The sequence below is a fragment of the Vibrio sp. MMG023 genome (assembly GCF_021654215.1).
GTDB lineage: Bacteria > Pseudomonadota > Gammaproteobacteria > Enterobacterales > Vibrionaceae > Vibrio > Vibrio jasicida.
The window spans coordinates 1-230,686 of sequence record NZ_JAKFZP010000005.1 but is presented as its reverse complement, the minus strand read 5'-3'; the positions used below and the strand labels follow the sequence as shown (position 1 = coordinate 230,686).

General features: G+C 44.6%; 192 protein-coding genes, 3 pseudogenes and 1 riboswitch (1 of these 196 cut by a window edge). Of the genes and pseudogenes, 82 read left to right on the top strand and 113 right to left on the bottom strand.

The window, feature by feature from the left end:
• The 10 genes in view from tssF to L1076_RS17545 are tightly spaced (at most 57 nt apart) and all read left to right on the top strand, a layout consistent with a single transcriptional unit that may run on beyond the window.
• Positions 1 to 1,181: the 3' portion of a type VI secretion system baseplate subunit TssF gene (tssF, locus tag L1076_RS17590; RefSeq protein ID WP_237304173.1), read on the top strand. 571 nt of this gene lie to the left of the window's left edge; the window shows 1,181 of its 1,752 coding nt (coding positions 572-1,752); the start codon falls outside the window, past its left edge; it ends in the stop codon at positions 1,179 to 1,181.
• Positions 1,182 to 1,193: 12 nt separating this feature from the next.
• Positions 1,194 to 2,132, top strand: a complete 939-nt coding sequence (locus L1076_RS17585) for a type VI secretion system baseplate subunit TssG (protein WP_237304172.1) — start codon at positions 1,194 to 1,196, stop codon at positions 2,130 to 2,132.
• 57 nt (positions 2,133 to 2,189) lie between these two features.
• Entirely contained in the window at positions 2,190 to 4,796 is a 2,607-nt protein-coding gene (tssH, locus tag L1076_RS17580; protein ID WP_237304171.1) for a type VI secretion system ATPase TssH, read from the top strand.
• A 54-nt stretch (positions 4,797 to 4,850) separates the two neighbouring features.
• Complete coding sequence (locus L1076_RS17575; RefSeq protein WP_343231854.1) at positions 4,851 to 5,612, top strand: ABC transporter substrate-binding protein; 762 nt, start codon at positions 4,851 to 4,853, stop codon at positions 5,610 to 5,612.
• A 3-nt stretch (positions 5,613 to 5,615) separates the two neighbouring features.
• Entirely contained in the window at positions 5,616 to 6,554 is a 939-nt protein-coding gene (locus tag L1076_RS17570; protein ID WP_237304170.1) for a type VI secretion system-associated FHA domain protein, read from the top strand.
• Positions 6,554 to 7,036 (top strand): type VI secretion system lipoprotein TssJ, encoded by a 483-nt coding sequence (gene tssJ / locus L1076_RS17565; RefSeq protein ID WP_005451918.1) that lies wholly within the window; start codon positions 6,554 to 6,556, stop codon positions 7,034 to 7,036. The genes L1076_RS17570 and tssJ overlap by 1 nt, the downstream gene beginning before the upstream one ends.
• Before the next feature lie 26 nt (positions 7,037 to 7,062).
• Entirely contained in the window at positions 7,063 to 8,394 is a 1,332-nt protein-coding gene (gene tssK, locus L1076_RS17560; RefSeq protein ID WP_009704391.1) for a type VI secretion system baseplate subunit TssK, read from the top strand.
• Between the two features lie 6 nt (positions 8,395 to 8,400).
• Positions 8,401 to 9,654 carry a type IVB secretion system protein IcmH/DotU gene (icmH, locus tag L1076_RS17555; RefSeq protein ID WP_237304169.1) on the top strand — a complete coding sequence of 418 codons (1,254 nt, stop codon included), beginning with the start codon at positions 8,401 to 8,403 and terminating at the stop codon, positions 9,652 to 9,654.
• A complete protein-coding gene (gene tssM, locus L1076_RS17550; RefSeq protein ID WP_237304168.1) occupies positions 9,651 to 13,040 on the top strand; it encodes a type VI secretion system membrane subunit TssM in 3,390 nt (1,129 codons plus the stop codon). Before icmH ends, tssM begins: the two co-directional genes overlap by 4 nt.
• Before the next feature lie 2 nt (positions 13,041 to 13,042).
• Positions 13,043 to 13,759 carry a protein kinase gene (locus L1076_RS17545; RefSeq protein WP_237304271.1) on the top strand — a complete coding sequence of 239 codons (717 nt, stop codon included), beginning with the start codon at positions 13,043 to 13,045 and terminating at the stop codon, positions 13,757 to 13,759.
• Between the two features lie 26 nt (positions 13,760 to 13,785).
• Here L1076_RS17545 and L1076_RS17540 read toward each other — a convergent pair whose 3' ends face one another.
• Both L1076_RS17540 and L1076_RS17535 read right to left on the bottom strand, forming a co-directional pair.
• Complete coding sequence (locus tag L1076_RS17540; RefSeq protein WP_237304270.1) at positions 13,786 to 16,929, bottom strand: HD domain-containing phosphohydrolase; 3,144 nt, start codon at positions 16,927 to 16,929, stop codon at positions 13,786 to 13,788.
• Positions 16,930 to 17,137: 208 nt separating this feature from the next.
• Positions 17,138 to 20,266 carry an HD domain-containing phosphohydrolase gene (locus L1076_RS17535; RefSeq protein WP_237304167.1) on the bottom strand — a complete coding sequence of 1,043 codons (3,129 nt, stop codon included), beginning with the start codon at positions 20,264 to 20,266 and terminating at the stop codon, positions 17,138 to 17,140.
• A gap of 517 nt (positions 20,267 to 20,783) precedes the next feature.
• Between L1076_RS17535 and L1076_RS17530 the strand changes: the two genes are divergently transcribed.
• Complete coding sequence (locus tag L1076_RS17530; protein WP_039974396.1) at positions 20,784 to 21,272, top strand: prepilin-type N-terminal cleavage/methylation domain-containing protein; 489 nt, start codon at positions 20,784 to 20,786, stop codon at positions 21,270 to 21,272.
• Between the two features lie 92 nt (positions 21,273 to 21,364).
• Complete coding sequence (locus L1076_RS17525) at positions 21,365 to 21,814, top strand: GNAT family N-acetyltransferase (RefSeq protein ID WP_237304166.1); 450 nt, start codon at positions 21,365 to 21,367, stop codon at positions 21,812 to 21,814.
• Positions 21,815 to 21,972: 158 nt separating this feature from the next.
• Here the strand turns inward: L1076_RS17525 and L1076_RS17520 are convergent, their stop codons facing one another.
• On the bottom strand, positions 21,973 to 22,371 hold the full coding sequence (locus L1076_RS17520) for a GFA family protein (protein ID WP_237304165.1): 399 nt from the start codon (positions 22,369 to 22,371) through the stop codon (positions 21,973 to 21,975).
• Positions 22,372 to 22,654: 283 nt separating this feature from the next.
• Between L1076_RS17520 and L1076_RS17515 the strand changes: the two genes are divergently transcribed.
• The 7 genes from L1076_RS17515 to L1076_RS17485 all read left to right on the top strand — a co-directional run bounded on the left by L1076_RS17515 (position 22,655) and on the right by L1076_RS17485 (position 31,242).
• Positions 22,655 to 23,632, top strand: a complete 978-nt coding sequence (locus L1076_RS17515) for a tripartite tricarboxylate transporter substrate binding protein (RefSeq protein ID WP_237304164.1) — start codon at positions 22,655 to 22,657, stop codon at positions 23,630 to 23,632.
• Positions 23,633 to 23,860: 228 nt separating this feature from the next.
• The gene (locus L1076_RS17510) at positions 23,861 to 24,355 is read left to right on the top strand and encodes a tripartite tricarboxylate transporter TctB family protein (protein ID WP_005451900.1); all 495 of its coding nucleotides are present in this window, start codon (positions 23,861 to 23,863) and stop codon (positions 24,353 to 24,355) included.
• A gap of 20 nt (positions 24,356 to 24,375) precedes the next feature.
• Positions 24,376 to 25,902, top strand: coding sequence for a tripartite tricarboxylate transporter permease (locus tag L1076_RS17505; protein ID WP_005451899.1), 1,527 nt, complete (start codon positions 24,376 to 24,378; stop codon positions 25,900 to 25,902).
• 152 nt (positions 25,903 to 26,054) lie between these two features.
• Positions 26,055 to 26,825: a sulfite exporter TauE/SafE family protein gene (locus tag L1076_RS17500; RefSeq protein WP_237304163.1), complete on the top strand. Its 771-nt coding sequence runs from the start codon at positions 26,055 to 26,057 to the stop codon at positions 26,823 to 26,825.
• Between the two features lie 559 nt (positions 26,826 to 27,384).
• A complete protein-coding gene (gene tnaA / locus L1076_RS17495; RefSeq protein WP_237304162.1) occupies positions 27,385 to 28,800 on the top strand; it encodes a tryptophanase in 1,416 nt (471 codons plus the stop codon).
• Between the two features lie 94 nt (positions 28,801 to 28,894).
• Positions 28,895 to 30,112: an aromatic amino acid transporter gene (locus L1076_RS17490; protein ID WP_237304161.1), complete on the top strand. Its 1,218-nt coding sequence runs from the start codon at positions 28,895 to 28,897 to the stop codon at positions 30,110 to 30,112.
• 26 nt (positions 30,113 to 30,138) lie between these two features.
• Positions 30,139 to 31,242: a porin gene (locus L1076_RS17485; RefSeq protein ID WP_237304160.1), complete on the top strand. Its 1,104-nt coding sequence runs from the start codon at positions 30,139 to 30,141 to the stop codon at positions 31,240 to 31,242.
• A gap of 138 nt (positions 31,243 to 31,380) precedes the next feature.
• On the opposite strand, the gene L1076_RS17480 is transcribed toward L1076_RS17485, so the two are convergent.
• The 4 genes from L1076_RS17480 to L1076_RS17465 all read right to left on the bottom strand — a co-directional run bounded on the left by L1076_RS17480 (position 31,381) and on the right by L1076_RS17465 (position 38,171).
• On the bottom strand, positions 31,381 to 32,352 hold the full coding sequence (locus L1076_RS17480) for a TAXI family TRAP transporter solute-binding subunit (protein WP_237304159.1): 972 nt from the start codon (positions 32,350 to 32,352) through the stop codon (positions 31,381 to 31,383).
• Positions 32,353 to 32,565: 213 nt separating this feature from the next.
• Positions 32,566 to 35,613: an efflux RND transporter permease subunit gene (locus L1076_RS17475; protein ID WP_237304158.1), complete on the bottom strand. Its 3,048-nt coding sequence runs from the start codon at positions 35,611 to 35,613 to the stop codon at positions 32,566 to 32,568.
• Entirely contained in the window at positions 35,610 to 36,380 is a 771-nt protein-coding gene (locus tag L1076_RS17470; RefSeq protein WP_237304157.1) for an efflux RND transporter periplasmic adaptor subunit, read from the bottom strand. The genes L1076_RS17475 and L1076_RS17470 overlap by 4 nt, the downstream gene beginning before the upstream one ends.
• Positions 36,381 to 36,650: 270 nt before the next feature.
• The gene (locus tag L1076_RS17465; protein ID WP_038881709.1) at positions 36,651 to 38,171 is read right to left on the bottom strand and encodes an aldehyde dehydrogenase family protein; all 1,521 of its coding nucleotides are present in this window, start codon (positions 38,169 to 38,171) and stop codon (positions 36,651 to 36,653) included.
• A 248-nt stretch (positions 38,172 to 38,419) separates the two neighbouring features.
• Between L1076_RS17465 and L1076_RS17460 the strand changes: the two genes are divergently transcribed.
• Complete coding sequence (locus tag L1076_RS17460; protein ID WP_237304156.1) at positions 38,420 to 40,183, top strand: sigma-54-dependent Fis family transcriptional regulator; 1,764 nt, start codon at positions 38,420 to 38,422, stop codon at positions 40,181 to 40,183.
• A gap of 63 nt (positions 40,184 to 40,246) precedes the next feature.
• Here L1076_RS17460 and L1076_RS17455 read toward each other — a convergent pair whose 3' ends face one another.
• A complete protein-coding gene (locus tag L1076_RS17455) occupies positions 40,247 to 40,384 on the bottom strand; it encodes a hypothetical protein (protein ID WP_009704374.1) in 138 nt (45 codons plus the stop codon).
• Positions 40,385 to 40,726: 342 nt separating this feature from the next.
• On the opposite strand from L1076_RS17455, the gene L1076_RS17450 reads away from it, so the two are divergent.
• On the top strand, positions 40,727 to 41,629 hold the full coding sequence (locus tag L1076_RS17450) for a LysR substrate-binding domain-containing protein (RefSeq protein WP_237304155.1): 903 nt from the start codon (positions 40,727 to 40,729) through the stop codon (positions 41,627 to 41,629).
• Between the two features lie 99 nt (positions 41,630 to 41,728).
• Here the strand turns inward: L1076_RS17450 and L1076_RS17445 are convergent, their stop codons facing one another.
• On the bottom strand, positions 41,729 to 43,249 hold the full coding sequence (locus L1076_RS17445; protein ID WP_237304154.1) for a DUF1254 domain-containing protein: 1,521 nt from the start codon (positions 43,247 to 43,249) through the stop codon (positions 41,729 to 41,731).
• Between the two features lie 271 nt (positions 43,250 to 43,520).
• Between L1076_RS17445 and L1076_RS17440 the strand changes: the two genes are divergently transcribed.
• Entirely contained in the window at positions 43,521 to 43,727 is a 207-nt protein-coding gene (locus L1076_RS17440; RefSeq protein WP_032801987.1) for a hypothetical protein, read from the top strand.
• A 22-nt stretch (positions 43,728 to 43,749) separates the two neighbouring features.
• Here the strand turns inward: L1076_RS17440 and L1076_RS17435 are convergent, their stop codons facing one another.
• The 7 genes from L1076_RS17435 to L1076_RS17405 form a co-directional block, all read right to left on the bottom strand.
• Entirely contained in the window at positions 43,750 to 44,283 is a 534-nt protein-coding gene (locus tag L1076_RS17435) for a hypothetical protein (RefSeq protein ID WP_186175715.1), read from the bottom strand.
• Positions 44,280 to 44,519, bottom strand: coding sequence for a hypothetical protein (locus L1076_RS17430; RefSeq protein WP_186175716.1), 240 nt, complete (start codon positions 44,517 to 44,519; stop codon positions 44,280 to 44,282). Before L1076_RS17430 ends, L1076_RS17435 begins: the two co-directional genes overlap by 4 nt.
• A gap of 199 nt (positions 44,520 to 44,718) precedes the next feature.
• Positions 44,719 to 46,167: a decarboxylating NADP(+)-dependent phosphogluconate dehydrogenase gene (gene gnd, locus L1076_RS17425; protein ID WP_005442184.1), complete on the bottom strand. Its 1,449-nt coding sequence runs from the start codon at positions 46,165 to 46,167 to the stop codon at positions 44,719 to 44,721.
• A 40-nt stretch (positions 46,168 to 46,207) separates the two neighbouring features.
• Positions 46,208 to 46,924, bottom strand: a complete 717-nt coding sequence (gene pgl / locus L1076_RS17420) for a 6-phosphogluconolactonase (RefSeq protein WP_045421244.1) — start codon at positions 46,922 to 46,924, stop codon at positions 46,208 to 46,210.
• Positions 46,921 to 48,423, bottom strand: a complete 1,503-nt coding sequence (gene zwf, locus L1076_RS17415) for a glucose-6-phosphate dehydrogenase (protein WP_039974423.1) — start codon at positions 48,421 to 48,423, stop codon at positions 46,921 to 46,923. Before zwf ends, pgl begins: the two co-directional genes overlap by 4 nt.
• A 619-nt stretch (positions 48,424 to 49,042) precedes the next feature.
• Positions 49,043 to 49,729: a response regulator gene (locus tag L1076_RS17410; RefSeq protein ID WP_237304153.1), complete on the bottom strand. Its 687-nt coding sequence runs from the start codon at positions 49,727 to 49,729 to the stop codon at positions 49,043 to 49,045.
• Positions 49,726 to 51,345 carry a sensor histidine kinase gene (locus L1076_RS17405; protein ID WP_237304152.1) on the bottom strand — a complete coding sequence of 540 codons (1,620 nt, stop codon included), beginning with the start codon at positions 51,343 to 51,345 and terminating at the stop codon, positions 49,726 to 49,728. The genes L1076_RS17410 and L1076_RS17405 overlap by 4 nt, the downstream gene beginning before the upstream one ends.
• 433 nt (positions 51,346 to 51,778) lie before the next feature.
• Between L1076_RS17405 and L1076_RS17400 the strand changes: the two genes are divergently transcribed.
• Both L1076_RS17400 and L1076_RS17395 read left to right on the top strand, forming a co-directional pair.
• Positions 51,779 to 52,069 carry a YkgJ family cysteine cluster protein gene (locus tag L1076_RS17400; RefSeq protein ID WP_082038283.1) on the top strand — a complete coding sequence of 97 codons (291 nt, stop codon included), beginning with the start codon at positions 51,779 to 51,781 and terminating at the stop codon, positions 52,067 to 52,069.
• Between the two features lie 88 nt (positions 52,070 to 52,157).
• Positions 52,158 to 52,319 (top strand): hypothetical protein, encoded by a 162-nt coding sequence (locus tag L1076_RS17395; protein WP_038867515.1) that lies wholly within the window; start codon positions 52,158 to 52,160, stop codon positions 52,317 to 52,319.
• Positions 52,320 to 52,404: 85 nt separating this feature from the next.
• On the opposite strand, the gene L1076_RS17390 is transcribed toward L1076_RS17395, so the two are convergent.
• Entirely contained in the window at positions 52,405 to 53,355 is a 951-nt protein-coding gene (locus L1076_RS17390) for an FAD:protein FMN transferase (RefSeq protein ID WP_237304151.1), read from the bottom strand.
• 81 nt (positions 53,356 to 53,436) lie between these two features.
• The gene (locus L1076_RS17385; RefSeq protein WP_237304150.1) at positions 53,437 to 56,451 is read right to left on the bottom strand and encodes an NADH-dependent flavin oxidoreductase; all 3,015 of its coding nucleotides are present in this window, start codon (positions 56,449 to 56,451) and stop codon (positions 53,437 to 53,439) included.
• Positions 56,452 to 57,148: 697 nt separating this feature from the next.
• Between L1076_RS17385 and L1076_RS17380 the strand changes: the two genes are divergently transcribed.
• From L1076_RS17380 to herA, 7 genes are all read left to right on the top strand, one after another.
• Positions 57,149 to 57,376: a hypothetical protein gene (locus tag L1076_RS17380; RefSeq protein ID WP_038867509.1), complete on the top strand. Its 228-nt coding sequence runs from the start codon at positions 57,149 to 57,151 to the stop codon at positions 57,374 to 57,376.
• Positions 57,377 to 57,514: 138 nt separating this feature from the next.
• Complete coding sequence (locus L1076_RS17375) at positions 57,515 to 58,930, top strand: TolC family protein (protein WP_237304149.1); 1,416 nt, start codon at positions 57,515 to 57,517, stop codon at positions 58,928 to 58,930.
• Between the two features lie 3 nt (positions 58,931 to 58,933).
• On the top strand, positions 58,934 to 59,914 hold the full coding sequence (locus tag L1076_RS17370) for a biotin/lipoyl-binding protein (protein ID WP_038867507.1): 981 nt from the start codon (positions 58,934 to 58,936) through the stop codon (positions 59,912 to 59,914).
• Between the two features lie 18 nt (positions 59,915 to 59,932).
• Positions 59,933 to 61,120, top strand: coding sequence for an ABC transporter permease (locus L1076_RS17365; protein ID WP_237304148.1), 1,188 nt, complete (start codon positions 59,933 to 59,935; stop codon positions 61,118 to 61,120).
• Complete coding sequence (locus tag L1076_RS17360) at positions 61,117 to 62,268, top strand: ABC transporter permease (protein ID WP_237304147.1); 1,152 nt, start codon at positions 61,117 to 61,119, stop codon at positions 62,266 to 62,268. The genes L1076_RS17365 and L1076_RS17360 overlap by 4 nt, the downstream gene beginning before the upstream one ends.
• 254 nt (positions 62,269 to 62,522) lie before the next feature.
• Positions 62,523 to 63,788: an SIR2 family anti-phage-associated protein gene (locus L1076_RS17355; protein WP_237304146.1), complete on the top strand. Its 1,266-nt coding sequence runs from the start codon at positions 62,523 to 62,525 to the stop codon at positions 63,786 to 63,788.
• Positions 63,785 to 65,614, top strand: coding sequence for an anti-phage-associated helicase HerA (gene herA / locus L1076_RS17350; protein WP_237304145.1), 1,830 nt, complete (start codon positions 63,785 to 63,787; stop codon positions 65,612 to 65,614). Before L1076_RS17355 ends, herA begins: the two co-directional genes overlap by 4 nt.
• Positions 65,615 to 65,841: 227 nt before the next feature.
• On the opposite strand, the gene L1076_RS17345 is transcribed toward herA, so the two are convergent.
• The 3 genes from L1076_RS17345 to msrP all read right to left on the bottom strand — a co-directional run bounded on the left by L1076_RS17345 (position 65,842) and on the right by msrP (position 69,548).
• Complete coding sequence (locus L1076_RS17345; RefSeq protein ID WP_009704349.1) at positions 65,842 to 67,350, bottom strand: DUF3360 domain-containing protein; 1,509 nt, start codon at positions 67,348 to 67,350, stop codon at positions 65,842 to 65,844.
• A gap of 579 nt (positions 67,351 to 67,929) precedes the next feature.
• A complete protein-coding gene (gene msrQ / locus L1076_RS17340; protein WP_237304144.1) occupies positions 67,930 to 68,547 on the bottom strand; it encodes a protein-methionine-sulfoxide reductase heme-binding subunit MsrQ in 618 nt (205 codons plus the stop codon).
• Positions 68,544 to 69,548: a protein-methionine-sulfoxide reductase catalytic subunit MsrP gene (gene msrP / locus L1076_RS17335; protein WP_038878604.1), complete on the bottom strand. Its 1,005-nt coding sequence runs from the start codon at positions 69,546 to 69,548 to the stop codon at positions 68,544 to 68,546. Before msrP ends, msrQ begins: the two co-directional genes overlap by 4 nt.
• Positions 69,549 to 69,824: 276 nt before the next feature.
• Between msrP and L1076_RS17330 the strand changes: the two genes are divergently transcribed.
• The 3 genes from L1076_RS17330 (at position 69,825) to L1076_RS17320 (ending at position 72,686) form a co-directional block, all read left to right on the top strand.
• Entirely contained in the window at positions 69,825 to 71,192 is a 1,368-nt protein-coding gene (locus L1076_RS17330; RefSeq protein ID WP_237304143.1) for an MATE family efflux transporter, read from the top strand.
• A gap of 307 nt (positions 71,193 to 71,499) precedes the next feature.
• Complete coding sequence (locus L1076_RS17325) at positions 71,500 to 72,066, top strand: Crp/Fnr family transcriptional regulator (protein WP_237304142.1); 567 nt, start codon at positions 71,500 to 71,502, stop codon at positions 72,064 to 72,066.
• 98 nt (positions 72,067 to 72,164) lie between these two features.
• A complete protein-coding gene (locus L1076_RS17320; RefSeq protein ID WP_039985457.1) occupies positions 72,165 to 72,686 on the top strand; it encodes a YgjV family protein in 522 nt (173 codons plus the stop codon).
• Between the two features lie 99 nt (positions 72,687 to 72,785).
• On the opposite strand, the gene L1076_RS17315 is transcribed toward L1076_RS17320, so the two are convergent.
• Positions 72,786 to 73,337, bottom strand: coding sequence for a carboxymuconolactone decarboxylase family protein (locus L1076_RS17315; RefSeq protein WP_237304141.1), 552 nt, complete (start codon positions 73,335 to 73,337; stop codon positions 72,786 to 72,788).
• A gap of 157 nt (positions 73,338 to 73,494) precedes the next feature.
• Positions 73,495 to 73,737 (bottom strand): DUF2798 domain-containing protein, encoded by a 243-nt coding sequence (locus tag L1076_RS17310; RefSeq protein ID WP_237304140.1) that lies wholly within the window; start codon positions 73,735 to 73,737, stop codon positions 73,495 to 73,497.
• 148 nt (positions 73,738 to 73,885) lie between these two features.
• Here L1076_RS17310 and L1076_RS17305 point away from each other — a divergent pair, with 148 nt between their 5' ends.
• Positions 73,886 to 74,809, top strand: a complete 924-nt coding sequence (locus L1076_RS17305) for a LysR family transcriptional regulator (protein ID WP_237304139.1) — start codon at positions 73,886 to 73,888, stop codon at positions 74,807 to 74,809.
• An 86-nt stretch (positions 74,810 to 74,895) separates the two neighbouring features.
• On the opposite strand, the gene L1076_RS17300 is transcribed toward L1076_RS17305, so the two are convergent.
• Both L1076_RS17300 and L1076_RS17295 read right to left on the bottom strand, forming a co-directional pair.
• A complete protein-coding gene (locus L1076_RS17300) occupies positions 74,896 to 75,411 on the bottom strand; it encodes a hypothetical protein (RefSeq protein ID WP_054756019.1) in 516 nt (171 codons plus the stop codon).
• Between the two features lie 494 nt (positions 75,412 to 75,905).
• On the bottom strand, positions 75,906 to 76,325 hold the full coding sequence (locus L1076_RS17295; RefSeq protein ID WP_237304138.1) for a hypothetical protein: 420 nt from the start codon (positions 76,323 to 76,325) through the stop codon (positions 75,906 to 75,908).
• A 209-nt stretch (positions 76,326 to 76,534) separates the two neighbouring features.
• Here L1076_RS17295 and L1076_RS17290 point away from each other — a divergent pair, with 209 nt between their 5' ends.
• The gene (locus L1076_RS17290) at positions 76,535 to 77,488 is read left to right on the top strand and encodes a DUF2860 family protein (protein WP_237304137.1); all 954 of its coding nucleotides are present in this window, start codon (positions 76,535 to 76,537) and stop codon (positions 77,486 to 77,488) included.
• 71 nt (positions 77,489 to 77,559) lie between these two features.
• Here the strand turns inward: L1076_RS17290 and L1076_RS17285 are convergent, their stop codons facing one another.
• The 5 genes from L1076_RS17285 to L1076_RS17265 form a co-directional block, all read right to left on the bottom strand.
• Positions 77,560 to 78,495 carry a LysR family transcriptional regulator gene (locus L1076_RS17285; protein WP_237304136.1) on the bottom strand — a complete coding sequence of 312 codons (936 nt, stop codon included), beginning with the start codon at positions 78,493 to 78,495 and terminating at the stop codon, positions 77,560 to 77,562.
• 164 nt (positions 78,496 to 78,659) lie between these two features.
• Positions 78,660 to 79,955 (bottom strand): MipA/OmpV family protein, encoded by a 1,296-nt coding sequence (locus L1076_RS17280; protein ID WP_237304135.1) that lies wholly within the window; start codon positions 79,953 to 79,955, stop codon positions 78,660 to 78,662.
• 247 nt (positions 79,956 to 80,202) lie between these two features.
• Positions 80,203 to 83,262 (bottom strand): efflux RND transporter permease subunit, encoded by a 3,060-nt coding sequence (locus L1076_RS17275; RefSeq protein WP_237304134.1) that lies wholly within the window; start codon positions 83,260 to 83,262, stop codon positions 80,203 to 80,205.
• 1 nt (position 83,263) lies between these two features.
• A complete protein-coding gene (locus L1076_RS17270) occupies positions 83,264 to 84,346 on the bottom strand; it encodes an efflux RND transporter periplasmic adaptor subunit (protein ID WP_237304133.1) in 1,083 nt (360 codons plus the stop codon).
• Positions 84,347 to 84,446: 100 nt separating this feature from the next.
• Positions 84,447 to 84,689, bottom strand: a complete 243-nt coding sequence (locus L1076_RS17265; RefSeq protein ID WP_199437850.1) for a hypothetical protein — start codon at positions 84,687 to 84,689, stop codon at positions 84,447 to 84,449.
• 318 nt (positions 84,690 to 85,007) lie between these two features.
• Between L1076_RS17265 and gltS the strand changes: the two genes are divergently transcribed.
• Positions 85,008 to 86,204 carry a sodium/glutamate symporter gene (gene gltS, locus L1076_RS17260; protein WP_237304132.1) on the top strand — a complete coding sequence of 399 codons (1,197 nt, stop codon included), beginning with the start codon at positions 85,008 to 85,010 and terminating at the stop codon, positions 86,202 to 86,204.
• Between the two features lie 153 nt (positions 86,205 to 86,357).
• Here the strand turns inward: gltS and L1076_RS17255 are convergent, their stop codons facing one another.
• Both L1076_RS17255 and L1076_RS17250 read right to left on the bottom strand, forming a co-directional pair.
• Entirely contained in the window at positions 86,358 to 87,524 is a 1,167-nt protein-coding gene (locus L1076_RS17255; RefSeq protein ID WP_045407013.1) for a hypothetical protein, read from the bottom strand.
• 503 nt (positions 87,525 to 88,027) lie between these two features.
• Positions 88,028 to 89,620 (bottom strand): S8 family peptidase, encoded by a 1,593-nt coding sequence (locus tag L1076_RS17250; protein ID WP_237304131.1) that lies wholly within the window; start codon positions 89,618 to 89,620, stop codon positions 88,028 to 88,030.
• Positions 89,621 to 90,254: 634 nt separating this feature from the next.
• Between L1076_RS17250 and L1076_RS17245 the strand changes: the two genes are divergently transcribed.
• On the top strand, positions 90,255 to 91,241 hold the full coding sequence (locus L1076_RS17245; protein WP_237304130.1) for a cytochrome-c peroxidase: 987 nt from the start codon (positions 90,255 to 90,257) through the stop codon (positions 91,239 to 91,241).
• Between the two features lie 69 nt (positions 91,242 to 91,310).
• Here L1076_RS17245 and L1076_RS17240 read toward each other — a convergent pair whose 3' ends face one another.
• The 7 genes from L1076_RS17240 to L1076_RS17210 form a co-directional block, all read right to left on the bottom strand.
• On the bottom strand, positions 91,311 to 92,735 hold the full coding sequence (locus tag L1076_RS17240) for an aspartate kinase (protein WP_237304129.1): 1,425 nt from the start codon (positions 92,733 to 92,735) through the stop codon (positions 91,311 to 91,313).
• Between the two features lie 88 nt (positions 92,736 to 92,823).
• A complete protein-coding gene (locus L1076_RS17235) occupies positions 92,824 to 93,210 on the bottom strand; it encodes an ectoine synthase (protein WP_005393369.1) in 387 nt (128 codons plus the stop codon).
• A 13-nt stretch (positions 93,211 to 93,223) separates the two neighbouring features.
• Positions 93,224 to 94,489 carry a diaminobutyrate--2-oxoglutarate transaminase gene (gene ectB / locus L1076_RS17230; RefSeq protein WP_237304128.1) on the bottom strand — a complete coding sequence of 422 codons (1,266 nt, stop codon included), beginning with the start codon at positions 94,487 to 94,489 and terminating at the stop codon, positions 93,224 to 93,226.
• Positions 94,490 to 94,524: 35 nt separating this feature from the next.
• The gene (ectA, locus tag L1076_RS17225) at positions 94,525 to 95,058 is read right to left on the bottom strand and encodes a diaminobutyrate acetyltransferase (protein ID WP_038872407.1); all 534 of its coding nucleotides are present in this window, start codon (positions 95,056 to 95,058) and stop codon (positions 94,525 to 94,527) included.
• Between the two features lie 371 nt (positions 95,059 to 95,429).
• The gene (locus tag L1076_RS17220) at positions 95,430 to 97,094 is read right to left on the bottom strand and encodes a BCCT family transporter (RefSeq protein WP_038878616.1); all 1,665 of its coding nucleotides are present in this window, start codon (positions 97,092 to 97,094) and stop codon (positions 95,430 to 95,432) included.
• Between the two features lie 218 nt (positions 97,095 to 97,312).
• Positions 97,313 to 98,062, bottom strand: a complete 750-nt coding sequence (locus tag L1076_RS17215) for a 3'-5' exonuclease (RefSeq protein ID WP_038872403.1) — start codon at positions 98,060 to 98,062, stop codon at positions 97,313 to 97,315.
• Positions 98,059 to 99,939, bottom strand: a complete 1,881-nt coding sequence (locus L1076_RS17210; protein WP_237304127.1) for a DUF294 nucleotidyltransferase-like domain-containing protein — start codon at positions 99,937 to 99,939, stop codon at positions 98,059 to 98,061. The genes L1076_RS17215 and L1076_RS17210 overlap by 4 nt, the downstream gene beginning before the upstream one ends.
• A gap of 438 nt (positions 99,940 to 100,377) precedes the next feature.
• Here L1076_RS17210 and proV point away from each other — a divergent pair, with 438 nt between their 5' ends.
• The 4 genes from proV (at position 100,378) to L1076_RS17190 (ending at position 105,324) form a co-directional block, all read left to right on the top strand.
• Complete coding sequence (proV, locus tag L1076_RS17205) at positions 100,378 to 101,565, top strand: glycine betaine/L-proline ABC transporter ATP-binding protein ProV (protein WP_038872399.1); 1,188 nt, start codon at positions 100,378 to 100,380, stop codon at positions 101,563 to 101,565.
• A gap of 5 nt (positions 101,566 to 101,570) precedes the next feature.
• Positions 101,571 to 102,689: a glycine betaine/L-proline ABC transporter permease ProW gene (gene proW, locus L1076_RS17200; protein ID WP_038878621.1), complete on the top strand. Its 1,119-nt coding sequence runs from the start codon at positions 101,571 to 101,573 to the stop codon at positions 102,687 to 102,689.
• Positions 102,682 to 103,689 carry a glycine betaine/L-proline ABC transporter substrate-binding protein ProX gene (gene proX / locus L1076_RS17195; protein WP_038872393.1) on the top strand — a complete coding sequence of 336 codons (1,008 nt, stop codon included), beginning with the start codon at positions 102,682 to 102,684 and terminating at the stop codon, positions 103,687 to 103,689. Before proW ends, proX begins: the two co-directional genes overlap by 8 nt.
• A 225-nt stretch (positions 103,690 to 103,914) precedes the next feature.
• Entirely contained in the window at positions 103,915 to 105,324 is a 1,410-nt protein-coding gene (locus L1076_RS17190; RefSeq protein WP_237304126.1) for an MATE family efflux transporter, read from the top strand.
• A 70-nt stretch (positions 105,325 to 105,394) separates the two neighbouring features.
• Here the strand turns inward: L1076_RS17190 and cysS are convergent, their stop codons facing one another.
• Positions 105,395 to 106,768: a cysteine--tRNA ligase gene (gene cysS, locus L1076_RS17185; protein ID WP_237304125.1), complete on the bottom strand. Its 1,374-nt coding sequence runs from the start codon at positions 106,766 to 106,768 to the stop codon at positions 105,395 to 105,397.
• 394 nt (positions 106,769 to 107,162) lie between these two features.
• Here cysS and L1076_RS17180 point away from each other — a divergent pair, with 394 nt between their 5' ends.
• A complete protein-coding gene (locus tag L1076_RS17180) occupies positions 107,163 to 109,100 on the top strand; it encodes an LTA synthase family protein (protein WP_237304124.1) in 1,938 nt (645 codons plus the stop codon).
• 37 nt (positions 109,101 to 109,137) lie between these two features.
• Here L1076_RS17180 and L1076_RS17175 read toward each other — a convergent pair whose 3' ends face one another.
• Positions 109,138 to 110,322 (bottom strand): MFS transporter, encoded by a 1,185-nt coding sequence (locus tag L1076_RS17175; protein WP_237304123.1) that lies wholly within the window; start codon positions 110,320 to 110,322, stop codon positions 109,138 to 109,140.
• A gap of 101 nt (positions 110,323 to 110,423) precedes the next feature.
• Here L1076_RS17175 and L1076_RS17170 point away from each other — a divergent pair, with 101 nt between their 5' ends.
• Both L1076_RS17170 and L1076_RS17165 read left to right on the top strand, forming a co-directional pair.
• Positions 110,424 to 111,200, top strand: a complete 777-nt coding sequence (locus tag L1076_RS17170; protein WP_237304122.1) for a helix-turn-helix transcriptional regulator — start codon at positions 110,424 to 110,426, stop codon at positions 111,198 to 111,200.
• Between the two features lie 254 nt (positions 111,201 to 111,454).
• Positions 111,455 to 111,838, top strand: coding sequence for a hypothetical protein (locus tag L1076_RS17165; RefSeq protein ID WP_038872381.1), 384 nt, complete (start codon positions 111,455 to 111,457; stop codon positions 111,836 to 111,838).
• Positions 111,839 to 111,915: 77 nt separating this feature from the next.
• Here the strand turns inward: L1076_RS17165 and L1076_RS17160 are convergent, their stop codons facing one another.
• Together L1076_RS17160 and L1076_RS17155 are read right to left on the bottom strand one after the other, a co-directional pair.
• On the bottom strand, positions 111,916 to 112,650 hold the full coding sequence (locus L1076_RS17160; protein WP_038878632.1) for a hypothetical protein: 735 nt from the start codon (positions 112,648 to 112,650) through the stop codon (positions 111,916 to 111,918).
• Between the two features lie 32 nt (positions 112,651 to 112,682).
• Entirely contained in the window at positions 112,683 to 112,841 is a 159-nt protein-coding gene (locus L1076_RS17155; protein ID WP_010447828.1) for a hypothetical protein, read from the bottom strand.
• 530 nt (positions 112,842 to 113,371) lie between these two features.
• Positions 113,372 to 113,473: riboswitch (glycine riboswitch) on the top strand.
• Positions 113,474 to 113,590: 117 nt separating this feature from the next.
• On the opposite strand from L1076_RS17155, the gene L1076_RS17150 reads away from it, so the two are divergent.
• The 6 genes from L1076_RS17150 (at position 113,591) to L1076_RS17125 (ending at position 121,200) form a co-directional block, all read left to right on the top strand.
• Positions 113,591 to 114,967, top strand: coding sequence for a sodium:alanine symporter family protein (locus L1076_RS17150; protein ID WP_042605611.1), 1,377 nt, complete (start codon positions 113,591 to 113,593; stop codon positions 114,965 to 114,967).
• 454 nt (positions 114,968 to 115,421) lie between these two features.
• Positions 115,422 to 116,171 carry a winged helix-turn-helix domain-containing protein gene (locus L1076_RS17145; RefSeq protein WP_237304121.1) on the top strand — a complete coding sequence of 250 codons (750 nt, stop codon included), beginning with the start codon at positions 115,422 to 115,424 and terminating at the stop codon, positions 116,169 to 116,171.
• Positions 116,168 to 116,629, top strand: a complete 462-nt coding sequence (locus L1076_RS17140) for a hypothetical protein (RefSeq protein ID WP_038872374.1) — start codon at positions 116,168 to 116,170, stop codon at positions 116,627 to 116,629. Before L1076_RS17145 ends, L1076_RS17140 begins: the two co-directional genes overlap by 4 nt.
• Before the next feature lie 498 nt (positions 116,630 to 117,127).
• Positions 117,128 to 118,600 carry an aerolysin family beta-barrel pore-forming toxin gene (locus L1076_RS17135; protein WP_237304120.1) on the top strand — a complete coding sequence of 491 codons (1,473 nt, stop codon included), beginning with the start codon at positions 117,128 to 117,130 and terminating at the stop codon, positions 118,598 to 118,600.
• Between the two features lie 177 nt (positions 118,601 to 118,777).
• Complete coding sequence (locus L1076_RS17130) at positions 118,778 to 119,446, top strand: ParA family protein (protein ID WP_039976641.1); 669 nt, start codon at positions 118,778 to 118,780, stop codon at positions 119,444 to 119,446.
• A 284-nt stretch (positions 119,447 to 119,730) separates the two neighbouring features.
• Positions 119,731 to 121,200 carry an aerolysin family beta-barrel pore-forming toxin gene (locus L1076_RS17125; protein WP_237304119.1) on the top strand — a complete coding sequence of 490 codons (1,470 nt, stop codon included), beginning with the start codon at positions 119,731 to 119,733 and terminating at the stop codon, positions 121,198 to 121,200.
• Between the two features lie 69 nt (positions 121,201 to 121,269).
• Here the strand turns inward: L1076_RS17125 and L1076_RS17120 are convergent, their stop codons facing one another.
• Positions 121,270 to 121,836, bottom strand: a complete 567-nt coding sequence (locus L1076_RS17120) for a hypothetical protein (RefSeq protein ID WP_038872368.1) — start codon at positions 121,834 to 121,836, stop codon at positions 121,270 to 121,272.
• A complete protein-coding gene (locus L1076_RS17115; protein ID WP_237304118.1) occupies positions 121,836 to 122,471 on the bottom strand; it encodes a LysE family translocator in 636 nt (211 codons plus the stop codon). Before L1076_RS17115 ends, L1076_RS17120 begins: the two co-directional genes overlap by 1 nt.
• Positions 122,472 to 122,836: 365 nt before the next feature.
• On the opposite strand from L1076_RS17115, the gene L1076_RS17110 reads away from it, so the two are divergent.
• Positions 122,837 to 124,315, top strand: coding sequence for a carboxypeptidase M32 (locus tag L1076_RS17110; RefSeq protein ID WP_104046970.1), 1,479 nt, complete (start codon positions 122,837 to 122,839; stop codon positions 124,313 to 124,315).
• Between the two features lie 140 nt (positions 124,316 to 124,455).
• On the opposite strand, the gene L1076_RS17105 is transcribed toward L1076_RS17110, so the two are convergent.
• The 3 genes from L1076_RS17105 to L1076_RS17095 form a co-directional block, all read right to left on the bottom strand.
• Positions 124,456 to 124,869 carry a hypothetical protein gene (locus tag L1076_RS17105; protein ID WP_122067505.1) on the bottom strand — a complete coding sequence of 138 codons (414 nt, stop codon included), beginning with the start codon at positions 124,867 to 124,869 and terminating at the stop codon, positions 124,456 to 124,458.
• 123 nt (positions 124,870 to 124,992) lie between these two features.
• Positions 124,993 to 126,174 carry a hypothetical protein gene (locus tag L1076_RS17100; protein ID WP_237304117.1) on the bottom strand — a complete coding sequence of 394 codons (1,182 nt, stop codon included), beginning with the start codon at positions 126,172 to 126,174 and terminating at the stop codon, positions 124,993 to 124,995.
• A 367-nt stretch (positions 126,175 to 126,541) separates the two neighbouring features.
• Positions 126,542 to 127,015 (bottom strand): hypothetical protein, encoded by a 474-nt coding sequence (locus L1076_RS17095; protein ID WP_237304116.1) that lies wholly within the window; start codon positions 127,013 to 127,015, stop codon positions 126,542 to 126,544.
• Positions 127,016 to 127,122: 107 nt separating this feature from the next.
• Here L1076_RS17095 and L1076_RS17090 point away from each other — a divergent pair.
• Positions 127,123 to 127,281: pseudogene (locus L1076_RS17090) on the top strand (carboxypeptidase M32); the annotation flags it as partial.
• Between the two features lie 92 nt (positions 127,282 to 127,373).
• On the opposite strand, the gene L1076_RS17085 reads toward L1076_RS17090, so the two are convergent.
• Both L1076_RS17085 and L1076_RS17080 read right to left on the bottom strand, forming a co-directional pair.
• Positions 127,374 to 127,673, bottom strand: coding sequence for a DUF3861 domain-containing protein (locus L1076_RS17085; protein ID WP_020197642.1), 300 nt, complete (start codon positions 127,671 to 127,673; stop codon positions 127,374 to 127,376).
• Between the two features lie 20 nt (positions 127,674 to 127,693).
• Positions 127,694 to 128,188: a DUF2798 domain-containing protein gene (locus tag L1076_RS17080; RefSeq protein ID WP_038872358.1), complete on the bottom strand. Its 495-nt coding sequence runs from the start codon at positions 128,186 to 128,188 to the stop codon at positions 127,694 to 127,696.
• 96 nt (positions 128,189 to 128,284) lie between these two features.
• Here L1076_RS17080 and L1076_RS17075 point away from each other — a divergent pair, with 96 nt between their 5' ends.
• Positions 128,285 to 128,719 carry a MarR family transcriptional regulator gene (locus L1076_RS17075; RefSeq protein WP_237304115.1) on the top strand — a complete coding sequence of 145 codons (435 nt, stop codon included), beginning with the start codon at positions 128,285 to 128,287 and terminating at the stop codon, positions 128,717 to 128,719.
• Between the two features lie 70 nt (positions 128,720 to 128,789).
• On the opposite strand, the gene thpR is transcribed toward L1076_RS17075, so the two are convergent.
• The 4 genes and pseudogenes from thpR to L1076_RS17055 all read right to left on the bottom strand — a co-directional run bounded on the left by thpR (position 128,790) and on the right by L1076_RS17055 (position 131,672).
• Entirely contained in the window at positions 128,790 to 129,311 is a 522-nt protein-coding gene (gene thpR, locus L1076_RS17070) for an RNA 2',3'-cyclic phosphodiesterase (RefSeq protein ID WP_237304114.1), read from the bottom strand.
• Positions 129,312 to 129,321: 10 nt separating this feature from the next.
• A pseudogene (locus L1076_RS17065) lies at positions 129,322 to 129,453 on the bottom strand (glutathione transferase); the annotation flags it as partial.
• Positions 129,454 to 129,534: 81 nt separating this feature from the next.
• Entirely contained in the window at positions 129,535 to 130,482 is a 948-nt protein-coding gene (locus tag L1076_RS17060; protein WP_237304113.1) for an LpxL/LpxP family Kdo(2)-lipid IV(A) lauroyl/palmitoleoyl acyltransferase, read from the bottom strand.
• Positions 130,483 to 130,730: 248 nt separating this feature from the next.
• On the bottom strand, positions 130,731 to 131,672 hold the full coding sequence (locus L1076_RS17055; RefSeq protein ID WP_237304112.1) for a LysR family transcriptional regulator: 942 nt from the start codon (positions 131,670 to 131,672) through the stop codon (positions 130,731 to 130,733).
• A 257-nt stretch (positions 131,673 to 131,929) separates the two neighbouring features.
• Between L1076_RS17055 and L1076_RS17050 the strand changes: the two genes are divergently transcribed.
• Positions 131,930 to 132,559 carry a LysE family translocator gene (locus tag L1076_RS17050; RefSeq protein ID WP_039976648.1) on the top strand — a complete coding sequence of 210 codons (630 nt, stop codon included), beginning with the start codon at positions 131,930 to 131,932 and terminating at the stop codon, positions 132,557 to 132,559.
• A gap of 522 nt (positions 132,560 to 133,081) precedes the next feature.
• A complete protein-coding gene (locus L1076_RS17045; protein WP_061035713.1) occupies positions 133,082 to 134,509 on the top strand; it encodes an APC family permease in 1,428 nt (475 codons plus the stop codon).
• A 92-nt stretch (positions 134,510 to 134,601) separates the two neighbouring features.
• Here L1076_RS17045 and L1076_RS17040 read toward each other — a convergent pair whose 3' ends face one another.
• The 4 genes from L1076_RS17040 to L1076_RS17025 form a co-directional block, all read right to left on the bottom strand.
• Positions 134,602 to 134,955 (bottom strand): SMR family transporter, encoded by a 354-nt coding sequence (locus L1076_RS17040; protein WP_038872335.1) that lies wholly within the window; start codon positions 134,953 to 134,955, stop codon positions 134,602 to 134,604.
• Positions 134,956 to 135,088: 133 nt separating this feature from the next.
• Positions 135,089 to 135,766, bottom strand: a complete 678-nt coding sequence (locus tag L1076_RS17035) for a hypothetical protein (RefSeq protein WP_237304111.1) — start codon at positions 135,764 to 135,766, stop codon at positions 135,089 to 135,091.
• Between the two features lie 188 nt (positions 135,767 to 135,954).
• Complete coding sequence (locus L1076_RS17030) at positions 135,955 to 136,452, bottom strand: GNAT family N-acetyltransferase (RefSeq protein ID WP_237304110.1); 498 nt, start codon at positions 136,450 to 136,452, stop codon at positions 135,955 to 135,957.
• A complete protein-coding gene (locus L1076_RS17025) occupies positions 136,452 to 136,856 on the bottom strand; it encodes a hypothetical protein (protein ID WP_038872327.1) in 405 nt (134 codons plus the stop codon). Before L1076_RS17025 ends, L1076_RS17030 begins: the two co-directional genes overlap by 1 nt.
• Before the next feature lie 353 nt (positions 136,857 to 137,209).
• Here L1076_RS17025 and L1076_RS17020 point away from each other — a divergent pair, with 353 nt between their 5' ends.
• The 5 genes and pseudogenes from L1076_RS17020 to L1076_RS17000 all read left to right on the top strand — a co-directional run bounded on the left by L1076_RS17020 (position 137,210) and on the right by L1076_RS17000 (position 140,341).
• The gene (locus L1076_RS17020) at positions 137,210 to 137,512 is read left to right on the top strand and encodes a DUF1330 domain-containing protein (RefSeq protein WP_045405646.1); all 303 of its coding nucleotides are present in this window, start codon (positions 137,210 to 137,212) and stop codon (positions 137,510 to 137,512) included.
• Positions 137,513 to 137,661: 149 nt separating this feature from the next.
• Positions 137,662 to 138,603 (top strand): homoserine O-succinyltransferase, encoded by a 942-nt coding sequence (gene metA / locus L1076_RS17015; protein WP_038872321.1) that lies wholly within the window; start codon positions 137,662 to 137,664, stop codon positions 138,601 to 138,603.
• Between the two features lie 148 nt (positions 138,604 to 138,751).
• On the top strand, positions 138,752 to 139,480 hold the full coding sequence (pilW, locus tag L1076_RS17010) for a type IV pilus biogenesis/stability protein PilW (protein ID WP_237304109.1): 729 nt from the start codon (positions 138,752 to 138,754) through the stop codon (positions 139,478 to 139,480).
• A pseudogene (locus L1076_RS17005) lies at positions 139,474 to 139,953 on the top strand (peptidase S41); the annotation flags it as partial. The gene pilW and the pseudogene L1076_RS17005, both read left to right, overlap by 7 nt.
• Positions 139,937 to 140,341: a hypothetical protein gene (locus L1076_RS17000; RefSeq protein WP_237304108.1), complete on the top strand. Its 405-nt coding sequence runs from the start codon at positions 139,937 to 139,939 to the stop codon at positions 140,339 to 140,341. The pseudogene L1076_RS17005 and the gene L1076_RS17000, both read left to right, overlap by 17 nt.
• A gap of 75 nt (positions 140,342 to 140,416) precedes the next feature.
• Here the strand turns inward: L1076_RS17000 and L1076_RS16995 are convergent, their stop codons facing one another.
• From L1076_RS16995 to hrpA, 3 genes are all read right to left on the bottom strand, one after another.
• Entirely contained in the window at positions 140,417 to 140,932 is a 516-nt protein-coding gene (locus L1076_RS16995; RefSeq protein ID WP_237304107.1) for an outer membrane beta-barrel protein, read from the bottom strand.
• Positions 140,933 to 141,147: 215 nt separating this feature from the next.
• Positions 141,148 to 141,627, bottom strand: coding sequence for an outer membrane beta-barrel protein (locus L1076_RS16990; RefSeq protein WP_038878755.1), 480 nt, complete (start codon positions 141,625 to 141,627; stop codon positions 141,148 to 141,150).
• Between the two features lie 214 nt (positions 141,628 to 141,841).
• The gene (hrpA, locus tag L1076_RS16985) at positions 141,842 to 145,873 is read right to left on the bottom strand and encodes an ATP-dependent RNA helicase HrpA (RefSeq protein ID WP_237304106.1); all 4,032 of its coding nucleotides are present in this window, start codon (positions 145,871 to 145,873) and stop codon (positions 141,842 to 141,844) included.
• 196 nt (positions 145,874 to 146,069) lie between these two features.
• Here hrpA and L1076_RS16980 point away from each other — a divergent pair, with 196 nt between their 5' ends.
• Positions 146,070 to 146,654, top strand: coding sequence for an FMN-dependent NADH-azoreductase (locus L1076_RS16980; RefSeq protein WP_038878688.1), 585 nt, complete (start codon positions 146,070 to 146,072; stop codon positions 146,652 to 146,654).
• A 55-nt stretch (positions 146,655 to 146,709) separates the two neighbouring features.
• Here L1076_RS16980 and L1076_RS16975 read toward each other — a convergent pair whose 3' ends face one another.
• The 16 genes from L1076_RS16975 to L1076_RS16900 all read right to left on the bottom strand — a co-directional run bounded on the left by L1076_RS16975 (position 146,710) and on the right by L1076_RS16900 (position 167,754).
• On the bottom strand, positions 146,710 to 147,207 hold the full coding sequence (locus L1076_RS16975; protein WP_038878691.1) for a 4Fe-4S binding protein: 498 nt from the start codon (positions 147,205 to 147,207) through the stop codon (positions 146,710 to 146,712).
• Positions 147,194 to 147,805, bottom strand: coding sequence for a molecular chaperone TorD family protein (locus tag L1076_RS16970; RefSeq protein WP_237304105.1), 612 nt, complete (start codon positions 147,803 to 147,805; stop codon positions 147,194 to 147,196). Before L1076_RS16970 ends, L1076_RS16975 begins: the two co-directional genes overlap by 14 nt.
• A gap of 130 nt (positions 147,806 to 147,935) precedes the next feature.
• On the bottom strand, positions 147,936 to 148,787 hold the full coding sequence (locus L1076_RS16965; RefSeq protein WP_009703242.1) for a DmsC/YnfH family molybdoenzyme membrane anchor subunit: 852 nt from the start codon (positions 148,785 to 148,787) through the stop codon (positions 147,936 to 147,938).
• The gene (locus tag L1076_RS16960) at positions 148,787 to 149,416 is read right to left on the bottom strand and encodes a DMSO/selenate family reductase complex B subunit (protein ID WP_005433785.1); all 630 of its coding nucleotides are present in this window, start codon (positions 149,414 to 149,416) and stop codon (positions 148,787 to 148,789) included. The genes L1076_RS16965 and L1076_RS16960 overlap by 1 nt, the downstream gene beginning before the upstream one ends.
• Positions 149,416 to 151,863 carry a DmsA/YnfE/YnfF family dimethyl sulfoxide reductase gene (locus tag L1076_RS16955; RefSeq protein WP_237304104.1) on the bottom strand — a complete coding sequence of 816 codons (2,448 nt, stop codon included), beginning with the start codon at positions 151,861 to 151,863 and terminating at the stop codon, positions 149,416 to 149,418. Before L1076_RS16955 ends, L1076_RS16960 begins: the two co-directional genes overlap by 1 nt.
• 548 nt (positions 151,864 to 152,411) lie before the next feature.
• On the bottom strand, positions 152,412 to 154,568 hold the full coding sequence (locus L1076_RS16950; RefSeq protein ID WP_237304103.1) for a glycoside hydrolase family 3 N-terminal domain-containing protein: 2,157 nt from the start codon (positions 154,566 to 154,568) through the stop codon (positions 152,412 to 152,414).
• A 10-nt stretch (positions 154,569 to 154,578) separates the two neighbouring features.
• Positions 154,579 to 155,064: a hypothetical protein gene (locus L1076_RS16945; protein WP_237304102.1), complete on the bottom strand. Its 486-nt coding sequence runs from the start codon at positions 155,062 to 155,064 to the stop codon at positions 154,579 to 154,581.
• The gene (locus L1076_RS16940) at positions 155,064 to 155,885 is read right to left on the bottom strand and encodes a carbohydrate ABC transporter permease (RefSeq protein WP_017188125.1); all 822 of its coding nucleotides are present in this window, start codon (positions 155,883 to 155,885) and stop codon (positions 155,064 to 155,066) included. The genes L1076_RS16945 and L1076_RS16940 overlap by 1 nt, the downstream gene beginning before the upstream one ends.
• Before the next feature lie 2 nt (positions 155,886 to 155,887).
• Entirely contained in the window at positions 155,888 to 156,763 is an 876-nt protein-coding gene (locus L1076_RS16935; protein ID WP_038889424.1) for a sugar ABC transporter permease, read from the bottom strand.
• A gap of 22 nt (positions 156,764 to 156,785) precedes the next feature.
• Complete coding sequence (locus tag L1076_RS16930; protein ID WP_237304101.1) at positions 156,786 to 158,033, bottom strand: extracellular solute-binding protein; 1,248 nt, start codon at positions 158,031 to 158,033, stop codon at positions 156,786 to 156,788.
• A 7-nt stretch (positions 158,034 to 158,040) separates the two neighbouring features.
• The gene (locus L1076_RS16925; protein WP_005433808.1) at positions 158,041 to 159,030 is read right to left on the bottom strand and encodes a LacI family DNA-binding transcriptional regulator; all 990 of its coding nucleotides are present in this window, start codon (positions 159,028 to 159,030) and stop codon (positions 158,041 to 158,043) included.
• Between the two features lie 97 nt (positions 159,031 to 159,127).
• Entirely contained in the window at positions 159,128 to 162,499 is a 3,372-nt protein-coding gene (locus tag L1076_RS16920) for a cellobiose phosphorylase (RefSeq protein ID WP_186176590.1), read from the bottom strand.
• A gap of 17 nt (positions 162,500 to 162,516) precedes the next feature.
• Entirely contained in the window at positions 162,517 to 163,641 is a 1,125-nt protein-coding gene (gene ugpC / locus L1076_RS16915; RefSeq protein ID WP_005433806.1) for a sn-glycerol-3-phosphate ABC transporter ATP-binding protein UgpC, read from the bottom strand.
• A gap of 141 nt (positions 163,642 to 163,782) precedes the next feature.
• The gene (locus L1076_RS16910) at positions 163,783 to 164,736 is read right to left on the bottom strand and encodes a hypothetical protein (protein ID WP_237304100.1); all 954 of its coding nucleotides are present in this window, start codon (positions 164,734 to 164,736) and stop codon (positions 163,783 to 163,785) included.
• Positions 164,737 to 164,750: 14 nt separating this feature from the next.
• Entirely contained in the window at positions 164,751 to 166,040 is a 1,290-nt protein-coding gene (locus tag L1076_RS16905; RefSeq protein ID WP_237304099.1) for a hypothetical protein, read from the bottom strand.
• A gap of 400 nt (positions 166,041 to 166,440) precedes the next feature.
• Positions 166,441 to 167,754, bottom strand: coding sequence for a MipA/OmpV family protein (locus tag L1076_RS16900; RefSeq protein ID WP_039976664.1), 1,314 nt, complete (start codon positions 167,752 to 167,754; stop codon positions 166,441 to 166,443).
• Positions 167,755 to 168,027: 273 nt separating this feature from the next.
• Between L1076_RS16900 and L1076_RS16895 the strand changes: the two genes are divergently transcribed.
• Entirely contained in the window at positions 168,028 to 170,046 is a 2,019-nt protein-coding gene (locus tag L1076_RS16895) for a M4 family metallopeptidase (RefSeq protein ID WP_237304098.1), read from the top strand.
• Positions 170,047 to 170,096: 50 nt separating this feature from the next.
• Here the strand turns inward: L1076_RS16895 and L1076_RS16890 are convergent, their stop codons facing one another.
• On the bottom strand, positions 170,097 to 171,917 hold the full coding sequence (locus L1076_RS16890; RefSeq protein ID WP_237304097.1) for a ricin-type beta-trefoil lectin domain protein: 1,821 nt from the start codon (positions 171,915 to 171,917) through the stop codon (positions 170,097 to 170,099).
• A 323-nt stretch (positions 171,918 to 172,240) separates the two neighbouring features.
• Here L1076_RS16890 and L1076_RS16885 point away from each other — a divergent pair, with 323 nt between their 5' ends.
• The 3 genes from L1076_RS16885 to L1076_RS16875 all read left to right on the top strand — a co-directional run bounded on the left by L1076_RS16885 (position 172,241) and on the right by L1076_RS16875 (position 175,138).
• Positions 172,241 to 172,591: a hypothetical protein gene (locus L1076_RS16885; protein WP_038872292.1), complete on the top strand. Its 351-nt coding sequence runs from the start codon at positions 172,241 to 172,243 to the stop codon at positions 172,589 to 172,591.
• A 22-nt stretch (positions 172,592 to 172,613) separates the two neighbouring features.
• Complete coding sequence (locus L1076_RS16880) at positions 172,614 to 174,554, top strand: alkaline phosphatase D family protein (RefSeq protein WP_237304096.1); 1,941 nt, start codon at positions 172,614 to 172,616, stop codon at positions 174,552 to 174,554.
• Between the two features lie 143 nt (positions 174,555 to 174,697).
• Entirely contained in the window at positions 174,698 to 175,138 is a 441-nt protein-coding gene (locus tag L1076_RS16875; RefSeq protein ID WP_045403363.1) for a TerB family tellurite resistance protein, read from the top strand.
• Between the two features lie 207 nt (positions 175,139 to 175,345).
• Here the strand turns inward: L1076_RS16875 and L1076_RS16870 are convergent, their stop codons facing one another.
• Positions 175,346 to 175,876, bottom strand: a complete 531-nt coding sequence (locus L1076_RS16870) for a 3'-5' exonuclease (protein ID WP_038872287.1) — start codon at positions 175,874 to 175,876, stop codon at positions 175,346 to 175,348.
• Positions 175,877 to 175,958: 82 nt separating this feature from the next.
• Positions 175,959 to 177,500, bottom strand: coding sequence for a sensor domain-containing diguanylate cyclase (locus tag L1076_RS16865; protein ID WP_038878709.1), 1,542 nt, complete (start codon positions 177,498 to 177,500; stop codon positions 175,959 to 175,961).
• A gap of 286 nt (positions 177,501 to 177,786) precedes the next feature.
• On the opposite strand from L1076_RS16865, the gene L1076_RS16860 reads away from it, so the two are divergent.
• From L1076_RS16860 to L1076_RS16850, 3 genes are read left to right on the top strand one after another with little or no spacing between them, the layout of a single operon-like run.
• The gene (locus tag L1076_RS16860; RefSeq protein ID WP_237304095.1) at positions 177,787 to 178,419 is read left to right on the top strand and encodes a DUF2760 domain-containing protein; all 633 of its coding nucleotides are present in this window, start codon (positions 177,787 to 177,789) and stop codon (positions 178,417 to 178,419) included.
• On the top strand, positions 178,419 to 180,383 hold the full coding sequence (locus L1076_RS16855; protein ID WP_237304094.1) for an Hsp70 family protein: 1,965 nt from the start codon (positions 178,419 to 178,421) through the stop codon (positions 180,381 to 180,383). The genes L1076_RS16860 and L1076_RS16855 overlap by 1 nt, the downstream gene beginning before the upstream one ends.
• 55 nt (positions 180,384 to 180,438) lie before the next feature.
• A complete protein-coding gene (locus L1076_RS16850; protein ID WP_237304093.1) occupies positions 180,439 to 183,249 on the top strand; it encodes an Hsp70 family protein in 2,811 nt (936 codons plus the stop codon).
• A gap of 351 nt (positions 183,250 to 183,600) precedes the next feature.
• Here the strand turns inward: L1076_RS16850 and L1076_RS16845 are convergent, their stop codons facing one another.
• Positions 183,601 to 183,795: a hypothetical protein gene (locus tag L1076_RS16845; protein ID WP_237304092.1), complete on the bottom strand. Its 195-nt coding sequence runs from the start codon at positions 183,793 to 183,795 to the stop codon at positions 183,601 to 183,603.
• Positions 183,796 to 183,881: 86 nt separating this feature from the next.
• Here L1076_RS16845 and L1076_RS16840 point away from each other — a divergent pair, with 86 nt between their 5' ends.
• Positions 183,882 to 184,568: a DNA-3-methyladenine glycosylase I gene (locus L1076_RS16840; RefSeq protein WP_237304091.1), complete on the top strand. Its 687-nt coding sequence runs from the start codon at positions 183,882 to 183,884 to the stop codon at positions 184,566 to 184,568.
• A gap of 93 nt (positions 184,569 to 184,661) precedes the next feature.
• Here the strand turns inward: L1076_RS16840 and L1076_RS16835 are convergent, their stop codons facing one another.
• Together L1076_RS16835 and L1076_RS16830 are read right to left on the bottom strand one after the other, a co-directional pair.
• Positions 184,662 to 185,639 (bottom strand): Gfo/Idh/MocA family oxidoreductase, encoded by a 978-nt coding sequence (locus L1076_RS16835; RefSeq protein ID WP_237304090.1) that lies wholly within the window; start codon positions 185,637 to 185,639, stop codon positions 184,662 to 184,664.
• An 11-nt stretch (positions 185,640 to 185,650) separates the two neighbouring features.
• A complete protein-coding gene (locus L1076_RS16830; protein WP_005389066.1) occupies positions 185,651 to 185,938 on the bottom strand; it encodes an antibiotic biosynthesis monooxygenase in 288 nt (95 codons plus the stop codon).
• A 103-nt stretch (positions 185,939 to 186,041) separates the two neighbouring features.
• Between L1076_RS16830 and L1076_RS16825 the strand changes: the two genes are divergently transcribed.
• The 5 genes from L1076_RS16825 to L1076_RS16805 all read left to right on the top strand — a co-directional run bounded on the left by L1076_RS16825 (position 186,042) and on the right by L1076_RS16805 (position 192,346).
• Positions 186,042 to 186,917, top strand: a complete 876-nt coding sequence (locus tag L1076_RS16825; RefSeq protein WP_237304089.1) for a LysR family transcriptional regulator — start codon at positions 186,042 to 186,044, stop codon at positions 186,915 to 186,917.
• A 332-nt stretch (positions 186,918 to 187,249) separates the two neighbouring features.
• The gene (locus L1076_RS16820) at positions 187,250 to 187,741 is read left to right on the top strand and encodes a type II secretion system protein (protein ID WP_038872259.1); all 492 of its coding nucleotides are present in this window, start codon (positions 187,250 to 187,252) and stop codon (positions 187,739 to 187,741) included.
• Between the two features lie 271 nt (positions 187,742 to 188,012).
• The gene (locus tag L1076_RS16815) at positions 188,013 to 189,752 is read left to right on the top strand and encodes an ABC transporter transmembrane domain-containing protein (protein ID WP_104047614.1); all 1,740 of its coding nucleotides are present in this window, start codon (positions 188,013 to 188,015) and stop codon (positions 189,750 to 189,752) included.
• Between the two features lie 2 nt (positions 189,753 to 189,754).
• On the top strand, positions 189,755 to 191,533 hold the full coding sequence (locus L1076_RS16810; protein WP_237304088.1) for an ABC transporter transmembrane domain-containing protein: 1,779 nt from the start codon (positions 189,755 to 189,757) through the stop codon (positions 191,531 to 191,533).
• Between the two features lie 264 nt (positions 191,534 to 191,797).
• The gene (locus L1076_RS16805; protein ID WP_038872233.1) at positions 191,798 to 192,346 is read left to right on the top strand and encodes a hypothetical protein; all 549 of its coding nucleotides are present in this window, start codon (positions 191,798 to 191,800) and stop codon (positions 192,344 to 192,346) included.
• A 48-nt stretch (positions 192,347 to 192,394) separates the two neighbouring features.
• On the opposite strand, the gene L1076_RS16800 is transcribed toward L1076_RS16805, so the two are convergent.
• From L1076_RS16800 to L1076_RS16765, 8 genes are all read right to left on the bottom strand, one after another.
• On the bottom strand, positions 192,395 to 194,617 hold the full coding sequence (locus L1076_RS16800) for a TonB-dependent siderophore receptor (protein WP_237304087.1): 2,223 nt from the start codon (positions 194,615 to 194,617) through the stop codon (positions 192,395 to 192,397).
• A 225-nt stretch (positions 194,618 to 194,842) separates the two neighbouring features.
• On the bottom strand, positions 194,843 to 196,819 hold the full coding sequence (gene fhuB, locus L1076_RS16795; RefSeq protein ID WP_237304086.1) for a Fe(3+)-hydroxamate ABC transporter permease FhuB: 1,977 nt from the start codon (positions 196,817 to 196,819) through the stop codon (positions 194,843 to 194,845).
• Complete coding sequence (locus tag L1076_RS16790) at positions 196,816 to 197,691, bottom strand: ABC transporter substrate-binding protein (RefSeq protein ID WP_045405623.1); 876 nt, start codon at positions 197,689 to 197,691, stop codon at positions 196,816 to 196,818. The genes fhuB and L1076_RS16790 overlap by 4 nt, the downstream gene beginning before the upstream one ends.
• Before the next feature lie 12 nt (positions 197,692 to 197,703).
• Positions 197,704 to 198,468 (bottom strand): ABC transporter ATP-binding protein, encoded by a 765-nt coding sequence (locus L1076_RS16785; RefSeq protein ID WP_038872222.1) that lies wholly within the window; start codon positions 198,466 to 198,468, stop codon positions 197,704 to 197,706.
• Between the two features lie 398 nt (positions 198,469 to 198,866).
• Positions 198,867 to 199,082, bottom strand: coding sequence for a hypothetical protein (locus L1076_RS16780; RefSeq protein ID WP_038872220.1), 216 nt, complete (start codon positions 199,080 to 199,082; stop codon positions 198,867 to 198,869).
• Positions 199,083 to 199,180: 98 nt separating this feature from the next.
• On the bottom strand, positions 199,181 to 200,305 hold the full coding sequence (locus L1076_RS16775) for an HD domain-containing phosphohydrolase (RefSeq protein WP_045403390.1): 1,125 nt from the start codon (positions 200,303 to 200,305) through the stop codon (positions 199,181 to 199,183).
• 239 nt (positions 200,306 to 200,544) lie between these two features.
• Positions 200,545 to 201,750, bottom strand: coding sequence for an aromatic amino acid transport family protein (locus L1076_RS16770; protein WP_038872212.1), 1,206 nt, complete (start codon positions 201,748 to 201,750; stop codon positions 200,545 to 200,547).
• Positions 201,751 to 201,924: 174 nt separating this feature from the next.
• On the bottom strand, positions 201,925 to 203,115 hold the full coding sequence (locus L1076_RS16765) for an iron-containing alcohol dehydrogenase (RefSeq protein ID WP_045421400.1): 1,191 nt from the start codon (positions 203,113 to 203,115) through the stop codon (positions 201,925 to 201,927).
• Positions 203,116 to 203,293: 178 nt separating this feature from the next.
• On the opposite strand from L1076_RS16765, the gene L1076_RS16760 reads away from it, so the two are divergent.
• Positions 203,294 to 203,791 carry a hypothetical protein gene (locus tag L1076_RS16760; protein ID WP_038872208.1) on the top strand — a complete coding sequence of 166 codons (498 nt, stop codon included), beginning with the start codon at positions 203,294 to 203,296 and terminating at the stop codon, positions 203,789 to 203,791.
• Positions 203,792 to 203,799: 8 nt separating this feature from the next.
• A complete protein-coding gene (locus L1076_RS16755) occupies positions 203,800 to 205,227 on the top strand; it encodes a diguanylate cyclase (protein WP_237304085.1) in 1,428 nt (475 codons plus the stop codon).
• A 37-nt stretch (positions 205,228 to 205,264) separates the two neighbouring features.
• Here the strand turns inward: L1076_RS16755 and L1076_RS16750 are convergent, their stop codons facing one another.
• Complete coding sequence (locus L1076_RS16750; RefSeq protein WP_042601300.1) at positions 205,265 to 205,897, bottom strand: SDR family NAD(P)-dependent oxidoreductase; 633 nt, start codon at positions 205,895 to 205,897, stop codon at positions 205,265 to 205,267.
• A gap of 289 nt (positions 205,898 to 206,186) precedes the next feature.
• Between L1076_RS16750 and L1076_RS16745 the strand changes: the two genes are divergently transcribed.
• Positions 206,187 to 207,467: an HD domain-containing phosphohydrolase gene (locus tag L1076_RS16745; protein ID WP_237304084.1), complete on the top strand. Its 1,281-nt coding sequence runs from the start codon at positions 206,187 to 206,189 to the stop codon at positions 207,465 to 207,467.
• 81 nt (positions 207,468 to 207,548) lie between these two features.
• On the opposite strand, the gene L1076_RS16740 is transcribed toward L1076_RS16745, so the two are convergent.
• Positions 207,549 to 208,151 carry a 2OG-Fe(II) oxygenase gene (locus tag L1076_RS16740; protein WP_038872201.1) on the bottom strand — a complete coding sequence of 201 codons (603 nt, stop codon included), beginning with the start codon at positions 208,149 to 208,151 and terminating at the stop codon, positions 207,549 to 207,551.
• A gap of 155 nt (positions 208,152 to 208,306) precedes the next feature.
• Positions 208,307 to 209,074: a TerC family protein gene (locus L1076_RS16735; RefSeq protein ID WP_038872199.1), complete on the bottom strand. Its 768-nt coding sequence runs from the start codon at positions 209,072 to 209,074 to the stop codon at positions 208,307 to 208,309.
• Positions 209,075 to 209,677: 603 nt separating this feature from the next.
• On the opposite strand from L1076_RS16735, the gene L1076_RS16730 reads away from it, so the two are divergent.
• Complete coding sequence (locus L1076_RS16730; protein WP_045405617.1) at positions 209,678 to 210,634, top strand: LysR family transcriptional regulator; 957 nt, start codon at positions 209,678 to 209,680, stop codon at positions 210,632 to 210,634.
• Positions 210,635 to 210,654: 20 nt separating this feature from the next.
• On the opposite strand, the gene L1076_RS16725 is transcribed toward L1076_RS16730, so the two are convergent.
• From L1076_RS16725 to L1076_RS16710, 4 genes are all read right to left on the bottom strand, one after another.
• Positions 210,655 to 211,536 (bottom strand): YjjW family glycine radical enzyme activase, encoded by an 882-nt coding sequence (locus tag L1076_RS16725; RefSeq protein ID WP_237304083.1) that lies wholly within the window; start codon positions 211,534 to 211,536, stop codon positions 210,655 to 210,657.
• Positions 211,537 to 211,557: 21 nt separating this feature from the next.
• Positions 211,558 to 213,102 (bottom strand): YjjI family glycine radical enzyme, encoded by a 1,545-nt coding sequence (locus L1076_RS16720; protein WP_237304082.1) that lies wholly within the window; start codon positions 213,100 to 213,102, stop codon positions 211,558 to 211,560.
• 207 nt (positions 213,103 to 213,309) lie between these two features.
• Positions 213,310 to 213,936: a LysE family translocator gene (locus L1076_RS16715; protein ID WP_038881844.1), complete on the bottom strand. Its 627-nt coding sequence runs from the start codon at positions 213,934 to 213,936 to the stop codon at positions 213,310 to 213,312.
• 326 nt (positions 213,937 to 214,262) lie between these two features.
• Positions 214,263 to 215,474, bottom strand: a complete 1,212-nt coding sequence (locus L1076_RS16710) for an HD-GYP domain-containing protein (protein ID WP_038881843.1) — start codon at positions 215,472 to 215,474, stop codon at positions 214,263 to 214,265.
• A 458-nt stretch (positions 215,475 to 215,932) separates the two neighbouring features.
• Between L1076_RS16710 and L1076_RS16705 the strand changes: the two genes are divergently transcribed.
• Positions 215,933 to 217,642 carry an EAL domain-containing protein gene (locus L1076_RS16705; protein ID WP_239032743.1) on the top strand — a complete coding sequence of 570 codons (1,710 nt, stop codon included), beginning with the start codon at positions 215,933 to 215,935 and terminating at the stop codon, positions 217,640 to 217,642.
• Between the two features lie 68 nt (positions 217,643 to 217,710).
• On the opposite strand, the gene L1076_RS16700 is transcribed toward L1076_RS16705, so the two are convergent.
• From L1076_RS16700 to L1076_RS16680, 5 genes are all read right to left on the bottom strand, one after another.
• Positions 217,711 to 218,184 carry a response regulator gene (locus L1076_RS16700; protein ID WP_104028928.1) on the bottom strand — a complete coding sequence of 158 codons (474 nt, stop codon included), beginning with the start codon at positions 218,182 to 218,184 and terminating at the stop codon, positions 217,711 to 217,713.
• Positions 218,171 to 219,508, bottom strand: coding sequence for an ATP-binding protein (locus tag L1076_RS16695; protein ID WP_237304081.1), 1,338 nt, complete (start codon positions 219,506 to 219,508; stop codon positions 218,171 to 218,173). The genes L1076_RS16700 and L1076_RS16695 overlap by 14 nt, the downstream gene beginning before the upstream one ends.
• Positions 219,509 to 219,511: 3 nt before the next feature.
• The gene (locus L1076_RS16690; protein ID WP_237304080.1) at positions 219,512 to 220,930 is read right to left on the bottom strand and encodes an SLC13 family permease; all 1,419 of its coding nucleotides are present in this window, start codon (positions 220,928 to 220,930) and stop codon (positions 219,512 to 219,514) included.
• 209 nt (positions 220,931 to 221,139) lie between these two features.
• Positions 221,140 to 221,619: a GNAT family N-acetyltransferase gene (locus L1076_RS16685; RefSeq protein WP_237304079.1), complete on the bottom strand. Its 480-nt coding sequence runs from the start codon at positions 221,617 to 221,619 to the stop codon at positions 221,140 to 221,142.
• A complete protein-coding gene (locus L1076_RS16680; RefSeq protein ID WP_237304078.1) occupies positions 221,616 to 222,092 on the bottom strand; it encodes a GNAT family N-acetyltransferase in 477 nt (158 codons plus the stop codon). Before L1076_RS16680 ends, L1076_RS16685 begins: the two co-directional genes overlap by 4 nt.
• A gap of 130 nt (positions 222,093 to 222,222) precedes the next feature.
• On the opposite strand from L1076_RS16680, the gene L1076_RS16675 reads away from it, so the two are divergent.
• Entirely contained in the window at positions 222,223 to 222,684 is a 462-nt protein-coding gene (locus L1076_RS16675; RefSeq protein WP_038881835.1) for a DUF417 family protein, read from the top strand.
• Between the two features lie 485 nt (positions 222,685 to 223,169).
• Here L1076_RS16675 and L1076_RS16670 read toward each other — a convergent pair whose 3' ends face one another.
• From L1076_RS16670 to L1076_RS16660, 3 genes are read right to left on the bottom strand one after another with little or no spacing between them, the layout of a single operon-like run.
• The gene (locus L1076_RS16670) at positions 223,170 to 223,682 is read right to left on the bottom strand and encodes a tetratricopeptide repeat protein (protein ID WP_237304268.1); all 513 of its coding nucleotides are present in this window, start codon (positions 223,680 to 223,682) and stop codon (positions 223,170 to 223,172) included.
• Positions 223,663 to 224,325 (bottom strand): peptidase E, encoded by a 663-nt coding sequence (locus L1076_RS16665; protein ID WP_104038483.1) that lies wholly within the window; start codon positions 224,323 to 224,325, stop codon positions 223,663 to 223,665. The genes L1076_RS16670 and L1076_RS16665 overlap by 20 nt, the downstream gene beginning before the upstream one ends.
• 14 nt (positions 224,326 to 224,339) lie before the next feature.
• Positions 224,340 to 224,921 carry a DUF1287 domain-containing protein gene (locus tag L1076_RS16660; protein ID WP_237304077.1) on the bottom strand — a complete coding sequence of 194 codons (582 nt, stop codon included), beginning with the start codon at positions 224,919 to 224,921 and terminating at the stop codon, positions 224,340 to 224,342.
• Between the two features lie 466 nt (positions 224,922 to 225,387).
• On the opposite strand from L1076_RS16660, the gene L1076_RS16655 reads away from it, so the two are divergent.
• Complete coding sequence (locus L1076_RS16655; protein ID WP_237304076.1) at positions 225,388 to 225,618, top strand: PAS factor family protein; 231 nt, start codon at positions 225,388 to 225,390, stop codon at positions 225,616 to 225,618.
• 75 nt (positions 225,619 to 225,693) lie between these two features.
• Here the strand turns inward: L1076_RS16655 and L1076_RS16650 are convergent, their stop codons facing one another.
• From L1076_RS16650 to L1076_RS16615, 7 genes are all read right to left on the bottom strand, one after another.
• Positions 225,694 to 226,083 carry an MAPEG family protein gene (locus tag L1076_RS16650; RefSeq protein WP_038881832.1) on the bottom strand — a complete coding sequence of 130 codons (390 nt, stop codon included), beginning with the start codon at positions 226,081 to 226,083 and terminating at the stop codon, positions 225,694 to 225,696.
• A gap of 204 nt (positions 226,084 to 226,287) precedes the next feature.
• Positions 226,288 to 226,533: a hypothetical protein gene (locus L1076_RS16645; protein ID WP_038872154.1), complete on the bottom strand. Its 246-nt coding sequence runs from the start codon at positions 226,531 to 226,533 to the stop codon at positions 226,288 to 226,290.
• A 195-nt stretch (positions 226,534 to 226,728) separates the two neighbouring features.
• Positions 226,729 to 227,034, bottom strand: a complete 306-nt coding sequence (locus L1076_RS16640) for a hypothetical protein (RefSeq protein ID WP_237304075.1) — start codon at positions 227,032 to 227,034, stop codon at positions 226,729 to 226,731.
• Positions 227,035 to 227,184: 150 nt separating this feature from the next.
• Positions 227,185 to 227,592 carry a hypothetical protein gene (locus L1076_RS16635; RefSeq protein ID WP_045405606.1) on the bottom strand — a complete coding sequence of 136 codons (408 nt, stop codon included), beginning with the start codon at positions 227,590 to 227,592 and terminating at the stop codon, positions 227,185 to 227,187.
• A 194-nt stretch (positions 227,593 to 227,786) separates the two neighbouring features.
• A complete protein-coding gene (locus L1076_RS16630; protein WP_237304074.1) occupies positions 227,787 to 228,095 on the bottom strand; it encodes a transposase in 309 nt (102 codons plus the stop codon).
• A gap of 209 nt (positions 228,096 to 228,304) precedes the next feature.
• A complete protein-coding gene (locus L1076_RS16620; protein WP_237304072.1) occupies positions 228,305 to 228,787 on the bottom strand; it encodes a hypothetical protein in 483 nt (160 codons plus the stop codon).
• An 11-nt stretch (positions 228,788 to 228,798) separates the two neighbouring features.
• Positions 228,799 to 229,236 carry a DUF5675 family protein gene (locus L1076_RS16615; protein ID WP_237304071.1) on the bottom strand — a complete coding sequence of 146 codons (438 nt, stop codon included), beginning with the start codon at positions 229,234 to 229,236 and terminating at the stop codon, positions 228,799 to 228,801.
• Between the last annotated feature and the right edge of the window lie 1,450 nt (positions 229,237 to 230,686).

Genomic DNA, 230,686 nt, shown 5'->3' with positions numbered 1-230,686 from the left:
AGAACAATGCGGATTCCTTGGTTGAACTGCTGCTCAGTGAAGCGCGTGCAATATCGATTTCCGACATCAATGGTGAGAATCACGCTGTCTTAGCTGCCAATCAGCTAAAGAGCCGAATCAGCGATAAGCAGTTTCAGTTTCTGCCACAAAAAGGCAATCAATTTTCTGGCTACCATTTGATGAACGAATTTTTCTTCTTCAAAGAGAAACGTCAGTTCTTCCGTCTTAAAGGCTTTGGTGAAGCCTGTCAGCAACATGATTGCTCCACTGTGGTATTAAACCTGTTCATGCACTCTTTGCCGATGGAGTTTATCCGTCTTTTCGATAACCAAGTGTTTAAGCTCAATGTCGTGCCTGCGGTGAACTTATTCGAACAAACAGGCGAACCAACCAGCTATGACCAACGCAGCCTGACCATTCCCGTTAATGCCGATGCCCATACCGATAATGAAATTCAAGTGGTCGACATTTTGGATGTGTTTGAGATTACATCGAGCGGTCAAAAACTGCTGACACCACTGTTTAAAGACAGTTACCAAAGCGACCCACATTGTGATTACTGGCAAAGCCGAAAAGATTCCACAGGTGAACTGCGATTGGCGATCAGCCTAAATGCCAACCAAGAACTCGAATTCAACAAACTCTATGGCACTCGCCTTCTTTGTACCAATGGCAAACAAGCATGCACCATCAGTGGTGAGATGACATGTTTAGAGCCAATCGATTTACCCGGCGATTTTCATTCGCTCTACCCGCCGTCGGCTCCGATAGAACGTGAATCTGACGCCAATATGCACTGGCAATTTATCGGGCTACTGAACAGTAACTTCTCGTCACTTTTACACTCTGAAGATCCTACTCAGCAACTTAAGCAAATGCTGCAATTGTGTAGCCGCAATCAGTTAATAAGCGATGAAATTCAGATGATTCAGTCAGTTAAAGTGCGCTCGCAAGTTTCATCAATGCGTATTCTTGGCAAGAATGTCTTCTCTCCGGGCACAGAGATTGAAATCACTCTCGATACGTCTGGCAACTATCTGACTTTCACCGATGTGTTGAATCGCTTCTTCCAACAGTTCTGTAGTTTTGATCGCTACATTCAGCTCACAATTCGTCTTTATGGCAAAGATGGCATTGCGAGGCGTTATCCAAAAATCCACGGGAGCCAGCGCTCGATGTAGCGTGGAAGATAGATGATGTCGATGTCACTGATTAACGATTTGAAAGCGAACCCACATGAGTACGACTTTGCTCAAGCAATGCGATTGCTGATGCAAATGGCAAAACAGTCTGGGCATAAGCTGAAGTTAGAGCTCAAAGCGGAAGCCATGCCTCATGGTGATGCCGACGATATTCAATACTTCTCGTTCAGTGACCACAGCGCCAAGGTTCGTATTGCGCAGCAAGCACTATCTGGTGCACAAGGGGTTATCCCAAACTACATCTATGAGGAATTGTTGTTTGCACTGCATAACGACGATCACGCACTCAAGGACTTTTTAGACGTATTCAATCAACGCCATTTTGAACTTGCCGCGCAGTTAGAACTCGCTCCTCACCTCTTGGTGCAGAAAGAGTTGGCAAAAGAAAAAAACGACCTACTCAAACAACTGGCGAACCTGAAACACGAACACGGCGCGCTGTTCCAGTATTCGCTGTTGTTCGCTCAAGGGCATCGTAACTTAGAAACGTTAGAGCAGATCCTTAACGACTACTTCCCTTACCAAATCGATGTGTCGACTAAGAGCCATGAACGTCGTCAGTTACCCGCGAGTTCTCTTACCCGTTTAGGACAGAAAGACGACTACAACAGCGGGATCGGACAAGGTTTCCTCATTGGCAAAACGTGCATGACTTACAACCAACATTTGGTGGTGAGTATCCAACCTGCCAACCGCAAAGAGCTGCATCAAATTCATAGAGATACTCAGTTGGCGAGCCACATGCGCCAACTCATTCAACATTATTTACGAGACGCCACGCCGATTTCTATTTATCTCAACGTTAAGCGCGCGTATCTCGAAAAACCAAGGCTGTCTACTCAACCAGATCAAGCAGCGAAATTGGGCGAAGTGGATTGCCTCGCCCCAGAACGTAAACCTACAGAGCGGATTCGGATTCTTCTGAAATAGCTAGGTAGACACCGCGACGACCAAGAAGGTTATCGCGCAAAAGACAAGGATAAGGTTATGACACAAGTAACGCTGACAAATTTAGTCGCCAAGTTATCGCCAGAGTTAAAACGCGCATTGGAAGCCTCTGCTGGTGCAGCTATGAATCAAGGCGTTGCTGCCATTGAGCCGGAACATTGGCTGCTCACGCTATTGAATCAACAAGACGCGCACTTAAAAACGCTGATTGAAAGTCAGAAGATCAACCAAGATCAACTTGCCAGTGAACTAGCAAATCGCATCGAGCGCTTACCAAAAGTGCAAGACAGCCAACCAACGCTCAGCCACGCACTGACTGAACTTCTAAAAGACGCTTGGATGATTGCCTCCGTTAACTATGGTCATGGCGAAATCATCAGCTTGCATCTCGTTCAAGCGCTGTTGCAGCAGAACGTCATGGGCGTATCGAGCAACAATCTCGAGTCACTACAAAACGTGTCGACCGAGTCCCTACACGGTTTAATCAACAAAACGCCGGTTAAGCGAGCAACGCAACAAAGCACAGGTGAAGCAAGTTCAGCCGCAAACACAGCAAGCGCGAACGACGCACTAAGCAAGTACACCATCAACCTGACTCAACAAGCGATCGAAGGCAATATCGATCCGATTTCTGGGCGTAATTCTGAAGTAAGAAAAGCCATCGACATTCTTTGTCGTAAACGCCAGAACAACCCTATTTTCGTTGGTGAGCCAGGCGTGGGTAAAACCGCTGTCGTTGAAGGCTTAGCACTAAGAATCGCAGCAGATGAAGTGCCAAGTGCGCTGCAAGGCGTTCAACTCCATTCGCTTGATTTAGGGCTATTACAAGCAGGTGCAAGCGTAAAAGGCGAATTTGAAAATCGCCTTAAAGACGTCATCAACGAAGTGAAAAACAGCGATGTGCCAATCATTGTATTTATTGATGAAGCACATACGCTGATCGGCGCTGGCGGTGCAGCAGGACAAAATGATGCTGCCAACTTATTGAAACCCGCTCTTGCACGTGGTGAGTTCAAAACCATTGCCGCAACAACATGGTCAGAGTACAAAAAGTACTTCGAGAAAGATCCTGCTTTGACTCGCCGTTTCCAAGTCGTCACGGTAGAGGAGCCAAATGCAGAAGATGCCAAACAGATGCTGCGAGGCATTGCGGCTTCATTGCAAAAGCACCACGGCGCGTTTATCACAGAATCTGCCATTGATGCCGCGGTTAACCTATCTATCCGCTACTTACCTTCTCGCCAATTGCCAGATAAAGCGATAAGCCTGCTCGACACGGCTAGTGCGCGTATTGCATTAACTCAAGGTGCGAAACCAGAAGTGATTGAAGCGTTGGAGCAATCCATTCGTTATCAACAAAACGAGCAATCTGCTTTGGAAAAAGAGTTTGATTTGTTCGGCATAGGCGCAGAAGAAATTGCCGGATTGAAGCAAGAAATCACCACCAACCAATCTCAATTAGCGGGCTACCAAACGCGTTGGGAACAAGAGATTACATTGGTTGATGAGATTAAAGCGCTTCAACAAAGCATCACAGAAAGTGAAACGCCGGACGAAACTCAGCAAAGCCAGTTGAATGCCCTTCTCGACCAATTGCACGAGCTTCAAGGTGAAGAACCGTTAGTTAATGCGATGGTGGACGATGCGACCATTGCTCAAGTCATTTCCGGTTGGACAGGCATTCCCATTGGCAGCATGATGAGTGACGAAATCGCTCGCCTATTGTCACTAGAATCTGAGCTGGATAAACGAGTTATCGGTCAAAACGTGGCGAAGCAAGAACTGGCAAAAGCGATTCGAATCTCACGCGCTGGCTTGACCGACAATCGCAAGCCAATCGGTGTGTTCTTGATGTGTGGTCCAAGTGGTGTCGGTAAAACGGAAACTGCTATGGCGCTCGCGGAGCAGCTTTACGGAGGCAGCAACGATCTCACGGTTATCAACATGACCGAGTTTAAAGAAGAACACAAAATCTCAATGTTACTTGGCTCGCCTGCTGGTTATGTTGGTTTTGGTGAAGGTGGCGTGTTAACCGAGGCGATTCGCCGCAATCCCTACTCTGTCTTGCTTTTGGATGAGATGGAAAAAGCGCATCCGGGCGTTCATGACCTCTTCTATCAAATCTTCGATAAAGGACACATCAAAGACAGCGAAGGTCGCACGGTCGATTTCAAAAACACCTTAATCATCATGACTTCTAACGCCGCAGACCAAGCGATTTGCGATGTGTGTGATGAAAACGCCGAACGCATCAGCAACGATGAACTGCTCGAAGCAATTCGTCCCGATCTACAACGTTACTTCAAACCTGCGTTCTTAGGGCGTACCACCATAGTGCCTTATTACCCACTCAACGATGATGAGTTGGCGAAGATCACCGAAATCGCGCTAAACCGCATTCGCAAAAAACTGGCAGAACAGTATCAAGCGAGCTTTACGTGGGATGCAGGTTTTGTGGATTTGGTTGTCAGCAAAAACACCGACCCTACGACAGGTGGTCGCGCGGTTGAGCAAATCATTAACCGCTCTTTGATGCCGAAGTTGGCAGAAGAATGCATCGCGCGCCTGAGCGCACAACAACCGATTAGCCAAGTGACGGTCACCGCAGCATCGACGCCACAGGGCTTTGAACTGGATATTCAGTAGTAACGAATCATGATGTTTAGAAGCGTACATTAACCCCATCTCGTCACCACCTCGATTCTTGTTCAAGAGGCGGCGGTCAGCTGTGGGGCGAGCTTTTTTCGCAAAATAACCAAGCTGGTTTCATCGCTGTTTATTTTGCTTGGTGCCCTATTCTCGTTTGAAGCTTGGGCGCAAGTTTGGATTGGTCCCGACCGATTACTACTTGCGACCCACAAATGGGCACCATACCAAACTCACCAAAATCAAAACATGGATGGGTTTGCGCTCAACCGCGTCAAATGCGCGCTGGGCGAAATGGGACAACCTTACCAACTGACCATGACGGAATGGTCTGACGCACAACTCCACGTACACAGTGGTCAACAGCATGGCTTTTTCGTCTCGCCGAAAACCAGAGAACACGACAGCTATGCAACGTTGTCAGCTCCTATTACCGAGCAAAAATTGCGTTGGTATTTTGGTCCCGGTGTAGAGCCTAAGCTTGATGATTTGTCAAAGTTGAACCTTAAGTTCTCGGCAGAATTTGGCTCAAGCACATGGTTTTGGCTGAAACGTAATGGATACAACGTCGTTAAGCAGCCACGAGATGCTAAGGTTTTACTAAGGCTTTTAAAACAAAGAGAAATTGACGTCGCACTGGAAGATGAACGAGTGTTTCACACCGAAATCAGCCAAGCCTCTCTTCCAAGCGATTACTTCTATTCTCAAGTATTCGAAACCAAGCCAATGGGCGTGTATTTCTCTAACCGCTTTTTGGACAAATATTCTGGTTTCTTAACCGCTTTCAACACAGCGTTGGCTAAATGCGAGGGATAACAAGTGGCGATCAGCATACATTTGATTTCTGTACCCTCTGAAGAGGTGGTGACTTCAAGAGTCATCTATCTGCCCGAGTCTGGCGGGCAGTTTGGGCGCTCTGCTTCTTGTGAAGTAGCATTGCCCGATCAATCAAAACGCATCTCGCGTATTCACGGACAAATTCGTCTCACTGAAACAGGTTATTTGGTGAAGAGTACCGGTAAGAACCCGGCTCGCCTCAACGATAAAGCCATGGTGAGAGATAAAGATTACCCACTCAACGATGGCGACATTTTAAAGATCGAAAGCTATTCGATGTTGGTATCAACACTCACGTCGAGCAAAGCGCCTACCGAAGAGCAACCTGATGACCTCTTTGCGACTAAGTTCGACCTGCAACTGGAAGACAATGTCGATTTTCTCGATGAAGGTAACATCGTCGAACCCGTGAAATCAGAAGTCCATTACTCCCACCAGAATGTAATGAGCGATGACCCCTTCTCCTCCGACCCGTTTGAAGACATCGACGATGACGAACTGGCGGACCACTTTGAAGTGGATGAAGTGTCGAAACAGCAGCAAGCAATGGAGCGTTCTACGGAGATTGAGTATCTTCCGGGCGATCATCATCCAACGTCAGAGCTGGAAGCCTCCATCGAAAAGCTGATTACGATTACCGAGAAGAATCAACAATACCTTCGCAACCCACCGCTTGCACATGATGCTTTGTTTGATGCGTTGGACAAAACACTCGAACAGTTCCTCAATGAATTCGCACCAAACCAACTAGAGAATCAATTTAGCGAATTTGTGTCTGGCGGACTGTTCAGTAGCAAAGACAAGAAGTATTGGAAAATCTACCGCAAGCACTTCCAACATCGACAAGACAACGGTGATTTTCGTCGCCAGTTCAAAGCGATGTTTATGGAAAACATACAAAAGCAAAGCGAGGAAAGCTGATGAAGATTTGGCTTAGTTTACTCGCTTTCGCTTTGGTGGGATGTTCATCTGACCCAACACCGGTTGTGACGCAATATCAATTGGCGGTGAGCGCCGAGAAGACGATTAACCCAAGTGTTAACAACAGTACTAATCCCGTAGTAGTACGCTTGTATCAACTGACCGATGCACAGCAGTTTAAGCAATTGCCGTTTATCGATTTGTACAACGATGACGTGAGCCTATTGGGCGCAAACTTGGTGTCGAAACAAGTGCTGCCCGTGGTAATGCCAGACAGCAATAGCAAACAAACCTTAGACATCAACAAGACCACTCAATACATCGGCGTATTGGTGGAATTTGCCGAATACGATGCAAGCACGGCGACGGTAGTGACAACCACGCCTCAGGAAGAAGAACAATATATCCAGTTAAAGATCAGCGGTAACAAAGCAGCATTGCAAACCGTGACACCAGATTCGCCTTGGTGGGATGTCTTTTAACTCGATTCAGTAGATAGGGAAATCACGTGGACGCATATAAAAAAGTCGTTTGGCAAGAAGGCATGTTCATTGCCCCGCAACACTTTCAACAACAAGACAGATACACACAAAACTACGTCAGACAAAACGTCGAAACGCTTGCTGGTTATGCCCCTTACTATGGTGTGACCGACTTGGTGATCAATCACGATCTACTTAAAATTGGCAAGCTTTCCGTCTCTTCTAGCGCGGGTTTGTTCCCAGATGGCACGCACTTCGAACTGAAACGCGAAGTCGCCAGAGATGTGCCGCACGGTACGATTGAGAAAATGGCTTACTTAGCACTGCCCGTCTCTCTGCAAGGCAATAATGATTACGCAAATGATGAATCAGAACAAAGCCGCTATCTCACACGCACCATCAATGTGTTTGATACTTCAACCTCTGAAAACGCCAGCGTTGAGGTGGATGTCGCGCAGCTCAACATCGCGATAAAACTCGAAGGCGAAGACACTTCGGGCTTTACCCTGATTCCTTTCGCCAAAGTATTGGAATGCAGCGAAACGGGCGAAGTGATGCTAGACCGTTCCTTTATTCCTGCGTGTTTGCATTACGGAGCATCACAGCTATTGGTTGAACGTTTGAAAGAGATTCATGCCCTCACCTCCAACCGTGCCACCAGCTTGCTCAAACGTATTCAAGCTGGACAAGGACAAAAGAGTCCGCAGTCGATGATGCAGGATTACCTGTGGCTGCAAACACTCAACACTTGGCTTCCGTGGTTTGATTTATCTTTGTCGAACCCAAAGTTTCAAACCCATCAGCTTTATTTGGAGCTACGCAAGTTTGAAGCGCAAGTCATGGCATCCACACCCGCAATTCCAGAGCCTTGCCAACCGTTGGATTTCCATCGTCTTTACGATTGCTTTAATCCGCTTTTTTCGAATCTGCGCAATATGCTCACGCTGGTTCAACAAGACTCTGTGATTGAGTTTGCGTTTGACACTTCGTTGTTTGAACGACGCCGCTTGCTTCGCACTTTGGTAAAAGATGGTCACAACCTATCTGATCGCCGATTCGTTCTCAGTGTCCGCTCCAACATCAGCAGCACCGAGCTTAACGAATTGTTCCCTGCGGCAGCCAAACTGAGCAGCAATAACAAGATTGTCGAGATTGTGCGTAATGCCCTTTCTGGCGTTCAGCTGACGCCGCTTCCTGTTGCGCCAAGTGAACTAAAACCAATGCAAGGTACAGCGTATTTTGAAGTGGATACGTCAGACCGCAATTGGTTAGAAATGATTGAAAACCGCGATGCACTGGCGCTGCACGTCGATACACGTGTTGGCGACCTAGAAGTGATGTTGTACGCACTGAGGTAGTAAGTTATGAACTATTTGGATGAAGATACCTTAGTTTGGGACAGCAGCGAAAACGACTTCGTAAGTAAAGACACCGACATGCCAGACGTAAAGTGGCATTCGGTCAACGCTGCGCAAGCCAACATAGGGTTCTTACATCATTTCGATAAAGCCGAGAATCAGCTGATCAACATCAGTTCTGAGTTACTGGCTGTCACGCTCAAGATCAACACTTTGCCGGAGCCCGAAGACATAACCACGCTCAGGCATCAACTGGTGGCTTCCATTAATGAAATTAAAACCAAAGGTGCCGAGTTGACCTACCCAGTCGCCGTGATCGACAAGCTTTGCTTCCTGTATGCCGTGGTTTTGGATGAGTTGATTGTCTACACCGATTGGGGTGAAAAACGCGGATGGGAGAACAAAACCCTACTCAGTGAACTGTTTGGCATGCGCAACGGCGGTGAACTTTTCTTTACTGTGGCAGAGAAAGCAGCGCGCCAACCGCACAAGCTGATCGACTTATTAGAAGTGGTTTACCTGTTCCTCAATATCGGCTTTAAAGGTCAGTACCGCGAAACGGGCAGCGAACAGCTAAAGAGTTTTACCTACCGTCTAGAGCAGATTTTAAGTCAGTACCGACAAGCCGGTGGAATCTATTGTCATACTAAGGTTTCGGTACCTAAAACACGTAAGCCAACGCGCAAAAAACGTTACCTTGTCACCACTCTATTTTTCCTAACTATCATTGGTTTGAGCGTTGCTCTGACCTATTTCTGGTACAACAAAACCAAACCACAGCGGGCACGTGATTTTGTTCAGCTTGGTGAGTACAGCCAGCGCTATATTGAATCTGGTCGTGCGGAAGACATCGTGTATGTCAGCACTGACGACGATTTAAAAGGCAATAAAGTCGCGGTAAATACCACTCAACCACCTCGTCCAGTTCCGAGCCAACCAAAAGCCGTGACGCCACAAGCGAAAACTTCGGCGCCAGGGACGAAGAGCGCTCTAGTCACGAGCCCTGCAGCCGACACTGATTGGCTGGTGCAACTTGCGACCTTCTCTAACCTTAAAAACGCCGAGAAGTTTATCGCCCAGCTGCCGACATCCAACTATCAACCTGTCGCGGATAACATCAATTCATACGTTCGCGTCATTGTTCGATGTGACAACTCAGAACAAGCGAAAACCATCAATAACTGGTATCGAGAGAATGCCAACGTCAACGGCTTAGTGGTGCATAACAAAAACAAACAAAGCGAGGTTGAGTCACAATGACGCAAGACAACCCAAACACACCAACAAGAAAAAAAGCAATCATTTGGAGCCTTGTTACCCTCCTGCTTCTGGTAATCTTAGGCGGCTTACTGACTTGGTTTGTTGCGTATCCTGATTTCTTATGGACAGGCGTCATCACGACAACCATTGTGGCACTTCTGTCTGCTGGGCTTTGCTTTTGGTTAATCAATCGCAAGGTGAAAAAGAGTCTTGAGCAAGACCAAGAACGCGCACTAATCATAAAACGATCCAAGTTACTCGCTTTCCACTTCAAGAAAATGCTCGGCGTACAAAAACGTAAAAAGCGCTTAACCAGCCGTTACGATCAGCCGATTTACCTGTTACTCAGTGATAACCCAAGCAAAGACAAAAGCATCATCACGCAGATGGGTTACGAAGCTTATAAAGTCGATGACTTTGGTAATGACATTGAGTTTCCGATTCTATTTTGGCTCAGTGAACACTCAATTCTGATTTCCATCAGCATGGGCGAAGATCAACAACCGCTTTACTTAAAAACACTGTGCCAATGCCTTAATAAATGGCGCCCGAGACAAGCGATTAACGGCTTGTTGCTCACCACAGAAATAGAACAGTTAGTTGGCAATAGCGAAACCCTTTCACAAAAAGCCGACCAATTGAAATCGCAAATCAAAACATTCAATCGTTCATTTGGTTTGAACCTACCTGTCTACAATGTCCTAACCAACATGGGGCAAGTGAGCGATTTCTGTCAGTTCTTTTCTGCGTTTGATGAAGCGAGACGCAATGAAGTGTTCGGTGCCACCAGCCCAGTGCAAAAACATGGTGGCATTGATGCCGATTGGTTCAATGACGAATACGACCACCTCACCGGTCAGTTAATCTCGAACATGAGCAATGCGTTGGGAGCGCAGCTTAACCAAGATTTCCGCAATGCCATTTGTGGTGCGCCATACCAATTTGGTCTGCTTAAACAGAATTTTTGGCACTTCTTACAGCGTTTGCACCGAGGTGACCAATACACAGATGGGCTCAACTTCCGCGGCTTCTACTTTACCCACAGTGGCAGTGATTTCGCACAGCATGATTTACTGGCTAACGTGGTCAACCAATCCCTCGGCAATGAGCAATATCAACAACACCAACAAATGCCCGTTCAACAAACCTTGTTTGCTCAGCATTTGATGTCTCATGTCGTGTTAAATGAAAACACTTTAGTTGGGGTTAACCGCCATAAAGAGAATTGGTTGTGGTTCAGCCAAACCGCCTACACCCTAATTTGGCTCGGTTTATTGATTGGTACACTGACGATTCTCAAGCTCGACTTCGATTATCAAACCAATCGTGAAGCCAAAGCTGATGGCATGTTAGAGCGTTACAAAGAAGCGATCGCAGCACAGCCATACAGCAAAGAAGATTTGGTGGGCAACATTCCAAACCTGTACACCATGCATCGCATTTACGCGCTATATCAGGAGCCTGAACCTTGGTATACATTGCCATTCCTACCGAATGCGACCATCAAGCCAGAAGTTGAAGCGGCTTACACTAAAGAGCTGCAACAAGTGCTGATCCCTTCTATGGCGCACACCATTGAGAGCGACTTGTATGTGTATGTGAACTTGGAAGATCAAGCCAGAACGCTCGAATTGCTGAACGACTATCGGCTGTTGTTTGATAAAAATCGCACCAACATTGAAGAGCTCAAAAGCTACTTCCTAGCAAACTTAGAGCATCAAGGCGAAGCGGACAAAACTAACGTTGCTCAGCTTAAAGTGCTGCTCGACGATGTGTTTAACCAGCACTTAGTGGCGACAACTGCCAATCAAGAGCTTGAAGGGTTGGCGAAGCAAGTCATCAATCAATCCAATATCGAGACGCTAATCTACCAACACATTTTGAACGATCATGCGTACGAGAAGCGCATTGATGTGCGTAAAGAACTTGGCTCCAACTTTAACCAAATATACCAATTCAAACCTGGTTACGTGGGTTATTTCGTGCCTTACCTGTACACCCCGACTGGCTTTAACGAGCTGGATCTTTCGGTGGAATCCCCTCTTCTTATTGAAGCTTTATCCGCTTATGAAGGCATCGCAGGACAAGCCCCAAGTGCACTAGAAATGCACCGAATCAGCCACGACTTGAAGCGCATGTATCAGAACGATTACATCAATTACTGGCGCGATTTTATTAACAGCATCGAGGTGAAAACCATTTCCGGTTCTGAGCAGTTGAATGCCAGCTTGAACGTGCTCAACAATGCCTCAAACAATCCAATGTCTAAGCTGTTTACCACCATCAGCAACTACACTTCGGTTCTTCTACCAGAGCCAAAAGATGCGAAGAAGAAAACCGATGAAGAGATTGCAGATGCTGCGCAAGACAATGAGAAAAAGGAATCCGCTCGACAAATCACACTGACGTTTAACGATTTCCACAAACAAATGACGCCAGACGATCAGGGTAAGAAACCAATAGATTCCGTTCTGGAAGGTTTTGCGAACACGGCCAAATGGCTCGATCAGTTCTACAAATCCAACACGCCAGATAAAGTGGCTTACGAAACGTTATCTGCAGGTTTAAAAGCGCAAAATCCGGTCGCACAGTTGGCGTCATTGACCGATTCCCAGCCACCGCTATCCGGTGAAGTGATTGACTACGTGACAGTGCAAACTAATGAATTGGTAATGAACTTAGCTCACCAATACCTTAATAGTATGTGGAACAGCGAAGTCTACCAGCCTTATGAAAACACCATCGCGGCTTTCTACCCATTTAAGAAAAGTGCCAACAGCGACGCAAGCACAGCAGATGTTGCTGCCTTCTTTAAAACCGATGGCACGTTGGACACCTTCTATCAAACCATGTTGAAAGGCTTCTCGACAGAGCAACGTGCGCCATTTATGTCCGGCTTACTGCCAAATACTGGCTTTGCGTTAGATCCTGCGATTTGGCTGATGTTTGATAAAGCCAAAGACATTCGCTCTGCCCTGTTTTTGGCTGATCCAAAAAACATTGCGATTCAATTCCAGATGAAACCAACAGAAATGAGCTCGGCGCTGACTGAGTTTTCCATTCGTGCTGAAAAACCGATTTTCACCTATCAACACGGTCCGATGCTGTGGACTCAACAAAGCTGGAAAGGCGATTCTGTCGCGCAAGATGCACTAACGGTGCGTCTACAAAAACAAGCAACGCCGATTGCCAATGAACAGTTTAAAGGCAGTTGGGCATGGTTCCGCTTGATTGAGCCGCGCATCACTTCAACCTCTTCGCAAAGTACCCAACTTGAGTTTGATTACAATGGCGACAAGGTTCGCTTGACGATTAAAACTCAAGGCCAGAACAATCCGTTCGTACCGAACTTCTTTGCGGGCTTTGTGTTACCTGCGAGCATTTAGTGATGAATACGTTCGCCAATCAAACCCTGTTTAGAGCCTGTGGCGTTACTTATGTAGCGCCTCTGAGCGAAAACGTGTTTCAGTGCGAGCACAAACTGTATGGCACGGTGGCGATCAAGGTAGCGCGAAGCTTGGCTGAGAAACGGGCTTTGATGGCGGAAGCGGACTTTCTATCCAAATACGCGTCGGATTACTGGGCAAACTTTCATGGTTATGGCTCGCAAAACCACGCCGACTGGTTAATGAGTCAATATCTGGAAGGCAAAACACTTAACGCGATAGAACCTGATTTATTACCTCAAGATTTAATAACCAAGCTTGAATTCGCTTTGCTCAATCTACACAAAACGGGATATCTGCATGGCGATATCAAGCCACATAACGTCATCGTGACGTCAAACAACCAAGTTCGGCTTATCGACTTTGGCAGCGTGATTCGAGTTGATGCTAAATACCGAGAGCATACACATACAACCGTTAGCCGAGCCTATAGTGCGGCATGCCCTTCTCTGCGTATCGGTCAGGCAAGCAAGAACGATGATTTCTATGCCTTGGCAATGACCTTACTCAGCTGTCACGATCAACATCCCTTTGCCGGTCTCTCGTTACAAGAGGCGGCAGAACTGCTACCTACCCCAAATAACGTTGATCTACCAACGCGATACCAAGTTCTGATACAAAAAGAGTGGCAACGAATGCGCCACTCTTTGAAGCTATAGGGATTCAAGGCTCTAAGCTCTCTGGCTTACGCGTCTGATGATTTCGACTTCAGATACTTCTCAATATCCACCTCATCAACCTGTTCAGCTGGCATAAACTTGTTGGCATAGTCACGGTAAACCCCGCTTTCTAAGAACAACAAAAACAAGTCCATATCCAAATGCTCGTCTAGTGCCATCTTGTACATGATGTCGACCGCAACGCTTACTGGCTTGGCTTTCTTGTAAGGTCGATCTCCTGCGGTTAACGCTTCAAAGATATCCGCAATCACTAAGATGCGTTCTGGGGTTGATAAATCTTCTGCACTCAACCGACGTGGATAGCCTGTGCCTTTCAACGTCTCATGGTGGGTCGAAGCGTAACGCGGCACGTTGCTTAACTCTGGAGGGAATGGCAGAGCCCCCAGCATTTTGATGCCACTGATCATGTGCTCGTTAATTTTGAAACGGTCTTCTGGTGTTAACGTCCCGCGGGAAATGGTCAGGTTGTACACTTCACCCAAATTATATTGATGTTCTGGCACTTGCACCTTAATGCCATGCTCAGGTGCAAATTCCATTGGGCGAACGCGCTCGATAATATGGTCGGGCTTATCCGCCAAAAGATTTTCGACCACGGGCAGCGTCACGTCAGATTTTAACTTAATCATTTCTTCGAACGGAGAAAGACCAAGATGATCATCATAGTGACGTAACCAAGTTTGCTGCGCGATATGTTTAATGCGCTCAATCTTATCGTCGCTCATGAACTCGCCACCCACATTGGCGTTGGCAACAAATCGGAAGTCTTCGTCCAACTGCGCAACTCGTTGGTCGAACTTGGCTTGCGCCTCTTCTTTTGACCGTTCACCAGTAGATATCGACTTCCACATTTCCACCTCAGCATCTCGCCTTAGCACTTCGAAACGAGTGCGAATTTCATTGATGCGGTTGTAGTTGGCTTCTAACTTAGTGCCTTTATCAACGATGTGTTCTGGCGTGGTGATCTTGCCGCAGTCGTGCAACCAAGCCGCGATACGGAATTCACGTCGTTCATCGTCATTGTTAAACTTAAAGTCTTTGAACTTACCGGTGTCGCACTTCTCTACCGCCTCTGCCAACATCAAACCAATTTCTGGAACACGATTACAGTGCCCCGCAGTGTAAGGAGACTTGTCATCGATCGCTTGCGCAATAAGGCGAATAAAAGCTTCAACAAACTCTTCTTGCTGTTGCTCGTGATGCTGAATCTCTTGCGTCATTTCGGTGACCGAATCGGACAAATCAGAAACTTCTTTGATACGCGTTTCTACCGGGACGAGTTTATCAAACTGACGGTCTTTGATTTTGATGGTCTCTTTTCTCAGCGCAACAATTGGGCGCACAATTGGCGAACCCACCCTCCACGCCAATGGGAAGAGAATCATCATTGCGAACGCAGTAATGGCAATCGCTTTAGACAATCGACTTGTCACCGCATCAGTCACTACTTGACCAGAAACGATCACAGCAAAGTAATCGCTCGTGCCACGAGTAGAATGCAACTTAGTGAGATAGAGGAATCTACTTTCACCATCAATGGTCACTTTGTTCATTAGGTCGTGTTTGTCTTTTTGAATCGCCAACTCGTAGACCTCGGGATACGGAGCAAAACTCCCCCTCCATTGATGAGGCTTGAGCCACTTCTCTTGCAACGCTACTTTTTGTTCTGGTGAAATTGCTGCGATCGCTTGGTTGATAAGCTCAACCACGTCTTTGTCTTTCTCCTTCATAAACAGAGAAAATTCCAAAGGTGGTGCGTCGAGCAACACGACATGAATATCGGTCAGCTTCACCAAGCGCTTCATCTCAACCATGGTTAAGTAAGTGTCTATAAGGTACTGAATGTCACCCATGTGCAGCGCTCGTTTTGCTAAGTCGAGATTCGGTTGTTCGATAATATTCAGTGACGGATAGCGTTCAAGTAGCCATTCTTTCATGCCAAAACCCGCCACCACGCCAATACTGTCATCACCTAATTCCGTCAACGACTTAGGCATTAGGTTGGTAGTTTTCGTCGCAATCGCAAGCTGCCCTATGAACAGAGGATCACTTTTGATCCCTAACTCTGACGGTGTGCCAAGCACAGGTTGGAGGATATCAATCTCTCCCTTGCGATATTTCTTTTCCAACTCTTTTGAGCTGAAACCATTAACGAACTCTAACGTCATGCCCGTTTTCTGCGAAACCAGATTGAGTACATCAACAGCATAACCACCTGGTTCGCCGCTCTGGGTGTAGTCGTAAGGTCCCCAATCGTTTTGATTCGAAACCACAAACTCGCGGTCACCTAGCAAGGCTTTTTGCTGCTCACTTAATGCCAAAAGCGATGAATCAGGAATATCAACTTCGTGAAAAACGTTGATGCTGGACGCGACCACTTCACCACGATTGTTGAATATAAACGCTTCAACACCATCATCCTTCTTCATCCCAAGTTCGGTAGCGCTGATCTTTTCACTCAGTGAAGAAAGCACCGTATCTACGCCAATAACGGCACCTTTACTGCGCACAGAGTAAGACTGCCCGGTGATTTTCAGGTGTTGAAACAGATAAGGATCGGTTTTGTAAACGCTGTCTCTTGAGGCACCAGCAAACCAAGGTCGGCGAGATGGATAGAAGTTACTTTTCTGTTCTGTTTGACGGACAACCTCAAGCGATTCCGAGTAATACATGGTTTGCCGCATTCGCTCCTCGCCATCACCTTTGATGGTGATGATGACCCAGCGCTCATTGGCGGTTGCCCCTATCTTTCCTCTAACTTCTGGGGACGATTCCAAATTGATGACTTGGAAGAAATACTCGTTGTTATTGGCAAAATAGATACTGTAAAAAACGGGATTGTCGATGAGCGCTTGAACGAACACTCGTTGGATTTCATCCACACTGAATTGCGTATCACTGAAGTCAGCTACACTTCGCAAGATACCCGCGCTGCTGGTCGCACTGGCATCAATTTGATGGATATGATTACTGACGTCTTTGGCGGTCATGGTTAAACGAGTCAGGATATGTTCTTCCGACATCTGTTTACCGAAGTAATACTGCATTCCGAGTCCAAGCAGCGCCGTTACCGCCGTAGCAATAACAAACAAACTCCCGACGGTGAATTTAATCGAAAATTTACGAGGGGTACCAGATTTAGTCTTCACGCGATAAAGCCCTCCGATGGCTTCAACAACAAACTCAGCAACTCGCTTTATCAAAGCAACCTGAAGCATATACTTTTCAAGTCTAGTAGATATTTTTCAGAGACTTGCGTCGCATACAAGCCAGAGATCACTTTTACGCAATAAAAAAAGAGCGATACCGAAGTACCGCTCTTAGCTGATGTTTTTGGGAGGGTTAAACCATTTTAATTCAGTGAGAGAGATACTTTTGAATATCAACCTCATCCACTTGCGTTTCTGGCATAAACTTCTTCGCGTATTCGAGGTAAACGCCGCTCTCGAGGAACAACAAGAACAGGTCCATATCCAAGTGCTCATCCAGCGCCATCTTATACATGATATCGATAGCCACACTCACTGGCTTCGCTTTCTTGTAAGGTCGGTCTCCCGCCGTTAATGCCTCAAAAATGTCCGCAATCACTAGGATGCGCTCTGGAATCGACAAGTCATCCGCACTCAACTTACGAGGGTATCCTGTCCCTTTCAGCGTCTCGTGGTGAGTAGACGCATAACGCGGAACATTGCTTAGCTCTGGTGGGAACGGCAAAGCCTCTAGCATCTTAATGCCACTGATCATGTGTTCATTGATTTTGAAGCGATCCTCTGGTGTCAGCGTACCGCGAGAAATCGTCAGGTTATAAACTTCACCCATGTTGTACTGATGCTCCGGTACTTGCATTTGAATGCCATGCTCCGGCGCAAACTCAACAGGACGAATACGCTTGATGATATGTTCTGGCTTGTCTTCCAACAGTTTTTCCCTTACCGGCAACGGCGTGTCGGAAGTTGGCTTGTTCATTTCTTCAAATGGTGACAAACCTAAGCGGTCATCAAAGTATCGTAACCACGTTTTCTCAGCGATTTTCTTCACGCGCTCGATCTTGTCTTCACTCATGAACTCACCACCAATGTTTGCATTGGCGATAAACTCAAAGTCATCGTTGAGCTGACGTACTTTTTCTTCAAACTCGGCTTTTGCGACGCCTTTGTCTACCTCGCCACGCAACAAGGCATTTAGGTATTCGATCTCTAAGTCTCTGCGGAACACTTCAAATCGAGTGCGAATCTCATTGATTCGGTTGTAGTTCGCCTCTAGCTTGGTGCCTTTATCAACGATGTGCTCTGGTGTGGTGATTTTGCCACAGTCGTGCAACCAAGCCGCAATACGGAACTCTCTTCGTTCTGCATCATTTTGGAAGGCGAAGTTTTTGAATTTACCGCTTTGACATTTTTCAGCCGCTTCCGCCAGCATCATGCCGATTTCTGGCACTCGGTTACAATGCCCTGCGGTGTATGGCGACTTGTCATCGATCGCTTGTGCGATAAGGCGAATAAAGGCTTCAACAAACTCTTCTTGCTGCTTCTCGTGTGACTGAATCTCAGCCACCATTTCCATCATTGCATCTGAGAGTTCATCAATCTCTTTTACTCGCGTCGTCATCGGCCACACTTTATCAAAGCGACGAGCACGGATCTTTCGCGTTCTTGCTTTCAACGCGTAAATTGAGCGCGTCATTGGTGTACCAAGTCGCCAAGCAAGAGGGAAAAGACCTAACATGACCAGCGCAGTAAACAACAGCGAGTTAAACAAGCGCTTTGTTACTGCATCGGTGACAATTTCTTTTGGAATCACCACCGAAAAGTAGTCATCACCGCCGCTGGAACTTGAGATTGGCGTGACATAAACAAAGTAGTTTTGCCCTTCAATGCTTCGTCTCACCATGGTGTTGTAGTTAGACGTATCTTTCGACAGTTGAAATACTTCTGGGTATGGCACAAACGTTCCGCGCCAATGGTTTGATTCCAGCCATTTTTGCGTTAACGCTTCTCTTTGTTCCGGTGTAATCGACTCGATGGCAAGGTTGAGTACCTCTAACAAACCCGCGTGCTTTTGGTTTATGTAAATGTGATAAGGCACTGGCTTCGCATCCAGTTTTCTTACCGTGACGGTCGATGTTTTCTCCAAGCCATTAAGCTCATCCAACGTCAAATAGGTATCAACCAAATAAGGTATCTCGCCTTTCTCCAGCGCTTCTTTTGCATCACTTAGACTTTCAAATTCAACGATGTTCAGCTTAGGGTAGTTTTCTTGTAACCACTCCTTCATACCAAACCCGCAAACCACGCCCACTTCATCAGTGAAATTTTCAAGAGAAATAGGAATGAAACGTTGGCTCTTCCCTGCTATCGCCAAGCCTGCGGTGTACATGGTTGCGCTTTGCTCGCCGTACTCAGGCACTTCTCCAGACACGGAATGAAGAACATCAATGGTGCCTTTCAAGTACTTTTTCGAAAGCGTGATCGATTCAAAACCATTGATAAAATCGAACTCTAAGCCGGTTTGCTGAGAGAGTATTCTCAACAAATCGACGGCATAACCCTGAGGTTCACCAGCTTGAGAAAAGTCATAAGGTCCCCAGTCGTTTTGGTTCGAGACCAATAATGCGGGAGAGTTCATCACAAGCGCACGCTGAGGCTCAGTCAGCGTCAATGGTTCGGACGGTGGCACTTCGATATCGCGTTCTAGATCGATGTTCGATGCGATCACTTCACCCTTATGGTTGAAGATAAAAGACTCCGCCCCACTTTCTAAACTCATACCCAGCGCAGTTGAAGCGATTTTTGAGTTCAGCGTCGACAGTTCAATATCGATACCGATAACATCTTTACCACTGCGGATCGCATAGCTCTGACCCGTGACCTTCATATTTTTAAACAGGTAAGGCTCGGTCTTATAGACGTTTGTTTCTGTCGCCCCGATAAACCATGGTCTGCGGGTAGGATAAAATGACGTTTTGCTCGCAACGGTTCGATTCACATTAAAGTTGCTGTCCACGTAAGACACGATCATTTGTCTATCCGGACCAATCCCAGTGGCTTTAGCGATGGCCCAGCGATCTACCGCATCGGCGCTCATCTTATCGCGAATCGTTACCGAGGTTTTTAGATTGATGATTTGAAAGAAATCTTCATTCTCACTACCCACATACAAGCTTTGAATGAACGGGTTTTCATCCAAAACTTGAGCAAACAAGGTGAGAATTTCTTTTTCAGAAAAGTTGTGGTCAGACATAGAAAGAAAGCTCTTGAGCATTCTTGTACTGCTGATCGCATTGCTATCGACTTGGTGAATGTATTCACTTACATCTGCCGCCGCCGTACTCAACCTTGAGATGACGTGCTCCTGCGACATTTTCTGCCCAAAGTAATACTGCATACCCATAGCAAAGATCGCCGTAAGTGCCGTCACTAACATGAACATGCTACTTACAATGAACTTGATTGAATATTTACTTTTTAGCTCAGAACTGCGTTTCATTCTTGCGCCCCGGCATCACCATAAAGTGCCAAAACTGTCGGCTTTACATCACCATTTACTATCAAAATACTAAATAACCCCATACATAAGCGTAGACTTATACAACGTAATATTTGCTATCAATTTTGCAAAACCTATGTTTAAAACGATCCGATAAATAAGATTGTCCTTCACAGAACCAAATTTATTACTTGTTAATTGACTCAAATTGATGGTTAACAGCGATTATTTTTTGATGCATATCGCAAGCAAATCCATTCTTCAAAAGGCATTCACAAAACCAGGTAACACCTACATCGACACCACCTTTCTAATAAGCTCAATATTTATACTAGTGGGAATGAAGACACACTGCTTGTCGTGAAAATAAGAAAAAAGCATCGCTTGTATTTGGGTGAGAAGAAGCACTGATAGGTTTTATCTGTTGAAACAATCGTTCATCTCAAATTTATCCCGTGCACCTCACTCGGTACTATGACGCCTCTTTTGTGTTACTCCCCATTTATAAGAAATCTCTATGAAACAAAAAGGATTCTCTCTAACAGAAGTGGTGGTTGCGATTGTGGTACTGGCGATCATTGGACTGTTTTCTGCCCCTAAGATGATGCAAATGCAACGCGAGGCTCGAATCAATACCTTAGAAGCTTTCGTTGGTGCTTTTCATGCCACCAATGAGGTCGTGATGACCAAGGCCAAAATACAAGGCGTTGAAAAGGAACCGTTGGCAAAACTGTCAGACCATGACATTTATATTCGAATGGGATCACTCGCGTTGGATGATTTTAACGTGGTGAATGCAATGCAAATCGATGGGTTCAATCTTGCCAATAAGGGCTCGACGGAAGCACCCTCATTACTGGTCTATTTAGGTAAGGAGAAATCCCTACAACAAATCCGAGATTCGGGCTGTTTTATCAATATTCATCGTCCCTTCACGGCTTTCGATGTAGAAGGCATCGTGGCCATGGGCGAACTGAAAGTGAGTAAATTCTACGACTATTGTTAGCTCATCATTTTAGAGAGATTAGATTACCGGAAAGCCTTACTACACTTTAGGCGTATGCTTGCTAAAGCCCTGTATGCCTTTAAGGTTTTATTATGATCGTTGTGAAAAAAGCAGACGCCTCTGACGTTACGAAAATTGCCACTCTTTACCTGAAGTATCTTGAGTTCTACCAAGTCGATGTTTCAGTTAAAGATCCCGAGGCTTTTATCAAAGCTCGTATTGAGAATGAAGAATCAGTCGTGTACTACGCAACGGATGAAAGTGGGCAAACGCTTGGTTTTGCGCAGCTATACCCACTCTTCTGTTCGTTAGAAATGAAAAAGATTTGGCTTCTCTACGATTTGTATGTGGATTCATCCCAGAGAAAACGAGGGATTGGTGAACACCTATTGGAACAAGCAGACCAACTGGCGAAAGAGACCGACTCTGCCTTTGTTATGTTAAGCACAGGCATAGACAACAAAACCGCTCAATCTGTGTATGAGAAACACGGTTACGTGCGCGATGTCGAGTTTTATAACTATGTTCACATGCTTAAGTAATTAAACCCACACGTGAGCAAAAAGCGAAAAGCCGAGTTGTACTCGGCTTTTTATGTTTAACTTACGCCACTTTGTACTTGCTGATAAACAATCAAAAACAAACCTGCAAATACCGCTACTGTCAGTAATATCTTTAACCAAAGAAACTTCATGATTATCTACTCTTCTGGCGCATATTGGTCAAACACTTCTTGAGCTGTCATTTTCTTGCTGTGTGGCTGCAGATCATAGTACGCAGGCTTCTCATCGGTAAAGATCTCTAAGCTCAATTTGAAATCTGGCTCATTAAATAACCCAGCTGAAAGAATGTATTCATCCGTTGCCAATAAATGGTAATAGATGTTCGTGCCACATTCAGCACAAAAACCTCGCACTGCCCACTGGGATGATTGATAGCGTTTAGGCTCAGCACCACTAAATGTCACACCGGGGCCGCAATGCACCGCATGCAGAGGCCCACTTGACCACTTTCGACACATATCGCAATGACACAAGCTCACTTCATTGTGTTGAGGTGCGGTCACTTCAATAGCGCCACATAAACATGTTCCTTTCATCGCTGTTCCTCCCTATTCAACCTCCATCATTATGGCGGTTTTAGACTCTTAATTGATGTGACCAACCTAGTCTTTCACCACATTCTCTGGCCGCATGTTTGCGTGAACTTTATGAACAAAATGTCGCTTATGCTCAATATTCTCTTTATCTACGCATTAGAGACATCACGTTAACACCTTATTAACCTTTAGCTCATCACTAGCGAGTCTCCCTACCTCGTTAGGAGAACAAATAATAAGGCTCTTCAAAACAAGAGAGTCACCAACATAAGGAACGTGAAACATGTTAAAGGTACTCAAACCAACGCTCGCCGCATCCATCATTGCAGCCTCATTTTCTTTCCACGCTTTTGCTGCTGATGTTGAAAAACTCCATTTCCTAATTCCTGGTGGTGCTGGTGGCGGTTGGGATATGACAGCTCGTAGCACAGGTGATGTTCTGGTTAAATCCGACATCGTTGAGAATGTCTCTTTCCAAAACCTCTCTGGTGGCGGTGGTGGTAAAGCCATTGCACACCTCATCGAAACCGCTGAGCGCCAACCTGATACGTTGATGGTGAACTCAACCCCAATCGTTGTTCGTTCACTGACGGGTATCTTCCCGCAATCTTTCCGAGATCTGACTCCAGTAGCCGCAACGATTGCTGACTACGGCGCTATCGTGACTTCCGCGGATTCGAAGTACAACACATGGGAAGATGTGGTCAAAGATTTCGAATCTAACCCACGTAAAGTAAAAATCGCAGGCGGTTCTGCACGAGGCTCGATGGATCACCTAGTCGTCGCAGCCGCATTTAAAGGCGAAGGTTTTGACGCGCGTAAAGTTCGCTACATCGCGTATGACGCTGGCGGCAAAGCAATGGCCGCACTTCTATCTGGCGAAACACAATTGCTTTCAACCGGTCTTGGCGAAGTATTAGAGATGTCGAAATCTGGTCAGGTGAAAGTACTGGCGATTACGGCACCAAAACGTCTAGACGCTGCACCAAACATCCCTACCCTGAAAGAATATGGCAATGAGACTGTGTTCGCGAACTGGCGTGGTTTCTTTGCCGCTCCTGGCACAAGCCAAGCCAAGCTCGACGAATGGAACGCGGCTCTGACCAAAATGTACAAAACGGACGAATGGCAAGTTGTTCGTGACCGCAACGGTTGGATTGACAACTATAAAGCGGATAAAGAGTTCTTCGCGTTCCTAGAAGAGCAAGAGCAGCAAATGGGCGATCTAATGCGCGAATTAGGTTTCCTGAAGAAGCAATAACTCTTATCCGAGTTTATGGGGTTAGCTATCCCTAGCCCCAGTTGTATTTGCACTCTAATTTCACCGTATATGGGCATTGTCGATAATCGACAAGTAAAAACTCCTTTGTTTATTGATTGGTAAACACTAAGTAACTCGACTAGCAGCGATGCGCTTAATTGTTAATGACTTAGTCCTTCGTCATTAACGCCCATATACGGTCTTTTCCTGTTGTTCTAGGAGTTGGATATGTCTCATTCAACCAATATTTTTACCAAAGAGAATTTGCTGTGCCGCGATCGTGTCGGTGCGATGATCTTTTTATTGTTTTGCCTATGCTATGGCTACCAAACCACGCAAATCCCTCTCTTTCCCGGGGATGAATACGAACCCTTCACGGCTCGCACCTTACCGACCATTCTGACCTACGTTGGGATTGGTTTAGCATTAATGCTATTGGTCACTGGTCAGCCCGATAAACAAAGCGGCGCTGTGATGTCATTCAACTGGAAACTGCTCATCGCCTTTTTAGTTTTGATGGCGCTTTATGGTCTGGGTTTGACTTACATCGGCTTTGTATTAGCGACAGGGTTCTTCCTGCTTGCGGGCTTTTACCTTCTTGGCGAAAGACGTAAATCGGTGTTGTTCGGCGCCTCATTCCCGTTCGTTATCGCGTTTTACTTGTTGCTCACTCAAGGTCTGGATATCTACCTTGAGCCTGGTCTGATTTTCACCATCTGGTAGTCAAAAGAAAGGACTGAATTATGTTAGATGGAATTCTACAAGGTTTATCCACCGCCGTGATGCCAATGAACATCATGATGGTGATTGTTGGCTGTTTTGTCGGTACATTTATCGGCATGCTACCGGGGCTTGGTCCTATTTCTGCCATCGCTCTGATGATACCGATCACCTATGGCTTGGATCCGTCTTCAGGTCTGATTCTGATGGCTGGTGTTTACTATGGCGCGGTATTTGGTGGTTCAACTTCCTCTATTCTTATCAACGCACCGGGTTGTTCTTCAACCGTAGTCACCGCGTTTGATGGCTACCCAATGGCGCAGAAAGGACAAGCAGGTAAAGCACTTGCGCTGGCGGCTTACTCTTCTTTCACTGGCGGTACGCTTTCAGCCATCATGCTGCTTGTGGCAGCGCCCGCACTGGCTAACGTCTCGTTAAGCTTCCAATCTTCTGACTACTTTGCGCTAATGCTTCTTGGCTTATCCGCAGTGGCTGCGTTCGCAGGTAAAGGACAAGTAATAAAAGCATGGATGATGACCATTCTGGGCTTAATGTTGTCTACTGTCGGTATTGATAAAGGCGTTGGTGTTGAACGCTTCACCTTTGGCCTGACAGATTTGATGGATGGTTTCAGCTTCCTATTGTTGGCGATGGCGACCTTTGCGCTTGGTGAAACGTTGATGGGTATTTTGAAGCCTTCTGAAGATACGCGTGATGAGGAACAAGATAAGCTGAGCAACATTGGTTCGATGAAAGTCACCAAGGAAGAAATCAAAGAAGTGGCGCCGGTTTCTATTCGCTCTTCAATCCTTGGCTTCTTTACTGGTGTGCTTCCGGGCGCAGGTGCAACCATCGCCGCCTTCTTAAGTTACGGCATGGAACGTAACCTTGCTCCAAAGGATAAAAAAGAACAATTTGGTAAAGGCAGCATCCGAGGTTTAGTAGCTCCGGAGTCAGCGAACAACGCAGCATCAAGTGGTTCTTTCGTTCCTCTCTTAACCCTTGGTATCCCGGGCTCTGGTACAACCGCAATCATGCTAGGAGCGTTAATCGCTTATGGTATTCAGCCGGGCCCTCGTCTGTTTGTTGAGCACCCAGATGTGTTCTGGTCAGTGATCATCTCTATGTACTTCGGCAACATTGTGTTGGTGATTCTCAACCTACCGCTGATCCCATACATCTCAAAGCTGTTGGCCGTACCAAGAACCGTGTTGTTGCCGATGATTCTGTTCTTCTCCATCACTGGTGTGTATCTGGTTTCTTTCAACACCATGGACGTGTTTGTGATGTTACTTGTGGCAATGGCTGCCATCGCACTAAGGCTGGCAAACTTCCCTCTCGCACCGCTATTGCTTGGCTTTATCCTTGGTGGATTAATGGAAGAGAACCTGCGCCGTGCATTGATGATTTCCGACGGAGAACTGAGCTTCTTATGGGAACGCCCAATCACGCTGACATTCACCGTACTTGCAGTATTGGTACTTGGTAGTCCACTGTTTGTAAAACTCTTTCAAAAGCTTAAAGCACAACCAGTAAAAGTTGAGCAATAAGCATTCTATCTCTCCCTCAGATAGACCTTTGAAACCAAGCCACCCTATGCGGTGGCTTTTTTCTTGGACTAATCGCTACTTTATTTCTTTGGGTGAGTTGCGTAGTGTTAACCGTTCAGAAACAAAAATTATAAAAACAAAAAGGACCTTTTATGCTGCTGGAATTTGCTCTCTTGTTTGCTGCGGGCATCATTGGTGGGATCATGAACTCCGTCGCCGGTGGTGGTAGCTTCATTACCTTCCCTGCATTGATGGCGGTTGGCGTGCCTCCCATCATGGCAAACGCGACGAATACCTATGCTTCTTGCGCAGGCTACATCAGTGGTGCAATCGGCTTTCGCGAAGAAATCATGAAGAACAAGCAAGAACTGGCTTTCACTATCTCTTTCAGTTTGATTGGTGGCGCTGTCGGCGCATACCTTCTGCTGAACACGCCAGAATCTGTTTTTCTTGAAGCGATTCCATGGCTATTGTTATTCGCAACCGTACTCTTTTTAACTGGCTCACGCATGACTGCGTTAATTAAATCTCTGACCAAGGAGACCAAACACGCCGGCATTTTAGGCGTAATTGCACTGAGTCTTCTTTTGATTGGCGTTTCTGCTTATGGCGGCTTCTTCAATGCTGGACTAGGCGTGATCGTGTTGAGTTATTTAGTGGTTGCAGGACACCAAGACATCAACTTAATGAACGGGCTTAAGCTGCTGGTTTCGACCTGTGTTTCTCTGATTGCTATCGTAATTTTTGTTGCTAACGGTTCAATCGATTGGACCAAAGGCAGCGTTGTAATGGTTGGCACATTGGTTGGCGGCTACTTGGCTGCACGTGTATCTCGCCAGTTGAATCCCAGCCACGTAAAAGGCTTTGTTGCCCTTTCTTCTATCGCCATCACTATCTACTTTTTTATCGATGTATATATGTAAAAAGAACATGGCTATTGCTAACATTTTAATACGCAATCAATTGCTATTTCTTTAGAAAATATTAGAAACAAGTTAATTATGTAAACCTTAACTACTCATTAAATTAAAGTTGTTCATACTAAAAAACACCAACTAAAGCATTATAAGTTAAAAAATCTGGATAGAAACTCCTTGCATAATCACGGATTTATTATGTGAACGTATATAACATTTTCCCAGTATATACATTAACAACCTCACAATTATTGCACGTTTACATTTTTAATTTATATTAGTTATGTAAGCATAATAATGTGTCTAACCACTATAACTCACAGGATTAAATATGAAGTATATTCAGATCCAAGAAAAGTTATGGTCAAGCTCAATAGCTTGGTACACCAACGACTTTAAACTATCTGTCCTACCTCTTTTTTCTATTCTCTAGTCTCGTCTTACTAACCATCGGTAAGAAGGTTAGTCGATCCTTATTACATTTATTTTCTTAGCACTTCCTTTATTAAATATAAAAATATTAAAGGCTAGCTTCGCACGTCTATATAAAATAAGAGACTTAATTATGGAAAACTTTAAACATTTGCCAGAACCATTCCGCATTCGCGTCGTAGAACCAGTAAAAACCACCACACGTGAATACCGAGAACAAGCCATTCAAAAAGCAGGCATGAACCCATTCCTGCTCGATAGTGAAGATGTGTTTATCGACCTACTCACCGACAGTGGTACTGGTGCTATTACCCAACAAATGCAAGCTGCAATGTTGATGGGTGATGAGGCGTATAGCGGAAGTCGTAGTTACTATGCCCTAGCCAACGCGGTTAAAGACATTTTCGGCTATAAACTGACCATCCCGACCCACCAGGGCCGCGGTGCAGAGCAGATTTACATCCCAATACTCATCAAAAAGCGTGAGCAGGAAAAAGGCTTAGATCGCTCAAAAATGGTGGCCCTATCCAATTACTTCTTCGATACAACGCAAGGCCATACGCAAGTGAATTGCTGCGTTGCCAAAAACGTTTATACCGAAGAGGCGTTCGATACGTCCGTCACCGCTGACTTCAAAGGTAACTTTGATCTAGAGAAATTAGAACACGCAATATTAGAGGCGGGAGCAGAAAACGTCCCTTACATTGTCAGCACTATCACATGTAACTCAGCCGGTGGTCAGCCTGTTTCTATCGCCAACCTAAAAGCCGTTTATGAGATAGCTCAACGCTACGACATCCCTGTCATCATGGATTCTGCACGTTACGCCGAGAACGCGTACTTTGTACAACAGCGTGAGCCTGAATATAAAGACTGGACCATCGCAGAGATCACCAAAGAAACTTACAAATACGCTGATGCCCTTGCGATGTCTGCGAAAAAAGATGCAATGGTACAAATGGGAGGTCTGTTGTGTTTCAAAGATGACTCAATGATGGATGTGTATACCGAGAGCCGAACTTTGTGTGTCGTGCAAGAAGGATTTCCTACTTACGGCGGCTTAGAAGGCGGTGCCATGGAACGCCTTGCTGTGGGATTGTATGATGGCATGCGCACTGAGTGGTTGGAATACCGCATAGGACAAGTCCAATACTTGGTGGATGGCTTAGAAGCCATTGGCGTAGTCTGCCAACAAGCGGGCGGCCATGCAGCATTTGTTGACGCCGGAAAATTACTCCCACACATTCCTTCAGAGCAGTTCCCTGCTCATGCGCTCGCCTGCGAACTGTATAAAGTAGCGGGCATCCGTGCGGTTGAAATCGGTTCTTTGTTACTTGGCAGAGATCCCGCTACCGGCATACAACATCCGTGTCCCGCAGAACTGTTACGTCTTACCATTCCTCGCGCTACTTACACGCAAACCCATATGGACTTTGTCATAGAAGCTTTCCAAAAAGTGAAAGAGAACGCTCAAAACGTAAAAGGCTTGAATTTCACTTATGAACCAAAAGTACTACGTCACTTTACTGCTCGCTTAAAAGAGGTCTAAAAGACACTCGCGCATCGATAATTAGATGCGCGAGATTCCTTTCTTACACGTTATTTGGTTTGAGTTTATTCATTTCATTTACAGGAATATAAACATGGAAAAGAAACCGTCCTTATTTGGCGGCGCTTGTATAATTGCAAGTGTTTGCGTAGGTGCAGGAATGCTCGGATTACCAAGTGCTGGAGCTGGCGCTTGGACAACCTGGAGTATTATTGCCATTTTAGTAACCATGATCATGATGACAATATCAGGATGGATGCTTTTAGAATCTTTTAAGCGATATGATTTAAAAGTATCTTTTAATACTGTCACGCAAGACGTTCTTGGCAATAGAGTAAATATTTTAAATAATATCGCAGTTTATTTTGTTGGAGGCATATTACTTTATGCTTATATCACATCATCAGGTCTGATCATTGAAGGTATCCTTGGTATTAACAGTAAAGTTTCCTCTGTTTTATTTGTCACTATATTTTCTTTATTTGTTTGGCATTCAACACGAGCGGTAGACAGAATTTCAGTCATTCTGATTATCTTCATGATATTGAGTTTTATATTTGGTGTATCAGGTTTAGCGATAAATATTGATACCAACATATTGTTTGACCATATCAGTAAAGAAACAAATTACGCGCCTTTTGCTTTAGCGATGCTACCCGTAGCGTTAACCTCCTTCGGTTACCATCACTCGGTAGCGACTATGCGTGCTTATTACAAATGTGAGTACCACGCCAAGTTGGCGATTCTCGGCGGTACAAGCATCGCGTTTACACTCTACGTGCTTTGGCTAGTGAGTATCAATGGCAACTTACCTCGTTCTGAGTTTATTCCCGTAATCGAGCAAGGCGGAAACGTCGAAACACTACTTGCCGCGTTAGATTCCGTCATTGACTCAGATAAGGTGTCCAACGCGATTAACGCCTTTTCAATGGCTGCGATTCTTTCTTCTTTCATCGGTGTGGGACTAGGGCTATTTGATTACCTTGCTGACTTTTTCAAGTTTTCAGATACGCGGCAAGACCGAACCAAAACGTGTCTCGTAACCTTCCTTCCCCCACTCATCTTATCCCTACTATTCCCATTTGGTTTTGTCCTAGCAATTGGATACGCAGGCGCTGCCGCAACCATATGGACTTGTTTTATCCCGGCCTTACTTGTTTATAAAACTCGTCAACTCGAAGGTGGACAAGAAGGATTTAAAACCCCGTTTGGCAACACAATGATCGTCATGGTGCTTCTGTTTGGTTTGCTTACTGCCACCTTCCACTTCATGTCGATGATGGATCTCCTACCCACCCTTATTAACCAATAAACAGAGATTTTGAAATGGAGTTTAAGATGAAAACTAAGTTACTTATTGTCGCTTCTACGGTTCTACTTTCTAACAATGCTTATTCGGTAACTGTTTATGAAGACGAAGTAAACAAAGTCGATATTGGTGGTGCATTTCTCATGGACTACTTCCAACCTGTTCATTTTCTTGACCACTTCTTTAACACAAGTCGCAGTACATTGAACATTGGTGTAGCACGTACCCTCAATGACAAGTGGTCTACGGACGTTAAGTTCGAATGGGACACAATTCTGAATCCACCATCGAATGAATTTGGAAATAAAAATGGAGATAAATTCCGTAGTCGTTTGGGTTACATATCCGTCAACCACACTGAGTTGGGTAGCTTACGAATTGGTAAGCAATATTCTGCTTATTACGACGTCGCGGGATACATGGACAACCTCATTGTTTTTGATCCGGACGCAACACCACTATTCAGCGATGGAAAAGACGGTGGTTTTTTAGCGACGGCACGCGGTGATAACCTTGTCGTTTATCGTAATAGCTTTGATGCATTGAACCTATCAGCTCAATACGGCTTCAATAACGTGAGCAATCAAATGGGTGGGCTGACTAGGGATAACAACCTAGCACTCGCGCTAAGTTACGATTTTGACTCTGGTTTGAGCCTTGGAACTACCTATATGCGCAACAAAGTGGAAGGTAGCTCTGGTGGTTTAAATGATGGTGATTCGCAAGAACTAACGACTCTTGCCGCAAAGTACGTAAGCCAAGGCTTCCAAATATCGGCAGCCTATACGATCGGAGAAAATGCACACGAAACCGATTTGTTTGGTTACGGGTTTGATGGTACTGCGCCAACAGGTAAACCGAACCTTTACGCTGATGCAAATGCCTATGACTTATACGCACACTACTACTTCGCTATGGGTATTCGTCCTTACATTTACCTATCTAGCGTCGATTTCGATGACTCAACGCTACAGGTAAATGGTGATCGCAATGTCTACTCATTCGGCATCAGCTACCACGCGACACCGCAATTCATCATTTCAGGGGAAGTGAGAGCAACAGAAGAAGATGGATTAGGAGCAGGAAAAAGAGATGACACGCTTAGCGGAATGACGATCATTTACGCATTCTAAATAGCGTTCGAGAACCCACCTCTAAAGGTATTGAATATTAGCCTCTACTTTATACTTCAATAACAACAAGTTCAGATAGCACACAAACAAAAACGCCATCGCAAATTACGATGGCGTTTTTATTGGTTCTGAGTGAGATTACTTAATCAAACCCACCTCTTTGTAGTACTTCTCAGCACCTGGATGAAGTGGCGCAGATAGACCATCTTTCACCATTTCTTCTTTCTTCAAGTTTGCAAATGCTGGGTGTAGACGGCGGAAATCGTCAAAGTTTTCGAATACCGCTTTCACTACGTTGTAAACCACTTCGTCTGGCACTGCCGTTGAAGAAACAAACGTCGCACCTACACCAAAGGTTTGTACATCGCTTTCTGAACCGCGGTACATACCACCCGGTACGTTTGCGATACGGTAGAAGCTGTTATCAGAAACCAACTTCTCAACTTGTGGGCCAGCTACCGTTACGATGTTACTGTCACACGAGGTAGTCGCCTCTTTAATCACACCACTTGGGTGACCTACTGTGTAGATCATCGCGTCGATCTTGTTGTCACACAGTGCTTTAGACTGCTCTGATGCTTTTAACTCAGACACCAGTTTGAAATCGTCATTCGTCCAGCCGTACTCTTTCATCAGCACTTCCATCGTGCCGCGCTGACCAGAGCCAGGGTTACCGATGTTAACGCGCTTACCTTTCAAATCATCAAACGATTGAATGTTCGCGTCTTTACGAGCCACAACGGTGAACGGTTCTGGGTGTACAGAGAACACAGCACGAAGCTCTTTGAAAGGTCCTTTATCTTCAAACTTGCTTGTACCGTTATAAGCATGGTACTGCCAGTCTGACTGAGCGATACCTAAATCCAACTCACCAGCACGAATGGTATTGATGTTGTAGATAGAACCACCGGTACTTTCTACTGAACAACGGATGCCATGGTCAGCACGTGATTTGTTCACCAAACGACAAATAGCACCACCCGTTGGGTAGTACACGCCAGTTACACCGCCCGTACCAATGGTTACGAACGTATCTTTAGCAGAAACTGAAAAACTTGCACTTAGTGCAGCCAGAGAAGCCGCGACAGCAATTTGCTTGAGCTTTAACATTGAACGTCCTTATTTTTTCCTTTGTTTATGGCCAGATAAGTATAGCAACCGTTAACAAGTTGATAACGTTCGAGATCACATCCTGAGAATTATCACCACGTCGCAAAAGGCATTGATCGGTAAGCAATTATGAACCGCGTACGACTTTAGTTTTAGTCCAAAGTAACAAGCCCGCAGAGTTTGCCTACGGGCTGTCCGGTGTTTCCAGCGTACTTAGTCGGTCGCTAAGGTTCTCTCCTCGCTGTTGTCATTGACTGCGGATACACTTTGATTCCCTTTCCTGTGTGTCCATAGATAAATGGATGGAATCACGGTAAGTGTGACAATCATTGAGATCACGCAGCCCCAACCAACCACCAGCGCCATCGGCGACATGTAGTTATCGTAGCCACCCAAGCCGTACGCAAGCGGGATAAGACCTGCAACGGTTGTGATTGTGGTTAAGGTGATTGGTCTTACTCGGCTTTGCGTTCCGCGAATGACAAACTCCAGCAAGTTGGTATCGTTACATTCCGCTTCGTGTTCTTTGAAGTGCCAAATCAGCACCAAGCTGTTGTTCACCATAATACCAATCAAGGCAATCATCCCGATGATGGAGAAAAAGCTCAGCACCTGATTATGTAAGAACAGAATAAACAGCGCACCAGCGATGCCAAAAGGAATCACCGTCAACACAATTAAGGTTTCGCGCATTCGGTCAAAAAGAAGAATCAGAAGCAACGCAATGCCAATAAACGCCACACTAATCGCGATCATAAAGCCTTGCTGCGCTTCTTGTGTTTCTAAGATCTGCCCTGTCGCAATAATAGAGGCACCGCCGTATTCTTTATTGGCAAAGGCTTCTTGAACCGCAGCAAAAACGGCAACCGGATCAGTCACGGTCGAATCGACACCTGACGAGACACGAATCACTCGCTCTCCATTAAAGTGTTTGATTTGTGCTTCTGCATCGGCATTTCTCCATCGAACCAGCTCACTTAATGGCACCAGCTTGTTATTGCTGGCGCGAACCAAAATGTTATCCAGTTCTTTTAAGGATTTGTCGTCTTCTTCTAAAGCGACTCGGAAGTACGCTTCTTCTTCACCATTAAAGATCCGCGTCACGCGTTGACCGTCAATCGCAAACTTAATGATATCCCCAACTTTGTTGGCACTGATGCCGTAGTACTTGAGCCAGTGATGTTGCAGCTCAGCTTGAATCTGTGGTGCTGGTACATTTAAATCACGTCGTACTCGGCTCGTCCCTTCCAATGATTCAATGTACGCCGTCAAATCATTAGCAAGCTTTTCTCGCCCTTCATCCGTACCGCCAACGACACGCAAATCCACCGGACGCCCTACCGGAGGACCGCCGCCATCAATATCGAACTCAATTTGAGCCAACCCTGTAATTTGCGTTGCTTTCTCTTCCCACTCTTCGACGATTTGCTCTGCGGTTCTTGTTCGGCTGTTTGGTGGTGTTAATGAAATCACCCAATAGCTATTTGGTGAGCTCACTTCGCCGTACCAATAATTCACTTCTTCAGTGCTTTTGATCAGCGCTTCGAGTTGTTGTGTTTCTTTCCAGACGTCATCCAAATCTAACTCTGGATTCGATTCAGCACTGATTTCTATCAAATACGCGCCGTCTGTTGGGAAGAACAAGAAGCTCAAACTCTTATATGAAATCGCTCCTAAAGTCAGAATCACTACGGTAATACATGGCAGCGCTACTTTGCTGTTTCGAATGACAAGTTCAATTAAACGATTCAGTGCGCTTAAATCTAAAAATGGCTTTTTCTTTACCTGACTCTTCTTACTCAAAATGCCTTTTAAATGGGCAGGAATAAAGAACAGCGCGTCGATAAACGAAAAGCACAACGCAATAATGACCGTAAGCGGAATTACATAAACCAATTTACCGCTGTTTCCCGGTAAGAAGAGCAAAGGTATGAAGGCAATCATGGTCGATAAAATGCTCGCTAGGACCGCTGGGAATACACTCTTCACACCTTGCGAGACCGCCTTATCAACTGGATAACCTTCTTCAACTAGTGCCACGATTTTATCGCTCACCACCACGGCATCATCGACAATAATTCCGACAATCAAAATTAAGGCGGACATAGTGAACACATCCAGAATCTGCCCGAAAGGAGGCAGCAAAGCCAGCGTGCCGAAGATACATACGGGAATAGAAACCGCGACCCAAAATGCAATGCGTCTATCAAGGAAAAGCGCCAACGTGATCAGCACCAAGCCAAGTCCAACCAAGCCGTTGTCTTGCACTATGCGCGCTTTCTCTTGGATGTCTTCAGACAAATCAGAACCGATGGCGATAGTGTATTTGTCACCGAGCAGTTTTTGCTGATTTGCAATCAGAGCTTTCACCGCGTTAGAAGTGCTAATAACGTCCGCGCTTTCATTAGTTCTTAAGTCAAAAAGAATGCTCTTGTTACCGTTGATTGAGCCATAAACCTCACCTTTTTCAAACCCATCCTCAATGAGACCTGCAATGTCTTTAAGTTGAATATTCGGGCTGAATGAGATGAACATTTCACGCAGCTCTTCAATGCTATCCAGCTCGGCAGAGGTCATCAGTTCTGGGTTGTTCTTTAACGTTTCCAGACGACCACCGCTGATCAGCGTATTACGCTCTGCAATCAATGCCGCCACTTGATCCAACGTTAAGCCATAACGTCTCAAAGAAATCGGTTCGAGTTGGATTAAGAACTCTGGCGCACGCAAATCGACGGTGTAAACTTCACCAATCCCCTCAACACGCCGCAAAGCCAACTCTAGGTCTTTGGCTTTATCTCGCAGTGCTTTATAACCAACATCACCAGAAATACCGACCACCATGAAATCCAAGCTGTACGATTTTTTGATCGACAACGTCGGCGCTTCGGTCACACCAGCAGGTAAATCCGTTACCCTTGCCAGTGCATCTCGAATGTCTTGGTAAACCGCATTCGGATCAGAGACATTGCTGTCCAGCACCACACTGATGTTTGAGACGCCAGTTTCCGACGTGGAGGTGAACTCTTTCAAGCCCGAAATGGACAGCAGTTCTTTCTCAATTTTACTGGTGATGTTGCTTTCAATATCTTTCGCACTGGCACCAGGATAAACCGTGACGATATCGCCTTTTCCTAAGTCAAATCGAGGCTTCTCAGCAAGGGGAAGATTGTAGGCAGTAAGGGCACCAATGCTGATGATCAAAATGGTCAGGATTTTAGACGCAAACTTTCGGTGAGAGAGCAAATCTAAGAAGAAGTTCACAGTGCCTCCTGATCATTGAAATACACGTACGATTCCATGCCCGGATTAAGCTTGCCGTTAGCGTTTTCTACCGTCACTTCAACAAGGAAGCCCGGCTCACTGTTTTGGAAAGCAGGAGAAAGTAAAGTGATGGTGCCGTCCAACGTCTGCTCAACAGAAGGCACTTCGACCTTAACCTTCTCGCCTTTACTGAACTTGTTGAAATCAATTTCTAACAGGTGAAAACGCACTTTCAATCGTTCCATATCTGCAATGGTAAAGAGCGCATCGCCCACCGAAATAAACTGCCCTAGCTCAACAGAGCGATTGATGATAACCCCATCAAAAGGCGCATCTGGAGAGGCTTTATCCAATGTTCGTGCGGCGATTTTATAGTGTGTATTACTTACGTTGAACTGAGCTCGACCAATGTTAGTCACACGAATTTGGTTGTCCACGTCACTTGCCGAGACACCATTGCTGGTCAGCAGGGATTGATAACGTTTTAATTGCTTTTCTTGAATATCTAACTCGGCGCGACTCACCTCTAACTCGTTACGGGCTAAGTCCAAACTCAATGCATAATCTTCTGAGGATAAAGATAAAAGCTCCTGCCCTTTAATCACAGAGTCCCCGTTATCGTAGCGATAAGAATCCACCACGCCGACGACTTCACTTTTTACCACGACGCTTTTTTCAGGAATCAATTGACCAACGACATAATCGCTCGCCGCATGAGCTGCACTTGATAAGAGAAACAAGGGTATTAATACGGATCTTTTTTTCATTTAGTTATCTCATTTCCGATGAACCAAATGACTTGTGTAATCGTTCTGTCCGAAAGGAACCACTGAGTTGAACATACAAGCCATTGATGTTTAACAAGGCATTAACTAAAAGCAAAGCCAACAGTTAACGCATTTATTCATTGATGCTTGATATATAAATTATCAGTGACGGTGTGGAAAAAAAGTGAGTCGTTATGACTGGGTTTTCAGAGATGAGCAAAGCCCTGAATGATTCAGGGCTTTCTAATTAAAGTGTTTTCTATCTTCACTCTAGAAGAAGCCTAGCGGATTGACGTCGTAGCTAATGAGTAGGTTTTTCGTATTCTGGTAGTGATCAAGCATCATCTTATGGGTTTCACGGCCGATACCTGACTTCTTGTAACCACCAAACGCAGCGTGTGCAGGATATGCGTGATAGCAGTTAATCCAAATACGCCCTGCTTCGATGTTTCGTCCCATGCGATAAGCGAGGTTTTGGTCTCGCGTCCACACACCTGCACCCAAGCCATATTCCGTGTCATTGGCAATCGCTAGTGCTTCCGCTTCATCTTTAAAGGTGGTCACTGCGATGACCGGGCCAAAGATCTCTTCTTGGAATACGCGCATCTTGTTGTGACCTTGTAACAAAGTCGGTTGAATGTAGTAGCCCTGCTCCAAGTCGTTTTCTTGTTTCGCTACATCGCCACCAAACACGACTTTCGCGCCTTCTTGACGACCGATTTCTAGGTAACTCAGGATCTTATCGAACTGCTCTTGCGAGGCTTGAGCGCCAACCTGAGTATCGGTATCAAGTGGATTACCCTGCTTGATTGTCTGCGCGCGCTCTGCGACTTTAGCGATAAACTTGTCGTACACAGACTCATGCACTAACACACGTGATGGACAGGTACACACCTCGCCTTGGTTAAAGAACGCAAGTAAGGTGCCTTCAATACACTTATCTAGGTATTCGTCTTCGTGATCAAACACATCTGGGAAGTAGATATTTGGAGATTTGCCACCAAGCTCAACCGTTGATGGAATAAGGTTCTCTGCGGCACATTTCAGAATATGGTTACCGACTTCTGTTGAACCCGTAAATGCCAACTTAGCGATTCGGTTACTGGTCGCCAGTGCTTGCCCTGCTTCTGAGCCAAAGCCATTGACTACGTTCACCACGCCAGCAGGCAGAAGATCACCAATTTTTTCCATCAGAACAAGAATCGAAGTCGGCGTTTGTTCGGCAGGTTTTAGCACAACACAACAGCCTGCAGCCAACGCTGGAGCCAACTTCCAAGCCGCCATCAACATTGGGAAGTTCCAAGGGATGATCTGCCCAACTACCCCAATCGGCTCCGGGAAATGATAACTTGCGGTATGCTCATCTAGCTCGGCCGCACTGCCTTCTTGAGCGCGGATACAACCTGCGAAGTAACGGAAATGGTCGACGACCAAAGGCAAGTCTGCGGCTAATGTTTCACGGACGGGTTTGCCGTTTTCCCATGTTTCTGCCACAGCCAACTCTTCAAGATGTTGCTCAATGCGATCTGCAATCTTAAGTAGGATGTTCGAACGCTCAGTCACACTGGTTTTCGCCCATTGAGCTCTTACGCCATGTGCAGCATCAAGTGCAAGATTGATGTCTGCTTCTCCGGAACGAGCTACCTTACAATACGCTTGACCATTGATTGGCGATGTATTGTCGAAGTATTCACCACCCGTTGGTTTTACCCATTCGCCACCGATGTAGTTGTCGTAATGCGATTTGAAATTAACGATGGCATTTTCACTACCTGGCTGTGCATAAATCATAACTCTTCCTTTTGTTCTCGTTCAGTTTTTTGTTTTAAACAACCGAGTGTTCAACTCAGTTATGTTGTTCACTTCATTACTCAAGTCACATGCCAACAACGCGCGTCTTGTTGTTAATTAAATGTAAAACTATGATTACCAAGCGATAACAAACCAAGTGAGTGACGTTTGAGCGGATGTATGGTGTGAACACCAGTGTTCAAGTGTTCCAAAATGGCACACCCTCACTGTGACAAAATGGTACAGTCATGGAACTTCAACACATTACCAACAGCAATTGGCTTTCCACTTCATGGGATAGAAGTGAGCAAGCCGGTTTAAAACAGCGACGTCGGCCAGACGATATTCGCGTAACTTCCGCGTTTCTTGAAGACAGACGCCACCAGCTCAATTTCTTGATCGATGCGGTCAAACAATTCGCTCTTCCCCTGTTTAACCAGTTGTTTGCGCACAGCGACAGTCGCCTAATCTTGACCGATGCAGATGGCGTGATCATCGGTAGCTGGGGACAACCCAAATTCCACGAAAAGTTGACCGAGATTGCACTCAGTTCTGGTGCATGTTGGCAAGAAAAGCTCAAAGGTACGAATGCCATTGGCACAGCATTAGTGGAAGCAAAGCCTGTCTCTGTGATTGGTGACCAGCACTTCATACAACATCACCGTTTCATCAGTTGCTCGGCAAGCCCTATCTTTGATCATTTGGGTCACTTGATTGGGGTTCTGGACATCACTAGCGAACAAAAGAAGCATGACTTTTCAACGCAAGTTTTAGTGCAAAACATGGTTCAGCAAGTGGAGAATCAACTGCTCAACCAAATTCCTCAAGGGCATATTCGAGTGGATTTAGCCTGTGAGCAAGGTCTACTGAATAGCGGTTGGCAAGGCATCATCATCGCCAATGAAGAGGGTCAGATTCTGGCTCATAACCAAGTTGCCTCACAATTGCTGGATCAAACCAACGTTGTTGGACAGCAACTCGCCGCTATACTCGACGATTCTGCCAGTAACCAATATTTAGTCTTCAAAACTCAGCCACTATCGGAGCGAAAAACATCATCTCGTGCTATTTCTGCCTCGAATGACCTGCATTACGGCGATACCACCGTCGAGCACTGTTGGCAGCAAGCCAATCGCGTTATAGATAAAGACATTAGCTTGTTGATCCTTGGCGAAACGGGCGTAGGTAAGAATGAGTTTGTTAAAGCTCTGCACAAAAACAGCCAGAGAAAAAACGGCCCATTAGTTTCCGTGAACTGCGGTGCGCTGCCGAAAGACTTGGTCGAATCCGAACTGTTTGGTTATGTCGCAGGTGCATTCACCGGAGCAAACAACAAAGGCTATCAAGGTAAGATCCGTCAAGCGCACAAAGGCATCTTGTTCTTAGATGAAATCGCAGACTTACCATTAGAAGCGCAAAGCCGACTGCTGCATGTTCTTCAAGACAAAACCGTGTTGCCTGTTGGCTCAAACCAAACCATCCAAGTGGATACACAAATCATCGCCGCCACACACAAAGACTTAGAGCGATTGGTTGAGCAAGGTGAGTTTCGTCAGGATCTTTATTACCGCCTAAACGGACTCATCGTCGAATTGCCTCGTTTCCAAGAGCGTAGCGACAAACAAGCACTGATTGAGAACATTCATCGTCGTCACGCCGAGTCTGAACAAAGCATTTGCCCTCACCTGCTGTCATTAATGTTGGGCTATGGTTGGCCGGGAAATCTGCGTGAGCTCGACAGCTTAATAAAAGTGTCAGCCTTGATGGCACAAGGAGAAACGCAACTCGAGCTTAGCCACGTACCTACTCATCTTGCCAAAAAGCTAAGCCAAACAAATGTTATCGAACAAGTGGGTACGTCAAAAACCAGAGACATGCGTACGACTGTGGAAGATAAACTGGTGAAAACCTACCAAGCAAACCAAGGTAACATCAGTAAAACCTCACGCATGTTGGGTCTGAGCCGCAATACCATTTATCGCAAGCTCAAGAGCCTTGGTATACTGAAATGATGAAGTGTGAGAGATAAAAAAAGAGCACCTCTTGGGGTGCTCTTCTTATTTTGAAACCTAGCCTTACAGTCCACCTTCTTGCTGCGCCTGTTTTACTAATGCCTGACGTTGAGTTTCCGTTTCAGAATTCACTTTCTGTTCCTTGTGCGTTTCCTGATCCATATCTGCCGGAATGAAAACAAAGTACTTGTTAAGAGTCATCGTAAGAACCTCAATTAATAGTGTTAAATCACCTTCTTGGTAAATGTAAACAACACCAGCAAAAACGACTTATGCCGGTTCCTTGTTGTAGGTTTCAAAAAATAGAGGATGTTTGTCTACTAAACATCCTCCATATGCAAGCTAATTATAGGAGGAGATCAAGGGCTTACCTAACACTGTTTTTCATCTTTTACGTAATCTTAGTTTCGATATCAGTATTGATACACCATACCCTTACGAGCTAACTCTATGTCACAAAAGAAAAAAATGATGCAGATTTTATTGGAACAGAGGATGAGAGGCGTTGATACTTAAAGCTCAATGTTTTGAGGCGCTTACTTCGTGAAAAATACCATTGATTTAAATTTGTATCGCTTTCTTTATCTGCTCAGCCAGCAAAAAACGCAGGCGAAAGTGTGTCACACTCTCGACATCAGCAAAGCGACTTTTACTCGACAGCTCGCCGAATGTCGCCAGCGATTTGATAACGAACTGTTCAATGCGGAGAAAGGGTTCTACACCCCCACTCTCCTTTGCCAGCAGCTATGTGAAGCCATAAGCGAGCCGTTAGAACAACTTGAGCAGATACCGCAACTGGCACAAAGCTACAATGCGAATCAGCATGCGAACGAATACCTTTTCAGCATTATCAATCCTCTTTCTGCCATGTTAACGATTCCTTTGGTCACCGCCCTCACAACAGAAGAGCAAAAGCCTAAGATCGCCTTTATTGATTGGTCGATTGAAAGCATAGAAAACCCCAAACGTGGTGCTGTCGCGATTGGTATTGGTGGTTTTCCGAATGAACTCAATGAAAGGATGGTAGAACGCAAAGTCAGCTCAGTGCCGATTTTCGCTTACGTCAATGATCAACACCCACTCAGTCAACAGCAAGAAATAGAGCTGAACGATATGGAGAACCTAGATACTGTGCGCGTCTCAATGGGATCGCTCGATGTAAGCGCTTATTACGAGCGAATGCGTAAGTTGACTGGCGTGAATCTAGAACAAAAACTGACTGTCTCCTCTATGAGTGCTGCGCTAGATTGCGTCAAAGTCAGCCCATATGTATTTGTTGGCATGTATATCGATGACCAAGAGCTGCCCGCAGGCATTCGTCGATTGCCTTTGAAGTTGGAAGGTAAACCCATGATGTTTGACGTAGGCATTCAGTACCATCGAGCCTTCTACCAACATCCAATCATTGCGCAAGTAGAAGCATTTATTAAACAAGCACTTAGATAAACCGCTAAATTCAATTGCCACATCGTCAACGAATACAAAAAAGCCGACCAATAAACAGGTCGGCTTACATCTTCAGCTTCTAGGACTTAAGCTCTTATCTTATTTAACCTCAGTGATATCACTTGGCTTCCATGTACCGTCGTACCAAGGTTCTAGTGGGCCATATACTCGCAAGATGGTGAACCAGCCTTTGTTAGGTACGGTTTGAATCCAGTTTGCTTCTTTGCCTTTCGGCGCTTTCGGGCCAAAGTACAAATCTATCGAGCCATCTGAGTTAGCAATCATGTCATCACGTTTGTCGTTCTTACTAGGGAACGGTTGGCTCGTTTGTAGCTCGGAACGTGTTTGCGTATCGTAAGCCACCACAGACCAGAAGTTCTTCGCAGGCACATTGGCAGGAATCGTCAGCTTGTAATTCTTGCCGCCATCAAAGTACTCGCCTTGTGCAGACTTATCGACAATCGCGTACTTAGATCCTTTACCAACCATCTTCAATGCCATTGCTGGCGTGTTAACCGTTGCCATGTAGAAGAAATAGGTACGCGCATCTAGGTTTCGTCCACCGTTCCCTTCTTCAATTAACCACTGGTAATCGTTGCCAATAAATGCGGTTTTCCAGTTACGGTCGTTCCAAATATATGCATTCTCGGTGCGTGGGTTGAACATCAGTGCACGTGCCGTTGCATTACCAATCGCAGCACCATCTTCAAGGATCTTTTGCATGCGAGCATCCGGTGCAAATGGTTTGCCCTTCTGAATACCGATAGTCGCAATCAAACCACGCATTTCTGGGTCGATGAACTCAATCGGCTCTTTGTCGATCACCGTTTTGATTTCATCATAGAAATGGTCGTCGTTCGCATGGATAGTATTGAAAGACTTACCACTACCAGAGATGAATTCCATCTTCGGCTGTTCACCTTTCTTCGCCAATGGGTAAATCTTCAAACCTGTGTGGTATGAGTTCACAGCAGCATCGGTTTTACCATCTTTCAGGAAGCCACGCGCAATAAACCAGTTGGTATAACTTGTTGACTGCGAGACATGGTAACCCTCAGGGACTGGACCGTCATAGTTTGGTGGCAAGATAAGGTATTTACCACCCTGACCTTTATCTGGGCCTACAACGCCCATATCGGTCACAAAACGGAAGAAGGCATCGTTGACTGTAGTTGGCCCCATGCCCGGCGGGATTTCCACAACCGTTGGACCATCACGTTCTAAATCAAGAAATGCCGATGCGTAAACCGTATCCGTGTTACCCGTTAAAAATAGCGGGTTTGAATCCATCAGATCATCAAACAGCATCACCTGATTTGAACTGGTTAGCCCCATCTTCTCATGCCCGACTCTCAACGCTTCCATAGAGGCCATAGGAATCGCGTTCATAAACACTTCTGTCGCACGCATGGTATCGAGATTGTTGTACAGCGTATCCATGGTTTGTTGGCTTGGCACGCCATCCTTGAAATTCAGAGTACCAATGCTGGTTTCAACCTTATCAGGTGTCATGATGCTTGATGGAATGTCAGTGTTGTAAGCGCCTTTGCTTGCCATCACTGATGATGAAACCAATAGGCTGGTAATCAATGCGACACGTTTAAGTTGAGTCTTTAACATAAGAGTTTCCTGCGTTTTCAGTTGGGATGCATTTACTTTAGTCAAAGATAAAAATCATTTTTGACGCTCAATAGAATCAAAAATGCTGTCTAAAACGCTATGCAATGAAACTCACAACAACTGGCTATTAAAAACTGTCTACCAGGTCAATATTTAATCTTTTTTGAGAAATATTTAGCCTACTTTTTGGGTATCTTCTGAGCAAAAAAGAGACAATACAAATGCGGAGTGAAAGTACTCTGGCTCTACCCACTAAGCTCTGGGAGGCGTTATGAAAAGTAAAAAATTAGGTCATGTAATGTCATTCAGCAGAATGTTTTCCTTCATTGCCTTTCTGACAGCCACATTCGCTTGGGTTTTAAGTATGTATGCCCTCTTTACGGTTTCCGTTGTGGCTCTCTTCGTCAGTGCACTTCTCTACTTGAATGACAGATTCGGCCATCACCCAAAAGGCAATGTAAAAGAAAAGAGCGCTTAGGCGCTCTTTGAGTTACTTCATATCATCCATCCGAATTGGTGCTCATATTCTCTTTGATGAACTTATCGATTCTCTCCAACTCATGATAGTAACCATACATTCCGAGGCGATTGATTTCTGGTTCTATGCAATATCTTTGTTCTTTCACCATGGCCTCTACAAACATCCCGCTTGAAGCAAGCGTAAAGGGTGGACATGCCGAATAACCGTTAATCTCTGCGATGTTTTGTAATCGCCCAAACTCAATTAACCTTCCAGGAATAGCAACGAGTAAAGCAATTGCGGTTACGCAACCTATCCATTTAACAGACATAGCCGAAGATTTAAAAATAACACGAGAGGCCATGAATAACGTTAAAGTAGGCATTAGGATCAAACCACTGATATTCACCATGTGAGATGTACTTATATATATGATTGAAAAGTTGCTGCCTATTTGATGCTGAAGAGATTCCAACGTGACATACTCATATAAGCGATAAAATGAGAACACGCCCAATAAAATAAACATTCCCAAAACCAAAGCCAAATGCACTGGGGGCTTCTGTTCTATCATAAGAAAATCGCCTTGGTGGTAGAGCGTTGGAACTGGCTTATCGATTTCCGTCTTACAATATCTTCATTTATACCATCAACTGCTAGTTTGGCATTCTTTTCGAAAACCCATAAATCAACAAACGCTTTACTGTCTGGAACATAAATATCCAGCTCATTTTCTTTTATATGTTTCAGACAGATATCTTTCTGTGCCTTGTTTCTTTTGCTCAAACACTGAAATCTATCGCTTGCCATACTCTTATTCCCAAACCTGATGTTGAGAAGTATTTTAAGGAGAGTGCTGAAAGGTTCTTCTGCATTTGTGAGAACTGCGTTTGACTTCAAATCATTGTGAAACTGTTAGTTTTAGTAGTATCTCTCTCACGAATTACAGGTAATAAAAAAGGATGCCACTTGGGCATCCTTTTGCTTTTATCCGTTTACTGACTGCAGATTAAACGTCGTACGTTGTCGACGCTGTGTCGCCGCCTGTACCAGTCCAGTTTGTGTGGAAGAATTCACCACGTGGACGGTCAATACGCTCGTAAGTGTGAGCACCGAAGTAGTCACGTTGAGCTTGAAGCAGGTTCGCTGGTAGACGAGCTGTTGTGTAACCGTCTAGGAAAGATAGCGCAGAAATCGTACATGGCATTGGGATACCAGACTCTAGAGATTTCGCTGCTACTTTACGCCATGCTGCTAGGCTGCCTTGTAGGATGTTTTTGAAGTACTCGTCAGAACCAAGGAATGCGATGTCTGGGTTCGCTTCGTACGCATCACGGATGTTGCCTAGGAATGCCGAACGGATGATACAACCACCACGCCACATTAGAGCTACGTTACCGTAGTTTAGGTCCCAACCGTTTTCGTTAGACGCTTCGCGCATTAGCATGAAGCCTTGAGCGTAAGAGATGATCTTAGAAGCTAGTAGCGCTTGACGTAGTGCATCAACCCACTCTTGCTTGTCGCCTTCAACTGGAGTGATTGTCTTACCGAATAGAGATTCAGCTTCAACACGTTGGTCTTTCAGTGCAGATAGACAACGAGAGAACACAGACTCAGAGATAAGCGTTAGTGGAATACCTAGGTCTAGTGCGTTGATACCAGTCCATTTACCAGTACCTTTTTGGCCTGCTGTGTCTAGGATCTTCTCAACTAGAGGCTCACCATCTTCATCTTTGTAGCCAAGGATGTCAGCCGTGATTTCAACAAGGTAGCTGTCTAGCTCAGTCTTGTTCCAATCAGCGAATACTGCTTGCATCTCGTCTGCAGACATACCAAGACCGTCTTTCATGAACTGGTAAGCTTCAGTGATAAGCTGCATGTCGCCGTATTCGATACCGTTGTGTACCATCTTAACGAAGTGACCAGCACCGTCGTTACCAACCCAGTCACAACATGGCTCGCCAGCGTCAGTTTTTGCAGAGATACCTTGGAAGATTGGCTTAACCGCTTCCCAAGCTTCAGCCGCGCCGCCAGGCATGATTGAAGGACCAAAACGCGCACCTTCTTCACCACCAGATACACCAGTACCGATGAAGTGAATGCCTTTCTCACGGCAATGTGCTACGCGACGGTTTGTATCTGGGTAGTTAGTGTTACCACCGTCGATGATGATGTCGCCTTCGTCTAGAAGCGGAATTAGGTTGTCAATGAACGTGTCAACAACGTCACCTGCACGAACCATAAGCATCACTTTACGTGGTGTTTCTAGCTTCTCTACTAGTTCTTCTAGAGAGTATGCACCGATGATGTTTGTGCCTTTCGCTGGACCTTCCAGGAACTCGTCTACTTTAGCAGCAGTACGGTTGTGAGCCACAACTTTAAAGCCGTGGTCGTTCATGTTTAGGATAAGGTTTTGACCCATTACAGCAAGGCCGATTACACCGATATCACCTTTCATTGTTTCTCTCCAATTGTCTTTTATCCGACCAGCGGCCGCATTAAGCGATTTTTGCCGCTGCGTCTAAATCTAAATACCATTCCGTCAGACCCGCTTTCGCTTGGATCTTCGCTGCCGGATATGGAAGTACGCGTGCTGGTGAGCTATTAATCTCTTCGATAATGTCTGCTTTACCAGCGCCAAGTACCAAGTAACTGATGCGCTTCGCTGCTTCTAGTACACGTGCCGTTTTCGAGACACGAATCTGACCAGACTCAGGATGAGAAGCCAATACTGATAGGTTCTCATCATCGTAGTTTGTCTGACCTGGGAACAGCGATGCGGTATGACCGTCTGCGCCAACACCAAGTAAGATCCAATCAAACACAGGAGTGCCATTTTCAGTTGGAATCACTTCTGCCATCTCTTTCGCAAAGCGCTGTGCTTCAGCTTCTGGTTCGTCTTCACCACGAATGCGGTGGATGTTCTCAGCTGGAATGTTCACTTGACTAAATAGTAGTGCATTCGCTTCACCGTAGTTGCTTTCTGCATCATCAGGAGCAACACAGCGCTCATCACCCCACCAGAAGTGTAGGTTTTGCCACTGAATTGACGTCGCGTAAGCTTCTGTTGCCAATAGCTTAAACAGCATTTTAGGTGTGCTGCCGCCAGAAAGAGAGATGTGAACAGGTCGGCCCATTTCGCTAAACGCTTTCATGTCGTTAGCAAGGCTTTCTACTACCTGCTCTGCTGTTTGGTAGATCTTATGGTTGATCATAGTTCGCAGTAGTCCGTATCTGTTAGGTTTTTACAAGGGAAGCGCCATGCGCGGTTAGCTCGCTGTAGCAAGTCGTCCGCTTCTTTTGGTCCCCATGTACCACATGCGTATCCGAATAGCGCTTGTGGGTCTTGCTTGAAATCTAGAATTGGTTGCACGTATTTCCAACACGCTTCAACCGCATCGCTACGAGCAAATAGCGTTGCATCACCGTTTAGGGCATCAAGTAGTAGACGCTCATAAGCAGTTAGCATTTGGGTTTCTTGCAGATCAGCGTAATGGAAGTTCATTTTCACTTCCTTCGCTTTAAAGCCTGCGCCCGGCTCTTTCAGACCAAAGCTCATTTGAATGCCTTCGTCTGGCTGAATACGAATAATCAGCTTATTCTCTGGTGCGTTTTGACCAAACACTGGGTGTGGTGTCTGTTTAAAGTGGATAACCACTTCAGTAACGCGAGTCGGTAGACGCTTACCTGTACGTACGTAGAAAGGCACGCCATTCCAACGCCAGTTGTTGATGTAAGCTTTCAGGCCGATGTAAGTCTCAGTACGAGAATCGTCTGCTACGCCGTTCTCTTCACGGTAACCAGGAAGTTGTTGACCACGAACTTCAGACGCCGTGTACTGACCTAATACAAGATCGTTGCGAAGTGCGTCTTCATCCAGTGGTTTAAGACACTGCAGCACTTTCACGACTTCATCACGCATCGCGTCAGCATTGATTTGTGCAGGTGGCTCCATACCAACCATTGCCAATACTTGTAGCAAGTGGTTTTGGAACATGTCGCGTACTGCACCAGAACCATCGTAGTAACCGCCACGCTCTTCTACGCCTAAGAATTCTGCGCCTGTGATTTCAACGTAATCAATGAAGTTACGGTTCCACAACGGCTCAAACATAGCGTTAGAGAAACGAAGTACAAGAAGGTTTTGAACCGTTTCTTTACCTAGGTAGTGGTCGATACGGTAGATTTGGTGCTCTTGGAAGTGCTCGTGAATTTCTTTATCCAACGTACGCGCTGATTCAAGATCGTAACCAAAAGGTTTCTCAATGATCAGACGTTTCCAACCATCATCCTCGTTATTCAGACCGTGCGCTGCAAGGCTTGCAGGGATCACGCTGTAAAGGCTTGGTGGTGTAGCAAGATAGAAAAGCGTATTACGTTGTTCGAATTGATATTCGTCTGCGAGTTGGTCTAGTCGAACCGCCAACTTGCTGTAATCTTGTGTGTCAGAAGTATTGATTGCTTGGTAATGCAGGTGGTTGATAAATGCATCAAGCGTTTCTGGCTCTGTCTTTTCCATTTCCTGAAGCGATTTTTTCAACTTCTCGCGGTAAGACGCGTCACTGTATTCAGTACGACTTACACCTAGAATGGCAAAATTCTCTGGAAGCTGCTTGTTCGCATAAAGGTGGTATAGAGCAGGAATTAACTTACGGTATGTAAGGTCACCTGAAGCACCAAAAATAACGATGCTGCTGTTTTCTGGTATTACCATCATCTTTCCCTTAAAAACGAGGTACTTATTGTGTGCCCGGATACGGCTAAAAGGATTGAGCCAACCCTATCAATGGCACCCCAAAATAGAAAATTGGTCTTACCTATTACGTTGATAGGTAAAGCCTATAGCCCTAAAACCCACCTCAACGGTTGAACTCCTTAACCATAGTTTGAAATTCAACAACTGGCGGTCTTTTAGGACACTTATGTCTCTCGAGTACAACCTTGCACTCTACGGAGGAGATTTCCGACACGGGGGCGTATTGTCTACGACTATTTGATTTACATCAACACTTGGTAGTGCAAACGTTTAAATAATTTACACAATACGACATAAGCAATTGAATATAATGGAATAAAGCTAACTCATTTTGACTGGGTAAAATTCAAGCAAAAACTCTAAATTGAGGAATAATTGTTCAGATTTGCAATCCATTACATAAGTAATGTGCAATAGGCTACATTTGTCATGTCGCGCGTTTTTTGTTGCGTTTGATTTTGACGGAACAACACTCGAGTGTTCTATCAGAAACCTCCCCGATCTGGAGTGGCAAATTCTTAGAAAAATGAAAGCGGCGGGAAATCGTGCCGCCGTTCTTGCATGTAAACAGTACGAGCTATCGAATCACTTTTTTATAACTGCGTTCTGGTCGCCCTACGTTTCCGTAGTTCAAATCCGCTTCTAGCTCACCTGAGCTAATCAAGTATTCCAAATAACGTCTGGCCGTCGTGCGACTGGCGCCGATCTGTTCGCCTGCTTCGTCCGCCGTAAACATGCCTTCTCCAACAAACAAAGCACGAATCTTGTCTAAAGTTACGCCATCAATCCCTTTTGGTAATCGTTGTGGCGTGCTATCTGCGCTCGTACTCGATTGAAGCATCTTATCGACTAGGTTCTGATCCAAGCTTTCTGCAACGTTCAGTTGTTGACGTTGAGAAATGTACTTTTGCAATGCCGCTTCTAATCTAAGGAACATGACAGGTTTGAGTAGATAATCAACGACCCCGCCACGCATCGCTTGTTGAAGCGTATCTACATCTCTCGCCGCGGTAATTAAAATCACGTCACAAGTTTGATTGTTTGAGCGCAGCGTATTGAGAATCTCCAAACCCGTTCCGTCTGGCAAATAAACATCCATCAGTAACAAATCTGGTTTAAGGATCTCTAGCTGCATTTCTGCTTCCATCCGTGTCGTTGCAATGCCCACTACTTCCAAGCCGGAGAGTTGGCTAAGATATTTATGGTGAAGTTCTGCAATGGCAATATCATCCTCGATGATCATGACTCGCGTTGCCGTATTCATACTTGTTTTTCCTTAGGCAAATACACGGTAATTCTCGTTCCATGTTCTGTATTTGGTAGCATCTCAACATAACCGTGATAACGCGTCGCCAGTTGATTCACAAGGTGTAATCCTACCCCTCGATTCTGACGCGACTTGGTTGAAATGCCCTTTTTCAAGAGCTCTTGTGGCTCAATGTTTTCCGGTAGCCCACAACCTTGGTCGACCACCTCTAAAATCACTTCGTTTCCGTAATCACTGATCGACACATCAATACTGCGACGCTCTAATGCAAACGCAGATTCAACACGAATAGCAGACAAAGTTGCGTCAAATGCGTTATCGACTAGGTTGCCAAGAATGGTCACCAAATCTTCGGCATTGAGCCATTCAGGTAGCGGTTCTAGGCGACTGCCTTCTTCGACCACCAGTTGCAAACCAAGCTCCCGTGCACGTTCTGTCTTGCCTAAAAGCATGCCAGCGATAAGAGGATCTTTAATGGTGTCCCGCAAGAACTCAATCATCGCTTGGTAATGTGCCGTCTCTTGCCCAATAAGCTGCTGCACCGCTTCTAGCTCACCCATTTGAACCAAGCCGCTAATGGTATTGAGCTTGTTTCTGTGCTCATGCGTTTGTGAGCGAAGCAAATCCGCGTACTCTTTGGTTTGTGAAAGTTGCTCGGTGAGTTCGTTGATTTCATCACGCAAACGGAAGCTCGATACTGCACCGACGATTTTTCCATCTACAAAGATCGGTGAACGGTTCGCGATCAAGCGTTTGTGATTGAGGAAGATCTCGATGTCGTGATCTTCTTGTCCTGTTTCTAACACCGTATACAAATCGCTATCTCGGAGCGTATCGGTCAACGGTTTGTTGAGCGCGGCTTCTCGGTCGATGCCTAGAATTTGGCATGCGCTACGGTTGATTGAGCGTAATACACCTTGCGCATCAACACTGAGCACCCCTTCTTTAATGGTGCTCATAGTCACATCCAATTCACCGTATAAACGACCAATCTCTTCCGGCTCAAAGCCCATGATCGCTCGTTGGAACTTACGTGACGCATAGTTAGAGACCACGGCATTGGCTGCAACCACAACCAATGCCATTACAATTAGAAAAGCAAGAAACGGCTCGATTCGATCTTGCAGACGCTCTAAGAGATAACCGACAGAAACCACCCCAATGATGTTGCCTTGCTGGTCAAAAATCGCCGCTTTACCACGAACGGAATAGCCTAGAGAACCTTGAGCCGTTGAGATATAGGACTTCCCCTCCACCAACGCTCTTTGGTTATCACCGCCTTTCATTGGTTTACCGATACGTTCGTCGACGGGGTGAATCAGACGCACACCATTTTTATCGCCGATAACAATAAATGCAGCACCCAACGCATCGGTCATTTCACGAAAGCGCTGTTGATATGGGTCAGAATTTTCTGATTCGATCATCTCAAGGACAATATGAGAAGTTGATAAGAAACGCGCGACACCGAGTGCTTTCTCACCCATCTCTTGTTCTTGGTCGAACTTAAGGTAAGTAAAGCCCGCGGCAACAAGAATAAGAAGTTCGATCAAACCCGACAGCGTCATAATAATGAGCATGCGCTTGCGAAAGCTGATCGTTCTCCAACTCATTGATATATCCTTTATCGACTCTCAAACTACCACGTCACTGTGACGACGCTCCTACGTTAACACTGAGTTAACAAAGGCGTACCCTCTAAATGACAAATATGTGAACGAGGGAAATAATCTCGCTGGCTGGTGCTCAGTTTTTAGGCGCCAGGGAAGAGAATATGATCGTCCACTCTCCTACTTAAGTTACTTTCTGGCTGACAAAGTTAGGGTCTGTTGACCTTTGAGCTGATTTTTGCAGCGAATTGTTGGGTATTTATACAAGACAGAGACTTTGCGGAGTAGCTTGCCTACATGAGAAATCGATAACGTAGTAGAAATGACCAACAAATGCTGCCCAAAGGGTTCAGCTAGGCGCCCCCAGCTAAAAAATAAAGGTCATTTGAACTAGCATTTACGGTATCATGCACAATTGATCTAGTTGTAGCTATCCATGAACATACCCACTAAAAACCCGTTATCCTCCAATGTTTCTTGCTCAAACTGCCAAGCATGCTGCTGTCGTCTTGAAGTTATGATTATCTCAGATACTGGCGTTCCAGAAGAATTTATCGAACGTGATCAATATGGCGGTGAGACAATGATGCGACTGGATGATGGTTGGTGCGCAGCGTTAGATAGAGACAGTTTAATGTGCTCTATTTATGAAAATCGGCCTTGGATATGTCGCGAGTTCGAAATGGGATCGGATGAATGCCTTGATGAACGAGTTAAGTTCTTATAAAGCAGAATCAGCGGCTTTATTTTGCGTTTGCTCCCCTTAACTAGCGGCATGTTAAAGTACACGGTTCGCTCTAAAATGAAAAAATAACATGAGAAAATATTACATTGTTGAAGGCGACACGAGCGCCAAAAAGCAAAAACTGGCTTACCCAAAACTCGCGCTGTGTGACAAGTGTGTCAGTGGCTATGTGGTGATCAGTGAAGAAGAACGCACTTATGAAGAATGCGTGAAGTGTGGAGCCGATGACTAATCACCTGACTTCAATAAAATCATGAGATAACAAGGGGGAGAATGTATACTTTCTGCCTCTGTTTCGTGTCTCGCTTCGATAAACCTCAGCGCAGGTAAATCCCGCCATTTCGATCGATTAGTCCCTCGGTAACAACAACCTCACCCAGCTTTGAAACCGCCGCTGCTTCAATGCCAACTTGTTGATTTAAATAAGACATAGACTCTTGCATTGATGGTAAAAAACCTGCTGTGCTCCATATTTCACCATCGACCGAATGCTCCGATAGAATCGTAAGCCCAGCGATATCAGTCTCAATCGGCATTCCCGTTTTTGCGTCCAACAAATGATGGTAACGTTGCCCATTGCTCTGAAAAAAGCGCTCATTGATCCCAGAAGTGACCATCGACATCCCTTTAAGTGGAACAACGCGAATCACATCACCACGTTCCCCTAACGGATTCTGAATGCCAACATTCCATGCTTGATTCGTATTAGTTGGTGATTGACCAATCGTTAATACGTTCCCCCCCAAACTAATAAAACCATTTTCTACGCCAGCAGAGACTAACTCTCGTTTAACCTGATCGGCGAAATATCCTTTAGCAATGGCACCCAAATCTATCTCCATACCGACGTGGTTTAAATAAACAGAGCATTGGTGCTCATCAAGGATGACTTGGCTAGGGTCAACCAATTTAAGCTTTGTTTCAATCTCTTCACGGCTCGGAACCTTGGCATCTTTAAATCCAATTCGCCACGCTTTCACAAGAGGACCAATCGCAATGTTGAAAGGATGATGTCGGTCTTCACTGACCAATTTTGCCAGTTTAATCAGGGCAAAAAGGTCCGGTTGAACACAAACGGGAGCAATACCTGCGTTTTGATTAACGCGCATCAGTTCCGAATCTGGTTGATTCACCGTAAAACGTTGAGCGTATTGCTCTAGCTGAAAATAAGCTTCTTTTATCAGCTTTTCACCATTGGCGTGGTAAACGACAAGGTCGATGAATGTGCCCATCATCGGAAATCGTGCGCTGTATTTCTTTATGCTCATCTGAAGATCCGGAATGTCCAATGTGAAGAAAGAGGGAAGCATCGCTCCCCTCTTAACTGGTACTTCTTAACTTAATGACGATTAAACAAGGTCAGATGCACTTTCACCTGCGATTCGGCCGTAGGTGAAGATGTCGATCAAGGCATTCCCGCCCAGACGGTTACCCGCATGGATGCCACCCGTAACTTCTCCCGCAGCGTACAAGCCTTCGATGATGTTGCCATCTTTACCGATAACGCGCGCTTTAGTATCGATTTTCAAGCCGCCCATCGTATGGTGAACCGATGGTTGGCGAGGTGTGGCATAAAACGGGGCTTGCGCCACTTTCAAACCAAACGCACTCTTATGAAACTCAGGATCATGCCCCTGCTCTACACAGACATTGTACTGTGCAATCGTATTGGTCAAATCAGCAACTGGCACATTAATCTTCTCAGCCAGCTCTTCTAGCGTATCGGCTTGAACAATAATGCCTTCTTTAATTTCTCGCTCAATGGTTTCATCCGATGTGTTCGCCGCGGTTTGACGAATATTTTCGTCGGCAATCATGTAGATAAGGCCACCATTATCGAAAAAGGCATCCGAAAGCACGTCGCGACTTCCGCACTCGTCAACAAAGCGCTTACCTTGTTGGTTAACAAACACAAAGTTCTCTGGCGGAACAATCAGCCCCGTAAGCAAAGCACCCGACTTAGGGTCACCGATCGGCATTAACTGCACAAATCCCATGCCTACAAGTTCTGCACCGGCCTTTTCACCGATTTCAATACCATCACCGACAAGCGCTGGTGAGTTGGTGGTTTTGATATCGTCCGCGATTTCTTTCCAGTATGAGTTGTACTTTTTGATCATTTGAGTGTTTGCACCAAAACCACCTGAAGCCAGAACAACACCATGATTTACGCGCAGTACAAGCTTAGTGCCGTTCGCTTGAACCGCTTTGATACCAACGACTTTGCCATCTTCTACAATCAGATCGGTAGCCCGCGTATCAGTAATAATGCGCCCGTTTTGGTCTTGAATACGTTTTGACAGTTTATCGACAAACTCAACGCCCTTTGGACGTTTTGGTTTGTGTGCTCGACGCCACAACGCCCCGACTGGAATTTCCACGACACTGCGGTCAAAGTCGATGCCCTTTTCACTCAACCAATCGATGGATTCCATAGAACGAGAAGTCAGCGTTTCAACCAAGTCATACTGACCATGGATAGACTCACCATTTAAATCAGTGCGTTTACCACCAAGGTAAGTTTGGATGCGATGTAACTCTACCGAATCAAACAAGTACTGTTTGCCACTTTCTAGGTCAGTGAAGTAGTTATCGAGTTGTGATTTCAGCACTTTGAAATCAGCAAGGTACTCATCCACAAATTCTGACTCTGGCGTTTTCGCCAGCAACATTAGCGTCTCTTTCTCACCCGGAAGCGCAGCAAAGTCATTTTGCCATTCAGGTTCTGCAGCATTAACCCAACCACCCGTTCGAACAGTGTTACCACCAATCGCAGGGAACTTCTCAAGCAAAATAACTGACTTACCCTTATCAAGCGCTGTCAGCGTTGCACTCAAACCAGCACCACCGCCGCCAACAACCACAATATCAACGGTTTCTTCGATGGTTTTTGATGACCATTCAACCGCTTCCTTCGCTTTACAACGCAATGCTTCTGAGTTGCCACCAGCCAAATCAACCGCATTTGACACGCCATCAAGAACCGCTTGGCTGCTGACTGTCGCACCTGAAATAACATCGATATTCAGTGTTTGTCCGTCAAGGATCTGCTGCGGAATACGCTCAAAAGCAGGGTTTGCAATACCATCAGACTCTTTAGATGAATCGACAAAAATCTCTAATATTTTATCCTCAGAGAAGGTAACCGTTACTGGTAAGTCACCATTGTGACCGCGCCCATATGCCGTGTACTCGCCCGAATTGAATTTAATCGGAATGTTTTGGAGCTCTTTAATACGTTGGTGTTTTAGCGCTTCGGCTGCACTATCAACAATCATGTAATCCATGATTTCCCAAAGCGGTGTTGGGATCTGCAATGCTTCTTGCTGAGCAATATCAGCAAACTCAGCGCAAGTTTCGTTATCCAGCACCTTACCTGCCCATGTTGGTTCTACCAAATAGCCTTTACCAACACTGACCATGTCATAACCTTGTGCCAATGCACTGTCCGCATCTGCACGTTGAGCGATACCACCAACACCAATGACAGGCACTTTTGCTACGGCATCAGATTGAAGTTGACGATACTTGTCGATAAGTAACTCTTGATCTTCTGGAGTAACAATTGAGTTACGTGCCCAACTGCCCATCGAGAAATGGAAGTAATCTAAGCCTGAACTCGCCAACTTATCCAATAGGAACATTGTGTCTTCAAAGCGAATGCCCGGTTGCTCGATCTCTTCTGGCGAGAATCGGTAACCGATAATAAAATCCGACTTATCATGAGATGACGCGACTTGTTTCGTTTTATCTAAAATCGCAAGAGGGAATCTGGTGCGCTTCTCAATGTTACCACCCCATTTGTCGCGTCGACGATTTGAATGTGGTGAGAAGAATTGTTGGATCAGGTAAGTATTTGCGCCGTGAATTTCAACACCGTCAAAACCAGCGAGGATGGCACGATTGACTGCATTACCGAAGCTTTCAATCATGGCTTCGACTTGCTCTTTTGTCATTTCTAAAGGTGTTTCCGCATTATCGCGAAGTGCAGCGACAGGACTTGCCGAAATAGGATGATGACCACCGTTGTATTCAGGGTTAGCCATACGACCGGCATGGTAGATTTGAAGAATGGCTTTGGAACCTTTCGCTTTAATCGCGGTGGCGAGCTTTTTCAAACCTGCTATTTTGCTATCAGTATCAATCCCCAAAGCACCAGGGAAAGCACGACCGTAATTCTCAACGAAAGCACTTTCAACAATAATTGCGCCAGCATCACCTGAGCGAGCGGCGTAGTAATTGATCATCTCTTGAGTCACCCCGCCATCAAAAAAAGCGGACTGAATCGTCATCGGTGCCATCACGATGCGATTGCTGAGTTTGCCCCCTGACTGAAATACGATTTCATCGACTAACTGAGCCATAAATAGTTTCCTTTAACAGATTAATTCTCATATGAAACGTACCTGCAAAAAGGATTTACTCATCACAAGCATTTTTGATATGAGAACCAGTCAGATCCTCTAATAACCTCAAAAATATTATTGATTTATGCGCATGAGTAAAATGAATCGTTTGCATTTTTAACATGATTTTATTGCATTAATAAAAATCAGAATGCCTTTCTCGCAAAGAGTTAAGTCGAAATAAGTAGAGATAAAGACAAAAGGGAGTACGAATTAACAACGCTGCAACAGTGACAACATTTGACGCTTTAAAATCATCAGGTTCATGCTTATGTCACGTACACGATCCATCATTGATAAGCGAAACGAAATATAAAAAAGCAATCAAATCGCCAGCCAAATAATGTTGTTATTTATTCAACACCATACATAAATTGCCATCTAAATCTTGAACACGATCACATCAAATTTATCGGTTTTTGAGGCGTTTTGAGACTTTCCATCGTATAATTTTTAGTCAAGAAGCCAGAGAGAGCTTCGGCAAAAGAAAGCAGCCAACTGGAAGTCTATTTAACGCTCAACACTTGCGTCAGAAAATTTGAAGACACATTGATAAAAATACAAATACTGACGTTAAGACAATCACTTAGACACCATCTGCCACTGCAATAACTATAAACAGAGGCGCTTTTATAGTTAGAAGGAACACCTAAACATGGAACGCGATACATTTGGAATTTGCCTGAATAAGGCTATGCTGTCAGAGAATATGTATTCAACGTTTACTCACGTCAGAGCTTACGAAAAGAGTGATGCCAGCTCCCCAGATCTTAAGGTGCTGCTATCGTTCCCACAGATGAGTGGTAAAGACCTGCTGAATACAATGCGAGGTTCTCGCCAACTTGAGTGGAGAGCAGAGTTTCACTGCCCTTCCATGAAATAAAAAACAACACAGCTGCGCTCAAGTGGTCTACACTCAATTGAGCGCAACATTTCTCCAACAATTCTTTTCGCCAATCACTTAACACTTTCGAATGAATACTTTATATTAGAGCTAATACTCTAAAGCAAAGCAGCCACTATGAAACAAACCGGAAAGTTCTGGATCTTGGGCCTTCTCAGCAGCTCAATTTCTCTTGCCTGTCAATCGGCTCCCATCACATTTGATGACGCATGGAAATTGTTGTTAGAAAACAACTATTCACTAAAAGCACAGCGTGCGAACGTTGAAAGTTACGAATACCAACAAAGTGCGACAGACAACCTTAATCTTCCACAAGTCAGCATCGGAGCGAATTACACGCGCTTAGACACTGACGTAACTGTCTCGGGTCAGCAGTTATTCGACAGTACTGGGCAACAAATCAGTGTGCCACCAGTCTTTCAACCTATCTTTAGTGCACTTGCGAATACTACTTCAACGATCACTGAGCGTGACATCTTCTCCTCTTCGATTCGTGCTATCTGGCCAATCTTTACCGGTGGTCGCATTAATGCTGCTCAATCAGCAGCAGAAGGTAAAACAGACGAAGCAAAAAGCCAGCTCGCGATGGAGCAACAGGCGCGTTTTGAAGATCTCTCTAAATACTACTTCTCGGTTGTATTAGCGAAAGAAGTGCTGGCGACTCGCCAAGCCGTCGAAAAAGGCTTAACCAAACACCGTGATTTTGCAATTAAGATGGAAGAGCAAGGCCAGATTGCAAGAGTTGAACGCCTTCAAGCAGAAGCATCACTAGACAAAGCGAAAGTAGAAACTCGTAAAGCGGCCAGCGATTTAAGTATTGCCCAAGCTGCTCTTGGCAAAATCTTGGCGCAAAATGATTCGGTAGAGCCATCAGAATCCCTCTTCATCAATGACAACCTTCCTCCATTGAATGCTTTTGTCGATCAAACTCTATTGACCTACCCTGGCTTGGATTTATTAAATGCGAAACACAAACAAGCATCGAGCCTGATAAAAGCCGAGAAAGGCAAATACTATCCAGAAGTCTATTTGTACGGTGATTACAACCTGTATGAAGACGACTCACTTGCCAGCCAAATTAAGCCCGATTGGTTAGTTGGCGTCGGCGTGAATATTCCTCTGATTGAATCCACCGGTCGCAGTGAAAAAGTGAAAGCAGCGCAAAGTATGGTCACGCAAGTGGATGCACTAAAGTCACAAGCCAAGCAAGACTTGTCGCTTCTGGTACAGAAAACCTACCTAGAGGCGCAGCAAGCCATTGATGAGGTCCAAGGTTTAGAATCCAGTATCGCCCTTGCAGACGAGAACCTACGCTTACGCGAAAAAGCCTTCACTCAGGGCTTATCTTCATCTTTGGATGTGGTCGACGCGCAACTGTATGTCGCCAGCGTAGAAACACAGCAATCTGCGGCGCGTTTCCGCTATCTAATTTCTTTGACCAAACTATTAGCACTAAGTAGCGAAACGAACAGCTTCGCTCAATACCAACATACTGCTTACGTTCCAGCATCAACATCCAAAGAGGCAAAATAAGTCATGGCAGCAAAATCTCTAAAACCCGCTCTACTATCTATTTGCGCTTTGGGTGTCGCTTCTTGGGTTGGTTACCAGTTCTACCAAGCGTATCAACCGGAACCCGCTCGCTTGCAAGGTTTGATAGAGGCGCAGCAATACAGCATCTCTTCTAAAGTGCCAGGACGTATTGATGAAGTCATGGTGCGCAAAGGCGATGATGTCGAAAAAGGTCAGTTGATCTTTACCCTTCACAGCCCAGAAATCGAAGCAAAGCTAGAACAAGCAAAAGCGGGTGAAAAAGCCGCTGGCGCGTTGGCGTTAGAAGCAGAAAAAGGCGCGCGTGAGCAGCAAATTCAAGCAGCAAAAGACCAGTGGTTGAAAGCACAAGCGGCTGCTAATTTGATGGAAAAAACTTACCAGCGCGTAAATAACCTCTACAAAGATGGCGTTGTCGCAGAACAAAAACGCGATGAGGCGCTGACTCAGTGGCAAGCTTCTAAGTACACCGAGAGCGCAGCGTTCCAAATGTACAACATGGCAAAAGAAGGCGCGCGTAGCGAAACCAAAGTCGCAGCAGCAGAAAAAGCTCGTATGGCAGCTGGTGCTGTTGCCGAAGTAGAAGCCTACGCGAAAGACACACAAATCTTCAGCTGGTTTGATGGTGAAGTCTCTCAAGTACTACTGCAAAGTGGTGAGCTGTCTCCTCAAGGTTTCCCGGTTGTGACGGTTATCGATACGCAAGACTCATGGGCAACCCTTAACGTACGTGAAGATTTGCTCAAACACTTTACCAAAGGTACTACGTTCGAAGCTTATCTGCCTGCCCTTGATAAAGACGTTGAGTTTAAAGTAACGCACGTTGCCGTTATGGGTGACTTCGCGACGTGGCGCGCCACAGATGCATCAAAAGGTTTTGATCTTCGTACATTTGAAGTCGAAGCTCGCCCTACCCAGCCAGAGCCTGAGCTTCGAATGGGCATGAGCGTCGTGGTTGACCTGTAATCGCGTTGGTTTAGTACTATGACGATTCAAATCTCACAACGACAGGTCCTAAGGCGCGATAAGTGGTTGCTGTCTTGCCTTACTTGGGTGCCGATCTTATTGGCAATCAGTATTTGGGGGGTATTCTCTGCTGGCATTGCCAGAGATCTTCCTATTGGCGTGGTCGATTTACAGCACTCACAGTTGTCACGCAAGATGATTCAATCTCTTGACGCCTCATCCACCCTTTCTGTTGATTACCACTACGTCAGTTCAACAGAGGCCAAAAACGCGATGATTGAAGGTGATATCTATGCCTATGCAGTGATTCCACCTCAGTTTGATCAAGACATTCTTTTGCATCGCCAACCGCAGCTCTCCGTCTTTTTCAACAGCCAATACATTTTGGTTGCGAAGTTGATAAACTCCGCGGTCGCGCAATCTCAAGGGTATTTTGATGCTCAGCTTGAAGCCATGGGTAATCTAGCGAAAGGCAATACCACAACGTTAGCCGCCATTGGTCAAGCCGTGCCAATTTCGACTCAGATTACAGCCTTGTTTAACCGCAACACTAACTACGCTCAGTTCTTGGTAACCGCGATTGTGCCTGCTATCTGGCAAATCTGTGTCGTGGTCAGCACCATTTTGATCCTCGCGGCGCATTTCCGTTTATATGGTAATGGCCATAACAGCTTCGCGTTCTTAGGCGAACGTCCTTTCACTCGACTAAGCAAAATTCTGAGCCAGTACATTCCTGTATTTATGGCACAAGGCGCGCTGTTCTTAGTTTGGTTTTATGTAGTGCTTGATTGGCCGATGGAAGGGAGTTATCTGGCAATGTTATTCGCGCAATTCGTAACGACCATTGCATGCATCATCATGGGGGCATTGTTCTTCTTCCTATCCATGGACCCAGCACGCGCGATGAGCTTTGCTGGCGCATTTACCGCACCGAGCTTTGCATTCATGGGAATCACCTTCCCAGTTTCAGACATGAACACATTAGCGCAAGCATGGCGAAGTCTACTACCGATCACTCATTACATTGAAGTACAAGTGGATCAAGCAAATTACGGCGCTAGTGTAGCGCAATCTATCGGCTCCCTATGGCCGATGGCTGGGTACGTTACTCCGTTATTGATGACGGCGGCTTTGATGGCAAAACATCGTAATACCGCCTTACTCAATAGCGCAACTGGTGCTGATGGTAAGCAGGGGGCAATATGAACTTATGGCAATTGATTAAAACCGAGTTTCGCTCAGTGATGACCAATCCTGTCGTGGTACTTACTGTCTTTGGTGGCGTAGTGTTTTACTCGTTCTTATACCCACTTCCGTACGCGCAACAAACGCCAAGAGAACAGCCGATAGCGATCGTGAATCTCGATGGAAGCCAAACCAGCTTGAAGCTTGAGCGTATGGTCGATGCGACGCCACAAGTTAAAGTTGTGACACGCCTACACACCATTGCTGACGCGAAACAAGCGTTCTTAGACCGAGAGATCACGGGTTTCTTGGTGATTCCAGAACACTTCTATAAAGACTTGATGCTTAGCAGCAGTCCTACTCTGGCTTATGCGGCTGATGCTTCCTACTTCTTGGTCTACGGCACCGTGGTAGAAGGCCTTGCCACCGCAGGGGGAACTCTTGGCGCAGAAGTAAAAGTGAGCAAGATGGTGATTGATGGTGTGCCACTAAGTATGGCTAGCCATGATTACTCCGCCATTAAGCTGAACATGAAGCCAACCTTCAATCCAACCATGGGCTACATCGAATACGTGGTGCCAGCGGTGTTTGTGTTGATTCTTCAGCAAACACTGATCATGGCAATTGGTTTGCAGACCGGTACTCAACGCCATGGTCGCGGTTATTGGTCGCAAGTACCAACGGGCGCTTTGCTGTTCGCCAGAACCGTGGTCTTCGTTGCTATTTACTACCTGCTTAGCGCTTACTATTTTGGCTTTAGCTTCGAGCGCTTGAACGTCAACCACATTGCCAACGCAGGTGAGCTACTGACCTTGCTGTTGCCATTCTTGCTTGGTTGTTGTGGTTTAGGTTTATGGCTCGGGTACTTGCTACCAAGACGCGAGTTGGTGACACTGGTCGTGCTGGTTAGCTCAATGCCATTAATCTTCTTGGCAGGCTTTATTTGGCCAGTTGAGTCGATCCCCGCCCCACTACTTTGGTTTGCCGATTTAAGCCCGAGCACGTGGGCAATCAAAGGCTTTTTAGCACTCAACCAAATGGGCGCAACGTGGCAACAAGTCGCTAAACACTGGACCGCTCTTTGGGTACTGACCGTACTTTGGGGCGGCGTTGCTTACTGGATTGCCAAACGCAATACCAAACCAGTAGTAACAGAAAGCTTAGGGTAACGGCTTTACATCCAATAAAGAAAGGGGCTCATGTGGCCCCTTTTTGTTTGTTCGGATATTTTAGTAACTGAGTTGAAATGAAGAATCATTGGCTCGTTTGGACAAAAGCGAGTTAGGACAACCACTTCACTCACTTGTAGAGAGTTCAATAAGATACTTGTCTTTCCTCAGTTCATTTGACTACGTGATTTATTGTTTTTATACACATAAAGTTGCACAATATTCTCAGTGTGTTTTTATTTGAGAATAATCAAATGAGTAACTTTATCTATCAAGGCGGTATTGCAATTTCTGAGGATGACTTTCAAAGTCATCTAGGCTCTTTATGCCAATTAGAAAATATTGGTGTTCTTCTTGGTGCTGGTGCATCCGTAGGATGTGGCGGAATGACAATGGAAGGAGTATGGCTTGATGCAATAAACTGTTCGCCTGATCTACTCGATGAATTACTTACTTTTAATCTCATAACTCAAGAAAATATTAATAATAAAGATGTTAATGTTGAGCAACTTTTAGATCAAGTAACTCAATATTTATCGGTATACAAAAAGACAACACCATTAAACATCGAAACAGATTTTGAGTCCCAACCAGTGGGCAAGCTTCAGAAAATCCTCCTTTGTTTATATCAATCAGTAACTAAAGCTGCACTACTGGTAAAGCAAGAATCTTTTGGTGACGAGAAATTAGGGTCTCAAGACAAGTTCAAATATCACAGAGAACTGCTTGAAAAATTAATTTCAAATCGTCAGCCAGGTCAAGCAGCTCCGATGCTTTTCACCACCAACTATGATCTGTCATTAGAATGGGCAGCCGAAGAAATAGGCATCCAACTTGTTAATGGTTTCTCTGGACTTCATACGAGAACTTTCCAACCCCAAAATTTTGATTTGAGCTTCAGAAACGTTAATGCAAAAGGTGAAGCCAGATTTGGACACTATCATGCTTATTTGCATAAATTACATGGCTCATTGTCATGGATTCAAGAGCATAACAGTGACATTAAAGAAATCCCCTCTGCTCTGGCTAAAAATCGCTATATTGATCCATTGCTAAATGGAGAGCCTGTTTATGACAAGCAATTCTTAATTTATCCAGGTGCGAATAAGTACCACCATACAATCGGCTTTGTATATGGCGAGATGTTTCGTCGGTTTAGTGAGTTCTTATCAAAGCCTCAAACAGCTATCATCATCAACGGATATGGTTTTGGTGATTACCATATCAATCGGATAATTCTAGGCGCACTACTAAACCCATCTTTACATATTGTTATTTTTTATCCTGAACTTGATAAAATCTCGGTAGATGCCGAAGGTTTAAGCGAATCTCAAAAGTGTATTAAAAAGCTCAAATCACTGTCATTGAATCAAATTACAATTGTTGGTGGAGGCTCATCTGCTTACTTCGATTCATTTGTTAAATATATCCCGAAACCAGTTTTATTCCCTAGAGATACTTCAACGCAAGATCTTGTAGCTGCGATTAATGATTTAGTTCAAAGTGGAAATCAGATATGAGCATTGAGACTATTGATTCTATTGGGTATGTAGTTGCTCTTGAGGGAACGAAAATTCGCGTTAACTTACTGGAAGGACATAAAGGTCAATTAGCATCTCACCGACGCGGTATAAGTTCAGTTTCTCAGCCAGGTGATTTAATTGGATTAGATGCAGGTACTAATCTTGTGATTGCCAGAGTTACAGACATGGCATTTGTTGACCCAGACAAAGCCCACTCTTCTAATGTCGGTACAATGAATATAACGGACACCCCTTTAAGACAGTTAATTGCATATTCAATCGGTTATGTATATCAGAATGGTGAAAGTCGACAATTTATCTCCGAGAGTTGGAAGTTACCAACATTAGGAGCGAAAGCTATCCCACTATCGAGCGACTATTTAGAAACTATTTACGGCGTAAATGCAGACGAAAAAGATTCAGCGATTGAACTCGGACGAGATTCTAGAACTAAAACAACCAAGATTAATGCAGGCCTCAATTCTCTACTATCAAGACACCTTGCTGTCCTAGGCAGCACGGGCTATGGAAAATCAAATTTCAATGCTTTATTGTCACAAAGAATTCGTGAGAAATTTAAAAGCTCTAGACTCGTTATATTCGATATCAATGGCGAATATGCCGATGCTTTTATTGGACAAACACGAGTGAAAGAGACGATCTTAGGTAGCGGTTTTGCTGCTAAAGTATTCCCGCCTATAGTCGTACCACCTCCGCCCCCCGAGGTTTTTGATGGTAAGCACCCTTTCTATCACCAAATTCCTTATCAGGCATTTGGTTATGCAGGCTTAATCAAGCTACTAAGACCGAGCGATAAAACACAATTACCTGCATTACGAAATGCCTTGAAATCACTTCATATGGTCTGTGCAGGCAACAATGGTAATATACTTACAGGAGAGACCATACCGCCTTCTACAACTCCAAATTGGTTCGAATTGGTTGATGATTGTCGGCAAGATGGACAAGAACAATTAAGTCAATGGTTGAGAAAACTAAGAAGCAACTCACTTGGGTATTTTCCAACATGGCCTCCTTTTAAGGCGCTAGCTAACCTTGTTGCAGAGTTTGGCTGCCAAGCTTTCACGCCCAACGGTACAAGTAAAAGGGATGCTTTTAGTTATGGCAACGTCTTGCCATTAGTTAAGATTATCCAACAACTTGTAGACGACCCTCGCTTTAACAATGTAGTTAATCTATCTGGTGGCCAAGCTATCAATAACCCTGCGATCATGTGGGACGAAGAAATTGAAAAAGAAGTCGACTATATTTTTGGTAAAAAATCGGGGGAACTGCAAGATTGGGACGTTCATATCATTAATTTGAAAAATATTGCAGACGATCATGCCCCAATGATTTTAGGTTCACTTTTAGAAATGTACTCAGATGTATTGTTTAAACGAGGCCAAGATCAAAATTATCCAACAATGCTTCTTTTAGAGGAAGCACATCATTACCTTAGAGACCCTTTTTCGGAGGAAGGTACTCAACTTAAAGCATACGAAAGACTTGCAAAAGAAGGGCGTAAATTTAACTGCTCTTTACTGGTGAGTACGCAGAGGCCGTCAGAGCTATCTTCTACAGTTCTTGCCATGTGTTCAAATTGGATTTCTTTGCGTTTAACTAATGAGCGGGACATCAATGCACTTAGACATGCGATAGAAAATGGTAACGAACATACTCTTAGTGAAATTTCTGGTTTACCTAGAGGGGACGCTATCGGTTTCGGTTCAGCTTTCAACATCCCTATTCGCTTTTCCATCGATGAAGCTGAGCCTAAACCAAAATCTTCTGATGCCGCATTTGCCTCTATATGGTCATAGTAAGTATCTTATCTACGAGTTTCAGCACCACTACCGAGAATCGAAGAGGTTAGATCTTTCTTTTCCATTTTATACCTAAAAATAAATGCGAAAGTCAGACGTTGATAAATGCTCGTAATTATGAGCAACTCATAGTGGGACAAAAACGGTTTAGATCAACAGAACTAAACCGTTTCTATCAAGTTAGAAAAAGGTTCTTCAAACCATAAATCGTACTACGAACCTATCTAACGAAAACTTGGGATAATCGCTGGAATTCCCGGTAATAGACCAACCAGCGCCATTACGCTTGTTAGCACAACAAACATAATGCCAGGCAACACCCAACGGCTCATTTTACTGAGTTCCCCACTACGTTCTTTACAGCCGACTAAGCCTAAGTTATCTAACAGCATAGTGAGCGACCAACCAAATGCAGGGTTAACGAGCGCTGAAGAAAATACAACAATCGCCGCAGATTGTGTGGTTTTCCCTTCACGTGTCATTTCCATTCCAGCTTCTAGCAAAGGAACAAATACCCCAACAATAAGCGCAACACAAAGTACAGGTTGCCAGATCGCTAAATCCATTGGGTAACCCCAAACAGCAGCGATGATACAGAACAGTGCCGTTAGTAACGCGCCGGCAGGAATGGGACGTTTAGCGATAGCCGCCGGAACGATGTAAGTCCCCCACGAAGACGTAAAGTTAGTTCCACCGAGCAAAGAGCCGAACGTCTGACGAATGGAAGCTGTGGTCATCGTATCGTCGATGTTCATATGTACTTTTTCTGTACGTTCTGGATAGCTGATTTTTTGGAACACTTGGTGCCCTAAAAAATCTGGCGACCACATGGCTACGGCCAAAATAGCAAAAGGCAGTACCACCATGAAATGTTCAATCGTCGGTAAACCTAGCATCCATCCCGTATCTTCCCCCCACCAATACATAGGGTTCATATTGGGTAAGCCCGGCTCAGTTTGAAAAGAAAACGGCGCGCCCATGGCAAAAGCTAAAGTACCTCCTAGCAAACAACTAAGAGGGACAGCTAGCCAACGCTTACGAAAATGTTCCAGTAATGCATATAAAATAATGGTGCAAAAGATCACGACAAAAGCGATGTGGCTCATGCCTATTCCCTCTGCCCAAGCGAATAGTTTTTTCACTTGAGAGACGGTTCCAACAAAGCCAAGGTAGAGTAATAAGCCGCCACACACGCCTTTACTGGTGAGGTTTGCCAGCATACTACCACCTTTACTGATGGCTAACAGTATGCCAAAAGCACCAATCAGCAGACCAAAGGCCATTGGGTGCCCGCCTGCTGCAACGACGATAGGAATTAATGGAATGAGTGGGCCGTGTGTACCCGCGAGGTTTGCGGTCGGCAGTAGAAAGCCTGAGAAAAGAATAATGAAAACAGAGGCGATGAGCAGTTCATAACGAACATTTTCTAAAATAAAGCCTTCATTCAGCCCTAGCGCTCCGGCAAAGGTTGCTGCGATGGCTCCCACCATAACGACTTTACCAATGGTCGCGGCCATCGCAGGAATGGTGTCTTCTACCTCGAAGCGATAATCTTTAAACGGCAAATTGGGACGCCAACGTTTAGGCGCCATGATTTGCAACTCGTGCTCTAAATATTGTTCTCGAGACTCAAACTCCGAGCTTGGTTTATGTTGTTGTTCATAAGTGAGTTCATCCTCACTGGCTTTAGGCTTATCTGTTCCAATGTGTACGGACTCTAAAGTGCTGCTCATTGTGATTCCTTTCGTTCACACTCTAAGGTGTGTTTTTCCAACCAACGTTGTTTACTCACTAAACGAAGATTAAGCGAGTCGTTGTCTATAAATTCTCTGTTATACCAATCGTAGTAAATAACTGGTTATTCTAGCTTGTTAAAATACTCGATAACTGCGTTGCAATTTTTGATTGTAGAATAACTACTTATCGAAAAATTGCGCCTTGTTCTCAAGCATTTTCCCTACGCTATTTCTGATCACTTATTTACTGTGATTGGTATTACAAGAACTCGATGACTGATCTTTATGAACTCTTAAAATTCAGTTGCTAGTACCTTATACCAAACGAAAAAATACAAATAGTCTCAGGTAGTTAGACATTAGTCGTAGGGTTCGGGCTAATGGTATGAGCGTTGTGGTGGGATTTGATAGAACTAGCCTAAGGTCATTGGCGAGAGCGAACGAAAGGTGTGGAAGCGTGGTGAGCCAACAGCAACGGAAAGCTTGGGTTAGCAGCTTTTTATCCAATTAAGAAAGGGGCTCACGTAGCCCCTTTTTGTCTGTTGATTCATTTATCGCAATTAGTCTAACAGCGTATCAACTGGATAACATTTTTCGAAACACTCGCTGTTTCAATGTCTTCCAGCGCACCAACAACAAACCAATGGCGATTAAGATATAAATCGTTGGCTCTGCGACCTCTGACTTCACCGACCAATAGAAATGAATCGGTGCCAATATCGCCGCTAAGTAAACCCAGTTATGCAGCTTTTGCCATTTAGGGCCCATTTTACGTTGTATGGATTGAGTCGAAGTCACCGCCAGAAGTAATAATATGACCCACACTGCTGCACCAACGGTCAAATAAGGGCGTTTGACGATTTCAGAGGCAAGTAAACTCCAATCTAACCCTAAATCAAGCACAGCAAACGCAACCAAATGAAGCACTGCCCAGAAAAAGCTGTAGAGCCCGAGTAGTCTCCTAACTCGAACTAACAAACCCTGCTTGGTCCAACGCGCAAGCGGAGAAACTAACAAGGTAATAAACAGCGTATTCAGCGCGCTAATACCCGTGTAATGGATAATCCCTTGAACAGGGTCACCACCTAAGTTGTCGGTATTAATCGCAATAACCAGCAGACCTAAGAAACCGAGAGAAACAAGGTGGATCAGGATTTTAAGCGCAATGATGTGTTTTGGCGTCAGCTTTCTCAATAGAACTTCCTCAGATCCATATTCTTATAGAGATGCGCCACCTCTTCCTCGTAGCCGTTGAACATCAATGTTGGCTGTCTACGAGTGCTGAGCACACTGCCCTCTCCGATGAAACGCTCGCTTGCTTGGCTCCAACGTGGGTGATCAACATTTGGGTTCACATTAGCGTAAAAACCGTATTCATTCGGTGCTAAACGATTCCACGTTGTTGGCGGCTCTCGGTCGGTTAAACGAATTCGAACAATAGACTTGATGCTTTTGAAACCGTATTTCCAAGGCACAACTAAGCGAAGCGGCGCACCGTTTTGTGGTGCAAGCGTCTTTCCATACAAACCCACAGAAATCAGCGCGAGCGGGTTCATTGCCTCATCAAGACGAAGCCCTTCGACGTAAGGATATTCAATACTGCTGAACGAGCCTTGGGCTGGGAACTGTTTCGGATCGTAGAGAGTTTCAAAAGCAACGTATTTCGCGCTACTTTTTGGGTCCGCCATTTTGATGATGTCCGCTAAAGGAAAACCAATCCACGGAATGTTCATTGACCACGCTTCCACACAACGTAAGCGGTAGATTCGCTCTTCAAGTGTGAACTTTTTAAAGATGTCATCGTAGTCGAGCTTAATTGGGTTATTCACCAAACCATCGATCTCAACCGTCCATGGGTCAGACACAAACTCAGAAGAGTTTCTCGCGGGATCAGACTTATCGGTACCAAACTCATAGAAGTTATTGTATTTCAGAATCTTACTTTCAGGAGTAAGAGAAAGATCCGCTTGGTACTGTTGTGGCTTCGCCGCGCTAAGGTCAATTCGATTGTCTGAGACTGGCTTTTCCTTTGACGAGAAGATGTCCAAAATGCCCGCTTGTGCATTCGCAGCGAGCGGCATACCGACAACCGCAATGCCAAGCTTTTTCAATATCTCTCGACGCTCTTTATAGACGGACTCTGGCGTCGCTTCGTTTTCAGATAAAGCCCAGCGATGATTCTTCTTAATCCACATAATCTTCCCCGAATGTGTTCATACTTTAGTAAATAGCGAACTGGTAATACGTTGATTTAAACAGACCGTAGCAAAAACAAATTTATTTCATAAAAAACAAAAAGAGACACGCATTCAAGTTAAGCTTTTTGCCCAGCAGAGTTGCACTCATACTGCCTCTTTTTAGTTCATTATTAACCAAATCTAAAAACTGATTTAGGGATTAGCCCTCTTATCATTAACAATCGCAACTCTATACTGGCACTGTTCCCGAACTTTCGAATCAAGAGCCTTGTGATGATAGCGATTTCCTCGACCTTAAAATCCGTTCTCGAAAAAACACTGCCGCTGACTGTCGGCCTTTTTGCGATCATGTCAGTACAACTTATCGACGCGGTGTTTATCGGCATGCTTGGCGTGAACGAGCTTACTGTGCAAGGTATCACGATGCCGTTTCAGGCTGGCTTTATTGGCATTCAAGTCGGCATTGGTGTCGCAGCAACGTCGATCATCTCACATGCTTTTGGTGCAAATAATACGCAACGCGCAACAAACACCGCTTCACTTGCGTTACTGGTCGGTAGCGCTTTTATCGCTCTCATTGGATTTGCGTTGTGGTTGATGGAGCAAAGTGTATTTTCTGCATTTGTCTCGGTGAAAGACAGCGGCGCACAATATCAGCAGCTCGAAACGTTATTTGGTCAGTTCTGGGGCCTATGGTTGTTAAGCGCACTATCCAGTGCCGTGCTGTATTTAATGACCTGTGTTTACCGTGCGAATGGTGATACTAAAGTCACGGGCTCTGTCTTTGTTATCGCAAGCCTTATCAACCTCGTGCTCGATCCGATCTTTATGTTCGTTCTAAACATGGGAATTGCGGGTGCTGCATTGGCATCGATGCTTGGCTTTGCCATCAGCGCGGGTTACATGATGAAGAAAGCCAAAGGCCGACAATGGTTCGCGCCTTTTTCTTCGGCTCTAGCTAGCAAAGACGATGTCGCGCTACTGATCAAAACCACGATTCCAACCATGATGAATCAGATTTTACCGTCCGTTAGTGCTTTCGTGACGGTTATGTTCATCGCTCATCTTGGTACTAACGAAATCGCATTTTGGAGCTTATTAAACCGAGTGGAAAGCTTCTTGCTGATCTTCACGCTGGCACTCACCATGTCATTGCCACCGATGATTGGCCGTGAACTCGGTGCCGAACGTTTTGATTCAATCCAAGCGCTCGTTCAATCGGCTTCTCGCTTTGTTATTTTGTTCCACTTGGCCATCGCAACTTTGTTGGTGATGAGTTTACCAATTGTTGTTCCTCTACTATCGGCGGACAACACAATGCAAGACTGGTTAAAGCTAGCGCTTTGGGTGATTCCGTTTAGCTACGGCCCTTTAGGTTTGTGTATGGTTGTCACTTCCATCTTCAACGCATTAGGTAAACCTAAAACCGCACTTTTTGTTTGCTTTGTGAGATTGGTGGTTCTGTACATCCCAGCGATTGCCATCGGTTCGTTACAGGGTGACATTTTTACAATCGTCATCGCAGCGACAATTGCTAACGTTCTAGCAGGTTTGTTTGCATGGCTACAACTTACTAGCTATGTAAAACAAAACTTGTCTGCGATTCAAGCGTCGATGTTGGAAGTGGAAGCAGTGAAGTAATTGCGGTTTTTTGGATTAAAAAGATAAACGCCCATACTTTTGAATAAGTGTGGGCGTTTTTGTTTGTAGAACTGAGATAGCTAAACGCTTAGCTTCTCTTCATTCTGGCATGTTTTCGGGCAACGCGATTTAGAAAGCGAGTTCAATTTGTATCCCTCCAGATGAGGCTTTGTATTGAAAACGTCTTTGCAAGTGGTCATCTTCGCTTCACCACTGAAATGCACCGATAATCAATAATACCCGGGATATTTCTAGTGATTAAATGTGTTAGTCTTGGTGAAATAAAGCAAATATGGAACCTGTTTTTATGTTGGGTAAGTTCACTAAGGTGATTGACTATTTCTCTGATATGGGTGTTCCACCTCAAACGGTTAAACCCCTGTCAACTCAGTTTAAATTGCTCTCACTAAACCCATCAGATATCTTGCTCGCACAGGGTTCCCAGCAAGACTATGGCTTTTTTATCATGTCCGGAATACTTAGAGCTTGTCATTACGGTGAGAACGGTCTTGAGCGATGCAAAGAGTTTTATTTTAAAGATGAGCTATGCTTCCTCTATTCAAGTTGGTTGCAGGGAATGCCTGCCCAATATCAAATTGAAGCTATTACAGCTGCAGAAGTAATAAGGATCCCCCTGGATTTACTGGCATTGCCTTCGTTCTCACAAGCCAAAGTCACACTGTTACAACAACAGTTAATTTTTAAGGAGCAGAAAGAAGCCCTGCTGTTACTCCACACGCCTGAGCAAAGGTATCGGCACTTACTGCAGTATTGGCCACATTGGTTAGCCAAACTTAATAACATTCAGATAGCCAGCTATATCGGTATTAGCCCTGTCAGCCTATCGAGATTGAAAGCCAGAATAAAAAGCTAAATATAAAAGGTAGAAATTAACTTTAGTTAATTCCTACTTCGGAACATCTACGCATAATCCCACCTCCATATTTATTCTAAATTTTGTAGGAGGGAAGCATGTCGGCATTTCTTTGGTCCCAAGTGTTGATAGCAATCGCCATCGTATTCGATCTGATATCATTTCAATTTAAAAAAAGACAAAAAATTGTTTGTTGCTTATGTGCATCCGGTATCTTGATTAGCACCCACTTTGTTCTACTAGAGCAATGGACCGCCGCAAGCTTAATGTTACTTGCGAGCATCCGCTATTTCACTAGTATCTTTACTACATCGAAAAGGTGGATGTTTCTTTATTTAACCTCTGCCTTAATGATCACTGTGGTAACCTTTGTTGACCTAATCAATTTGCTTAGTTTTGGCGGAACGCTATTTCAGACCACAGCTGCATTTTGCAAAAGTGATCAACGCTTACGTCAATTAATGATTGTAGGAACTTTGCTCTGGCTAATACACAACTACCTCGCAGGTTCTCCTACCGCTGTACTGATGGAGTTGTTGTTTATTGGCAGCAATATTATCGGCTATTGTCGTTATTATGGGATACATTTGAGTCTGTTGACTCAAAAAAAGTCCATATAAATAGATGCCAATACTTACGTGACAAACACTATAAAAACGTTAGTTTTGGCAAAAAAAGAGCGAGCTTATAGCCCGCTCAATATTCTTTAGATTGTTAGATTACTTTTTAGACCAAGCAAACTTTTCAAATACTTTGTCTACTGGCGTGTGAGCTACGTGGTTTACGTAGTTACTGATCACTTTTTGCGATAGACCAAGGATCACTTCTAGAACCTGCTGCTGACCGTAACCTGCCTCGAAGAATGCAGCTAGGTCTTCTTCTGATACATTGCCACGCTCACGAACTACAGCAAGAGTGAAGTCTTTTAGTGCTTGAAGCTTTTCCGTTGGCATTGCTTCATCGTTACGCAGTGCTTCAGTCAATGCCGGATCAACCTTCATTGAGTGCGCGATCCCAGTGTGTGCAGGGACGCAGTAGTGACACTCGTGTTCAACATTGATGGTTTGCCACACAACTGTTAGCTCTTCAGCGTCGAACGATGTGTTGGTGAATTGCTGATGCAGTAGCGTGTACGCTGTTAGGATTTGAGGAGACTCAGCCATTACTGCGTAAAGACCAGGAATCATACCCATTTGCTTTTGTGCACCTTCAAGGATTGCTTTGCTTTTTTCTGGTGCTGACTCAACAGTGTGTAGTTTAAATTCGCTCATTTTCTCTTTCCTATTCTCTATTACTGACTTATAGCCTAAATAATTGGAGTTGCAGCGCGGCAACAAGCTAGTTCATCCCTATGAGCATAATGTTCTATGTGATTAGGGTGAGCTTGTGCAGTTAACAAAGCTGCAGCTTCAAGTATGACGGGTATTATTATTTTACTTCTGGCTCTAGTAGAACTTTAGTTACGAACAGACGAACCGCTGGGGCTACAAGGGCTAAAACTAACAGTGCAGATGGCACCATTTGTGAAACTGCGTTTAACCATGCATCAAAGAATACGCCTTGCTCTGGCAGTGTTTTCGCTACCATGATGGCTGGCATGCTGAGAAGCATAGTAGGTAAAACCATAGAAACCATTAGTGGGTATTGGAACTTACGTGAAAACTTTTTCATGATTGACTCTCTTATGCCTGACTTCGATTGGCTAACTGATGGGGTCATATTAGCCCCGCCCATCACAATCAAAAATAGACAACATTGAACTTGAATCTTTCATATTTGAATGATTAACTCAGAGTGCAATCCTCAAGAGCAATCAATTATGAAAGCAAAAGACATCTCCAATCTCTATCTGTTTTGCCAATCTGTCGAGTGCGGAGGCTTTGCAGCAGCGAGCCTTAAAACACACGTTTCAGCCCCAACGTTATCAAGGGCGGTGGCAAGTCTTGAGGATAAACTGGGTGAAAAACTGGTACACCGGAATGCAAAACAGTTCCAGCTCACGACAGCTGGCGACGAATATTACCAGCGCTTCGCTGCCCTATTTATTCAGCTGAATGATGAATGGACGCAGCTTTCGAATAGTCAGCCAGTATTAACGGGTGAAATCCGAGTCTCTTGCCCTGAGCCATTTGCTGATAATTTCCTGCAAAAGATGGCGATTGAGTTTATGCAGCTTCACCCAGAGGTCTCCGTCACCATTCAATTTAGCGCAGGCACAGAGCGTTTCTTTGATGAGCAGATTGACCTTGCGATTGTGACGACCCCACCTCACGCCAATCATTTAATACAGCGTCAGTTGTTTGAATCACCATTAATGTTAGCCGCATCACGCAGCTATATTGAAAAACATGGTCAGCCAAAACGAGCAGAAGAGTTGATGAACCATCAGCTACTCTCAGGTAATAACTTGCCATATTGGGAGCTAAAAGAAGATGGCAAGGCGATCCGTATCCCCTATCAGCCTCGTTACTCAATCAGCAGTCTGCGTTTAAATATTGATGCGACAATAGCAGGAGCTGGGATCTGCATGATGCCAAGAGCAGCCTTTGAAAAGCATGCACAAAGCAAAGAGTTAATCGAGGTATTACCAGATGTTGAATACCCAACAGGTAAAGCATTCTTGGTGTGGGCAGACAGAAAGCTGATAGCGACCAGAGTGGTTGCCTTTAGGGATATGATTTTTGAACGATTTGGGCAATCGGCGGAGTTTCTGGCTTCGATTCACTCAGAGCGAAACTCGTAGTTATTGTATTTATGAAATGCCTATTTATAAATGAAATGCGCCAGACTAGACGAACTAATCTGGCGTTTATTATGTGACTTTAACGATTACTTTTTACGAAAATATAGGAATGCATTTAACCAAGCTAACCCAAGAATAATCAGAGTCATTACAGGTGGTTTAGACTGAAGCGGTAGCACTTCTGCCGGCACACTTGGCAATAGGTGAACATACACCGCGACAATCATAATTGCGGTCGTTAATAGCGTTGATAATTGCATCGCTCTATCTTTAATCGGTGCCGCGAGTGCCTTGTTACCAATCATCACCGCCAGTAGCAGTAAGCCTGCAAAAATCTCACCTAATTGGCCCATCCATCGAGACAGAGTCGGGAAAGGCAGTTCACTCAGTGCGATTTGGTTTGCAAACATGGTCGTAAACGGGTCAAAGAATTTTACGGTTCCCGCCATCACCATAAAAGCACCAAGAAGGCCCGTTAGGATCTTTTGAACTTTTGTTCCTACGTTATCGGTTTTGTCATAGCTACGGACCAAAAAAACACCCGTAACGAGTAGCATTGTGCCGATAAGAGATAACTCAAGAATTAGTTGTGATGTGCTCATAGGAAACCTTCATTATGTGTTAGCAAGTTGATGGCGCTATTTTAAGAAACACAATAGAGTTCAAAAATAGACAGGTTTGATTCTTATTCATTCAAAAATGAATGATTGAATTGCGTATGAGTTTACCTCCTAGACAACTTTGAAGCCTCGATGATTACAAAGGTTCAGCTAGCATTACCCAAGGTCTTGCAACAACAAAAAATCTTATATGAACTTCATCGAGAAATTCAGTGGGGCTGGAGCAAGTTTCATTTGGTCAACAAACGTTGTATTGGACAATGAAGTTCTACTGAGATACGAAGTAAAATAGCTTTAACCTCTAACCTAAAGCCCGCAATCTAATTTCAATATAAAGGGGCTCAAGCATCAATATTGGAAACGGAAGCGGTGAAACAATAACAGATTGTGAATTAGAAAAGATAAACGCCCACTCTGCTGAACAAGCGTGGGCGTTTTTGTTTGTCGATTTTATCTACGAGCGGAACACATCGCATTCACTTTAATGAATGTAATTGCTTATGTTCGAGCTGTTGTGAAAAACTCAGTAACGATCGAGAGTAGTTTCTTATTCTGACGACGTTATATATAGCACTCATATTAAGATTACTGACATCTGAGTAAATTTTAACCTCTTCTAACCAAAATACATCAAACAACAGATGAAGATCGTTCGCTATTACTTTCTCTAACGTTTCCGTATCTTGGTTCTCACTGTTTAAAGCTTCAGATACATCAACAATAATGCTCCTCTGATTAGGAGAAAATCGGGTTATTGTTACGATGTAGTCTTCTATGTTACTAACAATGGTTATAGTACACTCCCCTTCTCCCACATCCATCACCTTATATGGCCTGTCATTAAGGTAAATCGTTGTTTGGTAATGTTGTTCTTCTAGAACAGAATTTGATTTCATCGTTATTCCTACATATAAATTTATGTATTAACGCTATACTCAATCGAGCGAAATTAATATGAATAAGAGATATTCAGGTTTGAATTTTTACGGACAATTTTGAATAACTGTTACCCATATAAATAATCAAAAATAAATATATTATCTCTCAGGTCAAACGGATGAAATGAAACATAAGGGAATTAACATATTTAAAGAGAGATACAAACATGAACAAAAAAAGCATTCTATCAATCGCAATTTTATCTTCATTTGCAAGTAGTGCATTTGCGTTGGATTCTTCACGATTTAGTGGTGAAATAATTTTTGCTACTGGATATATGTCGACGAATTCAAATCTCAGTACAGAAAGTGATGCTTTGCTAAAAGATCGTACAAAAAAAGGCTCACACAATGATGACTTTGTGGCAATACCGCTAGGTACCTTAGCTTATGATCTTGGCTCAGATCGAAATCAACGTATTTACTTGGGTACATCTCGTGATGACTTAGCTGTCGGCGATCTTGCTTTCGAGCTTGGCTATCAGTATGACATGAAAAACGGAACTCAAATTGATGTTGCGTACCTGCCAACAGTATTATCTGGCGAGGTATGGAAAGATCCATACCTAGAGGGACGTCGTAGCGAAACTGACATTGACGGTCACGCATATCGCCTAAAAGTGAGCAATATTGCGGGCTCAGGATTCTCTGTCGACATGGCGTATGCAACAACAGAAGTAGATCAAGAACGCATTCAACAGTCTGAACTATTGCGTGATAGTGACATGTATTACGTGAAAGGCAGTTACTTAACTCATATTGCCCCAAACATGGGGTTAAGCACGAGCTTAGGATATCTTCATAATGATGCGGATGGTAAAGCAGAAACTTATGACCAATATGAAATAGAAATGACTTACTTCTTAACTCACAATGCACACACTTTGGCTCTAACAGGTAGTTATGGATATCGTGATTATGATGGTCACAACTCTCTCTACGGTAAAACACGTTCAGATAATCGACATAAATTATTTGTTGCATACGAATATGCAAATATTGCAGGACTGAACAATTGGAATTTAGTTTCTTTCGCAGGAATAAATTACAATGATTCAAATATTGACTTTTATAAGAATGAAGAATATTTGGCGACAGTAGGTCTTAGCTACAAATTTTAAGCCTTCTATAATTAGAAAAGCCTCTATTGGTAATACGATAGAGGCTTTTTATCATCTGACTAAAAATCTGATTATTGATTTTCTGGCTGAACAATAGAGTTAAAAAAATCTTGTATCGCTTGATGTATATGTTGGTTAAGCGGATAGCCTCTTTTCGATTGTAAATATCCACCAGAGACGCTCACCGTTTTAATCCGCTCGGGCATTTTTGGCAACGGGTAACACGCAAGCCTTTCATCATGCATAAGAAGATAACTGCTACTAAATGCCATAGCGTCTGAGTGAACAAGTTTGTCGACCATCACTGGAACACTGTGACTGATCAAAGTAATGTTCGGCTCTACCCCCTGAGCAAGAAATAACTCATCGTACATATCGTGTTTCGCGATAGTTGAGTCCGACGCGTATTTAACGCGAGGAATAGTTTTCACCTCATCCCAATCCGACGTTTTGCTGAGTATGGGATGATCTTTTCTGGCAACCAAATTAACAACAATATCTGACAAGTGATGAACATAGATATCTTGAGGAAGTGGGAACAAGGTGTAATGCAACATATAGTCGATGTCACGATCCAAAAGCTCTTGCAATGAGTTCTGCTGCCAGTAAGTAATTTTAAACTTAGCTTTCGGTAGTGCTTTGGAGAGTGATTGAAACAATCCTCTGCCGAAGACGTCGAGCAATGTTAATTCGACAGCAATAACAACGCTTCCCTCGAACTCTTCAGGGTCGAACTCTTGATAGGCTTCAAGCACTTGGGTAAACGGGGTAAGCATGTGTTCTGCTGCTTCTGCCAGCTTTTCCGCTAGCTCAGAAGGCTCTACTCCATGTGCCTTTCTAATAAAAAGTTGATCGCCAAATGTTTCTCTAAGCTTTGCCATTCCGCGGCTTACGCTGGTTTGAGATATACCTAATTTCTCTGCTGCAACAGAAGTATTCCGAGTTTCTACTACCACTTTTAGCAGCCGTAGTAAGTTCAAATCTAGACTTTCAAGGTTCTTATCCATGACGCTTTTCTATCCATTGTCTATGTCGATCTTGCTTACAACATATCATAAAGTATTGTTAGCTTAGTTGTTTATCGAACTTTTCTCAGCCAAGTTGACGAAAGCAGGCTGGATAATAGGTAGAAAAAAACCGCCGGATTGGCGGTTTTAAATAATAAACAGGCTTAGAAGTGCCACTGTAAGTAGAGTGAGTTATAGTCACTTCCCCCTTTGATTCTTCCAAAAGCAGATGTACTAGTAAAAATACCAGAGCGGTGATGTAAGCTATAACCCAACCACAAATTGCTTAGGGAGTTCTTGTTTAATAAATCTCCCATATTTACATCTGCACTGAAGTCTAAATAGTTCATCAACTTACTTGGCTCATAGCCTTTATCATTTAAATTTTTGTTCTCAATGTGGCTAATTTTGGTACTGTAAGAAATGCCTTCAGCAAAACCTAATCGAGTTCTAACCGCCCAATCAAACGTGTAGTAAGCCTTGATTGCCAAGACATATTCATCGAAAGAACTCTGGGTATCTGAGTTATGATGGTAAACGTAGCCTGGCGTTAAATAGAAATCGAGAGGGAGACCAAATACTGTGCCTGCTAAAGGGTGTCCATAAAAGACCGACGTCATGGTATTTCTATCTGGGTCCGTGTCGTTATCGAACATGAATATCTCAGTTGGACCAGATTGTGTCGCTAGCCCGCTAGCTAAACGAACATATGCCCCGTCGGGCAGCTCTGTCTGCGAAGAGCTTATCGAGCTACCAAACATCGCTAACCCCAAGTAGCCTTCCCATTGAGTATGCGAGTCTATGGTCTGGCTAGAGTAAGTATCGTGGTCAAAAAAGGTAGCGCCAAAGTGACCAACCGCATAAAGGTTTTGGTAGATCTGGGTACGGCCTTTGACGCCAACCTTGCTATCAACACCGGAACCAATATCATCAATTTGAAGACCATAGTAAGTGTTATTAAACCGTGATGATTTCGCTTTCAATGAAGCGTAAAGAGAAGCTTCCCACCCTTTCCCCTCTAATTGGTAATCGCCTGTCAGGTTCGAGTACACACGACCATCATTGTCGCTGAGCACCTCCAGACTAACGTCAACTTTCGGAGAGTAATGCCATATGGCTTTCGCCCCAAAATCGATCTGCGATCCTTGAATCTCGTTCTGCGCGTATCGAGGGATATCAAAAAAGCGCATTTGAGCAGCCAGTCCAATGCTAAAATCGGGACTTTGATACAAGTGGTAGCCTCCCGATGCGCCATCGAGATAGAAGTTGTCACCTTTGTAGAATAACAATGGCATCACGTCGTTAACTGTGTTTCCATCTGTTTTAAAAGGCATAGAGGCGCTTCTGACACCAATCCCAACTCCCCAGCTTTCTTCTTTCTCAATTGCAGAATACTCGAGTTCACTTGCTATCGATAATGGAACCGTAAAAAGTAGAGGTAATACAAATTTATGCTTCATCTTTCACTCTTTTCATTTTGCTAGAGTGCAAGAGGCACTCTTTAATTACTCACCCTCCTTAGATGATTACCAATGCCTTGAAACATTGACCTCAAATATCCTTTACACAAAGATTCTATTGAAGAGACACATCAATCGACACGTTTTACAGTTATTCATATTTGATGAAATAGCAGGCTTTCGTTAGCCATACGAGCAAGCACAAAAAAGCCCATCGATGATGGGCTTAAGGTGAAATCTAGATGAGTTATTGAGCCAAAGTTGCTTTTGGTTTTACTCGGAAGAACAACGCGTAGTTCAGAGGTATCACCACCAACGTCAGAACCGTTGCGAATAGAAGACCGAACATAATGGTCACTGCCATACTCTTGAAAAACGGGTCTACCAGCAATGGCGCTACACCAAGAATGGTCGTTGTTGCACCAAGAATAACAGGTCGCGCTCTGCTCATTGCGGCATCGATGATAGCGTCGTACGCGGCTTTGCCGTTGTTGACTTCATTCTCGGCTTGATCAACTAAGACGATTGCATTTTTCACCATCATTCCGACCAAGCTCAAGAAGCCTAGCGTCGCCATAAATTCAAATGGCGTTTGGAAGACGACCAAACCAATAGCGACACCAAGTACTGCTAGCGGAACTGTACACCAGATAACCAATGCCTGACGAATACCATTGAACATGAATACAACTGCCAACACCATTGCTGCAAAGCCATAAGGAGCAGATATCATTAAGCCTTCATCCGCCTCTTTTGCCTCTTTATATTCACCAAACCACTCGAATTGGTAACCGACAGGTAGAGGCATGTTTTCAATCTTCTCTTTGACCGCATCTAGTGCTTCTGAAGTTAACACTCCTGAGCGAGGGTCAGCTTGAGCCATAATTGTTGGTACGCGATCGATACGGCGTAACATTGAGTCCTGCCACTCCAAATCCACACGGTCGACAAACTGTGCGAGCTGTAAGTACTGACCAGCAGTTGGACTAAATACTTGTGTATTCTCGATGCTTCGCTCATGCGTACGCTCGCTTTCTGGTGCTCTGACAACAATCGGCACTAAATCATTCCCTTCACGGTAAACACCCACTCGAGAACCAATTAACGACTGCTCCAATGCTTGATTCAGTTCTTGCGTTGTCAAACCAAACTGCTGTGCACGATCCGAAGCGTAGACAGGCTTCACAACCGGTACTTGCTGGCGCCAATCATCTTGAATAGCAACCAATTCTGGTGTCTCTGCCATCAATTGCTTTGCTTGCTCTGCGAGTTGTCTTAACACATTGCTGTCTGGGCCGCTAAACGCTGCTTCAATCTTTTTGCCACCGCCAGGCCCCAACATAAACTTCCACACATTAACCGACGCTTGCTCATATCGCTCATTAAGTTCAACTTGAAGCGCTTCGATAAGCGGCTCAATCACTTTAAAATCATCCACATCCACCAGCATTTGTGCGTAGCTTGTGTTTTGAGCTTCTGGTGAGTAAGTCAGCATAAAGCGTAAACCACCAGAACCAATGAACGTCGTCGTATTCGTTACACCCTCTTTTGCTTTGACATCACGCTCAATTTCTAACATGACACTTTCTGTCGTTAGAATATCTGCACCTTGAGGAAGAAAGACATCAATCACAAACTGCTCTCGTTGGGATTCTGGCATAAAGCCAGGCGGAACGTAGCTGAACATCTTCACACCTGCTAGAAAGACCAAAATAACAATCGCTAACCCTTTTTTTTGGTTGTTTAGCACCCACTCTAATGTTGATTTGTACCAAAGGCTGACTTTGCTCGGCGCTTTGTCTTGCTTATCTTTATTTACCTTCAAAAAATCATGACAAAGTAACGGCGTTACAGTGATTGCTAACACCCAACTTAGGAACATCGAATACAAGATGACCCAAAATAGAGAGCCTGCGTATTCACCCATGTTCGATGGAGACAAACCAATGGCGCTAAATGCACAGATACCAACGATAGTACCGCCGAGCAAAGGCATTTTTGTCTCATTAACGATGTCGTTGATGACTGATTTTTTATCAGCGTTTGGATTCTTCTGTAATCGAGTTATTACACCGTCCGTTACTACAATGGCATTATCAACCAACATACCGAGCGCAATGATAAGCGCGCCAAGTGAGATGCGCTGCATTGCAATGTCGTCGATCAGCATGATGATCAACGTACCCGCTACCGTTAGCGTCAGAACAAAACCAATGACGATGCCCGTTCTCACTCCCATGAAAAGCAGTAGAACGATGAATACAATGACCACTGCCGCGATTAAGTTGTTAATGAAGTCAGCTACAGAGTCGCGAACAGAGTCAGATTGAATAGAGATTTCATGAAGTTCAATACCATGTGGTCGCTGTGCCTCTAATTCCGCAATGCGTGCTTTAACAGCATCCCCCATCTCAACGACATTTCCACCTGCAACGTTTGAGATACCCAAGCCAATTGCTCGCTCTCCGTTATAGCGCATTAAAACGGATGAAGGCTCTTCGTAACCACGTGTCACATTTGCAATATCCTGCAAACGCATCACCGTATTACTGTCACCCAAACCAATTTGTAATGACTTCAACTGTTCAAATGAGCTGATGCTTGCGCTTGGAGTGACTGAAATACGCATACCATCTGTATTCAACGCACCAGCGACTGTCACGACATTTTGCTTTTCTAATACTTGGTAGACTTGTTGAGCTGACACGCCAAACTGAGCCAAGCGGTCACTTGAGATTTCGACAAAAATCGTTTCTTGCTTCTCTGCAAGCGTTGCTGTCTTAGAAACGCCAGGCACCAACACCAACTCTCTGCGCAGCGTGTCCACATAATCTTGCAACTGCTTATCGGTAAAGCCATCACCAGTCACGGCATAAAACTGAGCATATACATCGGCAAAGTCGTCATTCACAATGGATGGCGCAGCGCCAGGAGGCAAAGAACGTTGAGCATCACTTACCTTTCTTCTCAACTTATCCCACACCTGCTGCAGCTCAGCTTCGGTATTGGAAAATTCACGTTTAATTTCAACTGTGACTTCCGACATTCCCTGCTTCGATACAGAGGTGATTTCTTTTACCTCTTGCAAAGATTGCGCAGCCCCCTCAATCACATCCGTCACTTCATCAGCAACTTCTTGAGCCGTAGCACCAAGATATGGCGTCACAATAACCGATTGACGAATAACAAACTCAGGATCTTCAAAACGCCCCAACTTCAAGTAGCTGATGTACCCTCCAATAAGCATTAGAGCAACCATCACCCACACACTTGTGCGTTTTGCTATGGTGTATTTCGCGATATTCATCTTAGTACGCCTCCACTACTTGAGGACGTACAACAATGCCCTCTTGAAGTTTCTGAGTGCCGGAAACCACGACTTTCTCTCCCAACTGCAAGTTGGAAACTTGAACACGCTCACCATTTAAAGAGCCAGTGAAAACCGTTCTCTTACTCAAGGTATTTTGCCCGTCTACCACCCAGACATACTGGTTACCCATATTGTCTGGAACCACAGCTGAAAGTGGCACTTGAATCGCTGTTGTCGCACCATCTTCACCACTTGAGTAAACTTGAACGTTCATTCCTGGTAGCAAGCGACTGCCTTCTGTCGAATCTACAGCAAACGTAACGGCATAAGTTCCTGTCACAGTATCTGGCTCTGTCTCATACTTTTTTAGCGTCAGTGACAGTTTTTCATAAGGTGCAATAGGAGACTGAGCAAAGATTTGCGTCGCTTCAGTATTACGTGTCATGACACTCTCAGGTACGTGAATAGTGACATCAAGTTGAGATAAGTCATGCATCGACAAGATCACTTCATTGCTTTGGACCAACACATGGTTATCAATGAGAGTACGACTCACGACACCCGAAAAAGGGGCTCTAAGATTAGTATCATCAAGGCGGCGCAATGCTTCTGCATGCTGGTTCTGTGCTAAGTTGAAGCGCAGCGTGAGCTCTTCAAACTGGCTTTTAGAAATTGACTGACGTTTTTCAAACAGCGTCTTAGCTCGTTGGTATTCAGATCGGGCATTGTTTAGCTCAACTCGTGCTGTCGTAAGTGCAATCTCTGCATCAGCGGAATCTAATTTCGCTACCAGTTGGCCCTCTTCCACTTGGTCGCCTTCCTTAACCAGCATTTCAACCACACGTCCACTAGTTCGAAACGACAGGTCAGCACGACTTGCAGAAGAAATTGTGCCGTTGAATGACAAGTCAGCGACTTCAACATTCGACACCACCTCAATAAAAACGGGACGAATAACAGGCTTTGACTCCTCAACTTTCGCTTCGGACTTACAACCCGTGAGCAGCGCAGAAAGTGCCACGGTCATCGCCATTGCTACTGGGCGTAATTTCTGAGCTTTTAAAGTGTTCGAGTTTTTCACAACCATCTCCAAATGAATTAATTGATTAGTCACGTGTTGCATCCACGCTATTCATCCCTATTTGCTTTCCTTTTGCTGAGCAGTCTAACGAGTCGAGAATTTAACTCGACGGATAAGAGTTATTCATTTTTGCACTCACCAATTCCACCTTCTGCATTTCACCAGTTAAACAGGCAGAAACTTGGCATTCACGAGGGACATTATTCTGTTGAGGAGTCGTCAAAGATTCCTCTGAAACAAACTGGAGGTAAGTGGCAGACGAATGATCATCTAAGAGATCGTTGCCGCCACTGTAGTAACTCATTGATGCCAATGTAGAGATGAGCTTCTTGATGTATCGCATATACCACTCCTTATTCGTGAAAGAGTCTGGGAACAGGTAAACACTAAAAGAAAAACTGTAGGTATGACTATGGGTTAGAGATATTCAAATTTGGAACGGTGATGATGAGAGCTCACCAAAATTGAATATCTCCTATTCGTGTCGATCTAGCATCCGTTCAAGCAAACTAGATTCAACACTTCGAACAGGAGAGAAAGATGAAAGGCTACATACCTGCCCTGATTATATTTTCGAGTTATCTAGTGTTCTTTTTCACCCTGACTCGGCACATGACATAGCAACTAACACATAACACTTTACGAATTAGGTTATTGAATCATGCAAGTTATAGAAATTGATGGGTTTCTTTCGTTTACCCTCGCTATCGTTTTGCTGTTTATTGGCAAGTTTGCGACGATGCGTTTTCAAGTTTTGCAAAAATACAGTATTCCAGAACCCGTCATTGGTGGGTTTATTTGTGCACTTATCGTCGCCATTGTTTATTCAATATTTGATCTAACAATCGAGTTTGATTTGGCGATAAGAGACACCTTGCTGCTCTACTTTTTTGCAGGGATTGGTCTCAACGCAAGTTTTAAAACGCTGATATCTGGCGGAAAGCCATTATTTGTTCTCACTTTACTTGCCGTTATCTATATTGTGTTGCAAAACATCATCGGGGTTAGTATTGCTTCATTGCTGGGGTTAGAACCTTTACTTGGTTTGATGGCAGGCTCAATTTCACTGATCGGTGGTGTGGGCACGACAATGGCATGGTCTCCAACCTTTGCAGATATGGGACTCGAGGGTGCGTCAGAGATTGGCCTTGCAGCTAATACTCTCGGCCTAATTTCCGCGTGTTTAGTTGGCGGGCCTATCGCTAATTACCTGATCAAAAGACACAAACTGGCTCCAAATACAGATCACAACTTAGATATTGGTGTTTGTCACAACGAAAAAACTAAACTTGATCACTTTGGTTACTTGTATGCTTGGTTAATGCTCAATGTGAGCCTAATCGTTGGATACTTCATTAACCTAGGGTTTGAAGCAATTGGCTTGCAACTGCCTATGTTTGTTGCCTGTCTCGTCGCTGGTATTTTGATTGGAAACGGTAAGTCTCTGCTGCTACGCAAAGAAAAAAACAAAAACGCTCAACTTGGTCATGCTCTTATCTCGGATATTTGTTTGGGCATGTTCTTGACGATGGCACTGATGGGACTTCAACTTTGGCAATTACAAAGTACGATAACGTTCCTTGCTACCGTAATGTTCTTCCAAGTGGCTCTCTCCATCGCCTTTACCATTTGGGTAGTATTCCGTTTTATGGGAAAAGACTACGAAGCAGCGGTGATAGGCTCAGGCTTCGGTGGTATCACGCTAGGCTCGACAGCGACAGCAATCGTCAACATGACCGCTGTGACACAGCAACACGGCGCGGCACATAAAGCATTTATCATCGTTCCTTTAGTTTGTGGGTTCTTTATCGATATCGCTAACGCCCTAATTATCAATTCGTTTATTACTTTTAGCTAAACGATGTTGAGGCGTAAATATCCAATTTATTGGGGAAAAATGGTCAATCCAAGCCTTATCGTCCCCTTACTCTGTAGCCTACAGTCACACCTAATCTAATTTCAATATAAAGGGACTCAAATGAGTCCCTTTTGTGTTTTTGAACTGCTCACCTTATAAAACTGGCACGTGATGCGCTTCCACTTTGGTTTTGTGAATGTGGCTCATCTTATGGGTATTAACAAAATCTGTTCCGCTCCTAAAGCCCGTTTTCACTTTAGTCGTGAGCACGGCAATGTTGTTACCAAAGACGACGTCCGTGTAACGGGCATATTCACACATCGTAGTCTTAACACCACGCTCAGCGAATCCCTTCTCCATCCTACGCGAGTAAGTAACGAAGTCTGCAGGTGTGATTTTTTCGTTTAGTTTCGAGTTGCTTGTCACTTCACTTATCACATCTGCTGGCTTCAACGATTTATCGAGGTTTTCTAATACCTCCACTGCTTTTTTAGGATGCACCGTTGGTGGTCTTTCACAGGTATACATTTCGTAGAGGTACTCAACAACTGTCTCAATATCTTCTTTATCGTGTCCACCCATCAAATAACTCCCGTTACCTACTGCACCGCCGGAAAATTTGCTCTCGCCATTAAGATGCTTAACTAAATTCCCGTCTGGCTTGATGCTGACACCAATATCGAAGAAGTAATCTCCAGCATTTAGGGCAAGTAAAGAGACCATATTCTTCGCAAAAGCTGGGCTGCCATGGTTGATACTTGCCTCATACAATTCAGTCACCTTCTTGGCAATGACTGGCGTCGCGATGTTTTTCTTGCTCAGCAATTCATCAACTGAAACAAACTTAACATTATCAGGAAGCTCAACGCGTGAGTCATAACAGGTTCGCCCCTTAGTGCGTCTATCAACATATATAATGTGCTTTACCTTCGGGGTGATTTTTGCATTACTAATGACGTTCAATAGACCATGCTCCTTTTCAACGCTTGGAATAATATTGTCTTCACCACTTTCCGCTTTTGTATTAACCCAACAATAAGCAACGGTCTTGGTTGGGAGCTTGGAAAAACTCGGTTTCGCGCACAACAAAGAACTAAGCCCACCCTTTTTCTTATTTTCTTTTAATTGAGTTAAGGTGACTTCAGTATTTTCACTGTTGCGTTCAGCCATGACTCTTTCTCGATTTGCAGCCCAACGCTTATTATCTTCTTGTGTCACTTTAAGCTCTTCTTTTCGAGCCAGACGTTGTTGTTCAGCGCGTTCTTGAGTTGACTGTTGTAGTTGTTCTGTATGGTTACTTGGTGAAGATTGATATCGCATTAAACTGCCCCTAAATACCAAATGTAAGAATTTGTTACAATATGATAGTTCTAACAATTAGATAAATAGTGGCGACAAATTAACCATTAAAATAGATGTTTTTACTACTCAAAAGCTCATCATGAAATCTCAAAGGGCTATTATTCCCTTTCTTTTAAGATAACTGTTAGTTTAATTAATTCACAGAAAGAATGAATTATGGCGTTATTTATTCACAAAATTTAAACAACGGAAAAAATAAAAAGGGACTCATATCAGCCCTCTCCTATTTCGAGTTATCTTAGCTATTCGCTAAATTCCCCCCCCTGCTTTGGTGAATACAACGGCAGACGTTTACATCTCTATCCATAATTCAAATTCAAATTCAAATTCAATATTATTTATAGCGACAGCTACTCCCATCTAGTTACCCCTTTAGAACGACAAACAAATGTATTTGAATAGGCTCAAACATAGAGCTTTCAAAAACTAAGCCCACCGTAAAGTGGGCTTGGTGTTGTAAGTTAGTAGTTCGCCTGAATGGTCATACCGCTGTAGCTAGAATATGCGTAAATCATGATGTGGTACCGACCGCTCTGCGGTGCGGTCACTGTGCATGTCTCGTTGTTACCGTATTTGTATGGTCTGCAATCCCAGTTATTGCGTGTTGGTTTCGAGCCAAAGCGTACGTAGAGGTCAGCATCCCCATTTCCACCAATGGTTTGAACAGTTAGACGTTGGCCTGCCTCTAGGTCAGCATAGAAATAGTCCATCGCACCTGTTGCGCCGCTCAAGCCATTCACTGGTAAACCAGAGGTTAGCTTGCCCTCAGGATCCGGTGTTGGATTTGTACCACCACAATCTTGACCACAGTCAGAATCTGACAAGCTATAGAGCAGCTTGTTTACGCTTCCGCGAGTGTCTGAGACTTTTCCATTGGATGCTCGTTCAGCAATCAGAGCCTCTAGCTGGCTTGGTGATAATGCACTGTTTTCTTGAAGATATAGCGCTGCAACACCGGCTACATGTGGCGTTGCCATTGAGGTGCCACTGATGGTTTTGTAGCCACCATCATACCAAGCAGATTTGATTTGCGAGCCCGGTGCAAATACATCGACACAGCTACCCCAGTTTGAAAAGCTCGAGCGTGAATCTGAGCTCGTAGTGGAACCAACAGTAACGCCAGAAGCAACACGAGCAGGTGAATAGTTACAAGCGTCCGCATTAGAATTGCCAGCAGCCAGCATAAAGCTCACGCCAGACTGAACTGCACTTTGCACCGCGCTATCGAGAGCGACAGATTGGCCGCCACCTAAACTCATGTTGGCGACTGAAGGCCCTGAAGCGTTAGCCGCCACCCAGTCCACCCCGGCAATGACACCGGATGTCGAACCTGAGCCAGAACAGCTAAGCACTCTTACACCAACAATATTCACGTTCTTTGCCACACCATACTGGCTGCCGCCAATGGTGCCCGCAACGTGTGTGCCGTGTCCATTACAGTCACTTGCATCTGCATCGTTGTTGACAAAGTCATACCCTGAAACCGAGCGACCACCAAACTCGACGTGTGAATTGTTCACACCTGTATCGATGACATAAGCCGTTACCCCAGTGCCATCAAAGTTGGCGTTGTAATTGCTATCAAGCGGTAGGCTGCGCTGATCAATTCGATCAAGGCCCCAAATCGCATTGCTTTGGTTCGCTTCTACCGAGACTATCGGTTCAAGCGTTAGCATTTTATCTTGTTCGATATAGTCTACTCTCGGATCAGCACGCAGTTCGTCCAGCTGATTTGTATTCAACGTGGCAACAAACCCGCTAATTGAGCGATCAAATACGGATTCTACCTGTATTGAATATAAGCCGGACATACTGTCCACGGATTGCTGTGTGGACTGCTGAAAATCAGGAGAATCGCTCGGTATCATTTGTGGCTGTTTAAAGACCACAATGTAACGATCAGCGATGGCAACATCGTCCGGAGCGAGCATCAACGCTGCAGGGGCTTGTTGTAAATCAGAAGCACCTGGCAGATCCGTTGATTGAGAGTAAACGGAAGCAGAATGAAAACAGAGTGCCGAGGTTATACAACAAATAAGTAGTTTCTTTGACATAAAATGTTCCTTGAAATCATAGTGTTGTTGATTTTTACCTAGTACCAAACTGTCAACACGAAAACACAGACAATCAGCGTAATACGCTCAATACGTGCTGCAGTGACGTTACACGATTCAACCTAGAACAATGCGCAACCAGATGCGTAATTGATAATAATTCACACACTCAGAAACATGATCAATAACCAAGCTTTATTGAAATTGAAATGCAAAGATTCATTTAGACTTAGAGCAAAATCCCTAAAATAGAATAATTCTACACACCTGACATATTACCTGTTACATACCCTCCCACTACCGATAATTTACGCAATAAAGACTTCACTTTTCTTTCATTCTAGGTTTTTCACCTACTAAGGTTCATTTGATTGCATAATTGACCTAAATCAACGAACCTGTCGTTTATATTCTTTGCATATTTGTAAATGAAAGGTGACCAACTGCTTGGGAAGCTAGCAAAATCAAATCGTGCAAAGTTTGTGCGTTTTTAACATCGTTTTTTGCCATAAAAACCATCGATTTTTTGCATTTTATCGAATAAAACGATTGCTATAACGTGACTTCCAGAGCGTACCAATAAGAAGTACGCCGCCCTAGTGAGAGTGAAAAATCACTTAAAAAGGAAGTTATTATGAAAACTCTTATAGCAGTGAGCGTCTTGTCAGTCCTATCTTTCGGTGCCTATGCAGAGCGCCAATCTGCAGAGCCAATCAAGGTCATTGAGCCTATTTCTGGCCTTGATGCTAAGAAAGTAGAACTGGGTAAAACGTTGTGGTTTGAACCTCGTTTATCCGCCTCCAACACCATTTCTTGTAACTCTTGCCATAACATCGCAAAAGGTGGCGTCGATAACCTACCAAGCTCCATTGGTCATAAATGGGCCATTGGTCCTATCAACTCACCGACGGTGTTTAACTCAGATTTGAACTTTGTTCAGTTCTGGAACGGGCGCGCAAAAGATTTGCAAGAACAAGCGGCTGGCCCTATAGAAAACCCACTCGAAATGGCCTTTAGCCACCAGCTTGCGATCGACACGCTCAAGTCGATTCCACAATATCGCGACTGGTTTAAAGAGGCGTATGGGACTGAGACCATAGATATTGATAACGTCACCGATGCGATTGCAACGTTCGAACAAACCTTGCGTACACCAAACGCGCCATTCGATCTTTGGTTAAAAGGCGACGATAATGCACTCACTACCGCACAGGTCGAGGGTTACAACTTATTCAAAGCGAAAGGTTGTACAGCGTGTCACAGCGGCCCTCTCGCTGGTGGTCAAATGTACCAAAAAATGGGCTTAGTGAAGCCGTTCGCAACGGATAACCCAGATGTGGGACGTAAAGCGATCACGGGTAATGATTTCGATAAGTTTGTCTTCAAAGTACCGACACTCAGAAATGTTGAACTGACCTACCCTTACTTCCATGATGGCTCAGTTTGGGAGTTAGAAGAAGCGGTGTCGATGATGGCTGATTTACAACTTGGCCAAAAGCTGACGAAGGAAGAGTCTGGAAAAATCACTGAGTTCTTACGTTCTCTAACGGGTGATCAACCGGAAGTGACGTTGCCTCACTTACCGCCATCCACTAACGAGACTGCTCGCCCGAATATCTAAATTGTTCGATAAGAAACGCAAAGGAGCCACAATTGGCTCCTTTACTATTTCCATTACCAACTAAACGCTTTAAGCAACGCTCACCGATTTTTTCATTGTACTGCCTTGCTCAAAGAACTCTTCGTGCAGTGCACAAATCGCTTGTTTATACTCGCCATCACTGACCACAAACTGTACATTTACGTTTCTCATTGATGAATGGAGCGCGATCGGTGTTACACCACTGTTCATCAGCGCTAGCACGCCTTTCGCTAAAGTTTTATTAGTGTCAATCTGAGAACCAATCGCGGAGATCAACGCGACCATTTTTCCTGTAATTGATGCTTTAGGGTGGCGCTTTTCAGCCTTGTAGAGCACTTTGTTTAAACTATCAATGCTGCCACCTAGGTAATAAGTGATTGAGTTTGCGTTCATCTCCTTCCCAATCAGATTAACGCGAGCGTCCGCAATGATTTCCATCAGTTCGTAACTGACATTATCCACTTTGCCTACCATCGCTTGGTCAAACAAATGAAGTGCAAACACCTTTTGTTTACCTGCAATAATCTCAATACGATCATTCTCTGGGCGATAATCTGCTGAGATTAACGTTCCTTGGTGCTCAGGCTCAAACGTGTTCTTTATTTGTAACTCAATACCGCTCTCACGTAGACCCGCTGCAGCATTGGGATGGATGGCTTCCATCCCTAAGTTTGCCAGTTGATCAGCCACATCATAGTTGGTCGAGCCTATAGGGTTAACGTTATTGACACCAACCACTCGCGGATCGGCGGAACTTAAATGGTATTCCTTATGGATAATCGCCAGATCAGCTTTAGTCATGGCAGCGATGCGACTGAACGTCATCTCACTGTAACCGCGATCATAGGTGTGCATTAAACCTTCTTTGCAGTAGGCATACCCTGTGACAATTGGCAATTCTTGAGTAACATCAATCTCAGCAAAGGCATCAGAGATAGATTCATCCAGTGTTTTGGGTGTTTGGTTATCCCAACCAGAAAGATCGACAAACTTTGCGTTAATGCCGATATTTTTCAATTTCAAAGTCGTGTTATAGGCACTGTGTGCTTCACCTATCGAGGAAAGAAATTCACGAATTTGAGGCAAATAATGACGTAGAGAAAATTGACCATACTGACAAGTTTCAAGAATGTTGGTGACACAGTTTTTAGCTTCTGCGATGCGAGAACGGATGAATTTATCCGCACGCATTCTATTCATTGGGTCAGCAAAGATATGTTCATTGGTCAGTAGCATTCGACTTTCAACATAATCTAACGCCTCCTCCCATGCTTCATCTCGCTTGGCAATCAATTGATAGACGCCTGGCTTGCTGGTTTTTTTGCATTCCAGTAATGCATCCGTCATACCACCGTAGGCAGAAACGACAAAAATACGGTTATAAGGGTTTTGTGGACGAAGGAGAATGTTATCAAGCACAGCATCGAATGCTGTCATCGAAGTACCGCCGATCTTTTCTACGGTAAATGTCATGAGAGGGCCTTAATGATTGGTAATGTGAAAGAAAGGAAAAGAAAATGGGGTGAAGCTTCACCCCATTTCAAATGTTTATAGAGTTAGGTTAGTCAACCAGAGGGTAAACACCGTTCTCATCGTGCACTTCCGCACCTGTAATTGGTGGGTTAAACACGCATGCCATCACCATTTCTTTGTTTTTGTATGCACGAAGATAATGTTCGTCATGCTTATCAAGGATGTACAGTGTGCCGGGTTTAATTGGATAGGTTTCGCCACCTACGACTTCTATTTCCCCTTCTCCACTCATGCAAAATACCGACTCGAGATGGTTCTGATAATGGATGTGCGTTTCTGTTCCTTCGTATATCGTCGTGATATGGAATGAGAAGCCCATGTTGTCATCTTTCAATAACATACGTACGCTTTCCCAGTTATCCGACACAACACGTCTTTCGCTATTGCGACACTCATCGAGTGTTCTAACGATCATAATTCTTTCCTTGCTATGATGCTTGTTTGAAATGTTTGCTTGCGATGGCTTCGACTGAACCCTCGAAGATATTCAGCCCTTGCGTAAGTTCGGATTCTGAAATGGTCAATGGACAGAAGAACTTCACAACTTCATCATTTGGTCCTGCAGTTTCAATCACCATGCCATTGTCGAAACAGGTTTTAGCAATATCGCCTGAGATTTGACCGTTCTTACATTCAATTCCGATCATCATGCCGCGGCCTTTGCGCTGTACAAACAACTCAGGGAATCGTTGAACCGAACGTTGAATAACTTCATTAACCATGCTTGAGCAACGCTTAATGTGCGTTTCGAAGTTATCGTTTGACCAGTAAGCCTCGAGTGCTTTCGTGGCAGTCACAAACGCGTGGTTATTTCCTCGGAATGTGCCGTTATGCTCGCCTGGTTTCCACTGATCAAGTTCTGGCTTTAAGAGCACAATAGCCATTGGTAGACCATAACCACTAATGGATTTAGACAGAGTCACCATATCTGGCTTGATACCCGATGGCTCAAAGCTGAAGAATGTACCTGTTCTGCCGCACCCTGCTTGGATATCGTCAACAATCAATAAGATATCGTGTGCTTTACACAACTTACTTAACCGCTGCAGCCACGCGTTGGATGCCACATTTAGACCACCTTCACCTTGCACGGTTTCTAGCAGTACTGCCGCTGGCTTATCCATACCCGCCGAGTTATCGGTCAACATGGTTTCAAACAGTTTGAGACCATCAATATCAGCATAACCTTCGAAAGGAATACGTGTGACGTTGTTAAGACTAGAGCCTGCGCCTTGGCGATGATGTTGGTTACCCGTTGCCGCTAACGCACCCGCCGTACAACCGTGAAAACCGTTGGTGAAAGCTACGATACTACTGCGCCCTTTCACTTTCTTTGCCAATTTAATGGCGGCTTCAACGGCGTTGGTTCCCGTTGGGCCAGTGAATTGAACTTTGTAATCAAGCGCTCTTGGTTCAAGAATGTACTTATTCAAGGCTTCAAGAAAAGCGGCTTTTGCTTCTGAGTGCATGTCTAAGCCGTGTGTAATGCCATCCATTTCAATGTAATCAAGGAGCGCTTGCTTGAGTACTGGATTGTTATGACCGTAATTTAGAGATCCCGCTCCAGCAAGGAAATCGAGGTAACGTTCGCCTTGTTCTGTTTCTAGCCAGGAACCTTTTGCTTTGCGAAAGACAACCGGGAAACTGTTTGAGTATGAACGTACGTTGGATTCCTGCTTTTTGAAAATATCCATGATGAGACCGTTATTTGATTCCTATTGGGTGGGAGTTAATTGAGGGGAATGCGATACAGGTATTCCGTATCGTGTTTGCCCTTGAAATGATCTTTTTCGTCCAAGAAAGTGGTCACCTCGCCAGCATTACTATTTTGAGCATCGAGTTTTTTAAATAGTGCCCAAGATGCCTCATTAGATTTAGTAATTGTGGTTTCGACGGTGTCGATGCCTTCAAGCCCTTCTCGCTTTAATAAATTGTCGAGCATTTGAAAAGCCAAACCCTTGCCTCTAAAACGAGGAGCGACGGCGACCTGCCAGACGAACAACACATTAGGTTCATCTGGCTTTTGATAACCAGAGATAAACCCTGCGAGCTCGCCTTTATGCTCAACCAAAATACAGGTTTTGCTGAAGTGCGTAGACTGAAGAAAATTGCAATATGAAGAGTTCATATCGAGTGGTGGACAATCTGCTATCAAGCTGTAGACGTTGTCACCATCCGACACTTCTGGCTCACGAAAAATCCATTTTTTGCTTGGGTCTTCTCCAATTTCTGGATACATCACCCAAGGAGCTGATGTGATCATGTGTAGATACATATCCTTCGTGTTCTAATTAAATTTCCTTTTTATTATGGGCATCTCTCGTAGCTAAAAATCAAATAAACAAGAGATTAATCGTCATTAAGTCGATCAATGTCACATCATTAGTGGTTGAGGGTGAAATGAAAATTAGTTTGAGCTCTAATGTATTTATAGGACAACGTAAGAAATTAGACGATACAGCGTCACTATTCGTCAGCAGCCCACCCAAAGAAATGATTACAACCGTAAGAAATCCTTCCATTCGGTATTAATGCAACAGATTGGGTGAGAAAAAGAAATAAAGCATAAGAAAAGAAAACGGCACGCCCAAGCATGCCGTTTTTTATTGAAATTTATCAGAGAAAAGATTCGCGTTACGCTTTCGCTTTTTTCGCTGATTTAGATTTTGGACGAGGCTCATCCATTAGGCCTTTCACCAAAGACACTGTCGCCACAAGAAGTACGATTGTGAATGGCAAGCCCGTTGTTACCGCCATCGCCTGTGCCGCTGCTAGACCGCCACCAAGCATCAGTGCAATTGCTACCAAGCCTTCGAATGTGCACCAGAACACACGTTGTGGTGTTGGCGCATCCACTTTACCGCCCGCGGCAATCGTATCGATAACCAAAGAGCCAGAGTCAGCTGACGTAATGAAGAATACGACTACTAGGATGATACCCACGATAGAAGTGATCTGAGAAAGTGGCATCACGTCTAACATAGCGAACAGTTTAAGAGGCAGTTCTGCATCAAATACTGCTTGGTAACCATCGTTCACGTATTGGCTGATCGCCGTTCCGCCGAATGCGGTCATCCATAACACACACACTGTAGATGGGATCAAAATTACACACACGATAAACTCACGAACAGAACGACCACGAGATACGCGCGCAATAAACATACCTACGAATGGTGACCATGAAATCCACCATGCCCAGTAGAACGCAGTCCAACCTTGCGAGTAGTTCACGTCTTCACGACCAAACGGCATCGACAATGCCGGGATATTCGCTAGGTAAGCACCAATGTTGTCAAAGAAGCCCGTCATAATCGCCATAGTTGGACCAACAATGATCACGAACAATAGTAATAGAGCCGCTAAACCCATGTTGATTTCAGACAGACGCTTAACACCACTATCTAGGCCCGCAACCACAGAGATCAATGCAAGTGCCGTGATGATAATGATCAACACAACTTGCGTGGTGTCTGTCATTGGGATACCGAACAGGAAGTTAAGACCTGTTGCCGCTTGCGATGCACCGTAACCAAGAGAAGTCGCTAGACCAAATACCGTTGCAACTACGGCAAGAATATCGATCACGTGACCAGTCCAGCCCCAAACGCGCTCACCAAAAAGAGGGTAGAAAATGGAACGCATCGTTAGAGGCAAGCCTTTGTTAAACGAGAAAATCGCCAAACCAAGAGCTAACAGTGCATAGATAGACCATGGATGCAGAGCCCAGTGGTAAATCGTTGCCGCCATACCAAGTGCAGACGCAGCCGAGGTGTCCCCTTCTGCAGCACCCAGTGGAGCCCAGTCAGTACGAACGCCGTTTTCAACGTTTACACCACCTAGTGCCGCACTAAAGTGAGACATTGGCTCAGATACACCAAAGAACACCAAACCGATACCCATACCAGCTGCGAATAGCATCGCAAGCCAACCGGCATACGTATAATCTGGCGTTGCTTCTGTACCACCGATACGAACACGACCAAGTGGCGTGACGATCAGGATCAAGCACACCACGACAAACACGTTGCCCGCAGATAGGAAGAACCAATCAAGGTTTGATACCAGCCAACCACGCAAACCCGCAAAGAACGGTTCTACTTGTTGTCTGAATGTCAGTGTTAACACTACGAACAGGATGATCGACATGCCTGAAATAGCAAATACACGGTTGTGAATATCAAGTCCAAAAGGACCGACTTTTAACGCGACGTTATCCTGACCAATCTGGTAATCAGTATCGATCGGGTTCACCTTACCGTCGGGGCGCTGTATACCGCCATTGTTGTCAGTGCTCACGATTTATCTCCTTAAAATACGTGGCCAAATTAAAAAAATCGTTGTAGGAATCGAAGGGATGGCTTTTTCGCGCCACTTGCTGCAAAGCTTATTGCGATCGTTGCGCCGCTATTAGAATTGTTACTCTACTGTGTAATTTTAACGTTAAACGCCCCGATATCGCATTGCATTTCGTTATCGGGACGACTAATTATTTTTATGGCTAAATTGCAGCGTGGTTATTGCCAAATCGTAGACAATCGCATGTCCTCGTCAAAATGGTATTGCAGTTGCGCTTGTAGCAGTTCCGCTGTCGCAAGTGCATCCGTAAGTGCATGATGAGGTTGATATACTGGCAGATGATATCTTTCACGAGCGTGCCCTAAACGCACCGAGCCCGGCTTTTTACCTTTGAGCTTATTTAACCAACCTTCACATTGACGACGCTGAATCGCGTATTCAATATCCAAGGTATCTACAACAGGGAATTGAATCCCCTCACCTATGCTATTCAACAAGGCATTGTTAAAGAATTGACGCTCAATATTTTTGTAATGCACCACCACAATCTTGCCTGAGAGTTCTGCCAATATAGCCTCTAAGATTTGATTAAGTTGCGGCGCACTCTTCACTTCTGAATCGGTAATACCATGAATCACAACCGATTCTTCATTCAATTCTCGATTTGGATTCACCACCCAATGACGCGAGCCACTGCATTGCACTCGTTCCAGAGTAAACGGAACTAAACCAATAGTAAGAATGGCGTCTTCTTCTGCATTTAAACCCGTGGTCTCAAAATCGACGGAGACAAAAGGTACCTCTTTTAATGGCGTATCACCATTCACAATAGGCGCAGAGTAATAACGTTTTAATCGATCATCTTTCGCTTGTGTGGCAAGTTGCTCAAAGAAAACGGGCCAATCAGGTGTCTGGCTGGTATCCAATAAATCACGTGCATCTTGCTGTTGTTTAAAAAACCACATCATTTACTGCTTCTCTGATAGCGGAACTTAATGAAGTTTTGCGCGTTACTTAGAATCTGGAAGGCGGCTTTTAAATTACGGCGCTCAAACTCAGACATATGTTCAGGCTCGATGTTGTTGTCCGGCTCTTCGCCATTTTCAATATCCAATGCCTGATGACGAATACGTACCATGTAAATAAGTTCCATGGCATCTTTCAAGTCCATCCCTCGCCCTTTCGGCAAGATCCCAGCGTTATTGATGTCATCCAGACGCTCGAATGAATTTTGTGAGCGAGAGCCAATGGCAAGAGAATGGACACGAATCAAGTCCGCCATCGGTGCAGTGCCGCGACGTTTCAAGTTAATGGAGTTTCGATGACGGCCGTCCTTCTCCATTACAAAATCTTTAAAGAAACCCAGAGGTGGTGTTCGACGAATTGCGTTGTAGGCCATACAAGCGAGGAATCGGTTGTTCTTCTTCGCGCGGCGAACAATGAATCCGCTTAATTGCTCTGCCCACTTCACTCGGCCATGCACACCTAATAGATCAAAGAAAATGCTGCTATTGAGCAGACGTTCCGGTGTTGGGTCATCAATCCAGTTAGCAAAACACGCTTCCCATTCTGAGCGCGTTTTGCGCCATTCTGGGTTAGTTGCCATGATGTCGCCAGAACAGTAGGTGTAACCACATTCTGCTAACCCATCGCAAATAAACTTAGCAAATTGCTCAAAGTACAGACCATGCTCACTCGGTTCGTAGCTGTTATCGAGAATCAATGCGTTATCTTGGTCCGTGACGATCAATTGCTCATCACGCGCCATGGACCCCATTGCGAGCAAACAATACGGAATAGGTGCTGGACCAAGCTCTTGTTCTGCTAACTCAGCAAGACGCTGCTTGAAGCTACTGCCAATAACCGACATCGCTCGGCCGACCATATGGGCGTTCGCATCTTCACTCACCATACGGACAAAACAGTCTTTCACTTGTTTCGATACCGCTTTAAGATCTTCGATCGTGTTCTGTTGGAATATCGAACTCACAAGCAATAAACTGTTTTGCGACTCGTATCTGACGATATCCGTCATACTGAGTACACCAATCGGTTTTTTGTCTTTGAGGATTGGCAGGTGGTGCACGTTATAGCGCAACATGGTCAGCATGGCTTCGAAGACATACGCACTGTTATCAAGAGATACGACGTCGTAACTCATCACCTCACTTACGAGTATGTTGGTCTCCCTACCCTCAGCTAAAACGCGTATACACAAATCACGGTCGGTCAAGATGCCTAAGAGTTGGTCATCATCATCTTCGGTAATTTCTTCTTCTGGACGCACGATCAACAATGCCGTGACGCCCTCTTCTGCCATCAGTATTGCCGCTTCCTGAATGGTCGCGGTAGCAGCTAAGGTTACGGGCTCTCGGCTAAGAATCTTTCTCGCTTTTGCGGTGGTAAAATCGTTGCCATCAGACTGGTTCGAAACCACGGTTCTTAGTCTTGCACTGTCTTCCAATTCCATGAAATCAGCGAAATTCTCAAACTCATCACACAATTCGTTGAAGATGCCCTCTGGGATGCAATACACCAATGTATCTTCAATTGCTTTCGCTGGCATACGGACACGGTTATTCATCAACAACCCCATTTGTCCAAACAAACCACCAGCATCAATACGGTTATACAGCTCCCCCTTGCGGCGGAAAATTTCGACGACGCCACTGCGAACCATATACAGATCACGAATATTGTCACCTTTCTTTAAAATATCTGAGCCTGCGCGGTAGTAAGCCACTTCAGCGTTCATTGCGATATTTTTCAGGTGCGCCTCTGGTAAGTCATCAAAGGGAGGGTATTGGCTAATGAAATTGAGTACTTCTAATTGCTCGGCTTCCATTCTTTATTCCATGCATTGCCTAAACTTCAGCGATAAATATCACCAAGCATTCAATCAGGCAATAAATAAATCCAGTGATGGTATGAATCGACTCAAATAGCAGAACATGTCACCAACACATTAGTTCGAACTCTAACTTAAAACATTCTAAAATGGCCTATTTACGAAAGATTTCGTTAGGATCAAAATGTCACTCATCAACCACAATAAATTCAAAAATATTTCACAGGCCATTTCACCCACTTTTGCGACGCACTACAAATAAACATAACGCACTGTTTTTACTTCATTTAAAGCCAAATCATTGGTTAAGTTGTTTATGTCTAATTTGTGTAACGTCACCACACAAACCTTTTATCGAACATTGAAATTTTCCCAAACATTACTTAGAGTACGAAACGTTTTACTACAAAACATTCAAAATTAAGGATGATTTACATGGATCCCATACTGGAAGTTAAGGGACTGTATAAGGTGTTTGGTGACGATCCTGATCGCGCATTCTCACTGATTGAGAAAGGCATCGATAAAGATCGTATTTTTGAACAAACAGGTTTAACGGTTGGCGTTAACGATGTCTCTCTTTCCATCAATGAAGGTGAGATTTTTGTCATTATGGGCCTATCTGGCTCAGGAAAATCCACCCTCGTTCGTCTTCTCAATCGCTTAATTGAGCCAACCAAAGGCAGCGTTTACCTAAAAGGTAAAGACATTGCCCACATTTCTGAAGATGAACTTAGAGAAGTTCGCCGCAATAACATTTCCATGGTTTTTCAAAACTTCGCGCTCATGCCTCACATGACGGTGATTGAAAACGCTGCTTTTGGCCTTGAACTCGCCGGTGTGAACCTCAAAGACAGGCAAGAAAGTGCGTTGTCAGCCTTACAACGCGTTGGCCTTGATGCCTACTCAGAATCCTATCCGGATGAGTTGTCTGGCGGAATGAAGCAACGAGTTGGCCTCGCTCGAGCTCTCGCGTGTGACCCTGATATCCTCCTAATGGATGAAGCCTTTTCAGCGCTCGATCCACTTATCCGAACCGAAATGCAGGATGAACTTATTCGACTGCAAAATGACGATAAACGTACGATTGTTTTCATCTCTCACGATTTAGATGAAGCCATGCGAATCGGCGATCGTATTGCCATCATGCAGAATGGCGACGTGGTTCAAGTCGGTACACCAGATGAGATTCTTCATAACCCTGCCAATGATTATGTGGAAGCCTTTTTCCGAGGTGTTAACGTTGCAAACGTACTGACCGTGAAAGACATCGCTCGAAAAAAGCCAGCCGCTGTTTTCAAGAAGTCCGAACATGATGGTCCTGGGTCTGCAATGCAGATATTAATGGATCACGACCGCGATTACGGCATAGTCATTGATAAATCCAGCCACTATTCTGGCATTGTTTCTCTTGATTCGTTACGCGTTGCCCACAAAGAAAATCGCTCACTAGCCAGTGCACAATTGATCGACGAAATCACCCTCCAGCCAGACCAAGCAATCAACGACATTCTTGGTGTCGTCGCTGGTGTCCCTTATGCCGTCCCAGTTGTCGACGAGCAAGGCCACTATTATGGTGTCGTGACAAAATCACGTCTTCTGCAAACGTTGGATAAGGATTAGTCATCATGTCAACAGAACAAACCACTAACGATCCGTGGTCAACGACAGAAGCGGAACAAACCGACCCGTGGTCAACAGCCACAACAGAACAAAGTGACCCTTGGTCACAAGGCAGTGAAGCGACGTCAAGTATAGACTGGTTGAATTCTGAAACCGTTGAAGAAGCCCCTTTTGATATCATGAACCCCTTTCAAGATGCGGTCCTTCCTTTGGATACTTGGGTAGAATCTGGGTTAGATTGGCTCGTCGAACATGGACGTCCGGTCTTTCAAGCAATTCGCGTTCCCATTGATTTCATTCTCTCCTCATTTGAAACGGCGCTCGTCTCTACACCTGCCCCGTTCATGCTCATCATTCTCTTTTTATTAGCATGGCAATTTTCTAATTTGCGTTTGGGGATGTCGACATTCGCTTCATTAGTCTTCATTGGGCTGATAGGTGCTTGGTCCCAAGCAATGACGACCTTGGCATTAGTACTGACATCCGTATTCTTCTGTCTGATCATTGGATTACCACTTGGTATCTGGCTGGCAAGAAACAACACCGCCGCTAAGTTCATACGGCCCATACTCGATGCAATGCAAACCACCCCTGCTTTTGTCTACTTGGTACCTATCGTCATGTTGTTTGGCATCGGGAACGTACCAGGCGTGGTGGTCACCATTATTTTTGCATTGCCTCCCGTGGTTCGCTTGACCATTCTTGGTATTCAACAAGTCCCAGAAGAGCTGATTGAAGCCGGACACTCATTTGGAGCCAGCAAAAAGCAAATGCTGTACCGCATTCAACTTCCCCTTGCCCTACCGACTATTATGGCAGGCGTAAACCAAACCCTGATGCTCTCCCTTTCTATGGTGGTAATTGCCTCTATGATCGCAGTTGGTGGGTTGGGACAAATGGTATTACGTGGAATCGGACGTTTGGATATGGGGCTAGCAGCGGTGGGCGGTTTAGGTATCGTAATCCTTGCCATTCTACTCGACCGTATCACACAAGTTTTAGGCGCTAACGCGGGTAACACGAAGTTACGTTGGTACCACACCGGTCCAGTTTCTTACCTTTTAAAACTGACCAACAAATCGAACCAACCTGATCTCAAACTTAGGAGAAACATAAATGACTAATTCATGGAAGAAAGCGCTAACAGCTGGAACGTTAGCAACGATGGCGTTTTCGACTCAAGCTTTAGCGAATGACTTACCGGGTAAAGGCGTTTCAGTTCAACCAGTTCAATCAACGGTTGCGGAAGAAACGTTTCAAACTCTTATTGTTAACCGCGCGCTTGAAGCGTTGGGCTACGATGTTCAACCAACTAAGGAAGTCGATTACAACGTTGGCTACACTTCGATCGCAAAAGGCGATGCTACGTTCTTAGCTGTGGGTTGGTTCCCTTTGCACGCAGACAAATACACGATGTCAGGTGGTGATGATAAATTCTACCGCCAAGGCCAGTACGTTAGTGGTGCGGCTCAAGGCTACTTAATCGATAAAAAAACCGCAGAAAAATACAACATCACTAACATTGGTCAACTTAAAGATCCTGAACTAGCAAAACTATTTGACGCCAATGGCGATGGCAAAGCAGACCTCACTGGTTGTAACCCTGGTTGGGGCTGCGAAATGGTAATTGAAGAGCAGCTTAATGCTTACCAACTTCGTGACACGGTCACACACAACCAAGGTAACTACGCAGCAATCATTGCGGATACTATTTCTCGTTATAAGAAAGGCGACCCGATCTTGTACTACACGTGGACACCTTATTGGGTAAGTGGCGTACTCGTTCCGGGCGAAGATGTGGTTTGGCTAGAAGTCCCATTCTCTGCCCTACCTGGTGAACGTAAAGATGTGGATACCACACTTAAGAATGGTAAAAACTATGGGTTTGAAATGAACTCAATGCGAATCGTGGCGAACAAAGATTTCACTGAAAAAAACCCTTCTGCCGCAAAACTGTTCGAAATCGTTAAGCTGAATATCAATGATGTCAGCGCACAAAACATGATGATGAGCCAAGGTAAAAATAGCGCGGCGGACATCGAGTCTCACGTTAATGGCTGGATCAAAGCCAACCAACAACTGTTTGATTCTTGGGTTGCCGAAGCTAAAAAAGCGTCAATGTAATTAACAATCGAATTCCTTCCTAAATAAGACCAAGCGCCAGCAGCCAAACCTGCTGGCGCTTTTTTATCCAAAATTCCTTTCGCAATCGTTTCTCTGTGATCTAAATTACGTATTGAATGGCAGAACAAAAGTCCGTATATTGCGCCTGCCTACGCGGCACACCCTACAATGCACAACGCCATCCTGCTTCCACTGGTGCATTGATATTGGTGTTTAACTACATCCATGCAAAACACACCTTCCTCTTTTTCTCGTTTTTTTAAAGAATCGGGCGCATTGTTACACCTGTCGATCCCAATCATTTTGATGCAACTCGCAACTCAGTCGATGGGCTTTATCGATACCACAATGGCAGGCCAAGTAAGTGCAGCCGACCTTGCTGCGATCGCGCTTGGCACCAGTTTATGGCTACCCGTTTCGCTATTGCTTCGCGGCATCATCATGGCATTAACGCCTGTCGTTGCTTACCACCGCGGCGCACAAAGTTTAGATAACATCCGTATCTCTTTCATTCAGATGCTGTGGCTATCCGCGTTTGTTAGTGCCATCTTGATTGTTTACTTGCTACTTGGTGAAACCATTCTCATTGGCTTAGGCGTTGCTCCTGAGATCATTTCTATTGCCAGTGATTATGTTGTCGCATTAGCGTTTGGTGTTCCAGGTATTGCGCTCTTCTATACGCTGAATGGTTTCTGTGAAGGGATGAATAACACCCGCGCTCCGATGCTGATTTCTGTCATCGGCTTGTTGGTGAACATCCCAGTTAACTACATCCTGATTTATGGCAAGTTCGGCATGCCTGCATTGGGCGCGGTTGGTTGTGGCTGGGCAACAAGCTTGGTTTACTGGCTGATGTCTGCCCTGCTGTTTAGCTATATTAAGAGCCATCACCACTACAAAAACATTCTGCACTTCGCTGAGCTAAAACCAGTATGGCAAGAAATCAAACAGCTGTTCAAACTCGGCATGCCGATTGGTTTGAACATTGCGGTTTGTGGCAGTATCTTCGCGGTGATTGCGCTATTGATTGGTCGTATCGGTGCAGAGAACGTTGCCGCGGCACAAATTGCACTGAACATATCTAGCATGACGTACATGATCCCAATGAGTCTTTCCTTTGGTATCACGATTCGCGTTGGTCATGCATTGGGTGAACAAAAGCTTGAAACGGCCTCTCACCGTAGTTTGGTGGGTATTATTACTGCTGCGCTACTGTCGCTGATTTCAGTCGGCTTCTTCCTGCTGTTCCCAGAGTGGATCATTCGTTTGTACACCACAGATCCTGTAGTTTCAGCGACCGCTGCTACTCTGTTGATGTTTACTGCGATGTACCAGTTCAGTGACGCGCTACAGACCTCTGCAAACGGTGCACTGCGTGGCTACAAAGATACTAAAATCCCTATGATTCTGGCGATTCTTGCCTACTGGGGCTTAGCTCTTCCACTGGGTATGTTATTGGGTATCACGGATGAAATCGTTCCTGCAATGGGCGAAGAAGGCTTCTGGATTGGTATCGTAACCGGCTTAACCACCGCAGCAATTGCAATGCTGATTCGATTGACGCTAGTGATTAAGAAGTACAATCAAACCGCAGAAGTGAATACGGCGTCGCAACCTGAGTTAGCGATTCAATAGCGACGAGAACGTTTATCATTTCAATTAGAAAGGCTCATTATCGCAGTGAGCCTTTTTGTTTTCTGGCTTACTAGCCTTGTTTACTTACCGTTGAGCTATCACCAGCATCGTTGATTCTATAGCCGAGTTCGGTGACTTTCTGGCGGATTTCGTCAGCTTGTTGGTATTCCTTCTGCTTTTTCATTTGCAAACGCAACTCTACTAATTCCAAGATCTCACGAGGAATTTCTTCTTCGTCTACCTTATCAAGATCCAAACTAAACACACGATCAAAGTAGCGTGCCGTTGCTTTTTTATCCGCGTCATTTAATGCACTTCCAAGCAACTCCCACATTAATGCCATCGCTTGTGGCATGGCTAAGTCGTTGTTGATGAGTGACATAAAACGCTCAACATACGTTTGGTCGACTTTGCCACCTTCTGGTAATGCCGACACTTTCGCTTTCAGGCGCTTTAAAGCCGTTTGTGCCGCGTCCAAGCTCTCCCACGTAAAGCTCAAATGACTGCGATAATGACTGGTCAGCACCAAGTAACGGTAAGCTAACGGGTCATAGCCTTTCTCAATTAACGCATCAAGACGAAGTGACGTGCCGGACTTAGAGATCTTCTCTTTATTCAATTGGAGGAAGAAGCCATGCAGCCAGTAATTTGCTTGAACGTGGCCATTCTTTGCTTGGCATTGGGCAATTTCGTTGGTGTGGTGAACTGGGATATGGTCTTCCCCACCAACATGAATATCGAACACTTCCCCAAGGTATTTCTCTGCCATCGCAGAACATTCAATGTGCCATCCCGGAAAGCCAACTCCCCAAGAGCTTTCCCATTCCATTTGTCTTGGTGTGTCACCGCTAAACTTCCAGAGTGCGAAATCGGTTGGACTCTTTTTCTCTGCCATTTCGACGCGAATGCCCGCTTCTAACCCCTCGCGGTCCAGTTTGGCAAGTTTTCCATAATCCGGAAGCTTCGCCGAATCAAAATAAACGCCATCGGAGGTTTGATAGGTAAAGCCCTTTTGTTCAAGCTCTCGGACGAACTCTATCTGCTCTTGTATGTGCTCGGTAGCGCGACAAATGATGGAAGGCTGAGTGATGTTGAGGCTAGTAAGATCATCTAAAAACGCGTCTTCAAAATACTTTGCGATCTCCCAAGCAGACTTATTCTGTTTTCTCGCACCCTTCTCCATTTTATCTTCACCGGTATCCGCGTCTGACACCAAGTGCCCAACATCCGTGATGTTCATAACGTGGTTTACGTCGTAACCGTTGAGCTCAAGCGTGCGCCTTAACACATCAACAAAAAGGTAGGTTCTCAAGTTCCCTGCATGCGCGTAGTCATACACCGTTGGACCACATGCATACAAACCGACTTTACCTGATTCAATGGTATTGAACGGCTCAAGGGTGCGCCCCAGTGTATTGAATAATTGTAATTTTGACTGACTCATATTGTTATTCCTTTAAATGCAAAAAGGCCGCGGATGAAAACATCGGCGGCCTTTAATATGTCTGTATGATCTTTTGCTAACTAATAGCTACACGAAAGCCGCCGCACATTTTTAGAAGTGCAACAACAACAGTTCGTTGAGATAGAAATCGCTAAATAGTTCATACAGATACCCTAAATAAGAAATCCATAGAAATCAAGCTTGTGGTTATCACGCACTTTACGACAACAGACTGAACTACGTACGCCGTATGGCATTACCCTCTCTTACAAAGCTATACCAATCATTACAATTAAATTTATAAATAAACCTTATATTTCACGCTTACTTCACGTTTTATTTGATAAAAGACACACCATAAAAATCAGTTACATCAGTAAATTAGGGAATATTTATGAAGAAGCCCACGTTTGGGCCTTTGCAGCCCATCGCTGTATTTGCGCTATTTTCGCTTGCTTTTCTTTCCGTTTCGCGGATTTTACTTGCCATTTGGCTTTCTGACCGAATCGAATCTTTTAACGACCTTATTTATATTCTTGGTCAGGGCCTACGCGTAGACTTTGCCACCATCTGTTGGTTATTCATCCTTCCGGGCTTACTTTCTTCGCTATTACCTGTACAAGGAAAGGTCGGCGAATGCTGGAAATGGGTATTACGTTGCTGGATGGTCGCAGGTTTATGGATCATTGTTTACATGGAATTGGCAACCGCACCCTTTATTCAAGAGTACGACCTACGCCCAAATCGATTATTTGTTGAATACCTGATTTATCCAAAAGAAGTGTTCAGCATGCTTTGGACTGGCTACAAATTAGAGCTGTTCATTGGTGCTGTAGGCACGGCTATTACCCTTTTCCTTGGTTGGAAATGGAGCAAAAAGCTTACCGATAACGCACAACAAGTAAACTGGAAATGGCGTCCTGTTCTTGCCATTTTAGTGGTTCTAATTGGTGTTGCAGGTGCGCGTTCTTCTTTGGGTCATCGCCCTCTAAACCCCGCAATGGTAGCGTTTTCTAACGACCCGTTGATGAACGATCTCACACTAAATTCTTCTTACTCTCTCTTGTTTGCTGTCAACAACATGAAGTCAGAGAGAAGCGCAGAGCAGTTCTATGGAAAAATGGATAACCAGAAGATGCTAGAACTTGTGCGCTCCTCTTCCGCGAAATCAAACTTTGATCCTTCAGTTCTTCCTACAATGAACAGCAATGAAGCGACCTATCAAGGTAAACCAAAGAACTTAGTCATCTTGCTGCAAGAGAGTTTAGGCGCACAGTTTGTCGGAGAACTAGGAGGATTACCACTCACGCCCAATGTCGACAAGCTTATGGCTGAAGGTTGGAACTTTACACAGCTATACGCAACAGGAACTCGCTCTGTTCGCGGTATTGAAGCGGTGACAACAGGTTTCCCACCATCGCCATCGCGTGCAGTTGTAAAACTAAGCAAAAGCCAGACGAACTTCTTTACTATCGCAGACCTTTTGAAAGCCAACGGCTACCACACCGAGTTTATTTATGGTGGCGAAGCAAACTTTGACAACATGAAGACCTTCTTTTTCGGCAATGGTTTTGATCAAATCATTGAAGAGAAAGATTACGAAAATCCAGAGTTTGTTGGATCGTGGGGGGTGAGCGATGAAGACCTGTACACCAAAGCAGACCAAGAATTTGAACGCCTGTCTAAGACCGATAAGCCCTTTTTCAGCTTAGTATTCAGTTCAAGTAACCACAGCCCATACGAATATCCAGAAGGAAAAATCGAGCCTTACGACTCTGAATACATGACACGCAATAACGCAGTGAAGTATTCGGATTACGCAATTGGTACTTTCTTTGATAAAGCCAAGAAATCGTCTTACTGGGATGACACGATATTCATTGTGATTGCCGATCACGATGCCCGTGTATCCGGTGCTAACTTAGTGCCTGTAAAACACTTCCACATTCCGGCTCTGATCTTGGGTAAAGACATCAAACCTCGCAAAGATGATCGCATTGCTAATAACCTAGATATGCCACCTACGCTGCTTTCTTTGATTGGTGTGGATGCGAAAACACCGATGATTGGCCGTGATCTTACTAAGCCTCTGGCACGCAAAGACGAACGTGCCATGATGCAATACGACAAGAACTTTGGTTACTTAACTCGAGATAACCTCGTTGTGTTCTCGCCGGGCGAAAAGGTATCGACCATGCAATACAACTTCGATAACCAAACGATGAAGCCTATTGAAGTGGACCCAGCTATCATTGAACGCGCTAAGGCCAACGCTTTGTTTGCCTCTAAGGCTTATCAAAACGACTGGTACTCTTCTAAAGTAACTAACTAGATAAAGATAAGGAGCGCAACATGCGCTCCTTTTTGTATCATTGTTTTACTAATGCGGTGCTATCCGTTTTTCTTTTGCTTGACGAAGGCATTAACGTTGCACTCAACAGTGCTATCCCCATCCCACCAGCGAGGATGAAATACATCAATACAAACTCTTGTGTATGAGCATAAGTCGCTGCGATAAGCCAATACGCGATAGGTCCAGTACTAAAGCTTAATGTGTACTTAACGGCGTAGATTCTCGAGCGCCATTTAACATCGGAATAACGGCCAATAAGCCAATCATTCACTGGTATTTGCGCGTATGTACACAACATCAAACCAACAAACACAAGAACCAATGACCATTCATGAGTAACCGTCGCTAATAGGAGGAATAACAGTTGCCCACCAGCAATGCAGGCGAGCAGCTTCTTGATATCAACGCGGTCAAGCAGCTCACCCACAACAAGCTGAATAAACGCGGCACAAACAAAAATCGATGTGGTTAACGTACTTGAAAGGCTCAATGATTGGCTAAATTGTGCGTCCATGATTTTAGGTAACGAGGTCGTCGTAGATTGAAAGACTAAACCGCCGAAGAAGACAACCACCGCAGCGCAAACGAACAGCACTTTGAGTTGTCGCAAAGACATCGTTACGTCGTCACGTCTACTTTTCGCATGTTCGATATCAGTAACACCTTTCGATGCATACCAGTACACAATACCAGTTAATAAACACACAAGGCCTGGAACATAAAATGCGGCTTGCCAAGAGAACCATTGGCACAGCAAAGCGGTTCCCATTGCAGCAAACGCCAAACCTAAGTTACCTGCTAGTCCATTTACTGCGATAGCCCTGCCTGTTTTGTTTGCAGAGCTAAAGATAAGTGCAATACCGACGGGATGATAAATCGCCGCAAACAAGGCTATGGCACAAAGCCCCAACCCCATTTGCCATGGCGTTTGCGCAAGAGCAGTAAATAATGCAGAGGTGCCCATCCCAAAGTAGAAAACGGTCATCATGCCTTTTCGGCTCCAACGATCCGCCAGCCAACCAGCAGGCAGGGACATCACGCCATAAACCAACATGGCTACGCTCCCCACTTGGAGCAGCGCTGCGTAACTCATGTCCCATTCTTTATGCAGCGTTAGTACAATAGAAGGAAAGATGAGCAAGAAGTAATGATTGAGCGCATGCCCCACATTGAGGACACCTGCGTGAAAGGAACGGTTCATCTCGACTCTAAACCAAATAAAGGAAAGCTAACTAATGACAAGCTCAGTTTATCTGGCTAGCATTTGGCGTATAGATTCTATCAAGACAGGTTATTGCTCAAATGAGCCAGAACATCAAAGCCATCAGTCTGGACGCCAGCATCAATCTCTTAGAAGCGGTGGTCATTCCCAAGCACTACCCCGATGGGCACGTCATTGATTGGCATTGCCATCAACACAACCAATTGGTTTACGCCAGCAGTGGTGTGATGGCGGTCGAGACAGAATCTCAGCTATGGGTGGTTCCGCCTCAAAGAGCGGTGTGGATCCCGGCGCATGAGAACCACAAGGTGTATATGTATGGCGATGCGGCAATGAAAAACGTCTACTTGTTACCAAGTATCGATACTGAGCTGCCAAACCAGAGTGATGTTCTCAACGTGTCACCAATGCTGCGTGAGATGATCATTCACCTTTCTGAGCAACCGACCGACCAAGCCAGCACAGAGCCGTATTGGCGTATTGTTCTGGTTTTGTTGGATCAGTTGAAAGTCGCGCCGCAAGCGTCCATTCAAATCCCTCTTCCCAACAATGCCAAACTTGGGCAGGTTTGTAACTCACTGTTGGATGAGCCTGCGGATAATCGTTCATTAAAACAATGGGCAGAGGAAATTAACGTCAGCAGCCGCACTTTGAGCCGTTTGTTTCGCAATGAAGTTAGCATGTCTTTCATCGAGTATCGTCAACAAGCAAGGTTGTTCCTCTCTCTGACGTTGTTGGCGCAAAACCTCCCGGTCACCACCGTGGCACTGGAGTGTGGCTTTACCAGCGTGAGTGCTTTTAATCATCTATTCAAACATAGCTTTGGGTTGACGCCGGGTCGCTTCTTCATGAATTAATATTGAATATTGAGAACAGATAACACCCACATTTGATGCACTCAGAAAACAATCGAACACTCAGAGCACCTGACTGACCTATCTTCTGAAGATTCTACCCAACACGCAACTTGCGTACTTACTCACTAGCAAGGCGTAAATAATCAGAAAAACGTTTAATAATGTGCTTTTTAGGCATTCCCATTCAGACTTCAATAAATTAGACTCAAGCCAATGCCCAAGAAGTTTGAATTATTGATAAAAAAGGAATGCCAATGAGCTCAAGTATGATCCTTAATGAGTCGCTAATTGTAAGTGGTCGAGATATTCCACTGAAAGAATTGTTGTATGCGAAGCGTGTGCTTGATAACTACATGGCCGTAGCAAAAGAAAGCAGCCCACTTGAACTGCTCACAGAGATGAAAACCGCGGCAAAACAAGTTGAATACTTCACAACGGAGAGTAACCCTTGTGAAGCACGCAACGTGATCAGCGCGATGATTGATAAGGTGGAGACCGCTGAATCCTTTGATTCGTTTAAAGCGCTCGCGGGCGAACCTTCTCAAGCACTGAATGAATTGATTGAAGATCGTGCGAAGCTCATTAAGCACGAGCGTGAATTATTACTGGCGTCGGGTTACGACGCGTCTCGCATCTGATAGCTACCTTGGTAGCTGCGCATTAAAAAAGGAGCTCATTAAGCTCCTTTTTTAATTTCAAGATTCTCGATACGGTCTTACAACCCCATATCTTCGGTAATCTCTTTAATTTGTTTCAGATCCATTTTATGGACCTCGATCAGCTGGTCAATTTGGCTTAAGCGAGAATTTGCTTCGTCGTGCTTATCACAAGCATCAGATTTTACATCCCACGACTTACCTTCTAAGAAAACATCACACTCTTTCTTGAGCGTTTCAATCTTAGGGAGTAACGATTTACGCTCTTTCTCGAGGGCATCCAGATCTTGTGAAATCTGCATTTCTTTTTTGAATACTTCGCGCGAACGCTCGAACATCGTAGCTTGCATGTCAGCCTGACGGTTCAGCTTATCATTCTCCGTTTTGGTCGAGCTTAGCTTATCCATCTGCTGCTTTACTTGTGCTTCAAGAGACAGGTTCACTTTTTCAACTTCTGTCAGTTGTTCTTGCAGCGCATTTAGTTCAGCCTTGTGTGTTTCTTCTTTCTCAGCTAGAAGAGTAGCGACTTTAGCGTCGATTTCTTTATCTAAACCTGCTTCACGTGTTTTTACTTGAGACACCAAGTCAGACTTGTCATTCACAAGTGCTTGGTATTTCGCTTCTAATACTTGATAAGTCGATTCCCATTTATTTGCCGTTAGAACAGAACCGGCTAAACCACCAAAAGCGAGGCCTAGCACAGCGGCAATACCGATGTAAAAATGAGTACGCTTATCGCGCTCCTCAATGACGACTACTTCGTCTTGATCTTCAATGTTGTTTTGAGAAGTCACTGTATCTTACTCCGAGGACTCTACTTGATTCGCTAGCGAGTGAGTTCCGCTATCATGATTGATGCGGTATAAATTAAGAATGCACCGATCAATGTAATAACGGTCGCTTTTTGGACTTTTTCATTGGTACGGTAACGAAATAACACGAATGCTAACGCGACCAATACCGCAATGGCTAATAATCTGGTCATACTGCCTCCTTGTCCAATAATGAGAACCTATCTGATTCCATAGACAGTCTCGCAAAAATTCATTGTAACCTATTTCTACGAGGCATACGGTCAACATAGCGTAGATTTTAAAGTGATTGCTCCCGTTTTGATCAAATTAATCTCCTATCTTGAACAACTTATCATCACCTCACCAATACCACATTGAACAAACTGATAGGGGCTTAACCGGCCATTGACCACTTAAATGCCCTCGCTAGGAAACCATTTCGTTCAAGAATCGTCCGACTATGACTTTGATGCTATTCCAACCCACATAATGTGTTGAAAATAAATCTGCAATTGGGTGTTGAAATGGTAAAAAAACATGATAGAGTTCACACGTTAATGATGACCAGCATCATTAACTAACCTTTACTCATTTTATTGAGTAAATGTTCCGATGAAGACTGCAGGAGAGTGGTTATTAACTAAATATTAACATTTAGTTAGCGTAACTCGCCGAAGAATTAACTATTTCAGGTGCTACTTAGGTAGCGGGGACTGTAGTTGGAGGAACCTCTGGAGAGAACCGTTAAATCGGTCGCCGAAGGAGCAAGTCTTACACATTTGTGTAGGGTGAAACTCTCAGGCAAAAGGACAGAGGAGTGGAAAGTAACAACCTGACTATTTGGCGTTCCCGCCTACTTTAAATAGCTTGGCTCTATTAGAGATCCTTGATCTCGTCCTTTCCCTCTTCTCCTTATTAGTTGTTTTATTAAGGGGAAATCATGAACGACCTACAATCTTTACTTCAAACCATTGATAACTTTGTCTGGGGTCCACCACTGCTACTATTGCTCGTGGGTACCGGTGTTTACTTCACTTTTAGCTTAGGCTTGATCCAATTTAAGCACCTACCAACTGCGTTAGCGATGGTATTCAGTAAAGATAAGTCATCTGATAAACAGGGTGACGTTTCTAGCTTTGCAGCGTTATGTACAGCGCTATCTGCAACAATCGGTACAGGTAACATCGTTGGAGTTGCAACCGCAATCAAACTCGGCGGTCCTGGTGCCCTATTCTGGATGTGGCTTGCCGCTTTATTCGGAATGGCTACCAAATACGCTGAGTGTCTTCTTGCGGTGAAATACCGTCGTGTTGACGACAAAGGCCAAATGATTGGTGGTCCTATGTACTACCTGCAATATGGTGTTGGCTCGAAAGCGCTAGCTATCATGTTCGCGGTATTTGCATTGGGCGTTGCCTGTTTTGGTATCGGCACCTTCCCACAAGTGAATGCCATTCTTGATGCAAGTGAGATTTCTCTCGGTGTAGACCGCGGGCTGTCAGCTTTCATCCTGACACTACTGGTGGCTTTCGTTACATTAGGTGGTATCAAGTCGATTGCAAGCGTAGCAGGTAAAGTGGTTCCTGCAATGGCGCTATTTTATGTGCTAGCGTGTTTGAGTGTGATCATCATGAACGCAGACCAATTGCTAAACGCAGTTGAGTTAGTGTTGGTGTCTGCATTCACTTCAACCGCAGCAACGGGTGGTTTCTTGGGTGCAAGCATTATGCTGGCAATCCAATCTGGTATCGCACGTGGTGTATTCTCAAACGAATCAGGTTTGGGTAGTGCGCCAATGGCAGCCGCAGCAGCGAAAACGGACTCTTGTGTTAAACAAGGTCTGATTTCAATGACGGGTACCTTCTTCGATACCATCATCATTTGTACCATGACAGGTCTTGCTTTGATCCTTACGGGTGCATGGCAAAGTGACCTTGCAGGTGCAGCGATGACAACACACGCATTTGCCGTTGGTTTGAACGCCGAAACATTAGGCCCAATGCTGGTGTCTATCGGTCTTATGTTCTTCGCATTTACCACCATTCTTGGTTGGAACTACTACGGTGAGCGTTGCGTTGTGTTCCTATTCGGTACCAAAGCTGTGCTTCCATACAAACTGATTTTCGTTGGTTTGGTGGCATCTGGTGCGTTCCTTCACCTTGATATGATTTGGCTACTGGCTGATATCGTAAACGGCCTGATGGCAATTCCTAACCTGATTGGTTTGATTGCTCTACGCCACGTGGTGTTGGAAGAGACGAAGCTGTTCTTCAAGCCATCTTCTCAAACAGATGATTTTGATGCTGTAAAAGCCTAAAAACGAGTTAGAAACTTTAAGCCCGCTGTTCACAGCGGGCTTTTTTATCCTCAAGTTTTATATTTAACCTCTCCGACGATCCTCTTTACGGTTTATTTACCATCATCTATTTTACTCTCCAACTGGCTAATAATCGCTTTCAAGTTATCAAATAATTAAATATATAATGATATATACGACAATATTTTATTAAAAACCATCAAGACTCATTATTTAGCAAACTCTAAACCATATTAATTGTGTGTAATTATATCCATCATCACTGAAGCTACATCACTAAATAGAATATTAATATGGCATAGAGTTGATGTTTTACTATGATTATGTTTTCTTCTATCAATAGACAGTTATTGCGATAATAAATTTTAGTCACCAATTGGTAACCTTTATTCATATACTATGAGATGTGAAGATTCTTCTCACCTCTTGAACATTATAATAAAAAAATAACCGTATGATTTCATATAACCCTATAAAAAACACGCTTTCTAATGGTGATATTACGATAAAAATTGGGTATCGCGAGTCACAGATTCTCACGTTATTGCTCGACCAATCCCCCGAAGTCGTTAAGAAACAGGATATCGTACAATATGCGTGGGGAAACGAATATATCGGTGAAACGTCATTAGCAAAAAGTATCAGTGTTCTCAGACAAGGCTTTGTTAAAGTGGGAGTGAGAGAATCACCAATTGTTACTGTCCCGAAAATTGGGTATCGATTAGTCAAAGGTGTACTGCTCAACGAATGCTTAATCGCAGTCACTCCCTCCGTTAAAACAACTGAAGCTATACGGGAAGACACGCCAACGTTCACTCCCACTATCAAACATGAATCGAACTACAAAAGCCTAGCGTGTTACATCTTGTCTCTTGGCATTTTGTTTGCTGCGAGCTTGGTTGGGGCGAGTAAGTTTCACAGTAAGTACAATCATCCACAGCGTAACAACGCGCTGAAGGAGAATTCTGTCGGGATGCTCGAGGTCTACACCGATCCTAATACGCAGTTATCGGTTCGCCTTGGAAAATTGCTGACGAAACATCAGTGCGTTTGTGTCGTTTACATTGAAGAAAATGACCAGTTCTCTGAGATGTCTTGGTTAAACAAACAAACACGAAAATCGATCAATGTGTTCTATACCCAAACGCAGTTTGAGCAAGCTTCAGAGACAATCGCTCAATTCATTGCAGAGGAAAACCGATGAAACCGTTTATCGCTATTGCCCTTTCATGTTTGGTCTTTCTTGGCGCTTGGAGTCTACCTTGCTATCACGATATGGAAGATAGACGCTATCACCATAGCGTGGTTGATATTCTCCCTCATGAGCATACCGTGCGGATTGATGGCTTAACGCGGGTAAATCATCGTATCATCACTCATATTGTATCGCTGCAAGATGAATCGATGTCGAACCCAATTATTCTTAGCTTTAAAGGCAAATCAAGACCCTATTCCGATTCGAGTCTTTCTGTCTCTGGTAAAATGAATCTACTCTCCGTACAAGAAATCCGCCCTGCTTTGAACGATTCATTTCTTTCACCCTATCTAGTATTAAACGATGATCCTATCTATTTTGATATAGAAGTTCTATTACAAAATGAGGTGTTCTCTCTTATTAGAGATAAACAGACTGGACGAACAAAGCTTCTCGCTAAGCGGTAATAGATAATTTAATAAGTACACTTCATTGATAATATTTCGATACAAAGCACTCAACTATTGGCCTTTTAAATTCATTTTTCCTAATGCAGTTTTTCTGAAATTACCATTTACTAATACTCTAATTGAACTTTCTACTGATTTCATTATTTAACCCCAACGCTTTAATTAGTCTTATCTGATATAAATCATAAACTCAATTACGTTAAAAACGTATAAATCCAAATTTAGTTATCCTTTCGTTTATTTCACTTAATCATGAGTAATTATTCTAATTTCAAAATGGTTGGTGCAATCCATTTTCCATTTCATAAAAATATAAACGCAATCGATGTCATCGACTAAGAAATGACAAATGAAACAACATAACCAGCTGATTGTATGGGTAATAATATTTCAACTATTTTCAGTACTATCAATCTTATCAGCATGGAACAGTAAGCCTGTCCGCTAAATCGCGGCTCATAACACAAATAAAAATACAGTTATAAGGGAACGTTCATGCGAAACATCAACATTAGCTTATTGTCCGCCGCTATCCTTTCTACCTTCGCAAGTGGTGCATATGCAAAGATCTACCCCGACCAAATCGTACTAGACCAGCTGGGTGAGGACGTATGTCGCAGCGGTTATCGTCCACTCGACCGATATGAGGCAGAAGAGCAAAAAAGTGCCTTGCTATCACGTATGGGTCAATGGCAAATTACCGGACTTAAAGGGGATTGGGTGATCATGGGCCCGGGTTACAGCGGAAGAATCAAACAAGATTTACCGAATGGCAAAACCTTCTGTTACCCAGATGAAGCGCAATCTGAAATCCCCAAATACGCGGCACACGCCGTACCTGAAGGCGGTGAAATCGACGTCCAATACGATTTAGTGACCGACCGTAGCAACTTCGTTCGTCCCTTAAGTTACCTCGCTCATTACCTCGGCTATGCATGGGTTGGTGGCAATAACAGTCAGTTCGTGGGTGAAGACATGAAAGTCGACCGCGTTGGTGATAGCTGGGTCATCCAAGGTAATAACAATGGGTCTTGTAGTGGCTACCGCTGTGGAGAGAAGTCCAGAATCACGGTCAATAACTTTACTTACACACTGAATGACAAAGACTTTTGGCATGGCGAGGTCATTGAATCCGAACGAGAATTGGTGAAAACGATTTCTGCAACAGCTCGAAACTACAGCAACACGCCACAGCAGATCGTTGTCGACCTTAAATTAGATGAATCAACTAACTGGTCGAAAACCAATAGCTATGGGTTCGCTCAACAGGTTAAAACAGAAAATGAATTTAAGTGGCCACTGGTTGGCAATACCAAACTGAGTATTACTTTTGAAGCGAATCAAAGCTTCTCAAATTCCAATGGCGCATCCACCAGCGAGCAAGTCACATTACAAGCTCGCCCAATGGTACCCGCGAATTCCGAATTGCCTGTGCGTGTCGAGCTTTATCGTTCCACTATCTCCTACCCTTACCGATTCAATGCAGACATCAGCTACGACGTAAACTTTAACGGCTTTTTACGCTGGAGTGGTAATGCATGGCACTCTCATCCAGACAACCGCCCTTATCGTAGCCATACCTTTACGATGGGACGCGGCAGCGACAAATCTGCGGATATCCGCTACCAATGGGATCATCGTTACATCCCAGGTGAAGTGAAATGGTGGGATTGGAGTTGGGCCATTCGTGAAGCCGGACTGAGTAGCATGCAGTATGCAACTGGAGCAAGTTTACGTCCGTTCTATTCTTACGTGTCTGGTGATTTTTACGCAGAGTCACAATACGCAGGAACAATCGAAATCGGTAAAGCAACACCGCTTGGCCTTCAAGCGCGTTCAGCAAATGATGTATCTCAAAATAACACCCAACGTGTTGGAGATATTGAAGTCACGAGCAACTTTGATTCTGATGAGCTAAGTGCTCTTGGGTTCAGCAGCGCCGAGATGACGATCCACGCGACAGAATAACACACAAAAACAACAATAAAGATCGCTAACACTTTGCCCGCGACTCCCCATCGCGGGCTTTTTTAATCAAACGAGCACGAGAATAAGCATCGGCAGAGTATCGATTTATAGAATGCCAACCAATTTAACTAACCATTCAGACATAATGCCTAAGTTTTTCAAATTGGGGATAACCGTTTGCTGTCGCAAGTAAAACCACGCCAAACCAGTATTGCTTATTCAAAAGCTAAAAAAATCATTGTCTTAAATTTAAAGGGTGGTGTTGGTAAATCAACCTTTTCTGCCAGCTTGGCAAGCAAACTCATCCATAACGGACATACGGTAGAGCTAGTCGATTTTGACAAACAACAATCGACTAACAGTTGGGCGAATAGCATTGAGGCACTACCAAACCAAAGCTATAACCCTTCTCTGCGCAGCCTGTCTAACATCGCAGTGACGTTGAAAGTCAGCACCAACACTGATTACGTTGTGATAGATTCCCCTGCAAACTTTTCAGAAAGCGACTTAGTGCGCTATTTGCGTTACGTGGACTACATCGTGATTCCCATGCAACCATCGCCTATCGATTTGCATGCGTCATTACCGTTCATCAATACACTTATCGAGAAACACATCTTTAAGTCTCGTCAGATTAAGATTGGCTTTGTCATCAATCGTTGTGTCCATCAAGATGAGCGGCTCGATCGTGTGATGCGGCTATTACGCTTTTTCCGTCAGTTTAAAACGCTCGGTATCATGAGTGAATCCCACGTCTATCAGCAACCTTTCATGGACAAACAACTCGTGGATGCCAAATGCGTTGACCCAAAACTGTGGGACAACGTCATTAAGTGGTTGAACTAGTGATTCGAACCTCCAAGCGCAAATGAAACTAACGTTGAGTAATCATAACGGATTGTTCAACACTAACTTAACCTCACACCTTTAAGCTTTTCTTTTAGAGCACTCAAAACCTCATAAGAATAATACTTTCATCACCTCAAGAGATTGATAAATAACAGAATTATTTTTCAACTATTTTCAGTGTTTTTTGACTTGTTTTATATGAAAGAGTACGCCCGCTTTTGGGCAATACGAGCCTAAAAGCTAACTAGAACTCAATCATTAAAATAAAGGACACTGTATTTATGCTGCACGTCAGTACGCCACTATCGATTACGCTTGCGCTTTCCTTCTTATCCACTTTTGCTCAAGCCAAAATCTATTCAGATCAGCTTGTTATCGACGAATTGGAAAATCATCAATGTAGATCCGACTATCGTCAGCTTACCTACCAAGAAGCACAAGAGCATAAAACAGCCATTCTATCGCGCATGCAAACCTGGGACATTGTGGGCCTCGAAAGCGGCTGGGCGATCATGGGCTCAGGCTACCATGGCCAGATCAAACCAGAACAATCGAGCCATAAAACTTGGTGTTACCCTATTCACCCAAATACAGAATTGCCCAAGCACCTTGGTATATCTATTGCGGAAGGGAGTAAGGCTGAAATTGAGTATGAACTCGTCTCCAATCAAGAGCTTTTTATTCGACCAGTGAGTTATTTGGCGCATACGCTTGGCTACGCATGGTTAAGTGGTAACGAGGGCAATTTTGTTGGCGAAGACATGGTTGTCAATCAAGTACATGATGGCTGGGAAATACAAGGAAACAACGCGGGCTCATGCAACGGTGAACGATGCTCAGAAAAAACGAAAATCACCGCCAGCGACTTTGCTTACCAGCTCAACCCTCATTACTTTTCACATGGCAACATCACTGAATCTACGGAAGATTCAACACACACAATTACAGCCTATGCGATCAACACTCTCGATCAAGCCAAACAAATCCACATTCAGTTTGATGTAGAGCAAACCGCAACTTGGTCTAAAACTGATAACTCCGCTTTTGCACAATCTGTTCATATCAGCTCCCCATTTCAATGGCCTACCATTGGAACCACATCACCTTGGTTTATTGTCAAAGGGAATCAGGCATTCTCCGACTTAACCTCTGGCACCAGTACTCTTCCTGCAACCAGGGAGGCAAACCTCACTGTGCCTGCACGCTCAATTCTCCCCATTCGTATTGAACTCTCACATTCTAAAATCTCTTATCCGTTTCGTTTTCGAACTGACATCAGCTATCGAGTCAATTTCGATGGGTTCTTACGTTACAGTGGTAATGCTTGGCATGCTCATCCAAAAGATAGACCGACAATCTCGCATACTTTCACGCTTGGTCGCGCCAGTGAACTCAAAGAAAACATCCGCTATCAATGGGATCATCGCTACATTCCGGGAGAAACGAAATGGTGGGACTGGAGTTGGGCGATTCACAATCACGGCTTACCCCTGATGCAGTATGCGGCTGGCGCAACACTTCAGCCATACTATTCTCATGTTTCCGGGCTCTTTGACGCCGAATCACAGCAGATAGGAATGATAGATGTAGGTCGTGAGTTGGCCGTAGATACACCTTTAAATTGGGATAAAAACGCACACGTTCAACACCTTCAAATTGGTGATATCAGCGTTGTAACAGATTTTGATTCAAGCGTCTTAGACCGACTCGGCTTCCGCGCCGCTCGCTTGTTGGTTCAACCCATAAACTGACCTACAACTAAAAAAAGAGACAAGCGGATGACTTGTCTCTTTTAGTATCAAACGTCAACTCTAAATGAATTAATCACGAAGCCATTGATGTTCCTGACTATCGCCCTGTTTATTGAAAAAAGTAGAATGCTGTTGCTTGAACTGGTCGGCTTTTATCTCTGAAATCGGCCATAGGCGGAAGTCTTCTCGAATGAAATGGTCATCAATCCCAAATTCTAGAGATTTCAACTTCGGACCGACAAATCGATAAATATAACCTTCACCCGACGCTTCACACAGCATAGGCACATGAGACATCGGTTGACCATTAACCGAAACAGACGCCCATTTGCTGGATTCAGGGTCGCAAGCGTCTTCATTCACAACATCGATTTCAAATTTGTTGTCTAACGTCGTCCCTACAAAAACAGCGGTCGCGTCTTGCAAGTAAACTCGCCTAAGCAATAACTGCTTTGTGTCTTGTGTGCGTGTGGTTTGAATTCCATTGGAAAATGGTAAGAAATACTCCCAATGCCAATCCCACTCCATTCCTTTCTCAACAAAGTGCAATTGGGGAATAGTTTTCCACGCCACGAACGCTCCGACAGCAAATAGGAAAACAACAAAACTAATAATCAGTCGAATCAATACGCGCATTATGCTGGTTTTTCTACAAGTAGCTTAACCCCAAGGGCAACTAATACAGCACCCGTTGCTCCTTCCATCCATTTCATAAAGCTGGCATTTTTTAATAAACTTTTCGCAGAATTGAGCGCACCTGCCAAACCACATTGCCAAACCATCGCGATCATAAAGTGAATAGAAGCCATGATCATAGATTGTAGTAATGGCGATCCTTCTGGATTTACAAATTGAGGAAGAAACGCAAGATAGAATACGGCGGTTTTCGGGTTTAACACGTTAGAAAGAAAACCTTCACGAAAAGAACGTTTACCACTGTAATCTTGGTGCGCTTGCTCAGAAACCGAGATTCCTTTATTCGATTTCATCAATGCACGTAAACTGCTCAACCCCAGCCATATTAGATAAGCAGCGCCCACCATTTTAACCATCTGAAACAGCTCTGCCGACTGCGCCAAAACGGCAGAAATACCGACCGCAGAGAAAAACGCATGCACAAACAAACCAAAACAAATCCCCAAACTTGTCGTGCAACCGTCTTTAAGCCCTGCTCGAGTGGTATTGCGGATCACCAAAGCAGTATCCAATCCGGGTGTCAGCGTCAAAATCGTGATGGCAATCAGGAATGCCTCAAAATTCAAAATATCCATATTTTTTTAATAAGTGATTAAGTATCACACATCAATACCGTCAAACTGTTTAATGCGCAAGCAACTTTTGTGATCTAAGTCGTTGAAAGTCACAGAGTGTCGATATCAAAGTCCATTAAAATGCATTGCGTATCATTGCCAACAATTCACATCGTTAACCTTCTCTCGGTTATCTATACAAGTACCTGAATTTGTGCACAATAGACCTGTATTATTTGTTAATAAATAGTAAATTAGACACACTTCTCTATCGACATTACCTTGATGCTGCATTTTGCTCTGTATCGTTGTCGAGAGATTCGAACATCACGTTCAAGGACCCCATTTGGGGCGTTTAAGGAAAGAACATAACAAAGAGTAGTCACATGAGCGCATTTCAAAAACTCGTCGAACATTCAAAAAAAGTCTCTAACTTTGGTCATTTATCTGCAATCGTAGGATGGGATCAGGCAGCCGTAATGCCATCAGGCGGTGCGGAAGCTCGCTCTAATGCGATGGCTGAACTAGAGGTTCATATTCACTCTCTTTTGACTCAACCTCATCTAGGTGATCTGTTTGCTCAAGCAGAAGAAGAGTCATTATCAGCACAAGACCAGTCGGTACTTCGCGAAATGAAACGCGATTGGCAGCAAGCGAACCTGCTACCTGAATCTTTGGTTCAAGCACAATCGCTAGCTGGCTCAAAATGTGAGCACGCTTGGCGTACCCAACGTGGCAATGACGACTGGGCTGGCTTCGAAAAGAACTGGGCTGAAGTGGTTAAGTTGTCGCAAGAAGAAGCACAAATTCGCGCAGAAGCTACTGGTACATCACCTTACGATGCAATGTTAGAACTGTACGAACCAGGTACAACGTCAGCCTCTCTAGACGTGCTATTTGCGGACGTGAAAACCTGGTTACCATCAATGATTGATGAAGCCATCGAAAAGCAAAAAGCCAACAACATCCTGCTTCCGAACGGCCATTACCCTGCTGAAAAACAAAAAGCACTGGGACTGGAAGTCATGAAGCTACTGCAATTCGACTTCGAACATGGCCGCCTTGATGAAAGTGTTCACCCGTTCTGTGGTGGCGTTCCTACCGACGTCCGTATTACCACCCGTTACGATGAAAAAGAATTCGTACAATCATTGATGGGCATCGTACATGAAACAGGTCACGCGCGTTATGAGCAAGGTCTGCCAAAATCGTTAGCAGGCACAATGGCTGGCCAAGCTCGCTCAATGGGCATCCACGAATCTCAATCTCTGTTCTTCGAGATGCAGGTAGGTCGTAGCCAAGCATTTGTTGAGCACCTTGCGCGTCTGGCTTCTAACCATTTTGAAGGTCCTGAGTTCGCTCAAGACAACTTGTCGAAAATCTACACGCACGTAGAAAAAGGTTTCATCCGTGTCGATGCTGATGAACTGACATACCCTGCTCACGTTATCTTACGTTACGAGATTGAACGCGACCTAATGAACGGCGTGATCAAGCACACTGACGTTCCAGAGCTGTGGAATGAAAAGATGAAGGCTTACTTGGGTCTATCGACAGAAGGCAACTTTAAAAACGGTTGTATGCAGGATATCCACTGGACAGATGGCGCCTTTGGTTACTTCCCATCATACACGCTTGGCGCGATGTACGCGGCGCAGTTTATGGCGGCAATGCAGCAAACCGTGGACGTGGATGGAGCGATTCGCTCTGGCGATCTGTCGCCAATCTTTACTTGGTTATCAGACAATATCTGGAGCAAAGGTAGCTTGTTCTCGACCGATGATTTGGTGACGCAAGCAACAGGTGAAGTGTTAAACGCGAAGCACTTCAAAGCACATCTAGAAAACCGATACTTGGGTAAGTAACTCACGCCAAGTAACTAAGCTAAAAAAAGGCTGGTTTATTACCAGCCTTTTTATTTGCGCACGTACTTCTAACAACGATTAGGGTTACACCCTAGTAGGCAATAATGAAAGGTGACGAAATAATGAGTAAATTTTCGATGTTATACCTCCAAAATGGAGATTGGGTTCGCTAAATCTAGAGCCACATACCCCTTATCACCAACCGCTTTGTACGTCGATGGAATGATTCTGTACACAACTGATTTCTCCGTAACTTCAAATGGTACAGCATTATTATCATCCCAATTATTTGCACGAATCAAAACGAAATGATCACGAGTCTTACCAAACGGGATTCTAGCCTCCTGTACATGGTCGAAACGCAGCTTCTCACGAAAATTGTTGCACGCTAGCCAGACAACTTCACACAAACCGTTTTTGATATGATCACCAGCCGAAAGCATAAGGACATTACCCTTTTCAGTGAACACATCCCAACAGCGTTCATCTGGACGTCCGGTGTTTAGTAGTGGGAATGATGCGTTGATAGATTTGAAGAATTCAGTTTTATTCATGAGATGTTTACGCCGGTTAAAACTTTAACATGGTTGTCGTGAAACTAAAAATACAGCTATTAAGCAATTGTTCGTATTAGACCTAAAAATGGCAGCCGAAGCTGCCTTGATAGAATTCAAATATTACTTTGTTATTGAGTAAGAATTTACAGTGAAGTTAGACTGATAGTTCTTATCAGACGCTGACATACGTAGATAAAAGTTGCCCATAGGAAGCTCGGAACAGAAAGGAACAGCCTCCTCCCCATACTCAGAAGTAATTACATCTTCCCAGGATGAACCAATAAATGTACCGATGTTTGCGCCATCAGCAGGTGTGTGATAGTAGAAATCACCAGAATCTACATGATATTTAATTGAGTCAACCCAACACTTCTCGCCAATATAGATATCAACATGCATACCGTAACCCTGTTCTACATCAACATTCCATTTGTAAACATTTAATAATGAACCATCGGCTGGTTGAGTGATAGATGGAGCAGTTACAGCCTTGTCGTTGCGGTCGTACACAACCTTACCATTAATGTAAAGGTGAGTCGCACCAGTATCGATATCCCATCCCACAATTTGAGCACCCAGAACATCCTTAGAATCTACGACTGGGTCAGAAGGTTGCGGCATATCGCCATTTCGCCACTTATCATCGATACGAATGTTACCATTTTCATCAACAACTACTGCATAGCTGTAGCGACGACCAGTTTCTATTTCAACTGTGTCAGTTAGGAGGCCAACACGAGTATCCATAGCCAGAACAGAATCCTTTGCAACAAAACCATATTTCCATGCTTCACCATTCGGAGCATTAAACATAACTTCGTCATTCAAAGTTGCCTTGTAGATATCACTAGAGTCATCAAGAGTAACCTGAGCGAAGCGTTCATTCTTCATAGTCACGGTAACTTCAGATTCGTGAGCGCCGATTTGAGCTGAACCATCAAGATAGTAGTTAGACATGATTTCGTCAGTAACCACAGCGTCAGGATGATAGATTGTAATCTTCGCTGCACCGACAACTTCGATATCCTGAACATAGCCACCGTCAGTAATTTGATAACCAGTTTTAGTTTTGTTATCACCACCATCATCTAGCTCATCAATAACAACTGTGTAGCCATCCTTAACGGAGTCTATAGCATAGGTGAATGAGGTCGCATTCATATCACCCACTTCCTTTTGAAGAACGCTAACTTCAACCATTCGAGATTGGTTCTCGATAGGAGATGAAGAAGAGTCATCCGAGTCACATCCAACTAGTGTTAGCGCGCCGAGTATTGCAAGAGATAGATTAGATAGTTTCATGATTACACACCTTGAGTTTAAGATTGACATTAATCGTTTATCGTCATCCATAACGGTATATGCGAAGAATTATAGCTTTTGATTCTAAGATGTAAAGATTTTTATCGAATTTAAAAACGGTATAATATTATTGGCAATCGATTCGTTTACTTTTGGGGGAGCTTAGCTGCTCATAAGCTATTGATATGATGTTTTTTTATCTAAGCTGTGGGTGCGTGGAAAATTGTTAGTCTTATTGTGGTTAGAGGAACAACTAATACAAAATGATGCATTAAACACCGTTCATTTTGTAATGAACTGTTCCACGTTTTACTGAAACAGGTTAATAAAAATGCCCAACCAATTAATGTTTGTTGGGCATTTAACTTTACTCCTTCATTCCTTTCTTGATTGCAATTTCAATCATGCTGAAGCCCATGAGTTTGTAAAGTAACTCCTTCCCTTCCTTACCCAAACTCCCATCAACCGCATTTATTAGACCCATCAATCCTTTGTAGGCCAAGTTCCCCACTTTTTCACTGGCAGCGATGTGACCCACCAACAAGGTTAGGATGTTGCAGAAACCTGAGTCATTTAACGCATCAATCCAACTCTTTTCAAAATCTTCTAACGATTCCATGTTCAATTTAGCAAAAAAGTATGGAGCAACTCTGCCAGTCAACGCAGTATGTAAGGTATCTGCCTTGTGGTACGATTGTAGTGTGCTTTGGCGAATACCTGTTCTAATTGAAACGTTATACATGTTGATGGCATCGAACCCTTCTTCCAAAAATAAGTTGAAGACCTCTGTGTTTATCAGTTCACGTTTTGCTTCCATCTCCGCTTTACTAATTCTTGGCATTTATTATTCTCCACAGCCTCTAGCTTCATTAATTGTAATCGTTTATCGTTTTGCTTTACACAATAAAAAGATGTGGGCAGTCACTCAAATAAGATTCAATGATTAGCTCTGGCGATCTGTCGCCAATCTTTACTTGGTTATCAGACAACATCTGGAGCAAAGGTAGCCTGTTCTCGACCGATGATTTGGTGACGCAAGCAACAGGTGAAGTGTTAAACGCGAAGCACTTCAAAGCACATCTAGAAAACCGATACTTGGGTAAATAACTTTTACCAAGTCATCACACGAAAAAAGGCTGGTTTAATACCAGCCTTTTTGTTTGCGCTAGAGTCTACTCAAAGCGCTCAGAAGCTTATCATTAAGCTAGATTACGTTTCACCGTACTCTTCATATTTTGCATGAAGTTTCTGAAGTGTGGCATGAAATCAGCGAATAACGGATGCTTGCGATCTTTCATCATCACAGGACCAAGCAGACGAAGGGCAACACCAACGCGTGTCGCATCTGCAGGTTCTAATCCGCTGCCCTGACCGATCTTATCTACGATATTCAACATGTCTTCGCGATCTTGGACTTCAAAGCTCAAGCTTTTTGCTTCACGGCCTTCTTCTACGTTTACTTCTTCAATAGTAATGCGGTAGTGGTTATCTTTTCTCATCTCATTTCTCCAATCAATATTCACTCGCTTTTTAGAAAGCGTTCAATCTTTGGTTTGATGGTCATGGATGTAATGGTCATCAACACCATTGCTACAGGTAACGCAGCGAAAAGTCCTTTTAACCAAGCAGATCCAAATACGGATACGTCCTCAAACCCTATGTTGTTAGCAGCGGTGATAAACGCCATAACGGATTCCATAATCAGCGCCATAAAGACACCAACCACAAGGTTTTTCTGCTTTTCACTGGCTCGGCTAAATAACTTGCCAACCAGTTTGGTCATTAGCGTCATCATCACCATACCCGTTGGCACAAGGACGACAATCGCCATTAAGAATGAGTGCAGCCAATCGCTGAAGAAAGAATCGGAATAGCCTACGTTCATGTAAGTCATTACGCCTGTCAGTGTCCCTCCCATTAGTGTCATCATCCCTAATACAACAGCAATTTTATGAATCAGTGGCGTCTTCGCCGGTTGTGTCAGTTCATTCGACATGGTCAAGGATTCTGTCATTCAATTCTCGCTCTTGAAGTTACTCTCAATTAAGTTGATAATGTCAACTATAGTTACTTGGTTGACAATGTCAACCACTTTTGTTTGGAGTGTTACATGTCGAATCCAAAATCGCTGGATAATCTGTTCCATCTTGTGCACGTTTTAAAGCGTCAATTGCACGAACAAATTGAACAACTAGAACTCCCTATCGCTCCTATGCATGTGCGGGTGATAAAAATCATTAGCAAACAGTCACCATGTACGGCAATGGATGTGGTGAACTTCTTAAACCGAGACAAAGCGCAAGTCACACGCTTAATTAAGACATTGATTGAAGAAGGCTTTATTGAGAAGAGACCGAATCCAGAAGACAAACGCAGCCAATGTTTATTGACCACCGAGAAAGGCCATGAAGTGTTGTCGAAGATCAAAGCCGTCGATGCTGAGATCTTTCAAAAGATGACGTTAAATGTGTCTGAGGAAGAGCTAGAAGCGTTCCAACTTGTCGCTGGGAAACTGGCAGAAAACCTGTCGAAAAAGCCAAGCTAAAAAACGGTAATCATTTTTGAAATCGGTTCAGCCATTATGGGTTACTGGCTGAACTGGTGTATTGAAAGCGCTAGCAAACCACTTCTTCTAGCGCGTGATAAACGAGCTTCCCATCAACCGTTTTGCTTTCCATTAAAGAGATTGAGTAAATAGGGAGTGGTAAAGGTGATATCTCAACAGCATCAAGTGGTGCTTGTTTATCGACGTGGCGAGCAAGTGTGATGTGAGGAACATAGTCACGTGACTCCGTCACAAAGCCATGCAGTTCTAATGCCTCTATGAGTTCGTTTTGCAATGTTGTAACCGCTAAATTATCTTTAATCCCCAACCACGCCAGTTGTCTGCCACTTTGGCGAAATGAACCTAGATGATCGACGGTAATCTGCTCACAACGACTGCGAAGTTGATGAAAAATATCAATAAGACGCTGCGTTTCTTCTTCTGTCGATTCACCGATAAAAGCCAACGTGATATGAAAATTATCTTCGCAAGTATAGCGCCCTGCTATCCCTTGTTGTTGAAGCCTATCTTGGATTTGCTTGAGCAGTGACTTACTGCGTTGATCAAACGTCAGTGCGAAAAATAATCTCATCTAAACGCTCCTACAACCACTCTAAACCTTCATAAGGTTGATGCTTTATGTTCTCTAATCGCGAGTACAAATCACCACTGTGAATTTCTAATTTGTGCCCATCAGGATCGAGAAGATACAACGAATTCCCTTCACTCTCGTGTGTCATTATTGTGGCAAACAACCAAGCAGAAATGAATCGACAGATAAAAGAAAGCCCAGAGCGAACGTCTGGGCTATTGAACTACATTGCAGGAGCTAACTGAGGCTTATACAAACAGCACTCGCCGCTCGGTCTGGTTTTAAAGCGTCTGTGCAACCACATATATTGGCTTGGACTCGCTAAAATAGATTTCTCTACAATCTTGTTTACAAAGGCGGCAGCTTGGTCTGGATCGTTTTTCGGGAATCCTTCAACCGGAGCACTAATGGTTAACGTGTAGTGCCCGTTGTCACCTCGCACCATAGTAAATGGCACAATGGCACAGTCTGTTGCGTCAACTAACAAACTTGTACCCGTTGTGGTGCAAGCACGCTTAACCGCAAACAAAGGCGCAAACGTTGAACGACGCGTCCCGTAGTCATGATCCGGCGCATACCAAACACGTTCGCCAGTATTCAGCGCATTCAGCATAGCTTTCACATTTTTGCGATCAATCAACGTTCGGTTGGAACGCGAACGGCCTTGATATTGAAAATAGTCAAAACAGGGATTGTTATTTGGACGGTAAACGCCCATACCTGATTTTTTAATGCCAAACGCTCTTGCTCCTAACTCTAGGTTCATAGAATGAACGGCAAGCATTAAAGCACCTTTGCCCTGTTTTTCTAGAGCTTCGATGTGTTCCATCCCCTTGATCGTCACGTGTTTGTTGACACGTTTATCAGACCAAAACCAAGCCATTGCGGTTTCAAATAGCGCAATACCCGCGTTGTCGATATTGTCTTTTAAAATTGCTTCACGCTCTTGAGCACTCATGTCGGGAAAACACAGCTCTAAATTACGTTTGATCGTGACTTGACGCTTTTTCATCAGTCGCATAACAATACGACCAATTCCGCTTCCTAGCGATAGCTGTACACGAAAGGGAAGAAGGCTAAGAAGATACATGATCCCTATGATGATCAATGTACCCCAATAGCGAGGAGCCAGAAATTCTGCCTTGAATTTTGGTGTATTTTGCTTATTCATGAATGTGTCATCAGACGAAACTCGCCTATAAAATCCTTAAAAACAACGATAAATGAAAGTAACTTTTATCATTGAGTGTGCTTATTATAGAAACTAAAGCGCGCGGATTTTATGGTTGTTCGACACAGGACACAATAAGAACTTTCTGATCTTGCGGTCGTCCGTAGCAAGTTAGACAAAAAAGAGGTGATTTCGCTCGAATCGCAACAAAAACACCGCACATAATGCTTACAACGTGCGGCATATGGCTAACTGACTTTTAATACCGAAGCATCCAATATCCCCTTCTCAACCAAATCTGTAAGGATGACTTTAGTTTTTTCTCTGAACAGATCGCGTAGCAATCTCACTGTTGGCGTAATTGATTGACGGCTCGGACAAATCAACCACAGTTCTGTCGGAGTGGGTTTATATGCACTCATGACATTGACGACATTTCCGGTAAGCAAGTCTTGCGACATATCCAAACAAGACTTTATCGCTAAGCCCTTCCCAGAAACACACCAACGCCTAACGAGATCGCCATCATTGGAAGCGCGATTACCTTTGAGTTTAATTTTGTGCTCGTTATGGCCATTATTAAATCCCCATACGTCCTGCAATGTATCGTGCAGTTGGTACAGCAAACCATTGTGTTCGATTAAGTCTCGCGGAGTCTTTGGTGCGCCGTGCTCTACAAGGTATTCAGGGGTTGCGCACAATAGCCTAGGCACATTGCAAATTTTAAAGCCGTACATGTTGGAGTCTGTTGGTGCTCCATAGCGCAGCGCCATGTCTACCGAGTCTCGGTAAAAGTCCACGTTACTGTCGCTGATGTTGCTTCTCAACGTGACCTTTGGATAGCTATCCATAAATTCATCGAGCCAAGGTGTGACTAAATTTCGCCCTAAATCGGAAGAGAGCGCAATTCGAACTTCTCCATCGATAATATCCAGATCTTCACGCATATTCTGTTTCGCGTGTTCTAACATTTCTAGCGCTTTTTCACACAGAGGAAGGTAACGCTCACCCGCACTGGATAAACGCAAATGACGTGTAGTTCGAACAAATAATTCTGCCCCTAAGGAGGCTTCAACTCTCTTCACCGCCGCGCTGGCAGTTGCCGTTCTCATGTCTAGCGCCGTCGCGGCTCCTGTGATGCTACGAAACTCTGCAACTTTGAGCACGACTTGAAGATCTTCAAGCAACATATTATCTAATCCTATTTGATAATCTTCGAAAAATTATGCGGTTTGACCTAGGTTATTATGCTGCATCCGAACAGGAAGGAAAGAGGAAAAATAAAACCATATAAATTTACGCCAGCCAGCACACAATCACGGTCGTTCTTCAAATCTGTGAAAAACACTGGCTTTCGTAATAAGCGCCATTTGTTTTTCCCTGCACGCAAGTGTACAGTCTCGCCTATCTTAGGTGATGCCAATCTTTTGCTTTAATTGGAATAATAATGAATCTCGACACCTTGCTCGCTTTTGGCGGTATTGTTTTCTTCCTTGCTGTCATTCCCGGTCCCAATGCTTTGCTGATTTTATTTACTGCACTCACGCAAAGCCGCCGTTTCGCGATCGCCAATATCCTCGGTGTTGCGCTTGGTTTTTTAATCCATGCGTTTGTTTCCGCAAAAGGATTGAGCTTGCTGCTCTCTCAGTCTGCACTTGCATTCAACATTCTAAAATGGATGGGTGTAGCGTATTTGATTTGGCTTGGTATCAATAACCTCAAAAGTGGCTTTAAGCTCGCAGACAAAAAATTGAAATTCGACCGTAAGATTGAAAAGCACACCTTGAAGCAAGCATTCGTTAAAGGCCTTCTGACAAATTTACTCAACCCGAAAATCGTCCTTTTTTACTTGTCTATCTTTCCGCAATTTGTCAAACCAGAACATATTCTAGAGCAGAGTATGATGCTAGGTGCGTTACAGGCAAGCATTGTGGCAAGCTGGTTCTTGTTTGTGATTTTCTTCGCGACAAAAGTAAAGGCGACACTGACCTCTCCTAAAACCAGCAAATGGCTTAATTACGTCAGCGGCGGTTTGTTTATTTTCTTCGGAATTGGTTTGGCCAATACCCGCTTCTAGGTATTCCAATCAAACGCAACACTCGCTTTAGGGCGTGTTTGTGTTTCCTAACTTCTAACCGAAGAACGCCGCTAGCAGCAAGATAACCACAAACAACAAAGCCATTAACCCTAATAAATAGGACAGTTTTCCCGTGCCGCCTTTCGGTGCTTGATTGCAACATCCCATCATATTCTCCTACTTGTGTTTCATTCGAGTCGCACTCAATCTAGACCTTCCCCTAAGGGCAGAGTCAAACAATGGTGTATTTTCATCAAATTTCTAGGTTTCTGGTAATAATTAAATCGCTATAAACACCTTTACTTATATGCATTTTTTGATTCAATTTTGCGTTTTTTAAACAACGCAATCGATTATATTGATTACGAATAAACCACTGAGATTTCGGTTCATTTTTGAGTAAATACATACCATTTTTGGCTATATACCCGCTGATTCTCACAGACCTACAATACGCTCGTCTTACTTGTAGCACGCGGGTTCTACGACCCAAACGCGTGGCTCAATCACTAAAGGTATAGAATGAGCAATATCGCCAAATCCGCCGTCAAACTCAGTGTCTTTTCTGTCATCATGATTACGGTTACGTCCGTCGACAGCATAAGGAACATTCCGGGTGCCGCCTTATTTGGTAGTCACGCAATTTCTTTCTTCTTGTTGGCTGGATTGTGCTTTTTCGTCCCGACTGCTTTAGTATGCGCAGAATTGAGCACCACTTATCCGCAGCAAGGTGGCGTATATTTATGGGGTAAGGAGACCATTGGGCCAAACTTCGGGTTTGCTACCGTGTGGTATCAATATGCGGAAAATATTGTTTATTACCCGCCACTGATTTCGTTCATTGTCGCTACAGGGGCATATCCATTCTTCCCTGAACTAGCACAAAACAACATTTTTATGCTGGTGATGATTAACGTTATTTTCTGGGCACTAACCTTGGTGAACATCTTTGGGTTACGTTTATCATCAATCATCACCAATGTTTTCGGTACTTTAGGACTTATCTTCCCTATTCTTCTGATCATCGGTCTTGGGGGCTATTGGGCCTACACAAACCCTAGTGAGTCGCATATTTCGCTGCGTCACGCATCAGATTGGTTACCCGATTTTTCACAAGATGGCATTGGGGCTGGCTTTACTGCCGTGGTATTGTCATTAACCGGCTTGGAGATCACCACATCATACGCCAGTGAAGTCGACAATCCGCAAAAGACCTATCCAAAAGCATTGATTTTCTCTACTGCTCTCATCTTGGTGTCCTTAACAGCATGCTCACTGTCTATCTCTTCCGTTGTATCGAGTGATCATTCAAGCTTGAGTGAAGGTGTCATTCTGGCCTTTAAGGCTTTCTTTGATGACTTGAACCTGTCCTTCATGCTGCCAGTTATCGCACTCGCCATTGTCTTCGGTAGCCTAGCAAGCTTGAACAACTGGATCATCGCGCCGACAAAAAGTTTGCATGTGGCGGCAAAAGATCACTTCATGCCGATGGCGTTATCTAAGGAAAACAAAAACCAAGCGCCCGTTCCTCTGCTACTGCTGCAAGGTGCGATTGTCAGTGTTCTTTCACTGGTGTTCATCTTGGTGCCAAACGTCAATCAAGGCATGTGGTTGCTGAATATTCTGATGACACAACTTTACATGGTGATGTACATTTGTATTTTCGTCAGCTTTTTGGTTTCTCGTCGTAAGCACGCCGACATTGAACGTCCATTCCGAGTGCCTGGTGGGAAATTAGGGATGATGTTAGTCGCCACTTTAGGTTTGATTAGTTGCATGGTAACTATTTTTGTTTCTTTCGACGTGCCTGCTGGCATCAGTGAGAAGACTGGAGCCTACGCGCTTATCCTAGGCTTTATAGCATTCAGCTTACCTGCCTTGGCTGCTGTGATGTACCGAAATCGTAAACGCCGTCGACAAGTAGAGCTCATTGAGGCAATGGCAAATTAATGTGAATTAACCGCCTCAATCAATCAGAAGCAAGTAACAAAAAAGCCGCAGCACATAACGTGTTGCGGCTTTTTGCTGTTTCATTCTGCCGTTTAATGCCCGGCAGTTTTAGAAAGTAAGTTAACAATCATCACACCGGTGAGAATAAAGCTGATCCCAACGATCGCCGCTAGGTCGAGTTTTTGCCCGTAAAGGAAATAACCTACAGCAGCAACCAAAACAATACCTGCTCCACTCCAAATCGCATATACGATACCAACAGGCATGCTTTTCACTGTTACAGACAGTAGGAAGAAAGCAATCCCGTAACCAATAATGACAATGGTGCTCGGCATCATTTTGGTGAACTGTTCAGTTTTAGGGATTGAAGAAGTAGCAATCACCTCACATACGATAGCGATAGACAAAGCAACCAGTGGAGGCATAGAAACAAGCATTTTGAACATAAGGCAATCAACGCTCAATAAAACCTGAACTCGATGACATATCGAGTCTCTGAGCGGCGCATTATAATCAAAATCCTTTGATTAGCTATAAAAAGTGATACAAATCACATTTACGTGGACGTAATAATCAAACCTAAAAGTCATTATCTTCTAAATTGATGACACAGCTAGAGCCACTACGAGCAACAAGTAAAGATTCTGGGTCCGCGTAAACAATGTTGTTCAGCCCCAACTTTTGCATATCATCGATATGGTACGTCCACGCAGCATCGTCAGTATCACAGCCGGCTTTTTGCAACTTTTCACGCTTGTTTATATGGCCATACATTGTGATTTTAGGGTTAACATCGACCAAAGCAAAAAATGCGTCTTCTTGTTGACGCCATAGACTGCGCGATTCGTGCCATTGCTCAAGTTCTTGCTTATCAAACCCGTCTTGCAACCACTCATCGCTCATCGCTCCGCCAAACCACAAAATCTCGGAACCCTTCATGACAAGTGTACTAGGTGCAGCGGTCAAAACGTAGTTTGCACAAGCCGACGCACACACACCATTGACGATAAGGTGTATCTGATTGTTATACAACCAACGTCCAAGCTCCATGGCCGGGCGATACTCACCGGAGTCACTATCAATCATTAATGCAACAACACCATTTGGCTGAACATTGGCAAGATCAATCACTTGAGCGACTTTTTCTGCAGTGATTTCACCGTTAAAATACAAGGTTCGACCTTCGATATATACCTCTTCAGACAAACTGCACCCAAACAGGCTCACGACCAACCCCGCGGCTAGACACTTATTCATGCATCCTCCATGATCCTAGTTCCAATAATTGGTTAATCAACTAGAAATGAGTATTAGACACATTGCATATATAGATCGCAAAAAATGGCATAATTTTGACCGATGTCAATATATGCACGCTAATGCTTATTAATTTCAATCTTAACGATGAAGAAATAGTGTGATTGAGGTGCGTGGGCGGATGACACTTAGCGGAGGGTCCCAGAAGATTCCCAAACCATTATTGTCGTCTCTACTCCGTTATGATTCGCTTTGTGTAAAGGACGAAAACCATGCCTAACATATAAGGCTTGGTTATGTGCTTCACATTGTAAGAAAAGCTTTGCGATACCAAGTTGAAGGACATGGTTTTGAGCGTGAGTGACAAGCGCTGCTGCATAACCTTTTCCTCTTGATGAGAACTCCACATACACGCCACCTAACCAATGTTCATACTCTGGAAAATGAACATTTTCACGAATTTTTAACTCCGCCACAGCAGCAAGCTTGTTGTACTCATCATGAAGAACAAAGGCCAAAGGGAATTCACGTCGACTGTTGGCTTTGAGTAAAACCTTTTCTTGAACTTGTGAAGGCGTAACACCTGGAACTGTGTACGCCCACTCATCAAAATACCACTGAGCAATAATGCTAGTTTCATCAGGGAAATCAGCAAGAAAATGGATGTTAAAATTCGGCCCTGACACTAGTGGCTGCCACCCACACTGCTCTCGACAACCTTTGCTTCATTGCCGACATCAACTTGGTTTGTATTAAACTCAGGTTGCTGAGCAAGTTCAAAGTATATGTGCATATCGATAGGCTCGGGTGTGTTGAGCAGCATCTTGCCGACTTCTCGCTGAAAATGACCATAATTACCAAGCTCTTCCGTTAAACCCAGTCGTTCATAACTGACTAAGTTCGCAAACATGCCATAAGCGTATTGATACCTCGTAGCATCCGCATGCTTTTCATGACCGAGTTGATTTAACGCTTGGTCAATTTCTTCTGGCGAGTAAGCTTCCTTATCGCCAAATTCTTTCAGCAAGAGAGTTGGTACCTGATGCGCAATACTCTGAATCGTCTCTTTCTTTTTAAACATACCGAACATGATGTCCTCCACTGACGATGATGACCCAAACAACGCACTTAAAGCACGCGTCGGTTAGCTGATTAAGGTATTTATTAGTATCACAGCTCAAGAATCATACTAACTTGATATCATAATAACCTACAAATGCTAGCCGACACGTTGCAGTAAGATGTAATCAGAAACCTTGCCGCAATCACAATTGGTCGTTCACTTAATCGGATATTCAATACGCTTTCGTTAAGCGTTATCGTCATCCGATTCCCATTATCAATAGAATCTAAAAAGTGTTTTGCAATCCTTCTTGCTTATCACAATCGCTTTATCTCATTACACTAAAATTCATTGGTCAGAGCACAAATAAGGAGCAAACCGTGACCTATTATTCTGTACTAGATGTAACCCCTACCAGCCAAGACTGGGTACCCGCTTATGTAAGCGTTTCAAACGATTTAGTTGAGAAACACGGTGGCAACTACATTGCTCGTACTAATGTTCATGAACGGTTGGAAGGAACGGGAGACTCACCAGCCCTTCGAATCATTATCGAGTGGCCATCTCGGCAGGCTGCGCTCAATTTTATGAATGACCCAGATTATGTTCCGCATCTTAAAGCTCGTACCGAAGGCTCGGTCAGTAATCATTATCTAATTGAAGGTAATGACCAACTTGCTTAGCTATTACGCCCAGTTAACCACTGGGCATTTTGTTTTATTGGGCAAAAGAAATCTTGTGCAAAGTCACATTTCGTATCGACATCCGTAAGCAATTGCGTTAGCTTTAGATGTATAGACGTCTAAAAAGTGAAGCTTAGGGAGAGAAAGCCGTGCCAATTAGAATTCCAGATCAGTTACCCGCTAGCGATGTATTAAGGACAGAGAACATCTTTGTGATGAGCGAGAGTCGAGCGGCAAGTCAGGAAATCCGTCCATTGCGAGTGCTTATCCTCAATTTAATGCCAAAAAAAATTGAGACCGAAACTCAGTTTCTTCGCCTACTTTCAAACAGCCCTCTGCAAGTAAATGTCGAGCTGCTGCGTATCGATAATCGTCCAAGTAAGAACACACCAACTGAGCATCTTGATACCTTCTACCGTCAATTTGAAATGGTAAAAGGTAAAAATTTCGATGGCATGATCATTACTGGGGCGCCACTCGGTTTGGTCCAATTTGAAGATGTCATTTATTGGGACCACTTAAAAACCATCATGGAATGGGCAAAAGACCACGTGACCTCCACACTGTATGTGTGTTGGGCAGCACAAGCAGGTTTAAAACTGCTTTACGATTTACCCAAAAAAACCCGCAAAGAAAAATTATCTGGGGTTTATCATCATAAAATTCACAACCCTTACCACCCAGTTCTGCGTGGTTTTGACGATACTTTCTTGGCGCCACATTCTCGTTATGCTGATTTCTCACGAGAGTTCTTAGAAGAACATACCGATCTCGATATTCTCGCCACGTCTGATGTTGCGGGTGTTTACCTTGCAACAACCAAAGACAAACGTAACGTCTTTGTCACTGGTCATCCTGAATACGACTCTCATACGTTACATAATGAGTACATTCGTGATTTAGGTGAAGGCATGGAGCCCGCTATTCCTGTTAATTATTACCCGAACAACAATCCGGATAACGGCCCTGTCGCAAGTTGGCGTAGCCATGGTCACCTGCTTTTCTCAAACTGGCTAAACTACTGCGTTTATCAACAAACGCCTTACGACCTGGACCATTTCAGCGAAGCCGCCTTTACCAAAGACGATTAATTCACTCGTAGAGATTGTGAACCAAGCCGCCAACTGGCGGCTTTTTCATACGAGTTTGCAAACCTGATCGCATTGTGTTTTTTCCTCATTAGGCTTTTGCACTGTAATTCATATCATGCTGAAAGAATTAGGGATGTGGGAAAGACAAATGAAGATCATAAAACTCAGCGCTCTTATACTGGCGACTCAGTTTGGCCTGCTCGGTTGTGTGACCGTGAATGAAGATGGTAATAGTCCAGTTATAAAAGCCGACCCGGTCGCCATGGCTGAGTCTCGTATCGCACTTGGTTTGGGATACCTAGACGGTGGCAACATGATCCGAGCACATGATAACTTCCAACAAGCCCTCACCCACGCTCCAAGCTACTACCGTGCTCAGCTTTCTATGGCTCATTATTACGAAACGGTTGGTGAAGACAAAAAAGCAGAAGAGATGTACAAGCGTTCTCTGCGACAACATTCTAAAAACGGTAACGTACTTAATAACTACGGCACATTCTTATGCAAGCAAGGAAGTTTTGAGAAAGCGGATAAAATGTTCAACCGCGCCATTGAACAGCCTTATTACTTCCTTATCCCTGCTAGTTATGAGAATGCAGGCTTTTGCGCACTCAAATCCGACAATACAGAAAGAGCAAAATACTATTTCACGCGCGCAATTGATCATGATCCTCACCGTCCAAAATCCATTCTCCAGTTAGCAAAGTTAGAAATAGAAAGCGGCAACTACACAGATGCACGCATTCGTCTTATGCGCTTTAATCAAATGTATGGGGTCAAAAAACCTTCCCTTCGTTTAATGGTTGAACTTGAAGGCGCAGCAGGTAATGAAGCACTTAAAAAGAAATACCAAACACAGCTCAATCGAATGTCTTAACGACGGATAACACTGCGTCTTCAAGCGAACTGCTAATCAACGGCTTGCGTGGTATCGACGTTGACGTTATTCAAATTGGCACAACGACAACAGGTAAGCCTTACGGCTTCTCACCTCAGCAGAACTGCGGTAACGTGTATTACACCATTCAATTTAAATCTTCGAATGACAAAGGCTTTGGTGATTTTGCAGATGGATTTACCCCTACGGCAAAAAATCTTGTATCGTCTAACATTGGTATAGATGACAAAGTGGAAGGTTGTGTAGTGGCAGATGACTTAACCAAACCATTGGGTGATCCATCCGAAGGTATGCTGTCTGCAGCGCTAAACTACATGACAACGGGGGGAACTTGTCCTCCAGCACCTGCAATGGCTCGGTCATATCAAGCAATGCCGAGACTAGGTGGCACTCCACTGACTCAAGAAATTGACCCACTTCGACAAGAGGCGATTCATGTCAAAATTAACTAAAACAATGACCTTACTCACTGGAGCTGGACTTAGCCTTGTACTGATGGGGTGTTCAACATCAAGCAACAGTGATGCAGTTAATGCGTTAAGTATTAAAACCTCCGCAGATACCGTGAGCGAAATCCAAAGTGCAATTAACACGATTCAAGGAACACAAGCACCGACGAAGATCGCATCGAATACCTTTGAGACGAACTCACACTTATTGATCGTGTCAGGACAATTAATGGAAAAGCACAGCATGCCATTAAACGGAGCAGAAACTGAGTTGCCCGATCAATATACCCTACAGTTACGCGGGGAAGATTGCGGGGTTTACTACGAGAAGGACGATAAATTTGTCTCTCTCAAGAATATTCAATGTAGACCGAATCCAATTCAGGATTAATGAAAAAGCGCGCCGTTACTTTATCCAAAAGAACGGCGCGCTTCTTTTATTATCTATTGATTGCTCAATTTCTTTCTATAAGAAGTGGAACGTCAAGTTACCCGTGATGCTGCTTACTGTATCACTGTCTCCATCAATATCCACCCCAAAGGCTTGATAACTGGCACCGACAGAAATGTTGTCTAACAAGAAGTATTCCGCGCCAACACCATACATGTAAGAGACACCATCGTCTTTGTCCAAGTTGCTAAGTTTACCATTGTATTCGACGTTAAATGCGTTGATACCACCCTTCGCGTAAACGTGCAGAGGACCAAAATCGATACTTGGTTTAGCTGCTAGATAAAATGATGAGAAGTCCACATCACCTCGATTACCGCCTAAATTCAAGTCAACTTGGCCGTGATTAAAGTAACCTACTTCAATGCCGATCAGTGGCAAGATCCCCGTCCCTACATGAATGCCGTAGGTCGTGTCGTTTTCACTGTCTATGTCTGATTGACCAATTTGACCACCAGCATAAAGCCAAGAATCAGCCATCGCAGACGTTGAGCAAAGCGCTAAAGCCAATAACGAGAGTTTTGTTTTCATAGTTATACCTTTCCTGTTCGATTCCTGAACGGAACATCACGCGAATTGCATCGCGTTCCTTATGTAGCTAGCTAAATACTATATGCGAAAGTTTGATGGTTTTAAGACCGAGAAATGAATAATTTATGCTCAATATTGATTTGTGTGATTTACAGACAAAAAAACACCGGCGCGTTGCCGGTGTTTATCAAATAAATCTTCGAAATGTTCGACGATTATAGGAAGTGCAATGTCGCGTTTAGAGAGAACGTACCGATGTCGTCTTTACCCGCTGTGTAGTTCATGTAGCTTGCGCCAACAGACATTGGACCGAAAATGAAGTATTCAGCGCCTACACCGTACATTAGATCCACATCATCATCGTCTTTACCGCCAGACACTTTCTTATCCCACTGGTGGATACCACCTTTCGCGTAAACGTGCAGTGGACCGAAGTCGATGCTTGGCTTAAGCGCTGCGTAGTAAGAAGTCAGCTTAGTTTCGTGACCTGCGATCTTGAATTCACCGTGCTGAGTAACACCCGCTTCGATACCGATGATAGGCAGAATACCTGTACCTACGTGTACAGAGTATGAAGTGTCAGTCTCGCCTTTGAAGTCAGACTGACCTACAGAAGCACCACCATAAATCCATGAATCTGCCATTGCTGCAGAAGAAGCACTTAGAAGTGCCACTGCCAATAGAGTTTTCTTCATCATCAACCTTTACTCTTTATAATTACCCACTCCTGCACCGTCGCAGAGGTTGGTACTGCAAACACAAGGGAGGCGAATCATTGCCTCCCTTGTGACTTAAAATAACTTGTGAACAATTCTTAGCAAATACTATACCAACAGCGATCTAAACTGGACAAACCATTGATAAGTCGATGAACCTCACAAGAAAAACTACCGCTATTGTACTTAGCGTTTAGCAAGCATCAATCGCATTTTTGACTCGTTTATCAGAAACTGGGTACGGAGTGCCTAATTGTTGAGCAAAAAGGCTTACTCGAAGCTCTTCGATCATCCAACGCACTTCTTTCACGTTTTCTGGAATCACCATGCCTTTCGGAATCTTATTAAGTAGTTCTTTGTAATCACTCGCCACTGACTCGATTCTCAACATGTGTAAACGGTCTTTGTTTGGATCGATCGGTAACTTCTCCATACGACGTTCAATCGCACGCATGTAACGCAGAATGTCCGGAAGACGCTTCCAACCACACTCTGTTGCGAAGCCTTTGAAAATCAAACCTTCCACTTGCGCTTTAATGTCAGATAACGCAAATGCCATGGTAAAATCCACTTTGCCTTTCAACTTTTTGTTGATATTGAAAGCCGTCGTCAGAATGGTTTCGACTTGTTGTGCAATATCCACAACTGTGTCACCCAGCTCTGCACGAACATGTTCTTTCAACGCATCAAACTTCTCTGGCTCCCAAACCAAACCGCCCTGCTCTTCGATAAGCTTATCGACACCACACGCGATACAGTCATCAATTAGATCCAGCACTTTACCGTAAGGGTTAAAGTACAGACCCAACTTCGACTTGTTCGGTAAGTTAGAGTGCAAGTATTTGATTGGCGACGGCACGTTTAACAAGATCAGACGACGCTGACCCGCTTGCATAGCCGTCACCTGTTCGTATTCAGTTTCGTACAGTTTGATTTCTACACTGTCTTTGGAATCCACAATCGCCGGGTACGCTTTAACGTCGTAACCACCGCGTTTTTGTTGATATACCTTAGGCAGTTCACCAAAGCTCCAAGTATGTAAGCCTTGCTGCTCAATGTCATCATCGGCGACTTTAGACAGCGTTTCTTGAACTTTGTCTTTCAGGCTTTCTTTCAACGCATGAAGGTCGCTATTTTCCTTCAACTTGCGATTTCTATGGTCAACCGCGCGGAAAGTCACCTTCAAGTGCTCCGGAATTTGATCCATATTCCAATCTTCGCGCAGAACTTCCACACCAGTCATTCGACGAAGCTCTTTTTCAAGCGAATCTAATAAAGGTGCTTCCATTGGCGTCGAGCGAGCTAAGAAAGCATCAGCATAGTTTGGTGCAGGAACAAAGTTTTTACGAATCGTCTTCGGCAGCGATTTAATCAAGCTCACCACAAGCTCATGGCGCAGACCAGGGATCTGCCAGTCAAAGCCCGCAGGCTCAACTTGGTTAAGGATCGGCAGCGGTAAGTGTACCGTCACACCATCGCTGTCTTCGCCCGGTTCAAACTGGTAGCTCAGCTTAAGTTTTAGGTTGTTTTGGTGCCAGAAGTTCGGGTAATCCAAATCGGTTACGTGGCTAGCATCGCCTTTGAACAGCATCTCTTTCTCGAAGTTCAGCAGCTCTTTGTTCTCTTTCGATGCCTTCTTCCACCATGTATCGAAGTGCTTACCAGAAACGACTTCCGTACCCACACGTTGGTCATAGAAATCAAACAACTCATCATCGTCCACCAAAATATCGCGGCGACGAGATTTATGCTCAAGCTCTTCCACCTCTTGCAGAAGTTTGCGGTTTTGCTTAAAGAACGCGTGTTTGGTATCCCATTCGCCTTCTACCAACGCGCTACGGATAAAGATCTCACGGCTCACCGTTGGATCGATACTTCCGTAGTTCACCAAACGGTTAGGAACAATCGGTACCCCGTAAAGCATCACTTTTTCGTGTGCCAAGACTGCTGCGCGTTTCTTCGACCAATGCGGCTCGCTGTAGCTGCGCTTAATTAGGTGCTTCGCTAACGGTTCAATCCACTCAGGCTGAATCTTAGCGATGATGCGCCCCCAAAGTTTTGAGGTTTCCACCAGTTCAGCAGACATGATCCACTTAGGCTGTTTCTTGAATAGACCTGATGCAGGGAAGATATGGAAACGAGCGTTACGCGCACCTTGATATTCATTCTTCTCTTGGTCTTTCATACCGATGTGCGATAACAAACCGACAAGGATTGAGCTGTGTACGCCATGGTAAGACGCAGGCTCATCGTTGAGTTTGAACTCCATTTCACGCATGGATTGGTGAATTTGGAAGTACACATCTTGCCACTCACGAACGCGCAAGTAGTTCAAGTAATCTTGCTTACACTGTTTGCGGAATTGGTTGCCCGTCAGCGCTTTTTGTTGCTTCTGGATGTAGTCCCACAAGTTCACCAACGTCAGGAAGTCTGATTCTTCATGGAAGAAGCGTTTGTGTTTGTCATCTGATGATTGCTGCTTGTCACTTGGACGCTCACGCGGGTCCTGAATCGACAATGCCACTGCGATAACCATGACTTCTTTCAGCGCGCCTTGTTTTGGAGCTTCCAATACCATACGCGCTAAACGTGGATCGATTGGAAGGCGGGCAAGTTGACGGCCAATACTGGTCAGGCGTTTCTTGCTACCTTGAGAATCGGACGGTTTCGCTTCTGCGTTAATCGCACCAAGCTCTTCCAGCAAACGAACACCGTCTTGGATGTTACGTTTGTCTGGCGCTTCCACAAATGGGAAGGCTTGAATATCGCCCAAACCAAGTGCCGTCATCTGCAAGATAACCGACGCTAGGTTGGTACGCAGGATCTCAGGATCGGTAAACTCCGGACGTGACTCAAAATCTTCCTCTGAGTACAGACGGATACAGATACCCTCTTCCACACGACCACAACGACCTTTACGCTGGTTCGCACTCGCCTGAGAAACTGGCTCGATTGGAAGACGCTGAACCTTAGTTCGATAACTGTAACGGCTGATACGCGCCGTACCTGGGTCGATAACGTACTTGATGCCCGGAACCGTCAACGACGTTTCCGCTACGTTGGTTGCCAGTACAATGCGGCGACCAGCATGAGGTTGGAAAATCTTGTTCTGCTCCCCCGCCGACAAACGCGCGTAAAGCGGCACAATTTCCGTGCTCTTCAGATTACGTTTAGACAGTGCATCAGCGGTATCACGGATTTCACGCTCACCGTTCATGAAGATCAGGATGTCACCTAAACCTTCATCGCACAGTTCGTCTACCGCTTCGAAGATACCTTCAAGTTGATCACGATCATTATCGTCATCACCACTTAGTGGGCGGTAACGCGTTTCTACTGGGTAAGTACGACCTGACACTTCAATGATTGGGGCATTGTTGAAGTGTTTTGAAAAACGCTCAGGGTCGATGGTTGCCGACGTGATGATCACTTTCAGATCAGGACGACGTGGTAGCAACTCTTTCAAGTAACCCAAGATGAAATCGATGTTCAGGCTGCGCTCGTGCGCTTCATCAATAATGATGGTGTCGTATTGATTCAAGAAACGGTCATGCTGAATTTCAGCCAGCAAGATACCGTCCGTCATCAATTTGATTTGGGTATTTTCAGAGATCTGATCGTTGAATCGAACCTTGTAACCAACAAACTCACCAAGCTTGGTTTCCATCTCTTCGGCAATACGGTTCGCAACCGAACGCGCCGCAAGACGACGAGGCTGAGTATGACCAATCAGACCGAATTTACCGCGACCAAGCTCAGCACAGATTTTTGGTAGCTGAGTGGTTTTACCTGAACCTGTTTCACCCGCAACGATTACCACTTGGTTTTCTTCGATCGCTTTCGCAATGTCGTCGCGTTTTTGGCTGACTGGCAGGATTTCAGGGTATTCAATCGTTGGTTTGTAGCTACTGCGTTGCTCCACAACCATCATGGATTTGGCGATGTCTAATGCGATTTCATCAAACACAGCGTTACGCGCTGCGTCTTTTTTGATTTTGCTTGCACCAGAGATTCGTTTACTCAAGCGGAAGCGGTCACGCATCATGCACTGGTTAAGTGCCTTGCGTAGTGACGCCGCGTTATTTACTTGAGCCTGAGGCGTAGCATTCTGAGAAGCTTGTGCTTGAGATGCATTAGCCTGCTTCGCTTTGGCATTTTGCGCACCATTTGACGGTGTCGCTTGCTCTTCAGCGGGATTCTTTTTTGGGGGCTGTGACGAAGTCAAAGCGTTTCCTATTCTTTTCATTACATAAAACTGCGCGGATTGTAGCACATAAGGGCTAGAACAAGATAACGGAAAGCAGCATTCAGCAATCATTCAATTTTTTCGAACAACTTAAGCGAATCCATCGGGTTTTGAGTCGATGAGCATTGCCTATAATGCATCACATAGCCGAAAGCACTTATTAAAGGAAACCCATATGTCTCGTGTACTAGCTCTTAAATCAAGCATCCTTGGCGATTACTCTCAATCAAACAAACTGGTTGAAGACTTCATCAAAAATGTAGACCAAGATAAGCTAACTGTTCGTGACTTAGCTGCAAATCCACTGCCAGTGTTAGACTTTTCAGTTGCGACAGCACTACGTGCAACAGAAGATCTTTCACAAGAGCAACAAACGGTGGTTGATCTATCTGATACCTTAATTGAAGAAATCAAAGCAGCAGATACTTTGGTTATCGCAGCACCAATGTACAACTTTACGATTCCAACTCAGCTTAAAAACTGGATTGATTTGATTGCTCGTGCAGGCGTGACATTCAAATACACAGAAAACGGCGTTCAAGGTCTGATTGAAGGGAAGAAAGCAATTGTAGTCACCACACGTGGCGGTCTTCATAAAGACTCACCAACCGACAGCATGACACCATACCTACGCACAGTATTGGGCTTTGTTGGTATCACGGATGTGGAGTTTGTTTACGCAGAAGCGCTAAACATGGGTGATGACGCAGCAGCGAAAGGCATTTCAGACGCGCAAAGCCAATTGGCAACCTTGGCGTAAGATTAAATAGAATTGAATACAAACAAAAAGGGATTGGTACGCGCCAATCCCTTTTTTATCGTTTTAAGTCAAAGCTGATCATGCTGTTGTAACAGCTTTGCGCGCATTGTCCGCAACCTTTGCATTTGGCAGCGTCAATTTTAGGTTTGACATCATCTTGCCATTGCAAAGCATCATAAGGGCAACTGTCCTCGCAACTACCGCAATAACCGTATAAGTTTTCGCAGCTGTTCGAGATAGTGGCAATCAAGCCTGTAGACTCTGTTTGGTTAGAAAGTGCCAATGTAGGGCATGCCGACTTGCACGCACCGCATAAATCACATGCCGAGTAACTGATGTCTAACGCGGCAACGCCATCAACCATTTCAATGATTTGGCTTGGACATGCAGAAGCGCACTTACCACATCCATCACAAAGCCGAGTGAACATAGACTCTTCCACCGCATACGGCGGTCTCGCTTGAACACGAGGCTCTTGAGCTTGTTCCACTGGCGCGCGACGGAACGAAAACAGACGTCGCTTGCTTAGATCAACCGATTCAGACTGGCGCATCCGAGTAATCTCTCTTTACTGACACAACGACTTGGTATTGCTCACTCAAAGATTGAAGTAGTTCTTCAGTAAGGTTCGACAGTTTTGAGTAAGGCGCAAGAGTCACCGCTTTTTTGAAGCGCTTGTTGAAAAAACCAAACCACGTCATCAAGTGCTCGCGCAACATTTCAGCCGCCAGTTTTTGTTGATCAGTTTCAATCAACATGCCTAACACCATCAGCATCAAGCCGATCTGGTCTTCTGGCTCACGTTGGTCAGATTCCAAAGCAAAACCACAACGCTGCAAGAAGTAACGATATTCAATGGTTGATTCGCCAAACAACACTGCTTCTTTATCTAGATAAGCCGAACCCCAAGGTGGCGCTGGCATCTCACCAATACCGGCAAACATACGATCATGCTCCATTTGCAATGCATCTTCACTCTCGCTTTGAAAGCTGCGCAGCATGTCATTAAGCGCTTCGATTGGCGTATCAGTATTGCTCAACAACGTATCGAGATTTGCCGCTGGGTAATCTTTTGGTTGGTAGTAAAACAGTGCACCAAACAGCTTAAGAACGATGCTGGTATCTTGTGGTTCAAGTTGAGAAATTTGCATGAAGTACCTTTGATGACTGGTGTTTTTATTCTTCGATTAAGTAAAACGGAAAAGAGATGGGACGAACACTCGCCCCACTCTGCTAATTGTTATCAGTACAAATAATGGTTATCAGCACAAATAACGGTTATTAGTACAAACCAGATGTAAAGTGCATGCCGTAGAACACATTGCGACCTAGAATCTCTGCAACGAACAAGGCAACGAATGCCACGATAACTAGCAAGTTCTTCTGACGACCTTCTGCGGTAAACAACTCAGCGAATACCCAAAGAGCAGCAGCAACCACAAGCAACAACACGTGACCGGCAACATAGCCAGACAGCATGGTGATTTGATCCAAGCCACTGTGAATCGCCGTTGAGATACCTGCGAAGTAAATCGTCTGCATTACTGAGAATGCTAAGTTCAGCGCAATCAGACTTACACCAGCCCACATTAGGCGACGATTGGTTTTCTCAGCCGTCACGTCCAATACGTTGATAAGCGTGTAACCGAACATCAGACCCGAAGTCACGACCGTGAACCAAAACGCTACCGTGGTCATTGGTGAGTACCATGCTGGCACTGTCTCGATTTGGTAAACATTTGCCATCGCGAACATGAAAATCACGCCAACGGCGATAGACAACCAGTTCACGATTTTACGAACGCCTTCGCTACCGATTTTTAGAATCGTCAGCAACCAGTACAAACCCGCTAGAGACAGAAAGCTTGCACCCGTTAAGATCTCGTTAGATAGCGCCGCACTACCAACACGGTTTAATGCGTTGAAGGCACGAAGTGGGCTACCCAAGTGAGTGGTTGAGAACAAGAAACCCAATCCCATTACAACCAAAATTGCGAAACGTGCGATGTTCATACGAGGTTCTGTCACGCGTGGTGGCTTGCCGAATTTCTCGAACGCGTTAACCGTTAGGTGCGCGCCAACCGCTGTTTGAGCAAGAACCGTAAAGGCAACTAATGGTGCTTCGTATAACATTATTTCACCTCTCTTGGATTCTGTAGGAAACCAGTGCGATCATTGGTTGGACGACCATTTGGATTTAGCTTCACGATCAGGTTCGGGCTCGTAATGCGAGAATCTGGCAGTGGTGCCACATCCGCGTTTGAACCGTATTTCGCGCGTAGCTCATCAATTGGACCAAACTCAATCGCACGCAATGGACAGCTATCAACACACACTGGCATTAGACCTTCTGCAACACGTTCGTAACAGCCATCACACTTAGTCATGTGACCTTTTTCTTCGCTGTATTGAGGTGCGCCGTATGGGCATGCCATGTGACAAGATTTACAGCCGATACACACGCTTTCATCGACAACAACAAAGCCATCTTCTTCACGCTTGTGCATTGCACCTGATGGACAAACCTTGGTACACGCAGGGTTAGTACAGTGGTTACAAGAGATCGATAGGTAGTACGCGAACACGTTTTGACGGAACGCGCCGTTTTCTTCCGTCCAATTGCCGCCTACGTATTCGTAAACACGACGGAAGTTACGGTCGATACCCAGATCTTTGTTGTCTTTACAAGAGAGCTGACATGTTTTGCAGCCAGTACATTTGCTTGAATCAATGTAAAAGCCATACTGCTTCGCTGTGCTCATTATTTAGCCCCCATTTTCTTAATTAGCGTCACTTCAACGAGGTTGGTATGGCTCGGGTTCGATTTAGCCAACGGGCTTGGACGTTGTGTCGTCAGTACGTTGATTGAACCTGCTTGGTCAACACCTTTACCATTTGGTGAGTACCATGCGCCCTCACCTAAGCCAACGATGTGTGGCATGATGCGTGGGGTTACTTTTACGCGAACGTTCATTTCACCGAACTTGCTGCGCACGCTAACCAAGTCACCGTTATCGATGTTGCGTGACGCTGCATCAATCGGGTTGATCCAAAGTTCCTGTGGAGCCGCTGCTTTTAGGATGTCGACGTTGCCGTACGTAGAGTGCGCACGAGCTTTGTAGTGGAAACCCGTTAACTGAAGTGGGTACTCTTTACGATCAGGAGAATCCCAGCCATTAAACGTCGAAACGTATTCTGGTAATGGCTTGATTGATTCATCTTCGTCCAGTTCCCATTCTTCGTTGATCTTCGCTAACGTCTCTGAGTAGATTTCAATCTTGCCTGATGGCGATGGTAGTGGGTTCGCTTCTGGGTCACGACGGAAGTCTTCGTATGCCACGTGTGGACGGTCGAATTGCTTCTTATAGATGCCCTGCTTTCTCATCTCATCGTAAGACGGCAAGTTTGGATCGTTGTTTTGTTTAACGGTCTGAGCGTACATCCATTGCAGCCACTCTTCTTGAGTGCGACCTTCAGTAAACTCATCAAACACGCCCATGCGCTTCGCCACACCAGACATGATGTCGTAGATAGGTTTGCATTCGAAACGAGGTTTAATCGCTTGGCTTGCAAAGATGAAGTAAGGCATTGATGCAGCCGCACCATCCATACAGAAATCCGATTGCTCTGACGTTGTGCAGTCTGGCAATACGATATCGGCATACTTCGCAGAAGACGTCATGTGGTTGTCGATCACCACAATCATTTCACACGCTTTTTCATCTTGAAGAATTTCGTGTGTGCGGTTGATGTCTGAGTGTTGGTTAATCAGGCAGTTACCTGCGTAGTTCCAGATGAACTTGATGTTGTTTTGTAGCTTCTGAACGCCTTTAATACCGTCGGTCAGATCTGTCATTTCCGTACCGCGGTAAATCGCGTCTGTCCAAAGGAACATTGGGATAGAAGCGCTGATTGGGTTTGGCACTTTCGGGAAGCGTTGGAATGGGTATGAGTGGTTACCTTCACGAGCACCAGTACCACCACCTTGCAAGCCAACTTGACCACGTAGCAATGACAACATCATTACCGCTTTACACGCTTGCTCACCATTTGCTGAGCGTTGTAAGCCCCAACCTTGGGTAATGTAAATGCGTTTAGCATCGCCAACTTCGCGTGCAAGTTTCAAAATCACATCCGCTGGAATGCCCGTGATAGGCTGTGCCCACTCTGGGGTTTTCTCGATGCCATCTGGGCCAGTACCCATGATGTAATCTTTGTAGCTGCCGTTTTCTGGCGCTGATGCAGGAAGTGTTTTACGGTCGTAACCCACACAGTAACGGTCAAGGAAGTCTTGATCGACTTTGTCTTTCGTAATCAATACATGGGCGATGGCTGCAATTAAAGCGGTATCGGTACCATGTTTGATAGGAATCCATTGGTCTTCACGGCCTGCTGCGGTGTCAGTGTAACGAGGGTCGATACAAATCGTGCGAGTGTGACTGATGTTTTTCGCATCCACGTAGTTGTGAACCTGACCACCACCCGACATGCGGGTTTCTGCTGGGTTGTTACCAAACATCAGACATAGGTCTGCATTTTGAACATCGTCAATTGAGTTGTTATCAACGAACGAACCGTAGAAGTACTCTGACATACATTCGATGTTTGCTGCAGAGTAGTCACCGTAGTGATTTAGGTAACCACCACAAAGGTTCATCATACGAGCAACCAATGTCGCGCTCGGATCCCAACTCTTAGTTACCGTACCACCAAGCGTACCTGTACCGTAGTTTAGGTACACCGCATCGTTACCGTGGTCTTTAATAATGCGTTTTAGGTTATCACCAATGAGGTCAAAGGCTTCATCCCAAGTGATGCGTTTGAACTTACCTTCACCACGCTTACCAACACGAAGAAGTGGGTATTTCAAACGGTCTGGCGAGTAAACACGGCGACGCATAGAGCGACCACGCAAACAAGCGCGAACTTGGTGATTGTGGTTGTACACATCATCACCCGTGTTATCGGTTTCTACCCATTTGATTTCACCGTCGACCACGTGCATACGAAGTGGACAACGAGAACCACAGTTTACGGTACATGCCGACCAGACAATTTTTTCGTTTGGTTTTGCTGGTGTTTCTTTGGCAACCGCTTTAGTTGCAAACGGGAGAGAAAGCGCGTTTCCTGCTAACGCCAAAGCGCCAAGTGCAGAACCGCCCTTTAAAGCATCACGCCGAGTAATATTAAACTTACCATTTTGACTCATGGTTTTTTCCTAAATTACGTTTTTGAATTTGGTCGTGGCGCTTAATTAATGGCTTTAAGTGGGGAAAGAACACTCGTTAGAAATAAAAGACATAGAGATTGTATTTTCAAAATAGGCATTCATTGAAAATATCTAATTTCGCTTTAATTAATACACAAGGCAAATCAAAGCAGCATTTCTACAAAACCATCAATTAAGCTAGATAGCACAGGCCTTGAGCAACTAAGGCATGGCCACCCGCCACTATTAATATCCTTGTAGATTTAAGGGGTGATAATCTTGACCACAGTCAATTATTAAAAAATACAAAATGCAATCTTATATTTCATTTCAACGTTTTATATGAATGAAACATTAATAGGTCAGAGAGGTGTCAATTCAATTAAATATTAGAATGATTTTTAAATTCAATGGATAATAAATACAAATATAGAAGAATAGAAATAAGAATAATTACCAATTAAACACAAAAATGGCAAGCTTGTTAGCATTGCCATTTTGATTTAAACAACGATGTTATTCTGAACGGTCTAACTCAACAGTCTTAGTTACTTAAGCTGAACCGTAACGTGGCTAGTCGCTAAACTATCCCCACCGACATACACACCTAACTCTCCCGTTTCGTACATGAAACAGCCCTGCTGACCATAAAACTTCAGTTCATCTGCAGAGACGGTAATCCTCAGCGTCTTTTTCTCGTGCGCGGCAAGCGAACACTTAACAAATGCCTTTAGCTCTCTTTCAGGTCGAGTTGTCGATGACACGTTACGTGAGATGTAACACTGAACTATCTCCTGGCCATCGACAACTGAAGTATTTTCAACCTCAACATCAAGAACCAAATCCTGCCCTTCCCTGATTTCAGGTGTTATACAGGTGATATCGTTGTATCTAAACTGCGAATAACTTAATCCAAATCCAAATGGGTAGAGCGGTGTATCTTTCTCATTTTTGTACGGCATGTACTCTTGATACGCTCTCATTTTGCCAATAGTCTTGCGAGCATAATACATAGGGATCTGCCCGGTGCTTCTTGGCACTGTCATGGTCAACTTACCACTTGGGTTTCTATGCCCAAACAGTAAATTACCCAATGCAGCCCCTACCTCAGTGCCACTCTGCCACGCATAAACAAGTGCATTGGCATATTGTTCGGTCTTCGGCGATGGCACAGGTCGACCGGTACACTGCACGACAACGAGTGGCTTACCAGTTTGTCCAATCGCTTCAATCAATTCTTCTTGACCAGGAGGTAAAACAAGCTCAGCAACATTCCTCGCCTCACCCGTTCTACGATGACTTTCACCAACACACAAAACCACCACATCAGCACGATGCGCGCACTCCACCATGTCATCACTGAATGCCTCGGAATCCGTCAAAATAACGTTTTGCGGTGCCGCAGCCTCAATACCTTTTGCTATCGAAATAACATCATTTGCTTTGCCATCCAAACACCAAGATCCCAAATGCTGTCGCTGCGAATGTGCATGAGGACCAATAACCGCAACCTTTAGGCCTCGAGTTGGGAGAGGCAGTAAGCTGGACTCATTTTTGAGTAACACCATGCTCTCTTCGGCAAGTTGTTGCGCTTTCTGTTTGTGGCTTTGTTTCCCAAGCACCGCTGTATGTTTTTCCGGATCAACATAAGGCTGTTCAAATAGCCCTACTCGAAACTTAGTCAGTAAGACTCGATACACCGCTTCATCGAGCCACTCAGCAGCCACTGGCTGACGTTGAATGACGCCTGCAAGCGTGTCCTCGTAAGCTTCATTCGTCATCGCCATGTCAACACCGGCTCCCAAAGCTTGCAATGCTGCATCGCATGGGTCTTTTGCCACGCGGAAGTAAGCCAAGTCAGAAATCGAACCCCAATCACTCACCACCATGCCATCAAACTGCTGCTCTTCTTTAAGCCAGCTTCTGATCAATGGTTGAGAGCCGGTCACCGGAGTGCCACCAAGGTCATTAAACCCTGACATCACGGTTGCTACACCTGCTTTCACAGCCGCAGAAAATGGCGGTAGATGAACGTTGTGCAATGTATTTAGGCTTAACTCAGTTGTATCGTAGTCTCGCCCACCTTCTGATGCACCATAGCCGACGAAGTGCTTCGCGCACGCAACAAGCTTGTCTGGGTGAGCAGGATCATCACCTTGAAAACCATTAATCACCGCTCGAGCAAACTGACTGGTTAAGTACGGGTCTTCACCAGAGCTTTCAATAACCCTGCCCCAACGAGGGTCACGGACAATATCCAGCATGGGAGCAAACGTCCAATTGATGCCTAAAGAGGCGGCTTCCGCGGCAATACATCCATAAGCCTCTTCAACTAAATTGGGGTTCCACGAGCACGACTGAGCAAGCGGTATTGGTAACACCGTCTTTTGCCCGTAAATCACATCACGGGCAAAGATAATAGGAATACCGAGACGGCTCTCTTCAACGGCAACTTTTTGGATTTCATTGAGCTGATGCGGATCGACCGATTCACCCAACGCATTGCCGGCCCATGCGGTATCAGCAAGAATACGCGAACCATAAGCGCCTTTTGCCACCTTGTTAAGGTAGTCCGATTTGTTTTGTTCATACTCAAGCATTGGAGACTGGCAGAGTTGGCCGATCTTTTCCTCTAATGTCATGTGTGACAACAAATCTTGCGCTCTGTCTTCACATGTTGCTGAGGTGTCTTTGTATAATGTCATCCGCTACTACCTATATCTCTCTTTGTTTGTAACGTGGGAAAGCTTCGTTCAGAAATTCCGTCATCTCTTCGTACAAGGCAATATCACCAGATTGCTTCGCCAAGAACCTCAACTGATCCGCCGCGGTAGGTACATAACGTGAATCGAGCTGAACGTATATCTCGATGAATTCCATCAGTTGTTGCTTGTTTAATTGCTCAATGATCAGCTTGGGCCTTTCCAAAGATTGATAATAAGCATCGGGTCTTGGACCCAAAGTCGAGCTGCGCCAGGTATCGAGTACCTGTTGGTAGCCGCCAAAGTATTCGTCTTCAATTCTCAACTCTAACTTGTTCATCCCTTTTAAAGCAGTGATCAAGTTTCCTTTCGAATACTGTTCCTCTGCGTAAGCGAAGTACTTCTCTGAGAGAGAATACGCCTTCATCCACGCAGAACCGTAAGCGATGAGGATGACAGACACGAGTGCAAGGAATTTCATTCTTGTAGACACTTTCATTACTTCACCCCTACCCCAGTAAATGCCTTAATAAAGTTCTTCTGAAGACAGAAGAAGACAATGACAACAGGCACCGCAATCATGGTCGTCATGGCCCACAGTTGCTCTAGGTTGGTTCCCGGAACTTCTGTTTTGAAGTTGTACAGTGCTAATTGGAGCGTCATTAACGAGTCATCTCGAACGTATAGCAGTGGCCCCATGAAATCGTTCCAAGCGCCCATGAAAGTTAATATACCCACGGTCGCGAGCGCTGGTCGCATCATAGGAAGAATGATCTTGAAGAAGATACGAAGTTCGCTTGCACCATCGATTCGAGCTGCTTCCAAATAAGCGTTATCGATCTGCTTCATAAATTGCACCATCAGGAAGATGTTGTAAGCACTGATCGCCCCCGGAATGATTAACACACGATACGTATTAATCCAGTTCCACTCGTACATCATCATGTAGGTTGGAATGGTGAACAAAATCGCTGGAATCATCATCGAGCCCAGAATTACCTTAAGCCAGAACTCGCGCCCCGGTAGGTTTGTCTTCACAATCGAATAGGCCACCATGGAAGAAAACAGCGTGTTTAAGAAAGTCACCGTTACCGAGATAAAAATCGTATTGAAGAACACTCTTCCTAAGTTGACCGAATCAAACACCTTGATGTAACCGGCGAAAGACCACTCTTTCGGCAAGCTATTTGGGCTGTGCATGATTTCTGGCCCAGTTTTAAAAGAGTTGATCACCATGTAAAAGAACGGATACAACACGATAATAGCGGCAACGAAAAGTGTGCCATAAATAAGTAAGTTTCTTTTTCTATCAGCGTTCATGATTAATCTTCCTTACTGGTGATCTTTAACTGCATCATGGTCAGCAGGTAAATAACGCAAGCGAGCATCAGGCCAATGGTTGAGGCTTCACCCATCTTCATTTGCTCGAAGCCAGTTTGGTAAAGGTATAGAACCGGAGTGAGCGCCGATTGATACGGCCCGCCATTCAAATCAAAGTTCATGAATACTTCGATAAACATCTGTAAACCGTTGATAATGTTCATGGTCATAACAAAAATAATTTGTGGCATGATCATTGGTAGCGTGATTTTCTTAGTTTTTCGCCACCACGACGCACCATCAATATCTGCCGCTTCAAACAAAGACTTGTCGATACTCGCAATACCACCGAGGAAGATGATCATTTGAACACCAAACCACTTCCATGCGCTAAATACAGCGATGATTGGCATTGGTAACCACTCTTCAAACTTCCAGAACACGGGCTCAGACAGCAAACTGCTGCTCACCATGGTGTTTTGGATCGGCCCTGATGGCCCAGAAACAAAGTCGAAGATGATCATTGCAACGGTAATGGACGTCACAACCGGAATAAACATGATGGTTCTGAATAAGCTCGATAGAAATTTGATTTCATTGAGTAACAGTGCGAGCCCCAGGCCAATCACAAAGCTCAATGAGACAAAGATGACTTGGTTAAACACCACGTTAAACAGTGACTTCCAGAACAGGAAATCGGTTACAACGGTAATCCAGTTCGTTAATCCGATGAACTTGGTGTTTTCTGGCATTAAGATATTGACGCTCAAAAAACTACTTTCAAAAGATAGAAAGAACGGATAAATCAAAAAGACGGCGAAATACACTATCCAAGGAGCGAGGAATAGGTAGCCTGTTATGAGGTTATTTTTTTTCATAGTTCCACTTAGACCTATCACGTTATTCATGGATTAACTGTTCGGCTTGCTTGGTCGCAGCTTCTACGGCTTCTTCAGGCGACAAATCTTGCTTAACGACCGCCTTTGAGTATTGCTCTAGAATGATGCTCGCCATATCTGAAGCCAGTGCAAACGGCTCGTTTAGCTTCGCATTTGGCAGTTGTTCAACAAACGGTTTCGCTTCAGGAGTGTTGTAATACGGTCTCTCTTTCAGGGCAGAAAGAGTCGGTAATTGCCCTAGCGCCATGTTCGCTTTGTGGTTGAACTCCTCTTCCATCATCAGTTGCAAAAACGCCCAAGATAGTTGCTCTTTCTCGACGCTATTTTTGAAGATCATCAACGCACGACCATCTAGAGTGGAGTAAGACGTGGCGCCTTCTTTTAGGGTTGGGATCGGTGCTAAGCCAACATCCTCACCCACCACCATAGGCTTGCCTGCTGCTTCGGTCAGGTTCGCTTTCCAGCCAAAACCGAACTGTGGCCACATGCCAATGGTGCGAGAGAAAAAGTTCTTCTCCATCGTAAGTGGTGCAAACTGCTGAGCTTTCGCCATGGTGTCAAAGAAGAGTGCTAGCTGAGCTTCTTCTTTGTCGAAGACAGGATTGGTGCCAAAACGATTAAGCAAGCCGTACTGACCGTCGTTAAAGTTGTAATACATTTGAGCTAGCATGCTCCAGTACCAACTTCCCCATGACAGCGCTTCATTCCAGAAAACTGTGCCATACACAGGGCTTCCGTCAGCACGCGGTGGGAGTTGGCTGATCTTCTCAGCCGCATGTAAAAACTCGTCCCACGTTTTTGGTGGATTATTTGGGTCTAGCCCCGCTTCAACAAACAACTCTTTGTTGTACAGCATGAGCGTTGTTGTCGCATTCCATGGAATGTAATAGCTTCGACCATAGTTTTTCTCCATAAATACTGGATCAATCCGTTCCGCAAGCTCCTCAAAACCATCGAACTGCTCAAGGTAGGCAAGCTTACCCATTTTGGCGTATTTGGCGGGCTGGTAACCAAAGACCCCAGCATAAAGGTTAGGAACATCCCCCGCGGCCATACGGGTTTCAAGGTTGTCATCGTTGGATACAACGACATCAACATCTGGGTATCGTTTTTTGAACTCAGGAACAAGCTCGGAGCGGACAAAGTCCATGTAGTTCCCAACCGGGGTCATGACTTCAATTCGGGTATTTTCTGCGAGTGCAACTTGCGAACTCAGCGCAAGCACACATCCAATCAACCACTTTTTCATAACTATCCTACAGAGTTTCACGTAAAATTAATGACGTTGGCAAAATCGTTAATGCCTTTAGGCTTTCCGGCTTTTCATCAAGCGCGCTGATCAAAGTTGATGCAGCCAGTTCTCCCATCCCCTCTTTTTCGTGGGTTATCGTGGATAAACTCGGGATCATTAACTCTGCCATTCGTATATCGTCAAAACCGACGAGCTTCATTTCTGAAGGGATGTCTATGCCATATCGCTTCGCCGCGCGAATGATGCCAATCGCCATCTCATCGTTGGCGGCAAATACTGCATCCGGTCTTCTTCCTTGTTCGAACAACTCACTCATTTGCTTATAGGCAGTCTTTTCTGTGAAATCGCTACGAATCAAATGATGATTGCGAACAGGAATGTTGAAATAACCCAATGCGGAGATATAACCATCCAGTCGTTTCTGACTGTCATAGGAGTCATCAGGACCAGTAAAAAAGTAAATGTCCTGGCATCCTTTCAGCACCAACTCTTTAGTCGCACTAAACGCGCCACCAAAGTTATCAATCAAGATGTTGTAGATATGAGGAGCGGTGAGCTCTCGGTCTAAGACGACCATTGGGAAGTCAGGGCCAGCAACAGAAGCTAGGAAGTCACTATCGAATGAGTTGGTCAGAATAATGGCACCATCCACCACACGATCACGGATGTATTTGTGCGCGGTTGAGTTTTCATTACCGTACATACTACAGGCAACCAAATCGTAGCCTTTTTGATGGCATACCTTTTCGATACCTTTGACTAACTCGCTGTAAATAGGACCAAACCAGTAGTTCAAAAACAGTCCTACTGCGTAGCTTCTTCGCTGCTTAAGTTGCTTAGCATTTGTATTAGCCACGTAGTTCATTTCATTCGCAATATTAAGGACATGCTGTCGTGTTTTTTCACTGACACGATTGCAGCCATTCATTGCGTACGATACCGTCGCAATAGAAACATTGGCTTTTTTCGCTACATCTTTAATGGTCACTTTCATTGACGTTTTTTCCTTTTGAGGCTTACCACTCTCACTTCCAACACTTGGTTTACTTCACGTCGGTTTATAAGGGCTCCATTACAGAGCCCTATAAGGTTTAGAGCGTGATATACAGAGTGTTATTTTCACTCTCCAATCGTGTCTCTAGCCATTTGCGCGAGATACGTGCACCGCCAGTGCGGTAGCGGTTTTCCGACAATTCAAACGGAACCACCTCACCGTTCAGGGTGATCGCTTTCGGTGTATGCATCGCTTCTTGTAAATCAATCACTAACTTGACTGGTTTGCCATCAAGCTCGAACTGAACATTGGCTTGCCCAACGCGAGGGGAAATAACCGGATCCAGCGTTAAATCGTTCTCAGAGAAACGGACACCAAATACGTTAGTGATCAACTGGTTGACATAGATACCCGGACCGCTCGAATAAATGCGCCAACCGCCCTTCACTGCCACTTCACCCGCTTTAACTTTGCCAAAGTTGTCATAAGCCGTCGGTCGGTCGTTAAACTTCGCGTCCGAGCTTGAGAAGTACGCGTTTGATTGACGTAGTTCTGCATTCGGCACATGATCTTGGATGCCAACAGGGATGATTTTGTATAGGTTATCGAATACCGCTTCGGCATCGCCTAGCTTACATAACGCTTCGATAAATCGAATATGAGCGTGACAATATTGCAGGCCAACTTCACGGCCTAGGTTTGCGGCAAGCTCAGCGCGTTTGAAGTAGCTTTGTTTACCCGCTTTGTATTCAGCCATCTTGTCCATCAAGCGAACACCATCAGGGTGCACAAGGTTTTTCTTAATGATCGTCATGTGCGACTGAGCCATTTCAGGCGTAAACACTTCTGAGATGATTGAGCGGCTTGCTGGCAGTAAGCGGTAATTGATGCCCGTTTTATCGTCAGAAGGATGCAGTAGGTGCTCGATCTGCTTAACGCCACCTTGCTCATCACGGTCAAAATGGATAAAGCCCGCGATCACGTCATCTTTGATTAAATAATGGTGATAGTCGTGCTCCATTTTCTCAGCAAGATCAGTTAGGGTGGCTGAGAAATCTAGATGCTCAGAGCCCTGTAGTGCTTTTGCCATTGCCTTCAACGTTTGCAGGGTCAGAGGAATCGTCCAACCACTTACCATGTTTTCTCGTAGAGATTGATTCGCCGGCTGCAGCGTGTCGTCCCAATCGCCATCGCCATAACAAGACAACGACGTACCAGGGACAAGGTTATCAAGCATGTGTTGAACCTGGCGCTGAACGTGATGCATAAGTGAGTACGTCTGCCCCGTTCTTTCGAACCCTACCTCTGCGAGTGTATATGGAAGCTCAACATTCAGGATGCTGACATCGCCAGTCGTGTTGATGTAATCAGCCAGTGCTTTTAGCGGCCAAACCACGATATCGCCATGCGCATCTTCCTGCTGGATTTTGGCGTAGTGATCGAACATAAACCACTGAGGCCAAGTGCCTGTCTCAAGGTATTGGTGGCGATAAATCTCTTGCAATACCGCTTTCGCTTTGCCGTATTCTTGCATCGACATAAAGAGCTCAAATGGCCCCTGCGATACGTCACGAGTGCCCCATGCCGCGCCTGAGTACTGCTCTAGACCGTGCGGTGTCGAGTAGTGCACAAGTGCGTTGTGAGTAAACCAATCTAAACAAGTATTGATGCGCTGACTGTTAAGTGAATCTTGGCTAAAGTCGACTTTAAAGCCTTTTGTCAGAGTTTGAATACCTTGTTGGTACTGTTGCTTCTCGACGTCAAAGTCGATGAACTGCGCTGTTGTGTCTAACTCACCAGTTTGGCCACCAATCGCAATAGATACTGCGTTGTCTAATGTTGCTTTAAGGACTAAGAACTCGGCAGACTCGCTTTCTGCACGGGTAATGACCTCTACTTCCACATCAGTACCAAATACTGAGATTCCGTAACTTAGTTCTGGCATGAACTGATCAATCAGCTCGTCATTGCCCGTAATCGTGAAGAGATCGCCTTGACGTTCAATAGTCACCTTCCCCTCACCTTCGTTGTTTCCAAAAACAAGCTGGTGCGAGACTTTGATTTCAAGCGGTGCTTCTATGCCATGCTTTTTGATTTCAAGTTGGATGACTGGGCTTTGAGCGCTCGAAAATGACAAGATTTCAAGGTAACCGCCAAATAGCTTATAAATCCAACGCGAGTAGTTTTGGCCTGTTTCGTACGCTGAAGGCATGCCTAGAGCTTGGAATGCATTATCGACTTTAACCCAGATACGTTGGCCGGCATGCGTAAATTGGTTAAGTGGGTTACGGCACACACCCAACAACTTGTTAAACGACGTATTTCCTAGAGTCAGTTGCGAGTTGAACACACCACCAATGTAGTGAGTCGAGCTCATGATCAACTGCTGATAATCTTGGTTATTACCAGAAGCAATAACGTGGCCTGTCATGCGTTCTAGGTGTTTTTCCTTCTCAGGCAACGTCACGTAATGATTGTCACCATAGAAAAACGACAATAGCTCACCATCTTTGGTATCCACAAATGAACGTTCAGCACTGAAGAACTGTTCGATTTCAGTTTCAGAAAGCTTTTCACCTATCAAGTACGCAGACTTTGGCGTATGACGGTGGCTCAATGGTTGACGCTGTGCCTCGTCACTAGTTGGTAATGCTGCGTGTAAATCTGTAACCGTTTCAATAGTTAGCGGATGTCCTATATTGGATTCCGGACAATGTGGCGTGACAACGCCATAGAAAACGACAGATTCCACTTCATTCTGCTTCAGAGCAAAAGCCTCGCTTTGAAGCGCAACATAGCCCATTTCATACTGGTATTTTTCGTTCGCTAAAGTATCTGAACGCAATGCAACGGCTTCGCCCGTCAACTTGTATTCTTTACCGAAGAACTGGAAGCCATCCGTGCTACAGCCCGTCACTGGGGATAACGAGCCAATTTGGATGCGAGGGTTGCCCGTTGATTGAGGCAAGTTTTGGCGGCTGCACACCACGTAACCCTGCTCACCTTCAAAGATTTGGTGGTCTAAATATTGAGAACAGTACAACTCATTCGTTTTGACTGCGCCTTCCTCTGCCAAGCCAACATCTTGACCATAAATCAGGTCAAAGCTCAGAGTCTCAGAAGAGAGGTTCGTTACGTTAACTTCATAGAAGTAGGCGCTTGTTCCCGCTTTTAAAGTGACGGTTGCTTCTAGTTCATCTGTTGTTGTCACCCACTGCAGTGAGCCACCCGCCTGCTTAAACGTTTCAATATTGTTATTAAAAAAAAGCAACGGCGTAACTTTGAATTCACCGTTACTCTTAACGCGAAGAAATACATTCGAGATTGCCATTTCTGATTCTGGCGTATCGAACAAAGACACCATAAGACGACCACTGCGAATTGCGCCTAGCACGCCATCTGAGTTGAACGTGATATTTAGGCTTTCGTCGCCAACGTTCATTTGTGGTCCTGGTTGAATGTGGTGCATAAAGCTTTACTCCAAACTTATTTTGAATCTGTGTAGTGGATATTTTCTTGAGAGGCATCGTCGAATACGTGACACTTTTCGACTTGCAGTTGGATGTGGCAATGGCTTCCTACTTCAGGGGTTTTCTCTGTATCGAGCAGCTTACAAACCATTGCTTTATCGAAAATGTTTACATGTAAGTAGACTTCAGAACCGAGCTCTTCTTTCGCTTCTACTTTTGCTGGTAGCGTATGTTGATTAGCTTGTTCAGCAACGGAAAGATGCTCTGGACGAATGCCTAGGTGAATACGGTGCCCCACCCACTCAACCGCCTTTTCTTGGTGAGCTTTTGATAGTGCAATGGTGTGTTCATTGAGTTGCGCGCACACCACGCCATTTTGTTCAACGAGCGTGCCTTCCAGCATGTTCATCGCTGGCGATCCAATAAACTCAGCAACAAACTTGTTTTTTGGCTGGTGGTATACGTTCATTGGAGTATCAACTTGCATGATACGACCTTGATTGAGAATGCAGACCCGATCGCCCATCGTCATCGCTTCAACCTGATCGTGGGTCACATAAATCATGGTAGCGGGTTTGCCCGATTCTTGTAGCTGGCTGTGCAAGCGAGTAATGCGACGACGCATTGATACACGCAGTTTCGCGTCTAGGTTTGAGAGAGGTTCATCAAAAAGGAAAACATCTGGGTTTCTCACCATCGCGCGGCCTAGCGCGACTCGCTGACGTTGACCGCCTGACATCTGCTTAGGTTTGCGATCCAACAACTCTGTGATTTCCAAAAGCTCAGCTGCTTTAGCCACTCGTTGCTCTATCTCTGCTTTTGGTTTCTTTGCGGTCTCTAAGCCAAAAGCCAAGTTTTCATAGGTCGTCATGTGCGGATACAGTGCATAGTTTTGAAACACCATTGCAATACCACGATCTTTCGGAGGCAAGTCATTACACTTGCGGTCCCCGATAATGAGCTGACCATCAGTGATGCTTTCTAAACCCGCAACCATTCGCAACATGGTGGATTTAGCGCAACCTGATGGCCCAACAAGCACCATGAATTCGCCATCTTTAATGTCTAAGCTGACATCGTGAATAGCGTGGAAGCCGTTGTCATAGACCTTATTTACGTTTTCTAGCGTTACTTTCGCCATGATTCTGCATTCCTATTTCTAAATGCGTTCACTATTTGATGCACTCTTTCCCTTAAAGCATGATCAAAAAATAGTGCATATGGATTGAGAATGGGATATCCACCAGCGATGGGTACCCCATCATTGATTAAATTGTGCCTCTTAGAATTTCCATACAATGCCAACTTTAGAGAACCAAACCAGCTGATCACCCGTCCAAGGTGCAGGGTTGGCGTGACGATCCTTAACTTGAATATCCGCTAAGAAAGAGAAGTGATCATTGATAGGTAAATCCGTGTATAGCGCATAAATATCGTAGTCAAAGTGGTCACGGTTATTTGGATCCGAGCCCATATCCAACGAGCCTCGTTCATAACGCAACTCTAGGTAATTGCCGTTATCAAAGTTGAACTGGACTAAAGGTTTAACGGCAAATTCGGTGTAGTTGAAGTCGTTGTGTTCCTCTACGTAGATCACTTTCGCACCAATATTGATACCGTTGTCTAAGCGGTACAGGTACAAAGGCTCACTCTCGATAAACGCGCCGCGACTTCCGGCACCTTGACGTTCATCTTTGTAACCAAGCTCAGCGCTTAGGTGTAAGAAATGTCGCCCAAAGCTCAGATCAATCCCAGGTTTTACCATGTATTTATCGTTGTGCCATTCGCCGATGGTTTTTTCATACGACAGCATTAAGTTGTATGCTACGTTATCGTTTTGACGCCAGTAGAAGCTTGGGATCAACTCAGAATAGTTACTGAGACCCGTACTCTCACCACCACGACTGTGATGTATCTCTTTCAGTACATAACCCATACTGAAGTTATCCGTAACACGCGTAAAGCCGTCCGCATAGATGTAATGAAGCAGCTCTTCATCTGGCTGATTTTCATTGTTTACGCGTTCGTATTCGATGCCGGTAAGTGCACGAGTTCTTGGAGAAGCGTCACTGCTCTGTGCAGATTCCGTTTCCAGAATTAGCTCTCGATATTCATGGTCATTCCATAGACCAACTTCTATTTCCTCTTGAGCTTCTTCGGCTAACGCAGCGCATGGAAGCGCAAGGCTCATTAAAGGAAGTAGACTTGATAGTTTCACTGCTTTTCTTAAGTTCACGATTCAATACCTATCTAGTTGTTGTTTGGTTCGAAGGTTTCGTACATATCAACAATCGTTGAGTAGTAGTCTTTGCTTTCTAAATAGGTGCGCACATCCTTATTAATGGCTGGCGATAAGAAAGCGCCAACAAACATTCCCTGATCAAGTGATAGAATTTTCGTGGAAGTCTCACCCTTAGCGTTGACCGCATCGTACCAACCGTAAGGAGTTTCAAGCTGCGGGTAGAAATCGATAAGTCTATTCAGCAGATTCACGGCCTCAAATGGCTTAACCATGTAAGAGAGTGCTAATGCGTGGGGTGTGCCAGTCTCGCCCCCTTCGATGTCATTGTTAAAGCGCACTTTGGACTCAGATAATTGCGAAACACCAAATGCGGCGTAGCCATCATCAACAGTCGCCGCAGAGGAAACGAACGGAATTTGGTTATGAATAGCGTGATACTTTTGAACCTCAGTCATGTCTTCGATGATAGAGAAATCAGGCATTAGAGCTCGCTCTTCCAACCAAATCATAGAAAGCATGCCTTGGAAGTAAGCACCGTCCCATGTCAGCATCGGAGTCAGCTTTTTACCATTTAGGTAGTAATCATGGGTGTACAACTCCATGTTATTGAAAGCCGTCTTCGGTACCGATTTTTCAGAGTTCTGAGTGATTAGGTGCGCCCAAACAGGAGCCAGTCGGCTTTCATTGGCTTTACGATCAATATGGTAAGTAAGTGGTGCGTCAGTTTTGGTAGACCAGCCTGAGTAAAGCAGGCCTTTGTCTTCATCGTAAAGTTCAGACCAACCCTCAATTTGGCTGTTAAATATCGCCTCAACCTTACCAACAACTAACTGCTCTTGTTTCTGTTTGGAATCAATGTACGCCCCCGCGACGCCGGCTAAAGCAAACGCCAAGTTAGCGTTATCAACTGCCGGTACGATTCCATCTTCGTTTGGTATTAGTTGGTCACCTTCAATGTCATAAGGCCAGTAGAATAAGCCTTTCCATGTTGGTGCTTTAGCGAGTGCATCCAGAGTTTCATGAATACGAATTAATGCATCAGCATTGCCATTTTTATGCGCTTCAACGAGGACATTGAGGTACAAACCAATCTCAGTCGTATTGACGTAATAGTCGTGCTTAATATTCCCCTCTTTATCGACGAAAATCGTGTCGTAGGGAACTTTGGCTTTTTGGTCAACACCCACACCGTCGACAAAAAAGTCTAAGTTGTTCTGTAAGTGCTGCTCAAATCCTACCGGATAGAGTTGTGGATTGACGGTAAGTTCAGTGATTGTGACATCAGCGAACGCGGACATGCTAACCATTAGGGTAGAGGTAGCTAAAAGGCTTTTTTTTATCATTGCTCGTATCGACCTTTGTATATAAACGTTTCACCACGGATATTCCCATTGGAGAAACATTGGTCGCAATGTGGCTTTTAGTCTTTTGTGATTAGGGCGCTGCTGAACACATTCGACATGCTTAAACCTTTAAGCATTTAAGCGAAAACATGTGAGAAATCTATCAAGAACGTTAATGGGAAGAGGATATGAAACAGGTACAAAAACTTGAGAAACAACAAGCCAAAACGCCAATTCTGCCAGTCATTTCAACTAGAAAAAATGGAAAAATGCAGGGATAAAAGAAAAGGAAATGTGGGCAAAAAGCCAAGCCTTTCTAACAATATAAAGGCTTGGCTAATTCATCTAGTTGCGATTAAAAATCATACTGGAAGTATATGGTATTGTAGTTACTGCCGCCTTTGATGCGACCAAACTGAGAAGCACTCTCGAAAATCGCACTACGGTGATGCAACGAATAACCAACCCACATGTTTTCCCAATCTTTCTGGTTAAACAGATCGCCTACATTCACATCAAATGAGAAGTCGAGATAGTTCAGCAAATTACTTGCGGTGTAACCTTTCTCTTCCATCTCTGTTCCTTCGATGTAGGTGATGTTATCGATGTAAGACATACCCTCTGCAACACCGAAACGCCATTTGGTCGGCCAATTAAAGGTGTAGTAAGCCTTAATCGCCATCACATACTCAGTACTGGACGATTGAACTTCAGATGACCAATGGTGAACCAAACCTGGTGTTAGATAGATATCAATCGGGAAACCGAAGATTTCATCCGTCAATGGGTGTCCGTAGAATAATGAGGTGAGCTGGTTGTTGTACTCGTCCTTCTCGGCATTAAATTTGAAAATATCGCCAATATTGGACGGCGTTGCCCAACCGTGTGCAACACGCAGATACGGACGGTTGCTCAACTCTGATTTACGAGCCTTCCCTTTGTCATTGAAGAAACCAAAGCCAACGAATACTTCACCCTGATAGCGGTCTTCAACAATTTGGCTGTTGTACGCTTCGCTGTCTAGACGAGTAATGCTCGTTTCGCCGAGTAGGTACAAATTAGAAATGACGTGGTATCGGGCTTTAATGCCTAAGTTCGCATCAATACCTGCACCAATTTTCTCGCCCGTTACTTCATCAAACGAGTAATAAGTACTGTTGAAATCGGCATCTTTATAACGAATGGTAAAAGAAGGTTCCAACTCCCAGTCGCCTAACTCATAGTTAGCCGCGATACGGTAGTTGGAATGAAATTGGAATTCGTCATCCGTCATCACTTCGAATTCGGCGCGCCAGTTCTCGTCAAAGTTGTAACGAATTTGGCCACCGAAGTCGACACGATCGCCCTCAAAAGCGTTTTGAACCGATTTAGGTATGTCAACAAAGCGCAAGCGCATGATCGCACTCGCACGCCAATCTGAGTCGTCCTCATCATATAAGAACACACCACCTTCAAGGCCATCAATGTAAAGGTGCTCATTCTCAAAGAACATCATTGGCACAAACGTGCTTACCGTCGAGTCATCGTCAGCAGTATAAAAAGGAATCGCAGCAGTCCGGTACATCGCAGCAATGCCCCACTCTTGTTCAGCATGCTTCGACTCAGCAAATGCGGCTCCGTTTAGCAATAAGCCTGAGCAGGCTAGCGATGTTCCTAGTAGGTGTTTCATAACTCTCCTATGTCGCTGTAATTAGAGACAGTATTCAATCACAAAGAGTATATCTGACTTTATTCGTCTATCGGTTAAAAATTCCTACAGGACTACTTAACCTCGTTATAACCGCCCATATTTTAGGCGATTTATAAATTTGTTTTGAATTAACCTCAAATATTCAACCAATTGCACTTACACATTCCTGGATTTTATCTTTAATCTGCAATCGCATTTTTGCTATGAATACATACACATAAGAAAATACACAATCATAATCAAAGGTTAATTATGCGAAACGTCACTTTATTATCGCTTGTCCCTTTCGCGTTCGCCTCGCAGGCAGCACAAATTGTAGAACACTCTCAAACTGACCTCTCTGAAGCACTCAATATTGCTGGTGAATCATCCTATATGCCAGCAAGTACCGAACTGAGTTATCAGAACATCAACCGAGTAGAAATAGGTCAACAAACGTTAGTTCGTAAGCAACAATTGCATTACGGCGTACCTGTATATGGTCACTCTGTCGTCGCAGATCTTTCCGCAAAAGGCTTTGCTCAATCGATTGACGGTAATGTGGTGGTTGGAATCGACAACGACTTAGACTCGACGCTGCCAATGATCAGCGCAAACCAAGCGATTGAGATCGCAACGGGTACTGAGCAAGGCTTTGCATCTAACGAGTCTCCAGAGAATGATGCTCGTGCGGAACTAATGGTTTGGCTTGACGAACAAAATACTGCGCGCCTTATCTACAAAGTCGATGCGGTTAAAATTGTGAATCTGCGTCCCTCTCGTCCTATAACGCTGGTCGATGCAAAATCAGGAGAGATCATGGACCAATGGGAAGGTCTTGCATTTCTTGAAGCAGAAGGCCCAGGCGGCAACCAAAAAAGTGGCCGTTATTACTTTGGCCCAAATACTAAATTTGGTGGATTTCAAGTTGACCAATACTGTCAGATGAACAGTGATAATGTCGAAACGATCAACATGAACAACCAACAATGGGGTGGCCAAGTTCATCGCTTCAACTGCAACGTGAATAACTACCGAGAAATCAACGGGGCATACGCGCCAATGAACGACGCACACTACTTCGGCCAACGTGTGTTTGACATGTACCGTGAGTGGCTTGGCGCACGTCCTATCCAACAAAAACTCACCATGCGCGTTCACTACGGCTCAAACTATGGCAACGCGTTTTGGGACGGCCGTCAAATGACCTTTGGTGATGGCAACAGCTCTATGTACCCTCTTGCGACTTGGGATGTTATCGCACATGAAGTCAGCCACGGTTTCACCGAGCAAAACTCAGGGTTGGAATATCGCGGCATGTCTGGCGGAATGAACGAATCATTTTCTGACGTCGCTGCTGCTGCACTTAGCCAATACGTGCATGGTAGCTTCAACTGGAAGATGGGTGAACACGTGATGAAGTACTCACCCGCTATGCGTTACTTCATCAACCCAAGCCATGACGGTTCCTCGATCGACCATATAAACCAATACTACAATGGCATCGATGTGCACCACAGCTCAGGCATTTTCAACAAAGCCTTTTACCACCTAGCGACAAGCTCAGGCTGGAGCATCAAAAAAGCATTCATGGCTTACGCAACGGCGAACCAGTTGTACTGGACGCCAAACTCAACCTTCCAGCAAGGTGCAGAAGGCGTATGTAAGGCAGCGCAAAAGCTGGGATATGAAAGCTCCGCTGTCACGTCTGCGTTCTCTCAAGTGGGTGTTCAGGTGATGAACTGTGAAAGCGGTCAACCTAATCCAAACCCTGGACCGGATACCAGCATGACCGAGCTTTCGCTCAACATACCTGTCGCGATCCAAAGAAACACGGCAGACGAGCAACAGTTCGTTCTGCGTCGAGCCTCTAGCGATGATGTTTGGGTACAAACTTACAATGGCTTTGGTAATGTGGAACTTTATGTAGCGATTGATCGCCCAGCAACACCTTCAGATTACGACTGCTCATCGACCAATATGGGTAATGAAGAAGCGTGTGGTTTTGGTGGTATTCAAGGTTCAGACATTTATGTCACTGTAACAAATACGCAGAGCGCTTCTGACGCCTACCTTGCCGTCAGTGAGGCATACGGAACGCCACAGCCAAACCCAGAACCACAAGACCAGTGCGCATCTCTGCAAGAGTGGTCACCTTACAATTACTACCCTGCCGGTTCTTCAGTGAAGTATTGGGGCAACCGCTTTGTTGCGACACAAGATAACTGGGGAGCAGACCCTTATCAGAACTACTGGTTCTGGACATTTGAAGGCAGCTGTAACGACTATTAAGCAATGATAAAGAGAGCCTGCTACGATAGCGGGCTCTGTATTTATCTCAACTATTCCAAGTACCACTCACTGCCTTGTACATCGGCTTCAACTAGCCAAGTGCGGTCATTCCACTTCAACGAATTATCAAGGCGGTTCTTTATCTGCCCATTTTCCCATCGCCATTGTTGGGTAGGAACATCCCCACACTCCTCAAGAGTAATCTCGATACCTTGCTGATCGAGGCACAATTCTGAGTTGCTTCGACTCATGAGCTTCCCTGCAGAAGTTAACTTCCACTCTTGGTTATCCCCATTATGACAACGCCAACCAAATACTCTTGAGCCCTCACCTGATGCGCGGTACTCCACATCAAGACACTGCGAGCCACTCTCCGTGTTGGTTTTTATTTTTTTCCATCCATCTTGGTCATCCTGCTTACCTGACGAAGCGGTAAACAGAGCTTCGACGACTGCCGTCATTGGTTGTGTGTAGCGAGAAGCACGTGGTGCTTGGTACTGCCAACTCTGCGGAATCGGTAAAGACATATCCCATTCGCCATTTCCGTCATAATAGGATTTCGCCATCGCTGCAGGTGTTGGCGTCCAAAGAAAATCTGGGTGACGATTTTGATACCACTCCCCTCCAATTACTTGTCCATTTGCATCGATTTCAAGGTCGTAGTAATACGTCACTCGTGATACGCCATCATAACGGGGCATGTCAGTCGAGCGATGCGTAGGATTCGTTTCAACCATGTATTCGACTTGCATTTGAACACCAACAATGGAAGCTGCGCGACGTGAGCGATATGCAGAGAAACGATCTTTGTCGTAAGATTCCAAGCTGATCATGACATCTGCAGGGTCGGAGGCCGAGCGGTACGTTTGTGGATTAAAATATTGCAAGTTGTAGCCTAAAACAGGCTGGTTCCAAACTTGATAATCGTAAGTAGCATCCATGATCAAGCTACGGCCAGATAACCCCAACTGGTTTAGCACCGCTAAGTGCCAACTGGCTGGGTTGGTGTCATTACAATCCGGTTCAATCACTCGCCCATTTTCATCTTTTGCTGGGTTCTTTATGTTACATCGCCCACCAATAAAACGAGTTTCAAACGGCGCTTCTGCCCATAATAAAGTTCCAAGTGCTTTGATATCAGAAGGGTAAAACTTTAAAGGTTCACCATTAGCGTCTGGCACAGTAACAGATTGCGTCGGCCTCGGAAGCATATACGCAGCCGCTGCCCAACCATGGCAGAGTCCCATCCAGCGTTCTACACTGCCATTCGATTCGTAGTACCCTTTGCCAGAGTCCCACGAACGTTTTGATAGCGTAAATTGAGTATCCCCCACCAGCAAATCGTATTTTTCTGCCGGAGATAAATCCTCTCGATCCTGTCCTTGAACCGAGACTACCGGTTTTTGAATGTGCGAAAAGTCAAAATACTCTTGCCAATTGCTCGCACTGAGTTCCCTGTCGCCATAACGCCAAGCAGCAGCACCAGAATACAGAGGCCAGTAGGTGTCGGACCAAGGTTGTACTTCAAGTCGCTTTGAATTCGGTATTTGACGGTGAAGCTCATCGAGATTGCGAATCAAGCCAGTACCCACATCCACCAAACGCGCCGGGTTGTCATTATTAAGATTTGCAGAAAATGAGTGATGAGATTCTGATGTCGCTCTCTCCATAATGACATCACGCACGGATGCTCGAATGGATTCCGATTCTTCAACAATGATGGGAGACGTGTCGCCTTCTTTCTGAGGTAACTCGTTCATTACTTTTGAAGGATTCTCATGAAAAGCATTCATGAAAGATTCAATCTTGTTATCAGCAGCACTCACACCAAATACAGGCGCTAAGCAAAGTAAGGTCATTATTCGTTTCATTTCAGAACTCTATTTATACGTCAGTTAAATTAATTGTCGATAATTATTCTCATTATCGATTGGTGACGTAGAGTGCTAAGATTTGTTGATGAAATCAATCGACTCATCGGACCAATAATTGAATTCGTGATTTCACCTTTGAAGATTGATTAGTTATATCTCCTAATTTATTTAAAGTGAAAGTTATCGATATTTGGCGGTCTACTCACAACAACAAAATGATGACAATGCAAGCAATTAAAACGTTTCGATGATGAAAGGGCTTAGTTTTTTCCGGTTTGGTCGATACAATAGAAAACCAATGACCAAATCCGCAGTTTATCGTGAAAGCATCTGAACTCATCTCCCTTATCAACAATTTGCCTGATGGTAGCGATCCCGATATCGTAATGGGTGAAGAATGGCTACCAGAGCGTTTAGAGAGCACCACGCTTGATGGTGATATGCTGTTTATGCACTTCGATAATGCACCAGAAGATGGCCAAGGCGAAGAAGAAGGCCGTGGTTTTGTTGAGCATGAAATTGACTTGATTCGTACTCGCCTACAACAAATCCTTGATGAAGATAGCGACAGTGCGTCAAAAGCCGACGCCATGTTAGGTTTGTTTCTGATGGGACATGAACTTAGCAGCTCACAAGTTATCGAAATACTCGAAGAAGATTCAGAACACTGATTCAAAATACTAAGGAACCACTTTGCCAACATCGCTCAACACCAATGAACTTTCCTCTCTTCCCCTGATTGTTGCCGGCCCGATTTTAAGAAAGGTCACCGCGAAGGAAGTGAATATTTGGTTGGTGACCACGCAACCTCTCGAAGGCTTGGTTGAAATCAGCGATGCTGGCACGGGTGAACAATACTATTCTCAGCCTGTTTCAAAAGAGCATCTATTACAAGTCGGTAAACGTGCTTGGGTTTGCATGCTGACGCTGCAAGGCGAATTTCCTACCCACCGTGCACTGCGTTATCAGCTCCATACTCAATCCGGTTTGTTAACCGAGTTGATGCCCCATCTTATCTATGGCGAAGATAAGCAAACAGAGCAAGGTGTAGAATTCTTGATCAGCGAGAAAGCTGATTATGTATTGCACGGTTCTTGTCGTAACCCACATCATTTTAGTAAGGACACACTCGTCCAAGCAGACGCTAAAGTTGCTAGCCAGCAGATAGAAGACCGCCCAGATATGCTGATCATGAGCGGCGATCAAATCTATGCCGATCATGTAGCAGGTCCAATGCTGGATGCGATTGAGCAATTGGTCGAGTTACTAGGCTTGCCTGATGAAGAGTTCGCACAAGCACCGATCAAAAACACGCAAGAGCTGTATCAAAGCCCAGATTGCTTTTATGGCCGAGATAACATTCTGCCCCACTACGTGGACGACGGAAGCTTACTGAGCAAGTTCTTCCCCCATCGTGGTACCCCTATTTTCAGTTCACGTGAATGCGAAAACCATCTCATCAGTTTTGCCGAACTGTTTGCGATGTACCTGCTCGTTTGGTCTCCAGTACCTTGGACGTTAGTCAATCGTGAACGTTTATTGGAAAAAGAATTTACGACGGGCGGAAAAGCGTTAGAGCCGAAATGGCAACAACATTGGCGTGATGAGAAAGTTCATATCGATGCGTTTGTCGAAGGCTTGGATAAAGTCCAGCGTTTGCTCGCTCACGTTCCTACTTACATGATCTTTGATGACCATGACGTGACCGACGATTGGAACCTAACGGTTGGATGGGAAAAAGCAGCCAATGAGAACCTCTTCTCACATCGCATCATCGGTAACAGCCTGATTGCTTACTGGTTATGCCAAGGTTGGGGAAACGCGCCAGAAAAATTCAACGCCTCGTTTGTGGAGCATGCGCGCCGTTACTTTGAAGAGCTGACTTCAGAATCTCAAGACGAGTTCATAAAGTACCTCTATCGTTTTGAAGATTGGCACTACACGATTCACACCTCACCAAAAGTGGTGGTACTGGATACACGTACTCGTCGTTGGCGTTCAGAGTCTCGTATGAACAAACCATCAGGCTTGATGGATTGGGAAGCCTTGATTGAATTCCACCAAGAGTTGATGCATCAAGACAAAGTGATCATTGTCTCTGCCGCGCCCATGTTTGGTGTGAAGTTTATTGAAACGCTGCAACGCATCATGACGGGCTTGGGTCAGCCATTACTGATTGACGCAGAAAACTGGATGGCGCATCCGGGCAGTGCGAATACTTTGATCAGTATTTTCACCCACACCAAAACGCCAACTAACTTCGTGATTCTCTCTGGCGATGTACACTACTCTTTCGCCTATGACATCAAGTTGCGTTTTCGCCGTAATAGTCCAAACATCTATCAGATCACTTGTAGTGGGATTAAGAACCAGTTTCCTGCGCAACTTCTGAGCGCATGTGATGCAATGGATCGTCTGCTGTATAGCCCTCGATCACCATTGAACTTGTTCACAAAGCGCAAGCGTTTGAAGATTTTTAAACGCGCACCAAGCAACCACAATTTTTATCGACTCGTGAACCAAAGTGCGATTGGCGAGCTAAGGTTGGATGAAGACGGAAAGCCAAACAATATCAGTATTTTAACTGGTGAAGGTGATTCAATACATTTCCCGCCTACAAAGGTTGAGGAATAAATCTGCTTTTTGGCGGTCAAATACTGTATTGAGCAAAAATGTCATCTCAATCGTAAGAGATCTTGATCAAATTCAATCAAGACCTTGAGATTTGCTCAAACCATTACCATCTTAAATAAATAGATAACAGCTTGGTGCTCAACATGTTTAATTCGCTTACTTCATTATTTAAACAACTTATAGAAGGCTCGGACCTTAGCCAATCCAACACACTGTCACCCAATATGGCGATAGCATGTTTGCTTTGTGAAGTAGCTGGTGCGGACCATCAAATCGATGAAAGAGAGCAAGCGACCAAACGCTCTTTGATCATGAAATTACTTTCCCTGACGGATGAAGAGACCGATACCCTACTGAATCAGGCTCAGAACCGATCAAGTGAGTCGACTTCCCTTTATGACTTTACGTCTCAACTGCGTGAGCTTTCACAAGAAACCCGCTATGAACTGATCAAGAGTATGTGGGAAGTAGCGTACGCTGACGGTGAAATTGACCCATTGGAAGATGCCGTCATTCGAAAAACAGCGGAGCTGCTCTACGTCGACCACAGCGACTTTATCCGTGCGAAATTACAGTCTCAGTGAAGCACAGTTTCCATAAACAGTAAGAACCAATAAAAAACGCGCTACATGAGCGCGTTTTTTGTGTCTCTAGTTTGGATTAAGCCGAATCAAACATCGTCATCTCCGCAAGAGACTAGCCAACATTGTTGTTATTTACTAACAACCAAAGTAAAGCCGGCTTATGACGAGAAGACTGAAATCCGATGAAAGATTTATGAAAACAGAAGCTTATAGCATGGTCAGTGCAAGTTTCGCCAAGTTGTATGCATCCACATAACCGGAATGCTGGCGACCTTCCCATTCGATGCCTTTGGCCTCTTGTGCGGCTTTGTGACCAATGCGTTTTTCTTTCAAGCGGTTTTGTATGCGATACAAGGTCGCTAGATTAATGAACTCACTAAACGGGGCATCAATGCCTTTTTGTTGGCACTCTTCAAGCAAGATAAGGTCATCACGTCCCCAAGAGGCATAGATCTTATTACGACCGCCAAAGTTCTTCAGCATCGACTTCAGCACTTCCTCTAATGGTCTGCCCTGCTTTTCAATTTTACGTGGTGTGATACCAGTTAATTCTGCGCAAAACAATGAGACTTCATCATGTTCAGGCTTTACGTAGTATTGAGCGCGCTTAACGATTTCACCTTTCGACAAATCTATTTCAGCCAAACCAACTTCAATGATTTCACCCGTGCGACCTACGCCGTTTTCACTCCAGCAGCACATTTCTAAATCGAAGCAGACGATACGGTTATGGTTCATAGTTTGTCTTGATTCCTAACGTAAATTTGAAAGCGTGAGATTCTACCGTAACCAATCTCAAAACTCGAATTTGCTCGCTGAATTAATCACCGATCGATACTGAGTTTCGGCCATTTTCCTTACTTTGGTAGAGCTGCACGTCCATTTTGTGGAACAAACTCTCAGGATCTTCATCTTTATGCACTGCTGCACCAATGCTCAAAGAACAGATAATAGGAGTTGCCCCGTATTCAAAAGGAGAGCTGGCGACAATACCACGCAGTTTCTCTAAATAAGCAGCCAACTCTTCTTTATTGGTTAAACGAGAGAGTATGCAGAATTCATCACCGCCAGCTCGGTAGAAGCGATCGCCTTCAAGTAAATTCGCATTGACCAATCGAGTAACATGGAGCAAAGCTTCATCACCAGCTAAGTGACCGTGCTTATCATTGATGCGTTTAAAGTGGTCGATATCAAAGCCAACCAAACTAAAGGCAACGCCAGTATTAATATAATGCAGTAAGTTGTCGTTAAATACGCGGCGATTGAGTAACTGAGTCAACGGGTCTAACTCTGCCATGCGTTTTAATTCTACCGTTTTATTATCCAGCATGACCGCTAAACGCTCTTTTTCCCGTGACTGTAGATTCACTATATAACTGATCAAAAGTGCAATAACCAAGCCCGCAATCCCCGTCCCGTAAAGCACGGAGCGCTCCCAAGCAGAAACGGATTCCGTTAGCTTGAATTCTACCTTCCATTCTCTATTGGGTAGTTGAATCTTGCGGCTAATAGTTTTCCCTTTCAGGTCACTCCAATTATCGCTCTGAAACAGCAATGGGTCGTCGTATGCATCAAAGCCTAAATCTTCCACCTTAATCGACATATCGAGCTCTGTCGCTGTCTTGGTGATCAACTCGTCGAAGTAGACAGTGCTGCGAACAACACCGACGACGACGCCCAAAAGCTCGTGGTTGTCGTAGCTAAACACTGGGTGATAGACCAACAATCCAGTTTTATCGAGGGATTGATCGTATCCATCTTGAAGCAAGCGCACTTTATCGGAAATGTTGGCTCTACCCTGAGTAAGAATGTCATCTAGAATCAGTTCAAAACGCAAACGCGAAGAATAGAAGCCAAGCAGAGAAAGGTTCTGCGGCGTTCTTGGGTAAATGTCGGTTGCAATAAACGCCGGAGCGCCATCTTTTAAGATGTAGCCATTGGTTTTAGGCCCATCTTTTGGCACGGTAAAGATATGAAAATCAGGGAACGTTTTACGCGTTTTTTCCAAGAAGCGATCGAGATCTTGTGGGTCAACACGCTCCATCCATTGCAGACCAACTAGGCTTTTGGAACCATTAACGACTTGTTTGGCATACAAGGGAAATTGTGACCAGTATGAGTCATCGACAGAGTGAAAAAAATTCGCTCCTGCCCCGATAAACTCAAGGTCATTTTCTACCGCAGATTTTAAAGATTCAGCTTGGCGATCCGCCAAGGTATCGAAGATAGTCATCGTATAGCGCTGCTGGATTTTATAAGCAACACCAACCATAGCCGCTGTCACGATAAGCACCGCAATGAAAGCGACAATAGAAGCAGAATACCGTTTGAGAATGCTCTGTTGAGCCGTGCTGTATGTCATTTAGTGTTCCACGTTTTTTGCGTGCAATGCTTCGATAATGATGGAAATACTGCGCCACATGTGGGTAAACATCAAGCAACAACGTTTGCCGCTCCGTCTAATCGTTGATTTTTCATGCTAATCATGCGGTATATTCACGAATTATTACAGTCTTAAGCCTTGAATATGCTACCATCCACCATCATTTTAATGTCTAAACTTGGTGCAGGTCGCAAAGACGATCCTTTTAGTAAACACATGAGCCAATACTGAGCACCAATAAATCAATAGAAAGAGAAAAAACGTCATGAACATTGATTTGAACCTAATTCCTCAAACGTTCGATATGCTGCATGCTGGTTTGGCAGCTTCGAGTGTTTTGCTTCTTCTGATCGCGGTATCGCGCAAATCAAAAGTGGTCGAGAAAGTGGTAGAAAAACCGGTCGAGAAAATCGTCGAGGTTGAGAAGCCAGTTGAGAAGATCGTTGAAGTAGAAAAAGTAGTGGAAGTAGAGAAAGTCGTAGAGCGCGTTGTAGAAGTTGAATCAAAACTTGCAACAGCATCAACGGACTCTGCAATGCAGCTGCTTTCTATCATGCAACAAGAAGCTCGCCTAATTGACTTCTTAAAAGAAGACCTAACGTCATTCTCTGATGAAGAAGTAGGCGCGGCCGCTCGCGTAATCCATACTGGCGGTCAGAAAGTACTGAACGACTACGTGACGCTAGCGCACGTTCGTAACGAAGACGAAGAAACTCGCATTACGGTTGAAGAAGGCTTCAACCCACAAGAAATCCGCCTAACTGGCAACGTAACAGGCAGCGCGCCATTCAACGGCACGCTAGTTCACAAAGGTTGGAAAGCAACAGCAATGACGTTGCCTAAACTGGCTGAGAACTACGATGCATCTGTGATCGCTCCAGCTGAGGTTGAGCTGTAATGGAACACATGAACCAAGAAAACCATTCTCAAGAAGCGTCTGTTGAAACTCAACAGACGCCTAAATTCAGTGTTGGTATCGACTTAGGTACAACACACTGTGTCATGTCTTTTGTTGATACACACAACGAAGACGCTCGCGTTGAAGTGATGCCTATCCCGCAGCTTACTGCACCGGGTACGGTAGAGACTCGTAGCCAATTAGGCTCTTTCCTTTACCAACCACACGAACACGAAATGAACCCGCAATCACGCGTTCTTCCGTGGTCGAGCGAGCCAAAAGCTCTGGTTGGTGCAATTGCACGTAACCTAGGTTCAAAAACACCAATTCGCCTTGTTGCAAGTGCGAAATCTTGGCTTTGCCACGCTGGTGTGAACCGTCGTGATGCCTTCCTACCAGCAGGTAGCCCAGAAGAAGTGGAAAAAGTATCCCCTCTTCGCGCGACAGAGCTTTACCTAGAGCACCTAAAAGACGCTTGGAATCACACGAATCCAAATCACAACCTTGCCGATCAAGACGTGACTATCACGGTACCAGCTTCTTTTGACCCTGCTGCCCGCGATCTAACTGCAGAAGCAGCACGCAATGTTGGTTTTGTGCACCTAACACTGTTAGAAGAGCCACAAGCTGCGCTTTACAACTGGATCGATAACAGCAACGACAAATGGCGCGACGAAGTTGAAGTTGGCGACATCGTGCTTGTGGTCGATATCGGTGGTGGTACAACCGACCTTTCTTTGGTGGAAGTAACCGAAGAAGACGGTAACCTAACTCTGAACCGTATCGCGGTAGGTGAACACATCCTACTTGGCGGTGACAACATGGACCTTGCACTTGCGTACCGCTTGAAGATGAAGCTAGCGCAAGAAGGCAAAGAGCTACAGCCATGGCAAGTTCAGGCAATGACGCACGCATGTCGTGACGCGAAAGAAGCGCTATTGAACGACAGCGAGCTTCAGTCAGTGCCAATCGTAGTACCAAGCCGTGGTTCTAAACTGCTTGGCGCAACGCTGAAAACAGAACTGACTCAAGAAGAAGTACAACAAACACTGGTTGACGGCTTCTTCCCTCAAGTTGCGATTACGGACCACCCTGTTCAACGTAACCGTGGTGCACTAACGCAAATGGGTCTGCCTTACGCACAAGATGCAGGCATTACTCGTCACATTGCTGCGTTCTTGTCTAAGCAAGCCAATGCTCTTTCTGCTTCAGGAAATGGCGCAGAAGCAGCAGCTCAAGATTTTAACCCATTCGCTAACATGCCTGGTATGCCAGGTGCGGATGCAGCGCAATCGGCTGACTTCATCAAGCCAACAGCAATCCTATTCAACGGTGGTGTTCTGAAATCGAAACTTCTAGCAACTCGTCTAGAAGATACGATCAACGAATGGCTAATTGAAGCAGATACTGAAATGGCAAAACGCCTAACAGGTGTGGATCTAGACCTTGCAGTTGCTAGCGGTGCGGCTTACTACGGCTCTGTACGTCGTGGACAAGGCGTTCGTATTCGTGGTGGTATTGCTTCGGCTTACTACGTGGGTATCGAAAGTGCAATGCCTGCGATTCCTGGCATGGCGCCTCCAATGGAAGCACTGTGTGTAGCACCATTTGGTATGGAAGAAGGTTCAAGCGTTGACGTACCAAGCCAAGAGTTTGGTTTGATCATCGGTCAACCAGTTAACTTCCAGTTCTTTGGCTCAACCGTTCGTCGTGATGACCTAGCAGGTACTCACCTAGACTACTGGGCACCAGAAGAGCTCGAAGAGCTACCAGAAATTCAAGTAACGCTGCCTGTATCTGAAGGTCGTCGTGAAGGTGAAGTGGTTCCAGTAACCCTAGCCTCTCGCGTCACAGAGCTTGGTACGCTTTACTTAGAAGCCATTGCCGCTGATAACGGTCAAAAATGGCATGTTGAGTTCGATGTGCGCGAAGACGCGAAAAGCAACTCAAACGAAGAAGAATAAATAGAAATCAAACGGCATCCAATCGGGTGCCGTTTTTAAATACACGAAGGTTTGTATGGCATCTCCTCGTTTTCTTGTTGGTATTGACCTTGGCACCACAAACACTGTGGTGGCGTACTGTGAAATCACCGACAACCTTGAACAATCCGAAGTATCCCTGTTCGACATCGACCAATTGATTGGCCCGGGTGAAGTGGTTCGTAAACCATTGCTGCCCTCTTTTCGCTACCACCCTGCGGTTGGTCAAATCTCCCCTTCTGACCTAACACTCCCTTGGGAAAACGAACCGGTATCTGGCGACATTAGTAATGTGATCGTGGGTGAATGGGCTCGTGAATTAGGCGCTAAGGTGGAAGGGCGTCAGGTATCCAGTGCTAAAAGCTGGCTATCGCACCAAGCAGTGGATCGTAGCTCAGACATTCTTCCTTGGGCTGGCGCGCAAGACGTAGATAAAGTCTCTCCCGTCATTGCCAGCGCAAGCTACCTCAACCACATTCGTCAAGCATGGAACTACCGTCACCCTAGCAACAAGCTAGAAGACCAAGATGTGGTTGTGACCGTTCCAGCGTCGTTCGATGAAACCGCTCGTAAGCTCACGCTTGAAGCTGCACAACTGGCAGGTTTGAAAAAAATCGTCCTGCTCGAAGAACCACAAGCCGTATGTTACGACTGGTACGCGCGCCACCAGCAAACCGCAGCTGATGAGCTCAAAGAGTTGCCACTGATCCTAGTGTGCGATGTGGGTGGTGGTACCACCGACTTGAGCTTGATTGAAGCAAGTTTCTCTTCTCAAGATGAACTAGCCCTTGATCGTATTGGTGTTGGCGAGCACTTAATGCTGGGCGGTGACAACCTCGACTTAGCATTAGCACACCTTGCGGAAAGCCGCTTCAACCAGAGTAAGAAGCTCACTGCTGCAAGCCTGACTAAGTTGATTCAGCAAACTCGCAAGGCGAAAGAAAACCTACTTTCAGCGAGTGCACCTGAAGAAGTAAAAATCACCATGCTGGGCAGCGGCTCGAAACTTCTTGGCGGAACAAAGAGTATTGGGCTGAGCAAACAAGAAGTGCACCAAATCGCTTTGGATGGCTTCTTCCCGCTTTCTGATTTCAGCGAAGTACCAGACAAACGCCGCAGCGCGGTTGTCGAGTTTGGTCTTCCATACGTTGCTGACCCAGCGGTAAGCAAACACGTTGCCGAGTTCTTAACTCAGCACCAACAAGTTGCTCGTGCCGCTCTTGGCATCGAAGACGACAAACAAAATGCCATTCCAGTCGGTTTACTACTCAACGGTGGTGTGTTCAACAGTGAACTTGTGACTGAGCGAGTCACTACCCTACTGTCCGATTGGCGCGGCGCTCCGGTTACGGTATTAGATAACCCACATCCAGATTGGTCTGTTGCACTAGGTGCTGTTGCGTTTGGTAAAGCACGTCGTGGTGCACAGCTAAAAATTGGTGGTGGTGCAGCGCGTTCTTATTTCTTGCATCTTCAAGAGAAGAACAAGATGGGCAAAGCGCTCTGTTTGCTTGCAAAAGGTACAGAAGAAGGTCACGAAATCCGCTTAAGTGGTCGTCGCTTCTCGCTTACTCTAGGTGAACCTGTTCGCTTTAACCTGCTAACTTCTACCCACGACACCTTAACCAATAACACTGCCATTCAAAACGGCGTGATGGTTGACGTTGATCCTGACTTATTTGCTCCTCTGCCGCCTTATATCACCACCCTTGAAGGTGAAGGCGCCGAGCTACAAGCCAACCAGAAAGAGCGCGTAGAAGTACAACTGGCGTGTCAGTTGACTGAAGTCGGCACACTTAAGATGGAATGTGTCAGCGCAGAAGACGACAGCAAACGCTGGGAGCTGGAATTCGAAGTTCGCAACAAACAAGCCGACGACAGCGAACAAGTTAAGCTTCATCCTAAACTGAACGAATGTAAGGAGCTGATCGCTCGCCTTTACAGCGGTAATAAGAAAAGCGCGGAAAGCAAAGAGATCAAAACCTTAGCCAAAGATCTTGAAAAGAAACTGGGCAAACGTGATGAATGGGATTTCACGACCCTACGTCAACTGTTCGATACCTTTGCACAAGGTCGTAAGCGTCGTCGCCGCTCTGAACAGCACGAGAAAAACTGGCTTCGTTTGGCAGGCTTTGCGTTGCGTCCGGGCTTTGGCGATCCAACCGACTCATGGCGCATTGAGCAAGTTTGGGGTCTCTACCAACAAAACATTCAGTTCAAGAACCATCAAGGTTGGACTGACTGGTGGGTATTCTGGCGTCGTATTGCAGGTGGTTTAAGCCAAGAGCAACAAGAGACCATCTTGGCGGACATCGCGAAATACCTACACCCTGGCGCGATGAAAAACCCACAATCCGCCAAAACGGCACAAGACATGGGTTATGAATCCATGGTTCGATTAGCGGCATCGCTTGAACACCTAGAAGTCGAAGACAAAGTTCTATTGGCAACGTGGTTCTTGAGCAAAGCCATCAACCACAACCAGTTCGAACAAGCACACTGGTGGGCAATGGGTCGCTTGGCATCACGTACGCCTTTGTATGGCAGTCAGCATAACGTCGTCCCTCGTGAACAAGCGGAACAATGGTTGCCTAAATTGCTTGAACAGAACTGGCAGAAAGAGCCAATGATCGCGTTTGCAGCTGTAATGATTTGTCGTAAGACGGGCGACCGACTATTCGATATCTCTAACGACTACCGTGAGCAGGTATTGGCTAAGTTGAAGCAAAGCAAGGTGCCTGAATCTTGGGTATCATTGGTTGAAGAAGTCAAAGAGCTATCTGAGAGCGAATCGAAGCGTATCTTTGGTGATGCGCTCCCAAGCGGGCTGACGCTGGTAAACAACTAAGATCCCATGCTTATAAGCGCAACAAAGCCCTTCGAATGAAGGGCTTTGTTTTATCTGATTCTACATGCTGACGAAAGACGACTCATAAGGGTCTGTTGATCTTTTGCGGTTAAATTTTGTTCGAGATAAAAGCGTTTTAATCGCGGCGAGAGGTTTGTAGCCTAGTTATTCTAAGCAAAATCCTCTCAACAAAGAGTAAAACGCTTTTAGCCGAACCCGTCGGGCAGCGTTTGTGGCTCCTTTCTACTGCGTTATCGGCTTATCAGGTAGGGCAACTACATTTCAAAGCCTCTGCCTTGTATAAAGAACCCACAAACTGCTGCAAAAATCAGCTCAAAAGGTCAACAGACCCTAATTCATTTCCGTATTGATCACCACATCACGCGTTTCATTATCCATATCACTGATGCCGACCACTGAGATTTCACGGTCAGATAAATTCTCAATCATGCTGTCTTCTAACCCACCATCGGTCATCCACGCATAAAATTTTTCTGCAATACAATCCGAACCTTCCCCGACAAACGTTAATGTGACCTTCTTCATTTGTGACACTCCATCAATTTACGATTCAGCCACTTAAGCGTAGTATGTTTCGCAAATATCGACATAAACTAGGACTAACTTCTTTTATGAGTATCGAAAAATTTGACGCGATTTATCAGCGCGCTGCCGAGCGTAAAGGTGGTGAAGATCAACTTGAAGCGCTTTTGTCTCATCCACTAAGCAAAGAAGAATTGGCAGCGATTCCCGACGACCGTTGGCTGGCCGCTTTTTCGATGAAGGTATTCCAAAGTGGGATTTCGTGGAGCGTGGTGCGCAACAAGTGGCCGAACTTCGAAGAAGTGTTCTTCGGATTTAAAATTGAGCCGTTGTTGATGCTGTCAGACGAGCAATGGGAAACCAAAGCAACCGATAAACGCATTATTCGCCACCTCACTAAAGTCATGTCGATCCCTGCCAACGCACGTATGATCCACGAAGCTAAAATCGAATACGGTTCGTTTGGCAAAATGGTTGCCGATTGGCCGCAAGAGAAAATCACCGACCTATGGGCGTATTTGAAGAAACGCGGCAATCGCCTAGGTGGAAATACCGGCCCTTACACACTACGTCAAATGGGTGTTGATACCTTTATCTTGTCTAGTGACGTCGAGGCTTACCTGCGCAATTGCAAGATCATTGAAGGTGGCAAAGATACTAAAAAATCGCTCGATGCCACCAACAAAGCGTTTGTTCAATGGCAGCAAGAAAGTGGTAGAAGCCTGTCTGAGATCAGCCAAGTTATTGCGTTCAGCACCGGCGATAATCGCATTTAATCCAGACTGAACACAAAATAGAAACGGCGCACTAAATACTGTATTTAGTGCGCCGTTTTTATTTTCATTGGTCTATTTCACCTAAACACAAGCTTACTTTGAAGCCAGTGATTCCCACTCCGTCAGTAGCTGCATGATACGGTGAGAGTCTTCCCATGTTGCACAAGGGTTCTCTAACGATGTACGCCCCGCTTCAACCGCCTGGCGGATATTGCGCACTTGATAGTAAAAAGCATCCCCTGCAGCCGGAACAGACACTTCACGCTTCGACGTCTCGTAAATTTCCACACTAAACTGGTTATCTTGCGTTGGTAGCCATGGATTCGAGTCTAACGTAATGCAGCCTTTACTACCCAGGATGGTGAATTGGTGTTTTAATCCATGATCTTCGGCAGTGTGTACGCTCGCCGTTTGCTGCTCTCCGAATTGCATCATCAAGCTCGACTCGCAGATGTTCCCATCGTTACCTCGTCGGCCAATCGCTGTCATAGAGCGGTTCTCAAAAGCTTGCTCACCCAACATGGTTTTCACCACCAAGTGCACCAATGATATTGGGTAGCAACCTAAATTATACAAAGTACCTTTGCTGTCTGGATTAACAAACTGCGCAATCGACGCAATATAAGACGTATGGATGGAGCGAAGTTCACCGATCTCTCCCGATTTAAGCACCGAAAGTAACTCGCTGATCAACGGGTGATGCAAGTACATCAAGCCTTCAGCAAAGAACACCTTGTGCGCTTCTACTGCTTGAAGTGCCAACTCGGTTTTTTCCATATCTACCGAAAGTGACTTTTCACACAGGATCGCTTTCCCCTGCTCTGCCGCTTTAACGATAAAGTCATGATGAAGGTGATTTGGCAATGCGATGTAAATAATGTCGACTTGCTCATCGGCAATCAACGCATCGTAATCGGTGAACGTGTTCTCGATACCATATTGCTCAGCAAATGCGTTCAAGTTCTGTTCCGAACGCCCAGCAACCGCGTACAGTTCACTCTTGTCATCGCCTTGGATTGCCTCAGTCATGACACCCGAGATAAAGCTTGTGCCTAAAATGCCCCATTTCATGTTCACGTCTCCTATTGAGCTTGGGTTTCGAATGCTTGAACTAACTCCGCCATTTCAGCCGCAATAAACGCTTGTGTATGCGGCATAGCAAAATGCGCTTCAATCGCGGCGCGGTTTTCATATCGCTCCCAAAGAATCACACGTTGTGGATCTTTAGAATCGTAGGTCGCATTCGCTTGCAAGCACCCAGCTTCGCTTTGCATATCAAGGCAAAATTGTTCAATGGCTTCAACCACTTGTTGTCTTGGCTTATCGGCATTCATTTTCAGTTCGGCGGTAACAAAAATCGTCTCGCTCATGATGGCTCTCTTTCTCCATTCTTAATCATACGCCCACTGTAATTAACCTCATTTGATTGATAAACTCTGCTTTAGTTATTTCTTTATCAACTCTGGGTGTGCAATGGACAAATTAACAAGCATGAAAGTTTTCGCTTACGTGGTCGAACACGGCAGCTTTCGTAATGCAGCACACCACTTTGATATTTCACCGACCATGGTTGGCAAGCACGTGAGCTTTCTTGAGCAAAGCTTAGGTACACAGCTGATTCATCGCACCACGCGCAAACAGTCCCTGACCGAAGCCGGTAGACTCTACTACCAAGAGTGCCACCGCATTATTGAAGACATCACCAACGCAGAGAACCTGATCCAGACGCTGATCAACCGTCCAACCGGAACAGTAAAAGTTAACTGCCCTGTCACGTATGGCAAAAAGGTCATTGCTCCTATCGTGGCTGACTTCTTAGCTGAATTTCCCGATTTGAACGTTGAGCTGATGTTGGATAACAATTTGATTGACCCATATCGAAGCGAAGCTGACGTGATTATTCGAATCGGTGAATTGGTCGATTCGTCGTTAGTCGCGAGAAAATTGGGTGAATACCACATGACTTACTGCGCCTCACCCTCTTACCTTGAGCAACATGCCCCTATCCAATCGCTTGATGACTTAGCGCAGCATCATTGTTTGGGTTTTCAGTATCACCAAGGGGAAAGCCAACAAGTGGTGAATATGCCATCTAATACCTTGGGAAACAGTAACACCCGATTAACGTCTAATAATGGCGATGTACTTAAGTTTGCCGCGTTAAAAGGCTCTGGTGTTCTTCTGCAACCAAAGATCTTAGTTGAACAGGAAATCCAATCTGGTGCCTTGGTAGAAATTCTCCATCAACATGCTCCCAAGCCAAAACCGATCCACCTGCTTTACCGTTCAAAACAGCTTTCCCTTAAAAATCGCACGTTTGTCGATTTTGTTCTTTCTGACACTAACTAATCCACCTCTCGTCGCCAAAAGCCGATTTCATTTACCATGACAAACTTCGCTGGTACATCAGTGATAAAAATGTCAAATTCATCAGAGGGTGTGCACGATTGAGGACATCATCTTCAACACCTTATTCCAACGTGTGTTTCACCTCTTCTTGTTGAGAGAAGACTTACTTTTTGTGTGAGAATGAATGAATTTCTTCTGTAATTTTAAGCAACTTATTTAATAAACAAGAACCATGTTATTCATCCAAAAACTTCATTCTTTTTCAATCCTCTCCCAGCCATAATTTTGCTCCAGAATAGCAGACGATAAAAATGCAAATTTGGAGGTTGGCTGTGCGTAATACAAAAGGTTTTACACTGATAGAATTAGTGATTTGCATCGTCATTCTTGGCGTATTGAGTGTCGTCGCATTTCCCAAGTTTCTGGACATTCAAAAGGATGCGAGAGTCGCCGTGCTTTATGGGGCACGTGAAGCTTTAATGACAGCAAATAATCAGGTGTACGCTAAAGCCGTTATTCAATCTCAAGAGCAAGTCGATTCAGGTGATCTTAAAAACATCGACTTGGACAATGATGGTGTGAACGATTTGATTGGTTATTACGGTTATATCAAGAATGTGATTCCCGCTCATGATTTAGCAGGATTTGATCCGCAATTAACGATCAATCGATGGTATGGGGTTGAAGACGAGAATGAACCCTATTTCCTCATCGGTTTTGCTAACAAGCCTGTAGACATCTTTCACCTTTGCTATGTTGAGGTATACTACCCACATACAGCCGGTGGTCAAATAAAGTACGAAATTAAAACTGACGACTGCTAAAACGCCTTAAAATGGGCTTCAAGAGACTTACTTTTGAAGCCTTCCCTCTTTTACACGACAGAAACCCGCAAAACCAAGCATTAACATAAATTTCACAATATTTTGTTACATCCGGTCCTTACAGAGATAGATAAAGCTCTAAATCAATGCACCATGACAAAATCGACACATTGTATTGTTTTTTATTTCGCTCAAAAATTATGCTTGTAAACTCATCATTTCGCTCAATAATGGTTCCATAATAAATTCAATCATTTAAGCAGGAGGCGAAATGCGAATATTCTGGCAATTGCGTTGGTATTTTCGACAAAAGTGGAAACATTATGTAGGTTCAATCCTATTATTTGCTGTCATTTCCGCCCTGCAATTAATTCCTCCCAAAGCGGTTGGTATTATCGTTGACGGTGTCGTCGATAACACGCTAGAAACCCGTACCTTAGTCATGTGGTTATTGGGCCTTATCGTGTTGTTTTTTGCGATATATGCCTGTCGAATACTCTGGCGTATATGGCTATTTGGCGCGAGTTGGGAATTAGGGACCATTTTGCGTAATCGCCTGTATCGTCACTTGTCGACTCAACCTCCTCGTTTCTTTGAGCGTTTTAAAACTGGTGACCTCATGGCCCGAGGCACTAATGACGTGCGTAATATCGTGATGACCGCTGGAGAAGGTGTACTAACGGCAGCTGACTCATTGATTACTGGCATTGCAGTACTGATTGTGATGGTCACTCAAGTCAGTTGGAAGCTCACTGTCATGGCGTTGTTACCAATGCCATTCTTGGCGGTAATTATCTTCTTCATTGTTCGTATTCTTCATAAACGCTTTAAAATTGCCCAAGAAGCCTTCTCTTCAATGTCAGATATGACGCAAGAATCTCTCAATGGCGTTCGCATGTTGCGTGCTTTTGGATTAGAAAACCAAGAGCAACAACGCTTCGAAGACGTCGTTGATGATACAGGCGCAAAGAACATTGCAGTTGCAAGAGTGGATGCTCGTTTTGATCCTGCCATTCAGATTACCATTGGTATGTCATTCTTCCTAAGTGTGGCTTCTGGCGCTTACTTGGTAGATAAAGGCGACATCACTTTGGGTGACTTAACCGCATTTACCATGTATCTCGGCTTAATGATTTGGCCAATGCTGGCCTTTGCATTTTTGTTTAATATTCTTGAGCGTGGCTCTGCCGCTTGGAATCGCCTACAAGAAATCTTCGATGAACAACCTGAAATCATCAGTGGTGAGAAATCGTTAGGTAAACAGCCATTACCATTGAACATCAAAATTGATGAATTCTATTGGTCTAAGAATTTACCCGCCGCACTAACCGATTTATACGTCACATTAGAACCTGGAAAGATGTTGGGTATTGCGGGACCGGTTGGTAGTGGCAAATCAACGCTGCTGACTCTCTTGCTCCGTCAACATGATATGGATAATGGCACGATTCAGTTCGGTGACATTAACATTAAAGATGCCGTATTACCTGAGTGGCGAAATCGTTTTGCCGTCGTTAACCAAAGTCCTTTCCTATTCTCTAAATCGATCTTCGACAACATCGCTTTAGGTAATCCAGATGCGTCGAAAGACGAAGTCTACCGCGCAGCAAAATTGGCGTGCATTCATGACGATATCGAAAAGTTTCCTGAAGGTTACCAAACCGAAGTGGGCGAAAAAGGCATTACCCTTTCTGGCGGTCAAAAGCAACGTATCGCGATCGCTCGTGCGATGTTATTAAATGCTCAGGTTCTCGTGTTGGATGACGCACTGTCTGCCGTAGATGGCCGCACAGAACATCAAATACTTAGGAACTTAGAAACTTATTATCGTGACCAATCGCTGATTGTCATTGCCCACCGCCTAACGGCTCTAGAGGCGGCTGAAGAAATCATCGTACTAAACCACGGTCACATTGGAGAGCGCGGACAGCACAAAGCGTTGCTTGAACGTCAAGGCTGGTACGCTGAAATGTATCAGTACCAAAAACTTGAACAGGCAATGGAGGACTAATCATGAAGCAATCAACAACATTTAAGCGGTTAATGTCTTACCCATTGTCTCAGCCAAAGCCAATGATTAAAGGGCTTTCTCTGCTGTTTATTGCGGCGTTAGCCAGTGCCGGTGGGCCTTGGTTGATCCAATACTTTATCGATGAACATATTGCCAAAGGCGACTACTCGCGCGATATTTTGATTTCGCTTGCGGCTGGTTACATCGCTTTGCAAATCATCTCCGCAACCTTCCAATACTTTCAGTCGCTACAATTCAGTATTGTTGCAACCGATACGATAAAAGCTATTCGTAAACAAGTTTTCTCTGGTGTCATCAAACAACCGCTATCGGCATTCGATTACACACCTGCAGGGAAGCTGGTTTCTCGCATCACTAACGATACGGAATCGCTTCAGCAGTTTTATGAACTGCTTATCGCGACGGTGGTGAAAAATGTTGTCATGATCTTAGTCATGCTTGGCGTAATGACTTACATGAGTTGGAAGTTAACACTGGTTGTGTTGGTACTACTGCCTATTGTCGTTGGCTTTATGTATCTATTCAAACAGCTGAGTACCGAGAACTACCGCAACATGCGCGATTTGCTCACCGATATCAATGCGAATTTAAGCGAATCAATCCAAGGGATGAGTGTTGTTCAGCTCATGCAACAAGAAGCGCGTTTTAACAAGCAGTTTAATGACCTAACCGAGCAGCACTTGGTTGCTTCTAAAAAGGTGATTCGTTTGAATGGCTACTTATTGCGCCCGTTAATGGACTTGTTAGCGGGCCTCGCCCTACTCTCTTTGGTGGCTATCTTTGGTTTCAACGGTATCGAACTGATTGGTGTGGGTGTGCTTTATGCGTTCATCAGTTATCTTGCTCGCGTTACCGAACCTTTAATTGAGATGACTCAACAATTGGCATTGCTTCAGCAAGCGCTCGTATCAAGTGAACGTGTGTTCGAATTGATCGATGCGAAAGAGCAAACTTACGGTGATGACCATCAGCCATTAAGAACTGGATCAATTGAGCTTAACCACCTGACTTTCAGTTACGACGGAAAACAAGACGTATTGAAGGACATTTCTTTAACGGCCAACCACCAAGACTTTATTGCGCTTGTCGGTCATACCGGAAGCGGCAAAAGTACCCTAGCGTCCCTGCTAATGGGTTTCTACCCAGCAGAGATCGGTGAACTGCTCATTGATGGGCGTCCATTAAAGTCGTTAGGTAAAGATGTCCTTCGTAAAGATGTGGCCATGGTTCAACAAGATCCGCACATTCTCCCAGCAAGCGTGCGAGAAAATATATCTCTGGGTAGACCAATGGAAGACGCTCAGATTTGGGATGCTCTTGAAAAAGTCGGATTAGCTGAACAGATTCGTCGTTATCCGAATGGCTTGGATACGCAACTTGGCCAAGGTGAAACCAATCTTTCGGCAGGCCAAAAACAATTGCTTGCACTCGCGCGCGTATTAGTAGCGAAGCCAAAGATTCTTATTTTGGATGAAGCGACTGCGAACATCGACTCGGGGACCGAAGCGTTGATTCAGAAGAGTCTAGAAGTACTTCGCCAAGACATGACGCTTGTGGTGATTGCCCACCGTTTATCGACCATTTTGGATGCCGATAAGATCATCGTCTTACACCATGGTGATTTGGTAGAAAGCGGAACCCATAAAGCACTATTGAAGCAAAATGGTCGTTACGCGCAAATGTACCAACTTCAACAAGCAAACCGCCATATTCAGCAAATTGAAAAAGAGGATGATAAGCAGTTCGAGGAAGCTGTTTAAACAGCTCAGAGCGCACATGAGCACTTACGTCAAGCCCGTTTTATCGAAACGGGCTTTTTCTTAGATGCAAACTTTCATTCATAATCTAAACAATTTCTTTATTTCTTACCTATTATTGACATAACCCCTCGCTATTATCAGCAAGGTCGTTGTAAAATCGCGCTTACTACCGACTCAACCTATTCAAACAATACCTGTTTATGACGTTTGTGGGTTTGTGTTTGCGAATTTTCACATTGCATATTAATTTCATGACAGAAGTCCATGGACCAAGATAAGTTTACTAACATCTATCGCTTGCCAGGTTCGTTACAGATACGAATCGCTAAGTGGCAAAAGACCTTTCGCGGCACATCTGATTTAGTTCTTCATCAGGTGCTAGTGGAACGTAATAAGCAATTTAAGAAGCCGAGCTTTTTACCGAAGAGCTGGTTTATCACGCCTATTGACGAGAAAGATATCACCATCACTCATCATGGTAAGTATATCCAGACGGTAATGCGTACTATGCTCGACAGAAAAGTGTCGTACAAACGCCTTTTCTTATCACGTATGGACGCCGAAAAAGGCGAAAACGTGTTGCGTGAATATAAGCTCGAATGGGTGAGAAAACACAACCAAATCGCAAAGAAATACAACCAAATAAAGAAAAAGCAGTACATGAACTTTGCAAGGGAAGAAGAAGAAACACTATACCCTTCCATTCCTAAAGGAGAGTTCGATAAAACGCTTTGGAACAAGTTGGTGGTTTCTAGTTTTGGACCAGAGAAGAAATACAAAAACCCCCACTACGTCCGTAAAGCTGATTTCTAAAAAAATCCCCCGACTGCTCGGGGGACTTTTCGTTTCGCTCTCGATGATTTACCAATCGTAGGTAAGATTCGCAATCACATTTCTGCGATCACCATACCAACAGAAGCCGTCACACGTCGCAACATACTCTTTATCAGCTAGGTTTTTCGCCGCCACCTGAAGTTTGTAATCACCAATACGATAGCTTACCGTCGCGTCCATCAAGAAATAGCCTGGGACCTTCAACGTTTCAGTGTTGTCACCGTAGGATTCACCCGTATATCGAGCACCCAGCCCGAAAGCTAAACCATCAAAAGTTCCTTCAAGGAAACGGTAATGTGCCCATGCAGAAGATACCGTGTTTGCTACTTGAGACGGCGTATTGCCAACCCAAGATGTATTTACATCCTCTTTGATTTCCGAATCCACATAAGCGATGTTACCAAGCAAAGTTAGTGACGGCGTCACGTTAGCAACCGCTTCTAATTCGAGTCCTTTGTTCTCTACCTTACCAATCTGAGTCAGCTCGTTGAGGTAAATACGAGCGAGGTTCTCTTTAGTTGCTTGATATGCAGCAACGTTAAAGTAACCATCAAACGAACGAGGTTGGTATTTCACACCAACCTCAAACTGATCACCGCTTTCCGGTTTAGCGGGTTTACCAGCACTGTCTTGTTGAATGATTGGGTCGAAGTATTGTGAGTAACTAAAGTAAGGCGTAAATCCAGAATCCGTGATGTACGCAGTACCTAAGCTTAACGTCCACTCTTCATTATCCACTTTGGTGCGTGAGCCTGTGGTTACGTTATGTACTTCATGACTCGTATTGTCATAACGCGCCCCCAATAACACAGCCCATTTATCGTTGATCAACATGTGATCTTGAAGATAGATACCAAGCTGTTCATTATCCACCTTAGTACGTTGTTTATCTGCGTCCGTTAGCGGTTGAAGTGTGGTTGAGTCAAGTAACCAAACGTTGTCTGAATAATTTGGGTTAAACACATCAAAACGTGGGTCAGGCAGCATACCAATTGGCGTTGTTAAGATAGCGTCACCGTCCGCAACCAATGGATCACTGGCAAAGTCTTTGCCATCAATGCTCACCATTTGGTAATCAATTCCCACCATGAGGTTGTGTTCCACACTTCCCCATTTCATATTGTGTATCAGACGGTTATCAATATTAAACGCGTCTGATGACCCCTCTTCTGTGGTCGCTGCACGTAAGATACTCTTACGCTCGTTAAGCGGGTCAAGCAATGGACCTAGCCCTGGAACGTCTGCTGCATACACATAGGAGTACATCTGCCTCAGGTTCACCTCCATTTGGCTGTAACGCGTCGACTGCACAAAAGACGTAGTGTCGTTAAACCTGTGTGAGAACTCGTAGCCTAAAGAAAGCTGTTCACGCTCGAATGTTTCCCAATCCGTGTTTCCTATTGCAAGGCTATCACTGATCTTTCCATTTTTGTTTGGCTTTAATGTCCCCTCGACCGGTAAGAATTGCAGATACGGGTCGGAGTCATCTTTCTGGTAGCTAGTCAGCAAGGTAATTTCCGACATATCTGTAAATTTGTACGTCAGTGACGGAGCAATTAAGAACCGCTCAGCCTCGACGCCATCAACACGCGTGCCATTTTTTCTCGCCAGACCTTGAACACGGACCGCGAGCTTTTCATTCACTTCGGAGTTCACGTCTAGCGAAATTTGCTTACGATCTTCAGAGCCATATTCCAGAGACACCTGGCCAGAGCCACCATCAAATTGCGGGCGTTTGCTTACTAGGTTGATCACCCCACCCGGTGGGTTTTGGCCATAAAGAACAGAAGCAGCACCGCGCAACACTTCTACTCGCTCTAGTGCAAATGGGTCTATCTGCCAACTGTAAAAACCTGATGAGTAAAGACGAGTGCCATCTTGGTACAAGCCGCTGTTTGCCTGTTTGAAACCTCGGATGATAAACCAGTCTTGCTTGTTATCTTCACCAAAGTAGTTGGTTTGAATGCTTGGCGTATATTGCAGCGCATCTGAAACACTGATGGATGCGCGATCATCCATTTGTTCGCGAGTCACTACAGAAACCGCGCGAGGTGTTTCATTGATCGCTAAATCCATTTTGGTTGCAGTGCGACTCTTAGCGCCAAGATAGCTAAAGTCGGGACCAACAGCACTGTCTTCTTGCAGGCCAATAACAACCAGGTTTTCATCTTCTTGAGCAAGCACTTGAGGGGTAGCTAACACCATTGCAATAGCCATTGACGCTGGTGTCAGCATAAACTGCCGATTCATTATTTTCTCCTTTAGTCGGCAACCTTTCCAACCTTTATAAGCAATATCAACGCACGAATACGATGAGGTTGGTTCCGGCATAACCACTGTTTTCCATAAATGCAAAAGCACAGAATGTGTTTTGCGAGCACTACTTAGTGGGTGATGAGAGCGATCACCCAGTCATAGAATTCTTATCAGTTGTCTTTGTTTGGGTTCGTCGTCTTGCCCAGTGGATTTAAACTCTTACAAACGACGTAACCCCCACATTAGGTACAGGCCCCCTATGATTGAGGCCATGAGACCTGCGGGTATCTCTTGAGGGTAAAGTACTTGCCTGCCTAGCCAATCTGCCAACAGCATTACGCCAGCGCCAATTAAAGCCGCGCACAACATATGTTGAGATGCTTTATTAAATCCAAATAGACGTGCCAAATGTGGCGCAAGTAAACCGACGAAGCTGATAGGACCGACGACCAACGTTGCACTCACAGTGAGACAAGCGACAAGGAGTAACAGAACGGCACGGGAGCGATCGACATTTAGCCCTAATGCCTTTGAAGAAGAAGCGCCAATTGGCAAAATATCCAACCATCTTACACACACAAAGCTCAAGCCGATGAAGGTCAACGCCGACACGGCCAAAGGCAGCAAGATATCCAAAGAAACGTAATAAGTAGAGCCAGAGAGCCAAGCTAACGCCTGATAACTACGTGGATCACCGGTAGCCAAAATAAAACTTTGTATCGCATTCATCAGCGCAGTAATCGCAATGCCTGTCAGCAAAATGCGCTCTGGTTGGAAGCCAGATTTTCTATTCAGTAAAACGATTACGAATATCGTAAGTAAAGCGCCGATCAAACCACCTATCGACAAAGTAACCACAGACGCGCCAACGCCAGTAAACATGGCAATAATTAAGCCAATTGCCGTACCAGAACTGATACCGATAACTTCAGGGCTGGCCATTGGATTGCCACTTAAGCGTTGAATAATGGTTCCTGCTATCGCCAACATAGCACCTGCAATCGCCGCGGCTAGGAGTCTTGGCGTTCGCCATTCTAAAAATAGCCATTCTTTAGTCGAGAAAAGCGACGTCCAACCTTGATTCTGTACAGAAACCGTACTGAAAAGAACCACGCCCGCCAGAATAATCAGAAAGGTAAAAGCGATGGCGTGTTTATTCAGCTTATTGACTCGTTCGGAGTGTCGAGTAAGCACTGTTTGGGTATGCCCTTGTGTCTTTTGCGACAACCGCGGCAGTAACCAAAGTAGGAGCGGAGCACCAAGCGCAGCCGTTGCAGCTCCCGTAGGAATAAAGCTAGCCATTAGACCGGGTAACTGCTGAATAACCAAATCGGTCAATGTCAATAACATTGCGCCGATCAACATCGATATCCAAAGCTTGTGCTTGATCTGATGAACACCAATTAAACGCGTGATTACCGGAGCGGCTAGACCGATAAAACCGATGATACCAACCGTCGCCACCACCCAAGAGGTAATCAAAACCGCTAAACCCAGGCATACAAATCTTAGCTTTGCTAGAGATACACCTAAGCTTTTTGCTCCCTGTTCCGATAACTCCAATAAAGTTAATGGCTTAGCAAACAGAAATGCGACCAGGCCGGCAATCGCGACACGTGGGGCCAAATAGCGAAAGTCATCCCACCCACTTTGAACTAAAGAACCTGCTCCCCAAATCATCAATCCATTAAGCTTCTCGGTATTCATCATCAAAATGACCGTACTTAGCGAAGCAAAATACAAGTTTATTACCAGACCGGAAACCACAACAACGGTTGGAGACAAAGCGCGTCGCCAAGATAACAACATCACCAGCGCCATAGACGTAACACCGCCAATCAACGCAACAAGGTTGGCTGAAAAATCCAGCAACCAAGGGGCGAATAACGTCGCCAACATTAAGGTAAAATTCGCACCACTTGCGACACCAAGTGTAGTTGGTGAAGCCAGTGGATTACGCAAGACTTGTTGCATCAATACGCCAGCGACCGCCAATCCTGCGCCCGAAATAATGGTCGTGAAAACTCGCGGCCACCAGCTAAAATGCAGTAAAACCGAATCTATCGATTGAAAATTTGGTTGCCAAAGGCTTTTCAGCGCAACCGGAAATGCCGCTGTGTTGTGCAGATGAACCACACCAACAAACAGAGTAAGTGCCGAAAGTAACACCACCAGCGTCAAAGGAACGGTTTTCATTCACGTTGCTCCTTTTCTTTTTCTGCAGCCACTAAGTGCGCAAATCGAACAGCAGAAGGCATCGAACCAAAGCTCCAAACGGGAGCGACTCGCATAACGGGATGGCCTGATTGCTCAACAATGTATTGCCAGAATTTATCACTAGCGAGTTGCTGCTCCCCTCCATGAGGAAGTGGCTCTACAATGACGATCTGTGCTGAGATTCCTGCCAATTTATCAATCCCAACCATGTTAAATCCCCAACTGTTGGTTTCTTCTTTCCATGCATTAGAGAGACCGAGCTTGGCTATCGCCTGAGAATAAAGACTGTTTTCACCAAAAACGCGTACGTGCTTGGTATCCATAAATTGAATCATCAATAAAGGAGCAGAATCTGCATCTATTGTTTGCTTGAGTTTGGAAAGTTGCACCTCAGACTGTGTTATTAGAGTTTCCGCCTGCGCTTCTTTTCCCAACTCCTTTCCAAAAGTACGGGTAAATTGAGTGAGTACCGACCAATCCGTAATGCCTTTACCATAGAGATCGATGGTAGTCACAGGCGCGATATCGGCAAGGCGCTCTTTCATAGCAGAGAAATAAGGCGCAATAAAAATACGATCCGGCTTGAGTTCATAAATACGTTCGATATTAGGTTGCGTCCTCAAACCCACATCTTTGGTTTGCACTGGCAACAATGGCGCTTTTACCCAAGCATCGTAATCTTGCCCTTGCGCAACCCCCACAGGCACAACACCAAGCGCCAACATGGTTTCAGTTTGGGTCCAATCGACAGACATAACTCGTTGCGAGGTTGCATCAACTGGGAAGGTTAAAAAGAGAGCCGTAAGGGAGGCTACGTGCTTTAACCAAGAAAAACGAAGTATGCAGTTCATTGTCGACTCCGCTTAGCTTGGCATTGCTACTGGATATCCAGCGGGGTGATCTGAAATACGCATTTCAATGCCATATATTTCTTTCAGCTTGGGCTCAGTGAACACTTGTTGAACATCACCTTGTGCAATCAAATCACCTTGATGTAGGGCTACGATGTGGTCACAGAAGCGAGCGGCTAAATTGATGTCATGCAGAACAATGATGACCCCTAATCCAAGCTCTCTGCTTAACTTAGCGATCAAAGAAAGCATATCGACCTGATGGCTAATATCGAGCGCCGACAGTGGCTCATCAAGTAGCAAGTATTCCGTCTTTTGAGCAAGTAGCATGGCCAGCCACACACGTTGTCGCTCACCACCAGAAAGCGTGTCGACTAAACGATCAGCATATTTCAACGTTCCAGTCATCTCCATCGCTTCTTCGACTATGGTTTTGTCTTTTGCACTTAAACGCCCTAACAAGCCATGCCATGGATAACGACCAAAACTGACCAAATCACGGCTAAGAATACTGTCCGTCATCGGTAAGTGTTGGGGTAGATATGCGATATGTTGTGCGAATTTTTTTGCGGAAAAATGATTAATATTGTCGCCGTGCAACAAAACATCACCGTCACTGTATGCCTGCTGCTGGGCTAACAACTTGAGAAGCGTGGATTTTCCTGAACCATTGTGGCCAACGAGCGCGTACGTTTTTCCAGTTTCAAACGTCAAATCAAATGCTTTCAACAGAGACTTTCCGTTAATATTGAACTGAAGAGCTTTGGCTTCTAACATCCCTACTTCACCTAATCCATTTAACTATCGGCATCGGTAATACGTGATTAACCCATTCACCTATCCGTTACGTTTCATTATTTTATTCAACAAAACGATTAATAAGCTTGGCTTTATATAACAGGGTAGATACAAATGCAAACCATTATTATTATCATTAGTTGATTATTTTATAAATTTAAAAGATGGTAAGGATCGGTGATTCAGATCGAGTGCGCTCGTTGCTTATCGATAAGGAAGATAACCAAGTGACTTCAAGAAGCAGGATTCAAAACGAAGGGGGAATTTACGTTTCGAGACGATTGGGCAAGCGGCTAAGTGATAGGCACTTGCCCATAAGATGAATTACGCTGCGGCGGTGAGAAAAAGTGGATGAGGTCCGCAGCCGTTTGATGACATTAGTGACGAGCGTCAGCGCCAAATTCTACTTCTTTATAGATATCGGCCAGCGACTTCTTACCTTGTCTGTCTTTGGCTGAACGCTTCTTAGGTTGGTAATAATGCTCTTGGTCATGCAAAGCTTCTTCGTGTTCTTTTGCAGACTCTACGAATTCATCATTCGCAAGTGCTTGTTGGCGTAAGCGGTTTACTCTTTCAAGGGTTTCCCACAACATACTTCACCTCCAAACGAGTTACTGTATACATATACAGTATTATTTATAATGACCTCCTAGTCAACATTTGATTCCCTTCACGGTTTACTCCTCTACTTTCACATTAATCCCATGCCTGCATAATGCTCTGGGTATTTATGGATGATTTGCTTTAAGTAATCTTGATGATCACGTAAAGCGTTGACGCACTCTCTTGATAACAATCCCTGATACACAAGCTTTTCTAACTCTAATAACGCATATGGGATCGACCACGCCTGACGATATGGATGGTGGGTAGTCATCACATCGAACACATTAGCGACAGCGACAATTTTGGCCGCAATAGGAATATCGATGTCCTCCAATCCATACGGATAACCCGACCCATTTAAGTTCTCGTGTTGATATGTCATGATTTGGTGGAACAAGGTAATGCTTGGATGCACAGGGTTACCAATTCTCGCAACAATGTTATCTGCGGCTTCTATGCATTGTTCGATGTGCTCTTGTAGTCGCGATTCTTGCTCGCGAGATAAATGATGGCGACGGCAAACAATGTCGGCTGGTAAAGCGGTCTCACTCAAAGAGTGGTATCTCGCAAACATCCCAATCTGCTCCACCACTTCATCACAGAGTTGGTAACGGTCGGCAATGTGAGTGGCGATCACTTGACTGTAAAGTCCCATCCTCTTGCTATGAGAAAACACTTCGGGCGAATAGCCTGGCATCAAGCAGTGCATCCGTTCTGCAAGTATTTCGATTGCATTAACCACATGGTCCTCCGATTCCACAGCAAACTGTACCATTTCGAAATACGGTTTGAGGCCATTCAGCGCTTCTAAACTAAAGGCATTTGGTTGGATGGAGTTGAGGAACACAAAACCAGTAAAGGTTTGCTGATCATAGCAAGGGACAGCAACAGAGGAGTGATAACCGTGTTTAAGTAATGTCTGAACACGTGAGCAATGGTTGATGTCGTAGAGATCGTTAACCACACGAGGGACGGCGTTATCAGCCGCGAGACTAAGATTGTGAAGCTTGCGCAAAGGCGCTTCATGATGCGCTAGACACCAAGTATCAAACTCACTTTCAGCAAAAGATTTTAGCACACCTTGCTTGGGGTGATATTTGGCAAACGACACCCTATCAATGCATGGCAAATGGACCTGCATCCTATTTTTCAATGTTTGCATTTGCTCATTAAGCGGCTTTGCAAACGGGTAAAAACTCCGGTGCGCCATACTTCACCTCCACACCCAAGTAGAGAAATACCGAAGAAAAGGCTCATTAAAGTCAGCGTATTTGATGTGATTAGAGCGGCTTTTCTCCACCTAAATTATCGACATACCACAGTCTAAGTGTACGAAATAAAAACAGTTTTCCGCCAATATTTTCACCGAATATTCTACGGTAATTTAATCCAGATCAAAAAAACCAGTGCGCTGTAACACACTGGCTTTCGTTTTATTAACTGTTTCTATTAACCAAGCGCAGGTAGCACTCCCAGAGTAATCAATACTTGTGCCAAAACAATGCCTGTTCCTACAATCCCCGTTACCGCCAACGCACCTTGGCCTCCTGCAACGCGGTATTCACCAGTAAACTCTTCAGAGCGACGTACTTTCACCACCATCACCAGAGGTAAGAAAATCGCAAGGATTGCCAACGCAATTGCAGCGTAACCTAATGCCATAATAAAGCCTTGTGGGTAAAACAGTGCAAAGCCAAGCGGTGGCGTAAAAGTTATGACAGCCGCCACCAAACGGTTTGGTTTTTCACTATCGCCTTTGATGGTGTCACCCAAGAATTCAAACAGGCCTAAACTCACTCCCAAGAAAGAGGTCAGAAGAGCTAAGTCGGCAAATACACCAACAACACTGCCAAGATTGGACTGATGAACCGTTTGAGAAAGCTGTCCAATCAGTGCACTCAAACCACCATTTTCAACCAGTGTTTCTTGGCTTACGACGCCTAAAGTGACGATCTGCCAGAAAATGTAAATCACTAATGGAATGGTCGAACCCACAATGATCGCTTTACGTAGCGATGATGTGTCGCCGTCTAAGTAGTTCACAATCGCCGGAATACTGCCGTGGAAGCCAAACGAAGTAAAAATAACTGGGATGGCGGCAACAATCAGTCCTTGCTCTACAGGCATGCTTAATAGGTAAGATTCGGTCACATTTGGCGCAAGAAATGACAAGACTGCAATCATGGTCACCATTTTAAGACCAAACAGCACGCGGTTTACTTTGTCTACAGTGCCAGTACCCACTGTCACAACCATGGTCACAATAAGAGTAAAAATGATGGTTGAAGTCGAACCTGAAATATCTAGACCAAACCATTCGGTGAGTCTGTCACCAAACTGAGCACCACCACCAGCGATATAAGCAGCACACAATGAGTAAAACAAGAAAAGCATGGCAAAGCTTGCAACCCACTTGCCCTTCTGACCAAGAATTTGTTTCGCTAGAGTATGAAGAGTTGCACTGCTATCGGCATACTGATGAAGCTCCAACATCAATAGCGCGGTAAACGCCATTAATGCCCACAGACCTAGCATGATCAGCAAGGAAGTCGTGAAACCAATACCCGCAGAGGCAAGAGGAAGTGCCAGCATACCGGCACCAATTGTAGTCCCTGCAATAATCAGGGTACTACCAAACACTTTAGATCGACTCATTGTATATTTATCTTTACAGCTTAATAAGATTTATTAGCATCAGATCAGGCAACGGCACCATAAACCTAACACCATGTTCGTAATGAAGCTGATTCTGTAGGATCTTTAGAATAATATCAAGCAAAGTGTAAGGATAAAAAACCACTACTGTACATTTTGATTTACACTCATATCTTAAGTGCGAATTTCAGAAAGTAACTGAGCACATTCTTGCTCATTCATGAATTTGGGTACTGGGTAGTTCCAATGCGCTTCTTTCAAGATCAACGCCACTAACTCTTCTGTGTCCGAACTGTTAAGCACTGGTGTGTGTTTTTCTATGCCAATCACTTCATACAACTCTTCGATACGATCGAGAAAGTTTTGGGCACTGGCAGAATCGGCGCTACTTCCTAACAAGGCGTCACTCAAAGCAATCAGTTGTGGCTCTATCTCTGGCAGCGAAAACTTAAGAACCGGTAACAAAGCAAGACCATTCGCCATTCCATGAGGCAATCCATATTTTGCTCCTAAGTTATGGGCAAAGGCATGAACGTAACCTAAGCTCGCTTTGGTGAACGCTAACCCAGCATAATAAGATGCCATCGCCATTTTATGCCTTGCTTCTACGTCTTCCCCCTGTTCTACCACTTTAGGCAAATACTTAAAGATGAGTTTAATGGCTGCAACGGAGTAGGCTTTTGTTTCTTGTGATGCATTGCGGGATACATACGCTTCAACAGCGTGCGTCAATGCATCAATCCCCGTATCCGCCGTAATCTTTGCTGGTAAGCCCAACAACAGATCTGCATCCAATGCCGCCATCAATGGCACGAGTTTAGGGTCCATTAACGGCGTTTTAAGGTGGGTAACAGGGTCGGAAACGACAGCGGCAATGGTCACCTCAGATCCTGTACCCGATGTGGTTGGGATAACAAATAAAGGCGCTGGTGTTCTCCAGACACGAAACAACCCCGCGAGTTTTTTGATGGGACGCTTATTCGTCACTTTAGCGGCAATCACCTTAGCACAATCCATTGCCGAGCCACCACCCAGCGCTAAAATCGCATCGCATCCGGATTCCAGATAAACATCTAAGCCACGTTCAACATGGTCATAAGTTGGGTCAGGCTTCACCTCTGAGAATACAACAACCTCTAATCCTTTAGAGCTTGCGCGCTCTGCAACTTGCTCTGCCATTCCGATCTGGACAAGCCCCTCATCTGTCACCAACAACAATCGCTGAAAGCCCAGATCGCTGACCGCCTCACACAGTTCATTAACGGAGCCAGAACCCGAAAATAGCGTTGGTTTTGGCAAAGGAAGAACGTGAGCGGCCACTTTGAGTCCATTGGTATAACCGCGATAGAGAAAGTGTTTCAGCATACAAATTCCTTTTGTGTTTTGGCTGAGCGTATGACTTAGTCATTCTAGATGTTTTTTCAATCACTTCGAGATCGAGAGCTCACAGAATCTTGTATTTGTTTCTCTCACAGCCCAACCCGACCAAACCAATGATTATCGACTATTCTATTACTTATGTACCAACGCTTGAGGACATGCCATGGGATACAAGCTGTTTGCTCTGATGGCCTTTTCTGGCTCAGTTTTCGCGAGTTCATTAGCGAGCTTTCCAGAAAACCTCGACAGACTTGTGCTTGTAAAACAAAGCGTTATTCCGGCCAGAGATGTAGTGTTGCCACCAAACACACCCACTTTTGTGCAAGAAACAGTGAAGATGTACAACTGGACGAATCAAGGAAGAGGCACAAACCTGAGCATATATGTCCCAAAACACAAAGTAGAAGCTTATAAAAAGCACGGCCCATATACCGATGGCTTAACGGCAGTTGCGATATACGAAGAAGAAAACATTATTTTTGTCACCGAGCATCTTGCTGGTGAAGCGCTTTACGGGAGTTATGATCGGCAGGGAAACGACATATCCGATAGTCACCCCTCTCTGAGAATTGAAGCTTGCTATCGCTGTCATAACGGATACAAAGACATCTGCGTCAATGGTACTTGTGCGGTGCCCATCATTGATGTGTTTAATGAGTAATTCATATTGTGGGAACATCAATAAGAATAAAGATCTTCCTCTCGCATTTTGTTCTCGTCATTCTCATGATTGGTGCTTTGGGTTACTACAACTTTCATAACTCAATGGACACCATCATTAAAACGACGATCGTCTCTCGTGAGCAGAGTGCGAGCGCGCTAATTCATCACATCAGCGATGCGGTTCATGGCGGCAACTATGCAAACTTAATGTTGCCAAGCTTTAAAAATGAATTGGAAATGCATACGGATTTGCGTTACCTCTACGTCAACGGCTATTCCTCAGTGTCGAAAACCCCAGTGTCCGTCACTTACAATCGAAATGCCCAAGAGATTTGGCGATCCGATTATCCCCCAACTTTTGAGCAGGACTTAGATCAACGCATTGCCAGACTGACATCCGTGAAAAAAACAGGCTCACAATCGAGTGTAAAAGTGCAATACCTGCTTGCCCGACTCAACGACGCCCGTGAGCAGTACTATTTAAGTAAAGAGTTGGAAGAAGACCACACGTTGGATCTCTACCCTTGTCGGGTAATCGGAAAAAGCCACATAAGCTTTGAGAAAGACATCCTCTATATCACATTACCGTTAAACGGGGACATTCAAGGCAACATTGAATTGCTCTACGACATACAGCTCGTAAGGGATATTCGAGAGGAATTTGTTGTCGATTCTATCCGCGAAATCGTGTTAGGAATGGCGATTTCTTATCCTCTTTTGTTGCTGCTTTCTTATCACATCTCTTCGCCAATCAACAACTTATCTACTTTTATGCGTCAAAATTTTGAAACCATCAGTTTGTTTCAAGTCCCTAATACCAAAAGGAAAGATGAAATCGGAGATTTAGCGCGCGCCTTTAGCCATCTTGTCGACAAAGTTGTCTGCAAAAACAGAGAACTCGATGACATGGTGAAGCACGACCCCTTAACCGGTCTGTATAATCGCCGTTCTCTTGAAGCATCATTTCGCTCATTGTGTTATCAATCGAACAAAATGTTCATCGCGTGTTTCTTTATCGATATCGATCACTTTAAGGAGTTTAATGATCATAGGGGTCACTTGCAGGGTGATAAGGCCTTGCAAAAAGTTGCGAAGACCTTGGAATCTTTCGCCGTGCAAACCCACGGCTATGCTTTGCGCCTAGGAGGCGAAGAATTTGTTGTGCTTGCCCCTGTTCACGATACTAGAGAGGCGTTAGCGCGAGGCAACCAACTGCGCGGACGGGTTAAACAACTGGAAATCATTCATCATGATGAGCCGATCATCAAGTATCTAACCATCTCCATTGGTATTAGCCTTTCAGAGCGCACGCAAGCCGACATCATAGACCCAAATCGCCTGTTAGATGAATCAGACGAAGCCTTGTATGCCGCAAAAGATCTAGGCCGCGACCAAGTCGTGCTCTATTCAAACGAAAGCAGGGACAGCGCCTAAACCCAGCCCCTCAAAATCATTCGCTTAAAAGGCCAACCTAGTAAGTCAGCTCTGGATCGACACAGTGGAAGATCTCACCACTGCCCTGACCTTTTTCCAGCATCTCAAAAAGTAAACGAGCCACTTCTTGGCGGTATACCAAACCATGCACTTCTTTAGGTTCAACCAACACACCATTGCCCGTCACTTCACCATCTTTCAAGCCACCTGGACGAATGATGGTGTAATCTAAGTCGCTGGTTTGTAGCCATGCTTCCGCTAATGACTTCTCACGCACAACACCGCCAAAACCCGCTTTAGAACGGTCAGAAAGGTATTTCCAGCTATCACCACAACCAAGTGACGTCACTAGAACAAAACGCTTTAGAGAAGCCTGACACGCAGCGTCAACCAGATGTCGATGCCCAAGATAGTCCACTGGGATATCAGCACGGAAGCTACCCATGGTGCTGATGATAATGTCATCTTGATTGAGCTGTGCAACCACCGCGTTAACCTCTTCCGCAACAGTGGCATCACATGCAAACGTTGACTGACAAATCGCCTTTAATTCTGGGCTTTTGTCTGGATTTCTCGCCACACCGACAACTTCAGCACCTTTCTCTGCAAAATACTGTGCAATTGCCAAACCAAGACCACTACTTGCACCCCAAACCACCACTCTTTTCATAACTTACCTTCCACACAACAATGATAATGAGAATACTTTACATCACTAATTGGTGGCTTTTCAAAGGAAGTCAATCGAACACCTAAAATTCTTTCTAAATCAATACGTAGTTCAAAGAACTGAACGATACTTTTCCCCTAGTGATGAAATTTACGTGCGACAACCAGTATTATTCCCGCCATAACTATAAACACATCCTATGCTCGTCATATTTGCTATCAGTTCGCTGCTGCATTCCCTTAAAACTAGAAAAATGAGCATAGGGAAAACAAAAACGTCGGTATTTACCATGTCGGTTTTAACAAAGAATCAGGCTTATGATTCGTCGAGTAATCACGAATTTGAAGTCGATCTAAAACAAGCCCTTATCTGGGTGGCGCGTGCGTTAGATTACGTAGGCGTCGACGATTCTCACCACAGCCATCGGGTGGCTTACATCGCATACCAATGCGCTCTCGCTTTAGGTTGGGATAATCACCAAGCCGAGTTCTGTTACTTCGCAGGAATGGTTCACGACTGTGGCGTCTCAGAAACACGCGAGCACATGATGTTGCTCGAACAGCTCGTCCCTCAAGACGCCAAAGCCCACTGCATTCGTGGTTACCACACACTTAAGCAATGTCGCTTGCTGGCACAATTCGCTACTCCGATTCTTTACCATCACACGCATTGGGATGAGTTGGAACAGATTGATATTCTCTCTTTCGAAAAAAACGTCGCCGCATTACTCTATCTCGCGGACCGTTTAGATTTTATGCGCGCCCACTACGTCACTAACTGCCATAGTGATCTTGTCACTTTACATGAAGAACTGATCGCTGAATGTGTCTTGGTTAATGCAGGTACCTTGTTTCATCCCGAAATGTGCCGTGCCATGGTCAAACTTATCATGACAGACGCGTTTTGGTTCGCCATGGAATCAGAACACATCGAAACTATTGGTATGCAGTTCGAAAATATCGATTGGCTGCAAAAGCAATTAAGTATCGAAGATCTCACCAGTTTAGGACTTTTCCTTGCAAGAATTGTCGACGCAAAAAGTTCTTTCACCTATCAACATTCACAAAAAGTGGCGGAACTGTCTCGTTACTTAGCGAAGAAAATGGGATTGGATGAACACGAGCAAGAGATGATTTTTATTGCGGGATTGGTTCATGATATTGGCAAGCTCAAAACCCCTGATGAGATCCTTCACAAAGAAGGCCCACTAGACAAGCAAGAATACACACGCATCAAGCGCCATACGATTGATACTGAACTTGCCCTGCACAAAGTATTTCCGAATGCCAAGATTGCCGAGTGGGCTTCCAACCATCATGAGCGGTTAGATGGTTCTGGTTACCCTTATCATAAAACGGCGGAAGCTTTGGATGTGCCTTCTCGTATCATTGCCGTTGTCGATGTCTTTCAAGCGCTTTCTCAAGACCGCCCATATCGAGGCCGTATGACATTACAAGAAATCGCAATCATCATGGGTGAACAAGTAGATTCGGGAAAACTCTGTGCCGACGTTTATCAGGTGTTATGGTCAAACAGGCAAGCGTGTTATGAGCTCTCAGTAGGTATGTAACGCCGAGCGTTCTAGACAAACCAAACAACAAAGGGACACCAAGTGGGTGTCCCTTTGTCTTCTTGAAATCAATGAAACCGCTTAGTGAGCGATATCAAGCTGGTTGTCTTTCACACCATTAATGCGGAACCAACCTGCAATGCTAAAACGCTCTGCATTTGTCGGTAACACTTCGTGAGGAAATTGCTCTGATAAGAATACAAACAAGCGACCAGAACGTGGTGGGATCGTCGCAATCACGTTGTCATTCAAATCATAAACCACCAACTCGCCAGCATCTTCTTCGCTCCACGATTCATTCATGTAGAACACGGTGGTTAGACGGCGATTTTCATTGCCTTTAAAGCAGTCGAGGTGTTTTTGGTAGAAATCACCTTTCTCATATTTCGCAAAATGCGCTTCGTACTCAAACAAACCGAGATAGAAGTAACGGTTTGCTTCTAAACGAATCGCTTCCATCTTGTCTAAAAATGAGGTTACTGCCGAGCCCATGTCACGCTTCAACCATTGAATCTTATCACTACGAATCGATTCAACACGTGTCACATCGTCGTTACGACCAATACGTGCTTTCTTCCAATTGTCTGGAATACAGTCACGCAGCTCAGCCACTTCTTCTTGAGAAAGGAAATCATCCCAGATGTAGTATCCGTCCGTCGATAACGCATCGATCAGTTTGTTCATTCTATTTCGTTCACTTGTAAGAGTTAGGGCGGTCTATATAAGAAATTCGTGCTACAACAACAAATTCCATTTTTAATCGACACGACAAACCCTTGCTTTTCCTTATGTCCAGACGTAAAAAAGCCGCTCAGGAGAGCGGCCAGTTTTGGGTTCGATTATCGCACTTGCAATGCAATTGAACGAGGTCGAATTGGACGAATTCGTTGAATCACTGGGCGTTGTTTTTTCTTAAGTTGGATATGACACATTTCCAACACTAAACCAAACGCCATCGCGAAATACACGTAACCTTTGTTGATGTGAATAGCAAAACCTTCTGCCATCAACAGACCACCTAGCAAAACTAGGAACAGTAGAGCAAGGGTCTTAAAGCCGGGGTAACGCGTCACTAGGTTGTTGATTTTCTCCGCCGTTAACACCATCACAATCGCTGACGAAATGATCGCCGCCACCATGATTGGTACTTCGCTCGTTAGACCAACCGCAGTAATCACCGAGTCCATCGAGAACACAGCATCAACCGCGACAATCTGAAGCAGAACCACAGCCAAACCAGTACGAACATGAGTCGAGTGACCGTGTTCAGTGTGGGTTAACCAACTCCACAACTCTTTCAAGCTTTTCGCCAGTAGGAATGCACCACCCGCAATCATAATCAAATCACGACCAGTAAACGCGTAGTCACTGAAGCTGATTAACGGCTGAGTAAGCTGCATGATCCAAGAGATCGAGAACACCAAAACAATACGCGCCATCACCGCTAGGCCAATACCTAGATTTCGGGCAAGTTTACGCTGGTGTTGTGGTAATCGTTCACACAGAACGGAGATGAATACGACGTTATCAACGCCTAAGACTACTTCAAGAGCAAACAAAGTAGCGAAGATAGCCCACGCTTCTGGTTGCATGAAAAGTTCTAACATGAGTACGCCTCCGGTGATTGGAAGCCATACAGTGAATTGTTCAGTCGACTAAAGGGGTCGTCCATTAAGTTTTTAAAACCTCTGTTACTTAGGAAACGCGAGTAAATCACCTCCTCCCTTTGTACGCAATCCCTTATTTTGTCAGGCTTGTGTAAAGCATCTTTCGTCCTCTAAGGGATATAAGCCATACTCACCCCATCAAGTGCCGAGTTGAGCCAAACTATTACATCGAACACGAAAAGAAACGCCTCTTTTTGCGTGCTTCAACAATCGTAAAAAAATGTTTCATAATAATATTTTGATATACTGAGAAAAATCACACGAGTTAGGGTCTGTTGACCTTTCGTGATGATTTTTGCAGCAGTTTGTAGGTGTTTTATACAAGGCAGAGGCTTTGATATGTAGCTATTCTACCTGATAAGCCGATAGCGCAGTAGAAAGCACCTACAAACGCTGCCCAAAGGGTTCGGCTAAAAGCGTTTTATTCTTTGTTGAGTCAATTTTACTTAGAGCCACTAGGCTTCAATCGACTCGCCGCGATTAAAACGCTTTTATCTCGAACAAAATTTAACCACGAAAGATAAACAGACCCTAGCCTTGCGAATGGATTACATAACACTCTCACGCATTAGCCTTAAACACCTTACTGTATTGCACATGCTGCTCACGACGCATAGCGTGACTCAAGCGGCGGAACAGCTCTGCGTGACCCCTTCCAGCGTGAGTAAAACGCTCAGCCAATTGCGCGACATTCTTAAAGACGACCTTTTCTACCGCGATGGCACTCGTTTAGTCCCGACGCCCTTTGCTTTGAACATCGGCCCTTCTGTTCATGGCATTCTTTCCAGCATGAACGGTTTGCTTTACCAAGGCTCGTTTAATCCCGCGTATTACGAAGGTCGCTTTTCTTTGGCAATGCGTGAAAGTACCTTCGAGATCTTCGCACCTATGCTGCAAAACTTGTCACAACAGATGGGAAGTCGCGCACAACTCAATGTGTATGCAAAAGAACAAATGAGTTTTGATTCTCTGATCCGTGGGCAAGTCGACTTTATGATTCTGCCGCACGACATCAGCCAACCACCGACGCACAACAAAGATTTGGTTTGGCAGACGATCCTAGAAGACGAAATGATCTGTTTGATGGGCAGCAATAACCCGTTAGTGAAAGAAGAACTTTCAGTAGAGAACTACTTGTGTGCGAGACACATTGGTATTCACGATAAAGACCTATCCCAGCCTTACTTTGAGCAGAACTTAACTCAGCGTTACGCTAAACGCAGCGTCGCGATGCACGTGGCCGATTTTGGATCGGCAGCGGTAATGTGCCACCACTCTGATTATCTGTTCACTTGCTCAAAACTTTGGGCGCGAATGGCACTGCAAGCCAAGGGGTTGGTAGAGAGACCTTTGCCGTTTGAGTACGGACAAGTGGCGTATAGTTTGGTATGGAATAAAGCGAGCCTAAACGATCCCGCTTTAAGATGGCTACAACAACAAGTGCTTAAGGCTTGTGAGACCCTTGGTGGATGCCGAAAGCCGAGAGTGAATAAACTCTAAACAGGTTCACCTTTACTGCGCTACACGTAGACCGATGGCATGGTCATTGGTCTGCTGACAAATTGACTTAATTGAGCGTGGAAGCGTAGCATTTCATCTTGGGAACATTTTTCCCATTCCAGAGCTTCACCCGTGACGCCATGATGCTGAAAGGCATTCAAACGAATGTTGACCGATTCTGGCAACGATTGCAGATAATGCCCCACCGTTGCAACTTCCGTATCTAAATCGCTTTTACCCGGAATATGAAGCAAACGCACTTCGTACAACTTGCCTACTTGCGCTAAATACTGAATGGTTTGGAATACTCGGTGGTTATCTCGCCCGACTAACCAGTGGTGCGTTTCACTTTGCCACGATTTAAGGTCAATCATCGCACCATCCATGTACGGCAAGACTCTTTCCCAACCTACGGTGGATAAAGAACCATTGCTATCAATGAAACAAGTGAGATGCTGCAATTCAGGATCGTGTTTGATCCCTTTAAACAGCGCCATAATGAAAGTGAGTTGTAAGGTAGATTCCCCACCGGATACAGTAACACCGCTAATGAAAAAGCGCTGTTTGCGTATCAAATCGAGCATTGCCTCCACAGAGTAGTCAGAAATTTTAGGATTAGATTGGTGCTGACATATCTCTATACAACGGTCGCAGTGGGTGCACTCCTCTTTAAGCCAAACAACGTTGTTGCTTTCGTCGAACTTCAGTGCGCCAGCGGGACACTCACTCACACAATCACCACAATGATTGCAGTGATTGATGGTGTGTGGATTGTGGCAATTGATGCACTGATAGTTACAACCCTGTAGAAAGATGACTAGACGGTTTCCCGGTCCATCAACACAAGAGAACGGAAGGATACGAGTTACCTTAGCCAAGAGGTTTTCCGAACGTCTAGTCATCTTATTCTTATCCGTCACCCATTACTTAGCGTAAGTCGGTGACATTTCGTGGCTCACCACACGTGGTGAACGCTCTAAAATACCGGTGTTCTTCGCCGCTTCTGCGCCTAGGAACGTCGTATTAGTACGTGATCCTTCTGCATCGAACTTTGCGATATCTGACAGTTTGACCATGTAACCCGTTACGCGAACCAAGTCGTTTGACGCAACGTTTGCCGTGAACTCACGGTATCCAGCATTCAATGCGCCTTTGCACAGGTTGAACATCGCTTCTGGGTTTGATTTCACTGTTTCGTCGATAGTCAGAATGTCACTGATGCCAGAACGGTAGTATTGGTGATGACCTGCCGTTGCTTGCACGTAAGACACTGGATCTGGTTCGTTTCCGTAAGGAATACGAACGCCCGGTGTTACATCCAAATCTAGGCTGATACCGCCTTGTGCATGCAGCAGTGCTTTGCCCTCTAGACCAAACTTCACTGGTGTGCTTTCGACCAATTCAGACAATTTTGCCGAGATCGCGTGACCGAGCTCGTTTGCCGTTGCATCTTGGCCGTAACGGCTTGCACTGCCCTCTTTTTCTAGTAACACATTCACTGCTTCTGCCATACCGTAGATGCCATACATTGGCGCAAAGCGAGATTCTTCGATCAAGCCTTCTTGCGTTAGAAAGCCTTTGAAGAACTCAGATTTTTCATGCAAATGTGAAGCGCGTGCGTCCATCAGCTCAACCATCAAGCTGTGATATTCTGGCAGCACGTTATTAAAGAAATCTTCACGGTTGTCTGCACGATTCGCCGCTTCTTTTAGGTTCATACGCACTAACGTGTTTGAACCGCCAGCCAATGGCAAAGAGTTGTAGCAGCTCACAATACCAAAGCGAGCACCTTCGTAGGCATTCGCGTGCATTGGGTAATTCGCGATGTGTGGCTTGCTGCACTCACAAATGTTTTGTGTTGCTTGTTTTAACAAAGCGTCTGGTGTGACTGCTTCGTCGTACATGAACGTTAGGTTTGGCGCGATCTGTTTTAGCTCGGCGTCAACTTTCAAAATCGTGCGGCAAATGATGTTGTCCGTCGGACCAATGTTCACGTGCATAAACGCATCTGGCAATGTGCGATCCAGCATAATCCAGAAGTGTTTCAGTTTTTTGTAAATTTGCGCGTCAGTAAGATCACCGACGTAAGGCATCAACACATCATCAAGTTGACCTAGGTAAACCGGAATGCTGGTTACCGAAGGCACGTGATGGTAAAGGATGGTCAACATGTTGATCGCATCATCAAAATCTTCTGCTGGAGCTAACTCCAAGTATTCAGAACCTTGAGAAAGAAATTTTGCGTAGTCTGGCAAAACATAACGCGGCTTAAACGGCGCGTGACCTTCAAACATGTCACATATGACGCCTTGCTGCATCGCTTGGCTTACCTCGTCAGAGACGGTCATATATGGAATTGTGGCTTCGGCTTCCAAAGCAAGAAAGTTTGATTTCTGTTTTGGAGACAAGTTGCTATCGGTCGCGATAGCAAGGAAACGCTGCTGAAGATCAGAAAGGCTTTGAGTCATCTAAGATGTTCCTGGAGAAAATACAACGAATACGCCCTTTCGAATCATTTGTTGATTTCAAATCATCGTTTGAGGGGACGCGTTGAATTTTACGCTCCAAGAGTCTTTGCCACTAATGAAAAAAACCAAAACGCCGATTTCCATTTTGGAAATAAGGTTTTTCTAATTTAGTCTAGGATTTAATAGCTTAGATTAATCCGCGGTTATTTAGCTTCGATGCGCGGTCGACAAAGCCACACCAGCGCTGATGAAGACACCACCTGTAAGACGGTTGAACAATTTAGCTCTTCCCTTTGCAAATAACCAGTTTGATGTCCTCACACCGAGTAATCCATAGAAGGTTAACCAACTCAGCTCGAACACCACAAACGTACTAGCAAAGATCATGTATTGAGTGAATAGCGATGCAGAAGGGTCAATGAATTGAGGAAATAGCGCGGTAAAGAATACAATGGCTTTCGGGTTGCTTGCACCAACGATAAAGCCACTTACAAACGCGCTGAGATAACTAGAAGAAGACTGTTCTAACTTTGCTTGAGAAAAATCCGTCTGTTTGGATCGTAGAGCTTGGATACCAAGCCAAATAAGATACGCTGCGCCACACCACTTGATGATGTTAAAGACCAGCTCCGAAGAAGCAATCACAACACCAAGACCGGTAAAAGACAAAGTAAGAATGATGGTGATCGCGGCTAAGCTACCAAGTGCCGTCATAAAGGCGTGGCGAAATCCGCTGCTAACACCTTTGCTTAAACAAAGTAGCGAACTAGGCCCAGGAGAGGCAGTCAGGACAAGTATTGCGAGGGTGTAATAAATCCAAGTATCGAGTTGCATTGGCGCTCCTTTCCAATGTACGGATAAATGAGTGAATCACGTGGGATAACAGCCTTACTCAACGTTTCTATCCATGAAACATCACGTAGAGGGCTCCACATCATTCTGCTCATAACTGAACTAACTCAAAACCAATCGTACTCCTCAATAAGCGTTCAGAGTAAGGAACCAGAGCGAGAAGCCAGAGCAACAAACATGCCTCCATTTATCTATCTTCTCGTTCACGTTGAGTCGTTTAGTTATGCAATCAACATACTGATAATATGCAATCGTGTAAAGTGATTACTTATTGGACAAGCATCACAAACAAGCAAACTGACTGCACATTAATCGTAGAATGGCTTCGGATCGACTTCTAACGTCGAAGGCGCCACTGCTTTTTCGATAGTGTGGGCGCTGTTTTTCAAATCGACCATTGCCACATCAATATAGCGTTTGTATTTGCGAGAGTAGAAACACTTCACTATCGGTTTCAGAGCTTGAGATTCATTCGATGTCCAGACAATACCGACACGCCCATCACTTAACTGAACAATAGAACCGACTGGGTAAACGCCGATGCAGTTAATAAATTTGTACACCAGTTCAGGATCAAGATGGAATGGCGTCAAACTCAATAGGATTTTGAACGCCTCTGCCGAACTCATGCCCTTTTTGTAAACACGGTCTGCGGTCAATGCATCATAAATATCGACGATACAGCTCATGCGGCCATGCATTGGGATCTGTTCACCAGATAAACCTAGTGGATAACCGGTACCATCAAGTTTTTCATGATGCATTAAGCATACATCGCGGCTCACATCGGCAAGCCCTTTCACACCCACGATAATTTCACCCGCAAACACCTGATGCAACTTCATATGCTCGAATTCTTCAGGTGTGAGTCGTGCTGGCTTATGTAAAACCTCATCATCAACTTTGATTTTACCCACATCATGAATAATCCCGCCGATAGCAAGCTGTTTGAGCGTTTCTTTATCCAAACCTAAATGCTTACCAAAAGATACCAACAAACATGCGACGTTAACGGAATGCTCAAGCAAATATGAATCTTTTTGGCGCAGTGCAGACACACATTGAAGCGCATCAGAATCAATAAATACGCTTTCGATCATGTCATCCGCCCACGATTCAATTTCGTCGACTTCAATGATCTTGCCTTCAAAGGTTTGGTTCAGCAGTTTTTGAGCTAAACCTTTCGCTTCTGCAATCAGTTTTTTGGCTCGCTTGTGCTGGGCTTCTCGGGAACGAAATGCGCGCTGAATTTTCGGTGTTGTAATAACGTCAGATGCCGCTAACGTGACATCATGTTCCTCTTCAACAGGGTTGAACACGCACTCTTGAGCAGAAAGTTTCTGATCAACCCACACAAACTTCACCCCACTGGCTTGCAGCTTTTTAATACCTTGCGAAGTAGAAACGCGTCCGGCATTGGCCAAGTTCACACGTTTATTTTGTTCGATTGCAGTAACGAACATACCGATACCGATATCTGCAATCGAAATTTTTATTGAGTCTTCTGGTTTGTACTGCATATCGCGAAACTTGTTAACATCTATTATTTAGCAAACGCATTATAAGGGATCTGACCATTCATCGTTATAAGAATTCACTATCAATTAAAATTAATGAGTATTAAGTCAATATATGAGACATTCGCCTCCCTAAAAACCACTTTTAATTTATGGACTTAGTCCAATTTATCATCATCTCTTGTCTGATTTTTGATAATTTGGGTGTTGAATCAATAACTCTTTCGTACAAATGGTATTTACTGTTGACTAAGTTTTATAAATGCCGATTATTAGTCGCATTACTCTAATATAATTTCTATTCCACATAAGCGAAGTCAGCTCATTAACATCACAGCTAACCAACCTGAATCGACTTGTTTCGTATGCAGTGTGAAAGGATAACCGCCCAAAATGTCATCAGCGTGTAGCTCGACTTATCTATTTATCTTCAACGCTGCTAGGATTGCGGAGGAAGCATCTTGACCACCAACAAGGTTGATCAAACCATTTCCGAACACGATCGTGAGTTTCTTCAGATCGTAGAGCAACGCTTCATCCACATCTTCGATGTGTTTAGTGAAGGACTCTTTTACATGGATGAGTTCGGCACTATGGCTTTCTATAACCAGCGATTCTATGAGCAATTTGGCATCAATGCGGGCCGTATCAATCTAGATAGATGGTTGGACTTAGTGCACCCTTTAGACAGAGAGCGTCTGTCTAAGCGTGTCGATGCCCATATCAACACCGACAACACTCGTGTCACCACTACCTATCGATTGCGTAAACCCAACGGACAATACGTATGGATTGAAGGTGTTGCGATGACCAAAGAAACCGAGCACGGCCACTATATGGTCGGCAGCCATCGCGATATCTCTGAGCGAAAATTAATGGAAAGCTACATTCATCAAGTGGCCTTTCATGACAACGCTTCCGGCATGGCAAACCGTGCACATCTGCTTCTCAATATCGATAAACTCGTGAAATCAAACCGTAGCCAAGCATCGATTTTTTATATCCAGATAGAAGAAATCAAATCTTACCTCAACCAGTATGGTAGTGAGCTGGTCGATGGCTTAGTCGAGAAACTATTGCAGACACTCAGCCATTTGCCTTCGCCCAACTGCACCGTTTACCGTGTTCATGATGATGATTTTGCTATTTTGGTGCTCGATGAAATACCACTCGAAGATTTGCACACTTATGCACAAACCATCAAACAGAATTATCATGATGCGGTAGTCGAAGAAGGCCAATATTTGGGCAGTAATATCAGTATCGGACTCTACCCTTCTATCGATCCTGAGCACTCAGCTGAAGAAATTGTCCGCAAGGCCGCACGCACCTGTCAATATGCCAGCGAGAAGAACAAAGATCGCATCGCGGTATACAGCCAAAAAACGCAACATGCGGTGGACCGTTACTTCTTTATTGAGCAAGGCTTGAAAAATGCACTTGAAGAGAAAACACTGAGCGTGAAATTTCAGCCGATTGTCCGAGCATCCGATTTACAAGTGGTCAGCTTCGAGTCTCTGGTACGTTGGCGCAGTAAAGAGTTTGGTGAAATCTATCCTGATGAATTTATTCCTGTCGCAGAAAATAAAGGCTTGATAGTCGAGCTGGGGTACCAAGTCTTTGAAAAAGCTTGCAAGTTCATTAAAAGCTATCGTGAACGTTATCAGAACCAAGTGCGTGTGAACGTGAACGTGTCGGTATTACAGCTTCTCAATAGTGAGTTTCCGAGCAAGATAAAAGCAATGGCGGATAAGGCAGGCGTCGAACCCAAAGCGATCGTTCTCGAACTAACAGAAACCTTTATTCTGGATAATAACCAAGCGGCTATCGCCCCCCTCAACACATTAAGTGAACTCGGATTTGCGCTCTCACTCGATGATTTTGGTGCAGGCTACAGTTCTTTGAATTGCTTCTTCGATTTACCGATGACGCAAATCAAGATAGATAAGTTAATGGCATGGAAGACTCTAACAAACCGTTCGTCTCGAGAGTACTTGAAATTCTTGATCAGCATGTGTTTTGAGCAGAACATTGAGGTGGTCATCGAAGGAATTGAAGATGCTAAAATGCGCGATTTTTTTGCTGAGATGGGTGTCGATTACCTGCAAGGCTTCTGGTTTTCTAAACCTTTATCTGTCGCAAGTGCGAGTCGATACACCTTGAGTCAATAATCACTCCAGTTAAAAATCGCGAGAATGCATCCTGAGCTAAACATCCTACTCAGCTCAGGAGCATTCGATTATCTCAAGCGGTCAAACACGACATTCTGATCTAAGTGCTCGTGGTATTCGGTGTAGTCTAAGCCCATATCGAAGATGTACTTTGTCACCAAGTTTCTCACACACTCCACCAATTGCTCTGCCTGCCAAGGTTTTTCAAAGTAACGATCAATGCCCGCAGAATTAATAGCATTAATAGTATCTGTATGTGTCGCTTGCCCGGTTAGCAATACTTTTCGAGTACGTAGAAAACGACTGTCTTTAGAAATTTCTGTTAGCAATTCCACACCAGTTTTACCCGGCATCACATGGTCAGAAATAATAAGCGCAATCATCTCGCCTTCCGCGTCCAACTCATCCATTAATTCAAGTACTTCATCGGCAGACTCGCAATCTTCAATGTTGAGCCACTGGCTTAACGACTGTAAGTCTTGCAGAACCGCGCTTAACACCTCTCGCTGGTCATCAACGCAAATTAAATTAAGCTTGTCCATGTTCATCCTCTACCGGTAGTTTAATTCTAAATATGGTTTTTTCGCTGTCGCTTTTCACTGCAATCGAACCGTTATAGCCCGCTACAATTCGCTTCACTATCGACAGCCCTAACCCCAATCCAAACGACAGGCCACCTTTCTTAGTGGTGAAGTTTGGTCGGAAAATCTTTCTACGTGTAACTTCGCCAATCTCAGGACCATTGTTGGTGATAGTCACTAGAATCTTGTTCTTGCTTACACGCGTTTGTATCTCAATCGCTGGTGACTCAGTCTCTCTTAGCGCGTCACAAGCGTTCTTCAAAATGTTGACCCAGATTTGCACCAGTTCGGTTTGCGAGCCCACGAACAGAGGTAAATCAGCCGGACTAAAACGCACACTTACACGTCTTAAATCGCTTTGTAGCAATGCAAGTGCTTGGTTTATCGAGTCATTAACTCTGAGCCCTTCTTCTTTGTCTATGTCGGTACGACCTAATTGTTTCACTGACTTCACAATGCCAACGGTGTGCTTTGAGGCAATACGCAAATCGTGTAAATCACGTCCCATCTGCCAGTAACGAATCGCTTCTTCCGGGCGCTTTAACCAATGCTCATTGAGATAATCGGTTGGCACAGCGCGAGCTAATTCTCGGGCCAGATCTTTTGGCAAACCATAGAACTTCTCAAAATGGCGCCCTCGCGTTCTTGCTTCACTCGATGAGATTTTCTGCCCTTGCATCAAACCGAAATCGAAGAACTGGCTTGCCTCAGGATGGACCTCTTCGAGCAATCCCATGATCACCGACTCCAAACGCTCTGATTTACTGCTCACCACACCAATGGCATTGTTGAGCTCATGGGCGATGCCTGCTGCAAGTTGGCCAAGTGTTGTCATTTGCTCTGCGGTATGCAGCTTTTGCAATGCCTTCTCTTTACCCAGCGCTTCTTGCATCGCTCGGCGTTGACGGCGAGAAAGCTCGTTGACCATCACCGGCATAAACTGTGCAGTTAAAGGACCATACTTACCTGCTTCGACCGCTGGCGTATTGCGCTCAATCCACGCTAACTCAACGTCCGTTTGTGCAATCACAGTCGAAGAGGCAGTCCACGTTCCAGAGAAGAAACTGTGTACGCCAATAAACGCGCCCTTAGACGCCGCAAACACCTGAGTCTGCTTTTTGCTATCCTCAGAGAAATAACCGGCAAGCTCGCCAGACAGCACGTAGTAGAGTCGCTCGTTGTAGCCGTCTTGTTCAATCAATACCGAGCCTGCCGACACCGTAATGCGACGCTCGATATGATTGAAGTAACGCTCTACCAGCGTATCTAATTTGCTCTCGTACATGGCTTAACCAATGTGCCCTACGGTGTGAAGGATCCACACCATCAAGAAACTCAGCAACACACCAACCACACCTAACACGACACCAACGCGCGCCATTTGATTGCTTTGCACATGACCTGTAGCGTGAGCCAACGCATTTGGTGGTGTACTGATTGGCAGAGACATACCAAGCGATGCCGCAAAGGTCACCACAAGAATCAACGTCACTTCACCACCGAGTGGTGTTAGCGATGCCATTGAGGTGCCGAGCGCCGCCATAATTGGCATCAACAAGTTTGCTGTCGCGGTATGAGACATAAAGTTCGCCATCAGCAAACATAAGAACGCCGCACCGAACAGCACCACATAAGGCGAGAATTCATCAAATGGAATACTGTGAACCACCAGCCTTGCCAAACCTGTCTTGTCTAGTGCAAGACCCAACGCAATACCGCCAGATACCAACCAAAGCACATCCCAAGAAATCTTCTTAAGATCTTCTTTGTTGATGATGCCCGTCAGTGAAAATACCGCGACCGGAATCAATGCTACCGTGTATGAGTTCATGCCGTGCGCTGAGCCCATCAACCAAAGCAGAATCGTGCCCGCAAACGTGATGTACACAATGATGGCTTTCGGTGTTTTCAAGAATTTACTCTTGATGTTGAGGTCAATTTTGGTCGTCTCAGCTTTGTAGAGAAAATCGATCAGGAACCACGCTAGCGCCATCATCACAATGACAAACGGAACGCCAAACACCATCCATTCACCGAAGGTAATGAGGTTGTCACCCACTAGGTATTTAAGCGCAATCGCGTTTGGTGGTGTACCAATTGGAGTACCAATACCACCGATGTTTGCTGCGACTGGGATACACAACGCAAACGCAATGCGCCCTGGATCTTTCGGGCCAAACACCGCGATAACCGGCGTCAAGATGGACAACATCATTGCCGTCGTTGCTGTGTTCGACATGAACATGGAGAAGATTGCAGTAATCAGCATTAAACCCAGCATGACGTATTTCGGGTTTTGTCCAAACGGCTTAAGCAGCACGCGCGCTAAGTTGACGTCCAATCGATACTTGGTGGCCGCCATCGCGAGGAAGAATCCCCCCAAGAACAGCATGATGATTGGGCTAGCAAACGTCGCCATGATGTCACTGTATTGCAGTAACTCACCAAAATAAGGCTCCCCTTCATCAAGCCGAAAGAAAATCAGACCCTTGTTGGAAACGAGCAACAACTCAAGCACGATGATCACCACAGAGGTGGCGTAAATTGGGATCGGTTCAAATACCCAACAGAGTGCAGCAAGCAAAAATATCGCGATAACGCGCTGCTGAATTATGGTCATACCTTCGAATGGAAACGCTGACAGTGGCATCAGCAAAATGAGCAAAGGGATCACCGTTGGGATGATGTATTTGAGATAAGGGCGCATAGTACTACTTCTCTTCCTGAGATGGTTTGCCGTGAGATAACTGACGTAAGGAGCTGTTTTAACTGGCTTCCTTTCGCCACTCCGAAGAGAAATTATGCGCGCGCTTTTGAGGAGGAATTCTGGTGTTAGATCAATGAACTCTTATTCACCGCAGAAAACATGCGGTATCTGTGTTCAAGCTCACTAATTGAGCGAGGATTATTTATTGATCACACATCTTTTTTGTCTAACCGCCTTTCCATTACATAGTTGGTTAACGTAGCACCACGGACTTCGACTTGCTGCTCGTTTACAACAATAAAACCCATGTGCTCATAGAAAGGACGAGCGGTAACACTCACTTCTGAGTAGATTCGCGTCAGCCCTTTTGCCTTTGCTTGCTCGAGTACATGGGTCATCAATGCACGCCCTACGCCTTGCCCTTGATATTCATGATGGCAAAAAAAGTGGTCGACTAATCCACTAGGCTGCACATCGCTATAACCAACGATGACACCATCTAGCACAGCGACAAACGGCTGGATAGATATCATCTTCTTTAACCACAGTTGGGAGTCAAATCCCTCTTGCGTCCAAGCCTTCACTTGTTGCTCGGTATAATCTCTGCGATTGACGTTTCGGACCGTGTTAAAGAAAAGTGCCCAAAGTTTCGGGGCATCTTCTTCTTGAAAGTCACGAATTATGATCATACGTCCTCCAATAAATCGATCTGCATTAATTGGCCACGTTCACCTGGTTCCCCCACCGGATGCCAGCCATTTTTGTAATAAAAACGTTCACCTGCATCATTACCGGGTATGTAGCGTAATCTCGCGTACGTACAACCACCATCAGCAAAACGTTTTAGCAAGAAGTCTTGTAAATGCTTGCCTAACCCTTTATTTCGAAACTTGGGTAGTAAATAAAGCAGATTAATGTAGCCAAATCTTAACCCTTCATTATCAAGAATTGGATGCCGGCATTCCAGTTGACCAATAATTTCACCATCTTTGCTCACATGAAAGAACCCCGCTTCAGGATCTTCTGCAATAGACGCAAACCAAAAGGCAATTTCTTGGGTATCAAACCCATTTTGATGTCCAAAACTCACCTCATACGCATCTCTGCGAAACGCGATGCATAAATCCAAGTGAAGAGATAAATCGACAGGGACAAATTCCATTTAAGCTAACCCTTTTATTGCTTAATTATTCGCTATATAGATATTCGTTATTTTATATAACCATAAATTCAAGAATTTTATATTTCAACCGTCGGTCATTTAAAAACATGCTTTTATAGGAGAAGTTATTATGCATGCATCATCTGTTTCCCAAAAACCGACACAATTTGGTTATTACCTTGGCGTATTTGGCGTTGCCCTTGTTCTTATTTGGTTAGGTATTTATAAATTCACTCCAACCGAAGCCAAACTCATTGAACCTTTGGTGGTAAATCACCCTGCCATGTCTTGGCTATATGGCATCATTTCCGTTCAAGCCGTGTCTAATATCATTGGCTTAACCGAAATCATCGTCGCACTCGGCCTATTGGTTGGATTGAAAAAACCAACCGTAGCCTACTGGTCCGGTATCGCTGCAAGCGTTATCTTCCTCGCGACACTGAGCTTCCTAGTTACGACACCAAATACATGGAAAATTTCCGACGGTGTTTTGATCGCGAACTTTTTCCTTGTAAAAGATATTCTGTTCTTAGCGATTTCAATCAGCGTGGTTGAGCGAAACAAACCAAGTTTGACGCCAGCTATCGCCTAGTTTTAGGAAAAGTATCGAGAGATAGAAAAGAGAAAGCGCCATGACGATATGGCGCTTTTGTTTGCCGTAAAAACGTTTAACCCAACATCATCACAGCTTATTGCCCACCCCAATAGTATTAGTAGAGCCTATTGATGAGTTTCTACATTAAAAACGAAGGCCAGTCAGAAACTGAGCAACAGCGAATAAAGGGACGGACCACGCGATGACGCTTCGATAAGGCAACATATGAACGAGGAGAGACGGATAACGTATCAGTTCCATTATTTGAAGGTGAGTAAGTAAATGCTGCTCTGGGCTTGAAAAACATGCCCAAAATCGCCGGGTAAAAGGGTGAGCACAGATAGCGTGCAAATAGCTGGAACAGATTGACCATATTCCTAGAAAACCAACTAACTCAACGAGAAAGAATACTTCTAAGCTAATAGGTAACACGGAAGGTCCACTTAGCAATACAATGGCTAGAAAAAGCCAAATCTTACGGTTCATCTACACTCCTTGTTCCGTGCTCTCTTAGCGCATTTAATCCTTCCAGCGCCTTTAACGTTGATGCCTTCAGAAGGGGGCTTGTCGTATTTTTTTCTGATGTTGAGAGCCGCATTAAACAGCGATTCTGCCTCTTTCAATCGCCCCTGCTCTACATACAACTTGCCCAAATGCTGATAACTAAAGCTCAAATACAGCTCAGTGGCAAACGCTTGGCTTTGTATAAACACGCTCGTCGCCTCATCATAGTCCCCTATATACTGTTTTGATGTTGCGACAACGTGCAAAGCCCAAAATTGATGCTTATGGTCCAAAGCACTTTTCGCGACACGCTCTCCAATAGTTATTGATGCTCGGTAGTTGCCTAGCACTCGTAAGCTGTCAGACAACAAAATTTGTTGCCACTGTAACGCCTCTGAGTGCCTTCGAAACCAAAAGAGAAGACATTTACTCCCGCTTTTACACAATCGAGTAACCGCACCTAAGCTGGGCCTATCTCTTTGAAATTTCATCATTGCCATTTCGGATTGTGATTTGTGCGTCCTCACTGCTATAAATGACTTTGCTTGGCTTACCATCAACAAAATGCAGCGCGGCATAATCACTGAGGCCGTAGCAGGTCGCATCAAGATGACTATGAGCAAAGCGCTCGAATAGGTCGTGTTTCTCGTCGTTCTCAATAAAGTGAGCAGATGCTAAACCTCGTAAAAGACCGATGCCTTTGATGATGGAGTAAGCCTCTGGATCGCTGTCTGTAATCCCATAATCAAACCAACAAATGGCGCCTGCACTCATCCCACAAAGTATGATGCCGCGGTTGTAACACTCTTTTAGAATGTCGTCGATACGCCATTCTTTCCATAGAGCCAGCATAGAACGGGTATTGCCACCGCCAACGTAAATCACATCTTGCTCTAGCAACTTGGTTCGCCAGCCTTTCTCTAACTTGAACAGAGGAAAGTGTGTAAGGTGTTCGCTCAGCTTAGCATTGTGGAAACGGGTGATGACTTCTTCCGAATCTCCGGTTGCGGTAGAGAGATAACAGATTTTGGGGTTATTCTTTCCCACTAGTGACAAAATGTATTGGTCGAGTTGGCTTGGGAGCTCTCCCATCATCCATCCGCCTCCACCCAATACGACACAATGTTTTTCCAAAAGTTGACTTCCTTCTATTTAGGCTCAAACCGATAATGACCGGTTATAGGATAATCAAACAACATATCCTCCAGTACGACACCTCCTCCTATATTGTGAACAATCAAAGGTCGTCGTTTGTCTGTCGATAAGTCATCGGCAACGATACCAATATGAGCGAGGTTCCCAGGGAGCATCCACGTGACAATGTCACCAGGCTTGAAATTATGACCATCATTTGAGATAGGTATTTCTACCCCATGACGTTGAAAGAACATTTGTAAATTTGGAACTCTGCGATGATCAATATGTCTATCAGTACGAGCTAAGCCCCAGATTCGTTTGGACGGATATGCAGAAAAGTTATCTCTCATGTCTTCATGAACAAGGACTTGGAGATCGACACCTAGTTTTCTATAGCTACGAATAATAACATCGGTACACACCCCGATATCAGAAGCAACATCGCCATTCGGGTAGCCAATTTGGTAATAACTTCCATCATAAGTAATGTCGTACTGTGTTCGTTCTTTCGCTGCCTCAGCAAGCGAAATAGGTTGTTCTGCTATAGCTGGCAAGCTAACAAGAACCGCCCACATGACAATGAATTTTCCCATAACAAATTAAAGCCCTTTTCATCAAAGCCACCCAATACTTCAACACTATTTTATCGGTTGCAGAGAGATTGACTTTAGGTTGTTCGATAAGACCCATAAGAATTGCTTTTAAACTGCGTAAACTTCTCGGTAGAGTCAAATTCACCGACGGGCTTTTTATCTAATGTAGGACACGCTTCAAATTGATTTCATATATTTGTACGACCAGAATCAAAAAGCTACCCCGAGATTAGCTTTACGCTTTTTCGACCACATGAACAACTTTCCCGGTTGTAAACAAGCAACGAAGCTACGAAGAGTGAATTCCTATCACTATGATTTATAAGTTATTTAACTCCCACCAACGACTTGGTTACTTCGCACCACGAATTTATATCAGACCACTTTTCTGTGATTGGGGCTTCTGAATTTCGAATTGTAATCGAATACAATACATATGCACCCCGTGCAATAGAAAAGGAATTATATGAAAACGCTTATTTATGACACGCTTGTCAACCTTGCTAACCAAGAACCGGAATACCACGCGAAAATACGCCAGAACCTTTATGAGCAGTTAGATCTGCCCTTTGATAAGCAGCTTGCTCTGTATGCATGTGCACTCGGTCCTGCAAGCTCTGGTAAACTGGAAAGTCGTCAAGGTATCGACAATGCGGTAGATAGTGCAGTTAGACTATTAGCGACTCGTGAACGTTAATCAACTTTGCACTTTTAACGGCCCTACTCCCCTGGCGGGCCGTTTTTCTTCAAGGAAATAAACTCTCCTCTGTCCTCAACCAGAGATACACTGTCCCATAATCCCAAACGCACTCCCCATCGCGATTGCCCAAGAAATTGACCGTAAAACACCGAAGTTTAATAAATAAAGAACATGGTAAGCGATTCTAAAAACGATATGCGCTAACGCTAAGAGCTGAATCTTCTCGTTTACTGCACCTGTCGATATTGCAAGTAGAACAGCAGAGGCAAAAACTATCAAAGATTCAAAAGCGTTCTGATGTGCCGCTAATGCTCTAGCGCCAAATCCTTTCAAGCCAGCTTGCTGCTCGCGAGGGTAATTATTGTTATAGCCGCCCGCTTTATGCATAGCAATTGCCACAGGTATTTTGGCTACATAAGGTAAGAAAGCCGCTACGATTAGACAAAAAATCAAAATATCCATGTTTCATCCTAGTTGGTACCGCGAGAGGTTAATTCTAAAATTATGAGCGATACTTTCACTATAAGCCGGATTGCTAATGATTTAGTAACTAATTTGACTGCATTAGTACAAGTCAATTGTAAACTCGTTCCATAAGTTGTTCCTTAGAAGTGGGCTCTCTATGGCAAACGTTTATACCATAATGAATGGTAAGAGCCTTATCGATTAAGCGTCTTCATCAATAGTGTTAGGATTCGTATTCTTAGCTATTTGTATGAAGGTATATGAAATACCGCATACAAAAAATTTAGTCACCCATAACATCAAAGCGGAAATAATCAGCCCTAAACCAAACTGAATCCCAGAAGCTATAGATGAAAACACACCAAAAGCAGCAAATAACGCCACAACAACCGTCAGGAAGACATCTATTTTCTTTAATCTGGACTCAAACTGTTCGACCTTTTTCATTAACACTCCTTGTAAACTTATAGAACAAAGGTTGAGTACAATCCTACAGTTAATCATATCGTCAATGCAATTTTGAATTTAGTCCAGAAGACACATTGCGAAGCGTTAATGATGTAACATGAACACCATTGAAACAGGAATTACTTAGATCATTGGATGGTACGTATGTGGTTAGATAAATAACTTTTGAATCGTTTACTCTTCAACTTTGACGGCTATTGCGTTCCAGTACGTAATAAGAACAACCAATACAGCCCAAGGCATTGCTAGCCAAAAATAGTAAGAAGCCTGACCATTTGTTAAGTGATAATAAGAAACTAAAACAACACTAGCGAATATTGATATGCTATATGCAAACCACAAAGCCACACAAACATCATTATTAAACTTAGAAATTGAAACTCGGCGTTTTGCGCAAGCCAAAAAAACCAAACCAAAAGCAATCAATCCACCCAAACCAAGGTGAATAAATAAAAGTGGAACTAAGATCCAAAACGACATATATACGCCCTTGAGTAGCCATACGTTTTGTTAAAGTGAGATCGCCATAATACAACAACCTCTACAAACCACGTTGAGAAAAAAGTAAACGCATGAAAAAATGCGACGCGCTGCGAGTCACTCTCAAATGCTTTGTTAGGCAAATTTTACTTAGAGGCTTATAGCACACTCTTTTAAAATTACACCTTTCGCTAAAAGGGTTACTTCTCTAAATTGATTCATTGATCCAAACTGAGAAAAATAAGGTTTTACAAGATTACAAGACCCTCTTACAGATAAAGCCAGCCTTAAAAAAGCGACTGAGTCACTGGGATCCATATTTAACTGCCTTATAGATATTTGAAAAGCCTCTTCGTATTTTCCTTTTTGATAGTATTCGTCATATTGACTAGATAACAATTGATATTCACTTTCTACTACATTATCAGAGGACGTTACTGGAAAAGAAATCGCAAATACTATGGTATAACTAACATGCCTAAGCCACTTGGTACTTTTGATAAGAATTCTTTCCACTGACCAGGATGGATTGTTGGGCAACCAGCTGAACCTTTCCATGTTGTTTTGTACCCCCAATGTACATGAATATAATTTGCTCTCTTCCCATATTCGGGAAAATTAGGATTTTCGTTCTGTGTAGGAACAAATTTGTTATTGTTAACCACCAAAGCTGGTATACCCTTATGCGTACCATGCGTTAGCAAATGCCACATAATTCACACAGCAGGCATAGCTTTCAGTGAACTCGTACTTCACTCTTGCTGCTTCGCGAAGTACACCGAGACCTTTTTTAGGAATTCCATTTCATCTTTGAGTCGCTTATTCTCGCGCCTTAGCGCTCGAAGCTCTTCGGACTCTTTCTTCGAGCAATCGACACCGTCTAAAGTGTTAAGCTGTTTATCAGATAGGCGTATGAACTGGCGCTTCCAGTTCCGGATCTGCTGGGCACTGATGCCCAGCTCCTTGGCAACGGAGACGGCTGTCCGACCAGGAAGACTGGCCAAGCGCACTGCTTCTTTGCGGAACTCTTCGGTGTACGCTGGATTACGATGTTTAGCCATAAATCACTTCTCAATTAGACCCTAGATCTAACTTAGTAAATTGTCTACTAAACGTGGGGACTCGGTCGTATAACGCCCTGTTAAGGTGTGAACAACGCAATGCCAATGCCTCCGCATGCCACCTTAAACACTAAAACCAACGCATAGTGAAAATGCCACGCGTTGCGAATCAATCTTAAATGATTTGTTAGCTGGCTGCTAGCATTGGCTTAATCTATCACGCTCACGTTTATAACCTCCAACCTTTCAATAAGTGCGTCAGCCATTGATTTTAACTTATCCGGCTGTTTTCTAGAGTAAGGTTTCATTGTTGCTAATACATCAACTCTTAGCTTTTCTAACCGATTCGCCTCATTGCCTGTATGGTCTGTGAACACCATCCCATCTAGCTCATTTAACCATTTGTCAAAAGACTCTGGGCTTTCAGATAGTAAAAGTAAAGTATTCTGAGGCTCAACTTTTAGCGCAACCAACAATAAGGGAGAAACTTCTCCGGAAATAGCTCCGTCTCTACGTTTCCAAATTTCTACCAACGAAAAAAGCGTAGGAACTATTTTCGAACCTTCTTTTTTTTCAAGATTTGATTCAATAGATTTGTAGTTTTCTATCATCCAGTTATGTAAGAGGCTTACTTCTGGCGTTTTAGCATACAGTAGCCCTGAGCAAAAAACAGACACAACCAAAATTGCCATATTCCTTATCATCATTGCTGATCCAACTGATTAGATATATTTATGGTAATTTTTTTGTTGCTCGCGATTTCAGAAAAAATTTCTTTCAGAGCAGATTTGCTATTACCCACATAGTAATGAGATTTAGCCACACTCCCCCATGTTTTACCAGGCATCAAACACCCAAGAGTGTCTTTGTGATAATTTCCGGCATGGATTAGAATAAACGTTCTCCCCGGAACATTTTGTAATTCATATACATTAGGATACTTCGGTGAGCCATAGGGCAATAATTTGTAAGTCCCTGCTTTGATCCTTTTATCGGATCCCTCAGTTATCGAGTCTGGCCCTGCGGGCTCCAATACAAACCAACTTTTACTTACTCCCTCAATAGTTAATTTACCTAAAGTTGTCTCTCCCATTTGCTTTGTTCGCTTTAGATTTAATTTAACTTCATCTAGTTTTTTCATTGCTCTTATCCTAGCTATCAAATCAATGAAATTAACAGAAGAGTATTGTTACAAAAGATCCGTTTTATCGTTAATAGAGACATCGCTAACTTAAATGAAATTGAGCATTACGTTTTTTACATCAACTTAATGTAGGCAGCTAACACTCTGTTAAGGTGTGAGCAACGCAACGCCGAAGCCGCCGCATACCACCTTAAACACTATAACCAACGCATAGTAAAAATACCACGCGTTGCGAATCCCTCTAAAACAGTTTGTTAATTGAGCGCTTTTCAGTTTTCGCCGATCTTACAGCCACTTTAGCCAAAGTTGGTTTTCCTAATTAATGATTAGTAAAGCTAACTCAAATATGTATTTAACTAAAAGATTACCGTTTATCTTTAGTTTGAAATGCGTCTCACAACACCATACTTCGGCGATGTAAGTGCGCCGCACTAATCGCGAATGCCTTATATTATTAGAAGGCTTTGTGTCGCCTTTCCCATCAGTAAACTTAAGTACCAAATTGAAGTTAGTCGCATTAGCTCAATTAAGGAAACCGACCGAACACTCTAAACCTAGAATACCGTATCAATGTGCTTTCGTATTTTCTGCGCCAGTTAACGCCTTGTTAAGGTGTGAGGCACGCAATACCGAAGCTTCCGCATACCATCTTAAACACTAAAACCAACACATGGTAAAAATGCCACGCGTGCCGAATCACTCTTAAACAATTTGTTATGTGCCAACTGGACGTAGCCCACCTCGGCATTCATCTATGTCTACAGATAATACAAACTGCTGCTCGCATTGGGAGCATTGGAAGGTACAGTTAACTGATACACTTGGCCATCGAACCGGTGAAGGAAAGCTATTTTCAAAATTGTATTCGGAAACAAGTATTAACTCAGAACGCTTTAGGGCACCAGCAAGTTTTTCGTATGTTGCAGTATAATCTGAAGGTCTTTGAAAGCCTCTAGGTATTGACCATATTTCGCAGCTTTTACATATATCCATAACGTTAAGATAAACTATTCTATATGACACATAACGCCTTGCTAAGGTGTGAGTAACGCAATACAAAAGCTACCGCACGGCGCCTTAATCACCATAAGCCACCGCAAAGTAAAGATGCCACGCGTTACGAATCACTCTCAAGCAATTTGTTAGTACATGTGCTACTTCTATTTATGCGCTCCAAGATATTGAAAAATGGCATGATATGAAAGGCTTTGAACACTGAAGTGAGACGGGCAGCTACAAAACTTTACCTCGATTGGAAGACGAAAGTTGGCTAGAAGAAAAACGCACTGAACTCCCCCACTTTTACTGGCTTCAAATTAGAAAAGGATTCGATCCTCGCACTTCGACGGCAACGCCAAAGAAAGGCAATTCTGACTTAGTAAAAACCACGAAAGAGAAGAAGCGCCAAACAAATAGGCTAAGAGTTAGAAACCGTAAACGGTGAAAT

Bases quoted from the DNA above. Each gene is read 5' to 3' on its own strand.
- L1076_RS17585 (WP_237304172.1), top strand. From the start codon at position 1,194: ATGATGTCGATGTCACTGATTAACGATTTGAAAGCGAACCCACATGAG.
- tssH (WP_237304171.1), top strand. From the start codon at position 2,190: ATGACACAAGTAACGCTGACAAATTTAGTCGCCAAGTTATCGCCAGAG.
- tssJ (WP_005451918.1), top strand. From the start codon at position 6,554: ATGAAGATTTGGCTTAGTTTACTCGCTTTCGCTTTGGTGGGATGTTCA.
- icmH (WP_237304169.1), top strand. From the start codon at position 8,401: ATGAACTATTTGGATGAAGATACCTTAGTTTGGGACAGCAGCGAAAAC.
- tssM (WP_237304168.1), top strand. From the start codon at position 9,651: ATGACGCAAGACAACCCAAACACACCAACAAGAAAAAAAGCAATCATT.
- L1076_RS17545 (WP_237304271.1), top strand. From the start codon at position 13,043: ATGAATACGTTCGCCAATCAAACCCTGTTTAGAGCCTGTGGCGTTACT.
- L1076_RS17535 (WP_237304167.1), bottom strand. From the start codon at position 20,266: ATGAAACGCAGTTCTGAGCTAAAAAGTAAATATTCAATCAAGTTCATT.
- L1076_RS17530 (WP_039974396.1), top strand. From the start codon at position 20,784: ATGAAACAAAAAGGATTCTCTCTAACAGAAGTGGTGGTTGCGATTGTG.
- L1076_RS17525 (WP_237304166.1), top strand. From the start codon at position 21,365: ATGATCGTTGTGAAAAAAGCAGACGCCTCTGACGTTACGAAAATTGCC.
- L1076_RS17520 (WP_237304165.1), bottom strand. From the start codon at position 22,371: ATGAAAGGAACATGTTTATGTGGCGCTATTGAAGTGACCGCACCTCAA.
- L1076_RS17515 (WP_237304164.1), top strand. From the start codon at position 22,655: ATGTTAAAGGTACTCAAACCAACGCTCGCCGCATCCATCATTGCAGCC.
- L1076_RS17510 (WP_005451900.1), top strand. From the start codon at position 23,861: ATGTCTCATTCAACCAATATTTTTACCAAAGAGAATTTGCTGTGCCGC.
- L1076_RS17505 (WP_005451899.1), top strand. From the start codon at position 24,376: ATGTTAGATGGAATTCTACAAGGTTTATCCACCGCCGTGATGCCAATG.
- L1076_RS17500 (WP_237304163.1), top strand. From the start codon at position 26,055: ATGCTGCTGGAATTTGCTCTCTTGTTTGCTGCGGGCATCATTGGTGGG.
- tnaA (WP_237304162.1), top strand. From the start codon at position 27,385: ATGGAAAACTTTAAACATTTGCCAGAACCATTCCGCATTCGCGTCGTA.
- L1076_RS17490 (WP_237304161.1), top strand. From the start codon at position 28,895: ATGGAAAAGAAACCGTCCTTATTTGGCGGCGCTTGTATAATTGCAAGT.
- L1076_RS17485 (WP_237304160.1), top strand. From the start codon at position 30,139: ATGAAAACTAAGTTACTTATTGTCGCTTCTACGGTTCTACTTTCTAAC.
- L1076_RS17480 (WP_237304159.1), bottom strand. From the start codon at position 32,352: ATGTTAAAGCTCAAGCAAATTGCTGTCGCGGCTTCTCTGGCTGCACTA.
- L1076_RS17470 (WP_237304157.1), bottom strand. From the start codon at position 36,380: ATGAAAAAAAGATCCGTATTAATACCCTTGTTTCTCTTATCAAGTGCA.
- L1076_RS17465 (WP_038881709.1), bottom strand. From the start codon at position 38,171: ATGATTTATGCACAGCCAGGTAGTGAAAATGCCATCGTTAATTTCAAA.
- L1076_RS17460 (WP_237304156.1), top strand. From the start codon at position 38,420: ATGGAACTTCAACACATTACCAACAGCAATTGGCTTTCCACTTCATGG.
- L1076_RS17455 (WP_009704374.1), bottom strand. From the start codon at position 40,384: ATGACTCTTAACAAGTACTTTGTTTTCATTCCGGCAGATATGGATCAG.
- L1076_RS17445 (WP_237304154.1), bottom strand. From the start codon at position 43,249: ATGTTAAAGACTCAACTTAAACGTGTCGCATTGATTACCAGCCTATTG.
- L1076_RS17440 (WP_032801987.1), top strand. From the start codon at position 43,521: ATGAAAAGTAAAAAATTAGGTCATGTAATGTCATTCAGCAGAATGTTT.
- L1076_RS17435 (WP_186175715.1), bottom strand. From the start codon at position 44,283: ATGATAGAACAGAAGCCCCCAGTGCATTTGGCTTTGGTTTTGGGAATG.
- L1076_RS17430 (WP_186175716.1), bottom strand. From the start codon at position 44,519: ATGGCAAGCGATAGATTTCAGTGTTTGAGCAAAAGAAACAAGGCACAG.
- gnd (WP_005442184.1), bottom strand. From the start codon at position 46,167: ATGAAAGGTGATATCGGTGTAATCGGCCTTGCTGTAATGGGTCAAAAC.
- pgl (WP_045421244.1), bottom strand. From the start codon at position 46,924: ATGATCAACCATAAGATCTACCAAACAGCAGAGCAGGTAGTAGAAAGC.
- zwf (WP_039974423.1), bottom strand. From the start codon at position 48,423: ATGGTAATACCAGAAAACAGCAGCATCGTTATTTTTGGTGCTTCAGGT.
- L1076_RS17410 (WP_237304153.1), bottom strand. From the start codon at position 49,729: ATGAATACGGCAACGCGAGTCATGATCATCGAGGATGATATTGCCATT.
- L1076_RS17405 (WP_237304152.1), bottom strand. From the start codon at position 51,345: ATGAGTTGGAGAACGATCAGCTTTCGCAAGCGCATGCTCATTATTATG.
- L1076_RS17400 (WP_082038283.1), top strand. From the start codon at position 51,779: ATGAACATACCCACTAAAAACCCGTTATCCTCCAATGTTTCTTGCTCA.
- L1076_RS17395 (WP_038867515.1), top strand. From the start codon at position 52,158: ATGAGAAAATATTACATTGTTGAAGGCGACACGAGCGCCAAAAAGCAA.
- L1076_RS17390 (WP_237304151.1), bottom strand. From the start codon at position 53,355: ATGAGCATAAAGAAATACAGCGCACGATTTCCGATGATGGGCACATTC.
- L1076_RS17385 (WP_237304150.1), bottom strand. From the start codon at position 56,451: ATGGCTCAGTTAGTCGATGAAATCGTATTTCAGTCAGGGGGCAAACTC.
- L1076_RS17380 (WP_038867509.1), top strand. From the start codon at position 57,149: ATGGAACGCGATACATTTGGAATTTGCCTGAATAAGGCTATGCTGTCA.
- L1076_RS17375 (WP_237304149.1), top strand. From the start codon at position 57,515: ATGAAACAAACCGGAAAGTTCTGGATCTTGGGCCTTCTCAGCAGCTCA.
- L1076_RS17370 (WP_038867507.1), top strand. From the start codon at position 58,934: ATGGCAGCAAAATCTCTAAAACCCGCTCTACTATCTATTTGCGCTTTG.
- L1076_RS17365 (WP_237304148.1), top strand. From the start codon at position 59,933: ATGACGATTCAAATCTCACAACGACAGGTCCTAAGGCGCGATAAGTGG.
- L1076_RS17360 (WP_237304147.1), top strand. From the start codon at position 61,117: ATGAACTTATGGCAATTGATTAAAACCGAGTTTCGCTCAGTGATGACC.
- L1076_RS17355 (WP_237304146.1), top strand. From the start codon at position 62,523: ATGAGTAACTTTATCTATCAAGGCGGTATTGCAATTTCTGAGGATGAC.
- herA (WP_237304145.1), top strand. From the start codon at position 63,785: ATGAGCATTGAGACTATTGATTCTATTGGGTATGTAGTTGCTCTTGAG.
- L1076_RS17345 (WP_009704349.1), bottom strand. From the start codon at position 67,350: ATGAGCAGCACTTTAGAGTCCGTACACATTGGAACAGATAAGCCTAAA.
- msrP (WP_038878604.1), bottom strand. From the start codon at position 69,548: ATGTGGATTAAGAAGAATCATCGCTGGGCTTTATCTGAAAACGAAGCG.
- L1076_RS17330 (WP_237304143.1), top strand. From the start codon at position 69,825: ATGATAGCGATTTCCTCGACCTTAAAATCCGTTCTCGAAAAAACACTG.
- L1076_RS17325 (WP_237304142.1), top strand. From the start codon at position 71,500: ATGTTGGGTAAGTTCACTAAGGTGATTGACTATTTCTCTGATATGGGT.
- L1076_RS17320 (WP_039985457.1), top strand. From the start codon at position 72,165: ATGTCGGCATTTCTTTGGTCCCAAGTGTTGATAGCAATCGCCATCGTA.
- L1076_RS17315 (WP_237304141.1), bottom strand. From the start codon at position 73,337: ATGAGCGAATTTAAACTACACACTGTTGAGTCAGCACCAGAAAAAAGC.
- L1076_RS17310 (WP_237304140.1), bottom strand. From the start codon at position 73,737: ATGAAAAAGTTTTCACGTAAGTTCCAATACCCACTAATGGTTTCTATG.
- L1076_RS17305 (WP_237304139.1), top strand. From the start codon at position 73,886: ATGAAAGCAAAAGACATCTCCAATCTCTATCTGTTTTGCCAATCTGTC.
- L1076_RS17300 (WP_054756019.1), bottom strand. From the start codon at position 75,411: ATGAGCACATCACAACTAATTCTTGAGTTATCTCTTATCGGCACAATG.
- L1076_RS17295 (WP_237304138.1), bottom strand. From the start codon at position 76,325: ATGAAATCAAATTCTGTTCTAGAAGAACAACATTACCAAACAACGATT.
- L1076_RS17290 (WP_237304137.1), top strand. From the start codon at position 76,535: ATGAACAAAAAAAGCATTCTATCAATCGCAATTTTATCTTCATTTGCA.
- L1076_RS17285 (WP_237304136.1), bottom strand. From the start codon at position 78,495: ATGGATAAGAACCTTGAAAGTCTAGATTTGAACTTACTACGGCTGCTA.
- L1076_RS17280 (WP_237304135.1), bottom strand. From the start codon at position 79,955: ATGAAGCATAAATTTGTATTACCTCTACTTTTTACGGTTCCATTATCG.
- L1076_RS17275 (WP_237304134.1), bottom strand. From the start codon at position 83,262: ATGAATATCGCGAAATACACCATAGCAAAACGCACAAGTGTGTGGGTG.
- L1076_RS17265 (WP_199437850.1), bottom strand. From the start codon at position 84,689: ATGCGATACATCAAGAAGCTCATCTCTACATTGGCATCAATGAGTTAC.
- gltS (WP_237304132.1), top strand. From the start codon at position 85,008: ATGCAAGTTATAGAAATTGATGGGTTTCTTTCGTTTACCCTCGCTATC.
- L1076_RS17255 (WP_045407013.1), bottom strand. From the start codon at position 87,524: ATGCGATATCAATCTTCACCAAGTAACCATACAGAACAACTACAACAG.
- L1076_RS17250 (WP_237304131.1), bottom strand. From the start codon at position 89,620: ATGTCAAAGAAACTACTTATTTGTTGTATAACCTCGGCACTCTGTTTT.
- L1076_RS17245 (WP_237304130.1), top strand. From the start codon at position 90,255: ATGAAAACTCTTATAGCAGTGAGCGTCTTGTCAGTCCTATCTTTCGGT.
- L1076_RS17240 (WP_237304129.1), bottom strand. From the start codon at position 92,735: ATGACATTTACCGTAGAAAAGATCGGCGGTACTTCGATGACAGCATTC.
- L1076_RS17235 (WP_005393369.1), bottom strand. From the start codon at position 93,210: ATGATCGTTAGAACACTCGATGAGTGTCGCAATAGCGAAAGACGTGTT.
- ectB (WP_237304128.1), bottom strand. From the start codon at position 94,489: ATGGATATTTTCAAAAAGCAGGAATCCAACGTACGTTCATACTCAAAC.
- ectA (WP_038872407.1), bottom strand. From the start codon at position 95,058: ATGATCACATCAGCTCCTTGGGTGATGTATCCAGAAATTGGAGAAGAC.
- L1076_RS17215 (WP_038872403.1), bottom strand. From the start codon at position 98,062: ATGATGTGGTTTTTTAAACAACAGCAAGATGCACGTGATTTATTGGAT.
- L1076_RS17210 (WP_237304127.1), bottom strand. From the start codon at position 99,939: ATGGAAGCCGAGCAATTAGAAGTACTCAATTTCATTAGCCAATACCCT.
- proV (WP_038872399.1), top strand. From the start codon at position 100,378: ATGGATCCCATACTGGAAGTTAAGGGACTGTATAAGGTGTTTGGTGAC.
- proW (WP_038878621.1), top strand. From the start codon at position 101,571: ATGTCAACAGAACAAACCACTAACGATCCGTGGTCAACGACAGAAGCG.
- proX (WP_038872393.1), top strand. From the start codon at position 102,682: ATGACTAATTCATGGAAGAAAGCGCTAACAGCTGGAACGTTAGCAACG.
- L1076_RS17190 (WP_237304126.1), top strand. From the start codon at position 103,915: ATGCAAAACACACCTTCCTCTTTTTCTCGTTTTTTTAAAGAATCGGGC.
- cysS (WP_237304125.1), bottom strand. From the start codon at position 106,768: ATGAGTCAGTCAAAATTACAATTATTCAATACACTGGGGCGCACCCTT.
- L1076_RS17180 (WP_237304124.1), top strand. From the start codon at position 107,163: ATGAAGAAGCCCACGTTTGGGCCTTTGCAGCCCATCGCTGTATTTGCG.
- L1076_RS17175 (WP_237304123.1), bottom strand. From the start codon at position 110,322: ATGAACCGTTCCTTTCACGCAGGTGTCCTCAATGTGGGGCATGCGCTC.
- L1076_RS17170 (WP_237304122.1), top strand. From the start codon at position 110,424: ATGAGCCAGAACATCAAAGCCATCAGTCTGGACGCCAGCATCAATCTC.
- L1076_RS17165 (WP_038872381.1), top strand. From the start codon at position 111,455: ATGAGCTCAAGTATGATCCTTAATGAGTCGCTAATTGTAAGTGGTCGA.
- L1076_RS17155 (WP_010447828.1), bottom strand. From the start codon at position 112,841: ATGACCAGATTATTAGCCATTGCGGTATTGGTCGCGTTAGCATTCGTG.
- L1076_RS17150 (WP_042605611.1), top strand. From the start codon at position 113,591: ATGAACGACCTACAATCTTTACTTCAAACCATTGATAACTTTGTCTGG.
- L1076_RS17145 (WP_237304121.1), top strand. From the start codon at position 115,422: ATGATTTCATATAACCCTATAAAAAACACGCTTTCTAATGGTGATATT.
- L1076_RS17140 (WP_038872374.1), top strand. From the start codon at position 116,168: ATGAAACCGTTTATCGCTATTGCCCTTTCATGTTTGGTCTTTCTTGGC.
- L1076_RS17135 (WP_237304120.1), top strand. From the start codon at position 117,128: ATGCGAAACATCAACATTAGCTTATTGTCCGCCGCTATCCTTTCTACC.
- L1076_RS17125 (WP_237304119.1), top strand. From the start codon at position 119,731: ATGCTGCACGTCAGTACGCCACTATCGATTACGCTTGCGCTTTCCTTC.
- L1076_RS17120 (WP_038872368.1), bottom strand. From the start codon at position 121,836: ATGCGCGTATTGATTCGACTGATTATTAGTTTTGTTGTTTTCCTATTT.
- L1076_RS17115 (WP_237304118.1), bottom strand. From the start codon at position 122,471: ATGGATATTTTGAATTTTGAGGCATTCCTGATTGCCATCACGATTTTG.
- L1076_RS17110 (WP_104046970.1), top strand. From the start codon at position 122,837: ATGAGCGCATTTCAAAAACTCGTCGAACATTCAAAAAAAGTCTCTAAC.
- L1076_RS17105 (WP_122067505.1), bottom strand. From the start codon at position 124,869: ATGAATAAAACTGAATTCTTCAAATCTATCAACGCATCATTCCCACTA.
- L1076_RS17100 (WP_237304117.1), bottom strand. From the start codon at position 126,174: ATGAAACTATCTAATCTATCTCTTGCAATACTCGGCGCGCTAACACTA.
- L1076_RS17095 (WP_237304116.1), bottom strand. From the start codon at position 127,015: ATGCCAAGAATTAGTAAAGCGGAGATGGAAGCAAAACGTGAACTGATA.
- L1076_RS17085 (WP_020197642.1), bottom strand. From the start codon at position 127,673: ATGAGAAAAGATAACCACTACCGCATTACTATTGAAGAAGTAAACGTA.
- L1076_RS17080 (WP_038872358.1), bottom strand. From the start codon at position 128,188: ATGACAGAATCCTTGACCATGTCGAATGAACTGACACAACCGGCGAAG.
- L1076_RS17075 (WP_237304115.1), top strand. From the start codon at position 128,285: ATGTCGAATCCAAAATCGCTGGATAATCTGTTCCATCTTGTGCACGTT.
- thpR (WP_237304114.1), bottom strand. From the start codon at position 129,311: ATGAGATTATTTTTCGCACTGACGTTTGATCAACGCAGTAAGTCACTG.
- L1076_RS17060 (WP_237304113.1), bottom strand. From the start codon at position 130,482: ATGAATAAGCAAAATACACCAAAATTCAAGGCAGAATTTCTGGCTCCT.
- L1076_RS17055 (WP_237304112.1), bottom strand. From the start codon at position 131,672: ATGTTGCTTGAAGATCTTCAAGTCGTGCTCAAAGTTGCAGAGTTTCGT.
- L1076_RS17050 (WP_039976648.1), top strand. From the start codon at position 131,930: ATGAATCTCGACACCTTGCTCGCTTTTGGCGGTATTGTTTTCTTCCTT.
- L1076_RS17045 (WP_061035713.1), top strand. From the start codon at position 133,082: ATGAGCAATATCGCCAAATCCGCCGTCAAACTCAGTGTCTTTTCTGTC.
- L1076_RS17040 (WP_038872335.1), bottom strand. From the start codon at position 134,955: ATGTTCAAAATGCTTGTTTCTATGCCTCCACTGGTTGCTTTGTCTATC.
- L1076_RS17035 (WP_237304111.1), bottom strand. From the start codon at position 135,766: ATGAATAAGTGTCTAGCCGCGGGGTTGGTCGTGAGCCTGTTTGGGTGC.
- L1076_RS17025 (WP_038872327.1), bottom strand. From the start codon at position 136,856: ATGTTCGGTATGTTTAAAAAGAAAGAGACGATTCAGAGTATTGCGCAT.
- pilW (WP_237304109.1), top strand. From the start codon at position 138,752: ATGAAGATCATAAAACTCAGCGCTCTTATACTGGCGACTCAGTTTGGC.
- L1076_RS17000 (WP_237304108.1), top strand. From the start codon at position 139,937: ATGTCAAAATTAACTAAAACAATGACCTTACTCACTGGAGCTGGACTT.
- L1076_RS16995 (WP_237304107.1), bottom strand. From the start codon at position 140,932: ATGAAAACAAAACTCTCGTTATTGGCTTTAGCGCTTTGCTCAACGTCT.
- L1076_RS16990 (WP_038878755.1), bottom strand. From the start codon at position 141,627: ATGAAGAAAACTCTATTGGCAGTGGCACTTCTAAGTGCTTCTTCTGCA.
- L1076_RS16980 (WP_038878688.1), top strand. From the start codon at position 146,070: ATGTCTCGTGTACTAGCTCTTAAATCAAGCATCCTTGGCGATTACTCT.
- L1076_RS16975 (WP_038878691.1), bottom strand. From the start codon at position 147,207: ATGCGCCAGTCTGAATCGGTTGATCTAAGCAAGCGACGTCTGTTTTCG.
- L1076_RS16970 (WP_237304105.1), bottom strand. From the start codon at position 147,805: ATGCAAATTTCTCAACTTGAACCACAAGATACCAGCATCGTTCTTAAG.
- L1076_RS16965 (WP_009703242.1), bottom strand. From the start codon at position 148,787: ATGTTATACGAAGCACCATTAGTTGCCTTTACGGTTCTTGCTCAAACA.
- L1076_RS16960 (WP_005433785.1), bottom strand. From the start codon at position 149,416: ATGAGCACAGCGAAGCAGTATGGCTTTTACATTGATTCAAGCAAATGT.
- L1076_RS16955 (WP_237304104.1), bottom strand. From the start codon at position 151,863: ATGAGTCAAAATGGTAAGTTTAATATTACTCGGCGTGATGCTTTAAAG.
- L1076_RS16950 (WP_237304103.1), bottom strand. From the start codon at position 154,568: ATGACATTATACAAAGACACCTCAGCAACATGTGAAGACAGAGCGCAA.
- L1076_RS16945 (WP_237304102.1), bottom strand. From the start codon at position 155,064: ATGAAAGTGTCTACAAGAATGAAATTCCTTGCACTCGTGTCTGTCATC.
- L1076_RS16940 (WP_017188125.1), bottom strand. From the start codon at position 155,885: ATGAACGCTGATAGAAAAAGAAACTTACTTATTTATGGCACACTTTTC.
- L1076_RS16935 (WP_038889424.1), bottom strand. From the start codon at position 156,763: ATGAAAAAAAATAACCTCATAACAGGCTACCTATTCCTCGCTCCTTGG.
- L1076_RS16930 (WP_237304101.1), bottom strand. From the start codon at position 158,033: ATGAAAAAGTGGTTGATTGGATGTGTGCTTGCGCTGAGTTCGCAAGTT.
- L1076_RS16925 (WP_005433808.1), bottom strand. From the start codon at position 159,030: ATGAAAGTGACCATTAAAGATGTAGCGAAAAAAGCCAATGTTTCTATT.
- L1076_RS16920 (WP_186176590.1), bottom strand. From the start codon at position 162,499: ATGCACCACATTCAACCAGGACCACAAATGAACGTTGGCGACGAAAGC.
- ugpC (WP_005433806.1), bottom strand. From the start codon at position 163,641: ATGGCGAAAGTAACGCTAGAAAACGTAAATAAGGTCTATGACAACGGC.
- L1076_RS16905 (WP_237304099.1), bottom strand. From the start codon at position 166,040: ATGTCCGCGTTCGCTGATGTCACAATCACTGAACTTACCGTCAATCCA.
- L1076_RS16900 (WP_039976664.1), bottom strand. From the start codon at position 167,754: ATGAAACACCTACTAGGAACATCGCTAGCCTGCTCAGGCTTATTGCTA.
- L1076_RS16895 (WP_237304098.1), top strand. From the start codon at position 168,028: ATGCGAAACGTCACTTTATTATCGCTTGTCCCTTTCGCGTTCGCCTCG.
- L1076_RS16890 (WP_237304097.1), bottom strand. From the start codon at position 171,917: ATGAAACGAATAATGACCTTACTTTGCTTAGCGCCTGTATTTGGTGTG.
- L1076_RS16875 (WP_045403363.1), top strand. From the start codon at position 174,698: ATGTTTAATTCGCTTACTTCATTATTTAAACAACTTATAGAAGGCTCG.
- L1076_RS16870 (WP_038872287.1), bottom strand. From the start codon at position 175,876: ATGAACCATAACCGTATCGTCTGCTTCGATTTAGAAATGTGCTGCTGG.
- L1076_RS16865 (WP_038878709.1), bottom strand. From the start codon at position 177,500: ATGACATACAGCACGGCTCAACAGAGCATTCTCAAACGGTATTCTGCT.
- L1076_RS16860 (WP_237304095.1), top strand. From the start codon at position 177,787: ATGAACATTGATTTGAACCTAATTCCTCAAACGTTCGATATGCTGCAT.
- L1076_RS16855 (WP_237304094.1), top strand. From the start codon at position 178,419: ATGGAACACATGAACCAAGAAAACCATTCTCAAGAAGCGTCTGTTGAA.
- L1076_RS16850 (WP_237304093.1), top strand. From the start codon at position 180,439: ATGGCATCTCCTCGTTTTCTTGTTGGTATTGACCTTGGCACCACAAAC.
- L1076_RS16845 (WP_237304092.1), bottom strand. From the start codon at position 183,795: ATGAAGAAGGTCACATTAACGTTTGTCGGGGAAGGTTCGGATTGTATT.
- L1076_RS16840 (WP_237304091.1), top strand. From the start codon at position 183,882: ATGAGTATCGAAAAATTTGACGCGATTTATCAGCGCGCTGCCGAGCGT.
- L1076_RS16835 (WP_237304090.1), bottom strand. From the start codon at position 185,639: ATGAAATGGGGCATTTTAGGCACAAGCTTTATCTCGGGTGTCATGACT.
- L1076_RS16830 (WP_005389066.1), bottom strand. From the start codon at position 185,938: ATGAGCGAGACGATTTTTGTTACCGCCGAACTGAAAATGAATGCCGAT.
- L1076_RS16825 (WP_237304089.1), top strand. From the start codon at position 186,042: ATGGACAAATTAACAAGCATGAAAGTTTTCGCTTACGTGGTCGAACAC.
- L1076_RS16815 (WP_104047614.1), top strand. From the start codon at position 188,013: ATGCGAATATTCTGGCAATTGCGTTGGTATTTTCGACAAAAGTGGAAA.
- L1076_RS16810 (WP_237304088.1), top strand. From the start codon at position 189,755: ATGAAGCAATCAACAACATTTAAGCGGTTAATGTCTTACCCATTGTCT.
- L1076_RS16805 (WP_038872233.1), top strand. From the start codon at position 191,798: ATGGACCAAGATAAGTTTACTAACATCTATCGCTTGCCAGGTTCGTTA.
- L1076_RS16800 (WP_237304087.1), bottom strand. From the start codon at position 194,617: ATGAATCGGCAGTTTATGCTGACACCAGCGTCAATGGCTATTGCAATG.
- fhuB (WP_237304086.1), bottom strand. From the start codon at position 196,819: ATGAAAACCGTTCCTTTGACGCTGGTGGTGTTACTTTCGGCACTTACT.
- L1076_RS16790 (WP_045405623.1), bottom strand. From the start codon at position 197,691: ATGAACTGCATACTTCGTTTTTCTTGGTTAAAGCACGTAGCCTCCCTT.
- L1076_RS16785 (WP_038872222.1), bottom strand. From the start codon at position 198,468: ATGTTAGAAGCCAAAGCTCTTCAGTTCAATATTAACGGAAAGTCTCTG.
- L1076_RS16780 (WP_038872220.1), bottom strand. From the start codon at position 199,082: ATGTTGTGGGAAACCCTTGAAAGAGTAAACCGCTTACGCCAACAAGCA.
- L1076_RS16775 (WP_045403390.1), bottom strand. From the start codon at position 200,305: ATGGCGCACCGGAGTTTTTACCCGTTTGCAAAGCCGCTTAATGAGCAA.
- L1076_RS16770 (WP_038872212.1), bottom strand. From the start codon at position 201,750: ATGAGTCGATCTAAAGTGTTTGGTAGTACCCTGATTATTGCAGGGACT.
- L1076_RS16765 (WP_045421400.1), bottom strand. From the start codon at position 203,115: ATGCTGAAACACTTTCTCTATCGCGGTTATACCAATGGACTCAAAGTG.
- L1076_RS16760 (WP_038872208.1), top strand. From the start codon at position 203,294: ATGGGATACAAGCTGTTTGCTCTGATGGCCTTTTCTGGCTCAGTTTTC.
- L1076_RS16750 (WP_042601300.1), bottom strand. From the start codon at position 205,897: ATGAAAAGAGTGGTGGTTTGGGGTGCAAGTAGTGGTCTTGGTTTGGCA.
- L1076_RS16745 (WP_237304084.1), top strand. From the start codon at position 206,187: ATGTCGGTTTTAACAAAGAATCAGGCTTATGATTCGTCGAGTAATCAC.
- L1076_RS16740 (WP_038872201.1), bottom strand. From the start codon at position 208,151: ATGAACAAACTGATCGATGCGTTATCGACGGACGGATACTACATCTGG.
- L1076_RS16735 (WP_038872199.1), bottom strand. From the start codon at position 209,074: ATGTTAGAACTTTTCATGCAACCAGAAGCGTGGGCTATCTTCGCTACT.
- L1076_RS16730 (WP_045405617.1), top strand. From the start codon at position 209,678: ATGGATTACATAACACTCTCACGCATTAGCCTTAAACACCTTACTGTA.
- L1076_RS16725 (WP_237304083.1), bottom strand. From the start codon at position 211,536: ATGACTAGACGTTCGGAAAACCTCTTGGCTAAGGTAACTCGTATCCTT.
- L1076_RS16720 (WP_237304082.1), bottom strand. From the start codon at position 213,102: ATGACTCAAAGCCTTTCTGATCTTCAGCAGCGTTTCCTTGCTATCGCG.
- L1076_RS16715 (WP_038881844.1), bottom strand. From the start codon at position 213,936: ATGCAACTCGATACTTGGATTTATTACACCCTCGCAATACTTGTCCTG.
- L1076_RS16710 (WP_038881843.1), bottom strand. From the start codon at position 215,474: ATGCAGTACAAACCAGAAGACTCAATAAAAATTTCGATTGCAGATATC.
- L1076_RS16700 (WP_104028928.1), bottom strand. From the start codon at position 218,184: ATGGACAAGCTTAATTTAATTTGCGTTGATGACCAGCGAGAGGTGTTA.
- L1076_RS16695 (WP_237304081.1), bottom strand. From the start codon at position 219,508: ATGTACGAGAGCAAATTAGATACGCTGGTAGAGCGTTACTTCAATCAT.
- L1076_RS16690 (WP_237304080.1), bottom strand. From the start codon at position 220,930: ATGCGCCCTTATCTCAAATACATCATCCCAACGGTGATCCCTTTGCTC.
- L1076_RS16685 (WP_237304079.1), bottom strand. From the start codon at position 221,619: ATGATCATAATTCGTGACTTTCAAGAAGAAGATGCCCCGAAACTTTGG.
- L1076_RS16680 (WP_237304078.1), bottom strand. From the start codon at position 222,092: ATGGAATTTGTCCCTGTCGATTTATCTCTTCACTTGGATTTATGCATC.
- L1076_RS16675 (WP_038881835.1), top strand. From the start codon at position 222,223: ATGCATGCATCATCTGTTTCCCAAAAACCGACACAATTTGGTTATTAC.
- L1076_RS16670 (WP_237304268.1), bottom strand. From the start codon at position 223,682: ATGAAATTTCAAAGAGATAGGCCCAGCTTAGGTGCGGTTACTCGATTG.
- L1076_RS16660 (WP_237304077.1), bottom strand. From the start codon at position 224,921: ATGGGAAAATTCATTGTCATGTGGGCGGTTCTTGTTAGCTTGCCAGCT.
- L1076_RS16655 (WP_237304076.1), top strand. From the start codon at position 225,388: ATGAAAACGCTTATTTATGACACGCTTGTCAACCTTGCTAACCAAGAA.
- L1076_RS16650 (WP_038881832.1), bottom strand. From the start codon at position 226,083: ATGGATATTTTGATTTTTTGTCTAATCGTAGCGGCTTTCTTACCTTAT.
- L1076_RS16645 (WP_038872154.1), bottom strand. From the start codon at position 226,533: ATGAAAAAGGTCGAACAGTTTGAGTCCAGATTAAAGAAAATAGATGTC.
- L1076_RS16640 (WP_237304075.1), bottom strand. From the start codon at position 227,034: ATGTCGTTTTGGATCTTAGTTCCACTTTTATTTATTCACCTTGGTTTG.
- L1076_RS16635 (WP_045405606.1), bottom strand. From the start codon at position 227,592: ATGGAAAGGTTCAGCTGGTTGCCCAACAATCCATCCTGGTCAGTGGAA.
- L1076_RS16630 (WP_237304074.1), bottom strand. From the start codon at position 228,095: ATGGCTAAACATCGTAATCCAGCGTACACCGAAGAGTTCCGCAAAGAA.
- L1076_RS16620 (WP_237304072.1), bottom strand. From the start codon at position 228,787: ATGGCAATTTTGGTTGTGTCTGTTTTTTGCTCAGGGCTACTGTATGCT.
- L1076_RS16615 (WP_237304071.1), bottom strand. From the start codon at position 229,236: ATGAAAAAACTAGATGAAGTTAAATTAAATCTAAAGCGAACAAAGCAA.